Below are 230,686 nucleotides of genomic sequence, written 5' to 3' on the forward strand. Positions count from 1 at the left end.
ATTTGCTCATTGGCAATGATCACTGGAAGCAAGTCAGGGTCAGGGAAGTAACGGTAATCGTTGGCTTCTTCCTTAGAACGCATTGAACGTGTTTCCATTTTGTTCGGATCGAACAAACGGGTTTCTTGATCAATACGACCGCCATCTTCCAAGATGTCCATTTGACGTTGAATTTCAACATTGATGGCTTGTTCGATAAAACGGAATGAGTTGAGGTTTTTTAACTCACAACGGGTACCAAATGGTTGCCCAGGACGACGTAACGATACGTTACAGTCAGCACGGAATGAACCTTCAGCCATGTTACCGTCAGAAATCCCTAACCAACGCACCAAAGTGTGAATCGATTTGATATAAGCAACAGCTTCTTCAACTGAACGCATATCAGGTTCAGACACGATTTCAAGTAAAGGTGTGCCAGCACGGTTTAAGTCGATACCAGACATGCCTTCGAATTGATCGTGAATTGATTTACCTGCATCTTCTTCCAAATGCGCACGGGTCACGCCTATACGCTTCACTGTGCCATCTTCAAGCTGGATGTCGATATGACCTAGCCCGACGATAGGATTGTCCATCTGGCTGATCTGGTAGCCTTTTGGCGAGTCTGGGTAAAAGTAGTTCTTACGCGCAAATACAGAGGCTTGATCGATATAGGCATCAATCCCCAAACCAAAACGAATCGCAAGATCAACCACTTCTTGGTTTAGCACAGGAAGTACACCCGGCATTGCCAAGTCAACAAGGCTGGCTTGAGTATTCGGATCTTGACCAAATTCAGTTGATGAACCTGAAAAGATTTTAGACTGAGTTGCAAGCTGTGTGTGAATCTCAATACCAATAACGACTTCCCAACCGTCAATCAGCTTTGACACGGACGGTGCTAACTTTTGAGCTTCGGTCATTATGCATTCTCCTCAGCAATTGCCGCACGTTTAGTATGCCAATCTGTATTTTGTTGATATTGATGCACAATTGAAAGCAATTGTGATTCTGACCAATAGTTACCAATTAACTGTAAACCTACTGGGAGATTATTCGTATCAAAACCAACAGGTGCGTTAATGGCTGGTAAGCCCGCTAAGTTCACCGCAAGTGTATAGATATCGCCTAAATACATTTCGGTTGGACTCAAGTTCGCACCGATTTTGTATGCTGTCGTTGGTGCAGATGGCGCTGCAATGACATCGACATTCTCAAAAGCTTTTAAGAAATCCTGTTGGATTAAACGACGAACTTTTTGTGCTTTCACATAATAAGCATCGTAATAACCAGCAGAAAGCGCATAAGTACCAATCAAGATACGACGTTGTACTTCTGCACCAAATGCTTCTGAACGAGAGCGTTTATAGAGATCTAAAATATCTGTTGGGTTTTCACAACGGTAGCCATAGCGAACACCATCATAACGTGACAAGTTAGAAGATGCTTCCGCAGGTGCGATCAAATAATAAGTTGGTACATAGGCTTCAGTCATGTTGAGGTCAATTTCAACCAACGTTGCGCCCATGTCTTGCAATTTTTTCAACGATTCTTCAACACGTGTCTTAACTTCTGTATCGAGGCCTTGAACATTGAAGTATTGTTTTGGAATACCAATACGTAAACCTTTCACAGCTGTTGCATTTAAGTTTGCAACATAGTCATCCACTTCTTTGTTGATAGAGGTTGAATCTTTGAGGTCATGTCCAGCAATGGTGTTCATCAAAAAAGCACAGTCTTCAGCAGAACGTGCCATTGGGCCACCTTGATCCAGTGATGATGCAAACGCAATCATCCCGAAACGAGAGACACGGCCATAAGTCGGTTTAAGACCAGTTAAGCCACAGAAAGAAGCTGGCTGGCGAATTGACCCACCTGTGTCGGTACCTGTTGCCAGCGGTGCAAGATCAGCCGCGACAACAGCAGCCGAACCACCAGAAGAGCCTCCAGGAACATGTTCTAAATTCCATGGGTTTTTAGTCGCACCGTAGAATGAACTTTCAGAGGTTGAACCCATTGCGAATTCATCCATGTTCACTTTACCTAAAGTCACTAGGCCAGCTGCTTTGGTTTTTGCCACTACAGTTGCATCATAAGGTGAAATGAAATTGTCCAGCATTTTTGAACCCGCAGTGGTTTTAATCCCTTGGGTACAAAAAATATCTTTATGCGCCAGTGGAACACCAGTCAATACGCCAGCTGTTCCAGATTTTAGTAAGTTGTCAGCAGCATCAGCTTGTGCCAACGCTTGTTCGGGAGTGACCGTTACATACGATTTGACACGATCATCAATTTTCGCAATACGATCCAAATAATGCTGAGTCAATTCACGAGATGAAAATTGGGCAGATTTTAAGCCTTCTGTCATTTCACGAATCGATAAACGGTGTAAATCAGTCATGAGTACAATTCTTTACGATTAATTTTTTAAAATAAGTTCATTTGATCAAATATTATTCAATCACTCTCGGAACAAGGTACAAACCATCCTGAGTTGCAGGAGCAATGGCTTGATATTCTTCACGATGATTCACTTCAGTCACAACATCTGGACGAAGTGGTTGCGGATTATCAAATGGACTCTTAAGTGGCTCAACACCATCGGTATTGATCGCTTTTAAGGTCTCCATCATTCCTAAGATTTTATTTAAACTTTGAGCATATTCAGCAGATTGCGTATCATTCAGCGACAATCGAGCAAGATTGGCGATTTGCGATACAGTTTGTGCATTTAATTCTGCAGAATGCTGAACATCTGAACTTGACATGATGTCTCACCTAATCAGTTTTAAAAAAATTCAAAATATCGTGCGTTATAATAAGCGATTGACTTGTTCAAATCATCACATTTAGTTAAAGTTGCCATCTTGCGTCCATATAAAGTTTAAACTGAGAACGACCCGTGATTCTAAAACGACTAATTGGCTTGTTTTCGCCAGATCTAGCCATTGATTTAGGTACTGCAAATACACTTATTTATGCACCAGGAAGGGGCATTATATTAAACGAACCGACAGTTGTGGCAATTCGTCACAGTGGTTCGCAGAAAATTGTTGCAGCTGTAGGTTTAGATGCTAAGCAAATGCTTGGTCGTACCCCAGCCAATATTTCTGCAATCCGTCCGATGAAAGATGGTGTTATTGCAGATTTCGAAGTTACTGAAACCATGTTAAATCAATTTATTGGTAAAGTGCATGAAAAACGTTTATTTCCACCTGCACCTCGTGTAGTGGTATGTGTACCATGTAAATCAACATTGGTAGAACGCCGTGCGATTCGTGAAGCTGTGTTTAACGCAGGTGCACGTGATGTACGTTTGATTGAAGAGCCTATGGCTGCTGCGATTGGGGCGGGTATGCCTGTTGAGCAAGCGTGTGGTTCTATGGTCGTAGATGTGGGTGGTGGTACAACTGAAATTGCCATCATTTCCTTACAAGGTTGTGTGTACGCAGATTCTTTACGTATTGGTGGTGATGTTTTTGATGAACAAATTATTAACTATGTACGTAAAGCACATGGTTGTGTAATTGGTGAAACAACGGCTGAAACTATCAAAAAAGAAGTGGGTATGGCTGTTGCTGACGGCACAACTTTAGAAATTGAAGTTCGTGGTCGTAACCTTGCTGAAGGTGTACCGCGTGCGATTACGGTTACCTCAGATGAGATTACCCAAGCGATTTCTGATCCATTACAAAGTATTGTTTCTGCTGTGAAATCGGCACTTGAGCAAACTCCACCTGAGTTATCTTCAGATATCGCTGAGCGTGGTATTGTGCTGACAGGTGGTGGTGCATTACTGCGTAACCTAGATAAGTTGCTTGCTCAAGAAACAGGTCTACCTGTTGTTGTAGCAGAAGATCCTTTAACTTGTGTAACACGTGGTGGCGGTAAAGTCTTAGAATTCTTTGACAATCCAAACCATGATATGCTTTTTGTAGGCTAAACTATACTCGATTAAGTTTAAGGATGAGGCGGTGCAACCGAATCTCTTTTCAAGACAACCGCCATCTTTTCGCTCGTTCATCATTGCGGTCATCACTTGTTTGGTAGTGCTGTTTTTTAACTGGCGCATGCCACAAGTGATTCAACCGGCAAGAGATGTCTTGTATGCGGCATATAATCCAATTTATGCCTTAGCAAGTTATCCTGTATTGTCGAAAGAATGGCTAAATCAACAAACTAAATCTGAGGCTCAGTTACGTCGTGAAAATACTGCGATGCAAGCTGAATTGCTTCAGGCTCAAGTACGTCTGCAAAAACTCTCTGAACTTTCTGCTGAAAATACCCGTTTACGTGGTTTGCTTGATACGCCATTGATTATCGATGGGCGTATGGAAATTGCAGAAGTGATTGGAACCGATGCTGACCCATTGCGCCATATCATTATCATCAACCGCGGTGAAGCTAATCATTTAAAAGTCGGGCAAACCGTTTTAGATGATAAAGGAATCATGGGGCAAATCATCAACGTCTATCCCCATAGTAGTCGCGTTATGTTACTTTCCGATAAAGAACATTCTTTATCTGTACGTTTAGAAAGCTCAGGTATGCGCGCCATCGTGACGGGTACTGGTGATTTAGGACATTTGAAAATGGAATATGTTCCAACAAGTGCCAATATCAAAGTGGGTGATAAGGTCTATAGTTCAGGCTTAGGTCAACATTTTCCAGCCGGTTATTTGGTCGGTTCAGTATCTAAAGTTATGCGTCACAACACGGGTGAGTTTGCGCAAATTGATGTGGTTCCAGCTGCACAATTAGCAGGCGGTCATCATGTTGTGGTACTTTTCTCAGATTCTTTAGCGATGGAGCAGCCAAATGTTGATCGCTAAAAGATTACCTTCTGAAAAGCAACGTAAAGATCCATTATGGATCATTGTTGTATCCATTATTATTGGTTCAATTTTAGTGGTGTATCCGATGTCCTATGCGATAGCAGGATGGCGACCACTATATATGTTTTTGATCATGCTGTTTTGGGTGTTGTGTCAACCTACATGGTGTGGAATTTGGTTTGCATTTACCATGGGTCTATTTACCGATCTATTATTAGATGCACCTTTGGGGATGAATGCGTTGAGCTATGTGCTGATTGCATTTTTAACTCGTTATTTTATTCGAGAAAGACGTGTGCTGACATTTAGTAATCTTTGGATTATTAGTATGTTTGCAATCCTAGCACATTTGGTATTTACCTTTATGGCACAAGTGATGGCAGGTACGCATTTTTCGATTACCCGTCATTGGCAGACATTGGTTTCGAGTATTTTTTGCTGGCCAGTTCTTTATTATTTATTAAGAAGATGGCGCATTTAATTCTGGCCTCAGGCTCGCCAAGGCGTAAAGAGCTGCTTTTACAAGTGGGCTTGGATTTTAGCATCCACAGCCCAGATATTGATGAATCTGTCTTAGAGCATGAACAGATTGAGCAGTATGTACAACGTTTGGCTGAAAGCAAAGCCAAAGTGGTATTGAAATTGTACCCGCAAAGCACTGTCATTGCAGCAGATACAAGCTTGGTTTTTGCCAATCAAATTATTGGTAAGCCAACATCTAAGCAGCATGCTTTTGAAATATGGACATTATTGTCAGGTCAAAAACATGAAGTATTGACAGGTGTTTGCGTTGCAAATGCACATCAATTATTGAGTGTCGTGGTTCGCACGCAAGTTGAGTTCCAACAATTCAGTCTGAATGATATGGAAGAATATTGGGCTACAGGTGAACCTTTGGGGAAAGCTGGCGCATATGCAATTCAAGGCATTGCGGCAAAGTATGTGATAGGTATAAATGGTAGTTATAGCAATGTGGTTGGGTTACCGTTGCATGAAACGATACAGTTACTTGATCGTATAGATCAGCGCAGTTGAGGCACTAAATTAACTGCTGAAAAGAATTTTTATAATGTTTTGAGTTTAGTTATGTCTGACGAGTTATTGATTAACGTCACACCTATGGAATGTCGTGTGGCGCTAATTCAAAATGGTACGGTTAACGAACTGTTTGTTGAGCGGACTGTTAAACGCGGGTTAGTCGGGAATATTTATAAAGGAAAAGTTGTCCGTGTACTTCCAGGGATGCAAGCAGCCTTTGTGGATATTGGCTTATCACGTACTGCATTCTTACATATCAATGATATGATTTGGTCGCGTAATCAACCTACGCCGAATGTCTTTGAGTTATTACAACCCGGTCAAATTCTGACAGTTCAAGTGATGAAAGATATGTTGGGTACTAAAGGTGCACGACTGAGTACAGATCTTTCTATCCCATCTCGTTATCTTGTTTTGATGCCATATGGCAGCCATATTGGGGTATCACAGCGGATTGAGTCCGAAGAAGAGCGTGACCGTTTACGTTCAATGATTGAAAGGATTCAAAGTGAGCATAAGTTGCCTGGTTCGGTCATTGTACGTACAGCTGCTGAAGGCATTGAAGAGGCTTCAATTGCTCAAGATATGGCGTATTTGGCCAAGCTTTGGGAATTTATTCAGAAAAAACAAAAAATTATTGCAGTTCCTTCGTTGATTTTTGAAGAGCTTCCTTTACCACAACGTGTTATTCGCGACTTAGCCAATGATGATACGGCAACGATTTATGTCGATTCAAGAGAAATACATGCCAAGTTGCAAGAGTTCGTTTGTGAATTTGTACCGAGTATGGAAAGCCGTTTGCAGCATTATCCTGGTGAACGTCCACTTTTTGATTTGTACAATGTCGAAGAAGATATTCAAAAAGCATTACAAACCCGAGTTGCATTGAAGTCGGGTGGTTATCTGATGATTGATCAGACTGAGGCGATGACTACAATTGATGTCAATACAGGTTCCTATGTCGGTGGTCGCACACTAGAAGACACTGTGTTTAAAACCAATATGGAAGCAACTCAAGTGATTGCACGCCAATTACGTTTACGTAATTTGGGTGGCATTATTATTATCGACTTCATTGATATGCAGGAAGCTGTACATCGTGAAGAGGTCATGAATCAATTTGATAAAATGCTTGAACGTGACCATGCAAAAACTAAAATTACTCAAGTTTCCGAACTTGGCTTAGTTGAAATGACACGTAAACGTACACGTGAATCTTTGGAGCATTTGTTGTGTGAATCATGCCCAACATGTCAAGGGCGCGGATTTGTGAAAACAGCTGAGACAGTATGTTACGAAATTTTTCGAGAAATCTTAAGATATACCCGTGCTTATGAGTCTAAGAGTGGCTTTACTGTTATAGGTCATCCATCTGTAATTGATCGCCTGCTCACTGCGGAAGCCCCAGCAGTCGCGGATTTAGAGCATTTTATTAATCGTGTGATTAAATTCCAAGTAGAAAATTTATACACGCAAGAGCAATACGATATCATTTTAAGTTGAAATTGTAACAGGATATCGTTAAACAGTTGTTACATCTGAAATTTTACTTTTAGGACTGATTTCACAATACTAGATTACAAAGGTAGCCAAAGACTTTCTCCCTTCCACAGTCTTAGCAAGTGAGGTCAAAAAATGAGTGTAAGTGAACAATTAATCAGTCGTAGTATAAAACATGTATTGGAAAGCCAACCTAAAAATACATGTGTCATGTTAGATGACAATGGTCAAGAAGTGAAAATTACCAAAGACATGGTTGTAAATGTCTGTCATCAACTGTTAAACAAGTGTCGTAATGTTAAAGATTAAGGGGCATTAATTAGCCCCTTAATTTTGAATCAATTTATGTTTTATATTTAAATTAACCCTAAAATAAAATCAATTATAAAATCTTATACTGACTTTCGTTCGGCAATAGATTCTTTTAGTTTGGCTTGAGTATCTGCTTTTGTTTGAGCATTTGGCTTTTTATCGGCAAGTTCAACTGCATTTTTCTCAGCAATAATGTGCTCAAATTTTTGGATTTCATTTTCTAAATGAGTCAGAAGATTTTGCAATTTAGGCAGAGATTTACGGCAACCAGTTAAACCCACTTCTAATTTGTCTAAATAACTAGTCATGGTGATATTCAGTGCTTGACCATCCAAAACAATAGAAACAGGGTATAGGGCATCTAATTTAGCGCCATTCCAATACAAAGGTTCACGTGGTCCAGGTACATTGGAAATAATCACATTAAATGCCTGACGCTTTGGCATAAGTCCTGATGCAATATTGATGCCTGCTGCACCAAAAACGAAAGCACTATAGTTTAAGATTTGATCGGAACTCATACGTTTAAAACGATTTTTTGCATTTTGTACACTGCGCTTAATGATGTCTAAACGTTCTAACGGACTCTCTTTATGGGTTCCTAAATTTGCCAAAATCATGGTGATACGATTACTCATATCTGAGTCATCATCACGTAATGAGGCAGGAACCATTGCAATCAGTGGCTTTTTCGGTAAAGCCTCTTGTGTGATTAAATAATCACGTAACGCGCCCGCACAGACAGCCAGTACTACATCATTAATCGTGACGCCAAGAGCTTTGGAAATATCTCTGAAACGGTCAAGTTCAAAGGACTGGGCAGCGAAACGACGTGATGAACTTACGCGTTGGTTAAATAAACTACTGGGTGCTTGAAAGCTTGAAACATAATCGGGGTTTTTCCCCATTTCTTTAAATACAGTTTGGAATAGCTCTTGGGTGACCTTGGGGGCTGCTTCAACTTGTCCTTTTAGTGCAGAGAATATTTTTTTAGCTTTATCCAGTTTGGTTTCCTTTAAACGTTTTGCACGTTTACCTTCGACACACCAAGGAGGAATAATGGTTTTGGAATCAGCATCTTTTGAAAATGATTTTTCTAAAAGACGCATACCTGCTACACCATCAATCATGGCATGGTGGATTTTAAAGTACATGGCAAAACGATTGCCTTCAATGCCTTCAATAATATGACAAGTCCAAAGTGGCTTTGCTCGGTCAATCAGTGAACTGTGTTCTTGTGAAATATAAATCAATAATTCACGGATACGTCCTGGATGAGGTAATGCGATATGACGGAAATGATGATCAATATCAAATTCTTCATCTTCATCCCAAAACATACCACTTAAGCGATTGTTAAAAGGTGGGACCGGGATAGATTTTGAGTTACGAATATCCGCAACGAGATCTTGAATGAATGTAGAAGGCGCATGTTCGGGTATTTCAAATAAGAATAACCCACCAACATGCATGGGTTGTTGACGTTTTTCTAAATTTAAAAAAATAAAATCAATGGGGTGTAATGGGCGCATAGTCTTGGATTGCCTCACTGCAATTTCTACCACAACTCATTTATGAGTTGGTGAATTGTTAGAATTATAGAACCGTGTAACTTGGGTCTGTTGATCATTCATCCATGGTTACAACGATGACATGTTGGAAAACAATTTGTACATCGCTGCGTCTTGTGGTGCCGACAAAGCAGTGCTTTGTAGATACTCAGTGTATAGCTAAAATTATCTCAGTCTGTGTGATGAAACTTGAAAATAGTATTGCTATTTTTACATGTCGTTACCTACTCAACTCTAGCCCACAACGCAAGCTATAGGGGAAATATCAACAAATCTTAGTATAAAACTTTTCTAAGCGTAAAATCCAAGCATTTCGATGAACGATAAGTTAATAAGAAGCCATGAGTTTTCATGACTTTTTCTACTATTACTTTTTTAAGTTACCTGCATGTAAGCCACATTCTTTATGCGTTGCTTCTTCCCACCACCAACGGCCTTCGCGTTCATGTTGATTTGGCAATACTGGACGGGTACATGGTTCACAGCCAATTGAGATAAAACCCTTTTCATGTAATGGATTATAAGGAATCTCCATCATACGAATATAGTTCCATACATCCGCACTGGACCAATTTGCCAATGGATTATATTTAATTAGTTGTTTTCCTTCACCAGAAAAACCACTATCCACTTGAATAACTGGTATTTCTGTACGTGTGCCTGGACTTTGATCTTTGCGTTGTCCTGTGATCCAGCCATCTAAAGTGGCTAATTTTTTACGTAAGGGCTGAACTTTACGAATACCACAGCATTCTTTATGATCATCTTGATAGAAACTAAATAAGCCTTTTTCATTAACCAATTGTTGAACGGCATCAGCTTCAGGAAAGCAAATTTCAATTTTAATCCCATAGTGCTTACGAACTGTTTCAAGAAATTGATAGGTTTCAGGATGTAAACGGCCTGTATCTAAACTAAAAACACGAAATGGTTTGCCTAAATTATGTGCCATATCGATAAGAACAACGTCTTCTGCGCCAGAAAATGAAATTGCAATTTCACCTTCCTGAGAAAGCGCAAGTTCTAAAATTTCAGAAGGTGATTTGTCGGCATACTCAGTCGCAAGTGCGTCCACAAGATCTATGGTTGGAATGGCGGTCATATCTGCTCCTGGCAGTTAGCTTGAAGCTACATTTTTCGTAAACATATTCAAAAGATATTTGAATTTAAGCATTTTGGCAAAAATTAGCTCAATTCAACTTCTGTGAATTGCTGCTTTTGACAATCAAGATATTTTAAAGTAAATGAAATATGCCACTTAGCAGATTAATTAAAATGCTTATGAATAAAACAGATTTGTAAACATTCACAAGCCTTATGCATAACCAAATGAAATGGATTTGCTGTAAAAACTTTCAGCATTCTTTTTAAACTTTAGTGCTATGATAAGCCCAAAATTTTTAACTGACATTTGGGAGAACCCATGGAAATCGTATGTCTTGATCTTGAGGGTGTATTGGTACCAGAAATCTGGATCAATTTTGCTAAAAAAACAGGAATCAAAGAATTAGAAGCAACAACTCGTGATATCCCTGACTACGATGTGTTGATGACTCAACGCTTAAATATTCTTAGACAGCATGGTCTAGGCTTAAATGACATTCAAGCTGTGATTGCAGACATGGGGCCATTTCCGGGTGCAAAAGAGTTTGTAGAATGGTTACGTACCCATTTTCAGTTGATTATTCTTTCAGATACATTTTATGAGTTTGCACATCCGTTGATGCAACAGTTAGGTTGGCCAACAATTTTCTGTCATAAATTAGAAACTGATGAAAATGGTATGATCACTGCGTATAAATTGCGTCAACCTGATCAAAAGCGTGAAGCTGTAAAAGCATTACATGGTCTAAATTACCGTGTCATCGCAGCAGGCGATTCGTATAACGATACAACAATGTTGGGTGAAGCTGATCATGGTTTCTTATTTGATGCGCCTGAAAATGTGATTCGTGAATTTCCACAGTTCCCACCAATTCATGGCTATGACGCCCTTAAAGAAGCAATTCGCAAAGCATCTATCCGTGATATTCCTGCTTAATCTAAGATTTAAATCCAAAGGCGCTCAATGCGCCTTTTGTTTTGCTTTGATTTTTAACATACTTTAGTGGATGTTCTGTTTATTTTTAAAAGCAAAAACAAACGCCAAGCTGGCCAACAAAATAATCATACAAATATAGACATCTGCTGTAAAAATTAAGCCAACTTTATTGACAAAGTATCCAGCAATAATCGCAGGTATACTAAAGGCCAAATAGCTTTCAACAAAAAATGCGGCCATTAAACCTGCACGTTGTTCAGGTAAAGCTAAGGGCATTACAGCACGAATTGCACCCATAAAACCTGTACCAAAGCCAATCCCAGTCACCACAGCACCAATAAACAATAAGATTGGTTGCACCAGATGAATGCCAAGCAAAATAACACTTGAGCCCAAGACAATCGTAATTGCAGCAGTAATTAGAATTTTAAATGTTGACGCATTGCGCAGTGTTAAAATCCCAACAGCCCCTGAAACTGATAGAGTAATAAACATCATGCCATTCAGCCATGCCGATTGCACATGGAAAGCTTGAGCCAGCAATGAAGGCATTAACGAGAGGAAGAACCCACTGACCATCCATAACGAGATATTAATTGGACTTACGATCAAGAGTGCTTTTCGGGTTTGTACTGGAATAGTCAGTTGCGGTTTTAATGATGCCAAAGCACCCACACGTTTAGTTGCTGTTTCAGGGCTAAAAATTGCGATAAAGCTGGTAGATACAAAAAGAAAGATGAGTATTTCAAAAATTAGTGTCAATGGAACAGTTGAAAACTCTAAAACAATACAGGTCATCAGCATACCCGCAGCCATGCCGAGCATTGGAGAAATACTATTAATTAAAGAACCCTGTGTTTTACTTAAATCAAGTAAAGCTGCTCCAAATGTAGATGCGGCTAAAGCCGTGGCAATACCTTGCAAACCTCGTGCGATAAACAGCATTTCGATATTGGATGCAAACAAGAAAAAGCCCATGGACATAATTTCTAAAATCAATGCCACAAAAATAACTGGCTTACGTCCAATATAATCAGACAATGATCCTGCCACCAATAAGGTTAATAGCAATGCAAACGCATAGGTGGCAAAGATAAGCGTTAATAAAACAGGAGAAAAATGGAAGTGTTGTTGATACAAACGATATAACGGTGTTGGTGAGCTTGAGGCTGCCAAAAAGGTCATCAGGGTAAAAGTATGTGTGTACAGTGCAGCATTATGGCTTAATTTATAGGAAGTCACTTGACGATTAAAATTAGAGTTGCGCATAATCAACATGTACATAAAAGCTATTAATTAGCTTTTATACCGTATTTTGGATTAAACACAAAGGTTTAGCTAAGATGATTTTTGCTTAAAGCTGTTCTTTAATTATTAACCCATTGATAGATTTTCATTTATAGATTTGTAGTGATTTGCTGATGACGAAAGTGATTACAGGTTTGCGTCCCGGTGGGCGCAGTGCACGAATACAAGCTGCAGTTCATAATGCAGTGCAAACATTACAGCAAAATGTTGCTGTGGCAGATTTGACGATTCCGATGATTGCTGAATTTGCAGGGGTCACCCCCTCTACGATCTATCGACGTTGGGGAGATTTATCTCAACTGCTTGCAGATGTTGGCTTTAATATTTTACATCCAGACAGTGTACCTGCGGATCTTGGTAGTTTTAAGCAAGACTTATATGCATGGATGGAGCAATATTTTGAGGAATATGCCTCACCCGTTGGGCGTACAATCTTAAGCGATATTGTGGCGGAAAATGATTCGCCGACCTCTGGTAAGTGTTATGACTTTTTGATTCAACAGTTAGACATTATCCAGCAACGTGCCCAGCAAAGGAATGAAACAAGCATCGAAAATCAACTGATTATTGAAATTGTTATTGCACCGATGTTACATCGGATTCTATTTACCGAACAAGAATCGAGTTTGGACTATATTTACCATTTATTAGCGCGTTTATTTAATTTTGCGGATGTCCTTAAAAACACGACATCCGATTTAGTCAAATAAACAGCTGCAATCATTTCGGCTTTGAGAAAAAATTAAAGCGCGCCTCGAATTAAAGGATAAATATTATCTAGCAGAATTTTCTGTGCCGTTGCATTGGGGTGGATTAAGTCTTTTTGCATCAAACTTTTATTGCCTGCAATTCCATTCATAAAAAACGGATGCATTTTAACTTTGTATTGTTGGCTTAGGGTTTGGTAATTTTTCTCAAAAGCTTGACTATAAGCTGCGCCATAATTCGGTGGAATTTTCATACCCAATAAAATGACCGTGGCTTGGCTGTTCTGGCTTTGTTGAATTAATTGCGCAAGATTTTTATGAATCATTTGTGGCGGTTGACCGCGTAAACCATCATTGCCACCCAACTCAATCACCACGATATCAGGTTTATGGCTTTGTAATAGTTTTGGAAAACGCGCCAACGCACCACTGGTGGTTTCACCACTTACACTGGCATTCACCACATTATGTTGTTTAGGAAATTGTTGGTTTAAGCGTTGCTGTAGCAAGAAAACCCAGCCTTGTTGTGGGCTAATACCATAACCCGCACTTAAGCTATCACCTAAAATCATGATCGTTTTTGCAAAACTACTAACGGGCAACAGACAGAATATGCTAAAAAATAAACAATGAATTAGATTTTTCATCATTTTCAAATTTAACAATTTTTTGATTTGCATATAAGGTACTTTATGATGTCTAAGGTTCAGGATGATTCAACTTCTCCCATCATGCCACAAGTGATAATTTCTGCACAGCAACTTACACAAAAGATAGAATTACCTCATCAAACGCTTACAATTTTTGAAAATCTAAATCTTAATATTTATACAGGTGAACAGGTCGCGATTACTGGACGTTCTGGTTCCGGAAAATCAACTTTATTAGGCATCCTTGCTACTCTCGATCAAGCCAGTGCAGGTCAACTCAGTGTTTGTGGTGAATCAATTGAGCATTTAAATGAAGAACAACGTGCGTTGATTCGACTTCAATATATTGGTTTTGTATTTCAATCTTTCCAGTTGCTCCCACATCTTTCTGCCTTAGAAAATGTGATGTTACCATTACGTTTACAGAAGAATTTTAATTATGCACACGCAGAACAAAAATCTTTAAGTTTATTGGCCAAAGTTGGTTTAGAACGACAAAGCCAGCAAACACCGAAAGTATTGTCTGGTGGGGAGCAACAACGGGTTGCCATTGCACGAGCTTTAATTTCTGACCCCAAAATTATTTTTGCCGACGAACCTACAGGCAATTTAGATGAACATACCGCCTTTGAAATTGAACAACTCTTATTTGATTTAAATAAAGAACTCGGTACAACTTTAGTGCTTGTCACTCACGATTCGCAATTGGCCGCACAGTGCCAACGTCATTATGAATTAAAAGATGGTCAATTGATTGAACATGTGCAAACTCCTCAATCGAATGAGGTGGTGTAATGTTGACCTTGTTTAAACCCTTATTTAGGCAAAGTTTTGCCAGTTCAGGCATATATCTGCTGATTATTGCATTGAGTTTAGCCATTAGTGCGACTACTGCATTAAAGTTTAGCAATGATCAAGTCAAACAAGCAGTGACCTTACAAGCTGCCAAAATGCAAGCTGCAGATTTACAACTTAGTGATACAGATCCAATTGACCAACAATGGATCAAACAGGCTGATGATTTAAAATTAAAACAGTCCCATGTCACCATTTTTGGTTCAATGGCCTCTACACAGGATCAGTTTGTTATGGTCAATGTGAAAGCCATTGACACAGCATTTCCCTTACGTGGTGAATTAAGGATTGCGCCAAAACAAGCCTTACAAAGTGGCGGGGTTTGGCTAAGCAAACGCGCACAAGAATTATTAAAATTAAACCTAGGCGATAGCGTTCAAATTGCCAATGGTCAGTTTAAAGTTACTGGCATCATTGAACATGATTCAAATCAAGAATTAGGCTTTTCTGCCTTTTCGCCAACCGTGATTATCTCTCAAGCAGATGTTGCAAAAACGGGTGCAATTCAAGTTGGAAGTCGGATTGAATATCGTTTGTTGATGGCAGGGGATGCGGAGTCGATTGCAACATATCAGCAATTTTTTAAGACTTTTAAAGCGCAAGAAAAGCAAAATGTGAATCCAAAGATTGCACAAAATTCGGATGCAGATTCAGCTTTAAGTGCACCAAGTGCCACTACATCGACTGAAAATCAGCCAGCAACACACTCACAAACAGATCAATCCATACAAGATCAACAAAATGCGGATAATGAACTAGATGCACAAAGTAATTTAAGACTACGTAATGCAGATGAGGGTAATTCACGCTTACTTAAACCAATTGAAAACCTCGATACTTTCTTACAATTGGCCAATATTCTGACGATTCTTTTATGTGGTTTAGCCATCGCTTTAACCAGTCAGCGTTATGTACAGCAGAACCAAGATCATATTGCACTGATGCGTTGTATGGGGGCAACGAAACGGCAGATTTTTCAAACCTATCTCGGGTTGCTGAGCGTTGTTATTTTAATCGCCATTGTCATTGGCAGTATTTTAGGACTGATTTTAGGTTATTCGTTGTTGCAATTAATGTTGCAGATGATTCCGAACCTAGAGTTGCAATTTTCAATGTTGCAGATGCTGGTTGGTCCTTTGCCTATTGCAATTTTTACCAGTGCAATTGTATTGATAGGATTTATTTTACCGAGCTTGTGGCAACTGTTAAATACACCGCCTATTCGGGTGATACGCCAACAAGAAAAGTCGGCACGTTCAATGTTGTGGATGATGGCTACAGGTTTAGTCAGCTTGATTATTTTTAGTTTGGTCTTGACCGAAAATCTGATACTTACTGCGTTGGTAATGGGTGCAGTCATTGTGTTAACAGCTTTGTTATATGCAGTGGTTTGGATGATTTTAAAGACTTTAAAATCAATGAAAAATAGGCTCTCAGCCTATATCCGAACCCCTTCGCAAACCGCATTGCAAATTACCGCTTTGGCATTGGGTTTAAGTCTGATCACGGTACTTGCTGTATTGAGAACTGATTTATTAGAGCGTTGGCAGCAACAATTGCCTGAAGGAACGCCTAACCAGTTTATTTATGGTCTACCACCATTTGAACTGGATGCCTTTAAGCAACAATTAGCACAGCAACAATGGAAAAGTACACCGTTATATCCCAATGTAAAAGGGCGCTTATTGGCAAAAAATGGTCAAGCTTTTCCTGCCCAATTGGTAAAAACCAATAATTCTTTACGTCGTGAGTTAAATCTCACCCAAGCAGATCATTATCCACAAGATAATATTATTGTTGCGGGAAATGCTCAATTAACTCAAATTGGGCAGGTATCTGTAGAGGCCAAATTGGCTGAAGAATTGGGCATTAAAATTGGTGATCGTTTAACCTTTAGTTTGCCTGAGGGAAATTTGGACGCGCAAGTTGTGAATTTGCGTACCGTGGAATGGCAAAGCTTTAGTCCAAACTTTTTCTTTATTTTTACTCCAAAGACGTTGGATGAAAACGCAGGCAGCTACTTAGGGAGTTTTTATGTGCCACCGAGTGAAAAAATCAAGATGGTTAATCTGATTCAGCAATTTTCCAATACGGTATTTATTGACGTCACTTTAATTTTTGATGAAATTAAAAACTTGGTTTCTGTGTTGGTCAAAATCATTACAGTTTTGGCAGTATTGGTAAGTTTATCTGGTTTTTTGGTGCTGATCGCCTGTATCAATTTGCTGATGGATGAACGTAAAAAAGAAGTGGCATTGTTACGTTCTTTTGGTAGTTCAAAGCGTCAGTTAAAAAATATGATGAGTTTTGAAATCGGTTTTATTGGATTATTGGCGGGGATTGTTTCCTGTTTCTTTGCAGAGGTGATTAGTGCAGTTGTCAGTTATCGTATGGAAATGGTGGTGCAATTACATTGGGAAATTTGGTTGATTTTACCAATTTCGATGGCAGTGTTGTGCGCATTGATTGGACGTTACCGATTGAGCTATTTATCTGAAATCCCACCATTGCAAAGTCTAAGAGAGTTGAATTAAACCGCTTTGTTTAAGTGGTTTTATTTGACTGTTTAATCTCAGTTGAGCCTTTAAAAGGCTGCCCAGTGAAGACAGTAAATTAAAAAATGGCAACCTAATAGGTCGCCATTTTTTATGCTTCTTGAATTCAGTGTACTCTGTAATGTTTTATTACGGCATAGACAAGCTATTTTAGAGATTAAAAGTTTAATTGCTCACGCATTTGTGCAATGGCTTGTTGCCAAAGTGGGCTAAGTGGTCCAACGAGATGCTGGCAATAGAGATAAACGCCATAGGTTGCTGCAATCCCTAAAATCACAATGATAATATTGGCAGCTTTACCCATTTTGGCACGCTGTGTTGCATACCAAGCCAAAGCCATGACCGCACCCATTAACATCCCACCGATATGGGCAGCATTGTTAATTCCAGAGGCTAAAAAGCCAAAAGCTAAGTTGACCGCAAGTACGGTTAAAAGTGATCTTTTATCTAAAATGAATCTTTGATTCGGGGTAGGTGGGAACAACGATAGTAGTGTCAGTGCACCACCAAGTCCCATTACAGCACCCGATGCACCTGCAGATACATGAGGAAAGAGTTTTTGATCAAAATTTTGCAGCAGTTCGTAGCTATTTCGAATATCCAAATAACCACTTAATAAACTTCCCATGAGTCCAGCAAGGATATAAAGTCCAAGGAAATAAAACTTTCCTAAAGTTTTTTCAGCAACATCACCAAAAATATACAGTGCCCACATATTCATCATTAGATGCAGGATACCGAAGTGAAAAAACATACTGCTGAATAAGCGATATGGTTCCTCTAAGAAGGTTAAAGGTGCATAATCAGCACCCCAACGCAACGCGTCCAATGTTGTCGGGTCAGTAATATTGACACCTGATAAGACTTGGATGGCAAATAAACCGACATTGATGACAATCAGCAATAAGGTTATTTTACCAATAGAATTGGGTTGGCTATAAGTTGAAAGATCTTGATATTTAGACATGCTATTGCTTAGCTTTTTATAGATAGATTCAGCTTAACATGAAACGTCAGAATTTTCGGAGTAAGCAGCTGACATGAAAGCTTTTATTGTTCGTGCTTTGTTAATTGTGGTCAGTATTTTGATCATGATTCAGCTATGGATTTTCTCAAGTTTAATTTATTGGCGTACCCATGATGTAGAAACCACCATGTTTATGCGTTGGACATATCTGTCTGATTTTGAGCCGATTCAACATCAATGGCGCGACTATGACAAGATCAGTGATAATTTTAAACATGCAATTGTCGCTGCTGAAGATGCTAAATTTCTCGATCATCATGGTTTCGACTGGGATGGTATTGAAAATGCACTACAACGTAATCTAAAAAAAGACAAAGTAGTCGCTGGTGGTTCAACGATTTCTCAACAATTGGCTAAAAATTTATTCTTCTATAATCGTCGCTCATTTATCCGCAAAGGTCAGGAAGCGATTGCCACCACCATGATGGAGCGGATGTGGACTAAACAGCGCATTTTAGAAGTCTATATGAACTCTGTTGAATTTGGTGATCATATCTATGGTGTTGAAGCTGCATCACAACATTACTTTTCTAAGAGTGCGGCAAGTTTAAGTCGTGAGCAGGCCGCATTTTTAGCGGTGATTTTAACCAATCCGAAGTATTATCAAAAAAATCGTGATGATTCTAAGCTTCAATACCGTAAGCGTTTGGTTTTGAAGTATATGCGTTATACCCGTATTCCAGATTGACACTAAATAAATGAATTTAAAAAAGCACAAATTGATGTGCTTTTTTTATGAAATTGTCATAAATTTGAAGCATACTAGAATTAAGACATTTTTTTTGATGCAGGTTTATTGCATGAATACCGCAGTGACGACAACAACACCTACAGAATATTCTTATAATGAACGATATATAAATCGTGAGCTTTCAATTTTAGATTTCCATTTACGTGTTTTAGAGCAAGCCGTTGATCCTTTACACCCCTTGCTTGAACGTATGAATTTCTTGTTGATCTTTTCTCGTAATATGGATGAATTTTTTGAAATCCGTGTTGCAGGAATGATGGAGCAATTAACTTTAGGGAATGAAAGTCGTTCACCAGATGGTTTGACGCCAAAACAAGTTTTAGACCAAATCTCTAAAACTGCACATGAAGCGATTGAGCGTCAGTACCGTATTCTTAATGAAGAAATTTTTCCTAAGTTACGTGAAGAAGACATTTGTTTTTTACGTCGTGGCGAGTTAACGCCTGCACAATCTGTGTGGATTAAAAAATATTTCCAAGAACAAGTTGCACCAGTACTTACCCCAATTAGCCTTGATCCTGCACATCCATTCCCACGACTGGTCAATAAAAGCTTAAACTTTATTGTGACTCTAGAAGGGAAAGACGCATTTGGTCGACAAATTGATTTAGCAGTTGTACCAGCACCACGTTCGCTTCCTCGTGTAGTGCGTTTACCTGATGAGCTTACAGGCGGTAAAGAACATTTTGTGATGTTGTCTGCGATTATTCATGAGCATGTATCGGATTTGTTCCCTGGGATGACAGCTACAGGTTGTTATCAGTTCCGTGTCACACGTAATGCGGATTTGGCGCTGAATGAAGATGTAGAAGACTTAGCCAAAGCATTGAAAGGCGAATTGAGTTCACGTCGTTTTGGCCGTGCAGTACGTTTAGAAGTGACAGAAAACTGTCCAAAACATATTTATGAATACTTGCTTGAAGAATTTGATCTAGAACAAGAACAACTTTATAAAGTGGATGGGCCAGTAAATCTGGCACGTCTTGTGTCAAATTTTAAACGTCCACATATGCGTTATGATTCGCATGTACCCGCGATTCCAAAAGTATTGAAAAAGTCTGAAAATATTTTTTCAGCAATGCAAAAACAAGACATTCTCTTACACCATCCATTTGAATCATTTGCACCAGTTATTAACTTGTTGCGTGAAGCTGCACGTGATCCCCAAGTGCTAGCGATCAAACAAACCTTATATCGTAGTGGTGCTGACTCTGAAATTGTTCAGGTACTTGCAGAAGCGGCACGTAATGGTAAAGAAGTCACTGCTGTGATTGAGTTACGGGCGCGTTTTGATGAAGAATCAAATATCGCCGTTGCCAATGTATTACAAGAGGCGGGTGCTGTTGTGGTTTATGGCATCGTGGGCTATAAAACGCACGCCAAAATGATCTTGGTGGTACGCCGTGAAAATAATAAGTTAGTACGTTATGTGCATTTGGGTACGGGTAACTACCATGCAACAAATGCTCGTATTTATACCGATTATGGTTTGCTCACTACAGATAAAGAGCTCTGCGAAGATGTACATCGTATTTTTCAAGAATTGACTGGTATGGGGAAAATGGCAAAGTTGAAAAAACTGTTACATGCGCCGTTTACTCTTCATGCTCAGTTAATTGCTTTTATTGATGATGAAATTGCCAATGCCAAAGCGGGCAAGCCTGCACAAATTATTGTTAAAGTTAACGCGTTAACTGAAGTTCAATTGATCAATAAATTATATGAAGCTTCGCAAGCAGGGGTACAAATTGATCTGATTATTCGCTCAATTTGCTGTTTACGTCCAGGGTTACCAAATCTGTCTGAAAATATTCGAGTTCGTTCAATTGTCGGGCGTTTCTTAGAACATACCCGTGTCTATTATTTCGGAAATAATGGCAATCCACGTATATACTGTTCCAGTGCAGACTGGATGGATCGTAATTTATTTAATCGTGTAGAAGTGTGCTTCCCGATCGAAGATCCAGCATTAAAAAAACGCATTTACCAGCAAGGTTTAGTCAATTACTTAAAAGACAATATCCGCGCTTGGCTATTGCAAGGCGATGGGACTTGGACTCGTGTGCAACCTAAAGAAGGCGAGGCAATTTACAATGCTCAACAAACTTTGCTTGAGCACTTTGTAAATGGTTAAGCCAAGATAATCTGATTGTCTTAAGCCCGATTAAAATTAATCGGGCTTTTTTGTATCAGTCAGTCGGATTTTAATGAAATTGAATGACTTGGTTATTTTAGATTTAAGCTTTTTTAAATCAGCAATCAACGCTTCTAATAAAGCATTGAAGTTCTTAAATACTAGGATGACTTAAGCTGTTGTGGTTTTAAACTCGATAAAATTGCAGGTAGTGCAATTAAATAAATCATCGCGACAACCAACCATATAGCGCCAGTCCATCGTGTTTGGAAATGAAAGTAAAATGTAGAAAACAATAAGGGGGCAATAATCGAGGCTAGACTAATGGTTGAGGCGATAACACCTTGAAACTGTCCTTGCTGTGCAGCTGGGATTTTTTGTGAAACAATAGCTTGTAGTGCAGGAGTACCAATACTTCCTAGGGCAAAGATCGGCATGATTGCAAAAATGATCCAAGCGTGTTGGGTAAAAGCCATGATGATTAATGCCATACATATACATGCCAGACCAATCAGCACGGTATTTCTTTCACCAAAATATCGGACGGCATGTTGAGGTATAAATGACTGAACCAGTACTTGGCATAAACCAAAAGTGCCTAAAGAAAGACCAACCCAAAATGTATTCCATTTAAAGGTATCATGTCCCCAAAGTGCCCAGCAGACACCATAAGCTTCACCGCAGGCGCTAAACAGAAAAAATATCAGTAAAATGGGCAGTATATTTTTTTGAGCAAGGATAAAACTAAGACTTTTAAATGGATTCATTTCTAAACTGGAAAGTAAAGAAATCGCAGGTCGAGAAATGGTGGGTAAAGGATTGTTGCTTTGGGATTCAGGGAGTAGCCAGAATGCGATAAGCAAGTTAACTGTTGTTAAAATTGCCGCAACGAAAAAAGGTAGCCGTAACCAATACCCGCCCAATAATCCACCGAGGATAGGACCGAGAATAAATCCTATACCAAACATGGCACTCATTAAACCGAAGTATTTTGCTCGATTTTCTTCTGACGTGGTATCAACGATATAGGCTGAAGCCACGGACATATTGGCACTACTTATTCCAGCAATGATTCGTCCAATGAACAGCAAGATAAGAGAGGGTGAGCAAGCAAGAAAAAAATAGTTGATTGCAGAACCCGCAAGTGAAATCAGCAAAACAGGTCTTCGACCAATGCGGTCACTCAAAGCACCTAAGATCGGGGAGAACATAAATTGCATAAGCGCATACAGGCTTAGGAAAACCCCCATTAACAAGGCAACGTTATGCTGATGGCTTAGGTCTTTCAGTAGTGAGGGAAACAGAGGGAATACGATGCCAATGCCAATTGCATCTAAGACAATCGTTGAAAAAATAATATATAAAGGTCGGTTCATACGCGTCCTATCGAAAATTCAGGCACAGAAAACTGTGAAAACCTGTTAACGATGCTTGGAAGATTCAAGCCCTGTGGAACGCTGACCAATGCAAAGGATTGGATATGTGTCGACGAGATGGATGCATGCTTTTTAAAACAAGCTGAGGATAGGTCGATTTTTCGCGATTTTCATCGTAACAATACATACAAAAATAAGCGAGTATTTTGTACTGCTCAAATATTATCATTCTTGATCTAGTAAAAACAAGATCGTTTTAATTTTGCTTATGCTGAGGTGATCTATAGACTTTTTAGATCTTCAATAAAAAAGGAGTCAATCATGACTCCTTTTCAGTATTGGAAAATTAACGTAAATTTGGCGTGATTTTTTGAAGAATTTGTACCAACACATCAAATTCACTTTGTAGCGGTGTACTTTTACGTGTAACCAAAGCCAAAGTGCGTGAAGGCGCATTCTCAATAGGTTTAACCACAATCTGATCATTGTTTTTCAGCATATGTGCATGAATTGCAATCTCAGGAAGCAGTGTATAGCCTAAGTTTGAACTGACCATTTCCACTAAAGTTGGCAATGAGCTTGCTTTTAAACGGTGATCATTTTTACGCTCACCGATTGGGCAAACACTTAAGGTATGATCACGTAAGCAATGACCTTCTTCAAGGAGCATGAGATGAGAAAGATCTAAATCATCTAAGCTTCTTGCATTCATCGCATTTTGATCTGCTTTATTGCAGACTAAGAATAAATCTTCTTTCGCAATTTCAGCAACTTTCAAACCACGTGTGTCGAATGGTAAAGCCAGCATGATCACATCTAGATTGCCATGCTCAAGTTTTTCAACAATTTTTTCACTTTGTGCTTCATGCAGATGCAACTGAATTTTTGGAAGTTGTTTATGCACTTCTTCCAAAAGCTGCGACAAAATGAAAGGGGCGATGGTTGGAATAATCCCTAAATGCAAATCACCAGTTAACGGTTCACTCATTTCTCGACTTAACCGCATCAAGTCCTGAGCATCGGCGAGTAGAACACGGGCTCGGGCAACAACTTGCTCACCTAGAGGAGTTAAACGTACGTTTTGGCGATCACGTTCTACGAGTACGCCACCCAATAAACGTTCTAACTCCATGATTCCACCAGATAAAGTAGATTGAGTTACAAACGAACGGCGCGCTGCTTCAGTGAAGTGCAGCGTCTCAGACAGTGTCACTAAATATGACAACTGTCTTAGGGATGGTAATGCAGCCATAGTGTCCTAATGCTTATGATTTAAAATGATGTGCAAATAAGCCGCTAAGTTGAGGAACAAAATGCGGTGGGATATCATGCCCCATTCCCTCAATTAATTCAAATTTAGCGCCTGAAATTGCTTTAGCAACTGCCTTACCATGACTTGGAGGTAGTAACCGATCTTTAGAGCCATGTAACACTAAAGTTGGCTTTTTGATCTGCTTATCCAATTTAAGTAAGGAACCTGTACATAATATTGCTAAAAACTGTTGAAGTACACCCGCTGGGTGATAACTACGACGATATAATTTACGTGCAGTTTGAATTGCTTCAACTTGGTTGATATAACCAGGTGAACCAATCATATGAAATACCTTCAAGGAATGATTCACAATCCCTTCTTCATCACGTGATTCAGGTTTACCGATAAGACTAAAGAGTTGTTTTGGAAACGGTGGTGGTAGCAAAGGTTGATTATTACTGGTAAAGAGTAATCCGACTTTATCAATTTTCTCAGGATATTTTGCTGCTAAAATTTGAGAAATCATCCCCCCCATTGAAGCACCCAAAATATGTGGTTTTTCAATGCCTAAACGATCAATTAATAATGCAACATCATCCGCCATATCAAATAAGTTATAAGGCGCGCCGTCATTTGGTAAGCCCAAAGCAAAGCGACCCATCAGCTTATAAGAGTTTAAACGTGGACCTTGGTGGCGAATTTTTGAAGATAAGCCAATATCACGATTATCAAAGCGGATCACATGAAAGCCTTGATCAATCAGTGATTTACAAAAAAAATCAGGCCAAAATAACATTTGCGCACCCAAACCCATAATCAACAGAATGGTCGGGTGTTGTGGATTTCCACCAGTTTCAACATGAAGCTGAATACCATTACCTAAGTCGACTTTGGTTTCATTCATGAACGAGGCATAAGGTGAAACTTGAAATTGAAGTGCGCTATTCATTGTTATTTTCCTAAGCAAGGATATTCTTTGATTAAAAAATATCCTTGCTATTAAAACCTTAAACGGATGCAGGAATCAAGTCTGGAACCAGTTTTGTTAAAGTTAAACGCTGTTTTCCAGCAGTTGCACCTAACAATACAAAACCACGTAAGGTACCTTCAGCATCTGTTGCTTTAGATAACATCCCATCTTCAAACTCTTCATTCTCCCATGTAACATCTACATCAATTGGAGCTGGAAGTACAGTCAAAGGTGCAGCTGGGGTTTTCACCGCGACTGGCATTGCAGGGTAGTGTACAGTGGTGGTTTGTCCACTCAAGGTTTTGGCTAATGCACGCGCTTGTTGCATGATTGGCATGACAAATGGCAAGAGTGTTCCATTCACTTCGGCACAGTCACCGATGGCAAAAATATCTGCTTGACTGGTTTCGAGCAAGGTGTTGGTAATGACACCACGACTGGTGTTGATTTCCGTAGCTTTAGCCAAGGCAATATTAGGTTGTAAGCCAATTGCAGAAAGCACAACATCCGCGAGCAAGGATTGACCACTGGCCAATGAAACGATATAACCACGCTCAGATTTAGAAACTTTTTCTACAGTGGTACCCAAGGCAAATTTAATTCCTGATTGTTCAAGATTGTCTTTAAATGCTTGTGCAACATGATTAGGCAATAAACGCCCTAAAGGTTGTGGTGCTAAGTCGATCACCGTAACCTGATGCCCAGTATTTTGTAAATCATTGGCAAATTCACAACCAATTAAGCCCGCGCCTAAAATCACCACACGTTTGTTGCCACATTCACCCGTGCTGCAATTGTCTAAAGTTTCACGGAATGCTCGATAGTCAATTAGTGAGTTAACCACATGAATATCATCACTCCCATCACCAGCAATCGCTAATCGAATCGGATTTGCGCCCACGGCAAGAATAAGTTTTGAGTAGCCTAGAGTTGAAGATTGTCCATCTTTTTCAAGGGTTAATTCATGTTTCTCTACATCAATATTTTTAACCCATGTCTCTTTTTCAATCCGCATGTTCAGTTGGGCGCTCATCTTTTCAGCATCGCCTAAACCAATTTGTTCAGGTGCTTTTTTCCCAACTAATGCATTAGATAGGGTCGGTTTTGCATAATTCACCGCATCATCTGCGCAAATCATCACCAATTCCTGTTCGGTGTTTAACTTACGAAATTCTCTTGCAAGGGTATAACCCGCCATGCCAGAACCTATGATGATAATCGGTTGCATATCTTTCTCCATACCTGTTTCAAATTTAGCGGTGAATTGAGTAATTTTGTAGTGTTGAAAATAAATGTAAAAAGACCATGTGAACATGGTCTTTACGCAATATCTTAGATTTCGACCATTTCAAAGTCTGCTTTAGAAACACCGCAGTCTGGGCATGTCCAGTCATCAGGAATATCTTCCCACTTGGTACCTGCTGCGATGCCATCTTGTGGCCAACCTTCTGCTTCGTCATAAATCCAACCACAAACGATGCATTGATATTTCTTCATCTGATTCTCCGATATCTGACAGATGTTATGTTTTTTCTGTCAGTTAAATTCCTTCTGCTGCTTGACTCAAATAATATGCAAATAAAATGTGTACATATTCCTCTAAATTCTTACGCAGTTCTGTATCTAAAGTAAAGTAAATATCGGAGTTTATCTAACTAATCTCAAAGCTGAATGGCAGCTCAGGACAAAAGCGATGTTTATTATGCCAACTTTGTCAGACAATTTTAATTATAATCATGTCGCTACAAGGGATGAGTACTGCTATAAATGTTTAAATTTTTTGTATTTAGACCAAGGTTAGATGAATATTTTAGACAATAATATTAAGCTAGAGTCAGTATGTTATATAGCCATTATTTTGTGTGAAAATGGACTTAATAAATTCAATAACTTAGGGTGATTTCAATAGAGGGTAGATAGCGAACTGCTGTCTATTTTGACTAAAAAACGTTAAAATTCGCATATTATTTATTTTTTAAATCTCTCCCTATGATCAACATATCTACTGCTTTGTGGTCAAATATCCGTGCTGTCCCGAATTTTCCAAAACCAGGTATTTGTTTTTATGATTTAACCCCATTGTTTATGAACAATCTTGTGGAGTTAACCGATGCATTGATTGCAAGTATTCCAGTAAAACAATTAAATGCAGTGGATAGTTTTGTTGCAGTTGAGGCGCGAGGTTTTGTTTTAGCAAGCTTATTGGCACAGCGTACGGGCAAAGGTTTATTACTGGTTCGTAAAGCAGGTAAGTTACCACCCCCAGTGATTGGTGTAGGCTATAGCTTAGAATATGGTTTAGATCGCTTGGAAATGTCAGCTGATATCAAAGCACAGAAAGTGATTATTGTAGATGATGTATTGGCTACAGGTGGTACTTTAAAAGCAGTCAATCAATTAATGCATAAATGTCAACACACCGTATTGGGTGCGAGTGTTTTTCTTAATCTAACTGATTTACATAAAGATCTTGATTTAAAGATTTGGTCAGTGCTTGATGAGCATTCAAAGCCAGTTGAACAAGCGGTTGCTTAAAGGCAATAACAGGTTAAGTTTTCGAACTCAATTTTTGTCATTGAATACTTAAATCATTTTGTTTGTCTGTCTCGTCGTGAAAAAAGCCTTGTAAATACAAGGCTTTTTTATGCCAAGTACGCCAATTTGTGCTTTGCTGATTTTTTTCAAGCAATAAAGGTTTGTTCCATATATTCAATTAAATGATTTAAGTTTTCAGGTTGGACTAAACGATGATGTCCACCTTCAACAGCTTCAATCTGCATATAGGATTCTAGTTGCTCAACTACTTTATACATATCTAAAACCTCATCACCAAGCTCCAGATAAGCAATCTGTGGTATATCATGGTCTAAATCATGTTCATCAATCGCTACATAATCCTCACGGAAATCTGGATCTAAGCTTGGATTTGCAATGATTGCAGGAATTCGATGTTGTTGTGACATTTTTAATGCCCAATATCCCCCTAAACTATGACCTACCAATAAATCGGGTTTAATTTTTTCGATAATATCTTGATAGAAACATTCAACCGTTTTGTAGTTAAGGTTACGGTAATCCACATCAATGCAGTATTTTTTTTCAGCATTTATTGCATGGAATTTTGTCGATTCTTTGGAAGAATCTAGTCCATGTAAAAATAAAATTTTAGAATGGATATTCTTCATTGTTATCGTTTTCATATGGTCTTTCTTTATTGAGCAAAGGTAGAAATTGAATAAAGCTAGAAAAAGTTATCAACGGATTTAAAATTTTCCATCTAACTATTTTTATATTCAAATATTCTACTTAGCTGCACTTTTTTAAAAACTTAGATTTTGGTCTAAGAGTATTATGTAACAGATCAATATGCTTGTTATTTATTGTTTAACATATTGAATGTTTAGGTTTAAATTTTTTAGGTTATGGATTTTTATTAACAAAAATTAATCATTCTGGGTTTTTATTGTACTAAGCTATAGATTGGATTAATAAAATAAGAGAAACAAATGATTACTTTAAGCTACGACATTGTCATTCAAGCGAATGCACAAACAGTATGGAATATCCTTTGGGATACGCATACTTATTCAAAATGGACCCAACCATTTTCTGAAACTTCGCAGATGCAGTCTGACTGGAAAGTTGGCGGGGAAACCTTATTTCAAGATGCCAGTGGCAATGGCATGGTCGCCACCATTGTAGAGTTGGAGCAGTTTAAAAAAGTGGTATTTAAACATTTGGGTGTTTTGAAAAATGGTGTTTTAGATTCAACAAGTGAAGATGTTGAAAGTTGGAGTGGCTCTTTAGAAAAATATTTCTTAAATGATCAGGATGCAACAACCACATTGTCTGCTGAAATAGAAACCTCTGAGGAATATAAGGACATGATGGATCGTGCTTTCCAGCAAGGGTTTGCCATAGTCAAATCATTGGCTGAACAAAACCATTGAGAAACTTTGCGCTTACTGCGTAGCTTAGCCCTAATGTTTTTTCTCATTATTTAATGGCATTGAATGATCAGTGGTTGTTCAATAGAAAATGATTTTGCCACACCATTTTCATTACGTGGTTGGAAGCGAATTTTTTCTAGTAAGGGTTGGAGTATTGATTTCATATGTTCGTGAATTAAAGGGGGGTAGCGGATATTAAGGATTTGCCCTTGTGCCTCTACTAAAAATTTTGCTGAGAGCAAGATATTACCTTGTTGATCAAATTTAATTTTATTCTGAGATGGCGTCTTACTTTGAGTACAAAAAGGTTCTAAAGCGCTTTGTAGTTGTGAGAAGTTAGGTTTTATGGCGTATTGGACGGTGGTGGGAAATTTAATAAACAGAATGTATTTTCCATAATATTATTTTGTTTTTACGATGTTTTGCTCATCAAAATTAAGCGCTTTATTTTTAAAATCATTAGTGACCTGTGGTAATTGATCTAGAGTGAGTTTTTTTGCCAGTTCTAAAGCCCTTAAATTGAGTACTTTTTGAGTGAGGTGTGGATTCATTAATTTGACTTGGCTTTGCAGACTAGTTCGATTTGGAGTGATTTCTAATTGCCAAATATAATCTTGATTATTGAGATTGGTACTTTCAATTTTTATGGGAAGATCTTTTTGAGTATTGCTCATAACAATGATTTGCTCGGCTCCAACTACAGTTGAAAATGACAAAACATTGAAAAGAATGATACTTTGGGCGAATCTTTGCCAGTATTTACTCATGATTTTTAATTTTTAAATGGTTCGTAGAGTTATATTCATACGCATTATGTTGTAAATCTGCTATGCTATGCAACTTCCGTTTTTTAATATAATCGAGGCAGAGATGACGCAACATAACGCTCAATCGACTTCTGAACAACACATTTCCGAAAACGATTTAATTGCACAGCGTCATGCCAAGTTAAAGCAAATTCAAGATCACGCCAAGGAAACAGGTGTTAGCGCATGGCCAAACACATTTAAACGTGAGCATTATGCGCAAGATCTACAAGAACAATTTGCAGATCAATCTAAAGAACAAATCGAAGCAGGCGAGCAAGTTCACGTATCTGTAGCGGGTCGTGTGATGTTGAATCGTGGTTCATTTATCGTGATTCAAGACATGACGGGCCGTATTCAATTATATGTGCCACGCAAAGAGCTTGCACCAGAAGTTTTAGAAACTGTAAAAAGTCTAGATCTTGGTGATATTATTGCTGTACAAGGTTATATCGGTCGTTCTGGCAAAGGTGATTTATATGTTCATATTGAACATTTTGAATTATTGACGAAATCTCTTCGTCCACTTCCAGACAAGTTTCATGGTTTGAATGACACAGAAGTAAAATACCGTAAACGTTATTTAGACTTAATTGTGAATGAAGAAACACGTAAAACTTTTGAAATTCGTGCAAAAGTTGTGTCTGGTATTCGCAACTATCTCATTAATGAACGTTTTATGGAAGTTGAAACTCCGATGATGCATGTGATTCCAGGTGGTGCGTCAGCGCGTCCATTTGAAACACATCATAATGCATTAGATATGCCATTATTCTTGCGTATTGCACCTGAGCTTTACTTAAAACGTTTGGTTGTTGGTGGATTTGAGCGTGTATTTGAAATTAACCGTAACTTCCGTAACGAAGGTGTTTCAACGCGTCATAACCCTGAATTTACGATGATTGAATTCTATCAAGCTTATGCTGATTACAAAGATCTTATGGCTTTGACTGAAGGTATGCTAGAAAAATTAGCAATCGACATCTTGGGCTCAACGGATGTTCCTTATGGTGAAGAAGTGTATAGCTTCAAAGGCCCATTTAAGAAAATCTCGATGTTTGATGCGATTCTTGAGCATAACCCAAATTTCACTGCTGAAAATGTTTCGGATCGTGAATTCTTGGCAACATTTATTCGTGAAGAGTTAAAAGAGCAAGTTAAACCAGGTTTTGGTTTAGGTCGATTACAAACGATCGTATTTGAAGAAACTGTTGAAACTCAATTACGTCAGCCGACATTTATCACAGAATATCCTGCGGAAACTTCCCCGTTAGCGCGCCGAAATGATGATAATCCGCATATCACTGACCGTTTCGAATTCTTTATCGGTGGTCGTGAGTTGGCAAATGGTTTCTCGGAATTAAATGATCCAATTGACCAAGCTGAACGCTTCCAAGCGCAAGTTGCTGAAAAAGATGCGGGCGATGATGAAGCAATGCATTTCGATGCTGACTTTATTGAAGCATTAGAATACGGTTTACCTCCTACAGCAGGTGAAGGTATTGGTATCGATCGTTTGGTGATGTTATTTGCCAATGCAGCAAGTATCCGTGATGTGATCTTATTCCCACATATGCGTCATAAAAATTAATTTATGATGTTATAAAAGATGTTGTAAAAAAAGCCACTGAATTCAGTGGCTTTTTTTTGCTTAGACAATCAGGGCATTTTAGAAATGAAATACGCCTAAACCATTTTTAATTTCATCTAAAGTATCTTGAGTGATGATACGGCATTTTTCCGTACCAGTTTTTAAGATATCCATGATGTAATCTGGATCTTTGGCAAGTTCCATACGACGTTCACGAATTGGTGTAATCAACTCTTTTAACACACCTTCAAGACGTTTTTTCACAGTACCGTCACCTAAACCACCACGACGATAATGTGCTTTAAGTTCTTCAACTTCTTCTTTATTTGGATCAAAAGCATCTAAATAGGTAAATACAATATTTCCTTCAACCTGACCAGGATCTTCAATACGCAGATGGTTTGGGTCGGTATACATTGCATTGACTGCTTTTTTGATGTCTTTATCGGTTGCATCTAATACAATGGTATTGCCCAATGATTTCGACATTTTTGCTTTACCATCGAAGCCAGGTAAACGGCTCATGTTAGATAAAAGCGCTTTACACTCTGGTAAAACCTCTTGTCCAATTTGACGGTTTAAACGCCGAACAATTTCATTGGTCTGTTCGATCATTGGAATTTGGTCTTCGCCAACTGGCACGACAGTGGCTTTAAATGCAGTAATATCGGCAGCTTGTGCAACAGGGTAGCAAAGAAAACCAGCTGGAATGTCACGCTCAAAACCACGTAATTGAATTTCAGCTTTGATGGTTGGGTTACGTTCTAAACGTGAAACCGTCACAAAGTTTAAATACAACATGGTGAGTTCATTCAACGCGGGTAAACAAGATTGAACACAGATTGTAGTTTTTGTTGGGTCAATGCCGACTGCTAAATAGTCTGTTGCTACTTCAAGAATATTACGACGAACTTTTTCAAAGTTATCCGCATTATCTGTTAAAGCTTGAGCATCTGCGAGAAGGAGGTGTTGATGATGAGAATCTTGTAAGCCTACTCGTGAGCGCAAAGAACCTACAAAATGTCCCAAATGTAGTTGTCCAGTAGGACGGTCGCCTGTCAAAATCACAGGACGATTATCTTGATTCGTCATTATCGCTTCCAAAGTCTTTATATAGACAGTCGTGTTTTATGAATGGGCACTATTGTACGAGATAATTTATTTTAATGTCAGCGAAAAATGGTGTAGAACCAATTTTTATCAATAAATGTGAAAATCTACAAAATTTTATATAGAAAAATGAATTTTCACTTTAAAATGACAGGATAACTAAAATTTTGGATAAAAAATGGCAAGTAGTCTATTAATATTATTAGATGATATCGCAGCGGTACTCGATGATGTTGCAGTCATGAGTAAAATGGCGGCTAAAAAAACTGCGGGTGTTTTAGGTGATGATTTAGCACTGAACGCACAACAAGTGAGTGGTGTAAGAGCAGAGCGTGAACTTCCTGTGGTTTGGGGTGTCGCGAAAGGCTCATTTATCAATAAATTAATTTTAGTACCTTTGGCTTTGTTGATCAGTGTAGTTGCACCATGGTTGATTAACCCATTGTTGATGATTGGTGGTCTGTTTCTTTGCTATGAAGGTGTTGAAAAAGTTCTACATAGTTTGCAGCATAAAAAAGCCAAAACAGGTGAAGCTGCGCAAGAGGAATTTGAACAAATTGAAACTGATTTAGCCACATTTGAAAAAGATAAAATTAAAGGCGCAATACGTACAGACTTTATTCTCTCTGCTGAAATTGTGGTGATTTCTTTAGGCACTGTTGCGGCTGCAACATTTGGTACCAAAGTGATGGTGCTATCTGTCATCGCAATTTTAATGACCGTCGGTGTCTATGGCTTTGTCGCCATGATTGTAAAGATTGATGATTTAGGTTTGTATTTAACCCAACAAACATCAAATGTTAAACAAAGCATTGGCCGTGGTTTACTGGTATTTGCACCAAAGTTAATGAAGACTTTAACAATTGTTGGAACCATTGCAATGTTCCTTGTCGGTGGGGGGATCATCACCCATGCTGTTTCAACTTTGCATCATTGGTCAGAAGAAGCCGTTGATCATATTCAACATATTCCAACCGTTGGTAGTGTTATTGGTGCATTAACACCAACGTTAATCAATTTACTGATTGGTATCGTAGCCGGCTTAGCTGTGGTATTGGTTGTTGGACTTATTCAAAAAGTTCGTGGTAAATCAACTACTGCATAAATGCAAAGCACATTCTAAATGATAGCCAATATAAAATAAAAGGACCGATCTATGCGTTGGAAAGGACGTAGAGAAAGTGATAATGTCGAAGATCGCCGTGGTGGTGGTGGCGTAAAAGCGGGTGGGATTAGTATACTAGGCTTAATCGTCGCTTTTGTTGCATGGAAATTCTTTGGTGTTGACCCACAGCAAGCCTATCAAGCGACTAAACAGGTGACTTCGGCTGGTGTAAGTCAAAATTCTGCACCGACGAATTTAACCCCTGAACAGCAGGAAACCTCATCTTTTGTTAAAACGGTTTTGGCAGATACCGAAGATACCTGGAAGCCAATTTTCCAACAACAAGGTGTACAGTATGTTTCACCTAAGCTGGTGATGTTTAGTGGTGCGATACAATCGGGTTGTGGTACGGCTGAATCTGCGATGGGGCCATTTTATTGCCCAGCAGACCAAAAGGTGTATATCGATACCCAGTTCTTTAAAGATATGCGCCAGCAGATGGGTATTTCTGGTGAAAAAAATCAATCTGAGCTTTCAGCTAAAGATGAAGCAGGTGATTTTGCTCAAGCCTATGTGATCGCGCATGAAGTGGGGCACCATGTACAGAATTTATTGGGAATATCATCTCAGGTTCAGCAAGCACGCCAGCGTGCCAGTGAAACTCAGGGCAATCAACTATCAGTTCGTCTAGAATTACAAGCAGACTGTTTAGCTGGGGTCTGGGCCAATCGTACTCAACAACGGACTCAGTTCTTAGAACAGGGTGATATTGAAGAAGCGATGGATGCAGCTGAAAAAATTGGCGATGATTACTTGCAGAAAAAAGCACGGGGTTATGTTGTTCCAGACAGCTTTACCCATGGTACCAGCCAGCAACGTATGCAATGGTTCAATATTGGTATGAATTCTGGTGATATCAATGCATGTGATACTTTTAAATAGATAGCTACTCAGTATTGCGTTAAAAAAGGGAACATCATGTTCTCTTTTTTTCTGAATCAATTTTTTCAAGCATTTTTTATGTTAAAAAATATAACCAGTAATCATCATATTTCAGTTTTTTTTGTACAATTATCCAGATTGTTAAATGGTCTCTTATTTTATATTTTATAAAAAAATGATTGAGTGTTTGATGTGCATTTAAATTAAAAATCTAAACAGGTTTCTGATGGGTAACTATTTCTTTCTTCAGGTCTTTACAGTCATTTTTGCGCTTTCTATCGCGACTACAATTTTTAATAAGCGAATATTAGGTTTCCCTCAAGCCATCGGTGTTCCCATTGTCTCTGCAATTTTTGTCTTTATTTTGCAATGGGGCGCTAGTTTACTTAATGGCAATCAATTTATCTCTATTAATATCCATAATATCGAAGAAGCTGTAAGGCATGTCGATTTTTATGATTTTTTAGTCAATGGCGTTATTTGTTTCATTCTGACATCTTCAGCGCTTAAATTTAAAGTTTCAGATTTAAAAGTTTATTGGAAGCCGATTAGTATATTGGCAACGATTGCCTTACTGCTCTGTGCTGTATTTTTTGCAGGATTGGTCTTTGGCTTTCAGTTTTTGATTGGTAATCCAGTCCCAATTTTAGTTTTATTATTACTGGGTTCAGCATTAGGTGCAACAGATCCGATTGGGATCAAAGGTGTTCTCAGTTCAGTACGAGCGCCACATCATCTCATTGTTAAATTGGAAGGTGAATCCTTATTTAATGATGCGATGTGTATCGCGGTCTTCATGACTTTATTAAATGTCCTTGAAGGTGAGCATTTTAGTTTAGTTGCAACATTACAAACATTCTTATATGAAATTGTGGTTGCGGTCATCATTGGTTGGGCTTTTGGTTTAGGAATCTTGCGTTTATTACGTGGCAAGCATGAGATGGAATCATTGATTCTCACAACTGCGTTATTGGCATGTGGCTCTTATCTTGTTGCATTATTTGCTCATGCATCGGCACCAATTGCTTGTGTAATTGGGGGCTTAATCGTAGGTAATAAGTGGAAAGAAATTTTACAGGATCGTGAGATTCGAGAGGTTAATCATTTTTGGCATACGGTAGAAGGGATTATTAATTCTTTTCTCTTCACACTGATTGGTCTAGAAATCTTTATTTTAGACTTAAGCACAAGTCTGATTCTTGGCGGTATTTTTGCATTCTTTGCATTGCATCTTTCTCGTTTTGCTGCAAATTTCTTAGCTTTTGCATTTTTCCCATCATTTCGCAAAAAGAGTTATAACGGTAGTCTAGCTATTCTTTCGTGGGGAGGGGTTCGTGGAGGAATTTCACTTGCATTGATCCTTGCTGTGGCAAACGTCCCTGAGCTACGTGATTACAGTAGTATTTTAATTGGTTATACCTTCATTAGTGTATTACTTTCAGGTGTGGTCTGTGGGCTGGGTTTACCAGCAGTCATGAATGCATTTTATTACAACCCAAATGAAGAAACACAAGGTTTTAAAGGTTGGTATCAGCGCATGTGCAATAAAATGAATCGTAAAGGTATCAAATATATTGTAGGGGAAGATAACGAAGGACATGAAACCATTACCATTTATAATCCTGAAGCGCTTGTTGACAAGAAAGCTGCAGATGGTGTGGCATCGGTACATCATCCTGAAAAAGCCCAGGAAATGAAGCGATTGGAACATCCTGGTAACTTTTAAACGTAGCGCATTAAGCTAAATGAATAGTTAAGGTATAAAACTGAGCGACTAAAAATTAAATATTTTTAAAGGTTTAGCGCCATAAAAAAGCCAGTAACAATACTGGCTTTTTTATTAGAGCTGTTATTTTGCGTTTTTGACTAAGAAATCGAGGTAAGGTTTCACCAAAAGTTGCTCTTGTTCTAAAATCGGTAAATGCCCGACTCCTTTGAGAATTATCGGCTCTTGTGCATTTTTCAATAAGCCTTTGAGTTCAGCCGCAGCTTCAACATTGATAATTTGATCTTTGTCTCCCCATGCAATCAATACGGGTTGGTCAATAGAGCGTGCTGCAATTGCAAATGAATCTGGGGTAAATAATTTAGACATGACAATCAGTTGTTCAACCAATTTGGTTGTGTTTGCAGATTGGCTGATCATCAATTTTTCTTGGGCATCTTTTAATTCTTTAGGAATAAAAGGAGGCATGCTGGTTGCGATTTTCATTAAACGATCAAAATCGCCTGGTTTACTGACAATCATGTTGCGTAAAGTTGTTGGATCTTTTAAATAAGGCGTATTGGCTGATTTAAACACACCCGCACTATCAATCAGAAATAATGATTTAGTATCGACAGGGTATTGTGCTGCGTAAAGTAATGAAATAGATCCCCCCATAGAGTGACCTGCGACGTTTAAGCCATTGTCTACTTTAATAGCTTCGGCAAAACGACGTAATTTTTCAGTTAGATTAGGCAATGAATAATCAAAATCATTTGGTACCTTACTGTCACCTTGACCTGGAAGATCAGGAATTATTACATGGTAATAAGGGGTTAAATAGCGTGCAACACGATTCCAGTTGTCACGACTTCCTGCAAGTCCATGAACTAACATGATCGTCGGTTTACCTGCTGGCCCACCTTCACTATATGCCCAGTCAATATCACCTACTTTTACACGTTTGGTTTCCATGCCAGCCCACGCTCGTTCTTGTTGCAGCACACTTTGGATGTCAATTGCTGGAGCAGCATAGCTTGTAGTTGATATACCAACTGTTACCACAGAACCCATTGCCAATGCCGTTGATAAAATCAGTTTGTTGAAGATTCCTTTCATCTTTGAATACTCTTGTTGTTGTATTTGATGTACGATTTAAGATTAGTTTATGTACAGTCAAATTACATTTGCCTAAAATGTTTAAAGCTTATTTTCAAAGTCAATTTAACGTTATTTGCCAAGACGATTATGAATATTATTTTTTATTACTTGATTGATCTGAAAAATGTCAAATCATGAGCTCGCTCAGATGATCTTAAGTGTCATCATTCAAATCCCCAAAGGCAAAGTAGCCAGTTATGGTCAAGTGGCTAAATTTGCAGGCTTACCTAAACATGCACGATTGGTTGGGCGTGTCTTAGGACAATTACCTGAAGATCATAATATCCCTTGGTATCGAGTGGTCAATTCACAAGGTCGAATCAGCTTAAAAAAACTGGACGAAAAAGGTATGTGTATTCAGACGATAAAGCTGTTGGCAGAAGATGTGGTTGTTATTGATGGCAAAATAAATTTAAAAAAATATCAATGGATACCATAATTCCTCACTTTCAGATGTAGTGAGGAATCATAAAAGGAATGACAAAAATTATTTAATCACTAAGACTGGGATTTGCAATTCAGTTAATAAACTTTGCGCCACACTGCCCATAATAATTTTTTTTAGCCCCGTACGACCATGTGAGCTGAGAATGACCAAATCAACTTTTAAATCATGTACAGCTTGATTTAAAGTATGCGCAATGTTTTCGCCTTCGAGTAACCGTGTTTCAACTTGAACGCCTTCTGCAGCAAATTGATCTTTAGCTACATTGATATTTGCTTGAATAAATTCACGAGCCCGTTCAATCAGCATATTGCTTTGACCATTTGCCAAATATTCTGATGCAATATAAGGGTCTAAAGTCATCACTTGCACAACCGTGATTTTACTGTTAAATGCTTTTGCAAACTCAACTGCATGTTTCACAACAGATAATGAAGTTTCTGAACCATCAACTGGAACGAGGATATTTTGATAAGCCATGTCTATTTTCCTTATTTTACCGAAAAGCTGAGTTGAATATTTATTACAATTCTAAGTCTATAGAATCATCATAACGTGAATATGAGATGAATAAAACCGAGTAAATGTGTAGGGATAATTCATATAAATATCATAAATTTAATTAAAAGCATTGGCATCAAGTTACATCGTTTTGTTGCTTTTAAATGCAACTAAATAAAAGATAAATCAATCAATAAAATAAAGATCGAGATGCAATCTATCACGATCAAAGTAAAGCTTTAAATGGTTTAAATAAAAGACATACACAATTAAGAAAATATAGAGGCTGAATGAAACAATTGGCAAATTGTAAATCCATTTCTTCCTTTAAAATATTTTAAATATAAATACTGAACAGAATAGAACATTACAATTTAAATCATGGATTAAAAGGAAAAGACAATGGAATATCAAACAATTATCGTCGAAGAAAAAACGAAGCTGGATATTTGAGCTTAAATCAGCCTGAACGCTTTAATAGTTTTACAGCGCAAATCTGCCTTGAAATTGTATAGGCTTTAACATAATTGAAAGATCATACTGGAAGCCGCATTATTGTGATTGCTGCGATTGGAATAGCTTTGCGAGTCTGTATGCAAAATGATTTTACCAGCCCAGTTAAAGTTGAGCAGGATTTGCAAAGATAGGCGGGTTAGTCAGCAGATTTTTTTAAAGGTATTCACGTTTTTTAATGAAAGATAAGCTAAATTTAAAGTACGATAAATGATGTTTATCCTTAAGATTCAAACGATCAAGACATTAAAATGAATGATGTGCTCTGGATTATTCTTTTTCCAACAACAGGCAATTGCGGATCAAATCAAAGCAATTCCACAGATTAAAATGGATACTTAAACAGGTCAGTTCAAGCACATTTTGCACAAAAATAGTATGCTCGACTTTATTAAAATAAGAAATAAAATTACACATAACATAATTTGATTATGTATTGCATAAATCAAAGCTTTCTTGTAGGATAAATTTAGTGTTAAACGTCACTGTAAATGCAGCTTAAACTTAGAGCTTTACGTGGACTAAATTATGGAAAGGAAGAGTTCAAATCAGAATATTTTGTCGATTGACCTAAATACCTGTGATCTTTTCTCGGCATTAAAAAACGGATGAATTTATTCAAATAAGGGAAACTAGATGGATATTTTAGATAACCCATTAGAACTATGTGGCTTTGCTTTTATTGAGTTTGTTTCGACGGAAAATGGATTAGATCAAATCTTTGAAGCAATTGGTTTTGCTAAAGTCGCAAAGCATAAATCAAAAAAAGTTTATTTATGGCGTCAGGGTAATATCAATATTATTTTGAATTATCAACCTGAATCTTATGCATCATTCTTCTTTAAAGAACATGGCCCATCAGCATGTGCAATGGGATTTAGAACACGTGATGCAGCCAAAGCTTTTAAAAATGCAATTGAACTTGGCGCAGAGCCAATGTATTCGCAAGCAGGACCAATGGAATTAAATATCCCCGCGATTAAAGGCATAGGCGGTATGCCAATTTTCTTGGTCGATCGTGATATTTATGAAAATGATTTTGTATTCTTTGATGACGAAAATCGCAACCCACGTGGTGCTGGTTTAAATGAAATTGATCATTTAACCCATAATGTCTATAAAGGGCGTATGGATTATTGGGCAAATTTCTATGAAAAAATCTTTAACTTCCAAGAAATTCGTTACTTTGATATTAAAGGTGAATACACGGGTTTAACCTCTAAGGCGCTGACTGCACCTGATGGGATGATTCGTATTCCTTTGAATGAAGACTCAGACAAAGGCAATGGGCAAATCGCCGAGTTTTTGGCTGACTTTAATGGTGAAGGCATTCAACATATTGCTTTTATTACCGATGACTTAATTTCCACATGGGATAAGTTAAAAGGTTTAGGGCTGAAATTTATGACGGCGCCTCCTGAAACTTATTATGAAATGTTAAAAGATCGTTTACCTGATCATGGTGAACCGACAGAAGAACTGCAAAAGCGTGGTATTCTGTTAGATGGCAATACCAAAGAAGGTCAGAAGAAACTATTATTACAAATTTTTTCTGAAAATATGCTTGGTCCTGTGTTCTTTGAGTTTATCCAGCGTAAAGATGACGATGGTTTCGGTGAAGGCAACTTCAAGGCATTGTTTGAATCAATCGAACGTGACCAAATCCGCCGTGGTGTGTTAGAAGCCAAATAACAAAATCGTATTGAAAGTGAAAAGCCAAGAATTAAATTCTTGGCTTTTCACGATCTTTCGCTAAAAACTTAACGTGTTTGTATGTATTGATTTATCGTAGCAACTTCACGTTTAAATAGTTCAAGTTTTTCACTGCCCGCGTTGACTGGTAAAAACATTTCACTGTCTAATGCAACAATGCAAAACTCCATTGCAAGATGCGCATTGAAAATAGGTAAACCCACAGCATTGATGCCAACAAGTAAGTCTCCTTGAGCAATCGCCATACCTTGTTGTAAAGTATTTTCTTTTAAAACAAGAAATTCATCCCAATTGTTTGGTTTAATTTGAATATGATTGAGTGCTACTTTTTCCCATTCTGAGTGCATTAATGGTTTAATTACTGCTTCAGGCAAATATGAGGCAAAAACCCGCCCAGCAGCCGAATTGACTAAGGGCATGATCGAACCTACTTTGGTCACAATTGAAATCGGATGATTTGATTCAATCGACTGTACAACTAAAGGGCCTTTAGGTGACCATTTGCTGATTTGAATACCACAACCAATTTTACTTTGTAGTTCATAAATAAGATGCTGAACAAGTTGTAAAACATCTGTGTGCTGTATACAGTTTAAGCCCAATCGCCAAGCTTGATCCCCTAGCGCATACTGACCATCTTCAAGTTGTTTTGCATAATTCATGCGAATCAGACTAACAAGGTAACGATGTACCTTAGCTGGATGCATATCAAGTTTACTGGACAGCTCTTTTAAAATAATCGGCTTGTTATGCTCCAAAAGGGCATTGAGAACGGCTAAGCCCACCTCAAGTGATTGAACCCCACCAGACAACTTTTCTTCAATCATTGAATAACCCTTAATCTGCATACGATTTAGCAGTGTTCATTTGCTGTCGATATTTGATTTACATATTTAACACATAGTGCCTGAGCATTGTACAAAATAGAAATCATCTTTTTAAATGATTTAAATAGGCGAATGCTATAAGCATACAATTGTTTTTCGAGGTGTTACATATTATTTGTTAAACAACAGTACATCATCAAAAGATCTAGACCATTAGAGTTCAGCCGATAAAAATCGGTATTGGAGTTACAACGCTTCAATACCGATGAGTTCTAGCATTGTCCAACAGCAATATTTTAAATACTGATTGCTGTTGTTAGTTGAAGCTTATATAAATTTCAGCAAAACGAGCATTGTGTACCATTAAAGCTGCTTATTATGATGTTCAACTAGATATAGGATACCAAATCATGAATTATTCGATTAATAAACTTAGTAAATACCAAGTCGGCTTTGGCACCTAGACATATTCAATTGAGTATGATTATACTCCCAACTCGTCTTCATGCAAAAAATGAGTATGCTGAGGTGCGCGTTTGGTACGACTCCACTCATCCAGCATTTCTAATTTCATTTCTTCGGTAATTCGTGCAATTTTTGCATCTGCATGCACATCGTTATAGGTTAGTTCTAAACGGTGACCATTGGGATCAAAGAAATAAATCGAGTGGAAAATGCCATGGTTGGTGATGCCAAGAACTTTAACGCCATGTGCTTCGAGATGCTCTTTTGCAATCAGTAGAGTATTCAGGTCTTCAACTTCAAATGCGATGTGTTGAACCCATTGAGGGGTATTTTCGTCACGCCCCATATCTGGTTGAGTAGGCAGCTCAAAAAATGCCAATACATTTCCTTGCCCAGCATCTAAGAACAAATGCATATACGGATCAAAGGCTTTGGTCGAAGGCACATGGTCTTCAGCAAAGGCCAAAATAAAATCCATATTGAGCATTTTTTTATACCATTCCACGGTTTCTTTGGCATCTTTACAACGATAAGCCACATGGTGAATTTTTTTAATCGCAAAGCTCATGATAAAACTCCTTTATCTTTATTCCCAATCAGGTTGTTGTTCTGGAGCAGCATTGAAGAAGGCTGGAAGGGTTAAACAGTGTTGACTAATCGACTCAATCTTTGCAAAAGTGCTTAAATCAATTTCAAAGCGTTTGGCGTTATAGACTTGAGGAATCAAACAACAGTCTGCAAATGTCGGTTGTGTACCAAAACAGAATTTCCCATTTGAATCTTGTAGTTGGGCTTCTAAGCTGTTAAAACCCTCTACGATCCAGTGTTGGTACCAGTGTTTTTTTTGCTCGTCACTGAGAGCAAGATCATCTTGTAAATACTTTAAGACTCTTAAATTATTTAACGGATGAATATCGCAGGCGATCGCTTGTGCAAAAGCACGTACTTTACTTCGCGTGACGATATTTTCAGGCAATAATGAAATTGCTGGATAACGTTCTTCAAGATATTCCAAGATACTGAGTGACTGTAAAAAGCTTTGATCTTCATCCACTAAAGTTGGAACACATTGGCTTGGATTAACGGCTCGGTAAAGCTCTAGTAGTTGCTCATTCTTGACCAAATGCACGGGTTGTATTTCATAACTCAGTTGTTTGAGATTCAGTGCAATCCGAACCCGATAAGCCGCAGAGCTACGAAAATAACTATACAGTTTCATAGCTCAAGTCTTCTGTTTGATGGAAGCTAAACTGGCGCGCTGGCAAAATGCGATTGGCAACCTCACCAAAGCCCACACGGATCCCTGCTTTTTCACAGTAGCCTTTCATCACGACACGGTCACCATCTTGCAAGAAACCACGTTTTTCTCCATTCGAGAGAGTTAGCGGTTTGGTGGTATTCCATGTCAGTTCAAGTAAGCTACCATAAGCATCTTCTGTAGGACCTGAAATTGTGCCTGAACCCATCAAGTCACCGACTTGGACATTACAACCTGCAACTGTGTGGTGGGTGAGTTGCTGTGCCATGGACCAATACATATATTTAAAGTTGGTTTGGGAAATCACATCAGCTTGTGTTGATAGAGGGCTTTGAACTTCAATACTGAGGTGAATATCATAGCTGTTGGCAATATTTTCTTCTAAATAGCAAAGTGGTTTAGGTTGTTGTTCTGGACCTTTGACTTTAAACGGTTCCAGTGCTTGCATGGTCACCACCCAAGGTGAAATTGCACTTGCAAAAGTCTTGGCGTTAAACGGGCCTAATGGTACGTATTCCCATTGTTGAATATCACGTGCCGACCAGTCATTGAGCAAAACCATACCAAAAATATGATCCCAAGCATCTGCAATCACGATAGGCTCACCCAATTCAGTCGCTTTGCCAACGATAAAGGCAGTTTCTAATTCAAAATCGAGTTTACGTGTTGCAGAGAAAACAGGGCGTTCTTGATCAGGTAATTTGATTTGCCCAGAAGGTCGAACAATATCTTTGCCACTGACAATCACAGAGCTGGCACGACCATTATATCCCACAGGAAGTTCGCTCCAGTTTGGAAGCAATGCATTCTTAGGATCTCTAAACATGGTTCCGACATTGGTGGCATGTTCTTTGGACGAGTAGAAATCTGTATAGCCAGAGACTTGAATAGGTAAGTGCAAAGTGACTGTATTTTGCTTAAATAATACGTTTTGGCGTAAAACCACATCATCACGAAGTGTTGGATTTTCAGCAGAGAGTAGACTTTGTAATGTAGTACGAACCTTTTGCCAGTTGTGTTTACCCGTTTCTATAAATTTATTCAGTGTCGCTTGATTAAAACAATCTTGATGTCCATTGATCGCTAATAGTCCATGTGCCTCTAAGTGGGCAAGGTCTATGACCCAATCTCCAATGGCAACACCCACTCGTTTTGTACCTTGGGGTGTTTCGCTAAAAATACCGTAGGGCAAATTATGTATGGTGAAATCTGATTGTGAGTCAATTTCAAGAAAACAAGTTAAATGTGAGCTCATGATTTGCTTTCCTTGTCTTTAATTTTGTTAGAGAAGATCAAAATCTTTGATATTTTTCTTAAGTATTTGAAAAACAAATGAATATAGATTTATTTAAATGCCTTATTCAAATGACTCAAGCAAGCTATCAGTGTCTTATGATTTCTATCATACTGAAAATATCTAATTACGCAATACATAATTTAATTACATAATTCATAATAATTGTTATTTGTTGAATTTTCTGCTTATATGCGCGGTTATGAGAAAAGTAAATCAATTATTTTTCGATTAGATATAGGCATTTTTGATTAACTTATGATATACGTAATTTTGAATACAAAAATTACGAGACAAGGATGAGAATAATCATATGTCAAAACATGAGCAAGGAAACCTGAAACATGGTTTAAGCAATCGGCACATCCAGCTTATCGCGCTAGGTGGTGCAATTGGTACAGGATTGTTTCTGGGTATTTCGCAATCGATTAAGCTTGCAGGTCCTTCAGTCATACTCGGTTATGCGATTGCTGGATTTATTGCGTTTTTAATGATGCGACAGTTAGGTGAAATGGTGGTGCAAGAACCAGTCAGTGGTTCATTTAGTCACTTTGCCTACAAATACTGGGGCTCATTTGCAGGTTTTATGTCTGGCTGGAATTATTGGGTACTCAATGTTTTGGTATGTATGGCAGAGCTGAGCGCAATTGGTCTTTATATTCAATATTGGTGGCCTGAAATTCCGACTTGGATTTCAGCATTGGTGTTTTTTGTTTTAATCAACGGTATCAACTTATTGCATGTTAAATTTTTTGGCGAAATGGAGTTTTGGTTCTCTATCGTCAAAATTTTGGCAATCTTAGCCATGATCGGCTTTGGTTCCTACTTACTTGCAACAGGTACAGCAGGGCCACAGGCAAGCATTAGTAACCTTTGGGCATTGGGCGGGTTTTTCCCATTTGGTGTGGAAGGTTTAGTCATGGCAATGGCTGTGATTATTTTTGCCTTTGGTGGGATTGAGCTATTTGGTATTACCGCAGCAGAAGCGCGTGATCCTGATAAAACTTTGCCTAAAGCAGTCAATCAAATTATTTATCGTATTTTGATTTTCTATATTGCAACACTGTTTATCTTATTTGCACTTTTTCCATGGAATCAAATGGCTGAAGGTGGTAGCCCATTTGTAATGGTATTTGCTTCACTGGATAGTCATGGTGTTGCGACCTTACTGAATTTTGTCATCCTTACGGCAGCTGTTTCGGTGTATAACGGGACCAGTTATTGTAGTAGTCGCATGTTACTTGGTTTGGCGCAGCAGGGTAATGCACCGAAGTTCCTTAAGCATATTAATAAGCGTGGTATTCCAACCAATGCGGTTTATGTTTCAGCTTTTGTGACAGTTTTATGTGTACTACTCAATTATGCATTTCCAGAAAAAGCATTTGGTTTATTGATGATGTTGGTGGTTGCTGCAATTGTGATTAACTGGGTGGTTATTTCATGGACGCATTTAAAGTTCCGTAAAGCCATGCAAACACAAGGGCAGACCACCAAGTTTCCAAGTATTGCTTATCCATTCAGTAACTATCTTTGCATTATCTTTATGTTGGGTATTCTGGTGGTAATGTCATTCACCGAGAATATGCGTATTGCGGTAATGATGATTCCAGCATGGATTCTTTGTTTGATGCTTGCTTATTATCTGAAACAACGAAAGTTAAAAAATGCACAGCAAAATGTTGTGTTAAATTCTGATGTATAGCAAAAGATTTTAATTTTTGCAAAAGGGCTAAATTGATATTTAGCCCTTTTTGCTTTCTGTGTGATTATTAACCTATACAGAGGAAACTATTCTGCTGCTTTTAAGAACTCAATCAATTGATTGATATCATCGCTTTGTAATCGCTCTCGAATTTTTAGAATTTGCTTCTCATCTAAATCATACAATTTAACTGACTGTAATTTTTCAATCTGATCTTGAGAAAACCGATATTTAATGATTTTTGCCGGTACACCACCGACAATTGCATACGCTGGAACGTCTTGAGTGACGACTGCACCTGTAGCAACGATGGTACCTTCACCTAGCGTTACCCCTTGCATAATCATGGCGCGACTGCCAATCCAACAACCATCGCCAATCACTGTATCCCCAGCGGGTAAAAAACTACGGGTATCAAAAGGAAATGTAGAAATCCAGTCAGGGCGATGTAATTGATTGCCACCCATCATGACCACACATTCCGCCCCAAAACAAACAAAGTTACCAATATATAATTGGTCAATTGGTTTCTCTACAGTTGACGGCTTATCATGCAAATAACGCACCACGCAACGTTCAAATCCCTGATCCCAATATGCCGAATAATAAGAATAATTTCCTTTAATATGAATATTGGGATTTTTCACAGTTTTAGAAATAAACTCAAATTCGCACCAGTGTTTTACGGGGGAGTGAATAGCGTCAGTCATGGGAGTACAAAAGCTTAAGTGCAAGGGCTAGAGCGCGCATTGTAACCTTAGATTGAACTTAGATCTTGATCAGCAATTAAAAAATATTCAGTGTATTGGGTTTAAACATCAATTCTTCAGCTATTCCTTGGCTGGTATTCAAGTATTAACCTATTTTTAAATGGATCAAATGCGTGGCATGGGTATGACGAATATGATCAGCACGATGGTTAAAGTAACGATGGGTAATGTCTTTACCTGATAAATCTTCAACCACCTGATAACCCATCATTTCAACTGCATGATGCAATGCTTGCGAAGCAAACGCACCAATCAAAGGCTCTTTTAAGAAACGGGTAAACTGTGACACTGCGAAGCTACCCAAACGCTCAATACCTTGTAAGACTTTATAATCAATCGAATAATCCATCACAACTTGGCTATTTTTGCCAGTAAAGGATGCAATGTTGTGTAAGGTTGCTAGGGTTGCTTGTGGGGTTAAATAATGGGTTGTGCCCAGCCATGAAAAAAATGTGGCTTGGGTGTTTTGAAATCCACTACGCGCCAAAGCATCAGACAGTTTTTCTTTTTCAAAATCAATGCCAACAAATTCCACATTGCTTGGGAGCTCACCTGTATTACTAAGCTTTTTTAATTTTTCTAATTTGGTTCTTTGTGTATCAGGATGATCAATTTCAAATATTTTGAGTTGGGGGTATTGCTGGGCCAAGCGTAATACAAAAGAGTCTAGACCAGCGCCAACCAATACATATTGTTGAATATGATCATGTTCAATCGCTTGTTTTAAAAGATCTTCTGTATAGCGAGAACGTCCAACCACTTGGCCTGTCAATTTACCAAAAGTTTGATTCATTAAATTGGAGTTTAACGCTTTACGTAGAAGAGCATTATTTAAAAGTAAACGCCATTGTGAATTGGTCATTTCAAATGCATAAGGGTCAGAGAATACTGGATCGTTGGCATTTAAATGATGATTGGCTCTAATTGCTGCCGCTGCTTCAGCAGTTTTACTTGCTCGTCCTGCTTTCATTCTCGTTCTCAATGAATTTTAATTTTTCCTCAATGTAATGCATCGAAAATATTTAACAATGGCAATTTACTTTGAGCGGTTGGTGATAAATGCTAGTTTTCTTCGAATTCGTATGGCGGATGCATCATATTTTGCTTGGAGCAAGATTTGAGAAATGTATGGATGATGTTTGATATTTATTAAATAGATACGTGATCAGTGTTAATTTCTATGTGAATGCAGGATTGTTCTGATGTGAATGTTTTTAAACTTTTTATCTATATAGCTAAACCTTCTAATTGTATATACAAATGATTTGCATCCTGTCATTGATCATCAATGAAGCTTATGTTTTTGTATGAACTTGAGAATTTTCGGCTATGAATAAGTTTTTGTATTTTTGAATTCTAGATGATTATCCTACTGTGGGGCGACATTGATGTTGCCCTTGATGTTTGGGAATGCAGGGGTACAGGATGTACCCTTTGCCTAAACAAAGCTATTTAGACTTTAAATGTAATGTGTGGCATTGCAAGCTTTTTATAATTGAATAATTTATTTCTACATTTTTTTGATTTTATTGAGAATATTAATTATTGAAATTGTATTTTTGTGTCTTAGGCTTTGACAAAAATATTTTGAGTCGTTTTGTCTTAGTCAATAACTGATGGTTGAATATAAAAGCGATTAGTTTTTTGTTATTCATTTTATATTTTTAGCTCAATAAAAAGGGCTGAATCATCAGCCCTAGTATGTGTTAAATATATTCAACACTCACCACTTCATATTCCACTTCACCTTGTGGTGTAGTGATTTTAGCTTCGTCACCTTCATTCTTGCCAAGAAGACCACGCGCAATAGGCGAGTTCACTGAGATCTTATTGATCTTAAAGTCAGCTTCATCATCACCTACAATCTTATAGGTTTTCTTTTCTTCAGTATCCAAATTCTCAATGGTTACCGTCACACCAAAAACCACACGACCAGTTTGCTCAAGTTCCTTAACATCAATAACTTGGCAAGCACCAAGTTTACCTTCGATGTCTTGAATACGACCTTCACAAAAACCTTGTTGCTCGCGCGCTGCATGGTATTCTGCGTTTTCTTTTAAATCCCCATGTTCACGTGCTTCTGCAATTGCTGCAATAATACGTGGACGATCAACAGATTTGAGCTGTTGCAATTCTTTCTCTAAGGCTACCTTGCCTTCAGGAGTCATAGGATAACGTTGCATTGTTGTCCCTCAGTTCAGTATTTAAAAAATACAGGTTTATAAAATGAAAAAAGCCCGCCACCGATAAGATGGCGGGACTTATCGGAAACGAATTAACCTAGTGTTTGCAAATCTTGCAAGCGATATACATCCATTGGCAATTTAATTGCTAAAGCTTGGCATACAGCATCAGCACCATTCAAGGTAGTTGTGTAATACACTTTACCTTGAAGAGCAGAGCGACGGATTGAGAATGAATCCTGCTGAGCTTGTTTACCTTCAGTAGTATTGATAATGAGGTGAATCTCGCCATTTTTCAAGCGGTCGACAATATTTGGACGACCTTCAGTTACTTTATTCACACGTTCACATTCAATACCAGCCTCTTTAATGACATCATAAGTACCGCCAGTTGCGATAATTTTGAAGCCTAAATCAACCAATTGTTTCGCAATACCCGCGGCACGAGGCTTATCTGAATGACGTACTGAAATAAATACGTGCTTCACTTCACCATCAGTTGGTTTACCTGGTAAGCGATCGTTAGAGCCTAACACAGCTTTATAGAAAGCTTCACCAAAAGTTGTACCAACACCCATCACTTCACCAGTAGATTTCATTTCTGGTCCAAGGATCGGGTCTACACCTGGGAATTTGTTGAACGGGAATACTGCTTCTTTTACAGCAAAATGCGTTGGGATAATCTCTTGTGTGAATCCTTGCGATTCTAAAGATTGACCCGCCATACAACGTGCTGCAACTTTTGCTAATGATTCGCCGATACATTTAGAAACGAACGGTACTGTACGAGACGCACGTGGGTTCACTTCAAGAATATAAACGTCATTGCCTTTAACAGCAAACTGTACGTTCATCAAGCCAATCACACCAAGCTCTTTCGCCATAGCAACGGTTTGACGACGCATTTCATCCTGAATCTCTGCAGAAAGAGAGTAAGGCGGAATTGAACATGCTGAGTCACCAGAGTGAATACCCGCTTGTTCGATATGCTGCATAATACCGCCGATCACCACATCTTTGCCGTCAGATACACAGTCAACATCGACTTCTGTTGCATCATCAAGGAAATGGTCAAGCAGTACAGGTGCTTCGTTAGACGCTTGTACAGCATCACGCAAGTAACGTTTAAGTTCGTCGTCGTTGTATACGATTTCCATCGCACGACCACCAAGGACATAAGATGGACGTACAACCAATGGATAACCCACTTTAGATGCTTCAGCCATACCTTCTTCAGCAGATTTAACAATGCTGTTGCTTGGTTGACGAAGATTCAAACGTTGAATCATCTGTTGGAAACGTTCACGATCTTCTGCACGGTCAATCGCATCTGGAGACGTACCGATAATTGGTGCACCTGCTTCTTCTAAAGCACGAGCCAATTTCAAAGGTGTTTGACCGCCGTACTGTACGATAATACCTTTTGGTTTTTCTGTACGTACGATTTCTAAAACGTCTTCTAAAGTGATCGGTTCAAAGTACAAACGATCAGATGTGTCATAGTCAGTTGAAACCGTTTCAGGGTTACAGTTAACCATAATGGTTTCATAACCATCTTCACGCATTGCAAGGGCAGCGTGAACACAGCAATAATCGAACTCGATCCCTTGACCAATACGGTTAGGACCACCACCGATCACCATGATCTTGTCACGGTTAGACGGATTCGCTTCACACTCGTCATCATAAGTTGAGTACATGTAAGCAGTATCTGACTCGAACTCAGCTGCACAGGTATCTACACGTTTGTAAACAGGGTATACACCCAAGTTCCAACGGTGCTTACGGAATTGTTTTTGCGAAATGCCCATCAAGTCAGCAATACGTAAATCAGATAAACCTTTACGTTTAAATGCACGGATATTGTCAGCGTTCAAATCACCAAAACCTAAAGTTTTGATTTGCTCTTCAGACTGAATGATGTCTTGGATTTGAATCAAGAACCAACGATCGATATTGGTTGCAGCAAATACTTCATCTAATGTGAAGCCATGACGGAATGCGTCAGCAACATACCAAATACGCTCAGGACCTGGCACTTTAAGCTCGACCAAGATTTTATCTTTCGCGCCTTCAGTACCCACTGCAATTTTCTCATCAAAACCACAAGCACCGACTTCAAGACCACGAAGTGCCTTTTGTACAGATTCTTGGAAGTTACGACCAATTGCCATGACTTCACCCACAGATTTCATCTGTGTCGTGAGTGTTGCATCAGCTTGTGGGAATTTCTCGAAGTTAAAGCGAGGAATCTTGGTTACAACATAGTCGATTGCAGGTTCAAACGATGCAGGCGTTGTTCCACCAGTGATGTCATTTTTCAATTCATCAAGGGTATAGCCCACTGCAAGTTTTGCTGCAATTTTGGCAATAGGGAAACCTGTTGCTTTAGACGCAAGCGCAGAAGAACGAGATACACGAGGGTTCATCTCGATCACAACCATACGACCATCTTTCGGGTTGATACCGAACTGAACGTTTGATCCGCCTGTCTCTACACCAATTTCACGTAGCACAGCTAAAGAAGCATTACGCAGTAATTGGAACTCTTTATCTGTTAGTGTCTGTGCAGGTGCAACAGTAATGGAGTCACCGGTATGCACACCCATTGGATCGAAGTTTTCAATGGTACATACAATGATACAGTTGTCGTTTTTGTCACGAACAACTTCCATTTCATATTCTTTCCAGCCAATTAATGATTCATCAATCAATAATTGTTTGGTTGGAGAAAGATCAAAACCGCGTTCACAGATTTCAATGAATTCTTCTTTGTTATAGGCGATACCACCACCTGAACCACCCATCGTAAATGATGGGCGGATAATCACAGGGAAGCCGAAACGGGCTTGAATTTCAAGCGCATGTTCCATGCTTTCTGCAACATCAGCACGTGGGCATTCCAAACCAATTTTGCGCATTGCGATATCGAAAAGTTTGCGATCTTCCGCTTTTTCGATGGCTTCTTTGGTCGCACCAATCAATTCAACATTGTATTTTTCTAAAATACCGTTGGCATCTAGTGCCAATGCACAGTTTAATGCCGTTTGACCACCCATTGTTGGAAGAACCGCATCTGGGCGTTCTTTCTCAATGATTTGTGCAACAGTTTGCCACGTAATCGGTTCGATATACGTTGCATCTGCCATAGTCGGGTCAGTCATAATGGTGGCTGGGTTAGAGTTCACCAAAATAACACGGTAGCCTTCTTCACGAAGGGCTTTACATGCTTGCGCACCTGAGTAATCGAACTCACATGCTTGCCCGATGACAATCGGACCCGCACCAATAATTAAGATGCTTTTAATGTCTGTACGTTTAGCCATGATCGCTTCCTTAATTACTTCTTAGATGCTTCAATAAGTTCGATGAAATGATCGAACAATGGGGCACAGTCATGTGGACCAGGGCTTGCTTCAGGGTGACCTTGGAAGCTAAACGCAGGTTTATCTGTACGATGAATACCTTGTAAGGTTTGATCGAACAAAGATTTATGCGTAGCTTTGAGGTTTGCAGGTAAAGTTTCTGCATCTACAGCGAAGCCATGGTTTTGAGAAGTAATCATCACTGTACCATTTTCAAGGTTCTGTACAGGATGGTTTGCACCGTGGTGACCATGTGGCATTTTCACAGTTCTAGCGCCAGAAGCTAAAGCTAGAATTTGATGACCCAAACAAATACCGAAAACAGGTAGGTTTGTAGTTTCAACAATGGTTTTTACTGCCGCAATTGCATAATCACATGCTGCTGGATCGCCAGGTCCATTTGACAAAAATACGCCATCTGGATTTAACGCCAATACTTTTTCAGCAGGTGTTTGTGCAGGAACAACAGTTAATTTACACCCACGGTCGGCAAGCATACGTAAGATGTTGGTTTTGACACCGTAATCGTATGCAACAACATGAAACTTTGTTTCAGGTTGAGAAAAGCCTTGGCCCAGTGTCCATGAGCCTTCAGTCCATTCAAAACCTTGTGGGTCACAACATTCTTTCGCAAGGTCTAAACCATCTAGACCACCAAAGGCACGTGCTTTTGCAATAGCTTCTTCTTCAGTAATATTATCGCCGGCAAGAATGCATCCGTTTTGTGCGCCTTTGTCACGTAAAATACGTGTCAATTTACGAGTATCAATATCTGCAATGGCAACGACATTATGTTGTTGTAAATATTCGCCAAGAGACTGAGTAGCTCGGAAATTGCTGTGTAATAACGGTAGGTCACGAATGATTAAACCATTCGCCCAAACTTTATGAATTCGACCTGATTCAGCGTCTTCTTCATTACAACCAGTATTACCGATATGAGGATAAGTTAAAGTTACAAGTTGCTGTGCATAACTAGGGTCGGTCAAAATTTCTTGATAACCAGTCATGGCAGTGTTAAAAACGACTTCACCAGTCGTACTTCCCGTAGCGCCGATCGATGTACCTTTAAAAACAGTACCGTCAGCAAGGGCTAAAATGGCGGGGGTGCTCAAACCATAGCTCCTGAACTAAAACCACAAAAATAGGGCTGTAAAAAAGCGAGTAGACGAAAAAAAAGGAAGGCTTACTAAATCCTACCCTCCTCTTGTCTGCTCGCTTGTAACTTAACAGCGCATTATACGCATGAGCCCCTCGAAAGTCTATTTTATTTCGAGGGATAATCTAAGATAAATACCTTGCTATTTATCATTAATTCTGCTTTTAAAGTGAAATATTTGAAATTGTAAGTATTTAATTATTGTTAGACAAATCAAAATCTAAAATTTATCTTTTCAATGTATCTTATTGACTCACATTCCAGGGGGAATCAATATGACAATATCTAAAGAAAGTGTTACAGAGAAAGTAACCAAAGACACCACAGCTTTGAAAGAAGTTGTAACTGAAACTACAGAGAACTTAGAGAAGTTAGGTAAAGAAGCGCAGCAGAAAGTTGCTGAAGCTGTTACCGAAACTAAAACTAAGCTTGAAGCAGAGTCAGAGCAATTAACTGAGCAAGTTCAAGATCAAGTACAAAACTTTAAACAAGATTTGGTGCAACGTCTTGATGTGATCAAATCACAATTTTCCACTTCACAAAAAGATTTGGCTGAATTGGCTGATTTCTTAAAATCAGAATTAAGCATTTTAGTGAAAGAGTTAACTGAAGTTGGTAAAGAAATTCGTGAAGACGTTTCACAAATTTCGAGCAAACATAAAGTTCAGTTAACTGAAACTTTAAAGCGTTCTAAAGATCACACTTTAGAAGTTTGGAATAAAGTAACGACAAAACAATAAGATATATAAGGCTTATGTTTTAAGGAAAGCTATTTTTAAGAAAAATGGCAATAAAAAAGTGAGGCAACTAGCCTCACTTTTTTTATTTTCAAGCTCAGTTTACATAAGTGTAGTCTAAAATGTATGTAACCAATCACGTTTATTGTGAAAGTCGGCCTGTTGGCCACTGTGTTGCATGGCAAAGAAATGTTGACCTTGCGTGGTATTTAAAACAGCGCTTAAACCCAAAAATAAGTCTGACCATTTTAATTTATTGGCAAGCATAAACTCGCTAAGATCTATGCTGACATTTAATCCATAATGTGTGCGCTTTAACTGATTTAATTCAATGTCATAAGCAGCGACTGGTGGCATATTTTCAGGATAACGATATTCTTCAAATTGATAAGCTTGCCAAGCTTGAGAAGGGGATAGATTAATTTCACGATAATAATCTTCGCCTTGCACACCTATAAAAATCTCAAAACAGGTATTTTCCCAAAGCAAATCCTGACGCGGATTTGCTGTAACCAGTTCAGGATAAATTATGAATTGATTGGGATCTCTTAACCAATAACCGACATTGAGCGTATACGGGCTAATTTGTTCAATCGCACCAACTAGGGAGATACTTTGAAAACGACGATCAAATGCATTCAGTTCGAAACTTGCCATGAAAATAAATCTTAATTTGAAAGATGAGCGTGGCGAACTAAATTAGACAATTTTGGATTTTGTTTCGCAGCTTTTTTATAAAGCAATGCAATTTTACCAATTGTTTGAACAACTTCAGCACCAGTAACATTTGCAATTTCAGTAATCGTTGCAGCACGTGCTTCGCGGTCTTCACCAGTAACCTTGACTTTAATTAACTCGTGATCATTTAAAGCACGGTTTAATTCTTCAACGACACTTTCAGTCAAGCCTTTATCGCCAAGCATTACAACAGGATTTAACGCATGGCCGATTTGACGTAAACGTTTACGTTCTTGGATAGATAGAGCCGCCATATAAAGATAACCTAATTTTAGAAACGACTTAGTATAACAAAAGCCATATCACTACGCTGTAAATTCTGTAGAAATAATCGATGAAGCTTATTCAAAAAAACATATCAATATCTGTCGATTTAAATCAATATGAATACTGCAATGAGAATTTTTTTCACGTACAATCAGAAGTTAGTTATCGGTTTAGATCAAGAGAGTTATGGCTACACGCATTACCAACCAGAAGTTATCCAAAAGTAGTCGTGCGTGGATGAGAGAGCATTTAGATGACCCTTTTGTGAAAAAAGCACAAAAAGAAGGTTACCGAGCTCGCGCTGCATATAAACTTCTTGAAATTCAAGAAAAACACAAAATGATTAAACCAGGTATGACCGTGGTTGACTTGGGTGCTGCGCCAGGAAGTTGGTCGCAAATCGCTGGTAAACTGGTTGGTGATAAAGGTTTAGTGATTGCTTCAGATATTTTGGAAATGGATGCTTTGCCTGATGTTACCTTCTTACAAGGTGATTTTAGAGAAGAAGAAGTTTTCGAAAAATTGTTAAATATTTTAAATGGACGCACTGTAGACGTTGTAATTTCAGATATGGCCCCCAATACATCAGGTAATAGGGCTGTAGATCAACCTCGCCAGATTTACTTGTGTGAACTTGCGTTAGATTTTGCCAACAAGGTTCTTGGACCAAAAGGGCAGTTTTTAGTTAAAGTTTTCCAAGGAACTGGTTTTGATGAGTTCCGAAAGCAAGTCGTGGATAGTTTTGATGTGTTAAAAACAGCAAAACCAGCTGCTTCACGTGCACGTTCAAAAGAAGTTTTTTTAATTGGACAGGGCCGTAAAAAAGTTTCGCAATAGGTGGTGGTTTTGAGGTATGTTCATTCTTCGTAATGAATTGCCAACAAATACTTGCCAAGTTGTTAAAAATTGTGCATTTTGTACCTTTTTAACCTTTATTGCGAAATTCATTACTCGCTTTTTGTTACGATCAAGCAAGATTGAGCCTGATCAAAATAGTTATATATGGGAATAAAGCTTTGAGCGATTACTTCAAAAATGCCGTATTGTGGCTGGTCATACTGGGTGTGCTGATCTTAATTTTCAGCAATCTCAGTGACCGCAGTAAGCCTTCTGCGATGAATTATTCAGAATTCGTCACAGCGGTGAATGCTGGTCAAATTAGTAAAGTCACAATTGATGGTGAAAGAATAAGCGGCGAAAAAAAGAACGGTTCGAACTTTGAAAGTATTCGCCCAGCAGTTCAAGATCCTGAATTGATGCCTACACTCATCAAAAATAACGTTGTTGTTGAAGGTACTGCACCTCAACGTCAAGGTTTATTGATGCAACTTCTCATCGCAAGCTTTCCTGTGCTTTTAATTATTTTATTGTTCATGTTCTTTATGCGTAACATGGGTGGTGGTGCAGGTGGTAAAAATGGACCAATGAGTTTTGGTAAATCTAAAGCGAAAATGCTTTCAGAAGACCAAATCAAAGTGACCTTTACCGATGTTGCTGGTTGTGATGAAGCAAAACAAGAAGTTGTAGAAATCGTTGATTTCTTGAAAGACCCCGCAAAATTCAAACGCTTAGGGGCAACAATTCCTAAAGGCGTATTGATGGTTGGTCCACCAGGTACAGGTAAAACTTTACTTGCAAAAGCGATTGCTGGTGAAGCCAAAGTTCCATTCTTTAGTATTTCAGGTTCTGACTTCGTTGAAATGTTCGTTGGTGTTGGTGCATCTCGTGTGCGTGACATGTTCGAACAGGCGAAACGCCATGCACCATGTATCATCTTTATTGATGAGATTGATGCAGTCGGTCGTCATCGTGGTTCAGGTACAGGTGGTGGTCATGATGAACGTGAACAAACACTAAACCAAATGCTTGTTGAAATGGATGGTTTTGAAGGTAATGAAGGAATTATCGTCATTGCGGCAACAAACCGTGCGGATGTACTAGATAAAGCATTACTTCGTCCGGGGCGTTTCGACCGTCAAGTGATGGTGGGGCTGCCAGATATTAAAGGTCGTGAACAGATCTTGGCAGTGCATTTAAAGAAACTTCCTTCGGTAACTGGTGTTGATCTTAAGGTATTGGCACGTGGTACACCTGGTTTCTCTGGTGCGCAATTGGCGAATCTTGTCAATGAAGCTGCATTATTTGCTGCTCGTCGTAACAAGAACACCGTCGATATGCATGACTTTGAAGATGCAAAAGATAAGATCTACATGGGTCCTGAGCGTAAGTCGATGGTGATCCGTGAAGAGGAACGTCGTGCAACTGCTTATCATGAAGCAGGTCATGCCATTGTTGCAGAAATTCTTCCAGGGACTGACCCTGTGCATAAAGTAACAATTATGCCACGTGGTTGGGCTTTGGGTGTAACTTGGCAATTGCCAGAACATGATCAAACCAGCCATTACAAGTCTAAGATGTTGAATGAACTTTCAATCTTATTTGGTGGTCGTATTGCAGAAGAAGTTTTCATTGATCAAATGTCAACGGGTGCGTCTAACGACTTTGAACGTGCAACCAAAATGGCACGCGCAATGGTGACCAAGTACGGTATGTCAGACAAAATGGGCGTGATGGTCTATGAAGATGAAAACCAAAATGGTTTCTTCGGAAATGTCGGTAGCCGTACAATTTCTGAAGCAACGCAACAGCAAGTTGACCAAGAAGTACGTCGTATCCTAGATGAACAGTATCGTGTTGCGCGTGATATCCTTGAAAATAACAAAGATATTGCACATGCAATGGTAAAAGCTTTGATGGAATGGGAAACGATTGATCGTGATCAGATCCGTGACATCATGGAAGGTCGTCCTCCTCAGCCACCTAAGGTTTATGTTGCGGAAAATCCAGTGCTTGATGTAACACCTACAGATGGTCCATCAACGCCACCACCATTGCCAGCGACCTGATCAGTCAGTAAATAAACAAGAGCCTCAATCGAGGCTCTTTTTTTATACAAAAAAATTCACAGATAAAAATCACTGTGTTATTGATTTGAATTGTTAAACTAGCCTGAATTGAATACGGAGAATTGACATGCAACTGATGCCACTACCTAAGCAAATTTTGCAATGTGGGCGTTTGAGTCTGGATTTATCGCAAGCACATGTCATGGGCATACTGAATGTCACTCCAGATTCATTTAGCGATGGTGGGAAACATGATCAAAAAGATCAAGCTGTTGCTTATGCCAAGCAAATGATTGCTGACGGTGCGACAGTAATTGATGTTGGAGGGGAATCTACACGTCCTGGTGCCTCTTCAGTTGAGATTGCTGAAGAAATACGTCGTGTCGTTCCTGTGGTTGCTGAATTAGCTAAATTGGATGTCATTATTTCAATAGATACCTCACAACCAGAAGTGATTTGTGAGGCGGTTAAGGCTGGTGCGCATATTTGGAATGATGTCCGTGCCTTAACTCGTCCACATGCCTTAGAGACTGCTGCAGAGCTCAATATCCCTGTTATTATTATGCATATGCGAGGCGAGCCAACCACAATGAATCATCTTGATCAGTATGAAAATGTTACTCTAGAGGTAATTGCTGAATTACAGCAACGAGTAGATGATGCACTACAGGCAGGAATTCACCCCAAAAATATTATGATAGATCCTGGTTTTGGTTTTGCTAAAAATGCGCAACAAAATTTAAAGCTTCTTAATGAGTTTTATCAATTGAACAAAATGGGCTATCCAATTTTATCAGCCTTATCACGTAAGCGCTTTATCGGTGAAGCTCTAGATGGTGCAGATGCAAGTCATCGTGCTGTGGGTAGTGTTGCTGCACACTTGCTCAGCATTCAACAGGGCGCGTGTATGGTGCGTGCACATGATGTAAAAGCGATGTCGGATGCAATTAAAGTATGGCAAGCCATGCGCTCTGCAATTTAATGATGAATAGTCAATAGCCCCTGATATTGTTTGATCTTTTTTAAAATTTAGATTATCTACATCTGAAGAATTAATCAGTTAAATTGCTCAATCAATTTGGTGAATTGTATGGTTTGTGTTATATAAGCGCGTGAATTGCTGTTTTATTTTAGGTTGCAATGTTTAACGATCTACTTCTCCCAATGTTCGATGATGAATATTATCCAGATATTCTAGTTGCTGAGGTTAAGCAACTTATTGAAAATTTTGCTAAAAAAGTGGCAAAAACCAGCTTTAGTGATGCAGAAATTTATTCTATGGCAAAACTGACTGTGATTGAAATTAATGAAATGAAGCCACAGTTTGAGGATCTTGATTCTTCTTTGGATGGTACTGCGGCTGATTATATTGCTGAGGCAATGATGATGGTGGTACAAGACCAAGGGTATCTCGATATTGAAATGGAAGAACTTGTTGCAAATAGAGAGTGGTAAGCCACTCTCTTTTTTTGCTATGGATTTTTAGAGATAAACAAGTACAGTCAATCAGTCAAAAACTCAGATACAAAAATATAGTTTTTCTTAATTAATATTTTAAATTAAATCAATTGCATAGAGAATGATTTTTTTGATTATAAAAAGTGTGCAATGCCACACCTTACATTCACAGTTTAAATACCTTTATGTAGGCGATGCCTCACTTTTACTAGTAGATGCCAAACATTGCGCTGTAAGCACAGCTATGCTTTGTTTTTGCTCATGTTGGGCGAGGGGTACGTCCTGTACCCCCGCCCAACGGAGACGTCCATGTCGCCTCATGATAGGATCATCATCTCATTTGTATGAATAATTAGGTGGTTTACTATAGAATGGCAAGCTTAATTCCTTACTTATATATGCTGCTTATTAAGCTTTTTTTTCGATAAAAACATAAATATGTATTAATTTTAAACATTTAAATATCAATTGCTTAAAGTATGATCATTGCTGCGCTTCTAGGCTTGACGTAGGGTAGATAAGTTTAGATAATGCGCACACAGTTTATGGCTATGTAGCTCAGTTGGTTAGAGCACCGCACTCATAATGCGGGGGTCACAGGTTCAAGTCCCGTCATAGCCACCATTTTTATAGACCATGCTCACTGCATGGTCTCTTTTTTTGCATCATCAAAAGATTAGTAGATAAAAATTAATAAATATTTAGAACATTGAGAAAATCCAGTTGAATGTTTGATTAAGCTTTTTCTGCTAAATAATTTTCTATAAATCTTTGTGTTTGCGTGTCAAGGTAGAATGGTGCAATCAAGGATTGAATAATCTCATCCAATAAGCCATGTTGGTCCAAAGCACCTAGTGTATGCGGAATAAAGCGATCTGCTTCGATAAATAAATCGTTTTGATCTAAGCCAACTGAGTGTAGTAATTCTTGTAAGCTATATTCCCCAAAGTATTCATAAAATGCTTCGACAACATTTAAAATGACCTGTTGCATATATTCTGTTTGACGTAATTCTTTCCAAGTTTCATAGACAAGAATAAAGAATTCTTCAAAATCAATGGATTGAAGTTGAGAGAAAGCCTCTTTTAATGTGCGTTGCTTAACTTCATTCCAAACATGTGTAGCGATATCTGCTAGGTCTTCATTAGGCAGTAGAATGATATTGCTGAGTTGGCTACGTATTGCTGTAGCGAGTTGCTGTTCTAACTTAAGCTCAATATTGTGTTGCTGATCTTGAATAAAGCTGATGACTTTAGCGCCAATGCGGTTATGTTTAACTGTATATTGACGTAGCTGATTGAGCCAAGGGGTATTGTTTTCTAAAATCTGATTGGCAAGCTGTAGGCTAACCTGTTGAATTTGGGGGTTGTGTTGTAAGTTTTCTTGAATATAGTCCCTTAATTGTTCTAATTCTAATATTTTAAACAGCCACAGTTCAAAAGATTCATCTGAGAGTAGATCATTGAAAATGGTTTGGCTATGAATGGCATATTGATGAATTTTTTGAGCGACGACACCAATAAATTCAAGAATGTCAGAGCCTAAATTCAATTCAAAAGCATATTTTTGCACTACAGACTGCAGTTGCTCAAGTTGAATCACATTTTTTAAAAGAATTTTGTCTGCATTCTGATAGGTTTGAGAAATAAAATTTTGAATAAATTGCGGATTTTTTTGATCTAAGAGTTGTTTTTTTATAAAGCGAACTTGCTCAAGCAAGAGTGCTTGAGCAAGTTCCTGAGCAAAGCTCGAAGGTGGTGGTGAATTATTCACATTCACGAGGCTTATACACCTGCTTTCCAGCCATTCACAATCGGATAACGGCGTTCACGGCTAAATGCACGTGAGCTGATACGCGGTCCAATTGAACCTTGACGACGTTTGTATTCATTACGGTCAACAAGCTGAATGACTTTTTCCACGATTGCACGTTCAAAACCTTTGGCAATGATGTCTTCTTGGCTTTGTTCTTCCTCAATATATGCATATAGAATGGCATCAAGTACATCATAAGCAGGTAAAGAGTCTTGGTCTTTTTGATCAGGACGAAGTTCTGCTGATGGTGGACGTGAAATAACCCGTTCAGGAATCACAGGCGTTTCAGAAATACTGTTACGGTATTTAGCCAATTCAAAGACAATGGTTTTATAAACATCTTTGAGTACAGCAAAACCACCTACCATATCGCCATACAGTGTGCAGTAACCTACAGAAAGCTCAGACTTATTGCCTGTTGCAAGCACAAGGTTACCAAACTTATTGGACAAGCCCATAAGCAATGTACCACGTGCACGTGCTTGAAGATTTTCTTCAGTTGTATCCGCAGGTGAGTTACCAAAGAATGGGAACAAGGTCTGCATAAAGCTATTTACGATAGGATGAATTTCGGCAATGCCAAAAGTAACACCCATACGTTTTGCTTGTTCAGTGGCATCTTCCACACTAATTTGTGATGTGTAAGTAAAAGGCATCATCACGGCTTGAACTTTATCTGCGCCAATCGCATCAACTGCAATTGCCAAGGTTAAAGCTGAGTCGATACCGCCTGATAGTCCTAAAATCACACCAGGGAAACCAGAGCGTTGTACATAGTCGCGTGTTGCTAAAACCAAAGCTTGATAGATCTCAGCCATAGTGTTTAATGCTGGCGCAGCTTCAACCACTTGATAGGCTTTGTTTTCTATTTGGTAGTCAGCAAAGTAGAGATCTTCTTTAAAGCTTGGTGCTTGTAACGCAACTTCACCTGAATGGTTAATGACAAAACTGGTTCCGTCAAAAATAAGATCATCTTGACCACCCACTTGGTTAATATAAACAACATTGAGGTGAAGCTGTTTTGCCAATTCTTTTAACGTTTCAATACGATGTTGTGGTTTACCTACTTCATATGGGGAAGCATTCAATACTAGAACACTTTCCACATTAAGTTGAGCAAGCTGTTGAACAGTATTTAGAGACCAGACATCTTCACAAATGAGTACACCAAATTTATGACCTAGATACTCAAATACAAGATGTTGATGGCCTTCATTAAAATAACGTTTTTCATCAAAAACGCTATAATTAGGAAGGTTTTGTTTGTTATAAACACCTAAAACTTGACCATCTTTCATCACTGCAGCAGCATTATAGCGTTGACCATCATCAGTAAGATTGGCAAAACCAAATACCATCACAATGTCTTTAACAGTAGACAGTTTTTCGAAAGCTTGTGCTGTACGCTTTGCTAGGCTTGGGCGTAAAAGCAAATCTTCGGCAGGGTAACCGATTATAGAAAGTTCAGGGAAAACAACAATTTCAGCATTCTGTTTTTTTGCATCATTGGCTTGTTCAATCATTTTCTGAACATTTGACTCAATATCACCAATGAACGGAGAGAATTGCGCGAGAGCAATTTTAAAACTTTTCATTTAAACCAAATCCTATTCCAATAGGGTAATTTATACACAAATTGTTGATTTTTAAAATGTAGTTATTCAACATAAGTATATAGATATCACAGAAATTGCCAAAGGGCGAAACTATAAAATCATTAAAAATCATCAAAAATCTTTATTTTCTTGCAAGGCAAAAATTTCAGACATTGAGTATTTTAACTAAAAAAACGTCAGAAGCTAGTGATTCATCAAGTTTATTCAGTACACCATCAATGACCTCATGAATTTAGAGTATTTCTTTTATAGAAACTAGTGATTTTTCATTATTTTTTTGGATTTTATATTGGGAAAGATCAGCTTTAAATATTTTTTGTGAAATACATCACTTTATTTGTTTGAATTAGCATCAAAAAGCAATTAAATAGAAGAGTTGCCTGAATTTTTATTCAGAATAATATTTTCAATTCGATTTAAATAAATATCTTTCGCAATATCTCCTTGTTGTTCAATATTATAATCAAAATAAGGTTTTCCTTGAATCAGAGTGTAGCGATAAGGGTTGTATTTACCAAAACTTAGATAGAGTGCGGATTGTAAAATAGCACCTTTGAGTAATACATTTTCTTGACGCTGATATTGATAAACATGGGCCATTTCATGAATAAAAACAGCTTGATAACCCAAGCTCATACAGGAAAAGTCTTCACAATAGTCTGCATCTTTTAAGTGAATATAGCCATTGGGCGCCATCAAAATCCCAACAGGCTGCCACGGTAAATAAGGATGATTCATCACCTTGACTTGGCTGTAGTCAATTAAATCTCCAAATACACTTTGGCTAATACGAATTTCGCCATCTGTCAATTTTCGATATTTGAATTGATCCAATTGGAGAAGCTGTACAAAGCGCAAAATGAAATTGAACATTGTTTAATTTTGTTCTGTTTAAAGAGTACATCATTAAGTTTAGCACTGATTCAGTTTGACCCAAAGATTAACTGTGACTCAGTAACACCATGATAAAAGAAAATGTCTGTTGTTTTTATAGGCTGAAATGAACTTTTTATTGATAAATCTTCATTTGACTGGTTTTAGTGATTCAGAGAATGTAATTGTGTGGGTGACTAAGTATCTCTTAATGATTTCACTCTTTGTAAATCACAATAAAAGGGAAGCGGGTATAGTTTAAGCAATGCGTAAATCAACAAAGTCACCTATCTGTTTCAGCATTTATAACTGTTACGCTTTATTGCAAATTGAGACATCCAAGATTTTATATAAGTGGTGATTTTGTCATATGTAGCTTTATAACAATTTAGAATTCTACAGTTTAATATTCTGCCTATTCTTTTCAATTCTTTTGTTGGTTCAGCATACCTAATATTTAAATCATGATGTCAGCATGTCAAAAGTGATGATTTATCCACAAAGGTCATTATTTATCAGTAGAGGCAATCTCCTCTCTTATTTGTCAGACACTTTATTGAATAGTCATAAATTGCCAATGGATTGACCTGAAATGTCAGTGGTATTTGAATCAAGATGACTTACTTTTTCAAACATAAATATGATTTTTACTTGAAATGTGAATTTGTACTGGTTTCAGTCAAATCCTTGCTCCGTAAATAACCAATGGGTGCTATATGTTACTTGCTAAGCCTGTCAAAAAAGTGTTTGCAAAAGCTTTTCCAAGCCGATTGCCTGATTTAAAAGATCAGATTGCAAATATTCCGATTCGTCACTTCAATTTTAAATTTAGCTCGGATGAAATGGATGTTAAATTTTTTATGCAGAAAGAGTGGGCAAGTGCTTATTTTGCAGCGCTGTCAATTTTTTTGACCTATGGTGAAGAGTTAGTGATTGAAACTGCACGACATCATCGTGATCAAATACAAGATCCTGTTTTAAAACAGCGTTTGACTAGTTTGATTGGGCAAGAGGCAATTCACTCAAAAGTCCATGAAGAATACAATGAAACTATGATTCCAAATAATTTGCCAGTGCAGTTGTATCGGTTTTTAGCAGAACAGGTTTTTAATCATACTTTTTTAAAATTCCCACAACCTTTAAAGCTCTCAATGATGGCTGGGATTGAGCATTTCACAGCTGTCTTTGCTCAATATGCCATGACTCATCAAGACATCTTTAATCATTCTCTCGATGAAAAGACACGTGCTTTATGGTTATGGCATATGCTGGAAGAATCTGAGCATAAAGATATTGCTTATGATACTTATCAAGTGCTGTCTGCAAACTATCCATTACGAGTTTCGGGATTCTTTATTGCGCTGATTACTTTGGGTTTAGGCGTAGGTGCTGGCGCATTGATGTTGCCATTTTTACGACGTCCAATGAATACCTTTAGTCTAAGTTTTTGGAAAGAGGCAAAGGGCAGTTGGGATTTATTATTTAGTCGAGATAATGGTGTTTTTGGTAGCAGTTTAGGTCATATTTTTGATTATTTACGTCCAGACTTTCATCCTAATGATCATGATACAACTGAGCTTTTAGACTATTTCAAAAAAGAGTTACTTGATCCTGAAACAGGTACACTCACCCCTTATTTTGTTAAAGCGTTTACACCTGCTTTACGGGTGTAATTCTATTCAGTCTCTGCGTTCAACATTCTATTTAATATGAAAATGATGTTGTAGATCAATACTGAGCTTTTTCATCAATTTTTTGAAGGAAAAGCTTTTTTTAAAGCTGTGATTCTAACCAAGCATCTCATAAAAATTGTTTTTAAGGGACATTCTTTATCAGTGGAGGCAACTCCTCAAAGTGATTGTCTGACAATTATATAAGGTTGTCATAATTTGCAAACCGAATGAATGCATGTGCCAATGGTAATTGACAAGGCTTGTCGTAATTTTTAGCCATCAAAGTAGAGTTTTTACTCAAAAGGCGATCTGTAAGTCATCAGCATTAAGACGATGAAATGGATTGCCATATTAAATGAATAAAGAGTACCAGCTATGTTCGCAAAGCCACTTAAGAAAGCCGTAGCCAAAGTTTTTGCTGCGGCACCATTCAGTCTGGAAAATCAAACGCCGATTATTCCAATTCGACATATGAAGTTTGATTTTGATCCAGAGCAAGTAGATCACCGATTTTATATGGATGCAGAATTGGCAAGTGCATATTTTGCATCACTGTCGATTTTTTTAACCCGTGGTGAAGATCTCGTAATTGATACTGCACGTTATCATCGTGATTTCATAACCGATCCATTATTAAAGCAACGTGTTACCTCACTGATCGGTCAAGAGGCTATTCATTCAAAGATGCATGAAGAGTTAAATGATGCTTATTTAATTCGTGATTTGCCAGTGAAACTCTTTCGTACTTGGGCTGGCTGGGCATTTGAATATGGGTTTGAGCGTCTTCCACAACCAATGAAATTATCATTGATGGCAGGCATTGAGCATTTCACGGCGGTACTTGCAGAATACATGATGAACCATGAAGAAGTGTTCTTCCGTTCACAAGACGAAAAACAACGGGCAATTTGGATGTGGCATATGCTTGAAGAGTCAGAGCATAAGGATATTGCTTTCGATGTGTTTCAAGAATTATCCAATAACTATTTATTGCGTATTGCAGGATTCTTTCCCGCATTGATCACAATTTTGGTGCTGATTTCAGCTGCATCATTTTTAGTGCCTTTCTATCGCAATCCTAAGAACTTGATTAGCTTACGTTATTGGAAAGAAATTCCATATAATTTTCGCCTTATCTTTGGCTTAAAAGATGGGGTCTACGGCAGTAGCTTTAAGCATATTTTTGATTATCTGCGTCCCGATTTTCATCCAAATGATCATGACACATCTGAATTTCTGGACTATTACAAAGAGAAACTGCTGAATCCAAAGACAGGGCTTCTTACGCCATATTTGACGAAAGAGTTTTATCCTGCATTGCGTTCATAAAACCTAAAAGAGATGGATTTAAAGTTTATGGGAATTTTTTCTAAAAAAGTTAAGCCGAGCTACAGTGCTTATGCAGTTGTGACAGGCGCAGGCAGTGGCATTGGACGTAGTTTTGCAATGGAGCTTGCAAAACGCGGAGGAACAATTGTTTGTGCTGACATAAATTTGGATGCAGCCAAAGAAACTGTCAGTTTGATTGAATCAGGAACGTCAGCAAAAGCATTTGCTGTGCAATGTGATGTTGGTGTGAAAGAGCAAGTAAAAGAACTTTCTGAACAAGCCGAAAAATTAATGAATCACCCTGTAAGCCTGATCATTAATAATGCGGGTGTGGGATTGGGCGGTAAGTTTGATGAAGTTTCACTGGAAGATTGGCAATGGTGTATGCATGTCAACCTCTGGGGGGTTATTCATGGTTGTCACTATTTTGTTCCTCAGTTTAAGCAACAAGGTTATGGGGCTATTATCAATGTTGCTTCAGCTGCGGGTTATACAGCAGCTCCCGAAATGACCGCTTATAACGTGACCAAATCCAGTGTGCTGGCATTGTCAGAAACTCTTTCAGCAGAACTTCGCGGTGACAACATTCGAGTGAATGTGTTGTGTCCAACATTAGTGCCTACAAATATTATGAAAAATGGTCGTTTGCCTGGTCATTATGCGGGTTTAGCAGATGATTTATTGATGAATCATGCATTTACCACCAGTGATCAGGTGGTGGTTAAAACCTTAAATAATTTGGATGCAGGCAAGCTGTACACCATTCCTCAGCCAGATGCAAAACTGTTTTGGATATTAAAACGTGCATCACCCGCGTTATATGCCAAAGCATTGGGTATTGGATATCCATTATTTAACAAATACATCAAATAAGCTGCGAGTAGATCAAAATGACAACAGAAACAACTTTAGCTAAGCTACCTGAAGAGAACAGCGTAGAGCAAAAAACAACCCAAACTACAGTTGAAGATATTAAACAGGTGACTCAACCGAATATGGCACAAGATAAGTCACTTGCAGCAAAACAGCTTAAAGAAAAAGCGTCAGTTCAGAAGCAAGCCGAGGCAAAGACTGTTACAAAGCCAGCGAAAGAAAATACCGCTAAAGCTGAAGTCCAAACTCAGTCTAAAGCTAAAAATAAAGCTGATACTCAAATAGCGTCTACCTCTGAAAAGCTTGAACAGCCCACAGAGAAAAGTGCTCCAACAACTCAGCAGAAAGATGCTGTACATGTATATGATACCATCGTGGTTGGTGCGGGTATTTCAGGGATTGCTGCTGCTTATAAAATGAATCAAGAAGGCTATAATGATTATGTGGTACTTGAAAAAGCCAGTCGTGTGGGGGGAACATGGCGCGACAATAATTATCCGGGCTGCGGTTGTGATGTACCCTCAGCACTTTATTCATTTTCTTTCTCACCAAGCCATAAATGGAGTCATTTATTTGCCAAGCAACCAGAAATTCTAAGCTATTTAGAAGAGGTGGTGGAAAAATATGACCTTGGTGAGAAAATTGAATTTAATAATGAATTAATCAGTGCCAAATGGGATGAAGCACAACATATTTGGTACTTAGAAACCTCTAAAGGTCAATATCAATCAAAGACAGTGATCTTTACGACAGGACCGATTACTGAACCTGCTTTGCCGAAATTAAAAGGAATTGAAAGTTTTAAAGGTGAAATGTTCCATTCAGCACGTTGGAATCATGATTATGATTTAACGGGTAAGCGTGTTGCAGTGATTGGTACAGGGGCTTCTGCAATTCAGTTTATCCCACAAGTACAACCTTTAGCGAAACAGCTGATTGTATTCCAGCGTACAGCACCGTGGGTACTACCCAAGGCGGATATGGAGTTAAACGAAACGGCTAAAGGGATCATTTCTCGATTCCCAATCATTCAACAAACTTGGCGTAATAGCATTGCACAGATTTTAAATGGGATTAACTTTGGATTGCGTAATCCTAAAGTATTGGAACCTGTTAATTTCCTAAGTAAGCAATTACTCAAACTACAAATTAAAGATGAAACTTTGCGTAAAGCAGTGACACCGAACTTTACTATTGGATGTAAGCGCTTATTGTTTGCAAACAATTATTATCCAGCACTACAACAAGATAATGTGAATCTGATTGCACATGGTTTGGTTGAAATTGATGGAAATACAGTGGTTGCAGCAAATGGTGAACGTCATGAAGTGGATGTGATTATTTGGGGAACAGGCTTTGAAGTTTCACATCCTCCAATTGGTAAACGAGTTTATGACAGCAATGGTCAAGTCCTTGCTGAGCGTTGGAAAAATAGTTCACCTGAAGCATATTTGGGTGCGAGTATTGAACATGTACCGAATGCGTTCTTGGTCCTCGGTCCAAACATTCTGGTATATGATTCATTTATTGGTATTGCGGAAGCACAAGTCGGCTATATTGTTGATGGCTTGCTAAAAATGCATGAGCAAAAATTCACTCGCTTTGAAATCAAAGCGGATGTGCTTGCACAGCATAATAAACGTTTGCAGAAACATTTAAAAACCACTGTATTTAATGCGGGTGGGTGTAAGTCTTATTATCTGGATGAAAATGGTCGTAACTTTGCAGCATGGCCATGGTCATTGCAACAATTACGTAACCAATTAAAACAACTAGATTTAAACCATTATAGTGTGAGTAAAAAATAAGTTTAGTATTCAATTGCTGTACACTTTTTGTGCGAGCCCTAAATTGATTTAGGGCTTTTATTTTTTTGTCTTGTGCGACGATGTGATCCAAAAATAATGATTTCAGCTAGGATTAGATTGACCACCCAACCTAACCAAGATTCTAACTGATAGATGTGAATTGGGGTTAACCAATCAAAATAAGGTTGTAACTCATAAAGCACGATTTTCCATGTCCTTAAGCTCAGCGCTGAAAGGCTCAGTGCAAAACTACGGATCATCCAGTCACGGTGTAAAATCCAGCGCTTTTTCAATAAAAAGTATAGAGCGGATAGGGTGGTGATCGCCCAGAGTGAACTTAATAAGACAAAGCTGATTTGTGTGGATAACCCTCCAGCCGCTGAAAAAGCTAAAATTAAGCCACTGGGTAAAGACAGCCCCAAAATGGTGATGATGTAGAGCCAACCACTCCAGCGATGAATTCGGGGATAACGCGTGCGAAAGACACGGAAAAACTGTGTAAATCCAGCGATGAGTACAAAACTACTGCTGATCACATGGATTTTAAAAGCCGCCTGCCAAGGTTGAGTATTGACTACTTCTTGCTTTAACAAGAGAAAATGCTGATCAGTTTGCCATGGGAAATATTGTAGACATATTGCGACCATGAGATAGCATAAATAAGCATAGATCACGAGTGAAATTAGACTCAAGCTTGAATATGCCAAGTTAGTTTTTGTTTTGTTCATCACTGCTTGTAATGGAATGGTGATTGAGAAATTATAGTGGAAGATAGGTTGAAACAGCATATTTATGTTTGGGTATGGCATAGATTTTAAAATAAACCACAGAGAATCCTGATTTATTTATCTTAAAGTAGATCACAAAGCAAACAATTTAATCTAAAATCAATGTGAAAATGCATCCAATATCTTCATAACAAATAGGTATAACAATGAATAAAAGTTTAATCACACTCGTTGGATTAGGAATGATTGGTTTCCAGAATAGTTATGCACTGGATATTCAACAGTTGCAAAAATCTTGGTCTGGAAAATATGATGAGCAGAAAATTGCTGTTTTCATCCAATCTATCGATCGTAATCAGGTCAAAGGCTATAGTGTTCTTGGTAAAAATAAACAAAATTTCTCAGGGAAAGTACAGACAACTTCACAAGGCTATAAAATTACCGCAACAGAAAGTGGCGCTAAAGCAAGTAGTGGTGTGTTTACCTTTACTGTAAAACAGAATCAACCGAATGTGTTGGAGTCTAGTTGGGAATCTACAACGGCTAAGGTTAAACCAAAATATTTTGATTTAAAGCCGCAACAGTGTCGCTATCAAAAAGATGTCGGTGATTATCCAGTTGCATCACAACGTTTATTAAAAGATGAGGATCTACAAATTCCTCCTGAAGAGCTGGACTGGATGCGTAATGAAATTTATGCGCGTCATGGTTATTCATTTGCCAATAAAGAGATTGCCTCTCAATTTGCTAACGATAATTGGTATATGCCATGCAGTACTAATGTTGAAAATCAATTAACTCAGATTGAAAAGACCAATATCCAACGTATTAAAAAAATTCGCCCGTATATGGCGAAAATGGAATGGGGTCGTTAAGCACACAATCAATCACAAAATCTGAGAGTTTATCTTATGCTTCACTATCCTTCAGTTCGATTGAGTATTATGGTTTTTGTTTTAAGTTCATCTGCCCTAAGTTTTGCAGCAACACCTACAGATCAAGCAGTGATCAACAGTATAACGAACCTAAACGCTTCTCAAGCTACACCCGCCAAAGCGATAATGATTGATTATATGAAAGAGGTTCGTTTGCTGTCAGGAGAGCTGGCTTATCTCTCTGGTGTAACATTTGAAAATGCAGGACGAAATTTTTGGGGAGGCTATATATTGACTCGCCCAAAACTAAAACAATCTCGAATACTTGAGTTCGGTGGTCAAGCCAATGATTTCACAGTACATACGGTGCAATATCGAGCAAAACCAATGGATTTGATTGAAATAGAATCTGCAGGCTCGGGTCAGGGGCAAGTTTCCCAGACAACTGATTTAGTCTATTTTGATGGATGGAAAGCTAAAATTATTGTAACTGCTGAATCTTCGAGTGATCCGGGGCGTTTTAGTGAGAAGTTGGGTGAGGAAGATTGTAAAACGGGTGGGGAAATTGTTTCAAGTTTAAAGATTTTATCCGCCAGCAATGAAGTGATTAAAACTATTCAATCATCCAATGCGTGTAAAAATGCAAAAGTTACAACCAAAACGGAAAAAATTAAAATCGTACTATAAGTACCCGTGTTGATTGCAGTGCTCGGTGATTCGATTAGATGGGATTCACTTTTTCCATCTCTGAAAAATGAAGCATCATCTGTGCAAAGTAATTAAACTTAAAATGTAAGGCAGGGTAGTCACAGCATTCATATCACCGTCCGATATATTCGACGGTTAATTTTATTATTGAAGATAAACGATATTTTGTTGTATGTGTTTTCCATAAACTCACTATGCTAAAAAGTGCAGAATTTTATCTTTATTATATGCATCAATGGTATATAGATTTTCAAAAAAGCGCACAGTCAAAAGGCTCTGCGCTTTTTTGATTGATATGAAGAGTTAAATAGCTTGGGTGTTTTCATTTAGCCAGTTTAAAACATCACCTTCTAAGTGAGCTGCTAATCGTTCTCTGACTGTTTGATGGTACTGATTTAACCATGCTTTTTCATCATCATTTAACAACGTTAAAATAATACAGCTTAGGTTAATTGGGCACAGTGTTAATGTTTCGAATTCTAAAAATTGGCCATAGGTGGTATCTTCAAAATGCTTAATTTTGTTGACGACAAGATTCTCAATTCGAATGCCGTACTTGCCTTGATGATATAAACCAGGTTCATTGGAAGTAATCATCCCTTCGCGCATCTTAGTGGATGGTGTGACTGGGGCATAATATGAAATCACTTGGGGACCTTCATGAACATTCAATGCATAGCCTACACCGTGACCTGTACCATGACGATAATCCAAACCATATTTCCACAGGGTTTGACGTGTGATCGAATCTAAAAGAGGTGATGCAATGCCTTCTGGGAAAACAGTTTGAGCAAGTGCAATATGACATTTTAATACAAGTGTATAATCGCGCTTTTGTTCCGCGCTTGCGGTGCCTATGGGAACAACACGGGTAATATCTGTGGTTCCTTCATCATATTGTGCGCCTGAATCAATCAAAAGCAAACCATCACCACTAATCTCGCTAAAGCTTTCTTCGGTGGCACGATAGTGGGGTAATGCGCCGTTGGCATTAAAGCCTGCAATTGTCGAGAAGCTTAATCCAATAAAACCTGCTTGTTGTGCGCGAAAGCCTGAAATTTTTTCGTCGATGGTGAGTTCATTGATCGATTCTTTATCAGCCAATGCGTTATCTAGCCAATGAAAGAAATGACATAGGGCAACACCATCTTTGGTCATTGCACTGCGTATATGGGTAATTTCAATAGGCTGTTTTTGCGATTTAAATAAGGTGCTTGGATTAATGTCATGGACTAAATGACTTTGCTGCTCAATGGCCTGTGCAGATGAAATTGAGACTTTAGCTGGATCAATTAAAATATTTTGTTGTTTAAGTTCGGCCAAAAACTCGATGCTTGCGTTATAAGATAAGATTTCAATGTTATCCAACGCAAATCTTTGCTGCATTTCATTTGAAAGTTTTGCAACATCAATAAAAAGCACAGTTCGAGAATGGTCAATATATAAGTACGCTAAGAACACGGGGTTATATTCAACATCACGCCCCCTACAATTCAAAATCCAAGCAATATCATCGAGTGCAGAAATAAAATGCCCCGTTGCTTTTTTCTGAATAAGTTTGTGACGGATCGCTGTTATTTTTTCTAAGCGTGTTTGGGCATTTAAATCATCTGCCATTTGCCAAATGGGTTGTAGGGGCAGTGCTGGCCGTTCAGTCCAAATTTCATCAATTAAATCTAAGTCTGTTTGAATGAAGAAATTGTGTTCTATTGCAAGCGCTGATAATGCGCTGTATTGTTGAGTTGAAATGGTATTTCCATTGACAGAGATTTTTGCATCTTTGGCTAAATGTTGTGAAAGCCAAGCCAAATGTGTTGAAGCAGGATCAGGTGTCTGCTTTTGTAAAACGTAACCTGTATTTTCCAGTTGCTGTTCAGCTTGTACCCAATATCGACCATCTACCCATAAACCTGCGAAGTTTTGAGTGACTACAATTGTGCCGACTGAACCTGTAAAGCCTGTTAGCCATTGGCGTATTTTCCAATAATCAGGTAGATATTCTGACATATGTGGATCTGCACTCATGGCGATAAAAGCATCCTGCTGATATTTCTTCATAATTGTACGAAGGTTTTCTAATTTGTTGGCAGGTGACAAACTGTTCATACTTATTCCAATTGCATATCAATAGATTTTTGAGAGGGGGTCGATGTTTGATTGAGTAATTTACGAATCGGTTTTCTCATTAACCATAGAACGAGTGCGCCAAGAAGTAAAGCGATGACACATCGCACAAATAGCAAGGGTAATTGGTCAACTTCATGGATAGAAACATGACCACCGATTAAACCTGCCATCAAGTTTCCTAAAGCAGATGCTGTAAACCAAAGCCCCATCACTTGTCCACGAATTATGGTTGGAGCAAGTTTAGTCATCGTTGAAAGACCAACAGGGCTTAAGCATAATTCACCTAGTGTTAAAAGCAGGAGGCTTGATGCGATCCATAATGCAGAAACAGTTCCACCATTTTGGGTGATCAAGTAACTGGCAATGCTCATCACGAGGAAACCACCCGCAGCGAGGAGTAAAGCAATAATAAATTTGGTGATATAGCTAGGGTCACGATTTTGTTTGCCTAATTTAACCCAAAGCCATGCGATGATCGGTGCGAAAATAATAATGAAAAGCGGGTTAATCGATTGAAACCAAACTGCGGGTATTTCAAAGCCAAAGAATTGGCGATCTGTAAAGTCTTGGGCGAAAAGATTGAAAGATGTTGGTTTTTGTTCAAATGCTGACCAGAAAAGTGCAGCGGTGATGAGTAAAATAAAACAGATGATGATTTGTTTTTTCTCAGTATTATTCAAACCAGCAAAGAGTAATAGGTAGCTGAAATATAAGGCAATACAAATACAGATTGTGATCGTGAAATATGTGGCGATTTGAATTGGATTGATGTTAACTATGCCAAGAGAAACTAGACCGATAATCAAGCCAACAACGGCAATAAAACCTATGATCATTTGGGGTGCTTTAGGATTGTAATGTACAGGACGAGCCCAGTTATTTTCATTGCCTTGCACATGATTAAATTGTTTTAATTGAGGCACAGTTATTAACTTAAAAATCAGTAATGCGATTAACATTCCAAGGCCACCAATTCCGAACCCCCAGTGCCAACCATGTTCTTTAACCAATAAACCAGTCAATAGTGGAGCAATTAACGAACCTAGATTAATTCCCATATAAAAAATGGAAAATCCTGCATCACGCCGTGAATCTTGAGCCTGATATAAAGTGCCAACAATGACGGAAATACAGGTTTTAAATAAACCAGAACCGATCACAATCAAAACTAAACCGAAATAAAAAAAGAAATGCCCAAATAAAGCTGCCAATGCAATGGATAGATGTCCAAATGCGATGATCAGTGAACCGTACCACACAGCGCGCTCCTGACCGAGATAATTGTCAGCAACCCATCCACCCAATACGGTCATTAAATACATACTGCCTGCAAATAAGCCGACAATTGCTGATGCTGTTGGGCGATCTAAACCGAGACCTCCATCAGCAACTAAAGCCGCCATATAGAGGATTAATAAAGGGCGAATACCATAATAGGAAAAACGTTCCCAAAGCTCGGTAAAAAATAAACCTTTTAATGGTTTAGGGTGACCAAAAAAAGCTTGATCTGGGTCGTGCATTTGCTTGGATAAATGTTGAGGCATCTTCAAGTCCTTTGAAAATGTATGATTAAAAATTTTTAAACAATATATAAAATAAAGTTATTTATTGGGTATTTTTTAAAGTAGTGATTTGTAAGCTTTATAGTAAAAATATAAATTTCATTTTCTATGCTTATTATTGATATTGTTATGGCTTGATTTTAAATAAATTTTAAAATAAAAAGGTTATACCAATTGGTATAAATATATAATAAAAAACCACCCAAAAGGGTGGTTCTTCAATGTGAATGCGTAACGAATTAACGTTTGATATCGCGTTCAGTTTCGCCAGTATAAAGCTGACGAGGACGACCGATTTTGTACGGACCGCTGTGCATTTCTAACCAGTGGCTGATCCAACCAACTGTACGTGCAAGCGCGAAGATTACCGTAAACATTTCAGTTGGGATACCAATCGCTTTAAGGATGATACCTGAATAGAAGTCTACGTTCGGGTAAAGTTTACGTTCGATGAAGTACGGATCGCTTAATGCAATACGTTCAAGTTCCATTGCAAGCGCAAGTTGAGGATCATTGATACCAAGTGCACTTAACACTTCGTCACAAGTCTCTTTCATTACTTTTGCACGTGGATCGAAGTTTTTATAAACTCGGTGACCGAAGCCCATAAGTTTAACTTCTTTAGTTTTTACTTTTTCCATGAACGGCGCAACATTTTCTACAGTGCCGATTTCATCGAGCATCTTAAGAACAGCTTCGTTTGCACCACCATGCGCAGGTCCCCAAAGTGCAGCAATACCCGCAGCAATACATGCATAAGGGTTAGCACCTGTAGAACCAGCTAAACGTACTGTAGACGTTGATGCATTTTGTTCATGGTCAGCATGAAGCGTAAAGATACGATCCATTGCTTTAGCAAGAATAGGGTTAACTTTGTAGTCACGATCTGCTGGAGTAGCAAACATCATGTACAGGAAGTTTTCAGCGTAGCTTAAATCATTACGTGGGTAAACGAATGGTTGACCAACAGTATATTTATAAGTCCAAGCCGCAAGGGTAGGAATTTTAGCAATTAAGCGAACTGCAGTAATTTCACGGTGATCAACGTTTTCAACATCAAAACCGTTGTGATAGAACGCAGATAACGCACCAACTACACCGCACATAACCGCCATAGGGTGAGCATCACGACGGAAACCATTGAAGAAACGGCTAACTTGATCGTGAACCATCGTGTGGTTGCGGACTTTGTTTTCGAAGTCTGTTTTTTGTTCAGCAGTTGGAAGCTCACCGCTTAATAATAAATAGCAAGTTTCTAAGTAAGAAGCTTGAGTTGCAAGTTGAGCAATTGGATAACCACGGTGTAAAAGAACGCCTTTATCACCATCAATGAAAGTGATTTTAGACTCGCAAGAAGCTGTCGCCATAAAACCAGGATCAAAAGTAAAGTGACCTGAAGCCAACACATCCTTAACGTCGATTACATCTGGGCCCAATGTGCCGCTGTAAATTGGTAATTCAATTTTTTTGCCATCAAGCTCTAGAACGGCTTTCTTGCCAGTTGCTGCAGACATTCAATAGATCTCCTGTCCTGGTGGATATTTTATCTAACTTGCTGAGTCATCTTGTAATGTACAAGTCAGACGGATCAAAAATTGCTATTTAGCTTAGTGAGTACTGAAATTTTGTCAATTATACTTATGGATGAAAAAATGATGTTTTCATCAGTAGTTAGTCTAACTTTAACCAGTAAGATTGATCATTAAATTTCAGAGTCGGTCAGTATAATAAGGTAAATTCTAAAGAAGGTGCAGAAAAATAATTGTGATTGCTAGACAGGAAATGGCATTTTTGACCAATATTTTGTAGCTTTTGTAAGTTGGTAAATGCATTGTTGCTGTTTTAAAACCATCTGAATTTCACGACTTACATAGCTTTTGATATTATTTTTGTGTAAAAAACATCCAAATAAGATGATGAAATATTTATTTTCATTTTAATGCTTAATTGATTAAAAAATAGTTTTTATTGAAGCTTTTAAAGTATAAAAAATAATCAAATTAGCATAAAAATAGATATTTGATTGCCTGATGAATAATCAAATATGACAAAATCTTGAATCTAAATTGTGAATTATTCACAAACTAAGTCTTTATTTCTTATTACAAAGCTTTCAGTCAAATCACTGAATTAAATGATACCCATTTAAAATAGGAATAAAGGACTATTTTAAAATAACATGTTGGGTATCTAAAAAATTTTAACAACGTGAAAGAAAATAAAAGCGCAGATAAAATTAACCACTGGACGATTTTGTCCGTAATGTTGTGCTTTAGTCTAAATTTATAAAAATAATATAAGTCGTAATTATGTATAAAAGTAATATGTTTAAATATCATAAAAAATAAAGAGATAGCCTTTAAAAGCCTAGATGGGTGCTCTTCTTTATTTTTTAAATAGCTGTAAATGATTCTTATTTGAGTGTTTTTTAAAGAAAAAGCCAATTTCGATGGTTTGTATTTTGACAGTGCACGTTTTATAATTCAGTGTCGTTTAAAGTTCAGGCAATTTATTTGTCTGACAATGCTAGCTTTCCTTCGAATTAATTCCAACAAACTCCGGATGGAGTTTTTACTTACAGGATGCCCGCTGTGAAAAGCAACAGACCTGTCAATTTGTCCATGGGTCAAGTTTTAGATGTAAACTTAAAATCCCCTGTGGCTATTGCATCAATTCTACACCGTCTATCAGGTGTCATCGTATTTTTACTCGTACCGGTACTTTTGTGGCTTTTAGACAAGTCTTTGTCTTCGCCTGAAGGCTTTGCTCAAGTTCAAGCAATCTTTGGTGGCTTCATTGTACGTTTCATCGTATGGGTATTTGTCGCTGGTTTATTGTTCCATTTTATTATGGGCATTAAACATTTACTTGCTGATCTAGGCTTTGCGGAAGAGTTACAAAGCGGTCGCATAGCAGCAACTATTGCATTAATTTTGGCTGCGATATCAGTTGTCGCATCATTTGTATGGATCGTTCTCTAATGAAAAGTGCTACAGGTTTAACGGGGTCAGGTTCTCGTGATTGGTATATCCAACGCGTAAGTGCTGTAGTTCTAGCTGTTTATACTGTTGTCGTATTAGGTTGGATTCTGTGCAATGTCGGATTTAACTATGAGCAATGGTTTGGCTTTATGATGACACTTCCGATGAAGATTTTATCTTTATTGGCAGTCTTATCTCTTGTTGCGCATGCTTGGATTGGTATGTGGCAAGTATTCACAGACTATGTGACTACTCGTCAGATGGGTCCTTCAGCTTCAGGTTTACGCATCGTGTTAACTTCAGCAGTGATTATTGCTGTTATTGCATATGCGATCTGGGCAATCCAGATTTTTTGGGCGAATTGATAGGAAAATGTCATGGGCGCTTTAACCCCTAAAGAAGATTATTCAAATATTCCAAGCCAGTTCTTCGATGCAGTCATCGTTGGTGGTGGTGGTTCAGGTATGCGTGCTTCATATCAACTTGCTCAAGCAGGCTTGAATGTTGCAGTGCTAACTAAAGTATTCCCAACACGTTCTCATACTGTTGCGGCTCAAGGTGGTATTGGTGCATCGCTTGGTAATATGCAAGACGACAACTGGCACTATCATTTCTATGACACAGTAAAAGGTTCTGACTGGTTAGGTGACCAAGATGCAATCGAATTTATGTGTCGTGAGGCGCCTAAAGTTGTTTATGAACTTGAACACTTAGGTATGCCATTTGACCGTAATGCAGATGGTACAATTTACCAACGTCCATTTGGTGGTCACTCTGCGAACTATGGTGAAAAACCAGTTCCACGTGCCTGTGCCGCTGCCGATCGTACAGGTCATGCTCTTCTTCATACGCTTTATCAAAGTAATGTGAAAATGGGTACTCAATTCTTCGTTGAATGGATTGCATTAGACTTAATCCGTAACGAAGCTGGTGATGTACTTGGTGTAACAGCAATTGACCAAGAAACAGGCAAAATTGCTGTATTCCAAGCCAAAGCAACATTGTTTGCTACTGGTGGTGCTGGTCGTGTTTACCGTGCATCTACCAATGCTTATATCAATACTGGTGATGGTCTTGGTATGGCAGCTCGTGCGGGTATTCCATTACAAGATATGGAATTCTGGCAATTCCACCCAACCGGTGTTGCTGGTGCAGGTGTATTGTTAACGGAAGGTTGTCGTGGTGAAGGTGCAATCCTTCGTAACAAAGATGGCGAACCGTTCATGGAGCGTTATGCACCAACTTTGAAAGATTTGGCTCCTCGTGACTTCGTATCACGTTCTATGGACCAAGAGATCAAAGAAGGTCGTGGTTGTGGTCCTAAAGGTGATTATATCCTTCTTGATATGACTCACTTGGGCGCAGATACCATCATGAAGCGTTTACCATCTGTATTTGAGATTGGTAAGAAATTCGCAAACGTGGATATCACCAAAGAACCAATTCCAGTTGTACCAACAATCCATTATCAAATGGGGGGTATTCCTACCAATATTCATGGTCAAGTGGTTATCCCTGAAACAGCGAAAAATGCAGCAGATTTCTATGCAGGTTTTGATAAAGCTGCAAATGAATACACAACCAACGGTACAATGAATTACACAGTGCCTGTAAAAGGCTTCTATGCGATTGGTGAGTGTTCTTGCGTGTCTGTACATGGTGCAAACCGTTTAGGTACAAACTCATTACTTGACTTGGTTGTATTTGGTAAAGCTGCTGGTGAACACATCATTGATTACGTGACTAAACATCACGGTGATGAATACCAGCCACTTCCAAATGATGTACTTATGAACACGTTGAAACGTATCAATCATTTAGATGATTCTACTTCTGGTGAAAATGCACAAGAAGTTGCGGATGCGATTCGTGATATCGTTCAAGACCATGCGGGTGTATTCCGTACTCAAGCATTGCTTGATGAGGGTGTTAAGCAGATTCTTGCGATTGAACCACGTGTACGTAACATTCATTTAAAAGACAAATCTAAAGTATTTAATACTGCACGTATTGAAGCCTTGGAAGTTGAAAACTTATACGAAGTAGCAAAAGCAACATTGATTTCTGCTGCTGCACGTAAAGAATGTCGTGGTGCACATACTGTTGTAGATTATGAATTGCCTGCTGATGATGAGCACTATTCATATGGTCGTCGTGATGATGAATGGATGAAACATACTTTATGGTATTCAGCGGATAACCATCTTGAATACAAGCCAGTACGTTACAGCCCATTGTCTGTAGACCCAATTGAACCTAAACCACGTACATTCTAATCGGGAGAAATAAGATGAGTAGAGGTACACGTACATTCGAAATCTACCGCTATGATCCTGATAAGGATAAAGCACCGTATATGCAGACTTTTAAACTAGAGTTGACGGACAAGCATCGTATGTTGCTTGACGCACTTTTAGCGTTAAAAGTTCAAGACGAATCATTAACATTCCGTCGTTCTTGCCGTGAAGGTATTTGCGGTTCAGATGGTGTGAATATCAATGGTAAGAATGGTCTTGCGTGTTTATGGAACTTGAACGATTTACCTGAAAAAATCGTCATTCGTCCATTGCCTGGTCTGCCAGTAGTTAAAGATTTAGTTGTGGATATGAATCAGTTCTACGATCAGTATGACAAAATTCATCCATTCTTAATCAATAATCAACCTGCACCACCAAAAGAGCGTTTACAATCTCCAGAAGAGCGTGAGCACTTAAATGGTTTATATGAGTGTATTCTTTGTGCATGTTGTTCAACGTCATGCCCATCATTCTGGTGGAATCCGGATAAATTCTTGGGTCCTTCAGCATTGTTGAATGCATATCGTTTTATTATTGATTCTCGTGATACTGCGACACAAGATCGTTTATCACGTCTTGATGACCCATTCTCATTATTCCGTTGTAAAGGAATTATGAACTGTGTGTCTGTATGTCCGAAAGGCTTGAATCCAACAAAAGCAATTGGTCATATTCGTAGCATGTTGCTCGATCAAGCGGGTTAATACGATGTGAAAAAAGGGCGTACATCTTAGGATGTACGCTCTTTTTTTATTGGATTTTTAATGAGATGGTTGTTTTTTGTTCGAGCGAGTGAAGGATAAGTTTTAAGCATTGAAAAAGTAGCAACAGACCCGATATAAATGGATGGATAATAATAGATTATTTCTTGTATGTATTTCGCTAATTTATAGGTGGTATGTGTCAAAAAAATCAATTGAAGTGACAGATCATGTTACGATTTAACAAACCACTATATGTGAAAAACACACCATATTTTTGGTACATTTTTTCTACATAAGTGTGATCCAGATCAGTTTATAAATAATTTTATAAGCAAAGTTTAGAACCGCTTTAGAAAAAGCAAAAAAGTCTTTGTTTTTTCTAAGTCGATTTGCAAAAAATTGCTCAGCTTCGGTTGAGTATATAAGTGAGTGATGATGCCATTGAGGGCGTTATGATTCATTGTATGCATTAGTAAAAGCTAATGTTTATAACGCCCCTTGGTCATGAGTATCTGATGGGTGAATGTCAATTTACCGATTTGGCATTATCAATCATGGGAGTGCTTAAAAAGCACCCTCTAATGTTTTTGCAATAGGAAATGGGTCCACAAATGCAAGAAGTTGCTGACGCATTGCGTCTTGATACTGAACTTTCCGCTGATAGTGCAGCGTATATTGAAGAGCTTTACGAACAGTACCTTTCTTCTCCAACCTCAGTAGGTGAGGATTGGCGTCAATATTTCGATAAATTCCCTAAAGGTGACCAACCGCACGGAAACATTCGTGAGCAATTCTTATTATTAGGTCGTAATTCAAGTCGTGTTCAGCCTGTTGTGCAAAGTGAAGTAAGTACTGAGCATGAGCGTCGTCAAATCGGTGTTTTGCAACTGATTGCAGCATACCGTAACCGTGGTCATCAAAAAGCGAAGCTTGATCCACTAGGTTTGGCTAAACGTGAAGATGTGCCAGATTTAGATCTTGCTGCACATGGTTTAACCAAGTCTGACCTAGATACAGTTTTCAATGCTGGAAATTTGGCGATTGGTAAAACTGAAGCAACTTTAGGTGAAATGGTTAGCGCAATGGAGGCAACATACTGTGCTTCTATTGGTGCTGAATATATGCACATTGTTGACACCAAAGAAAAACGCTGGATTCAACAACGTCTTGAAGGTGCACGCGGTCAGTTCGGTTTCTCGGCAGATCAAAAGAAACATGTACTTGAACGTTTAACTGCTGCTGAAGGCTTAGAAAAATTCCTCGGTAATAAGTATGTTGGTGCGAAGCGTTTTGGTGTAGAGGGTGGTGAATCTTTTATTCCAATGGTAAACGAACTTATTCAACGTGCAGGTTCTGTAGGTTGTAAAGAAGTCGTAATTGGGATGCCACACCGTGGTCGTTTAAACTTACTTGTGAACATTATGGGTAAAAACCCAGCTGATTTGTTTGGTGAGTTCGAAGGTAAAACTTTAGCTAAAAAAGGTTCTGGTGATGTTAAGTATCACCAAGGTTTCTCATCAAATGTGATGACACCTGGTGGCGAAGTTCACTTGGCTTTGGCATTTAACCCATCGCATTTAGAAATTGTTGGTCCTGTGGTTGAAGGTTCAGTTCGTGCACGCCAAGTACGTCGTAAAGACATTGGTGGTGATGACGTATTACCTGTAATCGTACATGGTGATGCTGCATTTGCTGGTCAAGGTGTCAACCAAGAAACCTTCCAAATGTCACAAACGCGTGGTTATACCGTAGGTGGTACGGTTCATATCGTAGTCAACAACCAAGTTGGTTTTACTACATCTGATCCACGTGATGCACGTTCTACTGAATACTGTACTGACATTGCAAAAATGATTCAGGCGCCAATTTTCCATGTAAATGGTGATGACCCTGAATCTGTATTGTTTGTTGCGCAATTGGCACATGATTTCCGTCATACATTCCGTAAAGATGTTGTGATTGACATGTTCTGTTATCGTCGTCGTGGTCATAACGAAGCAGATGAGCCAGCAGCAACACAACCAATGATGTATCAAGTGATCAATAAAAAAGCGACTACACGTACGCTTTATGCGGATCAATTGGTACAAGAAAAAGTATTAGATCGTTCAGATGCAGATGCTTTAGTTGAAAAATATCGTGAAGATCTTGAAGCAGGTAACCATGTTGCCAATGCTTTAGTGCTTGAACCAAATGACAAAATGTTTGTGGACTGGAAACCGTATCTAGGCCATGAATATACAGATGTTTGGGATACGACTTTCCCAATCGAACGCTTAAAAGAAATTGGTACGAAAATGCGCGAATTACCGGAAGGTTTCGTGATGCAGCGTCAAGTGTCTAAAGTGATCGATGAACGTTTGAAAATGCAAACTGGTGAAATGCCATTAAACTGGGGTGCAGCAGAAACTTTAGCTTATGCTTCTATCCTTGATGATGGTTTCTTGGTGCGTTTGACTGGTGAAGATGTTGGTCGTGGTACATTCTCACACCGTCATGCTAAGCTACATAACCAAGTTGATGGTTCGGTTTATATTCCACTGTGTCATATCAAAGAAAACCAGCCACGTACTGCAATTTATGACTCATTATTGTCAGAAATGGCTGTGCTTGCATTTGAATATGGTTATGCAACAACATTGCCAAAAAGTTTGGTCATCTGGGAAGCTCAGTTCGGTGACTTTGCAAACTGTGCGCAAGTGGTTATTGATCAGTTCATCTCATCTGGTGAAACCAAATGGGAGCGTGTGTGTGGTTTAACATTGCTTCTTCCACATGGTTATGAAGGTCAAGGTCCTGAGCATTCATCTGCACGTCTTGAGCGTTTCTTACAGTTATGTGCTGAAGAAAACATGCAAGTGATTACACCTACGACACCTGCACAGATTTTCCATGCAATGCGTCGTCAGGCAATTCGCCCAATTCGTAAGCCAATGATCGTGACTTCACCGAAGTCGTTACTTCGTCATAAACTTGCAACTTCAACTTTGGAAGAGCTTGCAACTGGTACATTCCAGACTGTGATTGATGAAGTGGATCAAATCAACAAACAAGATGTAACACGTGTTGTACTTTGTGGTGGTAAAGTTTATTACGACTTACTTGAAAAACGTCGTGAAGAAAACTTGAACATTGCGGTGGTACGTGTTGAACAATTGTACCCATACCCAGAAAAACGTCTTGCTGAAGTGCTTGCGACATATCCGAACATAAAAGAACTTGTTTGGTGTCAAGAAGAACCGAAGAACCAAGGCGCATGGTTATTCATTGCTCCTCGTTTATACGAAGGTGTAATGAAGTCTGCTCTACAAGTTCAAATTAGCTATGCAGGACGTGAAGCTTCAGCTGCACCTGCATGTGGCTCACCATATTTGCATGCAAAACAACAAGCTCAGCTCGTGAATGACGCACTTGCGATCGTAGCTGAACAATCAGGAGAATCTAAATAATGGCAACCGAAATTAAAGCACCGGTGTTCCCAGAGTCAGTTGCTGACGGAACAATTGCAACTTGGCACAAACAACCAGGTGAAGCGGTATCACGTGATGAAGTCATCTGTGATATTGAAACGGATAAAGTTGTTTTAGAAGTTGTTGCTCCTGCTGATGGTACTATCTCTGCAATCATCAAAAATGAAGGTGACACAGTTCTTTCTTCTGAAGTTATTGCGACATTTGAAGAAGGTGCTGTTTCTGGCGCTACTCAAACTCAAGCAGTTCAATCAGAAGAGAAAGTAGAACAAGCTGCGGCACAAACTCAAGCGGGTAATGCACCTGTTGTTGAACGTGCTCAAGTACAAGATCAAGCACCTGCAGTGCGTAAAGCTTTAACTGAAACAGGTATTGCTGCTGCGGATGTAGATGGTACTGGTCGTGGTGGTCGTATCACCAAAGAAGATGTTGCAAATCATCAAACTAAACCAGCTGCTGCTGTAACACCATTAAGCGTTGCAGTTGGTGAGCGTATTGAGAAACGTGTTCCAATGACACGTTTACGTAAGCGTGTTGCTGAACGTCTTCTTGCTGCTACACAGCAAACTGCGATGTTGACTACGTTTAACGAAGTTAACATGAAACCTGTGATGGAAATGCGTAAGCAATATAAAGATGCTTTCGAAAAACGTCATGGTGCACGTTTAGGCTTTATGTCATTCTTCGTTAAAGCTGTAACTGAAGCACTTAAACGCTATCCTGCGGTAAATGCTTCAATCGACGGTGATGATATTGTTTATCATGGATACTATGATATCGGTGTTGCGGTTTCTTCTGATCGTGGTTTAGTGGTTCCAGTATTACGTAATACTGACCGTATGAACTATGCTGAAGTTGAATCAGGTATTGGTGCGTATGCTGCAAAAGCACGTGAAGGTAAATTAGCAATTGAAGATATGACTGGTGGTACTTTCACAATTACCAACGGTGGTACTTTCGGTTCATTACTTTCAACACCTATTTTGAACCAACCACAAACTGCTATTTTAGGTATGCACAAAATCCAAGAGCGTCCTATGGCTGTAAATGGTCAAGTTGAAATTCTTCCAATGATGTACTTAGCGCTTTCTTATGACCATCGTATGATTGATGGTAAAGAAGCTGTAGGCTTCTTGGTAACTGTTAAAGAGTTACTTGAAGAACCAGCTAAACTAATCCTTGACCTTTAATTCTTTAGAATAACAACACGAGTTTAGAGTGATCCTTTAAACTCGTTTTTGGAGATAAGCATGTCTCAGTTTGATTTAGTTGTAATCGGCGGTGGGCCAGGTGGTTATGAAGCGGCAATTCGTGCTGCTCAACTTGGTTTCAAAGTTGCGTGTATCGAAAAACGTGTACACAAAGGTAAGCCATCTTTAGGTGGTACTTGCTTAAACGTAGGTTGTATTCCTTCTAAAGCACTTTTAGATTCTTCTCATCACTATGAAGATACTCTTCATGGCTTAGATGTTCACGGTATTACAGTTGAAAATGTCCAACTTGATCTTCAAAAGCTTCTTGCTCGTAAAGACAAAGTTGTAGATAACTTAACTGGTGGTGTTGCTCAATTGCTGAAAGGCAATGGTATCGAGTGGTTACAAGGTACGGGTAAACTACTTGCTGGTAAAAAAGTTGAATTCACACCATTAGAAGGTGGTGATGTTCAAGTTTTAGAACCTAAATTCGTAATTCTTGCAACTGGTTCTGTACCTGTAAATATTCCTGTAGCAAAAGTTGATGAAGACCTTATCGTTGATTCAACAGGTGCTTTAGAATTCCAAGAAGTGCCTAAACGTTTAGGTGTAATTGGTGCAGGCGTAATTGGGCTGGAACTTGGTTCAGTATGGCGTCGTCTTGGATCTGAAGTTGTTGTGTTCGAAGCATTAGATGCATTCTTACCAATGGCGGATAAAGCGTTGGCAAAAGATTATCAAAAACTTTTAACAAAACAAGGTTTAGATATTCGTATTGGTGCTAAAGTTTCAGGCACTGAAGTGAATGGTCGTGAAGTGACTGTTCAATATAATCAAGCAGGCGAAGATAAAACTCAAACTTTCGATAAATTAATCGTTTGTGTTGGTCGTAAAGCGTATGCAGAAGGTTTATTGGCTGAAGATTCAGGCATTAAATTAACTGAACGTGGTTTGGTTGAAGTGAACGATTGGTGTGCAACGTCTGTTGACGGTGTATATGCAATTGGTGACTTGGTGCGTGGCCCAATGCTTGCGCATAAAGCAATGGAAGAAGGTGTAATGGCGGTTGAGCGTATGCATGGTCATGCTGCTCAAGTGAATTACGACACCATTATTTCAGTGATTTATACACACCCTGAAGCTGCATGGGTAGGTTTGACTGAAGAGCAAGCTAAAGAGAAAGGTCACGAAGTTAAAACCGGTCAATTCCCATTTGCTGTCAATGGTCGTGCTTTAGCTGCCAATGAATCTGCTGGATTTGTGAAGTTTGTTGCAGATGCAAAAACAGATCGTTTATTGGGTATGCATATCATTGGTCCTGGTGCTTCTGACATTGTTCATCAAGGTATGATTGCACTTGAATTTGTATCTTCTGTTGAAGATTTACAATTGATGACTTTTGGTCACCCAACTTATTCTGAAGTCGTTCATGAAGCAGCGCTTGCTGTTGATGGGCGTGCGATTCACGCGATTCAGCGTAAACGTAAATAACACAAAAAAGAGCGGTTTCGACCGCTCTTTTTACTTTTGATGGTTGTTTTTAATTGAATAATCATCTAAAAATAAAAGAACAAACTTTAATAAATGCCGATAGTTATTGTGATGGAAGTCTAATTATTGGTGTGTCATAACAATGTGAAAAGTAGTAAAAGGTAAAACATGAATCTACATGAGTATCAAGCGAAAACGCTGTTAAAAAAATATGGTATGCCAGTTCAAGAAGGCATTTTAATCACTACGCCTGAAGAAGCATCTGCTGCCTTTGAGCAAATTAGTGGCAAATTCGCTGTGATGAAGGCCCAAGTCCATGCAGGTGGTCGTGGTAAAGCGGGTGGCGTAAAAGTTGTTAAGTCAAAAGAAGAAGCAGCTGAATATGCAAAAAGCCTGTTAGGTACTCGTTTAGTCACATATCAAACTGATGCCAATGGCCAGCCTGTAAATAGTATCCTTGTTTGTGAAGATGTTTATCCTGTAGAACGTGAATTGTATTTAGGTGCAGTGGTCGATCGTTCTAGTCGTCGTGTGACATTCATGGCGTCTACAGAGGGTGGCGTAGAAATTGAAAAAGTTGCTGAAGAAACGCCTGAAAAAATTATTAAAGTCGAAGTAGATCCATTAGTTGGTTTATTGCCATTCCAAGCGCGTGATGTTGGTTTCCAGTTGGGTTTAAAAGATAAGCAAATCAGCCAATTTGTAACTATCATGACAGGCGCGTACAAAGCATTTGTTGAAAATGACTTTGCACTATTTGAAATTAATCCACTTTCCGTTCGTGAAAATGGTGAAATCTTATGTGTAGATGCCAAAGTCGGTATCGACTCAAATGCACTTTATCGTTTGCCTGAAATTGCTGCGATGCGTGATAAATCTCAAGAAAATGAACGTGAGTTAAAAGCATCTGAATTTGACCTCAACTATGTTGCTCTAGAAGGCAATATTGGTTGTATGGTAAATGGTGCAGGTCTTGCAATGGCAACAATGGATATCATCAAACTGTATGGTGGTCAGCCAGCAAACTTCCTTGATGTTGGTGGCGGTGCAACCAAAGATCGCGTCATTGAAGCATTTAAAATTATTCTTTCAGATTCATCTGTACAAGGTGTGTTGATCAATATTTTTGGTGGTATTGTACGTTGTGACATGATTGCTGAAGCGATTATTGCAGCGGTTCAAGAAGTAAATGTAACCGTACCTGTTGTTGTTCGTTTGGAAGGCAACAATGCGGAGTTAGGTGCTAAATTACTTGATGAATCAGGTCTAAAATTAATTTCTGCGAACGGCTTAGCTGATGCCGCAGAAAAAGTTGTTGCTGCTGTGAAAGCGTAAGGAGTATCAATCATGAGCGTATTAGTTAATAAAGACACAAAAGTATTGGTACAAGGCTTTACAGGTAAGAATGGTACATTCCATTCTGAGCAATCAATTGCATACGGTACAAAAGTAGTTGGTGGCGTAACACCAGGTAAAGGTGGTCAAACTCATATTGGTCTACCTGTTTTCAATACAATGCGTGAAGCAGTAAAAGAAACGGGTGCAAATGCAACTTCAATTTATGTACCTGCTCCATTTGTACTAGATTCAATTGTTGAAGCAGTAGATTCTGGTATTGAGTTAATCGTGGTGATCACTGAAGGTGTGCCAACCTTAGACATGTTAAAAGCCAAACGTTACCTTGAAACTTATGGTAATAATGCACGTTTAATCGGTCCAAACTGTCCAGGTATTATCACACCGGGCGAATGTAAAATTGGGATTATGCCAGGGCATATTCATCAACCAGGTAAAATCGGGATCATTTCTCGTTCTGGCACATTGACTTATGAGGCGGTTGCTCAAACGACTAAGCTTGGTTTAGGTCAGTCTACTTGTATTGGTATCGGTGGTGACCCAATTCCAGGTATGAATCAAATTGACTGCTTAAAACTTTTCCAAGAAGACCCTCAAACAGAAGCAATCATCATGATTGGTGAAATTGGTGGCAGTGCGGAAGAAGAAGCTGCTGAATATATTCAATCTAATGTGACTAAACCTGTTGTTGGTTATATTGCGGGTGTAACAGCGCCTAAAGGTAAGCGTATGGGTCACGCTGGAGCGATTATCTCTGGCGGTAAAGGTACTGCTGAAGAGAAGTTTGCTGCATTTGAAAAAGCGGGTATGGCATATACGCGTAGCCCAGCTGAACTTGGTTCAACTATGTTTGATGTCTTAAAAAAGAAAGGCTTGGTTTAATTTTTAATTTTTTAAGCTAAAAAATGGGAGCCAATTGGCTCCCATTTTTATTGGTTGTAGAGTATTAGTTGTAGATTCTTGATTGTTAGTATTTAACTTTGTAATCAAAATAAAAAAAGGGAATTTATATGAGATGGGTGATCTGTAATTAGCCTTTGACTAAACCACCATCCACAATCAAATTTTGTCCTGTTACAGCACGTGACCACGGTGATAAAAACATCAGCACGGCATCTGCAAACTGCTCAGGTGTGGTGACTTCTTGTAAGGGCGTAGAGGCTGCGATTAAATCAAACACTTGATCAGGTGTTGCACTACTGGCATCAGTCTTACGTAATAGACCACCTGAAAGCATATTTACATTAATACCATACTGACCTAAATCATGTGAAGTGGTTCGAGTAAAAGCCAAAAGTGCTGCTTTAGCCGCAGTATAATCATGATAAGGAACCACAGGATTTTGCACGAGATTGGTTCCAATATTGATGATTCGACCAAAATGATCTTTTTTCATATCTTCTAGCGCAGCTTGGGTGGTGTTTAAAGCGGCTTTTACTGCACTGTCCAATTGCTGTTGCATACTGTGCCAGCTCAGTGTTTCAACTTTTGGACGTAGATCACCATCAAATTTAAATGCCAATAGTGCATTATTAATCACTGAAGTGATTGCATGTCCATAATGCAGTTTTGCCTTTTTAAACATCGTGTTGACTTGATCTGCATCGGTTACATCTGCTTTGTAAATAAAAACCTGTTCGGCATGTTCCTTAGCAAGCTGTTGTGCGGATTCTTCACTATTGAAATAATTCACCACAACTCTTGCACCTTCACGAATCAAAGCATAGGTAATTGCAAGTCCTAAACCACGTGCGCCACCAGTCACTAGAATAATTTGATCTCGTATTTCCATGTTCAAATCAACTCATTTGATATCAATTTAATTTTAGCACTTTTATCGATCAGACACTTCGATTGAGAGATGAGTTACAAAGTTTATCAATTGCACATACTCAAGATGAAAAATATAAAAAACATCTAGAGAAATTTAAGCATCTTAGTGGATTGATTACATATGAATATTCAAATAATTAAACTTTTTAAATCCTATTGATAAAATGATGGCTCAGAATGATAGTTAATTGGTTTAACATATTGATCATATTATTTATAATTAAAACGAAACGCATTTGATATTAGGTGTGCTTTAGCCATTCTGATCTATATGTAGGCTACAATTAGACTGATCATTTAAGTGACTTATAAACAAACAGAGGAGACAACCATCTTGTTTTATGATTGGTATAACTCCGATAAAAATCATGAATTGATTAGGCAAAACATGCGATCTATTTACCCACTCAATTTAATGGTCATTTTTATATTTTTCATAAATTCAAATGTTTATGCTTTTAATGATCTGGAACTTATGGTAGAAGAGGCACAAAATCAAGTTGTGGAATATCAAGATGAATTATTAGGACAACCAGATCAATTGCAAGATGAGCAATTATTTAAAATTGAAAATCAAGAAAATAGCCTAAGTGATACTGAAATGAGCATTGAGCGAAATGATATTTTTTTTGAACAAGACCAATTGCAAAAAAAGCTAGCAGAACAGCATGAGCATGAATTGGCAGATTATTCAATTTTAACCAATAAATTTTATGAAAATGAGCGTATTCGGGTGTTCAATTATACTGCTTACAATGTACAACAATTAAAGACATCATTGCTCAATCCTTCAAATGATAATCCTGCATCAAGTGAGCTTTATCTTTCTTTTGGTTATGGCATTGAATTTAAGATCAATGCTTTAAACAAAGTGGGTTATGAATACATCTCTAGTTTTCCTTATGATCGTGGGCAATTATTGCGTCTGTTTTGGATTAGAACGCTGACTTATTAACAATAAATATTTTATCGATCATTTTTATTACCATGAAGAAATCATGTTGGAAATACTACAACTTGAAACATAAGCTTGTTTAGCACTACACATTAAAAGACTAACTTAAACAAAATGAGATGAAGAGGTGAGTCATCATGTTAAACAAAGTTATTGTGTTGGGTGTAGTTGCTATTTCATTAACCGGCTGTATTGTTGCACCATTTGATGATGGTCATCGAGGTGGTCATGGTCGTTATGATCAGCGACATGATTCGGATCATCGCAGGGATCAGCATCGTGATGGTGATCGACATCTTTATGACCGAGATCGCAATGATCGTGACTGGAATTGGAAAGGACGTTAATTCTTTATCTTAAATATAAAAATGGGCAATGTATGCCCATTTTTTTCTATCTTGTTGTTTGAAAATATATGAATGAAGTAATTAGGGTCTGTTGACAATTCGTCTACGTTTGCGACTACAAGTGGTTTTTGGATGATACAAGGCAAGAACTATTAAACTTAATCATTCTAAATGATGAGAAACATCGTTTCGAAAGGTAACGACGTAGCGGTAAAAACTACTCTAGTCCCCACTGCGCCTTGCGCTGCAAACAAAGCAGTGCTTTGTTCTTGCTCAGGGTTGTGGCTAAAATTATCTCAGCCTACGTTATGAAACTCGAAAATAGTCTCGCTATTCTCTTCGTTTCCTGCTTTACGACGTATACGTCTCATGCTCAATTTTAACCTACAACGCAAGTCATTTATGAAATGTCTACAGACCCTATATTATTTTTTTAAATAAACCTGCTTGTACTACACCAGCTTTGGTTTGTTTCTGTAATTGCCATGTTGAGGGTAAATTCAGTTGATTTAAGCCACGATCTGCTTCTACATAAATCAATGCTTGATCAGATAAGTATTGATCCGCTTTTTGAGCCAATTCATCCCATAAATTTAAACTATAGGGTGGATCTAAAAACATTAAATCAAACTGTTCATTTAAATTGGATAAGGCTTGTTGTGCTGTTTGTGTTTTTAGCTGACAGTTATCAGCTTTGAGCAACTGAATATTGTCTTTTAAAAATTTAGCTTGCGTGGCATTGGGTTCAATCATGATCACGTGCCTTGCACCTCGTGAAAGTGCTTCAAATCCTAAAGCACCTGAACCAGCACAAAGATCTAAGACTTTGGCATTTTGAATATCCCACATGAGCCAGTTAAACAATGTTTCACGTACTCGATCAGGTGTGGGACGTAAACCATCGATATCAGCAAAAGGAAGAACTCGACGTTTCCATTCTCCACCAATAATACGTAATTGGTTTTTCACTTTATTATTCACTGATATCAGCCTCAGGTACAGGTGGAGGAGTGGGTTGCGTCGAAGTCGGACTATGACCTTGAGTTGGTATACGGTTTTGGGTAGCCGTATTGGTCTGCGTATTTGGCTTCGGTTTAGGCAAGGCATTTGGATCTGCTGCAAGGGAAACATCACCACTTGGCAGTTCACCCGGTTTGATGCCGGCTGTCATTAAGCCCCCACTGACTTGATGATTAAGCGGTACAATTGGATTCTTTTTGCGAGTTAGCAACCAGTAATCAAATACAGGACGAGCAATTTTGGCAGCAGAACCACCATGCTTACCATTTTCCCAAATCACGGCAATGGCAATTTCAGGATTTTCAGCAGGTGCAAAACCAACAAATAAACCGTGGTCTAATTGTCTTGATGTCAGTGCAGCTTCGTTATAGCGTTTGCCTTGCGCAATACTCTTCACCTGTGCTGTACCTGTTTTACCTGCGATTTGGTACATCGGTGTACGGATACCTCGGCCTGTACCTGTTTGAATAACATCAACCATTGCATCGCGCATTTTGACCCAGTCGTCATCCGTACCACTAAAGTTGATTTTTCCTGTCGGGGCATTGAGTACTTCATGCTTTTTCGCCCCTTTAGATTCACGTAATACGTGTGGGGTGACATGCGCACCATGGTTGGCCGTAATTGCCGTTGCCATAGCTAACTGTAATGGAGTGGCAGTAAATGCACCTTGACCAATACTGACAGAAATGGTTTCACCTTTGAGCCATTTACTCTTACGAGTACGCATCTTCCATTCAGGACTTGGATATAAACCTGTACTTTCGCTTGGTAAATCTACACCCGTTTTTTCACCGAAACCAAATTGACGCATCCATTCATTCATTCGATCTATACCCATCTGGTAAGACAAGATATAGAAGTAAGTATCACAAGAAACCACTATAGATTTATGTAAATTGACAGCGCCATGCCCAGTTTTTTTCCAGTCACGGAATTTATGTGAATCACCAGGTAAATGGAAATAACCAGGATCGGAAATTGTAGTTCCCCAATCCACAGTTTTAAAATGGATGCCACCTAAGCCTTCCATTGGTTTGATGGTAGAACCGGGAGGGTAAGTCCCTTGAACAGCGCGGTTATAGAGTGGTTGGTCTAAGTTGTCACGTAAAGCAGTATAGTCCGCATGCCCAATACCTGTCACAAATAAGTTCGGGTTGAAACTTGGGCTGGAAACAAGCGCTAATATTTCACCAGTGCGTGGGTCAATTGCGACGATTGCACCACGACGATCTTTAAGTTGTTCTGCTGCAATAGTTTGCAAACCATAATCCAATGAAAGATATAAATCATTGCCTCTGGTTGACTCTTTACGACCTAAATGGCGTAACACATTACCATGTGCATCAGCTTCAATCGATTCATAACCAGGAACGCCATGAAGTAATTCTTCATAAGATTTTTCTACACCAATTTTCCCGATTAGGTTTGTGCCAGCGTAACTATCTTTATCAATTGCTTTAAGTTCTTTATCGTTAATACGACCAACATAACCCACCACATGAGCAAACAATTCACCATGTGGATAATAGCGAGTCATTTGAGTTTCAATATCAACACCTGGAAATTGAAACTTTATTTCACTAAAGCGAGCAATATCTTGTTCTGTTAGATTTAGCTTTAAGGTAACACGTTCTGTTTTTTTAGAGGTTTTAATGCGGCTATTAAAACGGTCGATATCTTCTTGATTGAGATTTAAAATTGGAATCAAGCGCTTAACAGTGTCATCTATATCTTCGACATCGGCTTTGCTCAATGTTGCGGTAAAAACAGGGTAGTTATCTGCAAGTAAAATCCCATTACGATCATAAATATAGCCACGTGCTGGTGCTATAGGTTGTAGTCGAATTCGGTTTTTATCTGACGCTTCACTAAACTCTTGATGATGAAAAATTTGCAGATAAGCATAGCGTGCAACTAGAAGGCACATAAAAAATGAAACAATACCAATCGCAAAAAAGACACGACCACGGAAGATGCGTTTTTCTTGTTGGACATTTTTTAGAGGAAACTGCTGCTTCATACGTCGTCGGCTTTAGTACTTAAAGATGGGTGAATTTAGGGGTCAAACATTTTACCCTAGATTGCGTCTTAAAAATTAAAAAACACAAATAAGTCATCAAAATATATTTTAACTAAAAACTGTAATTGATTTTTTTTCTTAGATGAGACCGTTTACATTTCATTTGAAAAATACGCATCATTGTAAAGCTAGGCAAAATGTCAATAGCCCCTATATGGATTTGACCTTAGCGACATTAAATTTATAGTGTTTTGTATATGAGTGCTAAAATAATTCTGTTAAAGTCGAGCCTTAAGGATAAATATATTCGACCTAAGTTAAGATTAGGGATAATGGAGAAAATAATGAAAAAAATCTTTCCCTTATTAATATTGGTTGCTGTCGGAAGTTTCGCGCACGCTGATGTTAAAGATTATTTGCCAGATATGAAGGGAATTTTACCAGAGGCAAAGTTTAAGCCTGAAGATGCTTCTAAATGGAATATCGGTGCGGGTGTAACACAACAGATGGTCCATGCAAATGGTGAATGGGTAAATCCTTATGGAATTGCCTATACTAAATTAGGTGTTTTTTATAATGGTGACCATGAGTTTGCAGGCCAAGTCGGTTATAGAATTCCTGTAGTATTAAATGGTAAAGATAAAAATGGCTTCTATGTAGGGGTCTATGGCGGAACACTTAAAAGCAAAAAAGTGGACGGAAGTGATGAAGTCCAATATGGTGGTGGTGCCGATTTATCTTATGTTTTATTGAATAAAGAGCGTATAAGTACATTTAGTGTGGGGATGGGTGCAGGTAGTGAACTTCATAATAAAAATGGAGATATGATCCTAGAGACTCGTCCACAAATACAATTTGCTTATACCTTAAGTGTCGGGTTCTAAAGTTTTATGATTTTATCTATATCCTTCGACCGCAAATAGAAATAAATACGAGAGTCATGCATGTTGGAATACGTTAATGGTTTGTGGCACGCTTTTACAGCTCGACCTGATCATCTTGCCATTTTAAGTATCATCCCAGTGACGGCCTTTGTAACGTGGGCGCACGTTTGGATGGCACTGAAAATGGTATTTTATCCAATCACGTTTTGGGGATTTCATATTGGTCCCTTACCTGTAGGATGGCAAGGGATTGTGCCACGTAAAGCTGGGCGAATTTCAGGCATTATTACAGACAATACATTATCCAAACTAGGTTCTTTGCGTGAGTTTTTAGATGCAATGGACCCTGAAGATATGGCTCGGATTATCGGTGAACAAGTCGGTTTCGAACTTGAGCATTTGATTGATGAGGTGATGTTAGATCGTAATGCTGTTTTGTGGGAAAACCTACCTTATTCGATTAAACGGCGAATTTATGGTCAAGCGCATAAACAATTGCCGGGTGTTTTAAGAGAACTCGTGACCGAGCTGACTATGAATGTCGAGTCACTGGTCAACATGCGAGATATGGTCGTAACTCAAATGGAAGGCGATCGCCGTTTGATGGTCCGTATGTTTTTAAAAGTTGGACAAAAAGAAATTAACTTTATTTGGCATATTAGTGCGGTCATTGGCAGTTTCTTTGGTATTTTTCAAATGTTTGTCTATGTATTTGTTCCTCAACATTGGACTGTACCTTTCTTTGCTGCAGTCTGGGGCTTTTTAACCAACTGGATTGCAATCTGGATGGTTTTCAATCCTGTAGAGCCACATTATGTACGCTATCCACAATTTTTTGAACGGACAAAAGATCGAAAATTTCCATGGATTAAACCTGTTATTCCAAGAATTGGCACTTATAATGTTCAAGGTGCGTTTATGAAACGCCAAGAAGAAGTGTCAGATGTTTTTGCAAGTGTCGTCACTGAAGATTTGATTACATTAAAGTCAATCATGACTGAAATGATGTACGGTCCTAAGAAAGAAAAAACCCGTCGTATTGTAAAGCGTCATATTAACGAAATTATGGAAACTCCATTGGTTCGTACCTCTTTACAATTGTCTTTAGGACTAAAAGAGTATGCAAAACTCAAGACAGACTTGATTGATCGGTCAATTGAAATTACGATGGTGCCTGTTTGCGACCCTGCGTTTAATGCGAGCCGTGCACAGAAAATTTTTCAGATGTTTAAAGAGCGGATCAGAGAGTTAACCCCAAAAGAGTTTCAAAACTTGTTACGTCCTGCATTTCAGGAAGACGAATGGATTTTGATAGTACTCGGTGGTGTGACTGGATTTTTTGCTGGTCTAATACATTTATTTGTGGCTTTCTTATAAATTTGATGCCATTACGATGATAAGTTTTAATTTGTCATGGCAAACGGTATCATACATATTGTTTTAAATGAGGATGTTTTTTTATGCGCATTATATTACTCGGACCACCTGGAGCAGGTAAAGGTACACAAGCTCAGTTGATCTGTAAGCGCTACAATGTCCCACAAATTTCAACCGGTGATATGCTCCGTGCTGCAATTCGTGAAGGTACTGAATTAGGTCTTAAAGCTAAAAGTGTAATGGAATCAGGTGGTTTAGTATCTGATGAGCTTATTATCGGTTTAGTGAAAGAACGTATTGCACAACCTGATTGTGTAAATGGTTGTATTTTCGATGGTTTCCCACGTACGATTCCTCAAGCTGAGGCTTTAGAGAACGAAGGGATTAGCATTGACCATGTGATCGAAATTGAAGTGCCAGACGAAGAAATCGTAAAACGTCTTTCTGGTCGTCGTCAGCACCCAGCATCTGGTCGCGTTTATCACACGATTTATAACCCACCGAAAGTGGAAGGTAAAGATGATGAAACTGGCGAAGATCTTGTGCAACGTCCAGATGACGAAGAAGCAACGATTCGTAAGCGTTTAGGCTCTTATCATAATGAAACTGAACAGCTTGTTGGTTTCTATCAAGGGCGTGCAGCTTCTGGGGAAAATGCACCGACTTATAATAAATTGAACGGTTTACGTCCAATAGAAGATGTCCAAAAAGATTTATTTGCGATTTTAGATAAATAAGACCGCATTCAAAGCATTTTTTTAAGCTTTGACAATAACAGAGACCTGATTCATATTAGGTCTCTTTTTTTTGCAAGAGTGGCGTAGAGAGTGAAGTTTGTATTAATTGCCTTGGTCATTTTGAGTATATTGCTTCTTTTGGGCTTATTGTATATGAGCTTTAAATTACTACGCAAAGCACAAAAAGAAGAGCTTCAGCAACGCCGTGAAATGAGAAAATCAGGTAATTACCAAGTGCATCCACAGGTGGCTGAAGAGTGGAAACGGCTTGAAAAGTTGAAGAAAGATTTGGAAAATAAAAAGTAAAATAATTAGGGAGATGAATGCTGAGGATAAATTCATCCTTATCTATCATCGCGCTTCATTCTTCCAAATTAATGAATTTAACTGATGAATTTTTATGATTGAGATGTGTATGCAATTAATTCTAAGTATTTTGTTTATCCATCTACATGTTAAATTCACAGCATTCATATTATAAGAAGACTGTCTAAATGAAATTGATTGCGATAACAGAACATCGTAGCGAATATTTAGAGCTTATTCATTTTTCAAAGGGGACTTTGCTGAACATAGGCGAAAACTATCAAGGCTCGGAGAATTGGGACAATTGGTATTTCTGCACAGTTGACAATGGATTAGAGGGGTGGGTTGCTACTCAAATCATTGAATGGATCAATAAGCATCAAGGCCATGCAATAGCAGATTACACAGCGAAAGAACTCAATGTAGATCATGGCGATCTATTGGTTGGAGAAGAACAACTAAATGGCTGGATTTGGTGTAGCAGATTATCTGATGATCAGTCTGGCTGGGTGCCCTTAGAGGTATTAAGTCAGATTTGATTGAGAACTATTTTAAGATGCTAGCTGTTTCTTCAGAAAATAGCTTCCTCAGGAAAATGACAAAGCCTGATTTTAATTAAATGATGATTATGCTTTGCTAAAATCTCTCGTTTATTCGCTACTTTGTTTTGACTTCGCGTACAGCGCCAAATTCATATTTATCAGGCCAATTACAAACATCTGACACAATACATTCATGGCATTTCGGTTTCCGTGCAATACAGCAATATCGCCCATGTAAAATTAACCAATGATGCGAGTCTATAATAAATTCTTTTGGAATCACTTTGATTAGACGATGCTCGACCTCAAGTACATTTTTTCCTACAGCAAGTCCAGTACGATTGCCAACTCGGAAGATATGCGTATCTACAGCCATTGTAGGCTGACCAAAGGCGGTATTCAGCACAACATTGGCAGTTTTGCGTCCTACACCGGGTAAAGCCTCTAAATCAGCACGATTATCTGGAACTTGGCTATTGTGCTTCTCAATCAGAATTTTACAGGCTTTAATCACATTTTCAGCTTTGGCATTATATAAACCAATGGTTTTAATATACTGTTTTAAACCGTCTACACCCAATGCATAAATCTGTTCAGGGGTATTGGCGACAGGAAATAACTTATCAGTGGCTTTGTTGACACTTATATCTGTGGCTTGAGCCGATAAAGTAACAGCAACAAGCAACTCAAATGGGTTTGAGTAATTGAGTTCTGTTTTCGGATTTGGGCGTTGCTCGCGTAATCTTTCAAAGAAAATCTGAATCTGCTTTTTGGTCATATTCTTTACAGTCATGATGCATCCTCTTGCAAAACAGATAACTGTTGAATCAATTCATTTAATTGATGTTGCTTATTTTCATCTGCTCGAACACTCAATTGTTTCTCTAATTTTTTAATTTGAGTTCGCAGCTTAGCCAATTGAATGGTGGTTTTAGCATCTGTAACAATTGGATTTTTTATTATGGGTTGGTTGATTTCAATTGTAGGTAAAGCCTGACTTTGCTGTGTTATTTGTGCAAAGAGTTCAGTGTCGATTTCTGCACGAACCACAGGGCCTTTACGATGGATGCGTAGCTTTTCTTCACGTTGAATATGGGCATAGTAACGACCACGTAAGTCATTTTGTTCTAAGAAACGTTGTTCGTCATTTGGAATAGGCTGGATGTCTTCAACTAAATCGATGCAATCTACTGGGCAAGGAGCAATACATAGTTCACACCCAGTGCATAAATCTGTAAGTATGGTATGCATTAGTTTACCAGAACCAATAATGGCATCTACAGGGCAAGCACTGATGCATTTGGTGCAACCGATACATTCATCTTCACGAATAATAGCTTTCATGCGTTGTGGGCGGCCATCGCTTTGAATTGGCCAGACACTTGGTTCAGCAACGAGTTTATTGCGATTGAGTATATCAGCAAGCGCATCTGCAACAGGTTGCCCACCTGGCACACATTTATTGGCTGCTTCACCTTTTTCTACAATAGATTTTGCATAAGGTAGACACCCATCACGGTGACCACAGAGTCCACATTGTGTTTGTGGCAAAATAGCATCTATTTGCTGAATGAAGGAAAGCGATGAATTCATGTGAATAAAACTTTAAAGAAAAATGAACAAATACTTGGTAAAAGCGAAGAATATTTTGCAATTTTAGCATGTTTTACAGTGAAAATCTTTGCTCTAATTTGGCGCTAAAAATGCGCTAATTTAGATCAAAATATTGAATAATTTTTGTTTAAAAACGCCAACAAATTGACATTTTATTTGGGGTTGATTAGAAATTATCATATTGAATTTAAATATTATTTGAAAAAACATTTGAAAAAAGGTTGTGGATTATATACAAAAGGGATTAAATACTTTGCGCCAAAATTTATCATTTTATTAAAAGGGTTGACCTTTTTTGTATCATTTTCTGCTGAGGAATGAGCGTTGAAATATAATAGCCTGAATGACTTTTTAAATTACGTTAAAGCACGTGATCCAAATCAACCAGAGTTTTTACAAGCTGTGGAAGAAGTTATGACCAGTTTGTGGCCATTTATTGAGAAAAACCCAGAGTATGCTGAGCACGGTTTGCTTGAACGTCTTGTTGAGCCAGAACGAGCGATTCAATTCCGGGTTTCATGGGTAGATGACAAGGGCCAAACTCAAGTTAACCGTGCTTTTCGTGTTCAATATAATTCTGCTATTGGTCCATTTAAAGGCGGCATGCGGTTTCACCCATCTGTAAACCTTTCTATTTTAAAATTTTTAGGTTTTGAGCAAACGTTTAAAAATGCTTTGACTACACTACCAATGGGTGGCGGTAAAGGTGGTTCTGATTTTGATCCGAAAGGCAAGTCAGACGGTGAGATCATGCGTTTTTGCCAAGCATTAATCATCGAACTATACCGTCATCTAGGTTCAAATACTGATATTCCAGCAGGGGATATTGGTGTGGGTGGCCGTGAAGTGGGTTACATGGCGGGTATGATGAAAAAGCTCAGTAACGACACTTCGTGTGTATTTACGGGTAAAGGTTCATCATTTGGTGGTTCTTTGGCTCGCCCAGAAGCAACTGGTTTTGGTACAGTTTATTTTGCTGAAGAAATGCTAAAAACTCGCGGTGAAAGCTTTAAAGATAAAACTGTGGTGATTTCAGGTTCGGGCAACGTTGCGCAGTTTGCTGCAGAAAAAGCTATTTATTTAGGCGCTAAAGTGGTTTCATTGTCTGACTCAAATGGCACGGTACATGTAAAAAATGGCTTTACCAATGAGCTTCTTGCTGAAGTGATGGAACTTAAGAACGTAAAACGTGGACGTATTTCTGAATTTGCTTCAAAACACGGTTTTGAATATTTAGAAGGTCAACGCCCTTGGTCAATTCAGTGTGATATTGCATTGCCATGTGCAACTCAAAATGAATTAAATGAAGAAGATGCAGATGTACTTCTTGCCAATGGTGTAATCTGTGTTGCTGAAGGTGCCAATATGCCTTCAACACTAGAAGCTGTAGAAAAATTTGTAGAAGCAAAAATTCTTTATGCGCCAGGTAAAGCGTCTAATGCAGGTGGTGTTGCCACCTCTGGCCTTGAAATGTCACAAAATTCGATTCGTTTAGGGTGGACATTTGAAGAAGTGGATGAGCGCCTACATGCGATTATGAAAGAAATTCACCGTAACTGTGTGAAGTATGGTACTCAAGCAGATGGCACAGTGAACTATGTAAATGGTGCAAATATTGCTGGTTTTGTAAAAGTTGCAGATGCAATGTTGGCGCAAGGCGTGTTCTAATTTCTGTTTGATTTTGAACTTAAAACCGATGCTTTTGCATCGGTTTTTTCTGAGCAATTAAAACAGTGACAAGCTTATTTTTTAGGAATCGTTTCAACAACTGAATCGAGCTCATATTGGTATTGAGACTGATCAGCGGCCGGATTGACAATTTCTGTGCGCTTGATCTTAATAATTTGAGTAGACTTTGAATTATGGGTAAAGCCGTCAATAGAATCATAAAAATAACTCGCTTCTTTTTCGCTATAATTTTTTTGACCAGTTTCGCTTATTGTCAATTCACGGACTAAAAAACAGGTTTGTGGTGCAACACCAGTACAGGGTCGAATTTCAGGACTGACTTCTAAAAAAATAATTTGTGGTTGAACTGTTGTATTTGAAATTTGGGTCTCTATATGTGCAGGCGTCGGAACTTTTTGAGTTGTAGATTCTTCGCTACATGCTATGACGAGCAACGGTAAGAGCAGTAAAATGCTTGATTTGTGATTCATAGTTTTACCTTTATCGATCTTCCTAAATTAAAAATGTGCTTTCATGCAATGACTATTGATTACTTAAGTTTCTATTATTGAGTGTTTAAATTCACTGTTATTTAACTATTGTGCAGTGTTTGGGGCTTTGCATCGATTAAAATTAAAAGGTAGACCTTAAGGTAGAAATGTTTTGATTATCTGGTTGAAAAAGCATGAAGCTGAATTAAATCTATATGTTTATAAGTAGCTAAAATGAAAAGCTGAAGTTGAACTTCAGCTTTTCTATACAATTATTTTAAAGTTTCACGTTCGATAATCATGTCTTGGACATAAGCGTATTTAGACTGATCAGCCGCTGGGTTTTTAATCTCATAACGTTTTACACGAACCACTTGACGTTCAGCAGGGCTATGAGTAAAGCCTTCGATATCGTCATAGAAATATGTCCAATCTTTATCTACTTGCGTTTTTACACCATTATCAGCATATTTGATTTCGCGTACTTGTAAGCACTGCATTTTTCTTACACCAGCAGAACATTCTTTGGTTTCTGGGCTGATTTCTAAGAAAATTGTTTCACCTTGGCTTTGGTATTTAGTTTCAGGTGTCATTTTACCAGTAAATACAACTTTACCGCCTGTCGCATTTACCAAGGTAAGCGTTGGGTTTTCAGTATTTGCTGTATCAAGTACAAATGCTGTTTTATTCGATTGGAACAATGCCGCAGCAAAACTTTCCTGTTTCATTAATTCAGGGGAACACATCATGTTTGTTGAGGCGATATTTCCTGTTACTAATAAACCATTCTCAACTTTAGCACTTGTCATTAGTCGGTTACAGCCAGTTGCAACATTTAAACGTTGGTCTGCAAAGTTAAGTACGATGGGTTGCTTGGTATCTGCTGGTTGATAAGACCATTGATAAGCATTTAATGTTTGCTCTGCATTACCTTGTTGTTGTAATACTTTCACTGCGGTATCACCCAATTTTTGAATATCGCCAGATTGGCAAGCCGCGAGGGCTAAAGGAAGTACAGCTAATGCTAAATATTTGAATTTCATATTCTATTCACGTTTTAAAAAACTATGCATAGGATAAACCATGAAACACTAAAAGATATGGATACAATTTATTAATTCGGTTTCAATATGTATCCATATAACTAAAAGTTAAACAATAATTAACAAATTTTTATTATTCCAACTAAATTTTGATCAATTAGGTTCTTTAGTCAAAACGATAAATATCCATACCTAGCGCACCCATTGAAAAACTACTGTGGACAATACTAAAGCGGTGACCAGTGCCCATTGCAAAGAACAGAGGTGCAAAGTGTTCAAGTGTTGGGTGATTCTTCTGTAGATAAGGAATGCTATCCCATTCCAATACAGCATCATAATTACTATGATTGAGTTTGCTCACCACATAATTTCTAAATGTAGATGCCCATTCCGGGACATTCTCATCTTTGCCGTTCCATGACAATTCTCTTAAATTGTGAGTGATGCTACCTGAACCAATCAATAAAATTTGTTTTTCACGGAGTGGGGCAAGTGCTTGACCAATTTGGTAGATTTGATCAGCATGCATATTCATAGGTAAAGAAATTTCAATGACTGGAATATCTGCCTCAGGGTACATATGTAATAAAGGCATCCATACGCCATGATCACGTGGTCGAGTACTATTTGCATGTGCAGGAAGATGTGCTTCAGCCAAGAGATGCAAAATTTCTTCCGCTAATTCAGGATTTCCTGGTGCGGGATAGCGAATCTCATACAGCGCTTGAGGAAAACCACGAAAGTCATGCCATGTTTCAGGGCGTACACCTGTATTGACTTCTAAAGCCTCACTTTCCCAATGGGCAGACATCACCACGATGGCTTGTGGTTTTGGCAAATTTAGACCAAGACGATGTAGAGCAGGACCGACTTGTTCAGGATCTAGCGCAAGCATGGGAGAGCCATGTGAAATGAATAAACCTGGGAGTGTTTGTAAGTTCATATCTTTGTGCCTAAATGATCATTAAATACAGCGTGAATTGCCCATTCTAGCTAAAATGTATGCTCTCAATAAGCCTTTTATTTCAACAGACTGTTTCATCAATGCAACTTTTGCCCAATTACATGACTAGCCTGCACGATGATACGGATGATTATGATTAATACTCATCGCACGATAAAGTTGTTCAATCAGCATAACCCGAACCAATGGATGGGGCAGAGTTAGTTTTGACAGTGACCAGTGCCAAGCAGCAGCTTTTCGCACGGCTTCAGAATGCCCATCTGGTCCGCCAATGGCCAGTGCAACATCATTACCTTCAAGCATCCAGCCTTTCATGGTTTCAGCCAGCTTTTCAGTACTAAATTCACGTCCGCCTACTTCAAGTGCAATCAATACTTCATTGTGTTTCAGTTGGCTGAGAATACTATCACCCTCAATTTGGCGATATTTTAAAATATCTGCTTCTGAATCATTTTTGCCACGCTTTGCCATCGGGAGTTCAATAATTTGCGTCTGTACAAAAGGTTGGATTCTTTTGAAGTAATCTTCAAAACCAGTTAATACCCAAGCAGGCATTTTTTGACCAATGGTCAGAATACGGATTTTCATATTAACAATTTCTAACGTGGTAATTGCATCATTATAGCGCGATATTGGTTATTCTCAGGCGTACAACAAGAACTGAATGTCTAACTGCTGTTTTTTTAAATTATAGCTATACCAACACGCTTTTAAATTGGATTTATACATGCAAATAGGTTATCCAAATTTTTTAAATTTAAATTATCTTTTCATTATATTGCTCAGCTGTGTGCTTTCAACATGGAGTGTAGCCGCAGAACAACGCTATGATCAGCAAGCTGAACCTGATCGTTTAAACAGTTATTTACAACAAGTGATTCACCCACAAGCGTTTCGAAATTATCAAAATATTCAAGAGCTCGATCGAGTTGCGGCTTTCATTAAACAACAACTTGAACAGTTTGCGATTCCTTGTGAATACCAGCCTTATCAAGTCAAAGGCAAAACTTATCGAAATGTAATATGTCACTTACAAATGGGGCACGCCAAAAAAGTGATTCTTGGTGCCCATTATGATGTTTATGGGAATTTCAAAGGTGCTGATGATAATGCTTCTGGTGTGGTGGGGCTGATTGAGACAGCGCGAATTTTGGCAGTCAATAAAGCCAGTCTTAAACAGAATGTTGATTTTGTCTTTTATACTTTGGAAGAACCTCCGTATTTCCGTACTGAACATATGGGGAGTTATATTCACGCACAATCCATTTTAAAACAAAAAGATCAAATTCAAGCGGTGTATATTTTGGAAATGATTGGATATTTTGACCATAAAAATGTTCAGGATTATCCATCCGGATTAGCTCTGTTTTATCCCAAACATGGAAATTTTATTGGCGCAGTGAGTAATTTCACTTCACGTGGATTGGGTGAAAAATATTGTGATGCCATGAAAGCGTTAAAACGCCTTGATTGTCAAAGATTGATAGCGCCATCATTTGTACAAGGCGTGGATTTCTCAGATCATTTGAATTATTGGCGTTTCGATATACCTGCTATTATGATCACAGATACGGCTTTTTTTAGAAATAAGCATTATCATACCCAAGACGATACTGTTGAAAAACTCAATTTAAATAAGATGGCAGAAGTCATCAATGGTGTGGTGTATACAGTTTTACAAGACTGATATTTTTCAATCAGGTTATATCATTTGCTATTTTGATCAAAGGAGAGCTTATGCAATACGGTGCAATGCAATTGCTCTCGATGTGGATTAAGGATCGGAAAATACAGAATCAATCGGTACATACCTTAGAAGCTTATTTCCGAGATGTGGCTAACTTTATTGACTTTTGCTATGACAAGCAGATGGAGTTAAAACAAGTCGAAGCTACTGATTTAAGAGAGTATGTGGCTTATCGTGTCGAAAAAGATCAGCTTTCGACCAGTAGTTTACAACGGCATTTAACTTCAATTCGTCAGTTTATGAAGTGGGCTAAACAGGGTGGTTATTTAGAAATCAATGCAGCTGATGATTTTCAGATAAAGCGGCAAGCTCGACCATTACCAGGGATGATTGATATTGAAACGGTCAATCAGATTATGGATCAGCCCGAGCCTGAAAAGCCTGGAGAAAAGCAGTTGTGGTTACGAGATAAAGCTATTTTGGAATTGCTCTATTCCAGTGGCTTACGCTTGGCGGAAGTGCAAAGTTTAACCATACGGGATATTGATTTTACCCGCCATTTATTGCGTATCACGGGTAAGGGGAATAAAACTCGAATTGTACCTTTTGGCTCTAAAGCGAGAGAGAGTCTGATTGAATGGTTAAAAATTTATCGAATCTGGCAGGGGGAGTTTAGCCCTGAGTCTTTGGTATTTATTACCCAACGCGGCACAAGTATTACCCCACGTCAGATTGAAAATCGAGTCAAATATCAAGCACTACGTGCAGGGGTAAATGTTGATTTACACCCACATTTATTGCGCCACTGTTTTGCCAGTCATATGTTATCCAATAGTGGAGATCTGCGTGCAGTGCAAGAAATGCTAGGACATAGCAATTTAACCACGACACAGATTTATACCCATGTCGATTTTGATCATCTGGCACAAGTCTATGATCAAGCGCATCCAAGAGCTGCTGCATCGAAAATAAAAGATTGACCTTGCATATAAGGCTTTATTAAGCGTTGATCTTTGTATTTTGTAATGAATATAGACCTGCTGAGAAGTACTGTTAGTTTTTGATAAAATGCACAGCGCTTAAACACATTTAGCACAGAAAAAAGTCGAATAGATAATTGTTTTTAAAAATGCTCTCATGTATATCTAGGTTTCGTATTTATTCAATACATTTCTATTGATTCAATTTTGCAGAAAAATTAGGTCTTTCAATGATCCCTGAACTTGAACAAAAATATAAGCAACTGACTGACGCTCAAAAAGAAATTTTTAAGGGCTATGGCTTACGTCAAATTAAACATTTTGTAGAATTCAGCCTTCCCAAAATTGAGGCAACGTTACCGCAAGAAGGAAAAGTATTGGGTATCAATGCTGAGGGTAAAGTTCAAGCTGTAAATACAGCAACTAATCAGACCTATTTATGGATATCAGACCAACAATGGCAAGCGGCCCAAACAGTGTCTAATCATATTGATTTAAAAGAAGACTTTATTGAGATTTGGCAAGTGCTGGAGCTCAAAAATCAAGATTTGATTGATTTAAGCCATATTCATCGTGATTTTTTAGCAAGCATGGCGAAATAGTTCAATACTCAAATTGAAAATCTTGTTTTTGGATTCGATAGAGCTTCTCTTCATGTAGTGGATGGTGCTCATCAAAATCAGGATGCAGAAAGTCATGAGAAAAGCTCATTCCAATTTTTTTCATGACATTTTGCGACGCAAAATTATGTTTAGATGTAAATGCAACAATTTCTTGAAAATTCAGTTCTTCAAATGCAAATCTTAGACAAGCTTGAGCTGCCTCAGTTGCATAGCCTTTATTCCAAAATTTTGGATCAAGCCGCCAGCCGATTTCTATACATGGTGAAAATTCAAATTTTGAGGGTTGTTGATGTAGTCCCACACATCCAATAAATTCTTGGGTTTCAATCAATTCAACAGCCCAAAGTCCCCAGCCTTTGATTTCTATTAAATATTTAATCTGATTTGCCAGTTCGTCACTTTGCTCACGATTTAAAATTTTTGGGAAAAATTGCATCACTTCAGGGTTTGCTGTGATTTTTGCAAATGCATCGTAATCAGAAGCTTGCCATTGTCGAAGTAAAAGACGATCTGTACATAATTCATAAATCATTTTTATTGAATATCCTGATTAAAGCACTACTTAAGTAGAAGAGGGGAGAATTTTTAGCGTATTGCCTCAGTCAAATTTTCACCTATGATATATAATTTTACATCGTCTAAGATAATCCGCATATTGACCAGCGTTACAGCTTTGGATTTTGTATACGGTAAAGTACATGTTCAGCCAAAGCATGGTTTTTGTCTAAAACGGGATGCATAAAGTTCTCGACATAATCCATACCAAGTCGTTGCATTACTTTTTCCGAAGCTTGATTCAGTACAGTTGTGAACGAAACAACCTGTTCCAAAGCCAATTTTTCAAATGCAAACTTTAAACATTGCTGAGCGGCTTCCGTTGCATAACCTTGATGCCAATATTGCTGTGCCAAGCGCCAACCAATTTCAACACAAGGAGAGAAAGTAAATTTTTCCGCTTGATTGGCTAGACCCACAAAACCGATAAATTGCTGATTTTCTTTTAACTCAACCGCCCAAAATCCCCAACCATATTCAGTAATTGTGTCTTGAAATCGACCTGCCAAAAGGTCACTTTCATTTTTTGACAAGGCCGCTGGAAAATACCGCATAACATCTGGATCAGCATTTAAATCTGCAAAAACATCAAAATCACGAACTTGCCATTGTCTAAGAATAAGTCTAGGTGTTTCTAATTGAACGGGGGGAGTAAATGTTTTCATATTCACCTAATGCGTATTTTTGAATTATAAATCTTCAAGAGGTAGCTGAAAGCTTTGTTTAATGATTTGACTTGGGACATCGGTTTTTACACTGGTAATACCATTCTTCTTGGTCAAATGTGTCGACTGAAATTTACGGTAGCTTTCTAAATCGGGGACGACCACTTTTAACATCGCATCACATTCACCCAGAATAATATAACACTCCATGACCTGAGGCAGTTCTTTCATTGCTTCAATAAAGGTATCAATGGTTTCAGCATCTTGTCCTAACAGCCAGATTCTTGAGAATAGTATCAATTGAAATCCAATTTTTTGTGGATCCACCACTGTTGTATAGTTTTGGATGACTTTAGCTTCTTCTAAGAGTCGAATTCGTCTCAGACATGATGAGGGCGAGAGCCCAATCTCACGAGCCAAATCATTATTTTGGATTCGGCCATTGGCTTGTAAAGCCCGAATGATATTTTTATCAATACGATCTAGTTTGATTAGAATAGTCTTAGATGAAATTTTCATAAATTAGAATTTAATTCGAAAAATAATCATTATTATAGAATATTTGAAATCCTATTTTAAGCATTTTAAAAGATACTGTTTTCTTCTCGCAGTCAAACTTCAGAAAGGGAAAAGAGATGTCTGTATTTGTACTTTTTGCCTTAACGGTACTTCCGTTAATTTTCACACCAGGACCAGATATGTTATTTATCCTGTCACAAGTGATAGGTAAAGATGCGAAAGCAGGCATGATGGCGACAATCGGTATTTGTTCTGGCTATCTGGTTCATTCGATTCTGGTTGCGCTTGGAATTGCTGCAATTATTGTTTCATTCCCAGTATTGTTTGAGACGATTCGATATTTGGGGATCGCCTATTTATTGTATTTGGCATTTCATTTGATTAAATCAGTATTTAGCCCAAAGGCATTACGTATTGAACAGAAAGCAGTTTCAAATCCTATTCGCAAAGGCTTTGTTACGGCATTGTTGAATCCAAAAGGCATGTTGATCTATTTTGCGATTTTGCCACAATTTATCGATAAATCAGGCAACACCGTGTTTCAAGGCTTGGCTTTGTCAGCAATTTTTATTGCTTTGATTTTCTTGGTGTATTGTGGTTTGAGTCTTTTGATTGCTCAATTGACCAAAAAGCAGCACATCAATGAGCGTAAGCAAAAATGGATTGATGGTGGTTCAGGGACTTTGTTGACTATTGCAGCCGCATGGTTATTGGTAAATTAATCCAAGCAGAAACAAACGGGTAATTCTGAAAAGAAGCCCGTTTTTGTATATTTAGTATTTTGTTACAAGTTTAATGCCAAAAAGTTCACAAATTTAATCAATAAACATACTTAGAAAAATTGCTGATTCTGTCTAAAATGACAGAGTGTAGCAGTATCGATGAACGGGTGGTGTCATCCCTTTGATTGATTGATAATTTATCTTAATTTTTTTGATTATTTATACAGAATCTATACAAATAATGTTATTTATCAATATATAAATATTGTCGAAATAGTAGCCTTATGTGTCTAAGTTAAAATATTTAGAAAAAATGTGAACTGTACGTTCAAGCTTTTTTATGACTTTTTACAGCAGTTTTGCGAATTGTGACTTGACCGAAATGCCAATCACATTGCAAGATAGGACACCTAAATAATTTTAAATGAAGCGTTATTATAACTCTTCTTAACATTTACTTTTGCTAAAACAGCCGAGGATTACATGAAGGCTCTTGTTGCTGTAAAACGTGTGGTTGATGCCAACGTTAAAGTTCGCGTTAAACCGGACAATAGTGGGGTAGACCTTACTAACGTTAAAATGTCAATTAACCCATTCGATGAAATCGCAGTTGAAGAAGCGGTTCGCTTAAAAGAAAAAGGAACAGTTTCAGAAATCGTTGTTGTTTCTATTGGACCAAAAGAAGCGCAAGAACAAATTCGTTCTGCTATGGCGCTTGGTGCAGATCGCGGTATTTTAGTTGAGGCTGATGACAGTCAACTTGGCGCTTTAGAAGTTGCTAAAATCCTAAAAGCTGTTGTTGAACAAGAACAACCACAACTTGTGCTTTTAGGTAAGCAAGCAATTGATGACGACTCTAACCAAGTTGGTCAAATGTTGGGGGCTTTACTTGGCGCTGGTCAAGGTACATTTGCTTCTGTAGTAACTGTAAATGGCGATAAAGTTCAAGTAACTCGTGAAGTTGACGGCGGTTTACAAACTGTTGAGTTAAATACTCCAGCGATCATTACCACTGACTTACGTTTGAATGAGCCACGTTATGCTGCGCTTCCAAACATTATGAAAGCACGTAAAAAGCCACTTGATACGAAAACTCCTGCAGATTTCGGTGTTACAGCAACTTCTAAACTTAAAACAGTTAAAGTTGAACCACCTGCAGAGCGTAAAGCTGGTGTACAAGTGAAGTCTGTAGACGAGCTTGTTGAAAAACTTAAAAATGAAGCGAAAGTGATCTAATACAGAAGGATAAAATCATGAGTATTTTAGTTATCGCTGAGCACGACAATAAGACACTTAACGGTGCAACTTTAAACGTTGTTGCTGCGGCTCAAAAAATCGGTGGTGATATCACTGTATTGGTTGCAGGTTCTGGTGCTCAAGCAGTTGCAGATGCTGCTGCGAAAGTTGCTGGTGTAAGCAAAGTTTTGCTTGCTGACGATGCAGCTTATGCAAACCAATTGGCTGAAAACGTAGCGAAACTTGTTGCTGAATTAGGTAAAGGTTATTCACATATCCTTGCTGCTTCAACAACAACAGGTAAGAACATCTTGCCACGCGCTGCTGCACTTTTAGACTCAAGCATGATCACTGACATCATTGCTGTTGAAGGTCCTAAAACTTTCAAACGTCCAATTTATGCAGGTAATGCAATTGCTACAGTTCAATCTGACGAAGCAATTGTTCTTGCAACTGTACGTGGTACAGCTTTTGATCCTGTTGCTGCTGAAGGCGGTTCAGCTGCAGTTGAATCAGCGGCTTCTACAGGTGATGCAGGTATTTCTAAGTTCATTTCTGAAGAAATTGTGAAATCAGAACGTCCTGAATTAACTGCTGCGCGTATCGTTGTATCGGGTGGTCGTGGTGTTGGTTCTGGTGAGAACTATCATAAAGTACTTGACCCACTTGCTGACAAGCTGAGTGCAGCTCAAGGTGCTTCACGTGCTGCGGTTGATGCTGGCTTCGTTCCTAACGATATGCAAGTTGGTCAAACTGGTAAAATCGTTGCGCCTGATCTCTACATCGCTGTAGGTATTTCTGGTGCGATCCAGCATTTGGCAGGTATGAAAGATTCTAAAGTGATTGTTGCAATCAACAAAGATGAAGAAGCACCAATCAATGCTGTAGCTGACTACTGGTTAGTTGGTGATTTGAATACTGTTGTTCCTGAATTAGTTTCTAAGCTTTAATTCTCGAATTAAGTTTCAAAAAACGCGCTTAGGATTTCCTAAGTGCGTTTTTTTTTTCAAATTTATTGATTAAATAGATGGATTGTATGTGCGGATAAATAAAGTCGTGGTGGTGGGTTATTCTCTATGCTAATAAAGAAACTCTGAGTAGCTTCTCTCATAAGACCTTTTTTTATAGTGTAAATCAATTTAAAAGCTCCTTTATGGTCATTTTTCCCATAGGTATAAGGAACCTTGCAAAACTAATACGATTCAAGCTACATGATCTTTTCTTGATTTATAAAAGGGATTTTTAAACATAAGGTATCATAAAATAAAAACAGTGATCAAAAATGCTATTTTCATTTTTTCTGATCTTAATTCTTACGTCTAAAGTACTGTAATTTGAGTGGTTATTTTATCTATAATTAATTGATATAAATAGATAAGTTTTTTAAGGAATATTGCGAGAGAGAATGAGTAGATAAATGCCTTGAAGTCTAATTTTAAACCCTATAAGATCAAATGATAAACATAATTAAATTTTCAATCGTATACTGACAACATGCAGAAAATTCCAGTTTAAATCAGTTGTTACAGACACAAACATATCCTTTAACTCTGTAGCTGTTTTTCACCATTTTTTTAATTCTATATTTGTTGGCGCATTAGACTGGCTGATTCTGTCATTTTAGACGCTGTGTTTTTCCATTACTGCTCAATTCCATATCATCTCACCTAGAATAGCTATAAATATGAAGTGTCCCAAATGTTACGCTGAGAATATCAATGAAGCCATGAAATGTGGTATTTGTGGTACTCGTTTAAAACATGTTAAACAGACTAACGATTTAACAGGCAATAGTAATGTTGAATTTTCTGTACGCCGTGAAAATAAGCAGGGACAGTCAAATCCCACGCATAATATAAAACCTCGACAGACTCCGCCGAACAATGAAACAGAAAGCAATCAGCATGCTTCTGTAGGAGATAAGGCGAGTGCATTACTTGAATCATGGCAGCAGAAAGTTGCACATACTCAAAGAGAGTCTCAGAATCAGCCTAAAAAGAAAAATTTTAAAATTGTCTGGATACTTTTAGCTGTATTTTTGTTTGGTCCGGCAGTGCTTGGGGTTATTTCAAGTGTCGTTATTCCTATCGTGATGCCTGTAATTGGGGCATCCAATCAAGATGAGGCTGCGATCACAGATGAAGCACTTCCTGCAAGCGAAGAGGTGGTGTCTAATGAATATCAAGCGCGTTATTTTGATATGCAAGCTTATCAAGCGCGCTTAACAGAGTATTATGATGTCAAGCATCGTTTTGCAACGAGCCTAAAAGATATTGAAAAGTTTGAACAGACTCAGTTTAGTGATTTTATTTTTGATCAAATTGAAATTACACAGCAAGGAGTTCTAGTGGGTAAATTCACTGATACTCCTGCAAGTCGAATATATATGGTTCCACAGCTTGAAAATAATAAAATTCATGATTGGCAATGTTATCGTGTAGCAATCAGTGATGATTTGCTGCAACACTGTGAATTGATTCAGGCAGATCCATATAAATGATAGAAATTCACAAAACTCTATATTTGGAAGTGTTTAGATTTTTCTGATCAGTGGAGTTAGACTCCGTATTGCTTTGCTCATATTTTTTGCCATATTGGATTTTATAGGGCAATTTTCAAGTTTGAGTTTTTTAATCGATCCGAAGCAAAACTGTTTGATGTGATTTATTTTTTACTAATAAACATAACAAAAATAGTCAATGAAGCACATCATTGGGTATGATTGGATAGAAAAAATCTAGGTTTCGAGATAAAAATACCCATTCATTTATAAATTTAACGATGCTTAATTGAGTGGACAATCAGGCGTTTTTTTATTGTCAATAAATCGTTAAAATTGTTTAAAAATACTACAAAAAATCATGATTATAGTGTGGTTGGATAGGCACAAAATCGCTTGGTTTTATGCTATACTGTGCGACTGAATTTTAGATTTTGGCTCAACGCTTTTTGAGCTAAATTTTGACTAGCTAGATTATATAAATGAGCAGTAGCAGTTTGCACTGTTTGTAATAAGGAGTATGCATGAGCGTATCGGAAATTAGACCGATTGCCATTGAGGATGAACTAAAAAGCTCATATCTCGATTATGCCATGAGTGTTATTGTATCTCGTGCATTACCAGACGTGAGAGATGGTTTAAAACCTGTTCATCGTCGTGTGCTGTTCGCTATGCACGAGTTAGGCAACGACTATAACAAAGCCTATAAAAAATCTGCACGTGTTGTTGGTGACGTAATCGGTAAATATCACCCACATGGTGATTCAGCTGTTTATGAAACAATTGTTCGTATGGCTCAAGATTTTAGTCTACGTTATCAATTGGTTGATGGTCAGGGTAACTTTGGTTCTGTCGATGGTGACAGCGCAGCAGCAATGCGTTATACCGAAGTGCGTATGCGTAAGCTCACCCATGAAATGTTAGCTGACTTGGAAAAAGATACAGTCGAGTGGGAAGATAACTACGATGGCTCTGAGCGTATTCCTCAGGTTATGCCAACACGTATTCCTAACTTACTGATCAATGGTGTGACAGGTATTGCTGTCGGTATGGCGACCAACATGGCGCCACACAACATGACAGAAGTAGTTAATGCATGTTTGGCTTATGCAAATAATCCAAACATCTCAATTGAAGGATTGATGGAATATATTTCTGGTCCAGATTTCCCTACAGGCGGCATTATCTATGGTAAATCAGGAATTGTAGATGCTTACCGTACGGGTAAAGGTCGTTTGCATATTCGTGGTAAATACCATTTTGAAGAAGATCAAAAAACTGGTCGTACGACGATTGTTTTCACTGAAATTCCTTATCAGGTCAATAAAGCAAGAACCATTGAACGTATTGCTGAATTGGTCAAAGAGAAAAAACTTGAAGGTATTTCAGAACTTCGAGACGAATCTGATAAAGACGGGATGCGTATTGCAATTGACTTAAAGCGTGGCGAAAACGCTGAAGTTATTGTTAATAACTTATTTTTAAATACTCAACTTGAAAATTCATTCAGTATCAACATGGTTTGCTTGGATAATGGCCAACCTAAACTGATGAATTTAAAAGACATCATTGCGGCATTTATTCGTCACCGTCAAGAAGTGGTGACGCGCCGTACCATGTTTGAATTACGTAAAGCGCGTGAACGTGGTCATATCTTAGAAGGTTTGACTGTTGCTTTAGCCAATATTGATGAAATCATCGAAACCATTAAGACTTCTGCGAATCCAGCTGAAGCACGTGAGCGTTTACTTGCTGGCGAATGGGCGGGTGGAAATGTTGTTGCATTGCTAGAAAAAGCGGGTGCAATTTCAGTTCGCCCAGATGAGATTGAAGGTGAAGATCCAAGTCGTCCATTTGGTTTAGACGGTCAGCTTTATCGTTTATCTCCAGCTCAAGTTGGTGCAATTTTAGAATTACGTTTACATCGTTTAACAGGGCTTGAACAAGATAAATTACAAGCTGAATATTCTGAAATTTTAGCTCAAATTGCTGAACTTACCGCAATTTTAAATGACTTCAATCTTTTGATGAATGTGATTCGTGAAGAACTTGCATTGGTTCTTCAACAATATGGCGATGCACGTAAAACGGATATTGTTGAATCACGTATTGATTTCTCTCGTGAAGATTTGATTCCAGAAGAGCAAGTTGTTTTAACTGTTTCAAAAACAGGGTATGCAAAAACGCAACCATTGTCTGATTATGCTGCACAGCGCCGTGGTGGACGTGGTAAATCTGCAACTTCGATGAAAGAAGACGATTATATTCAACATTTAATTGTGACATCGAACCATGCAACTGTATTGTGCTTTACCAATGTAGGTAAAGTTTATCGCTTAAGAGTATTTGAAGTACCTCAAGCGTCACGTGGTGCAAAAGGTCGCCCAATGGTGAACTTATTACCACTGGATGCAGAAGAGACCATTACAGCGATTCTTCCTGTTATCGATGCACCGAAGAAATTTACAGAGCGTTTAACAGAGTTTAGAACTTTTGTCCGTGCCAACGTTGCTCAACTGCGTCAAAATACAATTATCGACTCACATTATGAAGCACTAAAAGCTGCGTTTGCAGAGCTTGGTGAAAATCCAGATGACTTATCAGATGCTTTACGTAAGCAACTCAAAGAAATTGGTATTGAACTTTCTGCTTCTGATCTTGATGATGAATTAATCGCTGAATTTGCTGAACGTGTAGAAAGTGTTCGTAAAAACTTCTATGTATTTATGGCAACAGCATCAGGTACAGTAAAACGTGTTGAATTAGAGCAGTTTGGTAATGTTCGTTCAAATGGTTTACGTGCGATTGAGTTGAAAGAAGAAGATACTTTAATTGGTGTTGCAATTACTGATGGCGAACAGCAAATCATGTTGTTCTCGAATGAAGGTAAAGCAATCCGTTTCTCTGAAACTGATGCTCGTGTGATGGGTCGTACTGCGAAAGGTGTTCGTGGTATGCGTGTGGCATTGGCTGCGGCACAAACAGAAGAAGATGTTGAAGTTGATGTAGATTCAGATGATGAAGATACTATAGATTCGAATACCAATGTGGTTAGCCGAATCGTTTCGTTAGTTGTTGTACCAGAAACTGGCGAAGTATTATGTGCTTCTGCAAATGGTTATGGTAAACGTACACCAGTAGATGACTTCCCAACTAAAAAACGTGGTGGTAAAGGTGTTATTGCAATTAAAACATCTGAACGTAATGGTGAGTTAGTGGGTGCTGTTGCCATCGATGAATCTAAAGAATTAATGTTGATTTCTGATGGTGGAACACTGGTTCGTACCCGTGCTTCTGAAGTAGCGAGAACAGGTCGTAATGCCCAAGGTGTTCGTTTGATCCGCTTAGGTAATGAAGAAGTCTTGGTCGGTGTGGTTGCGGTTGAAGCTGTCGAAGCTGATGATGAGATTATCGATCAGTTAGACGCGATCGAAGGCGAGACTGCTTTAGATTCAGAGAATTTAATTGATTCTGAAAAATTAGTTGATGATGAAACTGTTATGGATGAAGGTGAAACTGAGTCTGATAATACTGAATCTGACGAGTAATTTTTAGAGAAATAAAAAGAGCGCTTAGGCGCTCTTTTTTTGTATTCTGATCAAGCTTATAAAATCTACAGTTCTGTTTAAATCTTATGAATTGAGCTAACAATACATAGCTTTTTTCTAACGAAAACCAAATAAAAATAAGTAAAAGTAAATACGAACAAAGCTATAATCAAGTTTTTGATTATAAAATAATATGCTTAAACTGATCTACTATGTTCCAGAATCACACCTTGAAGCAACCAAACTTGCAATTTTTCAAGCAGGAGCGGGTGGTATTGGTGATTATGAACATTGCGCTTGGCAAGTGTTAGGAACAGGGCAATTTAAACCGTTAAGCGGTGCACAGCCTTTTATAGGCGAGTTAGATCATTTAGAGCAATTGCCTGAATGGCGAGTGGAAACTATCGTTCCTGAACACAAGGCCAAACAAGTGGCAATCGCTTTAAAAGCAAGTCATCCTTATGAAGAACCTGCTTTTGAGTTTATTCAAATCATTGATATTGAATAATAGTTTAAAAATCTCAACCCGCTTCTGAACAAAGAGGAGGAATTTATAAGCTAAAATTAAACTTTTTGAATAAACAAATCACGATCAAAACGGTATTGTGGGAAGAATACGCCATCTTCAGCACGTTCACCGGCACTAATCACCATGACTGGAAATTCTTTATCACCTAGATTGAGGATCTTGCGAACTAAGGGTTCATCAAAACCTTCCATCATGCAACTGTCAAAACCATAAGCACGTAAAGCCAGTACCAAGTTTTCACAAGCCAAGGCTGTTGTTTTACTGGCCCAAAGCTTTGCATCAGCTGGGTTGAATGCAGTGACAGGAAGTTGTTTATCTAAAGTGCGTGCTACTTTAAAAGCCACCTTTTTAAAGTTACCTAAAGCATTCAGATAACCTGTTTTATAGTTATATGCAATAAATTTATAATATTGTTTTACAGCTCTTGGCGCTTCTGGCATTGGGAAATGGGTTAAATTGTTTTTTGCCATTTCATCAATACGGTCAATACGTGCCACACATACAATCAGTTCTGCGGCTGTTTTTGCTGATAATTGGCTTAAACAAGCTTTGACTAATTGTTTCTTTTTCGCTTGAGACTGAACCACATAGAACGTCCAAGGCTGAAGATTTGATGAGTTTGGTGCCAATAAAGCCAAATCTAAACAAGCATCTAAAACATCGGCAGGAATTTGCTTTTCAGTGTATTTACGTACTGAGCGACGACTTTCTATGACTTTACGGAAATTTTCAATATCGATATCTTGTGGAGCGGGTTCGTAATAGCGCTTCTTGGTCGTTGTATCTTGTGACATGATCTTTACCCATAATTAAATGATATGTTTTATTGGATTCAAAATGACAAAAGCCACTGAATATTAGTCATGCAGTGGCTTTTGACAGATTCTCTCAATTAATTAAATTGAGAGAAGTTTGGCTTACGCTTTTGCATAAATGCGGCAACGGCTTCAGCCATTTCAGGTGATTTAACGCGTTGCATAAAGATCACCGCTTCATCATCCACGCATTGAATAATCTCTTCAAGATTATGCTTCATTAATGCTTTGGTTTGTTTGATTGAAGCCAACGGAAGTGCTGCTAGGGTCTGTGCTTGGTGTAAAGCGTGACCATATACATCGTCTTCAATACTATTGATTAAGCCAGCATTGAGCGCTTTTTCACTGTTAAATTTTTGTGCAGTTAACAGTAATTCAGCCGCTTTATGATATCCCGCTTGTTGAATTAAGAGTTTACTGGAAGCACCCTCAGGAGAAAGTCCCAGACTGACAAATGGGATTTGGAATAGGGCAGTATTGTCTGCATAAACGAGGTCAGCATGTAAAAGTACTGTTACTCCGATCCCGATCGCCACACCACGTACTGCGCAGATCAATGGTTTAGATAAACGTGCAGCAGATTTTAATAATACAAATGGAGGGCCGTCACCTTCTTTACCTTCAAGTGGTTGTTGAATGAAAGCCATAAAATCTTTCATATCATTACCTGCACTAAAGTCAGCATCTGCGCCACGTAAGATTACCACACGAACATCACGATCTTGATCAGCTTCATCTAGGGCTTTTGCAATCCATAGATATAATTCACCATACAGTGCATTTTTTGCTTCTGGTCGATTAATTGCTAAAGTCAGTACACCATTCTCTAAATTTGCGTTTAAATGTTGATGTGGCTGTTGAATACAACTAAGTGTCATCGTACTATCCTTGCTTTAAAATTTAATTGGATTTTATGCCCTCATTATGTCGCATATTTGAAATTCTGTTGCAACTGATGAGTTCATAAAAAATTACTTTTATGACTTATAAATTTGATTATCTTGTTTATATTGGACGTTTTCAGCCCTTTCATCTCGCGCATATGCAAACTATTAAAATTGCATTACAACAAAGCCAATATGTAATTTTGGCCTTGGGTTCTGCGCAAAATGAACGGAATACTAAAAATCCTTTTCTGGCATCAGAACGGGAACAAATGATTTTATCTAATTTTTCTGAAGCGGATCAAAAACGAATCAAATTTGTACATGTTATTGATGTTTATAATGATACTAAATGGGTAGAGCTGGTTAAGTCCTTGGTGAATGCTACAGTTTTAGAGACTGATAAGATTGGTTTAATTGGTCACTTTAAAGATGATTCATCTTATTACTTAAAACTATTTCCAGAATGGCAAATGGTTGAATTGGATATTTTAGTTGGCTCTATCTCTGCGACCCCACTACGTGAGGCATATTATCGTGGTGAAGTTTATCAGGTCGAGTTTCCTTTGGGCACAGCTGAGTTTTTAGAGAAATTTCAGAAAACGGAAATTTACCAACAATTAAAGTACAAATACCAAACGCAAGACAAATCAAATCTTTAATGTTTTTTGTGTGCATTGCAATACACTGAATAGAAATATATAGAATATGAATGGAGTATTGCATGCAGTTTAAATCAGTCGCTATAAACGGAGTTTTATTGGGTAGCTTCGTTATTTCGATTTCAAGCTATGCCGCGTCTTGGACATTGACACCCAATAGTGATGTTGGATTTCATATCGACTCATTGGGTATGAACATCGTCAAAGGGCAATTTAAGCGTGTTAATTCTTCCCTTAATTTTGATACGAGCGCTCCGCAAAATGCATCTACTGAATTTGTGATGGATGTAAATAGCCTAAGCATTAATAAATCTTCTTTAAAAAATATGATTATGGGTGAAGATTTATTTTACGCTGCTAAATATCCTTCCGCTTCTTTTAAAAGTATGGCATTTAAACCGCTTGCTAATAATAAATATCTAATTTCAGGTAATTTAACATTGCGTAATGTGACTAAGCCTGTAACTTTTAATGCGACAATTAAACCCAATCTAAATAATCCAAAATTGCTAGATTTTAGTTCTACTACAGTCATAAAGCGTAGTGATTTCGGAATGAAAAAAGCTGTGGGTGGCGTTGGAGAAAAAGTGAATATCCAAGTGTCTGGGCAGTGGAGGATAAAGTAATAACGTATAGTGCCCAACATAATTAGCATAATATCTATAACGTAGTTTTACATTTTTTATTGTTCAATTATTTATTGTATATCTATCGCATAGCGATACGGATATCATTTTTACGCGGGGACGATTCACTCATTCGACAATTTTTTTGGTACTTAGATACTTTAACTCTGAGTACTAGAACAAAGCACAATTTTTTGCAACGCAAGCTAAGGGTTTAGCTCGTCAAATGTATGAAATTTCAATCTGGGATATGGTTGGGCTCTTTACATGTGATTTGAATTCGCTATTAATCAAATAGTATTAGCATGTGCTTAGATTAAAATAGACTGAGTATTACTAATTAAATCCAAAGTGAGTTTTTCCAGTTGCTTAGATTGTTGTTTCCAATGATGCCAATATAGATGTAAATCGGTTCTTGCTTTGGGTATGATTTCAAGTAATTGTCCTGTTACTAATTCTTTTTGAATTTGCATTTTAGGTACCATGCCATAGCCCAAATCGAGCAAAATCGCATCTACAAAAGATGTTGCAGAAGGAATAAAGTGGCATGGATAACTGTTTGGCATCAAGCCAAAAACTTGCTGTAAAACTTCGGCATGCACGTGGTCTTTATCATTAAAAATAACAGCAGGGATATGCCGTAATGTTTCACGTTGAATACCATGCTGAAAGTAAGTGTGGATAAAATTCGGTGTAGCAACCATCCTATAACTCATTGTACCTAAATGAATCGCCTCACAGCCTTTCATTGGTTTCGATTCGGTTGAAATACAGGCATTGACTAATCCCGCTTCCAGTAAGTGATGGGTTTGAGTTTGATCATCAATTTTTAAGTCTATAGCAATTTTTTCTGTAAGTAAGGTGTGTTGAATTGTGGGTAATAGCCACGTCACCAATGAATCGGCATTGGTGGCTATGTTTAATTTAAAAAATTGTGATTGTGAACTTTGTCCTTGAAGACTCTGAATTAAATTCTGTTCCATCAAGCGATGATGTTGTAGAAAAAGTAACACTTCCTGGCCTGCTTGAGTGACTTTGCATGGTCTTTCTCGAATGATCAGGACTTGTCCAAGTTGTTTTTCCAAAGTTTGCAAACGTAATGTTACCGCTGACGCTGTGATGTTCAAACGAATAGCAGCTTGCTCAAAGCTACCTGTTTCGGCAACCGCTAGAAAAGCTTCACTATGCTTACTTTGTAACATGCGGATCCTCTAAAAAATTGGGCGTTTTTATATAAAGAGATGAGTTATTTTAAAATACCCCATTACCAATAACTAAGAAAAACTTAACTTAAATGATATTTACTTAGAAATACTCATTTAAAGGAGTAAATTTGGATAATAGCACAATCCATTCAAAACTTTAAAAGTGTAGTTTTAAAATGTTGCAAAGTTATATGCAGGGGTTAGCTGTTGGGTTTAGCCTGATTATTGCAATTGGCGCTCAAAATGCTTTTGTACTCAAACAAGGTTTAAAGAAGCAACATGTATTTTGGGTTTGCGTGGTCTGTGCCGCATCTGACTCGATTTTAATTTTATTGGGTGTGCTTGGATTTTCAAAAGTTATTCAAACCCATCCAGAGTTTGTCGATTGGGCAAAGTATTTCGGAGCAACGTTTTTATTGGTCTATGGAGCACAACATTTTCTACAAGCTTTCAGAACATCGACAGGTTTAAAACCGAGTGAAAATAATGAATTCAAACTAATGAAAATGCTTCTGATTTGTTTAGCTTTAACTTGGCTTAATCCACATGTTTATTTGGATACTGTGGTTTTAATTGGTTCTATATCGACAAAGTTTGAATCTACCGCCGCGCTGTATTTTGCGATTGGTGCAGTAACGGCATCGTGGTTATTCTTCTTTAGCTTAGGTTTTGGTGCACGCTTTTTACTCCCCGTTTTTCAAAATCAACGCTCATGGCAAATATTAGATTTTATTATTGCATTAGTCATGTGGGGAATTGCAATATCTTTGCTGGTTTAATTGGTATTGTTGGTCAACTCAGCATAATGATCATTTTTAATGAGAAAAGAAGGAATAAGCTATATCAGATTTGAGTATGTTCTCAATAAGAAACTGCTAAAGTCCCTGACACGCTTAAAATCGCGTTAACTTCAAAGCGAGTAGGGACTTTTGCAGTTAAGCTTTTTGTAGTGCTTTTAAGTCTTCTAAAACTTGTTCAGCATGTCCAGCTGCTTTAACTTTACGATATTCTTTAACCAGTTTACCTTGATGATAAATAAATGTTGAGCGTTCAATTCCCATCACTTTTTTACCATACATATTTTTTTCTTTAATCACATCAAAGTGTTTACATAATTCTTCTTCTTTGTCACTGATCAGATTAATGGTCAATGCTTGCTTTTCAGTAAAGTTTTGATGTGCTTTTACAGAGTCACGAGATACACCAATGATAGTGGTATTTAAAGCGTCAAATTGGTCTTTTATACAGGAGAAACCAACCGCTTGAGTGGTACAGCCAGGTGTAGAATCTTTTGGATAAAAATATAAAACTAACCAATCTGTGGAGAGCTCAGTGAGATTGATTTCACCCGTAGTCGTAGGGAATTTTTGATTCGGAAGTAATATTTGCTCAGTCATTGTTTGTCCTTAAATGCTATCTTGTTTAAGTTCAAGTGCTAGAAATGCATAATTTTCATGATACAGAATATCACCTTTATGCAGTAAAAGTGGTTTTTTAAAAATGGGACCATCTATCAATGTGGTATGAAATTCACCAGCTTCACCACATGGATCAATCCCTCGTGTAATTAATTCATTCACAAAATCAGCTGTTAAAATTCTACCTAAATCTTCAACCCGCATACCGAGGTTTAAATTAATCGTCACAATGATGCTGACAAAACCCAGTTGAATCAATTCACTCACAATGTCGAGCCGTGGTTTTTGCCATAATGGCATGCATAACTGTAATTGGCTTTGCTCACAGACAGATTGGTTCCATTGCGCATGTCCAATCAGATCAATATCACCCGTAACAAGGGCTTCTGCACCCAGCTGTTTGGCTTGATTGAGCAGATTTAAAAATTGATGTTCATACTCATTCCACGTGGCTGCTGCTTTAAGAATTGGTAAACCAATCAGCTTAGCTTGAGTATCAATGATATCCAGCGGCATGGCGTGAGAACGAGATCTTTGCCCATGTTCTTCTAACATGACCATTAAAGCCACGGCTTGTCCAGTTTGCAAAGCATGGTATAACGCAAGGCTACTATCTTTACCGCCACTATATGAAGCAACAAACTTTTGTTGCTGTAGAACAGTGTCCCATTGATCTAGCATATCGCTTTGTATCATCCAATTGTAAAAAGAGCCTGCATATGCAGGCTCTTCACAACAAGAAGAAATTATTTCTTCGCTTGTGCAGCTTTCATTGCTTCTTCAGTTAAGGTTTTTAATTTACCTGTTAGCTGAGGACCAAAACATGTTTGAAGGTCTTGGTTGTTTTTTTGAACGAAAGCCAGTGTCGCTGGGCTTTTCTTTTGGTTAATGGCACTTTGAATTTGCCATTTTTGATCATTGGTTAACTTACCATCAGATTCAACAGCACAGCTACAGTATTTACTTACTTCCGCAGAAGTTAACTTACCACCTTTAGCAGTTTCTGTTTTACACACACCAATAAGCGCAGATTTCACATTTGCGCTTTTATAGGCTTGTTGAACTGCATTTGATTCAGCAGCAAAAGCCGTAGATCCCATTAAAGCCGAGGCTGAAAATAAAGCAGAAAGAATAAGACTTGATTTTAAATTTTTCATAAACAGTACCTTGTTATTGCGGTATATAACGTGTTGGGTCTGCAATACCTGCATCCTTAAAACCTTCTTTACGAAGTCGGCAGCTATCACACTTGCCACAAGCACGTCCTTGGTCATCTGCTTGATAGCATGAAACCGTTTGACTATAGTCTACGCCATGTTCGATACCTAAGCGTATTATATTCGCTTTGGATAAATGTAACAGAGGTGTTTCAAATTTAAGAGGCTTTCCTTCCACACCCACTTTCGTTGCAAGACGAGCCATATTGGCAAAAGCCTCGATAAACTCTGGTCGGCAGTCAGGATATCCTGAATAATCAACAGCATTGATGCCAATTACAATTGCTTGAGCATCAAAAACTTCAGCAGCAGCAAGTGCATAAGACAAGAAAATGGTGTTACGTGCTGGAACATAAGTTACAGGAATACCATCTGTTTCATGATCAGGTACATCAATGTTAAGGTCTGTAAGCGCTGAACCGCCTAAATTACCTAAATCGATATTAATCACACGATGTTCTACACCTGCGCGTTGCGTTAAAGCACGGGCTGCATCGAGTTCAGTGGTAGAGCGTTGACCATACATAAAACTTAGGGCGATACAGTCATAGTTTGCTTGAGCCCAAGCCAAACACGTCGTTGAGTCTAAGCCACCAGATAATAAGACTACGGCACGAGGGCGCATATCCAACTCTCCAAATATTAATAATTGACGATAAATTTAACGACCAGTTTCATCGTTCCAAAGCAATTTATGTAATTGCAACTGGAAGCGAACAGGGAGATGGTCTTCTAAAATCCATTGTGCTAAATCACGAGCAAGCTGAGGCAAACGTGCCGCACCTTTTTCCACTGCAAAAGCAGGAGAAAACCAAACTGTACTGACTTTTTGCTCTAAAGCGTATTGTTCAACTTGCTGTTTAGACCATTCATAATCTTCACGATTACAAATCACAAATTTGATTTGATCATGTTGGGTTAAATGATCAAGATTGCTCAGTAAATTTCGTGCAACCTCACCCGAAGTTGGGGTTTTTAAATCTAAAACTTTTGAAACGCGTGAGTCGACTTTAGAGACATCTAAAGCGCCGCTGGTTTCTAAAGAAACTTCACAACCTAAATCTGCCAAACGTTGCATTAGGGGTAAGGCATTGGGTTGAGCGAGGGGTTCGCCACCTGTGACACAGATGTAAGGAGTTTTATAATCTAATGTTGTTTGAATTATTTGGTCAAGCGATTGGCGCTCGCCACCTTCAAAAGAATAGGTGGTATCGCAATAGGTACAGCGTAATGGGCAACCCGTTAAACGAATAAAAACAGTAGGTAAACCCGCAGTGTTGGCTTCACCTTGCAATGAATAAAAAATCTCCGTGATACGTAGCCCCGCAGACGGATCAGAAACAGGAATAGTTGAAGAACGAAGAGAATTCATGAAATTTACCACAGATTACAAAATGAAAAATCTCTACGATCACGATTGACCGTAGAGATGAGAAGCGATTGCCATGCTAGATGACTAAAATTCCACGAGGGGATATAAATTAGTCTTCGCGAAGCAATTCGTTCAGGCTTGTTTTAGCGCGTGTTTTAGCATCAACTTTCTTGACAATAATTGCAGCATATAAGCTATACGTACCACATTTAGATGGTAGGCTGCCTGAAACAACAACTGATCCAGCGGGTACACGACCATAATGGATTTCACCTGTTTCACGGTCAAAAATCTTAGTCGATTGACCAATGAATACGCCCATTGAAATAACTGAGCCTTCTTCAACAATCACACCTTCAACGATTTCAGAACGTGCACCAATAAAGCAGTTATCTTCAATGATTGTTGGGTTTGCTTGAAGTGGTTCAAGAACACCACCAATGCCTACACCACCTGAAAGATGAACATTTTTACCAATTTGGGCACACGAACCTACAGTTGCCCATGTATCGACCATTGTGCCTTCATCTACATAAGCACCAATGTTTACATACGAAGGCATCAATACTACATTTTTCGCTTGGAAAGAACCTTTACGCGCAACAGCAGGCGGTACTACACGTACACCAGCAGCTTTAAATTGTTCTTCGGTCCAACCTGTAAATTTAGTCTCTACTTTGTCATAGAAACGAAGATCACATGATTCGATTGGCTTGTTATCATTTAACTTAAAAGACAATAACACAGCTTTTTTCAACCATTGGTGAACAATCCATTCACCGTCAATTTTTTCAGCTACACGAAGTGTACCGTTATCTAAGCCAGCAATGGCTTCTTCAACAGCTTGACGTACTTCAGCAGGGCAATCTACTGCTGTAAAGTTAGCACGGTTTTCAAACGCTTGTTCGATGATCGTTGAAAGCTGAGACATGATCTTCCTTCCCAAAAAATTTTAAAAGATTCTACACCAAATTGGACTCAGTTTAGATATAAAATCTAGTTTCAATCGAAAAAACTAATCTTATAATTTAAAATAAAATAACCAAAAGAGCGAATTGTTAAGTTTTTATTTAACTTATTCTCTTTAAAAACAACAATTAATATCTATTTGTATCAAAAAATAACAAAAAGCAATCAATTTATCTATTAATTGTGAGCAGAGAATCACATATGATCGTCCTGAGTCCAACACATTAATGATTAAAGAACAAACTCTATTTTTTGAGGAGACATAAATGAAAGTGTTAAAATTATTGGCTGTTACAGCTGCGTTATCTGCTTCTGGTCTAGCAATGGCAGATGGTTCTGTTGTTGACCAAGGTTATGCATTTGAAGCAAACCAATTAATTCCTACAGGTGCTCGTCTTGAAGTCGGTACAACTGGTTACGGTGGTGCTTTACTTTGGACTGCTAACCCTTATGTTGGTTTAGCACTGGGTTATAACGGTGGTGATATTTCTTGGTCTGATGATTTAAAAATCAATGGATCTAAATATGACTTAGACATGGACAACAAATTAGCGTATTTAAACGCTGAGATTCGTCCTTGGGGTGCAAGCCAAAATACTTGGGCACAAGGTCTATATGTCGCTGCTGGTGTAGCTTATATTGACAATGATTATGATGTAAATCGTAATATTGGTCGTAATGCATCATTTAAAGTTGATGGGTCACGCTTTAATGCTGGTTTAAATGATAATGTATCAATTAAAGGTAACCAGAAATACGATAATGATATTGCCCCATATGTAGGCTTCGGTATTGCTCCGAAAATTAATAAGAATTTCGGTGTATTTGGTGAAGTAGGTGCTTACTACACAGGTAATCCAACAGTGGAACTGGTTTCTAGTAACCCAGGATTAATTGGTGATGATGGTCGTACTCTAGGTCAAGCAACTAGAGCAGAAGCGGATAAAATCCGTAATGATGACAAATATAAATGGTTACCAGTTGGTAAAGTGGGCGTAAGCTACCATTGGTAATTGATTGTTGATCATGTAATAAAAAACGAGCTTCGGCTCGTTTTTTTATTTTGAACTGGGTATTTTTTATAACTGGATTTTCAGATGAATCAAAAGCGATAGCCAAGTCGAATTCCATGGGCAAAAGCATCATTATGAGCCACTTCAGATAAAGTTGAGTTTTGAATAATCGAAGTATTGGCATCTAAGTCGCTAACTTTTGCTTTATTGAATTTAAAATATTTAACACCATAAGAAATAAAGCTCTGCGGATTGATGTTATATAAAGCACCCAAACCTAAAGCATAAAAGCCATCAGAAGGATTTAAGGTTCCAGCGGGATTCGCAGTGCCTGAATCCCATGAAATATCCGTAGTGGCAATCCATTGTTGTGAAAATATATGTGCAAGCCCAAGCTTTGCAGACCATTGATTTTTGTTGTAATCAATCAAATTAAAAGGTTTGATTAGCTCGGGATATTGTTCTGCAGCAATATTAACCACTGCACCAAATTGTCTAGGTTGAATTTCAAAATCTTTCCAATTGACCCACCTCAAATTACCATAAAGAATATTCGATGGTGTTAAACCAGTCTGAAGATCCAAATTGATGGATTGAGGTGTGGTGATTTGCGTTTTTGCGAAGGGAAGAATACTTAAAGCTTGCTCTGCAACATCCTCATTGATTGCCGATTGATGATTGATTTTGGAACGATAGGTAATCGCAGTTTTTACTGCATACTCTGGAATTTGGTAGCTTAGACCTGCAAGCCAACCATGACCTGAACTTTGTTTTAGCTCTGCATGATAACCACTCATCGCTGAATAGTTTGCTCCAAAGACTTTGAGTTCACCCTCAAACTGTTGATAAATGCCACCAGTATATATATTCCAATTCGCACTAGGTTGATAACCCAATAACATTGAAAGGTTTTTGCTTTTAAACTTAAATTGACCCGACTCTAAAAGTTGCTTTCCAGCAAAGCTCTGTGGGCGATATTCATAACTGAGATCAACACCATAAGGCTGATCATAAATCAGTCCAAATGAAAGTTGCGAGGCAATTTGTAGTTTTGCGGCAGCTTTGACAAAGTGGTAATTGTTAACAAGGTTGCCTGTTGAAAAATCTTGAATGCCGAGTTGTTTGAATTGCTCATGTTGGGGTAGTTGTCCTGAAACATCTGCATAGAGCTCTGCATAAGACAACTCTACATAATGACGTGGTTCTAAAAAAGCAAGGATAGACTGGTCAGATTTCTCCATACCTGCTGCATGGCTAAAAAGAGGAACAAAACTTCCAAGGGTTAAGCCCCAAGCAATCGAATTCATTCATTCCCCCAAAAATAAATTGATCAGTGATTAAGATAAGACTAAATTTTATACTAAAAAAGCATGCTCATAATAAAATATTAAATAAAATCAAATAGATTAATTATTCTTAAGAGTTTGTGTTTTATTTTTAAATGATAAAAAAGAGAGCCGTAGCTCTCTATCATTAATCATCATGACTCTTTGATGATTTCTTTCTTGATGATTGATTTCAAAGTTTAATCATCAGGATACGCAATTTTTTTCAATGCTTTGATATCAGCTTCTGGAGAGCAAAGCGAAATAAACTCATAGCCATAGCCACGAAGTAGATGCCCTTTACGAACTGCAATCCATGTCGTATTTAAACCAAAAATATCAGTATCGATTTGTTTTAGACGCTTATCTCGTTCTGTGTCATAAGCGACATCATTGACGATACCGACACCCATTCCCAGTTCAACATAGGTTTTGATCACATCGGCATCCAGTGCTGACATCACAATGTCTACATCTAAATTGGCATCTTCAAAGGCTTTATCAATTTTAGAACGTCCAGTAAAACCCCCGTGATAAGTAATAATTGGAAATTCAGCCAATTTTTCTAAGGTAATCTCTTTGGGATTAAGCTTAGTCAATGGGTGATCTTGTGGCGTAATGATGCTGTGTTTCCAGTTATAGAAAGATACACTGCCCAAATTATCTTCAGTGGTCAGTGATTCAGTTGCAATACCGATATCAGCCAAACCAAGCAATAACATTTCAGATATTTCCACAGGACTGGCTTGTTGCAAAATCAAATGAACTTTTGGAAATGCTTTTTTAAATAAATTCACGATCGGTGGTAACACATAACGTGCTTGTGTATGTGTTGTTGCGATGGTGAGTGTACCTTCATCAACTTTATTAAAATCGTCTGCAAGACGTTTAATATTGTCAGCATCAATGAGCATGCGTTCAACAATACTCAATAGGGCTTGACCAGGTTCAGTTAAACCTAATAACCGTTTACCTTTACGAACAAAAAGTTGTACACCCAATTCATCTTCTAAATCTTTAATATGCTTACTTACACCTGATTGCGAGGTATAAAGTGCAGCAGATGCTTCAGTTAAATTGTAATTTTGACGAACTGTTTCTCGAATAATTCGTAATTGTTGAAAGTTCATGATGTTCGATACCTCAAATGTGGATGAATAGGAGTAATATTCATCCTGTCGTCGATTATGCGACTTGATTTTCAAATAGGTGAAGTGTAGATGCACTTACCCAAACTGTTTGATTTGGTCGATATTGATGTAATTTTGCTTCATCAGGATTTAAAGCAATTTCAATCAGTTGTCCTTGACGATCTTGTAACTCTGCCATAACTTTACCCGCAATCCACAACTCACGTAAGAAAATTGCTTGAATTGTATTTTCAGTCGGTTGCGTATGAATTTTCAATTCATTTGGTCGGGCAAAGGCAATCACTTTACCATTGGCGGTTTGTGTAGCCGAAGGCAGATGGATGCGATCTTCACCAATTTGAATGATGCCTTGATGGTTTTCACCTTCAAAACGGTTTGCTTGACCTAAAAAGTCAAATACAAAAGGTGTTGCAGGCTTTTCATAAACTTCACGCGGTGAACCAATTTGTTCAATATCACCTTTGTTCATTACCACGATTTGATCAGCAACTTCTAAGGCTTCTTCTTGATCATGGGTAACAAAGATTGAAGTGATATGTAATTCATCATGTAAAGTACGTAACCAACGGCGTAATTCTTTACGTACTTTGGCATCCAGTGCACCAAACGGTTCATCTAAGAGTAATACCCGAGGTTCAACAGCCAATGCGCGTGCCAATGCAATACGTTGACGTTGACCGCCAGACAATTGCGCTGGATAACGATCTGCTAAGAAACCGAGCTGTACCAAATCTAGTAAACGGGTAACGCGCTTTTTTATTTCAGTTTCATTTGGTCGAGTTGCTTTTGGACGAACACGTAAACCAAATGCAACATTGTCATAGACGGTCATATGACGGAACAATGCGTAATGCTGAAAAACAAAACCTACTTGTCGTTCGCGTACGTGAATATTAGTCGCATCTGTACCTTCAAGAATGACTTGCCCTTTATCGGTAGATTCTAAACCAGCAATGATACGCAGTAGTGTCGTTTTACCACAGCCAGAAGGGCCAAGTAGCGCAACCAGCTGACCTTCTGGAAAATCTAAAGAGATGTTTTTAAGTGCATGGAATGCACCGAAGTTTTTTTCAATATTTTTAACTTGAATACTCATGTGCAATTCCTTAAGAAACAGTTGATTCTTTACTTTCTCGATCTTGTTTTTCTTGGCGATATTCAACCCATGTTTTTAAAATCAGGGTAAAAATGGCTAAGAATGCTAACAGTGTTGAGACCGCAAAAGCAGCACTAATCGAATTTGGTTCGTTATATAAAATTTCAATATGCAACGGTAAGGTATTGGTTTCGCCACGAATATGTCCTGAAACCACAGATACTGCACCGAATTCACCCATGGCACGTGCATTACACAAAATCACGCCATAAATAAGACCCCATTTGATATTTGGAATGGTGATTTTCCAAAAGGTTTGCCAACCAGAAGCTCCGAGTACAATAGCAGCTTCTTCTTCTTCCGTACCTTGTGCTTCCATCAATGGAATCAATTCACGTGCCACAAAAGGAACAGTAATAAATACAGTGGCAAGGATAATGGCCGGTGTTGCATAGAGGATTTTAATATCATTTTCAATTAACCATGATCCAATCCAACCTTGTGAACCAAAGATTAAAACCAACATTAAACCAGCAATGACGGGTGAGACTGAAAATGGTGTATCAATAATGGTGGTTAAGAATGATTTTCCACGGAAATTAAACTTGGCGACACACCATGCTGCTGTAACACCAAAAATCACATTCAAAGGTACTGCAATGGCTGCAGTCAATAATGTGAGTTTGACTGCAGATAAAGTATAAGGGTCAACTAGTGAGGCAAAGTAGACTTGAACCCCTTGTTTAAATGCTTCAACAAAAATAAGCACCAACGGTAGAATTAAGCAGCCTAAAAAGAAAATCAGACCAATAATCAGTAAGGTATTACGTACCCATGCCGGTTCACGTGTCGCATCACGAGATTGCAATTTTTCTGCCAAAGCATTGCTATTGGTATTTAAGCTCATCGTGCTGTTCTCCCTGTACGGCGACTAGCCCAAGCCTGTATCAAGTTAATCAGGAACAAGATAAAGAAAGAAATCACCAGCATCACAACTGCAATTGTCGTTGCACCTGCATAATCATATTCTTCAAGGCGCGTAATGATCATTAACGGAGCAATTTCAGTTTCGTAAGGAATATTTCCCGCAATAAAGATTACCGAACCATATTCACCCACACCACGAGCAAATGCCAACGCAAAGCCAGTCAGTAATGCAGGAAACAAAATCGGTAAAATGATTCTTGTTACGATCTGAAAACGGTTTGCACCCAATGCCGAAGCGGCTTCTTCTAGCTCAGTTTCAAGATCACTTAAAACAGGCTGGACTGTACGAACCACAAAAGGAATACCAATAAAAATTAAAGCAAGCGTAATACCCAGTGAGGTATAGGCAATTTTAATCCCTAAAGGCTCAAGCAAATGACCAATCCAACCTGTTGATGCATATAAAGAGGTTAACGCAATACCTGCGACCGCTGTAGGTAATGCAAAGGGTAAGTCCACCAATGCATCGACTATACGTTTACCAGGAAATGAATAACGGACTAAGCACCAAGCCAATAAAAATCCGAAAATGACATTGATTAAGGCTGCAATGAGGGCGGTGGTAAAACTGAGCTGTAATGATTTTAAAATACGTTCAGAGCTCAAGATTTCCCACAAACCATCCCAACCTACGCCTAATGATTTTATGAATACAGCAGACAGTGGTATCAGTACGATTAATGATAGATACGCTAGGGTGAAGCCTAGTGAAAGACCAAAACCTGGCAGCACTCGGGATCGCTGCGACATGATGACTCCTCAAAAGAGAGAAAGCTTATTGAAATCAATAAGCAAATTTAAAACGATTTTGCAAGCTTAAAAGGCAATGATTAAATTGCAAATTTAAATAACAACTTGTTGTCATCAGTATTACTGATAAAGAAGTTTTGCTGATTAAAAATCAAATGATCATAAATTTCAGGAAAGTGCCCAAAGCCTGATGCAACATTGATATGCCCAACTTGACCTAAATTTCGAGGTCTAATTTTCCATGCTTTTGCCAGCTTTTGTGCATCCTCAAAATTCAACCAAGGATCATTTTCAGAAATAATCATTTCAGCAGGCACAGTTATTTTCAATTCATGAAAATAAGCTTCATAGTCACCCATACTGTTTCGAGCAAAACCAGCCTCACCAAAACGTGCTGGATTAGCTGGTGCAACTAAAATAATTTTTCTTACTTTAGCTACAATTTCAGGATGTTGAGCCAAAGCAGCAACCGTGGTTAAACATCCGAAACTATGTGCAACAATTTGAACAGGTTGTTCAGAATTGACGACAGTCGCAACAAATTGGGCAATCCAGTCCTTCAGAATAGGTAAGTTCCAATCTTGTTGTTGTACGCGCGAGCAAGACATGAGTTCACGTTGTAATTTAGATTGCCAGTGATCGTAATCACTACCACCAACGCCTGGAACAATAATTGTATGAATCATGTCTATGCTCCTATTTCCTTTCGTTTAAGTTTATTTTAAACAGTTATTTGCTGCTTGCATTGGCTTTTACGATTTGATCAAAAACACCATTATTTTCAAAATGTTGCTTTTGAACTTTAGTCCAACCGCCAAACTCTTTGTCAATTGTGACCAATTTTAACGGTTTGAAGGTTGTCGCATACTTTTGTAAAATTGCTGCATTACGCGGACGATAGAAGTTTTTCGCTGCAATGTCTTGACCAGCAGGTGAATACAGATAGTTTAAATATGCTTTCGCTAAGTTTAAGTTACCGTCTTTTTCAGCATTCTTTTCAACAATCGCGACAGGGGGTTCTGCTAAGATCGATAGTGATGGGGTAATGATTTCAAATTTACCCGGTTGTTCACGTGTAGATAAATACGCTTCATTTTCCCAAGCTAATAACACATCACCAATACCGCGTTCTGCAAATGTTGTAGTAGAACCACGTGCACCAGAATCAAGTACTTTAGTTTGTTTATAAATTTGACGTACAAACTCTTGTGCTTTCGCGTCTGAACCATATTTATGTTTTGCCCAAGCCCATGCTGCCAAATAGTTCCAGCGTGCACCACCTGAAGTTTTAGGGTTTGGTGTTACAATTTCTACACCTGGTTTTACCAAATCACCCCAGTCTTTGATGCCTTTCGGGTTACCTTTACGGACGAGGAAAACGATTGTTGATGTGTAAGGTGTAGAGTTTTGTGGGAATTTCTTTTGCCAGTCTTTTGGCAATAAATTTGTATTTTGCGCAATTGCATCAATATCTGCGGCCAATGCTAAAGTCACAACATCTGCTTGCAAACCATCAATTACAGCACGGGCTTGTTTGCCAGAACCACCATGTGATTGTTTAAATTGGATGTCTTGGCCCGTTTTAGATTTCCAAAATGTTGCAAATTGCTTGTTAAAATTATCGTACAATTCTCGTGTAGGATCATAAGAGACATTTAAAAAATCTTTTGCAGCAACGCTGAAAGATGTGGTTGAAATTAGTGCTGCTGCTACAGCGAATTTAAGTTTAGAGAACTGCATTTTTTTGCCCCATTTAATTCTGAAGTTCGGTAAGATGGAGTGAGCATAACGCTAGTCTTTATCCATAAAAAATAATAAAAAACGAATTTTATATGAATAAAAAAGAAAAAGAAAATACTTATATTGCTTATAGTATTCTTGCAAAGTCATAGGAAACTGCTTAATGATCTGTTTTAAAAATGCTCAATTTGTTGATTCTATTTCACTTTTAGACCGAGCATTTCATTATGGAGATGGTTGTTTTACTACAGTCCGATTACATCAAGATGTTATGGAGTTGGAACTTTTACATCGTGCTCGATTGAAGCTAGCGGCTGAACGTTTGTTTTTAGATGTGAATTTCGAATTGTTGGATCAGACCCTACAAGGTTTAAGACAAAAAAATGGAATATTGAATGGAACATTGAAAGTGATTATTAGTCGGGGAGATGGTGACCGTGGTTATGCAATGCCCGAGCATGAAGCAGACCTTTATGTGGTCTATTATCCAAAAACAACTGCGTGCTTTCAGCCTGAATTAATTCAAAGTGGTGTATTAGATCAGGCGATTGGCTTATTGATGCCAAATTTGGTGGGACTAAAAACCTTAAATCGTTTAGAACAGGTACTACTCAAAAAAGAAGCTCAAGCAAAAGGCTGGTTAGAAGCATTAGTTACAGATGTACAAGGTTCAGTTGTTGAAGGTGTGAGCAGTAATTGTTTTATTCGAATAAACAATAGATGGATTACGCCTGAACTTCGTTATAATGGTGTACATGGTGTGATGCGAGCCGAAATTTTGTCACGGATGCAACATTATGGCGTCACTTGTGAACAGCGTTTTATCGATATGGATGAAATTCAACATTTTCAAAGCCTATTCTTTTGCAATGCACTCAGTCCAATGAAAGCAGTCGAAATGTTGAATCATCAACATCTAGACACTCAATCCTGTGTTGAGTTATTTAATACTTTAAATTTAAGTCAGTTTAATTCTCATGTCTAAAACCAAACCTAAGCCAAAGTCTAAAAAGAAAACTCAAGCCCAAGTGAGCAATAACATTTATAAAGGCATTGCAATCGTTCTGGTTATTTTTTTTCTCATAACTGCAATTATTTTAAAAATGAGTATTTTTAAAGAATATCCAGTGACAGGTCAAAAACAAAAGCTGTCTATTTCAAATGGTGAAACCTATACCGGTTTTATTGATCAATTGGCCAAAGAGGATAAGGTCAGTTTTCCGATTATTCTTAAGCTCTATCGTAAGATTTTCATCCATGACACCATGAAAGCTGGTGTGTATGAAGTGACCAAAGGGATGAATGTACGTCAAGTATTAGAAATGGTTTCTAATATTGAAAATGCTCAGATGAGCCGACTTTTAGTGATTGAGGGAACAACATCCAAGCAATTAATTCAGTCATTGCAAAAAGATCCATTGGTTGAAAAATCAGTGATCCAACTTCCCCGTAGTGAAATGCTGAAAGCTTTAGATATTCCTTATGATCACCCAGAAGGTTTATTTGCACCTGATACTTATTTCTTTGATAAGGGTGCAACGGATAAGCAAATCTTGACTGATCTTTACCAACGTCAAATGAAAATTTTAGATGAAGCTTGGGAAAAACGCGCGCCAGACTTACCTTATAAAAATAAATATGAAGCCTTAATCATGGCATCGATTATTGAAAAAGAAACTAGTGTAGACAGCGAGTTACCTCAGGTTTCAGGTGTGTTCTATCGTCGTTTAAAACTGGGCATGCGTTTACAAACCGATCCTACCGTGATTTATGGGATGGGTGATAAATATACGGGTAAAATTTCTAAGCAGGATTTACGTACACCGACTGCTTATAATACATATACGATCAATGGTTTACCGCCTACACCGATTGCTTTACCTAGTAAAAAAGCCATTGAAGCGACGATGCATCCAGATCACTCTGAAAACATTTACTTTGTTGCCACAGGTAATGGTGGGCACAAATTTACAGCCAATCTGAATGATCATAATCGCGCAGTGCAAGAATATATTCAAGTTATGCGGTCTAAGAATTAAGGAATGAGCATGTTTATAAGTTTTGAAGGTACTGAAGGTGTAGGAAAAACCACGCTCATTCAAAAGTTATTTGATTACTTTCAACAACAAGGTCAACAGGTTGTTTTAACACGTGAGCCTGGTGGTACGCCCTTAGCTGAACAAATTCGTTCATTATTGCTGTCTGTCAATCATGAAGAACAGATGAGTAATGACACTGAGTTATTGCTGATGTATGCAGCACGAGCACAACATTTGGCAACTGTGATTTTACCTGCATTGGCAGAGGGTAAAATTGTACTGTGTGACCGGTTTGTCGATTCAAGCTTTGCTTATCAATGTGCTGGTCGCGGGTTAAGCCGAGATAAGTTACAACTGCTCAATGAAAATTTTGTTTCTAAAATGCCAGATATTACTTTTTGGTTGGATGCACCAATTGAATTGGGAATGAACCGTGCACGTGCACGCGGTGCCTTAGACCGCTTTGAACAAGAAAAAGTGGTGTTTTTTGAATCGGTACGTAGTGGTTTTTCTGAAATACATCTTCGCGATTCTCAGCGAATGAAACGTTTAGATGCAACTCAAGCACCAGCGCAAGTATTTGCCGAGGCGTTGAGTTATTTAAAATAAGTGCCAATCAATCCTCTAAATAAGTTCAGTTGAGCAATTTATTCTATTGATTTGAACGATAAAGGGGCTGTTGGCATTTCATAAATGGCTTGCGTTGGAGGCTAAAATTGAGCATGAGACGTATACGTCGTAAAGCATGAAGAAAATAGCGAGACTATTTTCGAGTTTCATAACGCAGACTAAGATAATTTTAGTCACAACCCTGAGCAAGAACAAAGCACTGCTTTGTTTGCAGCGCAAGGCGCAGTGGGGGACTTAAGTGTTTTTTGTCACTACTTCGTTACCTTGCGAAACGATGTTTCTCATCATTTAGAATGACTAAATTTCGTATTTCGTGCCTAGTATTGCCTAAAAAACACTTATAGTCGTAAACATAGACGAATTGTCAACGGCCCCTAGTGTTTTGAACCGAAAAAGTCTTTATATTGTTTTAGGTCATGGATATAAAGACTTTAATTATGAAAAGCTCGAAAGCTGAAATCGTAGAATTCTTACAGCAATTTTTTTCACCTAGCTTACAACGTTGTGAAATTGAAGAAGTAACCGAAAAAGGAGCTTCATTGGTTTGGCATGTCAGTGATCAAGATATACGACCAGGTGGAACTGTTTCAGGTCCTACCATGATGGCCCTAGCAGATTTTGCACTGTATGTTGCGATTATGGGTGAAATCGGTTTAGTGGGTTTGACGGTCACAACCAATATGAATATTAATTTTTTACGCAAACCATCAGGGGGTGTTGATATTCGCGGCGTGTGTAAATTGATGAAAGTGGGTAAAGCTTTAATTGTGGGGGAGGTCTGGATTTATTCTTTGGATTCGGATGATCCTGTTGCTCATGTGACAGGAACTTATTCTGTTCCACCACAAAAAAAAATCATTTAGGGGTTTTAAAATACCTGTTGGGTGATTTTTTATAATCCCTAGCAGTTTTCTGATGGTTTTTAATGATCACTATTTTTACTGATGGTTAGCTTGTTTTGATCATCAATCTATATTTTTGGTTCAAGCATCATTAACAATAGACTTTTACGTTCGTTCTTTTTTAAAGCATAGATCATCATACAATCCCCTTATTCTAGCCTTCTCCCAAAGGGAGAAGGGGCTTTCGATAAAAAGTCTAATTCACTCAATATGGCCATTTTTGATTGATGAAAGATCGTTGATGGATACTTAAATCATGAATGTGAGCATGAGTATCAAAAAGAATAATAAATAATCAATTGTATTGATTGATATAGATGTAATTACAACTTGAGTGATATATTGAGTTCTGCAAGGGATAATGCTAATTTATTCATAATAAATAGTTGATTTAAAAATATTAATATAGATTGAATGGAATAAAGAATATGTCATCAGGTCATGAAGTCGTAGATTTGTTTAAGGAACGGGTTTTTCCTTTATCAGATAAATTGACGGAGATGTTAAATGAACACTATTCACATCAAACTGAGCGCCGTGGTTGCGGTTATACGCAGGCTACACGAGTATTGGCTGAGTACATTAATTTTCCGCGTGATCAAATTGAAGCAACTGATTTAAAAATATTTAAAGATTATGATTTTAAGAAGTTAAAAAAAATCATTGAGCAAAAAAATGCTTATGGTTTAGAGATCGATGATTGGCATAACTTAGATCAAAATAAATCGATTCAAAATTTTCTTACTGAAGCCAAAGATGATGAGTTTAAAGTCTTAGTTGAACAAGAAGTTGCAATTCAAGCAAACTTGAGACGCTTATCGCAACAAGCACAATTAGAAGAAAGTAATGTTATTTGCGCTATGTTGGAGGATGTGATTTTACCAAAAACAGCAGATGAAACAGGTTATGTTGAAATTCCGACGCTAGAGGGTAAGCCTAAAGTGGGCTCATGTCCCATGGCAGAAGCATTTTTCTTAAAGATTGCCCATCGCTCCATGTTAAGACAAGGCTCAATTAATATTTTTGTAGATGATCAAAATCGTCCGTTATTGATTGAAAAAATGAATATGGGAGATAATCATTCGTGTATAAATTTACAACCTTTATTGATGAATGGGATTCGTATTCCGATTGGTTCCTTATTTTCTGTCGATTATGATATCGAACAAATTGCAAACAAAGTGCCCAATCAAGAGTTTAAAGGTTATATTATTCCTTATAAAGAGATTCAAGGTTTTTGGTTCTTGCGATTAACCACTTTAGCCATTTCACCTGAGAATCGACAAAGGGCATTTACGACACATTTTGAACAACAAGTGAATAATGGACTGTTTAGTCCGGACACAACACTTATAAAACAACTCAATGATGTTGCAAAATCACAATTGAGAGCACTCATTCTCGGATAGTTTTATGTTAAATGTTTGTTTCTCTCCACGCTATTTTGCTCAAACACATACCAATAGCATGGAAAAACTTGTTGCAGTCGCAGAGCAACTACAGCAATTTAATCATTATAAATTTCATGAACCACAACAAATTGAACCAGAGATTTTAAAAGCCTTACATTCTCCTAAATATGTCGAGGCTTTTTTAACTGGGCAACCCGCAAAACTTGCAACTTTTGCTGGTTTTAAGCCTTGGAATGAACAATTAAGAGATGCGGTACTCTCCATCAATGCTGGGCAATTGTTGGCAACTGAACTGGCACTCCAACATGGAATTGCTGCCAATATTGCGCAAGGGTTTCATCATGCAAATTATGAATATGGTGGCTCATATTGTACTTTTAATGGTTTGGCACTAATTGCACAACATTATTCAAATAAGCGAATTTTTATTTTGGATTGCGATCAGCATGGTGGTGATGGAACGGCTGACTTTACTCGTAGATTGGATAATTTATATAATTTTAGTATTTACGGTTTGGCTTTTGGCTACCCCACGTATGAGCGAGCGGAAAGTCGTCACATTCATACCAAGCATGGAAGTTTTGCTCAATATACCATGGCATTGCATGAAGCATTTCAGCGAGCGAATGAGTGGAAAGCAGATATTATTATTTATCAAGCGGGGATGGATTGTCATCAAGCAGATCCTTATGGTTCAGCATGGTTTACGACAGAGTTAATTCAAAAAAGAGACGAAATGGTGTTTGACCTAGCCAAACGTGAAAATATTCCGATCATGTTTGTACTTGCAGGGGGCTATCAGAATTTAGACGATTTAGCAAAATTACATGCTGAAACTTTTCATATAGCACATCGTATTTATTATGGAAAAAATAAAGATTAGACTCTTTTAAAATTGGCTGGAATACCGTATTTATTGGCTGAATTTAGTAATGTGCAATCTGTATAAATTTATACAATGATAATTATTCTCATTTAAGGAAATTATCATGTTTATTCAAAATTTAGAAAACTTTCCAATCGTTCGTATTAGTTATCAAGCTGAAGATGCAGTTTCAGTTGATGAAACAATTGCAATTTATGAATCATTATTGAGTCGCAAAGAAACTTTTGTTTTTATCAGTGAAGGCGCTTTCCCTGAACAAAAAAATGATCATGAAGAACGCAAGCAAGTTGCAGCATGGGTAAAAGCAAAACGTGAAAGTTTAACCCAATATGTGAAAGCATTGATTCATATTGAACCTGATGAAAATATTCGACTAGAGGCGCAAAAATTTGCCAATAACTTTATTAAGTTTACAGGTTACCCGATGTTTATTGTAGACAATCAACAACAAGCACAGAAAGTTATCAACGCAGTTTTAAAGTGATAAATGTATAGGTAAACCATGCTTGATAATGTGGATGCTTTTTTTGTAGATCAAATAGACCAAGCAATTATTGTATTAAAAATACATCAGCAAGTTCCTGATTGGGAACTTGCGTCACATCAGCATATAAAAAGCCAATTAATGATGACCATCAATGGCTTAATTACTGTGGAAACACCATCTGGAATTTGGGTTGTTCCAGCGCAACATGCTTTATGGATTCCATCAAATGTGTCACATAAAGTCAGTAGTTATGGTATCTCCTCTGGCTATGTTGCATTTATTGATCCCCAACTTGATCATTTCTCAGAACTCACTTGCACTATGTTACAGGTGACAAATTTACTTAATGCGCTATTGGAAAGAGTTGAAAGCTTGTCTGAGAAGGTACTTTCAGAAAAAGGCTTACGTTTACATCAATGTTTGTTAGACGAAATTCAATCGGTTGTAAAGCCAACATTTTTTTTACCGATCCCGCAAGATCTACGTTTAGTGAAAATGACTGACAACTTATTGAGGAACCCTGAGCAAAATCAAAGCCTAGCTAAATGGGCAAAGTTATGCTGTATGAGTGAACGCAGCCTTACACGCACTTTTCATCAAACAACAGGGATGAGTATTAATCAATGGCGAAGAAAGTTACATGTTGTATTGGCATTACAGTGGTTAACTGAAGGGAATTCGGTGCATCAGGTTGCGATGAAATTAGGCTATGATAGTGATAGCTCATTTATTATGATGTTTAAGAAAATAATGCATCTTTCACCTCGAAATTATATGCAGCAAACATAACTTTTTATTCTCAAATAGAAGACCTAATAGCATTAAAGATTTTGCACATGTCTCATGTTAGATTGAAAACTTTAAATTGATTTGCGTAGATGTAGATGATGCCTCACTTTTCAGAGATAAAAATTAAAAATAATTTCTTTAGCAATAGATACACTATCCCTTATGGATTTTGAACTAGTCTCGCGCTTCACGTGCATGCTTTATGATGTATACCTTTCATGCTCAATTTTAATTCAGAATGTAGACCATGTATGGAAGGGTAATAAACTCTAATATCCTCATATAAAAATAGCCAGAATCATCTGGCTATTTTTCAAGATTTCAAGGAGTTTTAAACTTCTTCATTTACCAGGGGGGTTTCGACAGTAAAGTTTGGCGGTGTTAATACCGTTTTTCTTAATTCAGGGGAAAGCTCTGGATAATCAAGCGTATAATGCAGGCCTCGTGATTCCTTACGTTGCATGGCACAACGAACAATCATTTCTGACACCATGACTAAATTACGCAGCTCAATCAAGTTCTTACTGACATGATAGTCCTGATAATATTCTGTAATTTCTTTCTTCAGCATTTCAATACGATGCAATGCACGTTGTAAACGTTTTGTTGTTCTTACAATCCCGACATAATTCCACATGGTTTGACGCAGTTCATCCCAGTTTTGCAGAATGACAACATCTTCATCAGGATTGGTCGATAGTGAAGCATCCCATTCAGGTACAGTGGGTATGTCAAAGTGATGATTAAATTTTGCTTCAATGTCTTTAGCAGCACTCATACCATACACAAAGCATTCAAGTAGTGAATTGCTCGCCATACGGTTAGCTCCATGTAGACCAGTATAGGATGTTTCACCAATCGCATATAAACCAGCTAAATCAGTTTGGCTATTTTCATCGACAACCACACCACCACAAGTATAGTGCGCTGCTGGGACAACAGGGATCATATCCTTGGTGATATCAATACCAAGTTCCAATAAGCGTGCATATAAAGTAGGAAAGTGCTCTTTGACAAATTCAGCAGGTTTATGACTGATATCTAACCATACATGACGGATACCTAAGCGTTTGATTTCATAATCAATGGCGCGTGCAACAATATCTCTTGGAGCAAGCTCTGCACGTTCATCAAAGCGCAACATGAAGCGTTCACCATCGGGTAAACGTAAATATGCACCTTCACCACGCATTGCTTCCGTGATCAGAAATGAGCGTGCTTGAGGATGATATAAACAAGTGGGATGGAACTGATTAAACTCCATATTTGCCACACGGCAACCTGCACGATATGCCATGGCTATACCATCGCCTGTGGCAATATCAGGATTTGATGTGTATAAATAAGCTTTCATTGCACCACCACAAGCAAGGGCAGTAAAGGGCGCTAAAAAGGTATGAACTTTTTCATTGCTTTCATCAAGTGCATACAGACCAACCGAACGATTAGGTTGTTGTTTATGTCCTAATTTATGTGTGGTGATTAAATCAATCGCAATATAATTTTCAAAAATATGAATATTTTTCTTTTCTTGAGCCCTTTGAACCAGTGTTGTCGAAATGGCCTTACCTGTTGCATCTGCTGAATGAATAATACGACGTTGCGAATGTCCACCTTCACGGGTCAGATGTAATTGTTCATCCTGATCTAATGTAAACTGCACACCATGGTGGAGTAAGAAATCGACAGAAGGTCGCCCCCCCTCTACCGTATGTTTAACTGCTTCAAGCTCACATAACTGCGCGCCAGCAATCATAGTGTCATCAATATGCTGTTGAATGGAATCTGTTTCATCAAGTACAGCAGCAACACCACCTTGTGCAAAATACGTGCTTGCATCGGTTAAGGTCGATTTCGCTAAAACAGCAATATTAAAGTTTTCAGGCAAAGATAAGGCTAAACTTAAGCCCGCACCGCCGCTCCCTACAATAACCACGTCAAATTGATGAGTTGTGCTTAAATTAGACATGTCCATCAGCTAATTTGAAAAATGTTTGCTAATAACACTCTTTTTTTTAACAAATTACAATAGTCACATGTGTCAGATTTTAGTATAAATAAGATATTCTAAGGCTTTTAAGATAAAATTAAGTAAAGTCTTGTTTTATAAAAAAATGTAAACATATTTTTACGTATTTATATTAAATAATATGTTACAAATATTTTTAAGCAATCATCATCAGATACAGGTTCGTGAGAAATGAGTAATGGTCTAATGCAAAAAGGAATGTATGCAGCAGTATTTACTGTCGCTGCGGCAACATCACAAGTTCAAGCTTCAACGCCTGTGGATTTTTCTAACTTGGTTGAACAAGTCAGTCCAGCTGTTGTTAGTGTTAATGTTGTTAAAAAATTATCTCAGGAAGAGTTGTTACAACAGCAAGTCCCTGAAATTTTAAAGCGTTTCTTTGGTAATCAAATCATTATTCCACAACAACGTGCGCCACAAGAAAAGACCGCGTATGGTAGTGCATTCTTTATTAGTAAAGATGGTTATTTACTGACAAATCACCATGTGGTTGAAGATGCATCTAAAGTAACAATTATGCTGAACGATCGCCGTGAAATTGATGCAAAAGTGGTGGGTAGTGACGAACGTACTGATGTCGCTTTGCTTAAAGTTGAAGGAAATAATTTCCCATCATTATCTGTGGGTAATGTAGATCAACTTAAAGTAGGGCAACCTGTTCTTGCAATTGGATCACCATTTGGTTTTGATTATTCAGCATCAGCAGGGATAGTCAGTGCTAAGTCACGCAATATGATGGGTGAAACATCGGTACCATTTATCCAAACTGATGTCGCGTTAAATCCAGGAAACTCAGGTGGTCCATTATTTAACCAACAAGGTCAGGTTGTCGGTGTAAACTCACGTATCTTTAGTGGTACTGGCGGTTATATGGGCTTGTCATTTTCTATTCCAATTGATGTTGCAATGGATGTTGTTGATCAGTTGAAAAAGAATGGTAAGGTTACCCGTTCTTATCTTGGTGTAATGTTACAAGATATCGATCGAAACTTAGCTGAAGCCTATAAATTAGATAAACCAGAAGGTTCACTGATTACACAAGTTGCGCCAAATTCACCTGCAGAAAAAGCGGGCTTTAAATCAGGCGATGTGATCCTAAAATATAATGGATCACCAATTTCACGTACTTCAGAATTATTGAACTATTTGAATCGTACTCAGCCAAATCAATCTGTTAAGCTCGAAATTTTACGCGATGATAAACCGAGAGTGATTACAGCAACTTTAACCGTTGCACCTGATGATACACCTGCAAAAGTTGATAACACTAACACTTCAGCTAAGCCAAATAAAGGACCTATCATCGGTGTTGCGATTCGTGCGTTAACTGAACAAGAAAAGAATCGTTTAAATGTTAAAGGTGGCGTGTTTATTCAAGATGTGACCAGAGGCGGCTTAGCTGCACAGTCACGGATTTTACCTGGTGATGTAATCACACAAGTAAATAACAAGAAAGTAAATACACCAAATGATTTTGTTGATGCAGTGTCTGAGCTACAGAAAAATACGGTAGCACGTGTAGCGATTGTTCGTGAAGGACAACATGCTATGATTGGATTACGTATTCAATAAATACAACTGATCAGAATCAGCCACTCAAAGAGTGGCTTTTTTATGTCAAACTTATGCAGATGATTTAAAAGTGCAAAAGGAATGATGAGATGAGTTCAGTATTTGATTTAAAAATCAAAGTAAAACCAGAGCATATAGATCTCTTAGGTCATGTAAATAATGTGGTGTATGTACAATGGATGCAGGATGTTGCCTCTGCACATATCGAAACATTAGGTGTTGGCTTAGATCAATACTTAGAAATGAAACATGCAATGGTTGCAGTAGAACATCATGTTCAGTATCGCAAAGCAGCGATGTTGAATGATGATATTATTCTGAGAACTTGGCTATATGAGATCAATGCACTTTATTCTTTTCGTCAATACGCTTTTTTTAATGCTAAAGATTTTAGCTTACTCTTTACTGGTAATACCAAATGGGCATGTATAGAAATCGCTTCAGGGCGTCCAAAACGGATGTCTCCAACTTTTATTCAAGCCTATCAACCAGTTGATCCTGAAGTAGATCCTTTTGATTTAAGCTCGATAGTTTAAACACAATAAAAAATTTAAAGTTTAGAGTTAATCAGTTGCTATTTATATATCGAAGTAGAATTATAAAACTTAAATAAATCGGCATGCATAAATCTGCTTCGATATTTGCGTTCTTGTATTAATTGCGTTCTAAACTGTTGGTAGAAATATTAAATAGCCATACTACAGAGTAAATATCTATTTACTTTTAATATTAAATTTCTTACTTTGTTCTGAATTAAAAACTTAAAGCGAATTAGATTAACCATTTTTACAACTCGGTGCAGTCAATAGTCAATTTAAAATAGTTGATCTCAATTTGTATAATTAGGTTCGTTAAAGTATTTAATAATAATTTGAAGAAAATCAATCCTAATCAACCAAATAATGTCACAATCGTTTCTAGAATTATGCTGATTAGCAAGGGATTGTTGATTGAATCTGATGTAAAAAGTATTGAGTATTATTGTTTATCAAATCAATAATTCTAAAAACGTCTATAGATATGTAGGTTTTTTATATGCATATCTCAGGATAATATATAATAATCAATAGTTTAATTTGAGTGGTTTTTTAATGTCTAAAGGAAAGCGGGATAAATTAAGTAAGCCAAGCTCAGACACTGTTTGTAGCCATCTCCCACGTATTTTATTTTGGAGTAACGGGTGACTCCTTCGTGAAATTCGAGCCAATTACATCATCACACTCATCATAGAGAGATTGGCAAGCCTGAATGCTTTCCATATTCTCTACAGTCCAGTCGTAGAGCGCGTTAAAAGGTAGTTTGAGTGACTTACCTAGTGGTGTCAAAGCATATTCTACACCTAGGGTTTTACCGTCTATGACAGTGCGTGTCACCATACCATTGCGCTCTAACTTACGAAGTGTCTGTGTCAATACGCGCTGGGTAATACCTTCGAGGCGACGCTTAATGGCGTTGAAGCGACGTGGTTCATGTAAGACAATCAAGACCAGCATTGACCATTTGTCTGCGATTTGATCGAGAATAGCGCGGCTAGGACAGTCGGCACGGTAGACTGGATCTAGGTCAAGGTTCATTGGTATGCTCCAACATACTTAGGATGCTTAAGGTGCGTAATTGACACCTAGTATACATAAGATACCATGATTATATACAGCTAAATCAGGGTACATTATGAATATTTCCACTTATTCTACACTTCACATTGAGCATGATGGTGGTGTGGCTACTGTTACAATCAATAATCCGCCAGTCAATGTGTTGGATGTTGCTGTGATGAGCGATATCCAAAGTTTTCTCACTCAGGTGCGTGATGATCCACAAACTCGCGTAATCGTTTTCCAAAGTGCTGATCCAGAGTTTTTTATAGCTCATGTAGACATGACACTGATTGATGAGCCGCATGCTTTCGATGAGATAGCCAAGAATGCTCCTGATGGCTTGAGCCCATTTCAGGCTTTGGGAGAGATGATTCGGGCACAACCGCAAGTGACAATTGTCAAACTCGAAGGTCTGGCGCGGGGTGGTGGTGCTGAATTCGTGGCGGCAGTGGATATGACATTCGCCGCCATTGGTCGTGCAGGACTCGCTCAATGTGAGGCATTGATGGGTATTATTCCCGGTGGCGGTGCCACTCAATATCTTTCACAGCGAATGACGCGGGGACGTGCGTTAGAAGTAATACTTGGTGCGGATCTCATTGATGCGCTGCTGGCCGAAAAATATGGGTGGGTGAACCGTGCACTTCCTGCAAACGAGTTGGGTGCATTTGTTCGCCGTCTAGCCAACAATATTGCTGCTTTGCCAGAAGGTGTTATTTCCGCTGCAAAGAAAGTCGTTAAACCAGCGGATTTGAGAGAGGGTTTGTTGCGAGAGCATCAGGAATGGGCAGGTCTATTTGCGCTTCCTGCTGCTGAAAAACGAATACGTGGCGGTTTGCAGGGAGGTGCTCAAACAAAAACTGGCGAATATGATTTGGAGCAACTACTTCGCGAACTATCTTAATTAGGAGGTATTATCTTCATCTGCAACGCGTCATCTTATTGGTGGCTTTGGGATGAATCTAAATGGGGGAAATAATTTTAGTTGTTTTGTAATGACGGTTTTTACTATTTAATTAATAGTATCTGAATTTATCAAAGCCTCACTATATTTTTGACCCTGTTCTGCTTATACTGTGCAGCAATTAAGATATTTCATTTTTTGCACGTCATAAGTACTTTTGATATTGAGTACATGATCGTGTACATATTTTTAGAGTAGTGTATGGCAGTAGCTAAGAAATCCGTTAATATCAACAATATACGTAATTTTTCCATTATCGCTCATATCGACCACGGTAAATCGACACTTGCAGACCGTTTCATTCAAATGTGTGGTGGATTGCAAGACCGTGAAATGCAGGCTCAAGTCCTTGACTCTATGGAGCTTGAGCGTGAACGTGGGATTACCATTAAAGCGGCTTCTGTAACCTTGTATTATACCCATCCAAATGGGCAAGAGTATCAATTAAACTTTATTGATACACCTGGGCATGTGGATTTCTCTTATGAAGTATCGCGCTCACTTGCGGCTTGTGAAGGTGCGTTGTTGGTTGTCGATGCTGCACAAGGGGTTGAGGCGCAATCTGTTGCAAACTGCTATACCGCAATTGAGCAGGGTCTAGAAGTATTACCCGTCCTGAATAAAATCGATTTGCCACAAGCAGAACCTGAACGAGTTATTCATGAAATCGAAGAAATTATCGGTATTGAAGCAACACATGCACCAACATGTTCAGCAAAAACAGGTCTAGGTGTAGAGTCTGTTTTAGAGACATTGGTTGACATTATTCCCGCACCGCAAGGTGACCGTGATGCACCTTTACAAGCCTTAATTATTGACTCTTGGTTTGATAACTATTTAGGTGTTGTATCACTTGTTCGTATCAAGCAAGGTCGTGTGCGTAAAGGTGATAAAATGTTGATGAAATCAACAGGTCAATCGCACATTATCACTTCAGTTGGTATTTTTAATCCAAAACATACCGATACCGGTATTTTAGAAGCGGGTGAAGTTGGCTTCATCATCGCTGGGATCAAAGATATTTTTGGTGCGCCTGTTGGTGATACGATTACTTTGGCAACGACTCCTGATGTTGCGACTTTACCGGGTTTCAAAAAGGTAAAACCACAGGTTTATGCGGGTTTATTCCCAATTGATGCTAGTGATTTTGAACCATTCCGTGAAGCACTACATAAGTTACAGATTAACGATTCTGCGTTGTTCTTTGAACCCGAAAGCTCCGATGCTTTAGGTTTTGGCTTCCGTTGTGGCTTCTTGGGAATGCTACACATGGAAATTGTACAAGAACGTCTAGAGCGTGAGTATGATTTAGACTTAATTAGCTCTGCGCCAACCGTAATTTATGAAGCATTGATGAAAAATGGCGAAACGATTTATATCGATAGCCCATCTAAAATGCCTGATGGTTCAACGGTTGAAGATTTACGCGAGCCGATTGCTGAATGTCATATCTTAGTGCCTCAAGAATACTTGGGTAATGTCATGACTTTATGTATCGAGCGCCGTGGTGTGCAAAAAGATATGAAATTCTTGGGTAATCAAGTATCTATTACCTTTGAAATTCCAATGGCAGAAGTGGTTATGGATTTCTTTGATAAATTGAAATCTTGCTCACGTGGTTTTGCTTCACTGGATTACAATTTCGTGCGTTTTGAGAGTTCATCTCTAGTTAAGGTTGATGTGTTAATTAATGGTGATAAGGTTGATGCTTTGGCAATGATTTGTCATCGTAATGATGCGCGTCACCGTGGTATTGCTTTAGTTGAAAAAATGAAAGATTTGATTCCGCGTCAAATGTTTGATGTAGCGATTCAAGCTGCAATTGGTGCACAAATCATTGCACGTTCAACAGTTAAAGCGATGCGTAAAAACGTATTGGCTAAATGTTATGGTGGTGACGTTTCTCGTAAGAAGAAACTGTTATCGAAACAAAAAGAAGGTAAGAAACGCATGAAGCAAGTGGGTAGTGTTGAAATCCCACAAGAAGCGTTCCTTGCTGTGTTAAAAGTAGAAAGATAAAAACTAGAGGTCTTATTGCTCATGGATTTTGATTTTAATTTAATTCTCGTTCCTGCAACGCTTATATTTTTTGGGCTATGGTTACTGGATAAGTTTGTACTGAAACAACGTGCAACCAAAGGTAAGGGGAATGAAAATGTCATTATTTCATGGGCATATGATTTCTGGCCTGTTCTAGCAGTGGTTTTGGTATTGCGTTCATTCTTATTTGAACCGTTTAATATTCCTTCTGATTCTATGGTACCCACTTTAGAGACGGGTGATTATATTTTGGTGAACAAATTCCAGTATGGGGTACGTTTACCGATTACCAATACCAAGATTATTGATATTGGTGAGCCACAACGTGGTGATGTTGCTGTTTTCCGTTATCCAGAAAACCCTAAAATTAGCTACATCAAGCGTATTATTGGTTTACCAGGTGACCATCTTGAATTCAATAATGGTCAACTCACAATCAATGGCAAAAATGTTGAGCAAGTACCTACTGAGTTTAGTCGTGAAAAAGATATTTTAGATACGCCTAAGTCAATCTACTATTATGAAACGATGGGTACACATAAGCATTTAGTCCGTCTGTTGGAAGGCCAAAACACGTTGGTTTCAGCATTTAATTATGCACAGAAGAAACAAGACCTACCATATGTAGCAACAGCAAATGATCGCTTTGTAAAATCCAATGGTCAAAGCTGGGAAGTCACTGTTCCAAAAGGTCAATATTTTGCCATGGGTGATAACCGTGACCAAAGTGCAGACAGTCGTTTTTGGGGCTTTGTACCTGAAGAAAATTTAACGGGTCATGCAATATATGTATGGATGCATAAGGAACCTGGTTTTAAAATTCCTTCATTTAGTCGCAATGGTGCTATTAACTAATCGACTACAATTTACAAAATCAAATAAAGGTCAATTTATGTTGACCTTTATTTTTATCTGTTAAAGCTATCAAGTTGCCTTGATTTATAAGAAAAATGAAATAGAACAAATGATTTAAACTAGCAACTTGATGCAGTTTCAAGGATAATAGCGCGGAAAAGTTTTTTATCACACCAGGGGTTGCAGTGGATAAAAAATTTATAACAATTGAAAATGATTAGTTGAATTGCATCACAGTATTTGACTCAATTATATGATTATTTTCAATTGCGATTAAAGATTATTCATTCTTACCTGTTGGATAAAAAAATGCGTAAAAATCAACAAGGCGCTTCATATATTGGAATTTTATTGGGGATAATTGCCTTAGCTTTTATGTTGAAAATCATAGTTGCTGTATGGCCCTTATACTGGGATGATCGTGTGATTAACAATCAAATTGTAGAGCAAATAAATAAAAGCTCTACTGATATCACGCCAATGAAATTTGCAACAGAAGTTGATAAACGGTTAGAAATGAACAATATCCGAGATACTAAATTTGAGGATATTGCGACTGTATCAACTAAAGATGGTTTACAAGTGACTAAAAAATATGAAGTACGGAAAAATTTCATGCTGAATATAGATTTAGTCCTCACTTTCGAGAAGAGTTTTGATCAAAGGTCAGTTGAAAGTAAGTGATCCTCGCTTACAGAGTAGAATCGGTTACCAGTTTAAACAATACGAGTTATTACAACTCGCACTGACTCATCGCTCGGTGAGTCATAAATATAACTATGAGCGCCTAGAGTTTTTAGGTGATGCATTGTTGGGTATGATCATCGCAAATTACTTATATCATGCATATCCTCATGAAAATGAAGGACGTTTGACGCGTATGCGTGCAACTTTGGTACGCCAAGAAGCACTGGGTAAAATTGCAAATGATTTAAAGTTAAGTCAAAGTTTAATTTTAAGTACAGGTGAATTGAAATCAGGCGGTCATCATCGTGAGTCAATATTAGCGGATACTGTTGAAGCAATTATTGGCGCGATTTATACCGAAACACGAGATTTGCCTTTATTGGAATCGATTGTTTTAAAATGGTATGAACCCTATTTAGACCATATCGAACCGACAGATCAACTCAAAGATCCAAAATCACGTTTACAAGAATATCTACAAGCTCGTAAAAAGCATCTCCCAGTTTATGAGGTCGTAGATATTCAGGGTGATGCACCTAACCAGCATTTTAAAGTAGAATGTACAGTAGATGGCTTGCCTAAAATGATGGGTGAGGGATCAAGTCGCCGTTTTGCAGAACAAGCAGTCGCGGCGGATTTTTTAAAGATATTGGAGCAGTAAACTGCATGAGTACACATTCCGATCACAATGATGCTGATCACGAGCCGTCTGAAAACGGTAATGAGTTAATTAATCAATTTTTTAGCTCGCAAGGTACAGAAATCCCTTCGGATTATCGAAGTGGATTTGTTGCAATTGTAGGACGTCCAAATGTGGGTAAATCGACATTGATGAACCATTTATTGGGTCAAAAGTTGTCAATTACTTCACGTAAGCCACAAACGACACGCCATAAAATCATTGGTATTGATAGTCGTGAAAAGTCTCAGGCTGTATTTGTTGATACACCAGGGATGCACAAGAAAGAAGTGCGTGCGATTAATAAAATGATGAACAAAGCTGCACATTCTGCCTTACGCGATGTCAATTTGGTTCTATTTGTTTTAGATGCCCAGAAATGGACGCCAAATGATGACTTAGTTTTAGAGAAACTACAAAATGCAGAAATGCCAGTCGTTTTGATTATCAACAAAATCGATACTTTAGAAAATAAGCGTATGATTTTACCGTTGATTCAAGAACGTGCGAAGTTGATGAATTTTGCTGAAATTGTTCCTGTTTCTGCCTTACGTGGTGCAAACTTAGATCATTTGCGTGAAGCGATTGAAAAGTATCTGCCATTTCAGCCACCATTGTATTCTTTAGAACAGTTAACTGACCGTTCAGAACGTTTTCTTGCCAGTGAAATCATTCGTGAGAAAATTATGCGTCAGTTGGGCGAAGAACTTCCGTATGATTTAACGGTTCAAATTGAATCATTTAAAACAGAAGAAGCAACAGTGAATGAAAAAACTGGTCGTCCTAAAGCAGCATGTACTTATATTGATGCCACAATTTTTGTTGATCGCCCTGGCCAAAAAGCCATCGTGATCGGTGAAAAAGGTGCTAAGCTGAAGAAAATTGGTATGGATGCTCGTGTTGACATGGAAAAAATGTTTGAGCAAAAAATCATGCTAACACTTTGGGTGAAAGTTAAAGGCGGTTGGTCTGATGACGAACGTGCTTTAAAAAGTTTAGGCTACAGCGATATTTAATTGACTTTTTGGGAACTGAAATGATTCGAGTTATAGCAATTCTTGCTTGCATAGTCATGTTACAAGGCTGTATCACTAAAATTGTGACAGTTCCCGTCAAAGTTGCGTATAAAACCACAAAAGGCGTGGTTAAAGGTACAGCTGCGGTTGTAGGCGCTGTTATCCCTGACGGGGATGATGACGATGATAAGAAAAAAGAAAAGGATGATTAAGTTCAAGCTAGATGCGTAATGAAATCTTGCATGGTTATTTAATCCATCATCGAAAATACAGAGAACGTAGTCATATTGTGCACTTATTTACACAAGAGCATGGCCGTGTCGACGGTATTCTTAGACAAACCCCACCACCCCAATATCAACCGATTACTTTACAAGCGTCGGGAAAATCCGAGCTTAAAAACTTTTCAAAACTCGAAATACTCAATCAACCGATTTTCTTTTATGGGGATGCTTTCTTTTCAGGCTTTTATTTAAATGAACTGCTACTTCGTTTATGTCCGCTTGAAGAAATGATGTCTGAAACATTTCAGCAATACCATTTAACCTTACAGCATTTACAAAAATTGGCTGAACATCCACAAGCAGATTTATTTCTCCGACAAATTTTACGCCAGTTTGAACATGCACTGTTAGAAGAATTGGGTTATCCACTGGATTATGAGCATGATTCAAATCAACAAGAGATTATGCTGACCCAACGTTATCAATTTCAATTGGCGGAAGGCTTTACACCAGTGTCATATACTTCGTCTGGGACGTTGCTGGGGCAACAAATTCTAAGTATGGCAAATTATGAAAAGGGTAGGGATTTTAGCCCAGAACAGTTACAATTATTGGCTAAACTCTATCGACAAATGATTACTTCACTTTTAGGTGATCGACCATTAAAAAGTCGTCAGCTTTGGGTTCAAAACGCTCAATCTAAAACCTTGAGCCGTTAATTTTATTTTATTGGTGAATTAGGAGAATGTTATGGCTGCATTGCTAGGTGTAAACATTGACCATGTTGCGACACTCAGACAAGCACGTGGAACAACTTATCCTGATCCTGTGAAAGCTGCATTAATTTGTGAACAAGCAGGGGCGGAAGGGATCACTTTACACTTACGTGAAGATCGTCGTCATATTCAAGATGATGATGTGCGCCGTATGCGACCTGTATTGACCACAAGAATGAACTTGGAAATCGCTGTAACAGATGAAATGGTTGCATTTGCAAAAGAGATTCAACCACATCATGTTTGTTTTGTGCCAGAGAAACGTCAAGAAATCACGACAGAAGGTGGTTTAGATGTGCTTGGACATTTTGAAGATGTGAAAGCCGCGACTCAGGCATTAACTGCGATTGGTTGTGATGTATCTTTATTTATTGATGCTGATCTTGCGCAAATTGATGCTGCTATTGCTTGTGGTGCACCAACCATCGAATTGCATACAGGTGCTTATGCAGACGCTAAAAATGCTGAAGCTCAACAGATTGAACTAGAAAGAATTATTAAAGGTACAGAGTACGCAGCATCTAAAGGTTTGGTCGTCAATGCTGGTCATGGTTTGAATTTGGACAATGTGGCTGCAATTGCTGCAATTCCACAGATTCATGAACTCAATATTGGACATTCGATTATCGCTGAAAGTGTTTTCGTCGGTTTGGAGCAAGCAGTGAAGGACATGAAGGCCGCACTTCATGCAGCTGGTTAATTTAATTTTTGATTTACGTTGTTGAATATTGATCATGTCGAATATGAATTATGATGAACTCATGCAACCTGTGATTGCTTTTTTAGGCTGTGAAACGCCAAAGGCATGGTTGGATGAGGCATTGAACAATCTCCCATTGCTCATGCAAGATCATGCGAATTGTGAAAAGAAAGCGGCGGGAACAGCAATGAACTTGATGTTCCGTTACAGTTTTTTTACCGATTTGCAGATCAAATTAGCACAACTTGTTCGTGAAGAAATGTTGCATTATGAACAAGTGTTAGAGTTTATGAGCAAGCGTGGTCAAGAATGGAAAGGTCTGAGTGCAGGTCGCTACGCAGGTGGTTTGCGTAAGGAAATTCGTACTTATGAACCAGAAGCTTTGATTGATATTTTGGTGATTGGGGCGTTTGTTGAAGCACGTTCTTGTGAACGATTTTATGCTTTAGCACCATTGGTGGATGACGAGCTGGGTCGATATTACCGTTACTTGTTGAAATCTGAATCTCGTCACTATGAGGACTATTTAGCTTTGGCTTTAGATGTTGCTAAAACTGCCAAATTAAAAGATCCAGAAGAGGATATTGAGCAACGTATCGAATTGATTCGTGAAGTAGAGAAGGATTTGATTTTAACGCCTGATAAGACCTTCCGTTTTCATAGTGGTGTGCCAGCTTAACTATCATCTGATTAAAAGCTGAATTAAAAAATAGACCAAAGCATTGCTTTGGTCTATTTCGTTGTACTCTTTAATAAAATCAGATGAAATTGTTGCTTTAGGCAGTTTCGATACCTGTCCAGCCTGTATTTGGATAACGTTCATCCTGTATCTGATCAGGTGCAAAAAGTTGATCAAGTTGTAGAATTTGTTCATTCGTGAGGCTAAGCTGATTGGCTTTAAGGTTGTTCTGTAAATAATTTAAATGAAAATACGAATTGAGAGAACTTATATTCTTGTGCATGGGTTTTTTGACAGGTTGGCTATATGTCGTTTTTAGAAATGAAAGTAGCACATAAAACTTGTCTATTTGTTACACCCGGTGTCGAGTTCTGAAATAAAAAAAGCCCACTTATGAAAGTGGGCTTTTAGAATTTGGCTCTCCAACCTGGGCTCGAACCAGGGACCTGCGGATTAACAGTCCGTCGCTCTACCGACTGAGCTATTGGAGAATCTGAATGCGATTATAAGGATATATCTTTATGGGTCAAGCCTTTCCTGTCATCTTTTCTTCATTTGTACACTGTATGGTTTTTATTTGAGCAATCTATCGATAAATTAAAAAAATTGATTCTTACAGTTGCAATAGTGAAACGGTCTTGTTAGATTAAAACCATAAAGAGTGTTTAAGTTTGACTTAAACAGTGTGGATTTAAAACCAACTTGCCAGCACTAAATGGCTAAATAGGAGACAGCGAATGAATACGCTTACTATTTCTCAAATTTTTGAAAACTTCTTATTTTATCAAGAAAACTACCTTTCAATCTTGCAAGATTCTGAACAATATTTTATCCAAGTTGAACAAGCCTATTTAGATGTTTGGCCATTTACTGAAAAAAAACTGTATTTGGGCGATCTGTTGCAACTATGGTTTAGTGAAAAATGGCTGATTAATACACCATGTCGATTATTAAATTCATCCAGTCAGGTTTCATCAAGTTCAGACACGCAAGCTACTCAAAAACCAGTTCAACGTACACAAGATTTTTATCTGTTCCAATTGAGTGGAAGTACCTTATCAGGTTCTAATCACGCACAAATTTGGTCAGTTTCAGAACAAAAAGTGCTTTATGTTTCTTTGGATCGCATCTTTAAATATTACTGCTATTTTGAATCGATTGAACGCCCAAAAAACCATCCTCAAAACCCGTTTAAATTGTATCAGCAAGCGATTTAATCAAACCATTGAGAACGCTTTTAAGTGTGACTTTAAATCTGCTTAAAAGCTTCAATTGCTCGAATACGACTTTGCTTTAAATCCACAATTGGCTTTGGATAGTTGAGCTCTATATTGGGATTTTTTGCATAAGGTTCATGAATGGTTTTTGCGTCTAAATGTGCAAGTTCTGGAACCCATTTTCGAATGTAATCACCTTGTGCGTCAAATTTCTGCGATTGGCTGATAGGGTTAAAAATACGGAAATAAGGTACGGAATCTGTTCCTGTGGATGCACACCATTGCCATCCTCCGTTATTGGCAGCCAAATCCCCATCAATAAGGTGTTGCATAAACCATTGCTCACCTAAACGCCAATCAATCAATAGGTTCTTGGTGAGAAACATGGCGACAACCATGCGGATCCGATTATGCATCCAGCCTGTGTAAAGTAACTGGCGCATACCTGCATCGACGATAGGAATCCCTGTCTGACCAGTTTGCCAAGCGCTTAAATCATTTGGAGCATTGCGCCATTGTAGCTGCTGTGTTGGCATTTTAAAGGGCAAGTGCTTTGACACACGAGGGAAATCAAACAGGATATGCTGATAAAACTCACGCCAAAGCAGCTCATCGAGCCATGTTTGTTGACCAATATGATCAATAAAAAAATGTCCAAATTGTGCTCGAAAGAGGGCATTGAAACACTGTCGAATTGAAAGGATGCCTATATTTAAATAGGCTGAAAGCTGGCTGGTAGCTTCAATTTGGGGGAAATCACGCTCGAGTTGATAATGACGGACTTTGTTTTCAATAAATTCATCCAAGACATACAAAGCATATTGTTCGCCAATTTGCCACTGCTTGTTGATCTGATTCGGATCGAATTTAAAACCAAGCTCGGCCAAAGTTGGCAGGCTATTGTTATTCAACTTGCCTACGTCTATTGTATCATTTAAGGCTTGAGTCTCAGGAATAGGGAAGCATTGCGGGATTGAAATACTCAGTTGTTCATAGCAATATTTTTTAAATGGGCCAAAAACTTGATAGGGTTGATTGGATTTATTTCGAATTGAACCCACAGGGAACAGCGTGCGATCATGATATAAAATCAAATCACGCTTACTTTGATTCAGTTGTGTTTGAACTTGAAAATCTCGATTTAACTCATTGACACCGCACTCGATATTGGCATGTACATTTTCAATTTCCAGTTTTTGGCACAGTTGATTGATCTCGGTTGGAATGTTTTCCCATAAGGGGATGTTGCAAATAATTAGCGGAATTTGAATGGAAGCAAGTTCTTGCTGGATGGCTTTAATTTGACGTAAATAGAAATCAAGCTTAATTGGTGCATCGTCATGCATCTGCCATTGTTCAGGTGAAAGAATCACAAGTGTAATCACAGGGCCACTTTGTGCCGCATGCCATAGGGCAGTATGATCTTGTATACGCAAGTCTTGACGGAACCAAAGAAGTTGTTTTTGCATAGGATTTATCAGAATAGACTCAATTGCACTAGATTTTAATCAATTTAAACGGATACATATAAAAAAGGCAAAGTAAAAACTTTGCCTTTTCGATCAGATCAATCAGATCTTAGTGGTGATGACCACCTGCACCGTGTACATGACCGTGCTCTAATTCTTCTGGAGATGCATCACGAACTTCTGCAATTTCAACTTCAAAAGTAAGATCTTGGCCAGCTAATGGGAAGTTAGCATCAACGATGATGTTGTCGCCTTCGATTGCTTTAACAGTAACGATTTGAACACCATCATCAGTTTGAGCTTGGAACTGCATACCAGCTTCAATGTTCTCAACACCTTGGAACATTTGAGCAGGAACTTCTTGAACGAGGTCAGGGTTGTATTCGCCATAACCTTCAGCAGCTGGAATAGTGACTGTAAATTTGTCACCTACAGTTTTACCTTCTAAAGCTTTTTCTAAACCCGGAATGATGTTACCTGCGCCATGTAAATATGCAAGTGGTTCACCTTGTGATTTATCGAGAGTTTCACCCTCAGCGTTAGTCAGCGTATAGTGGAAAGAAACCACGTTGTTATTTGCAATAGCAGTCATGTTATTGATCCATTGGGTAATCGATAATTTTAAGGCTACATCATAAAGTGAAAAGCAATTTTTGTAGACTAAAATTACTAAAAAATTGCATTTTCATCTGTATTTTGACCATTTTTTCATAAATATGGGCAAAAATTTAAATTTCAATGCAATTTTATTTTTGGCGCGATTTTTCGTGTAACAAAATCTTTAGCCGTTAACAAGCCTGCATGAGCATAGCCATATATCGTCGCTTGATGAATACGATATAAAGACACATACATCGATTTTGCCACGAAGCCCTGAACATTGACCTGACCAAGTAGCTCACCGACCGCTTTATTTTCACTAAGTGATACCAGTGAGCCTTTGTCTGCGAACTGGAACATTGGCTGTGGTCGCCCTTTGATACGTGCATTCATTGCATCTACAAGAAACGAAGCTTGTTGACTTGCGACTTGTGCACGTGGACCAAGTGGTGCTTCTCTTGCATCTAAGATACAGTGGGCGCAATCACCAAAGGCAAAAATGTTTGGATCAGCCTGAGTCTGTAAGGTTGCGTATACGTTTAAACGCCCCATACGATCTTTTTCAAAGCCTGCTAAATTGGCAATTACTTTAGGGGTTTTTATCCCTGCTGCCCAAACTTTTAATTGTGCTTCTACAGATGTGCCATCACTAAAATAGACTTTTTCAGCATCTACTTTTTCAACACGTTTGCCCGTTAATACATCTATTTTCATTCGTTGTAATTGCTGTGTGGCATGCTCTGCCATTTTTTCAGAAAGTGCAGGTAAGATACGATCAGCGCCTTCAACCAAAGTAATTTTGACATTGTTTGGGTTAATTTTATTTAAACCATATTTATAAAAGTTCTGTTTGGCTTGAACCAACTCAGCTGAAAGTTCAACACCTGTTGCGCCTGCACCAATCACGGCAATGTGTAATTCACGATCAATATTTTTATTTTGAGCATCTAAATACAAGTGCAGTAAGTCCTGCTGGAAGACTTCCGCTTGTTGGCGACTGTCGAGATAATGGCAAAATTCTTTAACCCCGGGCGTATTAAAGTCATTGGAGACTGAGCCGACGGCCAGAATTAAGGTATCATAATGCAGTGTGATTTTCTCTTGATTAGATTCATATTTACTGGTTTGGGTTTTGCTGAGCTCGATGGTTTTGTTATCACGATCTAAATGTTCAAAACGCCCCAAGACAAATTCATAGTGATGTTTGGCTGCATGCGCATAATAATTGGTTTCTTCATCACTTGGGTTCATGGTGCCAGCCGCAATTTCATGCAGCAATGGTTTCCAGATATGGGTGAGTTTTTGGTCAACAAGGGTGATTTTGGCTTTTTTACTCTTTCCAAGCGTATCACCGAGTTGAGTCACCAGTTCTAAACCACCAGCGCCACCACCAACAATCACGATATGATGTAGATTTGACATAGAAAACCTAAATTGTTGTTATGAAAATAGAATGGCATAAATATGCCATTCTATTTAATTGTTTAGGTTTTTTTTGTATTACAGGTTACATAAATATAATAAATCTAAGTAAATTGGTTGGTTTTAATTAAATTCCAAAAATTGACTTGATCCATTCCATTAAGCGTTCAAACCAAGAGGCTTGTTCGATATGCACTTCATCTTCAATATCAAAACTTTGAATCAGTTGATTGTTTTGATAAACATTCACTTTTGCCAAATGCATGATCTTTTCTAAAGGTGCGGTAAGTGATGTCTCATTGAGTTCAACATTCAAATGGGTTTGAGTTGTTGTAAGCGGTTCAACTGTTGCCAATAGACCATTTGCTTCAGTTTTCATAATACGGCTATTTACAACATCAAAAGTCGCTAAATCAATTGGTGTCGCATCGTTATATAACGATGTGGTTATAAGTTGAGGTTTTTTTGCTTCAACCTTAAACATTTTCAAGGTGGATTTAACTACAGGAAGCTCAGCAATCAGCTGTTTGTCTTTAATTGCGACTTCATCACGGGTATAGGCATAGCCCAAGTTTAACAGTTTATGTGCAATTTCCGCGCGTTTAATTGCACTTTTTGCACCCATCACCACCACAATTAAACGACGATCAGGAGACTCTGTAATGGCAGAAGGACGATGCGCTGTCAGTGCTAAGTTATAGCCGGCTGCTTTGGTAAAACCTGTTTTTAGACCATCTACACTTGGATCAGACTTTAAAACAAGGTTGGTAGCATGATGAAAATGTTGATTATAACTAAAACTTGGCATCACTGAATAATGCATATATTCAGGGGTTTGTGATGTTACTGCTTGACCTAAGATCGCCATATCATGAGCTGACGAAAAATGATCAGGCATGGTAATACCGGGAGGGTTGGCAAAATGAGTATCCTTCATTCCCAATGCTTGTGCTTCTTGATTCATACGAGCAACAAATGCAGGTACGCTACCTGAGATACGTTCTGCCAGTGTTACTGCTGCATCATTGGCAGACATCACAATCAATCCAGCAAGAAGTTGGTCGATTGAGATTTGCTCACCTTGCTTTAGGTACATTTGGGATTCATCCCATTGCACGATCTGAACCACAGGGGTTGCAGTAATAATCTCTTCTTTTTTGATATGACCCGCTTTGAGTTCTTTCAACGCAATATAAGCGACCATCATTTTGGTCATGGATGCTGGCGCACGCTGTACATGACTATTATATTCAGCAATGGTTTGACCTGATTGCGTATCTAATATTGTCCAAGCTTCAGCTTCAACAGATTGCGGATTAATATTAAGTAAAGCGGCATTAACAAACGTGGAGCAAACCAAGCCCGTTATTGCGATAAAAGAAGCAAGAATTTTCAACAGATTTACCTTTAAGCCAATCCTATGGCGAGAGTGCATAAACTTTGCGAATGCTATGCCTTTTTTGCACTCTTCGCTAGTCAGAATCGTAGACAATTGCGACTAAAATCGCCTGACTTTGTAAAAAAATGCTAATCTAATTGGTAATTTCTCACTGTCTATTTTCGAATATATATTTATGTTGCATTATCAGATTGAATTTGACGATTACCGTCAGCACCTCATCCATGTCACATTGCGCTTTCTGGCGAACCCTACCCAAGTTTTGTCACTTCCTACATGGATTCCTGGTAGCTATTTGATCCGTGAATTTTCTAAACATATCGAATCTGTGAAAGCTTATGATGAAGCAGGTCGTCAGCTGCAAATTAATAAGTTTGAAAAAAATAAATGGCGTTTATATAACACAGACCATGAACTGATTACTGTTGAATATGATGTTTACGCCTATGATCTTTCGGTACGTGGCGCGTATGTCGATCAAACCCGTTTATATGTCAATCCTGCTTGTGTCTGTCTAGGGTTACAAGACCAAGAAGATTCAGCAATCGAAGTTGAAGTATTTTTACCTGAAGAATTAAAGCATTTTCAAATTGCCACAGGTTTAGAGTCAAGAAGTTTGGTGAAAGGGCGCTACACCTTAAAAGCCAACAATTATGCACAATTGATTGATGCGCCATTTGAATTGGCAGAACAAACTCGTTTTAGTTTTGAAGCGAATGGGATTCCACATGAATTTGTGATTTCTGGTCAGCATACAATCAATGCAGAGCGTATGAAGCAAGATCTTGAAAAAATCTGTAGTACAGAAATTTCAATGTTTGGTTCAGCACCTTTTGAAAACTATACTTTTATGACCATGGCAACCGGCAATAGTTATGGTGGTTTAGAGCATCCGAATAGTACCAGTCTGATTTCGCCACGTGATGATCTTCCTAAAGCAAATGAACCTGTAGAGCCCTCAGCGGATTATCAACGCTTCCTTGGGTTGTGTAGCCATGAATATTTTCACTCGTGGTTGGTTAAATTTATCCGTCCTGAAAATTTTGCAAATTATGACTTGGATCAGGAAGGCTATACCTCACTGCTATGGATTTTTGAAGGTTTCACCTCTTATTATGATGATTTGATTCTGTATCGCAGTGGTGTGATTTCTCAAGCATCTTATTTAAAGTTGCTAAAAGGGCAAATTGATCGTTATCTACAGAATCCAGGACGTTTTATTCAATCTGTTTCAGAGTCTAGTTTTGATGCTTGGATTAAATTTTATCGTCAGGATGAAAACTCAAATAATGCTGGAACCAGTTATTACAATAAGGGGTGTTTGGTGGCACTCAGTTTAGATTTAGGTCTACGTTTACGTGGTTCTAGTCTGGATGCATTAATGCGCCGTTTGTATGAAAATACCCAAAAGGGTATGCAAGTCAATGAGCGTACGATTGTTGAATTGTGTAATGAACTGACGGGTGATAATTGGATCGAACAGATTAATCATTTGATTAATACCACAGATGAATTACCACTGGATCAATTGTTCCCTGAATTTGGTTTGAGCTATGGCTTGCAAAATGAAAAAGCACTTCCATTTGGTTTGAAAGTTGCTGAAAAAGCTGAGGGTGTCATCATTCAGCAAGCGCGTCGTGATGGTGTTGGCGCAAAAGCGGGTTTATCTGCCAATGATGTGATCATTGCGATTGATGGTTTAAAAGCGTCTGAAAAACTTTTAAGCCAATATGCAAAACATCAAGGTCAATTTACACTTTATGCATTCCGCCGTGATGAGTTTTTACAATTTGAGTTGCAAGGTGGTGAAGTTGCTTTGACTACGGTTGAGTTGACTGTATTAGATCAAGCTAAGGCTGATAAATGGTTAAAGGCTTAATTAAGTTGTGTACCAAGAAAAACCGATGTTAAAAAAACATCGGTTTTTTTACGCCTAAAATTTAACTTGATATGATCAATCAATTACCACGATATGTTGAATATCCATAGGGGCTAATCAGCAGTGGAATATGATAATGTTCAAGGCTTCCATCAATCACAAATACCACAGGAACTTCTGGAAAAAAAGCACGTTGGTTGTTCTGTTTAAACCACTCGCCTGTTTGAAAAGTAACCTTATATACACCCTTATCTAATGCTTTATTTTCAGGATACAATGATAAAATTCGCCCATTACTGTCTGTGCTTCCTTCATTAATTTTTACCCATTTATCTTTTTGTTGCGCTTCAAGAATGACTTTAACATTGCTTGAAGGTAAGCCATTTTCAAGATTTAATACATGTACGCTTAATGGGTTTTGGGCAAAACAAATCCCAGAAAATAGGGTTGCCGAAACAGCTAAAATTAATTTTTTCATCATGTTTTTTACTAAGACTAAAATCTCTATGTTAAGGTCAAGTTGAAGCATTGCCGTTAAAAAAATGTAAAATTATATTAATCATCAATATCCCAAATATATTTTGTGTAGGGTTCGGTTTTGGCGACATCTGTTGTGCGAGCAGACAGTACAGGAAAAATGTAGTTTCTATATACACCTTACGGCTTGTTTCCAAAAACACTTGCTTCCTGAGATCCCTTTTCCCTCATAAGTTACAAGGCTTATATGATCAATGGTATCAAAAGCATGGATGTTATTAGAGAGAGTAGCCACAACTCTTATTTAGTTACTTAGCCAATAGATAGGAAAAGCAAGAGCTCAGGAATTGATTGCTCAGTTCAAAACAGAGGTTCAGAATGAGTTAGAACATCTGTATTTTCTGTAAAATTATAAATCGACCGACAATTGGTTTCGTACTAAATTACTCTCTGAGGATCTGGCTGGAAAGGGCTTAATGTTGAATTCAGCAGGCTATGTTAAGTAACTTAAGCAGTAAGTAAAATAACGACACCTCCCAAATTTTAAGTGGCTTTTTGATTTTGAAATCAGTCAAATTCGCTAAGTCGATAAATCAGCAATGATTTATTTCAACCGAAATCTGCAACAACAGTAAAATGAGGCAAATAAGCTAAAGTATCATCCATTTTTATATTTATGATTCCCAGTTAAAAGAAATCAACATATTTGTCATTAAACTTTCTGACTGTATATTTTAAAATCATCCAACAATAAGTTTATTCTAAATTCATAATACAAAAGGATAATGTCAATGAAAAAGCGTTTCTTAAGGCTCATCATAATCGCATGTGGTTTAGGCGTAGCTCCACTTGGATTTGCTGCAAATTGTTCAAGTACAATCAGCAATAATGCTGTGGCAAACTTAACTGTTCCAGCAGGTGCAACATGTACGTTAAATAGTACATCCGTTGAAGGGAACGTGAATGTACTCAATGGTGGAAGTTTGATTTTAAACAACTCTTCAGTGAGTGGAAATGTGCAAGCCAATACAGCCAAAGTATTAAAGTTGGTTAATTCTTCTGTTGAGGGGGATGTGCTTGCAGGTCAGGTTTCATCAACATTGAGCTTAAATAAATCAATGATTACAGGAAATTTACAATGTTCCAAACTGACGAAACTACAAAGCAGTATGAGTAGTGTTGAAGGTAAAACTACAGGGAAGTGTCGTTAAAAATCAAAAATATCTGTAAAAAAGCACTCAATATAGAGTGCTTTTTGGACGCTTAAATTTTTTGAACAATGACTTAAGCTTCGATGGCTTGTACCGCAATTTTTTTCGCTGGATCAACTTTACGGCGTACCACTGGAACAGGTTCACCATAATATTGACGATCTGCAAAATAGCTAGAACGAACCATTGGTGCAGCCCAGATATTTCTGAAACCAAGCTTGTGACCATGTGCAGTATAACGTTCAAATTCTTCTGGTGTGACAAAACGGTCGATTGGTGCATGTTCTTTAGAAGGCTGCAAGTATTGACCGATTGTCACATAATCAACACCGTGTGCATGTAGATCATCTAACAGGGCAATCACTTCTTCTTCGGTTTCACCAATACCTACCATCAAACCACATTTTGTTGGCACGTCAGGGCAGTACTCTTTAAACATTTTTAACAAGTTTAAAGAATGTTGATAGTCTGAGCCTGGACGCATCGCTTTGTAGAGACGAGGTACTGTTTCAATGTTATGGTTAAATACATCTGGTGGACATTCAGTCATGATACGCAGTGCAATATCCATACGACCACGGAAATCTGGAACCAATATTTCTAATAGTGTTTTTGGACTGAGTTGACGTGCTTCTTGAATACAATCAACGAAATGTTGCGCACCACCATCTAAAAGATCATCACGGTCTACAGAGGTAATCACTGCATACTTTAAACCGAGATTGGCGATGGTTTCTGCCATATGACGAGGTTCATCTGGATCAAGTGCATTTGGACGACCATGTGCAACATCGCAGAACGGGCAGCGACGGGTACAAATATCACCCATGATCATAAAAGTTGCAGTACCACCACCAAAACATTCTGGAAGGTTAGGACAAGCCGCCTCTTCACACACAGTATGTAGTTTTTGTGCACGTAAAGTGGTTTTGATTCGTTGAACTTCATCAGGCGCAGCCATTTTGACACGAATCCAATCCGGCTTTCGTGGTGCTTCAACCGTCGGAATAACTTTTACAGGTATACGAGCAACTTTTTCCGCGCCACGTAATTTGACACCCTGTTCTGGTTTACGGTTCTCTGACATATTCAACTTTTCCACTGTTTTCTACGGGGGAGATTATGCTCATTATAGCGGAAATGCAAAAAGATAGGGCAAAAACACTATTCATATACTAAATGTCGTTATCACAGAATATATGCATGCGAAATACAGAAAATTGTTTTGGTTTAGGTCATAATATCGCATAAGACAAGATATAGACTGAATTTACTATAAGGAGCTTTGAATGCCACGTAAGAAAGAAGTCGTTAGTGGGAAATTTGTGAAATACGATGCGGTCGTACTTGGCTCTGGTCCTGCTGGTGAAGGCGCGGCAATGAAGCTTGCTAAATCGGGTAAGCGTGTTGCAATTGTAGATATTCGTGAGCAACTTGGTGGGAACTGTACCCATGTCGGCACCATCCCAAGTAAGGCTTTACGTCAGACAGTTTCAAGTATTATCCGTTACCAACGTGATCCAATGTTTAAAAAAGTAGGGGATTGGAAACAATTCACTATGAAGCAAGTTTTACGTAATGCGCATAAAGTGATTCAACAGCAAGTTGATACACATTCACGTTTTTATGACCGTAACCACATCGATGTATTTCACGGTCGCGCATATATCCAAGATAAAAACACGGTGATTATTTTTAGCGAAGATGGTGTTAAAGAAACTTTAGTTTTCAAACAGCTTGTGGTTGCCACAGGTAGCCGTCCTTATCACCCACAAGGTTTAGACTTTAATCATCCGCGTGTATTTGATTCAGATAAAATTTTAGATTTAGATTATCCAATTCATAAAATTATTATTTATGGTGCGGGTGTAATTGGTTGTGAATATGCATCTATCTTTATTGGTTTAGACCATAAAGTTGACTTGATCAATACACAGCATCAGTTGCTCAGTTATCTTGATGATGAAATTGCTGATGCATTGTCTTATCACTTACGTGAACAAGGCGTGTTGATGCGTCACAATGAGCAAATTGATCATTTAGAAACATTTGATGATCATGTAGTATTGTATTTGCAAAGCGGTAAAAAAATTAAAGCTGATGCCATTCTTTGGTGTAATGGTCGCTCAGGAAATACAGATGGTTTAGGTCTTGAAAATGTAGGTATTACACCAAATAGCCGTGGTCAACTTGCGGTAAATGACCAATATCAAACCGAAGTTGAAAATATCTATGCGGCAGGCGATGTTGTAGGTTGGCCATCACTTGCTTCTGCAGCATATGACCAAGGTCGTTGCGCTGGTTCAAATATGAGTGGCGAAGAAAATGTTAAACCAGTGAAAGATATTCCAACGGGGATTTACACTATTCCTGAAATTTCATTCTTTGGTAAAACTGAAAGCCAGTTAACTGCTGAAAAAATTCCATATGAAGTTGGACAAGCATCATTCCGTCATTTGGCACGTGCGCAAATTACCGGGGATACAGTCGGCGAGCTTAAACTGTTATTCCATCGTGACACCTTAGAATTATTGGGTGTGCATTGTTTCGGCAATAATGCGGCCGAAATTATCCATATTGGACAAGCGGTGATGCAAAGTGGAAACAATACCATTAAGTATTTTGTTGAAACGACATTTAACTATCCAACAATGGCAGAAGCCTATCGTGTTGCAACATTGAATGGTATGAATCGTTTGTTCTAAACAAATATTCAGAATTAAAAACCCGTAAGTCATCTTGCGGGTTTTTTTATGCCATATTTAAAAGATTTGATGTGTGAACTGCATAGTCTTAAATGGTTCAAAGGTTTATCATAGCGGCAGTTAAACTTGTGGATGACGCTATGAAAATTGTTGCAGATGAAAATCTAGCATTTACTGAATATTTCTTTTCAGAATTCGGAACCATTCATCAAGCAGCAGGACGCAATTTGACTCATCATGATGTGAATGATGCAGATGCGTTATTGGTACGCTCTATAACAAAAGTCAATGAACAGTTGATCCAAGATACAGCACTAAAATTTGTCGGTAGTGCAACCATAGGTACAGATCATCTAGATATTCCAGCATTAGAAAAGCATCAAATTGCATGGTCAAATGCAGCAGGTTGCAATGCACAAGCCGTTGCAGAATATGTGATTACAGCTTTATTGCATCTCAATCAGGATTTTCTAGATTTAGGGAAAAAGTTTACTTTAGGCATTATTGGTCTAGGCAATGTGGGAACACGATTAGCATATATGGCTCAGTTGTTGGGCTGGAATGTAATTGGCTATGATCCCTTGGTACAACGAGAAAATGTTCAGCAAGTTGAATTTGACGCTTTATTAAAGAAAGCCGATGCGATCAGCATACATGTGCCTTTAACCCAAACAGGGCCGTTTGCAACACATCATTTAATCAATGCTAATGCATTGGCGCTAATGCAGCCAGAAACCATTTTAATTAATTCAGCGCGTGGTGCTGTTGTTGAAGAAGCAGCATTAATGGCAGATATCTTAAAAACACGTCGTAAAGTGGTGTTGGATGTTTTTGAACATGAGCCTGAGATTTCACAACGTCTACTGGATTTAATTACAATCGTGACGCCACATATTGCGGGTTACAGTCTGGAAGGTAAAGCACGTGGTACTCAGATGATTTATGACGCATTTTGTAAAACATTTGCCTATACCGCACATAAGAAATTTGAATCACAATTACCAGCATGCGAACAATATTTTTATGGCAATAACATTAAACAAACGTTAAAAAAATACTTAGCTGAAATTTACAATATTCACCGAGATGATGAAAATTTAAGAGATTGCTTAAAGGACGGCAAGGTGGATCAAAAAGCCTTTGATTACCTTCGTAAAACTTATCCTTTGCGCCGTGAATGGGCTGCTCATGGAGGGCCAAAAGCATGAGCATAGATTTTAAACCAACATGTGATATTCAGGCGCTTAAAGCACGAGCAAAACTCTATAGACAAATTCGCCAATTTTTTATTGAGCGTGATGTTTTAGAGGTTGAAACTCCGATCTTGTCTCAAGCGGGTGTAACTGATGTCCATCTGGCTTCTGTACAGGCTCAGCGTCATGTACATGGCAAAAAACAAACGCATTATTTACAAACTTCACCAGAGTTTGCCATGAAGCGTTTATTGGCGAGTAGCAGTGGTGCGATTTATCAAATTTGTAAAGTTTTTCGAGATGATGAACATGGGCGTAAGCACAATAGTGAATTTACCATGTTGGAATGGTATCGTCCGCAATTCAGCTTGAAAGATTTGATGCTAGAAGTCACTGATTTATTAAATGTGGTTTTGGCTGAACGTTTTGGTGAAGTTCGACCAACCGTACTCAGTTATAAACATGCATTTATCGATCGTTTGGACTTGAATCCACTGCAAGCAACATTGCAACAATTAAAAGATGCAGCACAGCGTGTGGGGCTCAATCTTGATTTGGGTGATGATCGTTTAGCCTATATTGATTTGTTATTTTCTCATATGGTTGAGCCAAGTTTAGGTTTTGATACGCCGGTATTTTTAACTGATTTCCCCCCAGAATTGGCCTCGTTGGCAAAGACCAAACTGGATGAGGACGGTGAGTTAGTTGCTGCACGTTTTGAGCTCTATATTGAAGGGTTAGAACTTGCCAATGCCTATGATGAGTTAATTGATGCTGAGGTTTTGCGTAGTCGTTTTCAAGCAGATAATGCAGAGCGTGAAAAGCTGGGCTTATATGTGATGCCAATCGATGAGTATTTGCTCGCTGCTTTACCGAATATGTCGGAATGTGCGGGTATTGCTTTGGGAGTTGATCGTTTGTTAATGGTGGTGATGAACCAAATCAAGTTGGAAAGGGTGATTACATTTCCTGCGGATGTGTCTTGATATAAAGTTGTTTTGGACTATAGGCTGCTGGTATTTATGAATGCTATGGTTAACGAATGCTTGGATATTATTTAATAGAAAAAACTATGTATAAAACGCCTCTCATTGCTGAGAGGCATTTTTTTAAACCGTATGATGATGATGACCTAACTCATGCTTTAAATGAGCAATCGCTTCAATACGTTTTTGAATTAACATTTCACCAATATCAGGACCTTGAATATCCGAGGGCAAATCCGATGCTTTAATCGTCCGTACGGTTTTCATTGCATCTAATAGGTAATGTGCTTGGGGGTATTCGCGATTTTCTAAGCCTAAACGGCCTTTAGCATCACATTCACAAGCTTGTGCAAAAGCTTCAACGCGTTCAGGGCGACGCAACACATCTAAACGCTGTAACAAACGCCATAAAGTGCCTGCTTTTAAGCTAAAAGCCTGATGGCATTTTAAGTGTTCTTTACATACTGCTAGAGCAAGCTGTTTCGTTTGAGTAGGCACTCGTAAACGATCACATACATCTGTGACAGGCTGAATCCCGCGTTCTTCATGCATGATATGACGAGGTAATTCATCTTTTGGGGTTAAAGCTTTACCTAAATCATGTACTAGTACAGCAAAACGCACATCTAAAGAGTAATTGGCTTTACATGCTTGCTGTAAAGACATCAGTGTATGAATACCACAATCAATCTCAGGATGATATTCAGGTCGTTGTGGAACGCCAAACAGGGCATCTATTTCAGGAAAGAGCACTTTTAATGCACCACATTCACGTAAGACTTCAAAGTAAACATCTGCATGCTGTTCCATTAAAGCACGAGAGGTTTCTTTCCATACGCGTTCAGGTGTCAGTGCTTCTAATTCGCCAGATTCAACCAGTTTGCGCATCAATGTAAGGGTTTCATCGGCAATACGAAAACCATATTGTGCATAACGAGCAGCAAAACGAGCCACACGTAGTACACGTAAAGGATCTTCTGCAAAAGCGTCTGAAACGTGGCGTAAGATTTTATGTGCTAAATCATCTTGACCATGATAAGGGTCATACACTTGACCTGCCTCATCCATCGCCATAGCATTTATGGTTAAGTCACGACGAATTAAATCCTCTTCCAATGTGACATCTGGATCGGTATAAAACTCAAATCCATGATAACCATGTCCCGATTTACGTTCAGTACGGGCGAGGGCGTATTCTTCTTTTGTTTTAGGATGTAAAAACACAGGGAAATCTTTCCCAACGGGTTGATAACCTTGGGCAAGAAGTTGTTCTGGCGTAGCGCCAACAACAACATAATCCTTTTCGTGATAGGGGTGACCGAGTAAATGATCTCTAACGGCACCGCCTACTAAATAAACTTGCATGAAAAAACCTCTATTCTTACTGCCATCATGCAACAGAATAGAGGTTTTCTCAAGTACAGAACTTGAGTGATTGACTAAAGTTCTGAGCTATTGATGTTAAATTGACAATAAGGCTTAGCCTTCAGCTTGTTGAATCTCAGCAACGGTTAAAGCTGTCATATTAACCAAACGACGTGTTGTCGCCGTAGGTGTTAAAATATGAACAGGTTTAGCAGCACCAAGCAAGATAGGACCAATGGTCACATTGTTGCCTGAAGTTGATTTTAATAAGTTGAATGAAATATTTGCCGCATCAAGATTTGGCATAATCAACAAATTCGCTGAACCTTTGAAGCGTGAATTTGGAAATGCAAAATGACGAATATTTTCATCAAGTGCAGCATCTGCGTGCATTTCGCCATCTACTTCTAATTCAGGTGCGATTTCAGTCAAGATTTCAAATACTTTACGCATTTTTTGTGCACTTGGATCATTTTGATCTGAACCAAAGCTAGAGTGCGAAAGTAATGCAACTTTTGGCGTCATCCCGAAACGACGAACTTCTTCAGCAGCTAAAATAGTCATTTCAGCAAGCTGTTCAGCAGTAGGATTGGTATTTACATAAGTGTCTGCCATAAAGATATTACGATCTTCAAGCATTAATGCATTAAGCGTAAAGAAGTTGTTACGACCTTCTTTTAAACCAATCACATTTCTAACAAAGTCTAAATGAATATCATAACTTGCATAAGTACCACATAGCATACCATCGGCAAGACCGTGACGAACCAACATAGCTGCGATCAGGGTAGAACGCCGACGTGTTTCACGTTGTGCATACTCAGGCGTTACACCTTTACGTTGCATCAAGTTGTAATAGTCATCTGCAAACTTATCGTAATCAGGATTCTTTTCTTGATCCACGATGGTAATATTTACGCCGTGCTCAAGACGCAAACCTAATTTTTTGATATTTGCTTCAATGACTGCAGTACGACCGACCAAAATAGGTTGTGCTAAACCTTCATCTACTGCGATTTGGATCGCACGTAATACACGAAGATCTTCACCTTCAGCATATGCAATACGTTTAGGCGCTGTTTTCGCTTGTGCAAAAATTGGTTTCATCATCAATGCTGAATTATAAACAAATTCAGATAGACGTTGACGATAAGCAGAGAAATCCGCAATTGGGCGACTTGCAACACCTGAATCCATTGCAGCTTGTGCAACAGCAGGGGCAATTTCAAGAATTAAGCGTTGATCAAGAGGACGCGGAATTAAGTAATCACGACCAAATGATGCAGATTTTTCCCCATATGATGCAGCATCAGCTTCAACATGTGCCATACGAGCAATCGCATGTACACAGGCAATTTTCATTTCTTCATTAATCGTCGTAGCACCAACATCTAAGGCGCCACGGAAGATATAAGGGAAGCAAAGTGCATTGTTTACTTGGTTCGGATAATCTGAACGACCAGTTGCCATAATCACGTCTGGGCGTACTTCATGTGCATGTTCAGGTAAAATCTCTGGATCTGGGTTTGCCAGCGCAAAGATGATTGGATCAACTGCCATCACTTTAACCATTTCTTTGGTTAAAATACCTGCCGCAGAAAGACCAAGGAACATATCTGCACCCGCAATGACATCTGCAAGTTGAGTTCCTTCAATATCTTGTACATAACGTTTTTTAGACTCATCCAAGCCTTCACGTTTAGTGGTCAATAAACCACGTGAGTCAGCAACCACGATATTTTCTTTTTTAGCGCCAATTGCACACAGCAAGTCTAAACAAGAAAGCGCTGCAGCACCTGCACCCGAAGCAACAATCTTGATTTCATCAATTTTTTTGCCATTTAATTGTAAAGCATTGAGAAGAGCTGAGCCTACAATAATTGAGGTACCGTGTTGGTCATCATGAAACACAGGGATCTTCATGCGTTCACGAAGTTTTTGCTCAATATAAAAACATTCTGGTGCTTTAATATCTTCGAGGTTAATACCACCAAAAGTAGGTTCTAAAGCTGCAACGATATCAACAATTTTATCTGGATCATTTTCAGCAATTTCAATATCAAAAACGTCTACACCAGCAAACTTTTTAAATAATACGCCTTTACCTTCCATTACAGGCTTAGATGCTAATGGACCAATATTACCTAGACCTAAAACGGCTGTACCATTACTGACCACTGCAACCAAGTTACCACGAGCAGTATAAAGGGCTGCTTTTGAAGGGTCTTTTTCAATTTCTAAACAAGGCGCTGCTACACCTGGCGAGTAAGCAAGCGCAAGGTCATGTTGATTGACGAGTTGCTTACTTGGTGTAACGCTAATTTTTCCTGGTGTTGGAAATTCGTGATAGTAAAGGGCTTGCTGTTTTAAAGATTGATCATCCATCTGAATCTCGATTATTACATGTTCCAGCGAGGCTGGTGGTTTGACTTAATTTAATCGAATATAACATTTGTTGAGCGATACCGACAGTCAAAAAATAGTTATTTCAAACAAAGTAATAGATATAAAGTCTAAAAAAATTAACAAATCTTTATAAGTTTATGCTGTTCCAAATATTTTGTGCTGTCTGCCGATGACAATGCTTTAGAAAAATAAAAGCCTTGTAAAATGTAACAACCATGTTTTTCTAAAAATAACGCTTGTTCTTTTGTTTCAACACCTTCAGCCACCAAGGTAATACCAATTGCATTGCCCATTGCAATAATCGCATTGACGATGGCTTCATCTTTTTCTTGTCCGATTTTTGAAATAAAAGCTCGATCTATTTTTAAAATATCAAAAGGGTAACTGGTTAGATATGCTAAAGATGAATAACCAGTCCCAAAATCATCCAAAGAAATAGAAATATGGCGATCTTTTAATTGTTGTAAGAGAAAATTGACTTCTTCAGATTTATCAAATAGAGATGATTCAGTGAGTTCCAATTCAAGCATATCCCCCGAAATGTTATATTTTTTGAGGGCGTAATCAATATCTTTAACCAACTGACCACGGTAGATTTGTTGAGCAACAATATTAATCGATACTCTAAAATGATCAAAACCGAGCGATTGCCATTGCTGTATTTGTTGACAAGTTTCATGTAATACAATTAAGCCAATATCTGAAATGAGGCTAGTTTCTTCAGCAAGTGGAATGAAAATGTCTGGCAAGATATAACCCAAACTTGGATGTTGCCAGCGCACTAATGCTTCGAAACCATAAATACGGTGGGTTTTAACACAAATTTTAGGTTGATAATGTACGGTTAGTTCTTTGTGTTTAATCGCTTTTCTCAACTCATTTTCTAAATTAATACCTTGGTTGAGTAGAGGTGTTTTTTTATTAGAATAAAAATATACAGTATTTCCACCTAAACGCTTTGCTTCATGTAATGCTGATTCTGCGTGGCCAATGAGACTATCGAGTTGTAAACCATGCTCTGGATATAATGCAACGCCAATTGAGATCGTAATGGTTTGTTCTTGTTCTTTAACATCAAAAGGTTGTTTAAATGCATCTAAAATATGTTGGGTATGTTGATGAATATTAATGTTATTACTACTTAAATTATAGATCACAGCAAAATCATCATTATTTAAATAGGCAATGAGAGAGGCATTTGGGCAACATAATCTTAACCTGTGAGCGACTTGTTTTAATAACTCATCACCTTCTTTATGACTCATAAATTCATTAAATAATTTAAAACGGTCGATGTTGATGCGTAAAACCGCAAAGTTTTTAAATGAATCAGAATAGTGAATTAAATAATTATGCAGTTGTTGTTTAAAATAAAAGCGATTTGGCAAATCGGTGAGAATGTCATAATGTTCTAAATACGAGAGTCGTTGTTCTTGTTTTTTTCGATCAGTTAAGTCAGTAATAATGCCCACATAATTGGAAAATTTATTTTTTTCATCATAAATTGCGTTGATATGTACCCAAAGTGCGAGTTTTTTCCCAGAGGTAAAATCAATTTGCAATTCAGATTCAAATTCTCCCTTTTGAATTAAACTTTGGGTAATCACATTATACATTTGCTGAGTACGTGGGTTATTATTGATCGTAATATCAAATAGATGATTTCCAACGATATTGTGTTGTTTGTAATCTAAGAGTTTTTCAAAATAAGGGTTTACTTCTAAGTAGCATAAATTATTATCTAAAATGAAAACACCTTCAGCCACTTGGGCTAAAACATTTGCTGCGAGTTTTAACTTTTCTTGGTCAGTCTTTTCTTTTTGAATGTCACGTTGGATACCCACCATTCTGAGCGGTTTGTTATTGATATTCTTAGAAACCACTTTGCCAATGTCTTGAATCCAACACCAGTGATTATCTCGTTTAACTCGGTAGATTGCTTCAAAACGCTCAGTTTTACCTTTGAGATGGTGCTTGAGAGTTGTTTTATAATTAGCAATATCATCAGGATGAACATATTCATCTACACTATTGTGTTTTAGATTGAGTTGTTTAAATTCGGCACCGCTTTTTGAGTCAGAGATCTCAAAAGTTCGTTTTTCAATATTCCAGACCCAAGAGTGAATACCGGCAGTTTCATGTGCAAAAGCTAAATTGGCCTGATGATTCTCTAAACGGTCGTTCATCTGTTTAAAATCAAAAGTCCGTTCTTTAACTTTTTGTTCTAATAAATGATTATGTAGTTGCAATTCACTTTTCATGACCTGTGTTTTTAAGATTTCATTTTTAAGTTGTATTTCAAGGTCTGTATATTTTCCAAGCTGTTCTTGCGATTGCTTAAATAAAAACTTATTTTTGAGTTCTAATATTTCTGCATTAATATAAATTTTATGTGAGGCATAAGTACTAAAGAATAGTAAAGAAAACCAAATAATGAAAATGGTACTATAGATTTCGTTGGTATTTTGAGGGAAAAGCAGGGGGATTGTCAGTATTGGGATTACAGAGGGAACAAATAAGGCAATAAAATAACTAAATTTTTGGTTTAGAAAATTCATTGCCAAAACATATGAAAAACTTAATAAAAAACTGGATAAAAGAAATGAAAAAAATGGGTCAACCCGATTTGGCATCATCATAAATTCTAAATTGATGATATAAACGCCAATCCCAAATAAACTTCCTAAAATTAAACACGAAAACTGAAAAAAAAGATCAATATTTTTAAATTTTTGAATTTTATTTTGCTGTAAGAGATAGGTGGAGAAAAAACATGCTGATAATACAAATAAGACAGTGACAATAAACCAACTGCTTAATAGCTCTGAAGACGTATCAAATAAGTAAATATAAAGTAAAGCATCACAGATGCACGTAAAAAATACCCAAATAAAAAATATCCGGATATCTTTGGTTATCTTTCTGATGTTCGAAGAATTCACATCATATGAAAGAAGCTCTTCCTGAACATCATTCATTAGCGCTTGCACCTCTGCTATTTTTAGAATGTGTAGGTTTAACGGAGCAACTATTTAAAATTTGCTAATTAATAGTTTCTTTGGGATTAAAATACTGTGAAATCATCCAATTTGCAATTATTTTACATGACATACATCACTTTTTAAAGCTTTGATAATTCAAAATTGACAAAGCAACGACAGGGGCAGTTTCAGTTCTTAAAATACGTTCACCAATGCACCAATTTTTAAATCCAGATTGGTTTGCCTGATCAATTTCAGCTTCATTTAAACCGCCTTCAGGGCCGATCAAAAGGGTAATATTTGGACTAATTCCTTTGAGTACATCAGTCTGCTCTTTTTCAGGTGCAAGGACAAATCTAGTCTCGGGCAATTCAGTTTTCATCCACTCATTTAGGCTGATAGGCGCTAAAATCTCTGGAACAATATTCATACCACACTGTTCACAAGCTGCAATCGCTATACCTTGCCAATGATCTAACTTCTTTTGATCTCGATCATATTTTAAGCGCATTTCACAGCGTTCTGACGTCAGTAATTGAATTTGAAATACACCCAATTCAACAGCTTTTTGAATCGCATAATCCATACGATCTCCCTTACTCATTACTTGTCCGAGAAGCGCTGTAAAAGCAGGGGTACGATTGTTTGGATTAAACGAAATGACTTTAACAGCGGCCGATTTTTTGGCGACCTCTGTTAAAGTCACTTCATATTCGCCACCTTGTCCATTGAACAAGGTGGCTATTTCACCGACTTGTGCACGCAATACTTTGACCCAATGATGAAATACTGTTTCAGTGAGTTCAACCGTAGTTTCGACAGCTAAATCAGTTTCAATATAAAAGCGGGGCATGCAGTTTTACTCACAAGTGGATGATGCAATTTTGATTTAAGCTAAACCGAGATCAAGTACCAATTGGCGGTTTGGCTCAGTATGATTCATGCTATAGAAATGCAAACTTGGTGCACCTCCGGCAATAAGGCGTTCACACAGTTTGATCACAACTTCATGGCCAAAGGCTTTGATACTTTTAGAATCATCACCATAGGTCGCCAGTTGCTTACGAATCCAGCGTGGAATTTCTGCACCTGTACCATCTGCAAAGCGGATTAAATTGTTTGCATTGGTAATTGGCATAATGCCAGGCGCAACAGGAATATCGATTCCTTGCTTTTGGATACGCTCTACAAAATAGAAATAGGCATCTGGATTAAAGAAAAATTGAGTGATGGCTGCATTTGCACCTGCTTTGACTTTTTCAGCAAAGTGCTTGATGTCTGCATCAAAGTTGTCAGCTTGTGGGTGCATTTCAGGATATGCTGCAACTTCAATTTTAAAATGATCACCTGAGTGTTCACGAATAAAACGGACCAAATCAGTCGCATAAGGAAGCTCACCTAGGCCGACTTGACCAGAAGGTAAGTCACCTCGAAGCGCAACAATACGATCAATTCCTTGAGCCTTATAGATATCGAGTAATTCAGCAATACGTACTTTATCATCACCAATACATGAAAGGTGAGGGGCAACAGGTGTGCCTTTACCATTAAAGTCAGCAATTGCGGCTAGTGTACGCTCACGAGTAGAACCACCAGCCCCATAAGTAATCGAGAAAAACTCTGGATTTAAAAGCTGTAATTCTTGATGAACAAGCTTAAGTTTTTCCGCCCCTGCATCAGTTTTGGTCGGGAAAAACTCAAACGAAATTGGAACACGTTTGGTCATGGTTAAATCCTTTTTTATTCATACTTTTTTAATTTGTTTTAGCCTCTCCTAAGTCCTTTCTTAAAAAAGAGAGGACTTAGCTTTTAATTCATTAATCAGTAAATGAATATTGCTTCTCCCTTAGGGAGAAAGCTAGGGAGAGGGGATTAAAACTTAGTACTTATAAGCCTCAGATTTAAATGGACCTTCAACTGCAACGCCCAAGTAATCTGCTTGAACTTGAGTCAATTGCGTCAATACACCACCAAAACCAGCAACCATTGCTGCAGCAACTTCTTCATCTAACTTCTTAGGAATCAGTTCAACACGGATCTGTGCTGCTTTTTGATCTTCTGGAAGATCAGCAAATTTTTCTGCGAATAAGTGCATTTGACCTAATACTTGGTTTGCAAAAGAACCATCCATCACTCGCGAAGGGTGACCAGTTGCATTACCAAGGTTAACTAAACGACCTTCTGAAAGAAGAATCAGATAATCATTTTCATTTTCTGTACGATACACTTGGTGTACTTGAGGCTTAACTTCAACCCACTTATAACCACGTAAATAGTTTGTATCGATTTCAGTATCAAAGTGTCCGATATTACATACAACTGAACCAGCTTTTAATGTATCTAACATTGCAGAATCACATACGTGATAGTTACCCGTAGTCGTCACGATCAAGTCAGTATTTTCAAGAAGGTCTAGATTAATATCTTCTTTTTTACCTGTTTGTACACCATTTTTATATGGAGAAACAACTTCATAACCGTCCATACATGCTTGCATTGCACAGATTGGATCAATTTCAGTTACACGGACAATCATACCTTCTTGGCGAAGTGATTGAGCAGAACCTTTACCGACATCACCATAACCAATCACAAGCGCACGGCGACCAGATAACAACATATCTGTACCACGTTTGATTGCGTCATTTAATGAATGACGGCAACCATATTTATTGTCATTTTTAGATTTCGTGATCGAATCATTCACGTTAATTGCAGGAACTTTTAAAGTACCATCACGGAACATTTCGTTTAAGCGTTGAACACCTGTTGTGGTTTCTTCTGTAATACCGTGGATTTTAGCAATAAGTTCAGGGTATTTTTCATGAACAACAGCAGTTAAATCACCACCATCATCAAGAATCATATTGGCATCCCAAGGCGTGCCATTAACATTAATTTGTTGTTCAAGACACCACATGTATTCTTCTTCAGTTTCACCTTTCCAGGCGAATACTGGAACACCAGATGCTGCAATTGCTGCTGCTGCATGGTCTTGAGTTGAGAAGATGTTACATGAAGTCCAACGTACTTCCGCGCCTAATTCAACCAGTGTTTCAATTAAAACAGCAGTTTGAATGGTCATATGAATACAACCAAGAATTTTTGCACCAGCAAGTGGTTTTGCTGCTGAATAGCGTTTACGTAAGCCCATCAATGCTGGCATTTCTGCTTCAGCTAGTTTGATTTCTTTACGACCGTAGTCAGCTAGGGAAATATCTGCAACTTTATAATCTGTAAATGAAGCATTAACCGCGTTCATCACGATCTCCTTTATATTAAAAAAATATTGATCATTCAGTTCGCGGATGCCGTTGTTGACCAGCACGAAAGTCTGACCGAATCGTCGAGCCTAGCGATTTCACATTTATGTGCCTGTGAAAAAGTCGCAGCATCCCTCGACTGGCGACTATTGTACCTAGATTTTAATAGAGTTCAAATGTAGTTGGTTAATATTCAACTAAAAGATAGAATTGTTTTTAAATAGAGAATCTATGCAAAAATAAGATCCGTATTTATTGATCTATAAACAAAAATAAAATCAAGATGATGCTTTTTAATGGTTGCTAAGTCACTGAGGCATGTATCTGGGATTGCAGTATTTTTAACGATCAAAAGTACTTTGCTTTTTCTGTGAGGTGGTTTCGGTTTTGAAAAGTAAATATTGGGACAGTGAGTTTATGGATATTTTAAAAGTAATTGATCAGCATAGTTTTGCATTGAGGCAAGCCATTGAGCAGGCTTCTCTTGAACAGCGGAAAAGTTTAGTGAAAGCTATTTTTGCTTTTTATGAAAAATTACCAAACTTTCAATCTTCTATTGAACAAAATTATCAAATAAAAATTGATAAAAAACAATTGTTTCATGATATTGATCAAGAAAATTTAATTGATTATCAAAAGAGAATTCGACAATCAAATGATTCTGTAGATGAATATGCCGATGATTATGAGGAATTAGAGGCCATTGAAGTGATTTCTTTGGATGCGTTTTTCTTGATGGTATCAAATCAAAACAAAAGCCAGTATTTAGTGGCTTTGTTTAATGCTATGATTGAAGTACTGGATTATTATGAGAATTTTTCAGAAAACTCAATCTATTGGAATGAAGTTTTAGAAAAAGAAATTCTTTTGCAAGAACAAATTATCAAACAGATTGCTACAAATATTATTTTTGATGAATCCATTTATTGTGTGCATTATCAAACAATAGAATTTCCTGATTTAGATTAACTGATTTGGATGAAATAGAATGAAAAAAATCGTATTGATCACATCGATTCTGACAGCGACATCTGCTTTTGCTAATGACTCTACGGGCTATGTGGGAACAGGGGGAATTGAGTACCTTAAAAATAAAAATATTGCAATGCAACGTGAAGACTTATTCATTAGTAAAAAATTAATTAAGGTTGATTATCAATTTAAAAACCTCAGTAATCAAGATATTACTGAAACTGTTTTATTCCCTTTACCACGCGTTGATAATACTTTTGAATCCGATTTTGCCCATACTGAGGAATTATTAAAAAGTTTTAAAATTCAGGTTAATGGAAAAGCGGTTCAACCGACAATGCATGTGCAGACATTTATACAAAGAGATGAAAAGTCTAAAGCAATTGATGTCACTGAGTTATTTAAGCAATGTGGCTTTTCACAAACTGAAATGTTAAATCCTTGGAATCGCAAAACTGATGAATATGGGATATTTGAAAAGAAACTAAAAGGCTGTTCAAACCCTAAAGTAAAAAGTATTTTGCCTAAAAATCCAGACGAAGTCATCAACTGGTCTTCACAAGTGGTTTATAGCTGGAAGCAAACTTTTAAAGCCAATTCAATTACACAGGTCAAACATCAATATAAACCTTTAGTGGGTGGTTCGGTTGCACTATATCCAGATGAATATAATCAACAATTTTGTATGGACAGTAATTTTAAGAAAGGCTTGAAAAAAGCACAGTCGGAACATTCGCCTTTTAATGCACTGAGTTATATTTTGACTACTGGGGCAAATTGGGCAAAACCGATCGAAAATTTTAAATTGATCATTGAACGTGATCCGGGAGAGTTGGTATCGTTTTGCTGGAAAGGTAAAGTCAATAAAATTAGTCCGACACAGTTCCAAATGGTTGAGAAAAACTTTGTACCTAAACAAGATTTAGATGTAATTTTTGTGCATTTAGGTAATTAAATTAGTGAATCAAATTTAAGCTCATTCTATAGTCAACATGTCAAAAAACTTAGACACAAGAATATAGTTTCTTCTAATAAATATTTTTAATTAAATCAATTGCATGGAAAAATAATTTATTTGATTATAAAAAAGTTTGCAATGCCACACCTTACATTCAAAGTTTAAATAGCTTTGCGTAGGCGATGCCTCACTTTTCAGAGATCAAAAGATGACAAAAATCTTTTGTTTAACAGGGCTCTTGCGCTGCAAACAAAGCAGTGCTTTATTTTTGCTCATATACCCCCGCCCAACGGCGACATCCATGTCGCCCCACGGTAGGATCACCATCTAGGATTCAAAAGTAAAAATGAATTGATAACCAACAGTTCTAAAAGTTCATACAAAAATATAAGCTTTATTTATGATCAATGACTTGATAGCAATCATTTATATGAATAATTAGGTGGTTTGACTAATGTGGGCTGAAATTTATCAATTATACCGAAGTGTCTTCAGCTGACTTGGCTTTTTCAGCCCAAAAATCAGCTTTTTCTTCATCAACATCAACCCCCATCCCGTGTTCGTAAATACAAACAAGATCACGCATGGCTTGAACTTCACCCAGTTTTGCTGCTTGCTCAACCAATTCGACTGATTTCACCAGATCCTTTTCAACCACATCCCCACGGCGATAGAAATTGGATAACTCTAAAATCGCAGCAGGATGTTGATGTTTGACCGCTTGCTCTAACCAGCGGTGGGCATGTTCAAAATAAGCCTTGGCTTCTTTAGGATCTTCTTCAAGGATATCTTTTGCATAATAAGCATAGCCTTCACCTAACCAATACATGGCTTCAACATGGCCTAATTGTGCTGCTTTAAGAGCCCATTCTTCTGCAAGTTGATTGTTATCTTCATCTTCACTTTGCATATATATTTCAGCAAGTTCAAATTGTGCTGCTGGATTACCCATTGCAGCACGATTGAGTAGTTCTGAAGGGATTGAAAGTGGTTTAGACATAAAAATACCAACACTAAGCAATAAATTTGATAAAAAAAGCCAATCTAGAGATTGGCTTATGAGTATAACTGATTTTTTGAAACAGTTTAAATGAGTAGGATCACGCTGGTGACAAAGCTCATTCCCGCACAAAAGCAGGCAACAAATTTCACTTTTAAACTGTAATAGGTTAATAAGGCACCCACAAATAATGCTGAAAATGTCAGAATGCCAATCCAAAAACTGAGCATACTACTAAGCGGCCCTGATATTACGCAAATGATCAGTGATATAAGCAGTAAAGTCCAACCTAAAATAGAAGCGAGTCGTGTTTGTTGAGCTGTTAACTCCTGTCCATACATCTGTTTTTGATGCTTTGACATTGCACTGGCAAGTGCAATAAAAGCCAAGCTAGACAAAGACCAAACCAGTAAGAAGAAAATCACGCTGAAATCTCCTTATTTGATGGTGCATTTCTAGATTTTTTGACAGGAAGTCCTTTGTGCTTTTTAACTTTATAAAATGACAAGAAAAATAAAATGGCGAGTACCCATGTCATTAAATCAAAAGAGGCAATCATCCATTGGTCATTGGCAATGCTGTTCCAAAATGCTTGACCACCCGTGGTAAAGTTGACAATAGGCAGTAGTGCAAAAGCAACACTAGCAAAAGCTAGAAGCTCAAGCCAAGCCTGACGGTGTGGACGAATCGCTGCATAAATTAACGTAGCTAACCATGCGATAAAGAAAGCACGAATTTCCCAATTTAAACGTGTTTCTATCTCAAATGGGATGAAACGATTGGCATAGAAATAACTTGCACATGCGATAGGTAGTCCAATCACAGCAGCAATATTCATCACTTCAACAAAACGATAACCAAATGATTTATAGCCTTGCTTTTGTTGTTGAGGTGCACGTTTGACACACCATAAAATAAGTCCAGTTGCAATCATTAAGGTACCTATTACGCCAGAGAAGAACAATAACCAGCGGAAGGTTAAATCAAGACCTCGAGCTTCATGCAATACAGTCACAACATTGTAAATTCCCATCGGGATAGATGCATTCTTTGTTTGAACAGTTTCATTGATGTCTTTACCAGTTACACCATCGAATTTCAAAATTGGGTAAACACCACGTTCTACCACACTTTTTGCATATAAAGCACGAAGTTCAATGGTGGCATTGGATGTATTTGGCGCAAGGATTTGAATAGAGGCAATTGGATTTTCTTTCCATTGTGCCTGAGCTACTATAATAAGTGGTGTTAAGTTCGTAAGTGGTGCAGGATATCCTGCTTCTTGTTCATGTTGTTTGCCTCTTTCTCCTCGTGAGCGTTGTTCAGTGATGCCTCGAGCTTGGGATGTATTTGCAGATAATGAGCGATTTTCAACATTTCTATTGCGAGAATTATTTTGCTGAACTGCGCCTCCGCGCATTTCTTGAAAAAACTCTTGTCGATCTTTATAAACTTGGTTGATTCCCCAAGGCATAAACATAAACATCAGCAATAACAAACCACTGAATGTAATCATAATGTGAAAGGGTAGGGCAAAAACAGCTGTGGCATTGTGTGCATCTAACCAAGATCGTTGCCCTTTACCGGAACGGAAAGTAAAGAAGTCTTTAAAAATTTTTTTATGGGTGATAATGCCACTAATAATTGCCACAAACATCAGCATAGTAGCCAAACCGACGATCCAACGGGCCCAAATACGATCAAATCCATACAATTCAAAGTGAAAGCGATAGAGAAATCCACCACCGCGCGTATCTCGAGCCTCAATGACTTGTCCAGTTGCACTGTCTAGGGTGATTCTTTCTCCACCACGACGTGCTTGTAGATCTTCACCTTTTTTGCGGATATTTAACTCAGTTGTGGTTTGTCTGGAGTTGGGTAATTGAATTGACCAACTACCTGCATCAGGATAATTTTTTTGTAAATAATTTAAAGCAACCTGCGTTTGCTGTACTTGAGAATCACTTGGAACAGATTGATGAATTTCAGGTTTCATCCAAGCAGTTATTTCAGACTGAAAGAAACTCAATGTTCCTGTCAAAAAAATTGCATAAAGTAACCAACCAAGAATTAAGCTTGCCCATGTATGTAACCATGACATGGATTGGCGTGGACCTTCAACTTTTGCATCTACGCGCATCTTAATTCCCCATCATTTTATAAATGACAAATAAAATGATACTTGGAACAAGTATGCCTAAGCTGGCTTTTAATGTCTTATTGACCATAAAAACCCAAATGAATGCGGCACAGTGAATACAGAAAGCAAGAAGTGTGGCGCTCATTGCAGCGGCAGCACGATAATCGGCAAATGTTTTTGCAATCACTATAGCGGACATGGATGCAAGCAGGTAACCACCAAGAATTGCCAGAGCAAAACGGTAGGCAATCATGACGCGATATTGTATGAGAGAGTGTGCGGATTTAGCTCGTGTTGATACAGTCGGAGTTGAAACAGATGCGTTTAGGACATCGAGTTCAGTCTGGCTATTCATAGGCAATCAAATAAGAAAGGTTAAAAATTAAGTAAATAATAACAATTATCATTTACTTTTTAAATACAAAAAATTAAATTCCACCAAAATAAAGCACTGGATTTAATTTAATTTTTATGTTCAAACTTTTATACAAGTTAATTCTGAAGATATGTGTGAGAATTTTATAAGCTTTTTATGGCTATAAAAATTTTTTCGTGAGTATATTTTTGTGCATGTGCTTTCGAACATAAAGCATACAGCGTATTCCGATATTTATTTATATCTTGTAGTGATATCGTGGAAAACAATAATATGGAAATTTAATCATGTTTATTCATGCTGAAGACGCAAAACAATTGGCAGCCAATTCTAACTTAAATATAGAGCTATATAAATTTCGTTTAGCTCAAATGATTGAAGAAAATGCCAAGCAGGGCAATACTGCTGTTTTTACAGTTTTACCTAAACATCTAGCTTTAGAGGATATTCGGGGGCTTTCTTCTGAGTTAACTCAGTTGGGATACCATGTTCGCTTTGAAGTAGATGAGTTTTTTTATAGTTTTAATGTGTTTTGGAATTAACTCAGCAATACAGGCAACATGTTGGAGCATGGCCTATATTGAAGAATTTGATCGCATTAATTGTTTATGAATCTACCTTTTGGTATTCATTGATGACTTCGAGTGCAGCACGAAATGCTTCTTGTGTCGCTGGGGCGCCACAGTAAGGTAGGCTGTGTAATAATACTTCCTGAATTTCTTCAACTGTCGCGCCATTATTTAATGCGCCACGAATATGACCTTTAAGTTCGGTTGGGCTTTTCTGCGCAACTAAAAATGCAATGGTAATCAAAGAGCGGTATTTACGTGGTAAAACACCCTCACGTTGCCAAGTTGAACCCCATGCATGCTCATTGATCCAGTCTTGCAAAGGTCTTGTAAAAGGAACAGTGTTATCTTGAGCGCGTTTTACAAAACTTTCTCCCATCACTTCTGTACGGACTTTTAAGCCATTTTCATAATCTTGTTGAGACATTGCTTTTTTCCTCAGCTGTTATATTTTTAACACTATACCGAAATAACAAAATAACCCATTGGCAATATGTCTATGTTAAAAAACAGCGATGGTGAATCGCTGTTTATGGTCAACGTTTTATATCCCCTTATCTCTTAAATGGCATTTGCCCAATAGATTTAAGTTGAGTGAAGATGAGGATTTTCTAATACCAATACCTGCTCTAATTTTTCATCAAAAATATCTGTGAGCATACTGTCATAACGCAGGGCATTATATTGGGTTAATTTTGTGGCTAAATCATCGCTGATTAAGCCACGAGTGACTGCATCCTGTATGCGCTCTTCAAATGTTAGCCCCTGATATTCACCTTTAGATTCCGCTTTTTTAAAGCTGTTCCAATCGTCTTCAACGGTTGAGAGTAGATTGAAGGTGGCTTCCATTCGGCCAAAAGCATCATTCGGATCAACAGTATAATAAACCTGCGTTTTTAAATAATCTCGGAATGGGTTATCTTGCATGAGCAGTTCTGCTGCTTCACTCTTTTGACGATCACTCGGTTTCTTGATCGGTCGACCAAATGGGAAACAAACAAATTTAACCAGACTTGATGCAATTTGAATCGGAAAATTATCAAATAAGCCATAAAATGCTTCTTGGGCATCATAAAGCGTTTCATCTAATGCAAGTTTGGCATGTACCTGTTCTTGCGTGGATCTTTGACCATTTTCATAAAATTTGAGTATGGCTGTCGCAATAAACATTTTGGAGTGAATGTCAGCTAATCGCCCTGAGAGCATTTCTTTACGTTTAATATCACCAGCTAATAGTCCAAGACACATATCTGCGGTTAGGGCAAAATCAGTACTGAAGCGATTGATGATTTTATAATAAGGTTGAGTAAAAGCATCTGATGAGTCAGGTCGTTGATTACTTGCCCCAAACCATCCATAAGTGAATGCACGAGCTCCACGGTTTAAAGTGTAGCCTAAATGTTGATATAACATGGTGTTAAATGTGTTTAAGGCAGAAGCTTTATCTGCAGCCTGTAACAATTGTAATTCCTCAAATAAATAAGGATGGCAACGCATTGAACCTTGACCAAAGATCATCAACGAACGGCTTAAGATATTTGCTCCTTCAACCGTTATCGAGATCGGAATAGCTTGATACATATTGGCAAGAAAGTTACGCGGACCTTGTTGAATACCACGACCACCTGTGATGTCCATACCATGATTGACGATTTTTCGCATCGTTTCAGTGGCGTAGTATTTTGCCATTGCGGTCATAACAGCGGGTTTGCCACCTTGATTTAAACCGCAAGTGACTAAATAGCGGAAAGCTTCAAGCATATAGGTATGGCTGACGATGTCACTGCTAACTTCTTGGACCCCTTCAAATTTACCGACTGATAATTTAAATTGTTGACGAATTTTAGCGAATGCACCTACAGATAAATACGTCATTTCACCTGCGGCTGTAGACAATGCAGGAAGGGAAATACCGCGTCCAACAGCCAGACATTCCATCAGCATACGCCAGCCATTCCCAGCATTTTTTGCGCCCCCAATAATCCAGTCAATCGGAATAAAGACGTCCTTACCTTCAACTGTGCCATTCATAAATGGAGAACCACCCGGATGGTGCCTAGGTCCAACTTCTACGCCTGCATGAGAGGCGGGTATAAGTGCACATGTAATACCATACTCAGTTTTAGTTTTATCTCCCAATAAGCCATCTGGGTCATACAGTTTGAAGGCCAGACCGACTACGGTTGCAACGGGTGCTAAGGTAATCCAGCGTTTTGAGAAATTCATAATTAAGCCAAGCACTTGTTGACCTTCGAACTCCCCATAACAAACTACCCCAGTGTCAGGAATCGCTCCAGCATCAGAACCCGCTTCAGGACTGGTTAGTCCAAAACAAGGAATTTCTTCACCCTTGGCTAAGCCGGGCAAATAACGATTTTTTTGTTCATCTGTACCATAATTCAGTAAAAGCTCACCCGGCCCTAATGAGTTAGGCACCATACAGGTTACGGCAGTGGTTAATGAGCGTGAAGCGATTTTGCTCATAATGCGACTTTGTGCAAAAGAGCTAAATTCACGACCACCATAAGTTTTAGGGATGATAAGTCCAAAAAAGCCATTGTCTTTAATAAATTGCCATGTCTCTGCGTTCAGGTCTTTATTTTGATGAATTTCCCATTCATCTAGCAACTGACAGAGTTGTTCAACCTCATGATCTAAAAAAGATTGCTCTTCATTACTAAGCGTCGGGTAGGGGTAATTGTTAAATTTTTCCCAATCTGGCGCCCCCATAAATAATTCTTTTTCCCACCAACTGGTACCCGCATCCAATGCTTCACGTTCAGTGCTACTCATGCTTGGCATTGCATTGGCTAATGTTTTATAAGCTGGTTTAGTCAAAACTTGCATTCGCAGTGGCTCAATCAGTAAAACTAAACTGATAAGAATAAGCGGGAGACCAAGGATGAGAGACCATGGGCTGATCACTGCACTCAGAATCGCAATGACAATCGTGGTGATACTACCGATTGTCCGATCAAGTGCAAAAAAGAAAACGGCCCAGAGTGAGATGATTTGAATAAGTATTGCGATGAGTAATAGCATTAACATATTACCTCTACAGTTTTAATATTAATTTGGGGATCGGAAATACATCATTGAAGCTTATTTTTTCATTAATGATGTGATGAAAAATTAAACATGTAATTTATTAATAACGATTTTTTGACTTACTATTCAAGGTAAAAGTATTGTTGTTTTGTGAGTATAAGTTAACCAAAGCATATTTATTGTCATATCGTGACCAGAGTATTGGGGAATAAATAAATTTTCCATTCATTTGCTCATTCACTTTTTAGACAGACTTGAATGATTTAAAATTTAAACAGTATCTAGCTGATTTTTTTTTTGTGCTGTTCGGCTTGTTTTATGTCGCTGAAGCGCGTCGATGTGTTTTCAATGGTTTTTAATTGGTTGCTCTATTTGTAAGAATCAGCAAGATAAAATTTTTAATGTTTAAAACAATAAAGAAGAAGATGGTATGGATTGTTGTTGCTCTTGGTCGGAATGGCTATTTTTACAAAAAAGTGATTAATTTTTGTGCAAATGTTGATGTTGATGCAATATTTGTGATGTACCATTTTTTTACGAAATGTCGTTATCACAGATCTTACGTTGACTGTAATATCAGGAAGGCTGATACTCTTGGGGTTAAATTTAAGCAAGTCGGTTCGTAAGAGCTGGGTCACAAGCTCGGTTCTCAAAACACAATCTAAAGCAAGGGGCTATATATGGCTGGTGGAAAGTCAACAATCATTTACACACTGACTGACGAGGCGCCATTGTTGGCGACTTATTCGCTACTGCCGATCATTGAGACCTTTACTAAGCCAGCTGGCGTAGAGATTGTCAAAACTGATATTTCTGTAGCTGCTCGTGTTCTTGCAGAATTCGCGGAATACTTAAGCGATGAACAGAAAGTATCTGACAACCTTGCACAGCTAGGGCGTCTTACTCAAGATCCAGACACTAACATTATCAAACTCCCAAATATCAGTGCATCTGTTGCTCAGTTGAGCGCATGTATTAAGGAACTTCAGTCAAAGGGTTATGCAATCCCTGACTATCCTGAAAATCCAACAACTGAAGAAGAAAAAGCAATTAAGGTACGTTATAGCAAATGCCTTGGTTCAGCGGTGAATCCAGTGTTACGTGAAGGTAACTCTGACCGTCGCGCACCTGCTGCAGTGAAAAACTATGCCAAGAAACATCCACATTCAATGAACGAATGGAAACAGTGGTCACAAACACATGTTTCTCATATGGATGAGGGTGATTTCTACCACGGTGAAAAGTCAATGACACTTGACCGTGCGCGTAACGTCAAAATGGAACTTATCACCAAAAATGGTGAGAGCATTGTGCTGAAGCCAAAAGTTGCATTACTTGATGGCGAAATCATCGACTCAATGTTTATGAGCAAAAAAGCGCTTTGCGATTTCTATGAAAAAGAACTTGATGATTGCCGTGAAGCGGGCATTTTATTTTCGTTGCATGTAAAAGCAACGATGATGAAAGTTTCACACCCGATTGTATTCGGTCACTGTGTAAAAATTTACTATAAAGAAGCATTTGAAAAGCATGCCAAGTTATTTGACGAGTTAGGTATTAACGTCAATAACGGTATGGCTGGTCTTTATGAGAAGATTGCAACTTTACCAACATCATTGCGTGAAGAGATCATCGAAGATCTTCATGCTTGTCAAGAACACCGTCCTGCACTTGCAATGGTCGATTCAGCGAAAGGTATTACCAACTTCCATTCACCAAATGATGTGATTGTAGATGCATCTATGCCAGCGATGATTCGTGGCGGTGGTAAGATGTGGGGAGCTGATGGTAAGCAGTATGATTGTAAAGCTGTTATGCCAGAGTCAACATTCGCACGTATTTACCAAGAAATGATCAATTTCTGTAAGTGGAATGGCAATTTTGACCCACGTACTATGGGTACTGTGCCAAACGTTGGTTTGATGGCGCAAAAAGCTGAAGAATACGGCTCACATGACAAAACTTTTGAGATCACTGAAGCAGGTGTTGCAAACATCACAGATCTTGAGACTGGTGAAGTGTTGATGTCACAAAACGTTGAGGAAGGCGATATCTGGCGTATGTGTCAGGTGAAAGACGCACCGATTCGTGACTGGGTAAAACTTGCAGTAACGCGTGCGCGTAACTCAGGTATGCCTGCAATCTTCTGGCTTGACCCATACCGCCCGCATGAAAATGAATTGATCAAGAAAGTACAAAAATACTTGAAAGATCATGATACAGCGGGTCTTGATATCCAAATCATGTCACAAGTACGTGCAATGCGTTATACGCTTGAACGTGTTGCTCGTGGTTTAGATACAATTTCAGTGACAGGTAACATTTTACGTGATTACTTAACTGACTTGTTCCCAATCATGGAACTGGGTACTTCTGCGAAAATGTTATCTATCGTTCCGTTAATGGCGGGCGGTGGGATGTACGAAACAGGTGCGGGTGGTTCAGCGCCTAAACACGTACAACAGCTTGTAGAAGAAAACCACTTGCGTTGGGATTCTCTTGGTGAATTCTTGGCATTAGCAGTTTCTTTAGAAGAGTTAGGTATTAAAGAAGACAATGCGCGTGCTAAGTTGTTGGCGAAGACATTGGATCAAGCAACAGGTCAATTGTTAGATAATGATAAGTCTCCATCTCGCCGTACGGGTGAGCTAGACAACCGTGGTAGCCATTTCTACCTTGCGAAATTCTGGGCTGAAGCACTTGCTGCTCAAAATGACGATGCTGAATTAAAAGCCAAGTTTGAACCACTTGCAAAAGCATTAGCTGAGAACGAAGACAAAATTCTTGCTGAACTTGCTGCTGTTCAAGGTAAGCCAGCGGATATCGGTGGGTACTATGCAGTTGATACGGCTAAAGTTGAAGCTGTAATGCGTCCAAGTGCTACGCTTAACGCTACACTTGCTAATGTTTAAGTTTTAAATGCTATAAACCAACGATCTTGTTGGTGAGAAAAGCCGATGCATAAGCATCGGCTTTTTTATTGAGGGAATAAATCTTTGTTTAAGTAATTTATTTGCAAGTTTTGTATGAATCAATTTAAATGATGAGGGGGAGATTGGTTTTAATTGGTCTTGAGTTTTTTTAAATTATAAAAATAAAAATGCCCAATGAATTTCATTAGGCATTTTTATAATATGCGACAATCGATTAATGGCTTCGAATAACTAAATCCTATCGACCATTACGTCCACGACCACGTGGGGTTTTGGTATTTGGACGAGTGGTACCATTGGTCTTACGACGTGGTTTTTCACCATCTTCCATTTGCCAGATACGTTTAGTGCCTGACTTTTTTGTTGAACCATCTTTATTCTTGCGAACAATTGGTTTTCCACCTGTACCACCAGGTTTCTTCACATAAGATCGTGAACGATAAGGTTCGTCCGCAGGAATATTTTGGAAGTCAGGATAAAGCAATGGTTCAATTTCTTTGGTTTCACCAGGCTGTAAACCCATTTGTACCAAGTCAATTGCACCAATTTTGGTACGAATTAAACGTAAAGTAGGGAAACCGACAGCTGAAGTCATACGACGTACTTGGCGGTTACGGCCTTCGCAAATCGAAATTTCAATCCAAGATGTTGGAATGTTCGCACGAAAGCGTACAGGTGGATCACGATCCCACAACCATCCAGGCTGTTCTATTTTATTCGCTTGAGCAGGTAAAGTCATACCATCTTTTAGCTCAACACCTTTGCGCAACTGTTCAAGGGCTTCTTTAGTCACATCACCATCAACTTGCACCACATAAGTTTTAAATTTCTTATTGGCAGGATTGGTAATGTACTGATTTAAACCACCATGATCAGTTAAAAAAACTAAACCTTCAGAGTCCATATCGAGACGACCCGCCAAACGCAAAGTCGAGTCATCTACGAAGTCGGACATCGTCATATGTGCTTCGTCTTTACGAAACTGGGAGAGGACGTCATAAGGTTTATTAAGAATGACAATTTTCACTTTAGACCACTAATAAATATCAATAAAATTTTTGAGTTTGATAAAGTTACCCGTTTGAAGAGAGTTGGGTAAAGATAAAGACTACGATATGTGCGCTACTATATCAGATTACGCTTTGTATTCTTCAACTTTATTTATTTACCAAGCTTGAGTTGTAAATACATTTTTCTTAGATGGGCGATCTTAAGATACGAGGTTTTTAGAGTAGGGTGGGAGGTTTTATCTTTTTGCAATTTACCATTGCATAAAATTAAGCTAAACAACTGGAAAAAACAGCGTCTATTGAAGTAAAACCATATAATAAAAAAGCTGTACCACCTTTGGATAGTACAGCTTTTTTGAATAGTGTAGATCTCAAATTTTAATCAGTGATCACAAGCTATTTATGACTTAACCATGTTATTTAGTGGTCATGTTTTAGATATTCTGGCTCTTTCGGTAATTTAAAACTACACAAGAAACAGATCACTAACATGAAAATCACATAGAAGAAGAAGGTGCTTTCAATACCGGCTGCTTTGAACTGTAGTGCTACAGATGGTGCAGAACCGCCAAAGATTGCATTCCCCACAGCATAAGAGAAACCAACACCCAATGCACGAACATGTGGCGGGAACATTTCTGCCTTAACCAATCCACTGATAGAGGTATAGAAGCTGAGTAACATCATCAGGAAAATAAGTAGCAGTGCAACCATCAATGGTGAGTAACTGAAATGTGGCATCCAGATCACCATAACTGGATAGATGAAAATTGCCATAGTTCCACTGAACGCAAGCATTGCAGCACGACGACCAATGCGGTCAGAAATAGCACCAAACACCGGTTGTGCAAGCATAAAGATAAATAGTGAAGCTGTCATAATGAATCCGACAGTCTTACTATCCACACCCATATTGGTGAGGTAGGTCTTTGAATATACTGTAATCACATAGAAGGTGAGGGAACCCGCAGAGGTATAACCTACGACCAATAAGAAGGTTTTCCAGTGATTTTTAAACAGTTCACTTAAGCTTCCTGATTCTTCTTTATCACTGTCTTCACTAGATAATGTTTCTTCCAAACGACTACGTGCAAGTAAGGAGATAATTGCAGCAATACCACCAATGACAAAAGGAATACGCCAGCCGCCATCAAGCAATTGCTGCTCTGATAGGAATGCCAGCATAATAACACCGAGCAAACTTGCTAATAACTGACCACCTGACAAGGTGACATATTGGAAAGAAGCAAAAAAGCCTCGTTGACCCTTTAAGCCAAGTTCACTCATATAGGTTGCGACAGCACCATATTCACCACCTACAGATAAACCCTGTAGCAGGCGAACAAGTAAAAGTAGGAAAGGTGCTGCCATCCCAACTTGTTCATAGGTTGGGAGTGCGGCAAATAAGAAAGAGCTTACTGCCATAAGACAGATTGAAATGACCATTGATTTTTTGCGGCCATGTTTATCAGCAATTCGTCCGAAAACCCAGCTACCAATTGGTCGCATAAAGAAGCTGGCTGCAAAGACACCCCATACATAAATGGCTTGAGTACCGGAGTCCATATCTGGTGCAGTTAATGCTTTAGTGAAATATGCCGCAAATACAGCATAAATATAAAAATCAAACCATTCTACTAAGTTTCCTGAAGCTGCGCCGACGATACCGCGTATACGGCCTCGTTTCTCTTCTTTACTGTAAGTTTGATCCATTATTTACATCCATGAGTTAGGTTGAATCGTAATTAATTCAAAATTCATTGCGATTTAAAAAAACAGGAATAATGTTAAAGATTTTAAGACTAAATAATAATTGCAAAGATGGTTAATTTGATTGGAGGCTATAGGATAGACAGAAGGAATCAAAAAATGAATTTCGATTTATTCTTTCATTAAAATTCATGTGAAAACATATAGTAAAAGTGAAATATTTTTGTAATTAATCTTAAGTCGATGATGTTGTTTTTAATAATTTGATTTTTAAATTAAAAGCAATGGCAAAAAATACCAGTAATCAAAATAAATTTACGGGTTTTTGTTTGTGTTCTATTGTGGTGTGTATTTTAATACAATGAAATATATGAATATATTGTGGTTTTAAGGTGGCTAGTTTGGTCATTAATCTATTGTCAAAATGTTATAAATTTTTAAATTAAATAACGAATATCAAATCAAAAAATTGAAAATAAAGCTTATAGTGAAAAGGTATATTAGCTCTCACTTTTAAAGATCCGATTGGGTGGTTTTGTTGTTATTTTGGCGGCTGATATGTTGGATAGAGTGGCTATCATTTAAAAAATAAGAATTAACTACTTGTGTTTACAGTGTGAAACATGGAGAAGATCCGACTCTTGGAAAATTTCTTTGTGTGGAAAAACATAGCTAATACTTTTATTTTTCAATATTCGAGGTGATTGAGAATATTGATTTATATAAAAAATGATGAATTAAATGACATTAAATAATGGAACAATGTGCTTTATTCAGTAGAGAAATGTTGTTATTCCTCGTATAAATCTCAAAAAATGTACAAATTAGACTAGACTGATATGCGTTAAGAATGGTTAGAAATATTGTCGATTTGGCAATTATTTTGGATTTGCCAACTATAATAAAAGGGAGAACCTCAACAATGGGTTATCAGAAGATCGTAGTGCCTGCTGATGGTAGCAAAATTACTGTAAATGCGGACTTGTCACTGAATGTTCCAAATCATCCAATCATTCCTTTTATAGAAGGGGATGGTATTGGTGTTGATATTACACCAGCCATGAAAGCTGTTGTGGATGCAGCAATTCAAAAAGCATATGGTGGCAAACGTTCGATCGAATGGATGGAAGTTTACTGTGGTGAAAAGGCAGATAAAATCTACGGAACATATATGCCTGAAGAAACTTTTGAGGCGCTGCGGGAATTTGTTGTTTCGATTAAGGGGCCATTAACCACACCTGTGGGTGGCGGTATTCGTTCATTGAATGTGGCTTTACGCCAAGAGCTCGACCTCTATGTTTGTGTACGCCCTGTACGTTGGTTTGAAGGAGTGCCGTCACCTGTTCAACACCCTGAACTGACCGATATGGTGATTTTTCGGGAAAATTCCGAAGATATTTATGCGGGTATCGAATGGAAAGCAGATTCTCCTGAAGCGAAAAAAGTCATTAAATTTTTAAAAGAAGAAATGGGTGTAACTAAGATTCGTTTTGAAGATAATTGTGGGATTGGTATTAAACCGGTATCAAAAGAAGGTACTCAGCGTTTGGTGCGTAAGGCGATTCAGTTTGCGATTGATAATGATAAGCCAAGTGTAACTTTAGTGCATAAAGGCAACATTATGAAATATACCGAAGGTGCGTTCAAAGAATGGGGTTACGAACTGGCAATTGATCGTTTCGGTGGAGAGCTGATTGATGGTGGCCCGTGGGTAAAAATTAAAAATCCAAGAACGGGTAAAGAGATCATTATTAAAGATGTGATTGCAGATGCATTCCTACAGCAAATATTAATGCGTCCTTCTGAATACTCTGTGATTGCGACACTTAATTTAAATGGTGACTATATTTCTGATGCATTGGCAGCTGAAGTGGGTGGTATTGGTATTGCACCGGGTGCAAATATTGGTGGCGCAATTTCTGTATATGAAGCAACTCACGGTACAGCACCAAAATATGCAGGCCAAGATAAAGTCAATCCAGGCTCTATTATTCTTTCTGCGGAAATGATGCTTCGTGATATGGGGTGGATTGAAGCTGCTGATTTGATTATTCAGGGCGTATCGGGAGCGATTGCTGCGAAAACTGTCACCTATGACTTTGAGCGATTGATGCCAGGTGCAACTTTGCTTCGCTGTTCTGAATTCGGTCAAGCGATTATTGAAAATATGGATAGTTAATTAAAAGATAAACGCACTAAAGTCAGTATAATCAAAGGTCTGTCAAGTGCAGACCTTTTTGTTGTATTCAAACTACTTAATTATTCATACCAGTGACTTTTATTAAGTCATTGATTGTAAATTAAGCTTATGTTTTTTAATAATTTTTATAAAAATTTAGTTATCAATTCATTTTTTAGATTTTTGAATCCTAGATGGTGATCCTACTGTGTGGCGACATGGATGTCGCCGTTGGGCGGGGGTACAGGACGTACCCCTCGCCCATGAGCAAAAACAAAGCACTGCTTTGTTTTCAGCGCAAGGTTTGGCATCGCCTACGCAAAGGTATTTAAACTTTGAATGTAAGGTGTGGCAGTGCAAGCTTTTTATAATTAAATAATTTTTTTGTCCATGCGATTGATTTAATTGAAAATATGGATTAAGGGGAATTATGTTCTTGTGTCTAAGCTTTTTTGACAGGTCGATTATATATTTCTTAAACTTTAGGCTGTGAGTAATTGCACCAATAACTGATTACTGTAGACTGTTTTTAGCGGTTGTTTGAAAAAATATTAATTATATTTATAGGGGTGGTTGATTGAATATAGAGAGAGATCCACAAACTTTAGTTGCTCCACTTGATCAATTAAATTTTTTACACGAAGCCAAGCAATATATTGATAAAAATCTCACCAGTACTCAAGCCTATTATCTAATGACTAGCAAGCCGCCAGTTTGGTTGAAGGCTGCGTTTAAGCTGAGGGATTTTTTAAGCCAGCGTTTAGGTGGTGTGCAACCTATTCAAGGCTTTGGTGAATCAACTAAACTACTTCGAGTAGGTAGGAAAGCAGATTTTTTTGATGTGATTAAAGTCTCCGATCGTGAGCTTTTTTTACAGTCAACCGATAAACATTTGAGTGTATTGCTGGTTTTACAAATCGAGGAATATGATGAACTTAGAAATGAACTGAAGGTGTGTACCAGTGTAGTCACCTATAATCTTTTCGGGAAAATTTATATGCTGCCTGTATCTTTAGTTCATGGTTTTATTGTTCAGCAATCACTTAAAAACCTTCAAATTAAATCTTGAAACTGAAGGATTTGAACTATGACAAAATGCTGTAAAACTTGGCAAAAAAAGTCATATTTATACCTTAATTGTAAATGAAAAATCCTATGAATAAGAAAACTCCTGTGTAAATAGCAATTTAAATCAATTATTGATATTTTGTTGAAACTTAAATGGAGTGTTGGTTGTGAAAAAAGTATTGTTGGTTATCTTGGCTTTAGGGATTTCGCATCATGTATTTGCTAAAGACGTACACAAATGTGTGGTAAAAGGTTCGGTAACTTACCAATCTAGACCTTGTGCAGGAACTGCTACTGTAAATCCACAGCAACAACTTCAACAAAAATTAACCCAACGAACTGCAAACCAAACTTCGATACAGCAACAAAAAACTCAGTCTGAAATGCATCAGTATTCTCAACAGCAACATCTGCAACGTCATTCAGGAAATGGAACTTCTAATGAGATTTCAGATACAGTTGAAGGTAAAAAGAAAAGTTTGGCTATAGCGCAAGAAGCTTATAAACAAACAAAGAATCGTTAATTATTTTTTAAATTGGCTTAGACCGTTTTGTTTTATGGGCATCTGGTTTTTATTAAAGTTACATTTATTAAAGAAGTTTGCGGGATAAGCTCCATATAACAATAGTTTGATTGATGAAGAGTATTGCTGAAAGTGATTTATAAAGCTTCTAGGTCACAGGGTGGTGTGATTTTTACTTAAGTTTTTCGCTTTAAATATATAGGAGATTGTCGTCCTATGGCTGTAGGTGAGTAATGTATTGGATGGGATTATTCTGTTATATTAATTAGCCTAATTAAATTTATTGAAAGCCTTGAATTTATGTCACAGACAAGTTCGAAAAAATTTTATATCTTTGCGACATTAGCGTTGTTATTTCCAGTATTTTTAGTGGGAATGGCTTTTCTTGCGGCTAAAAGTGATGCTGAAACCAAACGACAATATGATCAAATTCGCCAAGAACATGCTGAAAAGATTGAGTTGCAAAAACAACAGCAAAAATTAGGGCAACAAAACTTATCGCAGCCTGAAACTAAGAATGCAGTGTCTTGATAAGCGATCTTTAATGAAAAATCACAAAGACTAAAGCTAAAAAAACCGCCTGATTTGGCGGTTTTTTTTCATCAAAAATTATTTATTTTTGTCTTTCAATTGAGGGATCGCAGATCCTGTACCAACAGCCAATAAACCAGTATTGGTATAAATACCAAGTTTTGCACGGGTATCAGTGATATCAAGATTACGCATAGTCAATTGGCCGATACGGTCAGCAGGACTAAACATTGAATCACCTTTTTCCATGGTTAAACGCTCAGCTTCATAAGTGAGATTCTCTGATTCAGTGTTCATAATCGTATAGTCATTACCACGACGAAGTTCTAAAGTCACAGTGCCTGAGATTGCTTTAGCAACCCAGCGTTGTGCTGTTTCACGTAGCATCAATGCTTGTGAATCGAACCAACGCCCTTGGTACAATAAACGACCTAGACGTAAACCATTGATGCGATATTGTTCAATAGTGTCTTCGTTATGAATACCCGTTACAAGACGTTCATAAGCAATATGAAGAAGCGCCATTCCCGGAGCTTCATAGATACCGCGAGATTTTGCTTCAATAATACGGTTTTCGATTTGGTCAGACATCCCAAGACCATGACGACCACCAATACGGTTGGCTTCAAGAATGAATTCAACAGGGTCTTCAATACGCTTGCCATTTAATGCAACTGGGAAACCTTCTTCAAACGTTACAGAAACTTCTTCAGCTTCAACTTTTACATCTTCTTTCCAGAATGCAACGCCCATGATTGGTTCAACGATTTTGATGCCTGCATTGAGATATTCAAGATCTTTTGCTTCGTGAGTTGCACCCAACATATTTGAATCTGTTGAATAAGCTTTCTCTTTCGACATTTTGTAATCAAAACCATTGTCGATCAAGAACTGTGACATTTCAGCGCGACCGCCTAATTCATCAATAAATTGCTGATCTAACCAAGGTTTGTAAATTTTAAGTGCTGGGTTGGTTAATAAACCATAACGATAGAAACGTTCAATATCGTTCCCTTTATAAGTTGAACCATCGCCCCAAATATTAACATCATCTTCTTTCATAGCTGTAACAAGCATTGTACCTGTTACTGCACGACCTAATGGTGTTGTGTTGAAATAAGGAACACCCCCAGTGCTGATATGGAATGCACCACATTGAATTGCAGCAATACCTTCCAATGCAAGTTGTAAGCGGCAGTCAACCAATCGGGCTTTTACAGCACCATAGTTTTCAGCTTTACGCGGAATTGCATCGTAGTCATCTTCATCAGGTTGACCTAAGTTTGCTGTATAAGCATAAGGTTCTGCGCCTTTTTGTTTCATCCACAATAAAGCTGCTGAAGTATCTAGACCACCAGAAAAGGCGATACCCACTTTTTTGCCTACTGGTACATTCTGCAAGATCGTTGCATTATCAGTCATTGCTCGTCCTAACTATTTCGAAAGAGGCACCACATATATGGGTGGCCAAAGAGAATTTTATAAACGCAGTATTATAACACCCTTCAATACAAATTTTGGGCTGTTGTCAGTGGAAATCATTTTTTTTTAATTTGAAAAATAGATTAATATAGCAAAAACGATGGTTTTACATTGAGTAAAAAACTGAAATGGAATCAAATAACAAAGATAAAAAAGTGTGACGAATACAGAAAAATCAAACTTCATCAACATTGCATAAAATTGTAGCATTTGCCTTGATTTTTGATTTAATAAACATGCTGTATTATGTGTTTACAAATCAAGGCAGCTATTTTGTTGGTGCTATATTAGAGAAATTGGTGTTAATTCTTATTCACTTCTCATGCGCAAATGGAGTGAAATCTGGAAGCTTGTGCAATCGTTTAGGCTCAATTTTCTTTCCTCTTTTTATGCTCAAAATATTTCCTGTTGGTACTTTGTTGCCACGGTTATGCTGTTTTTCTCAGTGTTTAAATCGGAAAACGCGCACCAAATAAAATAACCCAATATAAATTATGAAAGCTAATGTTTAAAAGCAAAATATTGGTGTGGTTAAAGCTGATCATTCAATCCGATAAACTGCTTTTCAATCGGCGTAAATACATGCTCACTTCGTGCAATCAGATAGAATCCAATATCTCGATATTGTTCAGGTGTTTCTCGATAATATTGAATATTAAATTTTTTAATCAGTGATTTTGCAATCATTGATATTCCCATACCCAATTGAGTGAAATTGACTAAGGCCTCATGATCATAAATATGGGTTAACTCGCCTTTGGTTAAATTATAGTCTGTGTAAATGTGATCTAAAGTGGTTGCATAACAGCATTCTTCAGAAGCAAGTAAAATATTTTGATGATTGAGACAATCTTCAAGGTTGTCATGGTTGATGACATTTTTCCCAATAATCACAAGCTGGTCATCTGCTTTTTGAATATACTGAATATTTTTCTGCTTGGGATGACCTAAAACATAGGCGATATCTAGATTTCCAAGTAATATTTCATCTTCAATATAACCTGTCGCACCTGTTTTCATGGTGATCGAAAGTTCAGGGTAAGTTTCATATAGCTGGCTAAAAGAAGGGTAGAAACGCATTCCGCCTAAACTGGTGTTGGTACCAAAGCGTAAATTTTTTTCCTGCTGATAGATTTTATTTTCAGTTTCCTCCCATGTGAAAATCATTTTTTTATATTGCTGGTATAAATTCATGCCAGATTCAGTGAGCTCAACACCTTTAGGTTTTCGGATGAATAGTTGACGTTTATAGTGATTTTCAATCTTTTTTATTTTTGCAGTCATATTTGATTGTAAATAATTGAGTTTATTTGCTGCTGCTGTAATGCTTTTTAGTTCAGCAACAGTCACAAATGATTTGATATCACCCATATCGATATTCATTTCAATTCCTCAAAAATGCATTGAATAAGCGCTGACACTAAAGTATCCACTTTGGCATCAAAAAAAATGATGTGTACATTAAAACACAGCATTATTCATGATGTCATTTATTTTCTATACTCTAAGCACTTTCCATCTGTTGAGTACAGCAAATGAATCTTCGAGTGATTGGTGCAATTGTATTATTGTGTCTCGTCTGGGGATCTTTGTGGGGATTGGTCAAACATAGTTTGCAAATATTTCCGCCATTCTTATTTATTTCTACGCGTTTAATCTTAGCTGCGCTTACCCTTATGTTGGTTCAAGTACTGTTAAGAAAATCTGTTTTACCCGCAAAAGGTGAATGGCAAAAACTGATAATCTCAAGTTTGATGATTTGTATTGGTTTTTATGCAACACAAACCTTTGCCATGCAATTTGTTGATTCAGGATTGTCTGCAGTTTTAGTGTTTACTATGCCTATTTTTATTGGTGTATTGGCGCATTATATTTTAAATGAGCGTTTAAATAGCCAAAAAATGATTGGGTTGGTTCTTGGCACATTGGGCTTGGTTGCGATTCTTTGGCCACAATTAAATCATATTCATTTGAATTTATCGTTAATTGGTCAAGCTTTCTTAATCTTGTCTGGCTTCTTTTGGGCTTTAACCACAGTGTATATCAAACAGAATTTTGCAACTTATGACAAAATCAAATTGACCTTTTGGCAGTTGTTGATGGGTGGAGTGGTGATTTTGATCGGTGCTTTAATTTTTGAACCTGTAGATGTTAAAGTTTGGATGAATCCACTGAATGATTCAATCCTGTTCTATATTGCTGTAATTGGTACTGGTTTTGCCTTTGCCTTGTGGAATTGGATTGTGAGTCAGGTAGATACCTTTGTTGCGTCTATTTCAATCATGTGTATTCCTATTCTAAGTTTATTTTTTGGTTATGTGCTTTGGCATGAGCCGATTACAATCAACATTATTATCGGCGCGGCATTGATCTGTTCAGGAATTATTTCAAGTTCTTTAAACCTTAAAATCAAGAAAAAACCTGAAACCTTATTGAGTTGTGAGCATCGTTAAATCAATAAATGCGTATTGATGAATTAATTTATAGTTGATTAAATTTATATAATTTTTTAATTAAAGTGAAAAGCAAAATCAGTGAAAATTTATTGGTTTTGCTTTTTTTCTTTCTGCTTTTTCTTTCTATTTTTACTTGATATTTGTTTGTTTAAGGCGATGCCTTAACGCTTATTTTAACTGATTGTTAAATTGGTCTGACTAATTTTGGTTTTGAGGTATTTCCAAACCCGATAATAAACTTAAATCAGTGTTACTAAAAAGTGCATTAAGAATAGCATGCGACTAAAGTTGTAGAAAATTAGTTTAATTTAAAAAAATATAATATAAAACAAATGAGTTATTCGATTTGAAACCCTGAAATCTGAAGGATTGATTTGTGAATTGACTGAAATACTTGCAATATTGGTCATACCAAAATAATTAATTGAGTGTCAACTATTGATCTTTAAATCAGCAAAAATTAATATTAAGTGGCAGTTAGTGCAAATTTTTTTAATTTAAAACTAAATTGGTCATACCAATTATTGAGAAATAAATGGATGATTCAATGACATTCCACGTTCTAGCAAGCATTTCAAGGAGATGACAATGCTTCAACATTGGCAACAGATTTATGATCCGATGGGCAATATCTGGGTATCTAGTGCTATTGCGCTTATACCAATTATATTTTTCTTTTTAGCCCTTGCTGTATTCCGCATGAAAGGAAGTGTTGCGGGGACAATTACGGTTGTATTGGCTTTACTGGTTTCATTATTTGCTTATCAAATGCCAACGATGATGGCATTGGCATCATTGGTCTATGGTTTCCTTTATGGTTTATGGCCAATTGCATGGATCATTATCGGAGCAGTATTTCTATATAAAATTTCAGTAAAAACAGGGCAATTTGATATTATTCGTTCTTCGATCTTGTCGATTACTGAAGATCAACGTTTGCAAATGCTGTTTGTGGGATTTGCTTTTGGTACGTTCTTGGAAGGTGCTGCTGGTTTTGGTGCACCTGTCGCAATTACCGCTGCATTGTTGGTGGGACTTGGTTTTAAACCACTTTACGCAGCAGGTCTATGTTTAATTGTAAATACAGCACCTGTGGCATTTGGCGCAATGGGTATTCCAATTATTGTTGCTGGTCAGGTTTCTGGTGTGGAAACGATGGAAATCAGTCAGATGGTTGGTCGTCAATTACCATTTATGGTGCCAATTGTGCTGTTCTGGATCATGGCGATTATGGACGGTTGGCGTGGTGTGAAAGAAACTTGGCCTGCTGTCATTGTTGGTGGTGGCTCCTTCGCACTTGCACAATATTTGACTTCAAACTTTGTGGGGCCAGAATTACCAGATATTACTGCATCAATTGCTTCTTTGGTTTCATTAACAATTTTATTGAAATATTGGCAGCCAAAGCATATTTTCCGTTTTGCAAATGAAGATGCCAGCATGGATGAGAATCTTGCTGCACAAAAACAACAGAAATATAGCCTTGCTCAAATAGCTAAAGCGTGGTCTCCATTTGCAATTTTAACTGTGATGGTCACTATATGGAGTGTAAAACCGTTTAAGGATTTATTTACCAAAGATGGTGCGCTACATGATTTAGTGATTTCAATCCAAGTGCCTTATTTGCATCAAATGATTCAAAAGATGCCACCTGTTGTTTCTGAAATGAAAGATTATGATGCAATTTATAAGTTTGATTGGTTCTCAGCCACAGGTACCGCAATTTTTATTGCAGCGATCATTACCATTATTTTCTTAAGAATGAAGCCAAAAGAAGCTGTTGTAACTTTTGGTGAAACGATTAATGAGTTAAAAATTCCAATTTATTCAATTGGTATGGTCTTGGCTTTCGCCTTTATTGCAAATTATTCAGGTATGTCTGCCACGCTTGCTTTGGCACTTGCACATACGGGTCAGGCATTTACATTCTTCTCTCCATTCTTAGGATGGTTGGGGGTATTCCTCACAGGTTCTGATACCTCTGCAAATGCTTTATTTGGCGCATTACAAGCCACGACTGCACAGCAAATTGGAGTTCCAGAAGTATTATTGGTGGCTGCAAATACCAGTGGTGGTGTGACAGGAAAAATGATTTCGCCTCAATCGATTGCAATAGCATGTGCGGCAGTGGGGCTTGTAGGTAAAGAATCTGATTTGTTCCGTTTTACGGTTAAACACAGTATAACGTTTACTATAATGATCGGTATTATCGTTACACTACAAGCTTATGTGTTCCCTTGGATGATTCCATGAGAATGAAGCATCGTTGAACCAACACAAAACTAAGGAAAGCAGATGAAAGTCTCTGACAAAGTGGTACAAAGCCTTCGTATGTTAATTGAAGAAAAAAACATGCAAGTCGGAGAACGTCTACCTGCTGAACGAAAATTGTGTGAACAACTCGGTGTATCCCGTTCCTCTTTAAGAGAAGCGATTTCACAACTGACCAGTACGGGTATGCTGGTCAGTAAAGTTGGAGCAGGGACGTATTTACAACAATTCCCTGTGAACTGGTCAAAATTTCAGATTGTTGAACCTTTAAGTAATTTGATTGATGAAGACCCTGCATATCGTTTTGATGTGCAAGAGGCTCGAACAATACTTGAGGGTGGTTCAGCTTGGTATGCTGCGCAACGTGCAACGCCTAAAGATCTAGCTCAGATTCGCGAATATTATGATCAGATTTCATATTTTCAGTCGATTGGCGATGATGAGCAGGCTTCTCTAGCAGATGCTAAATTCCATTTAGCGATTGCTGAAGCATCACACAATTTAGTATTGATTCAGATGATGCGGGGCGTTTTTGATCTGTTGCAATTTAACGTGCTACTGGGTAGACGTAAAGTGTATTCAGAAACACATCGTTTTGATCAATTGCATGATCAACATTTTAAAGTGATGGATGCAATTGAACGTCATGATCCCGATGCAGCAAGAGATGCAGTATGTGGACATATAGAATTTGTAGTACAGCAAGTACGTATGATTGATGAGGAAGAAGCCCGTCGTCAGCGTGCGAGTCGATTAAACAGGATATGAGCATGATTATTTCTTCTGCAAATGACTATCGTGAAGCCGCGCGACGTCGTTTACCACCATTTCTTTTTCATTACATTGATGGTGGTGCATATGCGGAATATACACTGAAACGAAATGTAGAAGATTTATCAAAAATTGCGTTAAGGCAACGTGTTTTAAATGACATGTCTCAGCTAAGTCTAGAAACAAAATTGTTTGATGAAACTTTATCAATGCCTGTTGCATTATCTCCTGTTGGATTAACAGGTATGTATGCACGTCGTGGTGAGGTTCAAGCTGCTATAGCGGCAGATAAAAAGGGCATTCCTTTTACATTATCTACAGTGTCAGTATGTCCGATTGAAGAAGTTGCACCAGCAATTAACCGCCCAATGTGGTTTCAGTTATATGTGCTGCGTGATCGTGGCTTTATGAAAAATGCTTTAGAGCGAGCCAAAGCTGCAGGTTGCTCAACCTTGGTGTTTACTGTTGATATGCCTGTACCAGGGGCGCGTTACCGTGATGCACATTCTGGCATGAGTGGTTCAAATGCAGCGATGCGTCGTTATATGCAGTCATGTTTTCATCCACATTGGGCTTGGAATGTCGGTTTACTGGGTCGTCCACATGATTTAGGAAATATTTCAAAATACTTAGGAAAGCCGACTGGACTTGAAGATTATATTGGTTGGTTGGGCAATAACTTTGACCCGTCTATTTCATGGAAAGACCTTGAGTGGATTCGTGAATTTTGGGATGGCCCAATGGTAATTAAAGGAATTCTTGACCCTGAAGATGCCAAAGATGCAGTTCGTTTCGGTGCCGATGGTATTGTTGTATCAAATCATGGTGGTCGTCAGTTAGATGGCGTCTTGTCATCTGCGCGCGCACTTCCGCCAATTGCAGATGCCGTCAAAGGCGATATTAAAATCCTTGCTGACTCTGGTATTCGTAATGGTTTGGACGTTGTACGTATGCTCGCATTGGGTGCAGATACCTGCATGCTGGGACGTGCCTTTGTTTATGCATTAGGGGCAGCGGGTGGTGCAGGCGTTTCAAATCTGCTTGAGTTAATTGATAAAGAAATGCGTGTCGCAATGACTTTGACGGGCGCCAAAACAATTGCAGACATAAGCGCCGATTGTTTAGTGAAGTTAGACAAAGGATTAGATGAATGATGTATTTTTGATAATTCATCAAGATAAATGACATTTTTAAATTTGATAGGTGCAAATGTCATCTGAAAAGCTTTCAGGTAGAACGACCTTATAACATGTTGTTTTTGCAAAGCATCAAATGAAAAGATGTGATTTAACAAGTTTTGTGGATAAGCGAGGTTTAAGCTACTTTTCATCAAAACAGTAGCTTGAACTGATCATTAATCCCTCAATACAAATAATATTGAAAAAAATGCTGTCGGAATGAATGCCTTATTGACTGAGATTAAATAAGGGTTCATCAATAGGATAGGGAAAATGCAATCTAATATTGATTCACAACAAACCATTCAGCAATTAATCAACATCGTCGGTCAGCAACACGTTTTAACTCATGATCATGCTACCCGCCTTTATCGTCAGGGTCGTCGTTATGGCTCAGGGCAAGTCTTGGCTGTTGTGGTTCCTGGAACTTTGTTTGAACAATGGCAAGTGTTACAAGCTGCTGTAAATGCGGACTGTATTGTGATTATGCAAGCTGCAAATACTGGCCTCACGGGTGGTTCAACACCTTTTGGTGATGATTACGACCGACCAGTTATTTTAATGAGTACACGTCGTTTGACTGGTATTCAAGTGATTAATCAAGGTCAGCAAGTGATTTGCCTACCTGGTGCAACCTTAGATCGTCTTGAAAAAGAGTTGGCACACTATAATCGTGAGCCGCATTCAGTAATTGGTTCATCTTGTATTGGTGCATCGGTTTTAGGTGGAATATGTAATAACTCTGGTGGGGCATTGGTTCGTCGAGGGCCTGCTTATACGGAGTTAGCGCTTTATGCACGGATAAATGAGTCTGGTGAATTAGTATTGGTCAATCATTTGGGTGTGAATCTGGGTGAAACACCTGAAGAAATTTTGACAAAACTTGAAAATAAAAAATATCAACTCAATGATATTATTAATAATTCTAGTTGTTGTGCTTCTGACCATCGTTATGCGCATGATGTTAAACAGGTCGATGAAAATACGCCTGCACGCTTTAATGCTGATCCATCACGTTTATTTGAAGCTTCAGGTTCTGCGGGTAAAGTCTGTGTCTTTGCAGTGCGTTTAGACACCTTTGAAAAAATTCCAAGTCAGGTATTTTATGTGGGAACCAACTCACATGCCGATTTGACTGAAATCCGCCGTTTCTTATTGAAAGATTTGCCGAGATTGCCGATTGCTGGTGAATATATTCATCGTGTTGCCTATGATATTGGTGCTGAATTTGGCAAAGATACCTTTATGTTTATCGAAAAATTTGGTACGGCAAAAGTGCCTGCTGCATTTGCGTTAAAAGATAAGGTAGACGGATATCTTGAAAAAATTGGTCTTCGCAGTTTGTCTGATAAAGTTTTGCAGATGGTGACGAAGTTGTTGCCAAATCATTTGCCAAAACGAATGAATACATTTCGTGATTTATATGAACATCATTTGATGATTCGTATCGAAAATCAGGATGTTGAACAAGTTGAACTCTTTTTAAATGAGTATTTCCAACATAAAACATCAGGCCATTTTTTCCGTTGTACAGATGAAGAAGGCCGAAAGGCATTTTTACACCGTTTCGCAGTGGCAGGTGCTGCCATTCGTTATCGTGATACACATCGTTCGGAAGTTGAGGACATTGTTGCGCTGGATATTGCTTTACGTCGTAACGATCGTGAATGGGTCGAAACTTTACCTAAAGAGATGGATGATTTGATTACCCATAAATTGTATTACGGGCATTTCCTCTGTCATGTGTTTCATCAAGATTATATTGTCAAAAAAGGTGTCGATCCTTTGGCGATGGAACATCAAATGTGGCATTTGCTAGATAGTCGTGGTGCAGAATATCCAGCGGAGCACAATGTCGGGCATTTATATATTGCAAAGCCTACTTTAAAAAATCATTATCAAAAACTTGATCCAACCAATAGTTTTAATGTTGGGATTGGGCAGACCAGTAAATTAAAGTACTGGAAATGATGATGTTGAGCCGTTTTAATTTAACTTGCTCATGCTGATTGATCAAATCAGCAGTCTTTAAAAAAAGTAATAAATGAAGAACTGATTTATTTGATTAACATAGCCATGCTAAAAAACATGGCTATTTTTTATTTCGGTTCGCCAAATTTGGAAGAAATAAACCCAAGAACAAAAGCACTAATCAAGAAGGTAATACCAGCATAGAGTGCGGATTGTGTCGTAAACCATACTGCAATGGTTAAGATTGCAACGATAGCTGTGCAAATCCAAATCGCCAAACCAGAAGTTTCTAAAGAGTGTTGTTGAGATTGAGCATGGTTGCTTTGTTCAACTGTTGATTGGTTTTCTGTGGTGGTTAAATTGAGAATAGGGGTATGCAGATTGACACCATAAAAGAAATAAGGATGATCATCAAAACGCGCAAGTTCAATACGTTGCATTTCGATAAAAGAGTGCTGCTGTGAATCATCTTGTGCTTTGTTTTCGATGTGTTGTAGCAATTGGGTTAAGAAATAAGCATCATTTAAATCCAAAGGTAAACCACTGGTCCGCAATAGAATGTACTCAGGATAATGTTGTTCGATTAAAGATTTAAAATCATCAAAATGGTAGATATTTTCTGTACCAAAAATTTCTATAAATAAGGGTTTTCGAGCTGCTAAATTGAGAAGTGCTTGTTGTTGGTCAATGACTAAATAAGCATACTGACTCTCCCCAAAATCTTCTTGGCGTTCTTCAAGATCAACTTGATTGCGATCATCGTTGATATCAAGATCATCTATATATCTAGTCCAGAAAATATTCTCTTGCTTAAACAGCATAAACCATAAAATTGGAATAAACGCATTTGCTTCAAGTTCAAAAGATGCGCTTTGAAAAAACTCAGCCCATTGATTTTGACTACCTCTTGGCATACGGCTAAAGGTAGAACTGGTTAAAAATACTGGGTGGCTCATAACGTTGATGCCTTTTCTTATTTACTTTTATTCAGCAGTTATATTGCAAAATAACGAAAATTGACACAGAAGATTGTTATAAAACTGTATAACACTTTTCTTTTATGAATCATATCAAGATGTGTTACTTCTCGCTATGCGTAAGACAGTTAGAATTGACACTATATACGATGAAAATATCAAAAATTGCCATCAAAAAAAAATTAAAACTCGATAAAGTAGTATGCAACAAGTTGCAAAGCCAAACTTAAAGGATTCATCATGTCAAATAGCTATGCAAATATCTTAAAACCACTCCATCTGGGATTTACGACCATTAAAAATCGTGTCGTGATGGGCTCAATGCACACGGGTTTAGAAGATCGTTTTTATAACTATCCAAAACTTGCTGCATATTTTGGAGAACGTGCCAAAGGTGGTGTTGGGCTAATTATTACAGGGGGGATTTCCCCAAACCGCCAAGGTTGGTTACTCCCCGCTGGTGGTACGATGAATACTTTAGGTGATATTGCACCACATCGTTTAGTCACACATGCGGTACATAAGCATGGTGCAAAAATTCTGATGCAAATTCTGCATGCAGGGCGTTATGGTTATCAGCCATTCGTTGTGTCTTCAAGCCCAATTAAATCGCCGATTTCGATGTTTAAACCACGTCAGATGAGTGACAAACTGATACTTGAAACCATTCAAGATTATGCTGAAACAGCTAGTCTGGCAAAAAAGGCCGGTTATGATGGCGTAGAGATTATGGGTTCAGAAGGCTATTTGCTGAATCAATTTTTAAGTCGTCATGTTAACCAACGTGAAGACCGTTGGGGTGGGCCAATTGAAAATCGTATGCGCTTAGCGGTAGAAATTGTAAAAGCGATTCGTGCTAAAGTTGGTGAAAAGTTTATTATTTGTTTCCGTTTGTCGATGCTCGATTTAGTTCATGATGGTAATACCATGGACGAGGTGATCACTGTTGCACAGGCATTGGAAAAAGCAGGTATTACTTTGCTCAATACAGGGATTGGTTGGCATGAGGCACGTGTACCCACCATTGTCACTTCTGTTCCACGCGCTGCATTTGTAGATTACACAGCAGAAGTGAAAAAGCATGTGGCTGTACCTGTCATTGCTTCTAATCGAATTAATATGCCTGATACTGCTGAAGAAATTTTGGCAACAGGTAAAGCTGATATGGTGCAAATGGCGCGCCCATTATTGGCAGATGCTTTTTGGGTAAGTAAAACCGCAACCAATCGTGTTGATGAAATCAATACTTGTATTGCGTGTAATCAAGCCTGTTTAGATCATAGTTTTCAAAATAAGCGTGCAAGTTGCTTGGTGAACCCACGAGCAGCACATGAAACTGAACTGGTTTATCTCAAAACAAAAAAGCCGAAGAAAATTGCAGTTGTAGGTGGTGGTGTTGCAGGAATGTCTGCAGCCACTATAGCTGCAAGTCGTGGACATCAAGTAACTTTGTTTGAAGCCTCTACTGAGGTCGGTGGACAGTTTAACCTCGCTAAAGTTGTGCCCGGTAAAGAAGAGTTCCATGAAACCATACGTTATTTTAAAGTTCAGATCGAAAAAACTGGTGTAGATTTACGTTTAAATACCAAAGTGAATCGTGAGCAATTAGAGCGTGAAGGTTTTGACGATGTGGTGATCGCAACAGGTGTGATTCCACGTGGTTTAAATATTGAGGGCAGTAACGCACCGCAAGTGTTGTCTTATGCTCAAGTATTACGTGGCGCACCTGTCGGCAATAGAGTTGCTGTTGTCGGTGCAGGTGGTATTGGATTTGATGTATCTGAATACTTGTTAAAACCTGAGCATCAGCCGCAACCACAACCTTTGGCAGATTGGCAACGTGAGTGGGGCGTAGACCCAAATCCGAACTATATGACTGAAGGTGGCTTTGTTCCTGCTGAAGTAGAGCAACCGGTTCGTCAAATATATTTGATGCAACGTAAAACCACACCTCTTGGTATTGGTTTAGGTAAAACCTCTGGTTGGGTACACCGTGCACAATTGAAAAAACATGCAGTAAGAATGATGCGTGGTGTGCAATATAAGTCTGTAACCAATGAAGGATTATGGATTGAAAGCAATGGTCATGATCAATTGTTACGAGTCGATACGATTGTGGTGTGTGCAGGTCAGGAATCCGTTAAGGATTTAATGCCTCTAGAGGGGGAGTCAACTTTAGCAAATTACCATATTATCGGTGGTGCAAAATTGGCTGGTGAGCTTGATGCCAAGCGTGCGATTCGTGAAGGTGCTGAAATAGCAGCTAAACTTTAATCAAAATCATCTATTTTGATGAAACAATATGCATTTGAATGGTTTAAGTCTATTTTTTTCTTGTCAGAATTGGAAAAGCTTAGTATTCTTGCGCACATGGAAGCGTGGCAGAGCGGTTTAATGCACCGGTCTTGAAAACCGACGAGGGTGTGAGTCCTCCGTGAGTTCGAATCTCACCGCTTCCGCCAAATATTTTAAAAGGCCCTTGTTTTTACAAGGGCCTTTTTTTTATGTGTATTTTTTTCTCACACTGTAACTCACATAAAATTTTAGATTAGATGACATTAATTGGGTGTATTTAGGGCATTGTAGGAATAGTCACTCATTTAGTTTAAATTTCTACAAGCTCATAAAATGACGTTCATCAAATAAAAAATCCCAATTAGTGACTCAGGGGCTATGGATTGATCCTAAACGAAAAAATGGACATATAGTCGCTTTAAAGCTAATGTAATATTAACTTTGGAGATGTAAAAATGGCTAAATGCTTTAGTCGTGAAGTTAAACACTAAGCAATAGATTATGCGCTTTCGAATTTATATGTGTCTGTAGTTGCAATCGGCCAGAAATCAGGGGGAAGCTATTTAACATTAGACAATTTGAAAACTTATTTAAATTACAATAGGTCGGTGTTTGGTGAAAATCTCTGCTGATGCAAAAACAGCTGTTTGTGCATCCACATCAAGTTTTAAATCATTCACTAGTACAGGCTTTACTAAATAGTATGTGATTGATAGTGGAAGCAATTTTTCTATTTCTAATTTTCTTATTAATAACATAAATTATCTGTGTGCTTTATAAAATGAATTTTAAGGTAATTCTTGTTGGCCAATTCTATTTTGTTTCATGCTATGGAATCGCTTTGAAGAACTTTGATAAAGGATTAAATAATCCGTCTCAGCCATACAATGAAATTGATTCTAAAATATTAAGTGAAAATATAAATAAACCAATTCCAAACAGTCATGATGATTAATTTAATGCATTGATATCACAACAGAATGGGCATATTTTATCCCAAGCAACAATAGATAAAATAAAAATGGTACTCAAGCAAATGCCTAATCAGGAGGGTGCACACTATTTGTCGAAAGCATTTCCTTTAAACAATTTTAGTTCTATTCAAAATAAAAAACAGTTTTCAGAAAGGCTATTAGAAGTACTCACGAGTGAAGCTAGTGTTTCTAAAGAAGATATATAAGGTAAACTCATTTTATCTAGAAATCAAAGTAATAACTCACAGTCTGTGCACATGTCGGAAGTTTATAAGAATCAACTAATCATTGCTTACTTCGATACATTAGGGAAACTATCGAAAATTGATCAGGTTTTGTGAAATGAGTGAATAAGTATAATTATTTACGCTTCAGCCTGTAAATCCTCAAAGTGATCAAAACTGGGTGAGTTATGTTCTATTTGATGGTTAGAAAACGGGTGATTATGCGATTCAGTAGTATCAGGTTGATGATATGTTAACTCCTATTGCTCAAGCCTATTATTCGATTGGACAAGTGTTGGATTAATTTAAAATCCAAAAAAGAGCACTCTTTATTTTATTTAAAATATTGAATTTATATATATTTTTATTTAGAAATTATATTCTTAATTTTTATTATTGAAATTGATTAGAATTATACACGGCGTCCTATTTACAAAACGTAATAATTTAAACATAATTAAATGTGAAACTCATCACAATCACTATTGACATGAATAATTTTAAATTTAATAAACTTACTTTGTGTGTTTTTTTTACGATTTTAGCAACAACAATACAAGCTGCAGAACCACAGCCGCGTCCAGATTTAGAATTAGATGCTGTTCAGCGCCAGCAACAACGTGATGAAGCATTACAAAAGCAATTACAGCCCGAAGCTATAGTGCAAACGGGATTAGAAAAACAACTTCAAACCCAAACACAACTGCACTATCTAAAATCAAACAGTGAAGATGTATGTTTTGAAATTAAAAAATTTGTGTTGATGGGAGAGGATGCGCATCAATTTACTTTTGCTATGCGCTCTGTCACGCAAGGTGAACATAATCTCATTGGCCGATGTATTGGGGTACAAGGCTTAAACCAAGCCTTAGATCTGATTCAAAACAGTATTATTAGTCATGGTTATGTCACCACCCGCATGCTGCTCCCTCAACAAAATATTGCTTCGGGTGAGATTAAACTACAAGTGATTGCTGGGAAAGTAGATCAAATTCAATTTGTTCAAGGGACGTCTAAGCGTGCTCACAAATTTAACGCCTTGCCTGTTCGATCGGGAGATATTTTAAATATTCGGGATATTGAACAAGGCTTAGAAAACTTTAAACGTGTGCCGACTGTTGAGGCAGACTTTAAAATCAAGCCCTCAGAACAACGTAATCAACCTGGCTATAGTGATTTAGAACTGGCATGGCAACAAACAAAACCCTACCGGATTCATTTAGGTGTTGATGATGCAGGCTCAGATTCAACTGGGAAGTATCAAGGTACAGCAACCTTATCTTTAGACCATCTGTTTACTGCAAATGACCTGTTTTATGGTAGTTATAACCATGATTTGGGCGGAGGAGATCAAGGTAAACGAGGGACAGATGGCTATTACTTAAGTTATAGCATTCCACTCAAATATTGGTTACTTAGCACCAGTTATAGTCAGTCTGATTATAACCAAACGGTTGCAGGTGATAGCCAAAGCTATAACTATAGCGGCAAAAGCAAACTGATCGGGGCTGATTTATCTCGGGTACTTTATCGTGATGCCAAACGAAAAACTACAGCCAGTGTAGGAGGCTGGTATCGGGAATCACAAAACTTTATCAATGATGTAGAAATTGAAGTACAACGTCGAAAAACCGGCGGCTGGAAAGCCAGTTTGGATCATATAGAATATCTAGCCAATGCGACATTAACAGGCAATTTAACCTATAAAAGAGGCACAGGTGCATTTAATGCAATGCATGCACCTGAAGAAGAGTTTGGCGAAGCCTATACCCATGTCGGTATTTTACAAGCCAATGCCGGTCTGCAAGTGCCATTTAAAGTCGGCAATCAATCGCTACAGTATCTTGCTGAATGGCGAACACAGTACAGTAAAAAACCATTGACCCCTCAAGATCGATTCTCGATTGGGAATCGCTATACGGTAAGAGGGTTTGATGGTGAACAGACCTTATTGGCAGATAATGGATTTTTAGTCCGTAATGAAATCAGTGGCTCGATGTTTAAGCTTCCGATGCAATGGTACACCGGAATTGACTATGGTGAAGTGGGGGGTAAAACCGCACATGAGCCAAATCCATTGCTGGGAACAAGTTTAATGGGTGCTGCCTTTGGATTACGTGGGCAAGTCTTAAAATCGGTCAATTATGACGTTTTTGTTGGGACGCCGTTAAAAAAACCAGACCACTTTAAAACAGACAATGTGACGACAGGATTTAGCCTGAACTGGATGTATTAATCCATTACATTCAATGTCCATATGCAACATTCAATCTTGAAAAAATATTAAAACATTTAGGTAAAACATTATGAATAAGAATCGTTATCGCGTTATTTTTAGCCAAGCACGTGGCATGTTTATTGCGGTTGCTGAGATTGTAAAAAGCCGTACCAAAACAGCGGGGCAATCACATGCTGTTGGTGAAATCGAGATAGAGGATGTCACGGGAGCATCTTCAATCACTTATAAAAAACTCAATCCTGTTAATTTTGCTGTGGTGAGCCTATTGGGTGCAGCAATTTACACCTTGCCGATGGCGACGATTGCTGAAAGTCAAATTGTGGCAGATCGATCAGCACCAAACTCACAACAAGCCACCATTCTCAACAGCAGCAATGGCTTGACCCAAGTCAATATTCAAACCCCAAGTGCCGGTGGTGTCTCTCGCAATACCTATAGCCAATTTGATGTGGGGCAGGAAGGTGCGATTTTAAATAATGCACGAAATAATACCCAAACCCAATTGGGTGGCTGGGTACAAGGTAATCCATGGCTCGCCAAAGGTGAAGCCAAGGTCATCCTGAATGAAGTGAACAGCAGTAATCCGAGTCAATTAAAGGGCTATTTGGAGGTTGCGGGTAAACAAGCGCAAGTGGTGATTGCCAATCCATCTGGTTTAGTCTGTGATGGCTGTGGGGTGATTAACGCAGATCGTTTTACCTTAACCACAGGTCAAGCAGTAATGCATCAAGGTTATCTTGATTCATTCCGAGTACGTGAAGGGCAAGTTACGATTGAAGGGAAAGGCTTAAATGGAAGCTTAACCCCTTATACCGATATTTATACACGTGCTTTAAATGTCAATGCGGGTCTATATGCCAATGAGCTAAAAACCGTGTTGGGTCAAAACGACATCAATGTTCAAGATCCAAACTCAGCAAAAATTAGTGCAACAACAAGTACCCCATCTTCACCTACACCGAGCTTTGCCCTTGATGTTGGAAAATTAGGTGGCATGTATGCTGGAAAAATCTATTTGGTCGGTACTGAAAAAGGTTTAGGGGTACGTAATGCAGGGTCACTCAATGCTTTGAGCGGTCAAATGCATTTAAATGCCAATGGTGATTTAACCAATACAGGCAATATGATTGCCAATAAAGATCAAATTCTAATTCAGGCAAGCAATGTAAAAAACAGCGGTAATATCAGTAGTACACAACAACAAATACAGATTCAAGCCGACAATATTCAAAACACTGGGCTGATTGCGACTCGTGATGAAATTAAACTCAATGCTCAAGGCAAGATTGATAATAATGAGGGAGTGATCAACGCGGGACGAATTGATTTTACTGCACAAAACTTAACCAATAATAAAGGTAAAATCGAGCAAACAGGTCAGCAACAACTCAACATTGCTGCAAAAAACTTAGACAATACTCAGGGCTTAATTGGTCAGGCAACCGTCGATCCTAGCGGGACAGGGCAAACACCAGGTGGAACCACATCGCCAAGTGTGACTGATCCTGAGCAACAGTCTTCAGCGCAAGACTCAAGTACGGTTGAAGTTGCACCCACAGACCTGACACCAAAAACTTTTGAAGCAGGAAATATTCAGATTGCTCAAGATATTGCCAATGTAGAAGGTGCAATTGTCAACAATGCTGAAATCAATCTTAGAGTTGAAGGCAGTATTAAAAACAATGGTGGTGAAATTCAACTGCCTGAATTGCAATTTAATGGGCAATACTTTGACAACCAACAAGGTAAACTCACTGCGAATGTGGTGAATATCACTGCACAACAGGTGGATAATCAAAAAGGTGTAATTAATGCCAATCAAAGCTTTGATTTAACCGCACAACAATTAAATAACGATCAAGGCCGTTTACAAAGCGCCAAGACATTCAATTTAAATTCAGCTGAGATTGATAATCGCCAAGGTCAAATACTTGCTGCGGATGCATTAACTCTAAATTCTGCAAATACCAATAATACCCGAGGCATCATTGGTTCAGTCAATGCGGATGCCAAGCTGTCTATTCAAACTTTAGACAATCGTAAAGGGGAGATTTCAGCACAGAATGTACACCTGACGGGTCAGAGTTTAAACAATCAACAGGGTACAATTCAATCCAAAACAGCAGCTCTAAACATCAATATTGATCAAATTGATAATGGTACGACGCAAGCTTCAGCAGGGAATCTGATTGCTGGGCAAAATCTAAAATTGAATGCCCAGCAATTACAAAGTACTGGGCAAATCTATGCAGGCAATACGGCTGATTTAACAGTGAATCAGTTACAACAGCATGGTCAATTGGCAGCACAGAACAAAATCAAGGTTCAAGCAAATGCCATTGTCAGTGATAAAAATGCAGTATGGGTCGCAGGTCTTGATCAAGACGGGAAACTAAGCAATACAGATGCCACACTGAATATTGATGCGCAACAGGTTCAGCTGGCAGGGAAAATTTTGGCAGGTGCTGAGTTGCAAATTAAAGCAGCTCAAACAGCAGACTTAAGTCAAAGTGAAAGCCAAGCCAAAAATATAAACATTGCTACAACCCAACTGAATACCAACAATGCAAAAATTATTGCAGATGAGCAACTGGATTTAACCGCAACAGAAAGTATTGTCAATGAAAAAGGGCAATATAGTGCAAAACAGGTCAATCTTAATACAGCACAGTTGAATAACAACCAAGGTTTAATTCAACACACAGGTAAAAATGATTTTATTCTGGATGTCGCAAATCAGATTGATAACAATGCAGGGCAGATTATCAGTAATGCTACAGGTACTGTAATCAAGACCAATACACTGAACTCTGTTGCAGGTGAGATTTTACATGCAGGTGATCAACAGTTAAAAATCACAGCACAAAACCTACAAGGACAACAAGGCAAAATCCAAAGTAATAGCCATCTACAACTCGATCTAGGCATTGCTAATTTAGACCAAGCGCTTACATCTGCACAAAATATTGATTTGAATGCAACTGAACTGAGCCATCAACAAGGACAATTGCTTCAAAGTGATGCTAATGGGCAGTTGAAAGTGAATGTTGCACAAACATTGAATAATAGCTCAGGTGTGATTAGTGCTGCTGGTAGCGCTCAGCTGAAAGTTACTCAACTGAATAACAGTGCAGCTAAGCTTCTTGTAGATAAACAACTTGGGATAAAAGCTGATGATATCAACAATACACAAGGTACTGTATATACAGACGATTCGCTTAGTATCATTGCAAAACATGGCATTAATAATCAGCAAGGTATCTTAGCAGCCAAACAAGCGGTATACGTAAAGGCACAATCATTAAATAATACAGAGGGTACAGTTCAATCCGAACAGTCAAATCTTGATCTCAGTATCAGTGGAGCGCTGGATAATCAACGTGGAAAACTGCTGTCTAATCAAGATATCAGTATTCAAAGTCTAAGTTTAAACAATGCATCTGGAACAATTTTTTCTAATCAAGGCTTAAACTTAGATGTAGACGGGGGAATTGAAAATCAGTCTGGTACAATTGCTGCCAATAACAATATCTCAGTTAATGCTCAATCATTAGATAATACTTCAGGGCAAATACGCTCTGAAAAACAACATTTAAATATTATTACTCAGCAATATTTAAACAATGATTCAGGCGTTATTGTGGCAGCAAAAAATGTTGCGATCACTGCACAGGATCTATCTTCTCAAAATGGACAAATTCAAGCAGGTCAACATGCTGATTTAACCGTTCAATCTTTGGATAATACTGCTGGTACACTCTATGCAGATGGTCAATTAAAATTAAATGCTTTAGCGCATATTAACAATCAAGATGGTGTGATCGCGGCTAACCAAGGATTTAATTTAAATGCAGCTTCATTATCAAATAATGCTGGTAAATTAATTGCACAGCAATCTGCAATGCAGCTCGATATTGCCAACGAATTAAGCAATATCAAAGGCGAGATTTCAGCCGCGCAAGACTTAACAATGAATAGTGGTCATTGGAATAATGTTGAAGGTAAAGCTGTAGCGGGTCAAAAATTACACCTAAATACCGCTACATTAGACAATCATCTTGGTGTGATTTATGCACAAGACCAGTCTAAGATTGTAGCCACTGGTCAAGTGAATAATACTTCAGGGGTTATTGCGTCTAAACAGATTGATTTAACCTCACAGTCATTGCTTAATGATTTGGGTAAAATCAGAGCAGAACAAGGTTCGTTAAATTTATCTGTAAACAATGAGCTGAGTAATCTGTCAGGTGAAATATTTGCACAACAAGAAGCAAATTTAAAAGCGCAGCAAATCAATAATCAAAAAGGTAAAATACAGAGTATTTTAAAAACCAAGATTGAAACAAACACTTTAGATAATCAATCTGGAACAATTTATAGCCAAGATCAACTACAACTGTTGGCACAGTCAGCAATTCAAAATCAGCAAGGTATAATCGCTGCACAAAAAGATCTACAGATAAACAGTACAGATTTAAATAATGAGCAAGGTATTATTCAATCAGAACAGGGACGCGCAGATTTAACTGTACAAGGTGCATTGAATAATCATCAGGGCGAATTATTTGCAAGTAAAGGATTAAATGTTGTTGCTCAAGGGATTGATAATCGCTTAGGGCAAATCTCATCGTTAGAAAAATTGAATTTAGACAGTCAATTACAAACATTGAATAATGAATCAGGTAAAATTTTAGCAGATCAAATTTTGCTAAAAACTGGCTTGCTTAATAATAATTCAGGTTTGATCCAATCTAATTCTGAATTAAGCATCGATACCAATCAGCATGATTTGTTGAATCAAAATTCTGGTGCTCGTGGTGGAATACTCAGCCAAGGAAAACTTAATTTAACCCATGTCCAACAGTTATTAAATGATAACGGCATTCTTGCTTCAGCAGATGATGTAGAAATCAGCGCACAGCAATTATCCAATCAAAAAGGACAAATCAATAGTCAAGGCAATCTAACAATTGCTCAACAACAGTCAGGTGGGGTGCTGAATAACCAAGGTCAAATTCAAGCATTAAAAAATATTCAAATTCATACCGACCAATTGAACAACAGTGGTCAAGGCAGTCATATTGTTGCTGCTGAGGATTTATCAATCCAAGCGCAAGTGATCGACAATCGACAAAATTTAGATGATACGATTTTGGGTGGTTTAGATGCTCAAAATATCCAATTAAATGCACGTGAGTTAAATAACCAATCTGGTGGAATTAGAGCAAGCAAAGATGCATCACTTTTGATTCAGCAGAACTTTGATAATCAACAAGGCAGTGTGACCAGCCTAGGGACATTATTGATTGGCGATTCTCAAAAAACCTTAAATATTAAGAATACTCAAGGGGAACTCATCGCGCAAAATCGGTTAGCAATCAGTGCGAACAATTTAATCAATCAAGGTAAAATCATTAGCCTTGGTGATGCTGAATTGAATTTAAAGCAAAGTTATACACATCAGCAAGGTGATGAGCTGAGTGCCAATGGTTTACTCAAGATCGATAGCGAACACGATTTCATCAATCAATCTGTCCTAAGTGCAGGCAAAGGCCTTACTGTAAATGCTCAGAATATTTTAAATCAAACTGGGGCGAGTATTAGCAGTATTGAAACGCATTTAATCGCCAACGATGTGCTACATAATCAAGGTTTAATTAATGGTGAGTTAACCCACTTAAAAGCAAACTTAGTCTGGAATGATGGTGCTAAAATTTATGGTGATCATATTGCTATACAAGCACAGACCTTAAATAACAAATCGAACGGCTCTTGCGTCGGGACAGAGCAGTGCTCTGCTAGTCCTTCCTCAGGCGCAGTTATTGCTTCACGTGGAGATATTGATTTAGGGATTGATATTTTAAATAACCAAGCAGGAGGTTTGATCAATAGTGACTCAAAAGACAATGCTTGGATATTGAGTATGGGGCAATTAAATGTTGGGGGCTCACTGGATGGTAATTATCAAGCACAAGGTCAAGCCCAACTGATTAATAATCGTAGTGCAACCATTGAGTCTCAAGGCAATATGCGACTCACTGCAAAAGAAATTCAAAATTTAAATGATAATTTTTCAGTACATCAAGTATTAGAGTCTTCCAAATTTGTACATAGTTATGAGGATAATCGACATCCTGGGATTGATGTTGCAGATTTGCTTGTTGAGCTGGAGAGAGACGGTGGTTTTTACTGGCTTGTGTTAAGTGATGGGCGACGTTTACGTACCTATAATATTTTTGAATATAATAAAGAAACCTATGTTCCCGAAGTATTAACCAGTACCCCTGGGCAAATATTGAGTGGGGGCAATATGTTGCTTCAATCTGATCATATCGTAAATGATCAGAGCCAAATACTTGCAGCAGGCGTATTAAAGGTAGAAGGAACTGATATTGATAACAAAGCCTATTTAGCAAATAAACTCATTCAATTTAAAAATCCAAAAAAATGGTTTTATGATTCTGGTCGAAAGAGTTCAATGGCCTATACGCCTGCTGATGAGACAGAGCCATATCAGTTAAGTGGCCTTTATGGTGGCAATAAAGTTATTGCTGTTCCAACGACAGAGATTAAAGACAAGACCAATGACACTGTTCAAGTGGATGTAACAGGTTCCAAACAAGCGCAAGCACTTGAATATGAAAAACAACAGGCTCAACAAAAGCAAGTTGCAGTGGATGCTGGACAACAGGTCAACGTTAAACAATCAGAAAATGCACAAAATCAGCAGATTGGTGAGCTTGATCCGAATGGTTCACAACAGCAAGTCCAACCAAATGAAAATCAAAAAGTTGATTCAGCTCAACAGCTAAATGCTTTAGACAAGCAGGTGTCTGGGGTAGACAAAGCATCTGACTATGAAGTGCGTAGTGTAGAACAAAAGACAATTACCTTGCCAAGTAATGCGTTGTATAGCACAACCAAAGATAGCCAAGCGCAGTATTTGGTAGAAACTGATCCAGCATTTAGCCAATATAAAAAATGGCTATCATCCGATTACATGCTGAGTGCACTTGGTTTAGATCCAGCAAATCAACAAAAACGACTAGGTGATGGTTTTTATGAGCAACGTTTGGTGCAAGATCAAATTGCACAATTGACAGGGCATCGTTTTTTATCTGGTTATGGTAGTGATGAAGAGCAATATAAAGCTTTAATGAACAACGGCTTAACCTTTGCTAAAAGTTATAATTTACGTCCTGGAATTGCTTTAACTGCTGCCCAGATTGCACAGCTCACCAGTGATATTGTGTGGTTAGAAGAAAAAACCATCACATTGGCAGATGGGACAAGTAGTAAAGTATTGGTTCCACAAGTTTATGTTCGAGCAAGACCTGGTGATTTAAAAGGTGATGGTACTTTGATCAGTGCTGATCAAGTGCAACTGAATATGAACGGTGATGTGCTTAATCAAGCGACGATCGCTGGACGTGAAGCACTCATCATCAATGCAAATAATGTCAACCAATTGGCTGGACGAATGGAAGCCAATCGTGTTGGGATTAAAACGCAAAATGATTTAAACAATATTGGCAGTCAGATTGTTGCAAAAGAAGCAGCATCTTTTGATATTGGCGGAAATTTAAATGTAAATAGTACATTGACCAGTAATAATAAACAAAAAGGCCGGAGTAATTATGGTTTTACCGCTATAGATCGCAAAGCAGGGATCTATGTGGGTAATAACCAGACTAGCTCAGTGGAAGGTAGTGATAATTTAAAAACGACTTTAAATATCAAAGTGGCTGGTAATACCACATTGAAAGGCGCAGAAATTTTAAATAGCAATGGTTCAACCATTCTACAAACGCAAGGGGATGTAAATTTAGCGACATTACAAACAGAGCGGATTAACAATAGTTATAAAAATAATAAAAATTATGACTTTAGTACAACGCAACAAGATGTAGGTAATCAAATCGTTGCAAAAGGCGACTTAACCCTGACTGGGAAAAATATTGATATTACAGGTTCTCAGGTCAGTAGTGTGCTAGGTCGGACGACTTTAAGTGCTGATGAACAACTCAATATTCAAGAAGGGCGTGCTCGTAGTACAGTTGAACATGCAGATGAAGTCAAGAAAAAGAGCTTTTTAAGCAGTAAAACAACCCAAACTTACCGAAAAGATAAGTCAGATGAGGGCATAGCCAGTACTGTTGATGGTAAGCAAGTCATTTTAGATGCTAAAAATATCAAGATACAAGGCAGTGAAATAATTTCAGATGAATTAACGCAAATTCAGGCCAAAGAAAATGTCAGTATTGTAGGTGCTGAAAACCAATACCTAAATGAGTCAGAAAAGCGTGTTAAAAAATCTGGTTTTACTGCAAGCCTCTCAGGTGGTGTAGCCAGTATTGGTTATGGTAAATCAAATGTAAAAGCTCAGCAGGATAATCAATCAACTGAGTTACTGCAAAGTAAAATTATAAGTACGCAAGGAAATACCAATATTCTAGCAGGCAAGGATTTGACAGCGGAAGCCGCTATTTTGGGTGCAGGCAAAGACCTGAATCTACAAGCTGCTAATGTTAGTCTAAATGCAGGATATGAAAGTAGTAAGCAACATACAAAGGTACAGAGTAAAAACTCAGGTTTTTCAGTTGGGTTGACTTATTCACCTGGTACAGCAGCGGTTTCAACATATAAGAAAAATGCCGATAATGGTCAATTTAGTGATAGTGCTGTAGGTCAGGTGATGTCACGAGCGGATGCTGTTGATAAAGCATTGATGGCCGCACAAACACCTATTGTGCTGACTGCAGGAAATCAAAAATCCAATCAAAGTAGTAACTATACAAATACTCAAGCCGTTGTGACTCAAGCAGAAGCGAAAGGTAATTTAAATATCATTGCAACAGGCGGAAATATTAATAGCCAAGGTGCACAACTCGCTGTTGAAGGTGATGCACTATTACATGCAAAAGATAACATTAACTTGAACTATGTGACTGATCGTCAAGATCAGACTGCAAATAGTAAACAAAGTGGATTTAGTGTTGACACACGAAATTGGGCGGCGCCTGCAGGTGTTTATAATAATAAAGACAAAGGTCAAGGAAATGTAGATAAAGTTACAGGTACCCAACTTTCTGTGGGTGGAAAAACCACATTACAAACAGAAAAAGGTGACATCAATATCCTTGGCAGTTCAGTCGCTTCACAAGGTGATGTGAAGATCAATGCTGCGAATGATGTCAATATTAAATCAGCACAGAGTAGTCAAAGCCAAAGTCAAAGTAATTCAAATAAAGGCATTGGTAGTGCTCAGATTTCAGATACTGAACAATTTTATGGCTATATGAAGGGTAAAAACCAAAGCAATAGTCAAAGTATTGAACAGCAACGTAGCCAAGTCGGAAGTTTAGAGGGCAATGTTAATATTCAGGCAGGCAATCACTATAATCAGCAAGTTGCAGATATTGTTGCCAATAAAGATATCAATATTACTGCAAAACAAATTAGTGTATTGGATGATTACAATACTGGAAGTTCAGACAGTTCATCGAAAGATTTAAAAGTCGGTGTATTTAAACGTGTCAGTTCACCAATTTTAGATTTGCTTGGTTCGGCAGACAAAGCCACTAAAGGCAATGCCGCAGATGACCGTACTCAGGCTTTACAGGGATTGGCAGCGGGTGCGCAAGCCTATCAAAGTTATAGTGACATTAAAGGCGGTTCAGTTGCTAAAGCAGAGGCTGGTATAGGTTTTAGTACCAGTAAAAATCAACAAAGCAATAGTTATGCGACGTCACAACAGAACCAGATCAGCGCGGGTGGTAATGTTAATCTCACCAGTACAGCAGGTGATATTCATTTACAGAATACTCAAGTCAAAGCGAAAGAAACAATAAGCTTAGATTCGGCTAAAAATATTCTTTTAGAATCAGGACAAAGCCAAGAAAAGGCTCAGGGTAAAAATAGTAATGCTGGTTTAAGTGTCGGTGTCGGTGCATCGGTAGGGGCGCAGACGGGTGTTTATATCTATGGCGAGGCAGGCTATGGTAAAGGCAGTAATCGAGCAGATAATAATACTCATAACATGACGACTCTCGAATCAGACAAACTGATTCTAAAGAGTAAAGGAGATACCACACTCAATGGCGCTCAGGCTAATGCTCAACGCATAGATGCAGATGTTGGTGGTAAGTTAAGTGTGATCAGTACACAAGACACGGTTGACCAAAAGATTGACCAAACCAACGTTGGTGGACGCGTACAAGCTTCATTGGGAACAGCATGGCAAGCGTCAGGGAACGTATCGAGCAGCAAAGCGCAAGGGACATCAAACAGTGTAAATCAACAAACAGGCTTATTTGCAGGTGATGGTGGCTACCATATCAAAGCAGATCAAGTTGATCTACAAGGTGGAGCGATTGTATCGACAGCGAAGAAAGAAAATAACGATTTAACGGCGAATCGTTTGACGTTTAGCGATATCAAAAATAACAGTAGTTATGATGCGACTTCGGTGAGTTTATCTGGTGGAACACGCTTTGGAGAAGAAACCAAAACAGATAATCAGGGAAATAAATATACCAATAACGTCAATTGGCGAGATAGCACGACTTTTAGCCCAAGCTTACCACAGCATGAATCTGACAAAGACAGTAGTGTCACTCGTTCAACCTTAAGCGAAGGTAATATCACGATTGGTGGTCAAGCAACAACGACTACAGCGTTAGGGATCCATAGTGATGCGAGTACAGCACATAGAAGTGTAGACACATTACCAAATCTACAAGAGATTATCGACAAGCAAAAAACTGTAGCAGATGCGACTTCAACCATTGTGGCAGCAACAAGAACCTATAGTCAAAATCAGCAAAAACAAGCGGAACAAGAGAAGAAAAACACTGAACAGACAGCGATAGCAGAACTACAAGCCAAAGGTGGAGAAGATTGGAATAAGTATCAAAACTCAAACAATGAAGCTGAAAAACAAGAACTTCTGAAAAATAATTCGCCTAGTTATAAACAAGCTTCAGAAACAGCCCAAGATTGGGGTATGGGTGGAGATAAGAGTCGAGCAGTCAATGCGGTAGCTATGGCAGTTACAGGTGCATTGGGAGGCCAAACAGATTTACAAGTTGCAGCCAATGCTCTTGCACCTTATGCAGCAAATATTATTGGAAAAGAGTTAGGTCATGGAGAGGACAAAAACAAAGCAGCTCAGTTGGCTGCCCATGCGATATTGGGAGCAGCACTTGCCTATGTAAATGGCGGTAACCCAGCTGCAGGAGGCAGTGCAGCGGTTGCAAGTGAAGCAGCAGCGGATTATCTCACTAATCAATACAAAGACAAAAAAGAATATCAAGATGTCAATGGAGAGTTCCAACCGAACCTTTTACCAGAAGATGTGAAGACTCAAATTCGAGATCTGACAGCAGCGATAGGAGCAGTGGTCGGTGGCACAGTTGGAGATTCAGCGTTTAATGCGCAGCTTGCTGGCGTAGTTGGACAGAATGCGGTAGAGAATAACTTTTTATCTCCTGAAGAATATAAACGTAAAGTTGAGCTCATTAATAAAGCACAAGGTGGAGCAAATGGGCTGAATTTTAAAGCGCTCGCAATTTTAAATAATGGTTCACTGAATGAAAAAGAAGCAAGAGAATTCTTGGCTTTAGTTGCAATGGATAAATATTCAGATCAGTTGTTAAAACAATATCAAAAAGATCCGAACTCTTTAACTCCACAACAAAAATATGATTTAGTATATTTGATTAATCAAGCATCAAATGGAGATCCAGTCAAGGCACAACAAATCTACGATAGTGGAAGGTATGGAACAATAGATCCGTACACAGGTGGTGACTTGAATAAAGCAATCACAAAAGCAAAACAATCTTTAAGTTATGCAAACTCTACGGATAAGCAATTAGCTGAAGCAGCAGAGCCAGCATTATTCGGATTGTCTGGTAAATTAGGTACAGTTATTCGATATGTTGGAGCTTTAGCTGGTTCTTATAATGTTGGGCAAGGCACAGAAAAAATTGTTAATGGTAAGTATAGCGAGGGTGCAGTCCAAGTTATAGGTGGTGTATTGACAATTGTTCCTGCTGTAAGTAAACAAGGTATAAACACTTATAATCATAAATTAAGTGAAGAAAAAGCTACTAAATTATTATTGGATAGTATTAATAATTTTCCGTCTAAAACACAAGCAGGTAAAAGTGCTGCTATGATTGGTGCCTTTGACCCTGTGACTGGAAAAGTAGCTATAGGTAGTAGCAATGCTAAAATATCACCAGATGTATTAGATCCAAGAACGGTTAAACATATTGAAACACAATTAGGTGTTAAAATTGGTGAGTTTACAAATTCTTGTAAAAATATAGTTGGTGCTTGTGCTGAAGTTTCGGCAGCAGATAAATTAGTAAGACAAGGTGTAAATCCATCAACAATTCAATTTACTATTGCTGTTAGACCTCGAGATGTTTGGAAAAAGACAGAAATAAAGCAAAATGCTATTGTTGAAACTTGTACGAATTGTAAAGGCGCTTGGCCAAAAGGAACAAAATAATGAGTAACTTAAATGTAGATTGGAAACCTGAGTTTGGATTTATATATACTTGGTTTGCAATGGATAAAAACGGAAAAATTGCGGTTTTAGTTAACAATTCATTTGGTGATTTACCAAAAAAACTACTAGAAATAGATAATATCGAAAATTATTTAGATTATTTATCAGAGTTTATGTGGGAGGAGTCTGATAGATATCCTAATTATCCACCAAACAAATTAGGGAGCTTTGTTGTAGATTATTTCTCTAAATGGAGGAATAAGGAAATATCTAAAGAATTATTGGAAAAGGATTTGTTAGCTGATTTAAAAGAAAATAGAAATTATAGTGAAGTTAATCTTTCAGCTAATAAAGGTTTTTTTGTATATCATGCGATTGAAGGAAATAAAGAAGGAGATGACTATCCAATTGGGTATAATGGTGAAACAATTATGGGTGATTATTTTAGATATTTAATGCCAACAATATATGGTTCTATAGAAGATTTTCCTGAAGAGCTAAGGAAGTATATTGTTGTATCTGAAAATTTAGATTTCACAATTGATAGAATTTTAATAAATAATCAAATAAATACTTATTTTACTCGCTTAGCAGCTTAAAAATCCTATGATTATAAAATAAATAACTAAGAATTTTAAAAGAAAGTGATGAAAAAATATGTCAAATTTATTTCGATTCTGGGGGTAAGAATATTTCCTGATGGTGGAGTAATTATTACACCGCCAAATTATAAGGATAAATAAAATGTTTAAAGTAGATGACCATATAATTCTTGATGTACAAAACCAAGTGGATTATAGAGATATAAAATACGGTAGAGATGATTTAGGTGATCTCTCAAAAAAAATTGTATGGACGGAGCCATTGGATTCATTTATGGAAGTTTGCAAGAAGACTATTGATGAGTTTATATATGATTTTAAACTTGATGAGGCTTTGTTGCGCAAACATTTCAGAGACTGTTTTCCCCCTAACCTATCAAATTCAAGGCACAACTCGGGTGTGAGGTCGGCCTAATTCTCTCAAAGGGGACAAGGTTATGAATCTATAGCAAAGTATGCTCAAGATAAGGGCTTAGGATGCTGAAGGAAATACAGCGCATATTTTAGCGCATACAGTTCTTGGCGTAGCGGTCGCTGCTGCGAAAGGAAATGATGC

The 230,686-nt window shown here is 38.1% G+C and carries 196 protein-coding genes and 3 tRNA genes (1 of these 199 only partly in view); 108 read left to right on the forward strand and 91 right to left on the reverse strand.

The genetic code is table 11. The features are described 5' to 3' along the window. The 3 genes in view from gatB to gatC are tightly spaced (at most 52 nt apart) and all read right to left on the reverse strand, a layout consistent with a single transcriptional unit that may run on beyond the window. On the reverse strand, positions 1 to 905 hold the 5' portion of the coding sequence (gene gatB / locus AC2G3J_RS05055) for an Asp-tRNA(Asn)/Glu-tRNA(Gln) amidotransferase subunit GatB (protein ID WP_336951864.1). 577 nt of this gene lie to the left of the window's left edge; only the first 905 of its 1,482 coding nucleotides appear in the window; the start codon lies at positions 903 to 905; its stop codon lies off the left edge, out of view. Continuing rightward, positions 905 to 2,383, reverse strand: a complete 1,479-nt coding sequence (gatA, locus tag AC2G3J_RS05060; RefSeq protein ID WP_336951863.1) for an Asp-tRNA(Asn)/Glu-tRNA(Gln) amidotransferase subunit GatA — start codon at positions 2,381 to 2,383, stop codon at positions 905 to 907. The genes gatB and gatA overlap by 1 nt, the downstream gene beginning before the upstream one ends. Positions 2,384 to 2,435: 52 nt before the next feature. Next, a complete protein-coding gene (gatC, locus tag AC2G3J_RS05065) occupies positions 2,436 to 2,750 on the reverse strand; it encodes an Asp-tRNA(Asn)/Glu-tRNA(Gln) amidotransferase subunit GatC (RefSeq protein WP_336951862.1) in 315 nt (104 codons plus the stop codon). Between the two features lie 134 nt (positions 2,751 to 2,884). Here gatC and AC2G3J_RS05070 point away from each other — a divergent pair, with 134 nt between their 5' ends. The 6 genes from AC2G3J_RS05070 (at position 2,885) to AC2G3J_RS05095 (ending at position 7,664) form a co-directional block, all read left to right on the forward strand. Continuing rightward, positions 2,885 to 3,925 (forward strand): rod shape-determining protein, encoded by a 1,041-nt coding sequence (locus tag AC2G3J_RS05070; RefSeq protein WP_004717418.1) that lies wholly within the window; start codon positions 2,885 to 2,887, stop codon positions 3,923 to 3,925. Between the two features lie 31 nt (positions 3,926 to 3,956). Further along, the gene (gene mreC, locus AC2G3J_RS05075; RefSeq protein WP_004717416.1) at positions 3,957 to 4,814 is read left to right on the forward strand and encodes a rod shape-determining protein MreC; all 858 of its coding nucleotides are present in this window, start codon (positions 3,957 to 3,959) and stop codon (positions 4,812 to 4,814) included. Then, a complete protein-coding gene (gene mreD, locus AC2G3J_RS05080) occupies positions 4,801 to 5,298 on the forward strand; it encodes a rod shape-determining protein MreD (RefSeq protein WP_336951861.1) in 498 nt (165 codons plus the stop codon). The genes mreC and mreD overlap by 14 nt, the downstream gene beginning before the upstream one ends. After that, the gene (locus AC2G3J_RS05085) at positions 5,286 to 5,852 is read left to right on the forward strand and encodes a Maf family nucleotide pyrophosphatase (RefSeq protein ID WP_336951859.1); all 567 of its coding nucleotides are present in this window, start codon (positions 5,286 to 5,288) and stop codon (positions 5,850 to 5,852) included. Before mreD ends, AC2G3J_RS05085 begins: the two co-directional genes overlap by 13 nt. Before the next feature lie 51 nt (positions 5,853 to 5,903). Beyond that, positions 5,904 to 7,358 (forward strand): ribonuclease G, encoded by a 1,455-nt coding sequence (gene rng, locus AC2G3J_RS05090; protein ID WP_336951858.1) that lies wholly within the window; start codon positions 5,904 to 5,906, stop codon positions 7,356 to 7,358. A 132-nt stretch (positions 7,359 to 7,490) separates the two neighbouring features. Continuing rightward, positions 7,491 to 7,664, forward strand: coding sequence for a PA1571 family protein (locus AC2G3J_RS05095; RefSeq protein ID WP_004717412.1), 174 nt, complete (start codon positions 7,491 to 7,493; stop codon positions 7,662 to 7,664). Positions 7,665 to 7,747: 83 nt separating this feature from the next. Here the strand turns inward: AC2G3J_RS05095 and AC2G3J_RS05100 are convergent, their stop codons facing one another. Both AC2G3J_RS05100 and AC2G3J_RS05105 read right to left on the reverse strand, forming a co-directional pair. Further along, positions 7,748 to 9,199, reverse strand: coding sequence for a WS/DGAT/MGAT family O-acyltransferase (locus tag AC2G3J_RS05100; RefSeq protein WP_336951856.1), 1,452 nt, complete (start codon positions 9,197 to 9,199; stop codon positions 7,748 to 7,750). 406 nt (positions 9,200 to 9,605) lie between these two features. Beyond that, positions 9,606 to 10,340, reverse strand: coding sequence for a phosphoadenylyl-sulfate reductase (locus tag AC2G3J_RS05105; RefSeq protein WP_336951854.1), 735 nt, complete (start codon positions 10,338 to 10,340; stop codon positions 9,606 to 9,608). Positions 10,341 to 10,661: 321 nt separating this feature from the next. Here AC2G3J_RS05105 and thrH point away from each other — a divergent pair, with 321 nt between their 5' ends. Further along, positions 10,662 to 11,279 (forward strand): bifunctional phosphoserine phosphatase/homoserine phosphotransferase ThrH, encoded by a 618-nt coding sequence (thrH, locus tag AC2G3J_RS05110; RefSeq protein WP_483770759.1) that lies wholly within the window; start codon positions 10,662 to 10,664, stop codon positions 11,277 to 11,279. Positions 11,280 to 11,342: 63 nt separating this feature from the next. Here the strand turns inward: thrH and AC2G3J_RS05115 are convergent, their stop codons facing one another. Then, on the reverse strand, positions 11,343 to 12,548 hold the full coding sequence (locus tag AC2G3J_RS05115; RefSeq protein ID WP_336951852.1) for an MFS transporter: 1,206 nt from the start codon (positions 12,546 to 12,548) through the stop codon (positions 11,343 to 11,345). 152 nt (positions 12,549 to 12,700) lie between these two features. Here AC2G3J_RS05115 and AC2G3J_RS05120 point away from each other — a divergent pair, with 152 nt between their 5' ends. Next, complete coding sequence (locus tag AC2G3J_RS05120) at positions 12,701 to 13,297, forward strand: TetR-like C-terminal domain-containing protein (protein WP_336951850.1); 597 nt, start codon at positions 12,701 to 12,703, stop codon at positions 13,295 to 13,297. 32 nt (positions 13,298 to 13,329) lie between these two features. On the opposite strand, the gene AC2G3J_RS05125 is transcribed toward AC2G3J_RS05120, so the two are convergent. Beyond that, positions 13,330 to 13,944, reverse strand: a complete 615-nt coding sequence (locus AC2G3J_RS05125; protein WP_419359381.1) for an arylesterase — start codon at positions 13,942 to 13,944, stop codon at positions 13,330 to 13,332. Between the two features lie 45 nt (positions 13,945 to 13,989). Here AC2G3J_RS05125 and AC2G3J_RS05130 point away from each other — a divergent pair, with 45 nt between their 5' ends. Further along, a complete protein-coding gene (locus AC2G3J_RS05130) occupies positions 13,990 to 14,739 on the forward strand; it encodes an ABC transporter ATP-binding protein (RefSeq protein WP_303576326.1) in 750 nt (249 codons plus the stop codon). Beyond that, entirely contained in the window at positions 14,739 to 17,333 is a 2,595-nt protein-coding gene (locus AC2G3J_RS05135; protein WP_483770760.1) for an ABC transporter permease, read from the forward strand. The genes AC2G3J_RS05130 and AC2G3J_RS05135 overlap by 1 nt, the downstream gene beginning before the upstream one ends. Before the next feature lie 178 nt (positions 17,334 to 17,511). Here AC2G3J_RS05135 and AC2G3J_RS05140 read toward each other — a convergent pair whose 3' ends face one another. Continuing rightward, the gene (locus tag AC2G3J_RS05140) at positions 17,512 to 18,321 is read right to left on the reverse strand and encodes a rhomboid family intramembrane serine protease (protein WP_336951842.1); all 810 of its coding nucleotides are present in this window, start codon (positions 18,319 to 18,321) and stop codon (positions 17,512 to 17,514) included. 73 nt (positions 18,322 to 18,394) lie between these two features. Here AC2G3J_RS05140 and mtgA point away from each other — a divergent pair, with 73 nt between their 5' ends. Together mtgA and ppk1 are read left to right on the forward strand one after the other, a co-directional pair. Beyond that, the gene (gene mtgA / locus AC2G3J_RS05145) at positions 18,395 to 19,069 is read left to right on the forward strand and encodes a monofunctional biosynthetic peptidoglycan transglycosylase (RefSeq protein ID WP_004717400.1); all 675 of its coding nucleotides are present in this window, start codon (positions 18,395 to 18,397) and stop codon (positions 19,067 to 19,069) included. Between the two features lie 112 nt (positions 19,070 to 19,181). Next, positions 19,182 to 21,266, forward strand: coding sequence for a polyphosphate kinase 1 (ppk1, locus tag AC2G3J_RS05150; RefSeq protein WP_004823258.1), 2,085 nt, complete (start codon positions 19,182 to 19,184; stop codon positions 21,264 to 21,266). A gap of 161 nt (positions 21,267 to 21,427) precedes the next feature. Here the strand turns inward: ppk1 and AC2G3J_RS05155 are convergent, their stop codons facing one another. The 5 genes from AC2G3J_RS05155 to rubA form a co-directional block, all read right to left on the reverse strand. Beyond that, positions 21,428 to 22,642, reverse strand: a complete 1,215-nt coding sequence (locus tag AC2G3J_RS05155; RefSeq protein WP_483770761.1) for a TCR/Tet family MFS transporter — start codon at positions 22,640 to 22,642, stop codon at positions 21,428 to 21,430. A 346-nt stretch (positions 22,643 to 22,988) separates the two neighbouring features. Further along, a complete protein-coding gene (oxyR, locus tag AC2G3J_RS05160) occupies positions 22,989 to 23,894 on the reverse strand; it encodes a LysR family transcriptional regulator OxyR (RefSeq protein ID WP_004717396.1) in 906 nt (301 codons plus the stop codon). 13 nt (positions 23,895 to 23,907) lie between these two features. Then, the gene (gene estB / locus AC2G3J_RS05165) at positions 23,908 to 24,846 is read right to left on the reverse strand and encodes an esterase EstB (protein WP_004823254.1); all 939 of its coding nucleotides are present in this window, start codon (positions 24,844 to 24,846) and stop codon (positions 23,908 to 23,910) included. A gap of 58 nt (positions 24,847 to 24,904) precedes the next feature. Next, positions 24,905 to 26,095: an NAD(P)/FAD-dependent oxidoreductase gene (locus AC2G3J_RS05170; RefSeq protein WP_483770762.1), complete on the reverse strand. Its 1,191-nt coding sequence runs from the start codon at positions 26,093 to 26,095 to the stop codon at positions 24,905 to 24,907. A gap of 104 nt (positions 26,096 to 26,199) precedes the next feature. Beyond that, entirely contained in the window at positions 26,200 to 26,364 is a 165-nt protein-coding gene (gene rubA, locus AC2G3J_RS05175; RefSeq protein WP_004678010.1) for a rubredoxin RubA, read from the reverse strand. Positions 26,365 to 26,856: 492 nt separating this feature from the next. Between rubA and AC2G3J_RS05180 the strand changes: the two genes are divergently transcribed. After that, on the forward strand, positions 26,857 to 27,402 hold the full coding sequence (locus AC2G3J_RS05180) for an adenine phosphoribosyltransferase (protein WP_483770763.1): 546 nt from the start codon (positions 26,857 to 26,859) through the stop codon (positions 27,400 to 27,402). A gap of 146 nt (positions 27,403 to 27,548) precedes the next feature. On the opposite strand, the gene AC2G3J_RS05185 is transcribed toward AC2G3J_RS05180, so the two are convergent. Then, the gene (locus AC2G3J_RS05185) at positions 27,549 to 28,052 is read right to left on the reverse strand and encodes a YqiA/YcfP family alpha/beta fold hydrolase (RefSeq protein WP_336952131.1); all 504 of its coding nucleotides are present in this window, start codon (positions 28,050 to 28,052) and stop codon (positions 27,549 to 27,551) included. Between the two features lie 321 nt (positions 28,053 to 28,373). Here AC2G3J_RS05185 and AC2G3J_RS05190 point away from each other — a divergent pair, with 321 nt between their 5' ends. Next, the gene (locus AC2G3J_RS05190; protein WP_336951834.1) at positions 28,374 to 28,817 is read left to right on the forward strand and encodes an SRPBCC family protein; all 444 of its coding nucleotides are present in this window, start codon (positions 28,374 to 28,376) and stop codon (positions 28,815 to 28,817) included. 401 nt (positions 28,818 to 29,218) lie between these two features. Here the strand turns inward: AC2G3J_RS05190 and AC2G3J_RS05195 are convergent, their stop codons facing one another. Then, complete coding sequence (locus AC2G3J_RS05195) at positions 29,219 to 29,491, reverse strand: hypothetical protein (protein WP_483770764.1); 273 nt, start codon at positions 29,489 to 29,491, stop codon at positions 29,219 to 29,221. A gap of 196 nt (positions 29,492 to 29,687) precedes the next feature. Between AC2G3J_RS05195 and lysS the strand changes: the two genes are divergently transcribed. Beyond that, the gene (gene lysS / locus AC2G3J_RS05200; RefSeq protein WP_336951831.1) at positions 29,688 to 31,214 is read left to right on the forward strand and encodes a lysine--tRNA ligase; all 1,527 of its coding nucleotides are present in this window, start codon (positions 29,688 to 29,690) and stop codon (positions 31,212 to 31,214) included. A 78-nt stretch (positions 31,215 to 31,292) separates the two neighbouring features. Here the strand turns inward: lysS and trpS are convergent, their stop codons facing one another. Further along, complete coding sequence (gene trpS, locus AC2G3J_RS05205) at positions 31,293 to 32,306, reverse strand: tryptophan--tRNA ligase (protein WP_004717376.1); 1,014 nt, start codon at positions 32,304 to 32,306, stop codon at positions 31,293 to 31,295. A 196-nt stretch (positions 32,307 to 32,502) separates the two neighbouring features. Between trpS and AC2G3J_RS05210 the strand changes: the two genes are divergently transcribed. From AC2G3J_RS05210 to AC2G3J_RS05220, 3 genes are all read left to right on the forward strand, one after another. Further along, on the forward strand, positions 32,503 to 33,429 hold the full coding sequence (locus AC2G3J_RS05210) for a DUF808 domain-containing protein (protein ID WP_336951829.1): 927 nt from the start codon (positions 32,503 to 32,505) through the stop codon (positions 33,427 to 33,429). A gap of 51 nt (positions 33,430 to 33,480) precedes the next feature. Then, positions 33,481 to 34,371 (forward strand): KPN_02809 family neutral zinc metallopeptidase, encoded by an 891-nt coding sequence (ypfJ, locus tag AC2G3J_RS05215; RefSeq protein ID WP_336951828.1) that lies wholly within the window; start codon positions 33,481 to 33,483, stop codon positions 34,369 to 34,371. Between the two features lie 226 nt (positions 34,372 to 34,597). After that, the gene (locus tag AC2G3J_RS05220) at positions 34,598 to 36,097 is read left to right on the forward strand and encodes a cation:proton antiporter (RefSeq protein ID WP_419359395.1); all 1,500 of its coding nucleotides are present in this window, start codon (positions 34,598 to 34,600) and stop codon (positions 36,095 to 36,097) included. A 123-nt stretch (positions 36,098 to 36,220) separates the two neighbouring features. Here AC2G3J_RS05220 and AC2G3J_RS05225 read toward each other — a convergent pair whose 3' ends face one another. Then, a complete protein-coding gene (locus AC2G3J_RS05225) occupies positions 36,221 to 37,195 on the reverse strand; it encodes an alpha/beta fold hydrolase (protein ID WP_483770765.1) in 975 nt (324 codons plus the stop codon). Positions 37,196 to 37,361: 166 nt separating this feature from the next. Here AC2G3J_RS05225 and AC2G3J_RS05230 point away from each other — a divergent pair, with 166 nt between their 5' ends. Further along, positions 37,362 to 37,676, forward strand: a complete 315-nt coding sequence (locus tag AC2G3J_RS05230; RefSeq protein WP_336951825.1) for an MGMT family protein — start codon at positions 37,362 to 37,364, stop codon at positions 37,674 to 37,676. Between the two features lie 48 nt (positions 37,677 to 37,724). On the opposite strand, the gene AC2G3J_RS05235 is transcribed toward AC2G3J_RS05230, so the two are convergent. Further along, complete coding sequence (locus AC2G3J_RS05235; RefSeq protein ID WP_336951823.1) at positions 37,725 to 38,162, reverse strand: universal stress protein; 438 nt, start codon at positions 38,160 to 38,162, stop codon at positions 37,725 to 37,727. Between the two features lie 1,170 nt (positions 38,163 to 39,332). Between AC2G3J_RS05235 and hppD the strand changes: the two genes are divergently transcribed. Next, on the forward strand, positions 39,333 to 40,388 hold the full coding sequence (hppD, locus tag AC2G3J_RS05240; RefSeq protein WP_336951821.1) for a 4-hydroxyphenylpyruvate dioxygenase: 1,056 nt from the start codon (positions 39,333 to 39,335) through the stop codon (positions 40,386 to 40,388). Positions 40,389 to 40,456: 68 nt separating this feature from the next. Here hppD and AC2G3J_RS05245 read toward each other — a convergent pair whose 3' ends face one another. The 4 genes from AC2G3J_RS05245 to fahA all read right to left on the reverse strand — a co-directional run bounded on the left by AC2G3J_RS05245 (position 40,457) and on the right by fahA (position 44,214). Continuing rightward, entirely contained in the window at positions 40,457 to 41,236 is a 780-nt protein-coding gene (locus AC2G3J_RS05245; RefSeq protein ID WP_336951820.1) for an IclR family transcriptional regulator, read from the reverse strand. 484 nt (positions 41,237 to 41,720) lie between these two features. Next, on the reverse strand, positions 41,721 to 42,269 hold the full coding sequence (locus tag AC2G3J_RS05250) for a VOC family protein (protein WP_483770766.1): 549 nt from the start codon (positions 42,267 to 42,269) through the stop codon (positions 41,721 to 41,723). Between the two features lie 18 nt (positions 42,270 to 42,287). Continuing rightward, positions 42,288 to 42,920, reverse strand: a complete 633-nt coding sequence (gene maiA, locus AC2G3J_RS05255) for a maleylacetoacetate isomerase (protein ID WP_336951818.1) — start codon at positions 42,918 to 42,920, stop codon at positions 42,288 to 42,290. Next, on the reverse strand, positions 42,907 to 44,214 hold the full coding sequence (gene fahA, locus AC2G3J_RS05260; RefSeq protein ID WP_483770767.1) for a fumarylacetoacetase: 1,308 nt from the start codon (positions 44,212 to 44,214) through the stop codon (positions 42,907 to 42,909). The genes maiA and fahA overlap by 14 nt, the downstream gene beginning before the upstream one ends. A 352-nt stretch (positions 44,215 to 44,566) precedes the next feature. Here fahA and AC2G3J_RS05265 point away from each other — a divergent pair, with 352 nt between their 5' ends. Continuing rightward, positions 44,567 to 45,955: an amino acid permease gene (locus AC2G3J_RS05265; RefSeq protein WP_004823234.1), complete on the forward strand. Its 1,389-nt coding sequence runs from the start codon at positions 44,567 to 44,569 to the stop codon at positions 45,953 to 45,955. Between the two features lie 86 nt (positions 45,956 to 46,041). On the opposite strand, the gene AC2G3J_RS05270 is transcribed toward AC2G3J_RS05265, so the two are convergent. From AC2G3J_RS05270 to carA, 5 genes are all read right to left on the reverse strand, one after another. Then, positions 46,042 to 46,665: a CatB-related O-acetyltransferase gene (locus AC2G3J_RS05270; protein ID WP_419820167.1), complete on the reverse strand. Its 624-nt coding sequence runs from the start codon at positions 46,663 to 46,665 to the stop codon at positions 46,042 to 46,044. A gap of 145 nt (positions 46,666 to 46,810) precedes the next feature. Further along, positions 46,811 to 47,695: a class I SAM-dependent methyltransferase gene (locus AC2G3J_RS05275; RefSeq protein WP_336951815.1), complete on the reverse strand. Its 885-nt coding sequence runs from the start codon at positions 47,693 to 47,695 to the stop codon at positions 46,811 to 46,813. A gap of 736 nt (positions 47,696 to 48,431) precedes the next feature. Next, positions 48,432 to 48,908 (reverse strand): transcription elongation factor GreA, encoded by a 477-nt coding sequence (gene greA, locus AC2G3J_RS05280; protein ID WP_336951814.1) that lies wholly within the window; start codon positions 48,906 to 48,908, stop codon positions 48,432 to 48,434. Between the two features lie 92 nt (positions 48,909 to 49,000). Continuing rightward, positions 49,001 to 52,234 (reverse strand): carbamoyl-phosphate synthase large subunit, encoded by a 3,234-nt coding sequence (gene carB / locus AC2G3J_RS05285; protein ID WP_419359404.1) that lies wholly within the window; start codon positions 52,232 to 52,234, stop codon positions 49,001 to 49,003. A gap of 14 nt (positions 52,235 to 52,248) precedes the next feature. Further along, positions 52,249 to 53,388 carry a glutamine-hydrolyzing carbamoyl-phosphate synthase small subunit gene (carA, locus tag AC2G3J_RS05290; protein WP_336951812.1) on the reverse strand — a complete coding sequence of 380 codons (1,140 nt, stop codon included), beginning with the start codon at positions 53,386 to 53,388 and terminating at the stop codon, positions 52,249 to 52,251. 319 nt (positions 53,389 to 53,707) lie between these two features. Here carA and AC2G3J_RS05295 point away from each other — a divergent pair, with 319 nt between their 5' ends. Further along, positions 53,708 to 54,172 carry a hypothetical protein gene (locus AC2G3J_RS05295; protein ID WP_419820170.1) on the forward strand — a complete coding sequence of 155 codons (465 nt, stop codon included), beginning with the start codon at positions 53,708 to 53,710 and terminating at the stop codon, positions 54,170 to 54,172. 114 nt (positions 54,173 to 54,286) lie between these two features. On the opposite strand, the gene AC2G3J_RS05300 is transcribed toward AC2G3J_RS05295, so the two are convergent. Continuing rightward, complete coding sequence (locus AC2G3J_RS05300; RefSeq protein WP_336951809.1) at positions 54,287 to 54,826, reverse strand: DOMON-like domain-containing protein; 540 nt, start codon at positions 54,824 to 54,826, stop codon at positions 54,287 to 54,289. An 11-nt stretch (positions 54,827 to 54,837) separates the two neighbouring features. Next, the gene (gene yhbY / locus AC2G3J_RS05305; RefSeq protein ID WP_004717326.1) at positions 54,838 to 55,161 is read right to left on the reverse strand and encodes a ribosome assembly RNA-binding protein YhbY; all 324 of its coding nucleotides are present in this window, start codon (positions 55,159 to 55,161) and stop codon (positions 54,838 to 54,840) included. 199 nt (positions 55,162 to 55,360) lie between these two features. Between yhbY and rlmE the strand changes: the two genes are divergently transcribed. From rlmE to AC2G3J_RS05330, 5 genes are all read left to right on the forward strand, one after another. After that, positions 55,361 to 56,011, forward strand: coding sequence for a 23S rRNA (uridine(2552)-2'-O)-methyltransferase RlmE (rlmE, locus tag AC2G3J_RS05310; protein WP_004717323.1), 651 nt, complete (start codon positions 55,361 to 55,363; stop codon positions 56,009 to 56,011). Positions 56,012 to 56,190: 179 nt separating this feature from the next. Continuing rightward, the gene (gene ftsH / locus AC2G3J_RS05315; protein ID WP_336951808.1) at positions 56,191 to 58,080 is read left to right on the forward strand and encodes an ATP-dependent zinc metalloprotease FtsH; all 1,890 of its coding nucleotides are present in this window, start codon (positions 56,191 to 56,193) and stop codon (positions 58,078 to 58,080) included. Between the two features lie 127 nt (positions 58,081 to 58,207). Then, the gene (folP, locus tag AC2G3J_RS05320) at positions 58,208 to 59,062 is read left to right on the forward strand and encodes a dihydropteroate synthase (RefSeq protein WP_336951807.1); all 855 of its coding nucleotides are present in this window, start codon (positions 58,208 to 58,210) and stop codon (positions 59,060 to 59,062) included. 158 nt (positions 59,063 to 59,220) lie between these two features. Then, positions 59,221 to 59,535 carry a DUF5713 family protein gene (locus AC2G3J_RS05325; RefSeq protein ID WP_336951806.1) on the forward strand — a complete coding sequence of 105 codons (315 nt, stop codon included), beginning with the start codon at positions 59,221 to 59,223 and terminating at the stop codon, positions 59,533 to 59,535. Between the two features lie 550 nt (positions 59,536 to 60,085). After that, positions 60,086 to 60,162 (forward strand) — tRNA-Met (locus AC2G3J_RS05330). Between the two features lie 111 nt (positions 60,163 to 60,273). On the opposite strand, the gene AC2G3J_RS05335 is transcribed toward AC2G3J_RS05330, so the two are convergent. The 3 genes from AC2G3J_RS05335 to AC2G3J_RS05345 form a co-directional block, all read right to left on the reverse strand. Next, positions 60,274 to 61,317: a hypothetical protein gene (locus AC2G3J_RS05335; protein ID WP_336951804.1), complete on the reverse strand. Its 1,044-nt coding sequence runs from the start codon at positions 61,315 to 61,317 to the stop codon at positions 60,274 to 60,276. 5 nt (positions 61,318 to 61,322) lie between these two features. Further along, on the reverse strand, positions 61,323 to 62,948 hold the full coding sequence (locus AC2G3J_RS05340; RefSeq protein ID WP_336951802.1) for an NAD+ synthase: 1,626 nt from the start codon (positions 62,946 to 62,948) through the stop codon (positions 61,323 to 61,325). Positions 62,949 to 63,332: 384 nt separating this feature from the next. Further along, entirely contained in the window at positions 63,333 to 63,842 is a 510-nt protein-coding gene (locus tag AC2G3J_RS05345) for a hypothetical protein (RefSeq protein WP_483770768.1), read from the reverse strand. 716 nt (positions 63,843 to 64,558) lie between these two features. On the opposite strand from AC2G3J_RS05345, the gene AC2G3J_RS05350 reads away from it, so the two are divergent. From AC2G3J_RS05350 to AC2G3J_RS05365, 4 genes are all read left to right on the forward strand, one after another. Further along, on the forward strand, positions 64,559 to 65,515 hold the full coding sequence (locus tag AC2G3J_RS05350; protein WP_336951800.1) for a metal-dependent hydrolase: 957 nt from the start codon (positions 64,559 to 64,561) through the stop codon (positions 65,513 to 65,515). A gap of 375 nt (positions 65,516 to 65,890) precedes the next feature. Beyond that, entirely contained in the window at positions 65,891 to 66,844 is a 954-nt protein-coding gene (locus AC2G3J_RS05355; RefSeq protein WP_419327152.1) for a metal-dependent hydrolase, read from the forward strand. A gap of 27 nt (positions 66,845 to 66,871) precedes the next feature. Then, the gene (locus tag AC2G3J_RS05360) at positions 66,872 to 67,717 is read left to right on the forward strand and encodes an SDR family NAD(P)-dependent oxidoreductase (RefSeq protein ID WP_336951798.1); all 846 of its coding nucleotides are present in this window, start codon (positions 66,872 to 66,874) and stop codon (positions 67,715 to 67,717) included. A 281-nt stretch (positions 67,718 to 67,998) separates the two neighbouring features. Beyond that, on the forward strand, positions 67,999 to 69,525 hold the full coding sequence (locus AC2G3J_RS05365; protein WP_483771063.1) for a flavin-containing monooxygenase: 1,527 nt from the start codon (positions 67,999 to 68,001) through the stop codon (positions 69,523 to 69,525). Between the two features lie 38 nt (positions 69,526 to 69,563). On the opposite strand, the gene AC2G3J_RS05370 is transcribed toward AC2G3J_RS05365, so the two are convergent. Continuing rightward, complete coding sequence (locus AC2G3J_RS05370) at positions 69,564 to 70,253, reverse strand: DUF2306 domain-containing protein (protein ID WP_483770769.1); 690 nt, start codon at positions 70,251 to 70,253, stop codon at positions 69,564 to 69,566. A gap of 206 nt (positions 70,254 to 70,459) precedes the next feature. Between AC2G3J_RS05370 and AC2G3J_RS05375 the strand changes: the two genes are divergently transcribed. Then, entirely contained in the window at positions 70,460 to 71,128 is a 669-nt protein-coding gene (locus AC2G3J_RS05375) for a YARHG domain-containing protein (RefSeq protein ID WP_239045192.1), read from the forward strand. A 36-nt stretch (positions 71,129 to 71,164) separates the two neighbouring features. Beyond that, on the forward strand, positions 71,165 to 71,815 hold the full coding sequence (locus AC2G3J_RS05380) for a hypothetical protein (protein WP_419359413.1): 651 nt from the start codon (positions 71,165 to 71,167) through the stop codon (positions 71,813 to 71,815). A 324-nt stretch (positions 71,816 to 72,139) separates the two neighbouring features. Here the strand turns inward: AC2G3J_RS05380 and AC2G3J_RS05385 are convergent, their stop codons facing one another. The 3 genes from AC2G3J_RS05385 to gltA form a co-directional block, all read right to left on the reverse strand. Next, on the reverse strand, positions 72,140 to 73,942 hold the full coding sequence (locus tag AC2G3J_RS05385) for an aminopeptidase P family protein (RefSeq protein WP_483770770.1): 1,803 nt from the start codon (positions 73,940 to 73,942) through the stop codon (positions 72,140 to 72,142). A 2-nt stretch (positions 73,943 to 73,944) separates the two neighbouring features. Then, entirely contained in the window at positions 73,945 to 75,507 is a 1,563-nt protein-coding gene (locus AC2G3J_RS05390) for a peptide MFS transporter (RefSeq protein ID WP_483770771.1), read from the reverse strand. A gap of 257 nt (positions 75,508 to 75,764) precedes the next feature. Continuing rightward, positions 75,765 to 77,039 carry a citrate synthase gene (gene gltA, locus AC2G3J_RS05395; protein WP_309285271.1) on the reverse strand — a complete coding sequence of 425 codons (1,275 nt, stop codon included), beginning with the start codon at positions 77,037 to 77,039 and terminating at the stop codon, positions 75,765 to 75,767. A 1,068-nt stretch (positions 77,040 to 78,107) separates the two neighbouring features. On the opposite strand from gltA, the gene sdhC reads away from it, so the two are divergent. From sdhC to sucD, 9 genes are all read left to right on the forward strand, one after another. Further along, positions 78,108 to 78,506 (forward strand): succinate dehydrogenase, cytochrome b556 subunit, encoded by a 399-nt coding sequence (sdhC, locus tag AC2G3J_RS05400; RefSeq protein WP_336951791.1) that lies wholly within the window; start codon positions 78,108 to 78,110, stop codon positions 78,504 to 78,506. Then, entirely contained in the window at positions 78,506 to 78,871 is a 366-nt protein-coding gene (gene sdhD / locus AC2G3J_RS05405; protein ID WP_336951790.1) for a succinate dehydrogenase, hydrophobic membrane anchor protein, read from the forward strand. The genes sdhC and sdhD overlap by 1 nt, the downstream gene beginning before the upstream one ends. A gap of 12 nt (positions 78,872 to 78,883) precedes the next feature. After that, positions 78,884 to 80,782 (forward strand): FAD-binding protein, encoded by a 1,899-nt coding sequence (locus tag AC2G3J_RS05410; RefSeq protein WP_336951788.1) that lies wholly within the window; start codon positions 78,884 to 78,886, stop codon positions 80,780 to 80,782. Between the two features lie 14 nt (positions 80,783 to 80,796). After that, positions 80,797 to 81,507 (forward strand): succinate dehydrogenase iron-sulfur subunit, encoded by a 711-nt coding sequence (locus AC2G3J_RS05415; RefSeq protein WP_004717284.1) that lies wholly within the window; start codon positions 80,797 to 80,799, stop codon positions 81,505 to 81,507. A gap of 611 nt (positions 81,508 to 82,118) precedes the next feature. After that, positions 82,119 to 84,956, forward strand: a complete 2,838-nt coding sequence (locus AC2G3J_RS05420) for a 2-oxoglutarate dehydrogenase E1 component (RefSeq protein WP_004717282.1) — start codon at positions 82,119 to 82,121, stop codon at positions 84,954 to 84,956. Next, positions 84,956 to 86,167, forward strand: coding sequence for a 2-oxoglutarate dehydrogenase complex dihydrolipoyllysine-residue succinyltransferase (gene odhB, locus AC2G3J_RS05425; RefSeq protein WP_105713590.1), 1,212 nt, complete (start codon positions 84,956 to 84,958; stop codon positions 86,165 to 86,167). Before AC2G3J_RS05420 ends, odhB begins: the two co-directional genes overlap by 1 nt. Before the next feature lie 60 nt (positions 86,168 to 86,227). Then, positions 86,228 to 87,661, forward strand: coding sequence for a dihydrolipoyl dehydrogenase (gene lpdA / locus AC2G3J_RS05430; protein WP_419359419.1), 1,434 nt, complete (start codon positions 86,228 to 86,230; stop codon positions 87,659 to 87,661). A 168-nt stretch (positions 87,662 to 87,829) separates the two neighbouring features. Continuing rightward, entirely contained in the window at positions 87,830 to 88,996 is a 1,167-nt protein-coding gene (sucC, locus tag AC2G3J_RS05435; RefSeq protein ID WP_004717276.1) for an ADP-forming succinate--CoA ligase subunit beta, read from the forward strand. A gap of 12 nt (positions 88,997 to 89,008) precedes the next feature. Continuing rightward, on the forward strand, positions 89,009 to 89,899 hold the full coding sequence (gene sucD / locus AC2G3J_RS05440; RefSeq protein WP_004717274.1) for a succinate--CoA ligase subunit alpha: 891 nt from the start codon (positions 89,009 to 89,011) through the stop codon (positions 89,897 to 89,899). Positions 89,900 to 90,047: 148 nt separating this feature from the next. Here sucD and AC2G3J_RS05445 read toward each other — a convergent pair whose 3' ends face one another. Beyond that, a complete protein-coding gene (locus AC2G3J_RS05445) occupies positions 90,048 to 90,809 on the reverse strand; it encodes a 3-oxoacyl-ACP reductase (RefSeq protein ID WP_483770772.1) in 762 nt (253 codons plus the stop codon). Between the two features lie 342 nt (positions 90,810 to 91,151). Here AC2G3J_RS05445 and AC2G3J_RS05450 point away from each other — a divergent pair, with 342 nt between their 5' ends. Together AC2G3J_RS05450 and AC2G3J_RS05455 are read left to right on the forward strand one after the other, a co-directional pair. Next, positions 91,152 to 91,805, forward strand: a complete 654-nt coding sequence (locus AC2G3J_RS05450; RefSeq protein ID WP_483770773.1) for a hypothetical protein — start codon at positions 91,152 to 91,154, stop codon at positions 91,803 to 91,805. A 137-nt stretch (positions 91,806 to 91,942) separates the two neighbouring features. Further along, a complete protein-coding gene (locus AC2G3J_RS05455; protein ID WP_483770774.1) occupies positions 91,943 to 92,152 on the forward strand; it encodes a hypothetical protein in 210 nt (69 codons plus the stop codon). 420 nt (positions 92,153 to 92,572) lie between these two features. On the opposite strand, the gene rsmD is transcribed toward AC2G3J_RS05455, so the two are convergent. Both rsmD and mrdA read right to left on the reverse strand, forming a co-directional pair. Next, positions 92,573 to 93,121: a 16S rRNA (guanine(966)-N(2))-methyltransferase RsmD gene (rsmD, locus tag AC2G3J_RS05460; protein ID WP_171500312.1), complete on the reverse strand. Its 549-nt coding sequence runs from the start codon at positions 93,119 to 93,121 to the stop codon at positions 92,573 to 92,575. A 4-nt stretch (positions 93,122 to 93,125) separates the two neighbouring features. Beyond that, positions 93,126 to 95,195 (reverse strand): penicillin-binding protein 2, encoded by a 2,070-nt coding sequence (gene mrdA, locus AC2G3J_RS05465; RefSeq protein ID WP_483770775.1) that lies wholly within the window; start codon positions 95,193 to 95,195, stop codon positions 93,126 to 93,128. Positions 95,196 to 95,539: 344 nt separating this feature from the next. Here mrdA and AC2G3J_RS05470 point away from each other — a divergent pair, with 344 nt between their 5' ends. The 5 genes from AC2G3J_RS05470 to AC2G3J_RS05490 all read left to right on the forward strand — a co-directional run bounded on the left by AC2G3J_RS05470 (position 95,540) and on the right by AC2G3J_RS05490 (position 99,038). Continuing rightward, positions 95,540 to 96,079 (forward strand): hypothetical protein, encoded by a 540-nt coding sequence (locus tag AC2G3J_RS05470; protein WP_336951782.1) that lies wholly within the window; start codon positions 95,540 to 95,542, stop codon positions 96,077 to 96,079. Between the two features lie 60 nt (positions 96,080 to 96,139). Then, positions 96,140 to 97,456, forward strand: coding sequence for a DUF445 domain-containing protein (locus AC2G3J_RS05475; protein WP_004717262.1), 1,317 nt, complete (start codon positions 96,140 to 96,142; stop codon positions 97,454 to 97,456). Positions 97,457 to 97,539: 83 nt separating this feature from the next. Further along, positions 97,540 to 98,193, forward strand: coding sequence for an adenylate kinase (gene adk, locus AC2G3J_RS05480; protein ID WP_004717260.1), 654 nt, complete (start codon positions 97,540 to 97,542; stop codon positions 98,191 to 98,193). Between the two features lie 90 nt (positions 98,194 to 98,283). Then, positions 98,284 to 98,499: a hypothetical protein gene (locus AC2G3J_RS05485; RefSeq protein ID WP_004823188.1), complete on the forward strand. Its 216-nt coding sequence runs from the start codon at positions 98,284 to 98,286 to the stop codon at positions 98,497 to 98,499. Positions 98,500 to 98,687: 188 nt separating this feature from the next. Beyond that, positions 98,688 to 99,038 carry an SH3 domain-containing protein gene (locus AC2G3J_RS05490; protein ID WP_483770776.1) on the forward strand — a complete coding sequence of 117 codons (351 nt, stop codon included), beginning with the start codon at positions 98,688 to 98,690 and terminating at the stop codon, positions 99,036 to 99,038. 118 nt (positions 99,039 to 99,156) lie between these two features. Here AC2G3J_RS05490 and nth read toward each other — a convergent pair whose 3' ends face one another. After that, on the reverse strand, positions 99,157 to 99,834 hold the full coding sequence (gene nth / locus AC2G3J_RS05495) for an endonuclease III (RefSeq protein ID WP_336951781.1): 678 nt from the start codon (positions 99,832 to 99,834) through the stop codon (positions 99,157 to 99,159). Then, a complete protein-coding gene (locus tag AC2G3J_RS05500) occupies positions 99,831 to 100,634 on the reverse strand; it encodes an RnfABCDGE type electron transport complex subunit B (RefSeq protein WP_336951780.1) in 804 nt (267 codons plus the stop codon). The genes nth and AC2G3J_RS05500 overlap by 4 nt, the downstream gene beginning before the upstream one ends. 345 nt (positions 100,635 to 100,979) lie before the next feature. Between AC2G3J_RS05500 and gdhA the strand changes: the two genes are divergently transcribed. Then, on the forward strand, positions 100,980 to 102,323 hold the full coding sequence (gdhA, locus tag AC2G3J_RS05505; protein WP_336951779.1) for an NADP-specific glutamate dehydrogenase: 1,344 nt from the start codon (positions 100,980 to 100,982) through the stop codon (positions 102,321 to 102,323). Between the two features lie 74 nt (positions 102,324 to 102,397). Here the strand turns inward: gdhA and AC2G3J_RS05510 are convergent, their stop codons facing one another. The 4 genes from AC2G3J_RS05510 to rlmH all read right to left on the reverse strand — a co-directional run bounded on the left by AC2G3J_RS05510 (position 102,398) and on the right by rlmH (position 105,409). Continuing rightward, a complete protein-coding gene (locus AC2G3J_RS05510; RefSeq protein ID WP_483770777.1) occupies positions 102,398 to 102,814 on the reverse strand; it encodes a DUF4377 domain-containing protein in 417 nt (138 codons plus the stop codon). Between the two features lie 272 nt (positions 102,815 to 103,086). Then, positions 103,087 to 103,857 (reverse strand): DUF4377 domain-containing protein, encoded by a 771-nt coding sequence (locus tag AC2G3J_RS05515; RefSeq protein ID WP_336951777.1) that lies wholly within the window; start codon positions 103,855 to 103,857, stop codon positions 103,087 to 103,089. A gap of 166 nt (positions 103,858 to 104,023) precedes the next feature. Continuing rightward, entirely contained in the window at positions 104,024 to 104,800 is a 777-nt protein-coding gene (locus tag AC2G3J_RS05520; RefSeq protein ID WP_004717246.1) for a dioxygenase family protein, read from the reverse strand. A 126-nt stretch (positions 104,801 to 104,926) separates the two neighbouring features. After that, positions 104,927 to 105,409 (reverse strand): 23S rRNA (pseudouridine(1915)-N(3))-methyltransferase RlmH, encoded by a 483-nt coding sequence (rlmH, locus tag AC2G3J_RS05525; RefSeq protein ID WP_336951776.1) that lies wholly within the window; start codon positions 105,407 to 105,409, stop codon positions 104,927 to 104,929. A gap of 139 nt (positions 105,410 to 105,548) precedes the next feature. Here rlmH and AC2G3J_RS05530 point away from each other — a divergent pair, with 139 nt between their 5' ends. The 3 genes from AC2G3J_RS05530 (at position 105,549) to AC2G3J_RS05540 (ending at position 108,090) form a co-directional block, all read left to right on the forward strand. Beyond that, the gene (locus AC2G3J_RS05530) at positions 105,549 to 106,508 is read left to right on the forward strand and encodes a M28 family peptidase (protein WP_419359430.1); all 960 of its coding nucleotides are present in this window, start codon (positions 105,549 to 105,551) and stop codon (positions 106,506 to 106,508) included. Between the two features lie 80 nt (positions 106,509 to 106,588). Next, a complete protein-coding gene (locus AC2G3J_RS05535; protein WP_419359510.1) occupies positions 106,589 to 107,488 on the forward strand; it encodes a tyrosine recombinase XerC in 900 nt (299 codons plus the stop codon). Between the two features lie 230 nt (positions 107,489 to 107,718). Further along, on the forward strand, positions 107,719 to 108,090 hold the full coding sequence (locus AC2G3J_RS05540) for a hypothetical protein (protein WP_004717237.1): 372 nt from the start codon (positions 107,719 to 107,721) through the stop codon (positions 108,088 to 108,090). 1 nt (position 108,091) lies between these two features. On the opposite strand, the gene AC2G3J_RS05545 is transcribed toward AC2G3J_RS05540, so the two are convergent. The 3 genes from AC2G3J_RS05545 to AC2G3J_RS05555 all read right to left on the reverse strand — a co-directional run bounded on the left by AC2G3J_RS05545 (position 108,092) and on the right by AC2G3J_RS05555 (position 109,850). Next, positions 108,092 to 108,643 carry a GNAT family N-acetyltransferase gene (locus AC2G3J_RS05545; protein ID WP_336951774.1) on the reverse strand — a complete coding sequence of 184 codons (552 nt, stop codon included), beginning with the start codon at positions 108,641 to 108,643 and terminating at the stop codon, positions 108,092 to 108,094. Positions 108,644 to 108,776: 133 nt separating this feature from the next. Further along, complete coding sequence (locus AC2G3J_RS05550; protein WP_336951773.1) at positions 108,777 to 109,331, reverse strand: GNAT family N-acetyltransferase; 555 nt, start codon at positions 109,329 to 109,331, stop codon at positions 108,777 to 108,779. Between the two features lie 24 nt (positions 109,332 to 109,355). Next, entirely contained in the window at positions 109,356 to 109,850 is a 495-nt protein-coding gene (locus tag AC2G3J_RS05555) for an Lrp/AsnC family transcriptional regulator (RefSeq protein ID WP_336951772.1), read from the reverse strand. Positions 109,851 to 109,966: 116 nt separating this feature from the next. On the opposite strand from AC2G3J_RS05555, the gene AC2G3J_RS05560 reads away from it, so the two are divergent. The 6 genes from AC2G3J_RS05560 to AC2G3J_RS05585 all read left to right on the forward strand — a co-directional run bounded on the left by AC2G3J_RS05560 (position 109,967) and on the right by AC2G3J_RS05585 (position 118,364). Beyond that, positions 109,967 to 110,572, forward strand: coding sequence for a LysE family translocator (locus tag AC2G3J_RS05560; RefSeq protein ID WP_419327160.1), 606 nt, complete (start codon positions 109,967 to 109,969; stop codon positions 110,570 to 110,572). 483 nt (positions 110,573 to 111,055) lie between these two features. Further along, complete coding sequence (locus tag AC2G3J_RS05565) at positions 111,056 to 111,808, forward strand: electron transfer flavoprotein subunit beta/FixA family protein (protein ID WP_004823176.1); 753 nt, start codon at positions 111,056 to 111,058, stop codon at positions 111,806 to 111,808. A 17-nt stretch (positions 111,809 to 111,825) separates the two neighbouring features. Further along, entirely contained in the window at positions 111,826 to 112,758 is a 933-nt protein-coding gene (locus AC2G3J_RS05570) for an FAD-binding protein (RefSeq protein ID WP_004717227.1), read from the forward strand. A gap of 734 nt (positions 112,759 to 113,492) precedes the next feature. Further along, positions 113,493 to 114,308 carry a zinc ribbon domain-containing protein gene (locus AC2G3J_RS05575; protein ID WP_483770778.1) on the forward strand — a complete coding sequence of 272 codons (816 nt, stop codon included), beginning with the start codon at positions 113,493 to 113,495 and terminating at the stop codon, positions 114,306 to 114,308. Between the two features lie 524 nt (positions 114,309 to 114,832). Further along, entirely contained in the window at positions 114,833 to 117,856 is a 3,024-nt protein-coding gene (gyrA, locus tag AC2G3J_RS05580; RefSeq protein WP_483770779.1) for a DNA gyrase subunit A, read from the forward strand. 193 nt (positions 117,857 to 118,049) lie between these two features. Next, complete coding sequence (locus AC2G3J_RS05585) at positions 118,050 to 118,364, forward strand: YqfO family protein (protein WP_336951768.1); 315 nt, start codon at positions 118,050 to 118,052, stop codon at positions 118,362 to 118,364. Between the two features lie 56 nt (positions 118,365 to 118,420). On the opposite strand, the gene AC2G3J_RS05590 is transcribed toward AC2G3J_RS05585, so the two are convergent. Next, a complete protein-coding gene (locus AC2G3J_RS05590; protein ID WP_004717220.1) occupies positions 118,421 to 119,179 on the reverse strand; it encodes a nitroreductase family protein in 759 nt (252 codons plus the stop codon). Positions 119,180 to 119,277: 98 nt separating this feature from the next. After that, a complete protein-coding gene (locus AC2G3J_RS05595; protein WP_004717217.1) occupies positions 119,278 to 120,078 on the reverse strand; it encodes an enoyl-CoA hydratase in 801 nt (266 codons plus the stop codon). A gap of 101 nt (positions 120,079 to 120,179) precedes the next feature. Between AC2G3J_RS05595 and AC2G3J_RS05600 the strand changes: the two genes are divergently transcribed. Both AC2G3J_RS05600 and AC2G3J_RS05605 read left to right on the forward strand, forming a co-directional pair. Beyond that, positions 120,180 to 120,746 (forward strand): nicotinate-nicotinamide nucleotide adenylyltransferase, encoded by a 567-nt coding sequence (locus AC2G3J_RS05600; RefSeq protein ID WP_483770780.1) that lies wholly within the window; start codon positions 120,180 to 120,182, stop codon positions 120,744 to 120,746. 62 nt (positions 120,747 to 120,808) lie between these two features. Continuing rightward, entirely contained in the window at positions 120,809 to 121,372 is a 564-nt protein-coding gene (locus tag AC2G3J_RS05605) for a YceI family protein (protein WP_336951766.1), read from the forward strand. Positions 121,373 to 121,683: 311 nt separating this feature from the next. Here AC2G3J_RS05605 and AC2G3J_RS05610 read toward each other — a convergent pair whose 3' ends face one another. Continuing rightward, positions 121,684 to 122,574: a LysR family transcriptional regulator ArgP gene (locus tag AC2G3J_RS05610; RefSeq protein WP_336951765.1), complete on the reverse strand. Its 891-nt coding sequence runs from the start codon at positions 122,572 to 122,574 to the stop codon at positions 121,684 to 121,686. Positions 122,575 to 122,753: 179 nt separating this feature from the next. Between AC2G3J_RS05610 and AC2G3J_RS05615 the strand changes: the two genes are divergently transcribed. Then, positions 122,754 to 123,356 carry a LysE/ArgO family amino acid transporter gene (locus tag AC2G3J_RS05615; RefSeq protein WP_419327162.1) on the forward strand — a complete coding sequence of 201 codons (603 nt, stop codon included), beginning with the start codon at positions 122,754 to 122,756 and terminating at the stop codon, positions 123,354 to 123,356. 156 nt (positions 123,357 to 123,512) lie between these two features. Here the strand turns inward: AC2G3J_RS05615 and AC2G3J_RS05620 are convergent, their stop codons facing one another. From AC2G3J_RS05620 to dapD, 6 genes are all read right to left on the reverse strand, one after another. Continuing rightward, complete coding sequence (locus tag AC2G3J_RS05620) at positions 123,513 to 123,974, reverse strand: peroxiredoxin (RefSeq protein ID WP_336951763.1); 462 nt, start codon at positions 123,972 to 123,974, stop codon at positions 123,513 to 123,515. Between the two features lie 9 nt (positions 123,975 to 123,983). Next, positions 123,984 to 124,676, reverse strand: a complete 693-nt coding sequence (locus tag AC2G3J_RS05625; RefSeq protein ID WP_336951761.1) for a Dph6-related ATP pyrophosphatase — start codon at positions 124,674 to 124,676, stop codon at positions 123,984 to 123,986. Positions 124,677 to 124,741: 65 nt separating this feature from the next. Then, positions 124,742 to 125,152 (reverse strand): hypothetical protein, encoded by a 411-nt coding sequence (locus AC2G3J_RS05630; protein WP_004717195.1) that lies wholly within the window; start codon positions 125,150 to 125,152, stop codon positions 124,742 to 124,744. A 13-nt stretch (positions 125,153 to 125,165) separates the two neighbouring features. Continuing rightward, entirely contained in the window at positions 125,166 to 125,837 is a 672-nt protein-coding gene (queC, locus tag AC2G3J_RS05635) for a 7-cyano-7-deazaguanine synthase QueC (RefSeq protein WP_004717194.1), read from the reverse strand. Positions 125,838 to 125,873: 36 nt separating this feature from the next. Next, positions 125,874 to 126,584: a 7-carboxy-7-deazaguanine synthase QueE gene (queE, locus tag AC2G3J_RS05640; RefSeq protein ID WP_483770781.1), complete on the reverse strand. Its 711-nt coding sequence runs from the start codon at positions 126,582 to 126,584 to the stop codon at positions 125,874 to 125,876. A gap of 109 nt (positions 126,585 to 126,693) precedes the next feature. Continuing rightward, a complete protein-coding gene (dapD, locus tag AC2G3J_RS05645; RefSeq protein ID WP_034612558.1) occupies positions 126,694 to 127,515 on the reverse strand; it encodes a 2,3,4,5-tetrahydropyridine-2,6-dicarboxylate N-succinyltransferase in 822 nt (273 codons plus the stop codon). A gap of 304 nt (positions 127,516 to 127,819) precedes the next feature. Between dapD and carO the strand changes: the two genes are divergently transcribed. Next, positions 127,820 to 128,566: an ornithine uptake porin CarO gene (gene carO / locus AC2G3J_RS05650; protein WP_336951758.1), complete on the forward strand. Its 747-nt coding sequence runs from the start codon at positions 127,820 to 127,822 to the stop codon at positions 128,564 to 128,566. Between the two features lie 89 nt (positions 128,567 to 128,655). Here carO and AC2G3J_RS05655 read toward each other — a convergent pair whose 3' ends face one another. The 7 genes from AC2G3J_RS05655 to AC2G3J_RS05685 all read right to left on the reverse strand — a co-directional run bounded on the left by AC2G3J_RS05655 (position 128,656) and on the right by AC2G3J_RS05685 (position 135,615). Further along, positions 128,656 to 129,873 (reverse strand): OmpP1/FadL family transporter, encoded by a 1,218-nt coding sequence (locus tag AC2G3J_RS05655; RefSeq protein WP_483770782.1) that lies wholly within the window; start codon positions 129,871 to 129,873, stop codon positions 128,656 to 128,658. 218 nt (positions 129,874 to 130,091) lie between these two features. Beyond that, a complete protein-coding gene (locus tag AC2G3J_RS05660; protein ID WP_004717184.1) occupies positions 130,092 to 131,021 on the reverse strand; it encodes a CysB family HTH-type transcriptional regulator in 930 nt (309 codons plus the stop codon). Positions 131,022 to 131,076: 55 nt separating this feature from the next. Then, positions 131,077 to 132,138, reverse strand: coding sequence for a sulfate/molybdate ABC transporter ATP-binding protein (locus tag AC2G3J_RS05665; RefSeq protein ID WP_336951756.1), 1,062 nt, complete (start codon positions 132,136 to 132,138; stop codon positions 131,077 to 131,079). Positions 132,139 to 132,148: 10 nt separating this feature from the next. Then, positions 132,149 to 133,045 carry a sulfate ABC transporter permease subunit CysW gene (cysW, locus tag AC2G3J_RS05670; protein ID WP_419359441.1) on the reverse strand — a complete coding sequence of 299 codons (897 nt, stop codon included), beginning with the start codon at positions 133,043 to 133,045 and terminating at the stop codon, positions 132,149 to 132,151. Next, entirely contained in the window at positions 133,042 to 133,875 is an 834-nt protein-coding gene (cysT, locus tag AC2G3J_RS05675) for a sulfate ABC transporter permease subunit CysT (RefSeq protein WP_336951754.1), read from the reverse strand. The genes cysW and cysT overlap by 4 nt, the downstream gene beginning before the upstream one ends. An 80-nt stretch (positions 133,876 to 133,955) precedes the next feature. Further along, the gene (locus AC2G3J_RS05680; RefSeq protein ID WP_336951753.1) at positions 133,956 to 134,561 is read right to left on the reverse strand and encodes an RBBP9/YdeN family alpha/beta hydrolase; all 606 of its coding nucleotides are present in this window, start codon (positions 134,559 to 134,561) and stop codon (positions 133,956 to 133,958) included. A 43-nt stretch (positions 134,562 to 134,604) separates the two neighbouring features. Beyond that, positions 134,605 to 135,615, reverse strand: a complete 1,011-nt coding sequence (locus AC2G3J_RS05685; protein WP_336951752.1) for a sulfate ABC transporter substrate-binding protein — start codon at positions 135,613 to 135,615, stop codon at positions 134,605 to 134,607. Positions 135,616 to 135,778: 163 nt separating this feature from the next. On the opposite strand from AC2G3J_RS05685, the gene pabC reads away from it, so the two are divergent. The 8 genes from pabC to AC2G3J_RS05725 all read left to right on the forward strand — a co-directional run bounded on the left by pabC (position 135,779) and on the right by AC2G3J_RS05725 (position 142,760). Then, entirely contained in the window at positions 135,779 to 136,600 is an 822-nt protein-coding gene (gene pabC / locus AC2G3J_RS05690; RefSeq protein ID WP_419359443.1) for an aminodeoxychorismate lyase, read from the forward strand. Next, a complete protein-coding gene (gene mltG, locus AC2G3J_RS05695) occupies positions 136,593 to 137,654 on the forward strand; it encodes an endolytic transglycosylase MltG (RefSeq protein ID WP_336951750.1) in 1,062 nt (353 codons plus the stop codon). Before pabC ends, mltG begins: the two co-directional genes overlap by 8 nt. 9 nt (positions 137,655 to 137,663) lie before the next feature. After that, the gene (gene tmk / locus AC2G3J_RS05700; RefSeq protein ID WP_419327170.1) at positions 137,664 to 138,263 is read left to right on the forward strand and encodes a dTMP kinase; all 600 of its coding nucleotides are present in this window, start codon (positions 137,664 to 137,666) and stop codon (positions 138,261 to 138,263) included. Between the two features lie 458 nt (positions 138,264 to 138,721). Next, the gene (locus AC2G3J_RS05705; RefSeq protein WP_483770783.1) at positions 138,722 to 139,147 is read left to right on the forward strand and encodes a PaaI family thioesterase; all 426 of its coding nucleotides are present in this window, start codon (positions 138,722 to 138,724) and stop codon (positions 139,145 to 139,147) included. 467 nt (positions 139,148 to 139,614) lie between these two features. After that, positions 139,615 to 140,595, forward strand: a complete 981-nt coding sequence (locus AC2G3J_RS05710) for a hypothetical protein (protein WP_336951747.1) — start codon at positions 139,615 to 139,617, stop codon at positions 140,593 to 140,595. 4 nt (positions 140,596 to 140,599) lie between these two features. Beyond that, positions 140,600 to 141,481, forward strand: coding sequence for an arginase family protein (locus tag AC2G3J_RS05715; RefSeq protein WP_483770784.1), 882 nt, complete (start codon positions 140,600 to 140,602; stop codon positions 141,479 to 141,481). 106 nt (positions 141,482 to 141,587) lie between these two features. Next, positions 141,588 to 141,968: a hypothetical protein gene (locus AC2G3J_RS05720; RefSeq protein WP_336951745.1), complete on the forward strand. Its 381-nt coding sequence runs from the start codon at positions 141,588 to 141,590 to the stop codon at positions 141,966 to 141,968. 18 nt (positions 141,969 to 141,986) lie between these two features. Next, positions 141,987 to 142,760 (forward strand): AraC family transcriptional regulator, encoded by a 774-nt coding sequence (locus tag AC2G3J_RS05725; RefSeq protein WP_336951744.1) that lies wholly within the window; start codon positions 141,987 to 141,989, stop codon positions 142,758 to 142,760. A 331-nt stretch (positions 142,761 to 143,091) separates the two neighbouring features. Here AC2G3J_RS05725 and nadB read toward each other — a convergent pair whose 3' ends face one another. Then, positions 143,092 to 144,735 (reverse strand): L-aspartate oxidase, encoded by a 1,644-nt coding sequence (gene nadB, locus AC2G3J_RS05730; RefSeq protein ID WP_419327174.1) that lies wholly within the window; start codon positions 144,733 to 144,735, stop codon positions 143,092 to 143,094. Positions 144,736 to 144,960: 225 nt separating this feature from the next. On the opposite strand from nadB, the gene AC2G3J_RS05735 reads away from it, so the two are divergent. Both AC2G3J_RS05735 and AC2G3J_RS05740 read left to right on the forward strand, forming a co-directional pair. Next, a complete protein-coding gene (locus tag AC2G3J_RS05735; RefSeq protein WP_336951742.1) occupies positions 144,961 to 146,361 on the forward strand; it encodes a Do family serine endopeptidase in 1,401 nt (466 codons plus the stop codon). An 89-nt stretch (positions 146,362 to 146,450) separates the two neighbouring features. Continuing rightward, a complete protein-coding gene (locus tag AC2G3J_RS05740; protein ID WP_483770785.1) occupies positions 146,451 to 146,897 on the forward strand; it encodes an acyl-CoA thioesterase in 447 nt (148 codons plus the stop codon). Positions 146,898 to 147,524: 627 nt separating this feature from the next. Here the strand turns inward: AC2G3J_RS05740 and AC2G3J_RS05745 are convergent. Beyond that, positions 147,525 to 147,935 (reverse strand): winged helix-turn-helix transcriptional regulator, encoded by a 411-nt coding sequence (locus AC2G3J_RS05745; RefSeq protein WP_483770786.1) that lies wholly within the window; start codon positions 147,933 to 147,935, stop codon positions 147,525 to 147,527. A gap of 97 nt (positions 147,936 to 148,032) precedes the next feature. Between AC2G3J_RS05745 and AC2G3J_RS05750 the strand changes: the two genes are divergently transcribed. From AC2G3J_RS05750 to AC2G3J_RS05795, 10 genes are all read left to right on the forward strand, one after another. Beyond that, positions 148,033 to 148,863: an enoyl-CoA hydratase/isomerase family protein gene (locus AC2G3J_RS05750; RefSeq protein WP_483770787.1), complete on the forward strand. Its 831-nt coding sequence runs from the start codon at positions 148,033 to 148,035 to the stop codon at positions 148,861 to 148,863. A gap of 261 nt (positions 148,864 to 149,124) precedes the next feature. Beyond that, a complete protein-coding gene (gene lepA, locus AC2G3J_RS05755; RefSeq protein ID WP_004717093.1) occupies positions 149,125 to 150,942 on the forward strand; it encodes a translation elongation factor 4 in 1,818 nt (605 codons plus the stop codon). Between the two features lie 21 nt (positions 150,943 to 150,963). Further along, on the forward strand, positions 150,964 to 151,818 hold the full coding sequence (gene lepB / locus AC2G3J_RS05760) for a signal peptidase I (RefSeq protein WP_336951737.1): 855 nt from the start codon (positions 150,964 to 150,966) through the stop codon (positions 151,816 to 151,818). Positions 151,819 to 152,127: 309 nt separating this feature from the next. Further along, positions 152,128 to 152,502 carry a DUF4845 domain-containing protein gene (locus tag AC2G3J_RS05765; RefSeq protein WP_336951736.1) on the forward strand — a complete coding sequence of 125 codons (375 nt, stop codon included), beginning with the start codon at positions 152,128 to 152,130 and terminating at the stop codon, positions 152,500 to 152,502. Continuing rightward, positions 152,474 to 153,166 carry a ribonuclease III gene (rnc, locus tag AC2G3J_RS05770; RefSeq protein ID WP_004717088.1) on the forward strand — a complete coding sequence of 231 codons (693 nt, stop codon included), beginning with the start codon at positions 152,474 to 152,476 and terminating at the stop codon, positions 153,164 to 153,166. Before AC2G3J_RS05765 ends, rnc begins: the two co-directional genes overlap by 29 nt. A gap of 5 nt (positions 153,167 to 153,171) precedes the next feature. Beyond that, complete coding sequence (era, locus tag AC2G3J_RS05775) at positions 153,172 to 154,200, forward strand: GTPase Era (protein WP_004823128.1); 1,029 nt, start codon at positions 153,172 to 153,174, stop codon at positions 154,198 to 154,200. A gap of 20 nt (positions 154,201 to 154,220) precedes the next feature. Beyond that, entirely contained in the window at positions 154,221 to 154,412 is a 192-nt protein-coding gene (locus AC2G3J_RS05780; protein ID WP_336951733.1) for an NF038104 family lipoprotein, read from the forward strand. An 11-nt stretch (positions 154,413 to 154,423) separates the two neighbouring features. Continuing rightward, entirely contained in the window at positions 154,424 to 155,143 is a 720-nt protein-coding gene (recO, locus tag AC2G3J_RS05785; protein ID WP_336951731.1) for a DNA repair protein RecO, read from the forward strand. Positions 155,144 to 155,174: 31 nt separating this feature from the next. After that, complete coding sequence (pdxJ, locus tag AC2G3J_RS05790) at positions 155,175 to 155,900, forward strand: pyridoxine 5'-phosphate synthase (RefSeq protein WP_336951730.1); 726 nt, start codon at positions 155,175 to 155,177, stop codon at positions 155,898 to 155,900. A gap of 34 nt (positions 155,901 to 155,934) precedes the next feature. Then, positions 155,935 to 156,579, forward strand: a complete 645-nt coding sequence (locus AC2G3J_RS05795; RefSeq protein ID WP_336951728.1) for a MiaE family protein — start codon at positions 155,935 to 155,937, stop codon at positions 156,577 to 156,579. Between the two features lie 97 nt (positions 156,580 to 156,676). Here the strand turns inward: AC2G3J_RS05795 and AC2G3J_RS05800 are convergent, their stop codons facing one another. Together AC2G3J_RS05800 and AC2G3J_RS05805 are read right to left on the reverse strand one after the other, a co-directional pair. Next, on the reverse strand, positions 156,677 to 156,862 hold the full coding sequence (locus AC2G3J_RS05800; protein WP_419359456.1) for a hypothetical protein: 186 nt from the start codon (positions 156,860 to 156,862) through the stop codon (positions 156,677 to 156,679). A 132-nt stretch (positions 156,863 to 156,994) separates the two neighbouring features. Next, positions 156,995 to 157,070: transfer RNA gene (locus AC2G3J_RS05805), tRNA-Asn, on the reverse strand. A gap of 246 nt (positions 157,071 to 157,316) precedes the next feature. On the opposite strand from AC2G3J_RS05805, the gene AC2G3J_RS05810 reads away from it, so the two are divergent. Continuing rightward, on the forward strand, positions 157,317 to 157,796 hold the full coding sequence (locus AC2G3J_RS05810) for a hypothetical protein (protein WP_419327179.1): 480 nt from the start codon (positions 157,317 to 157,319) through the stop codon (positions 157,794 to 157,796). Positions 157,797 to 157,828: 32 nt separating this feature from the next. On the opposite strand, the gene AC2G3J_RS05815 is transcribed toward AC2G3J_RS05810, so the two are convergent. The 4 genes from AC2G3J_RS05815 to AC2G3J_RS05830 all read right to left on the reverse strand — a co-directional run bounded on the left by AC2G3J_RS05815 (position 157,829) and on the right by AC2G3J_RS05830 (position 162,683). Beyond that, positions 157,829 to 159,265 (reverse strand): cryptochrome/photolyase family protein, encoded by a 1,437-nt coding sequence (locus tag AC2G3J_RS05815; RefSeq protein ID WP_483770788.1) that lies wholly within the window; start codon positions 159,263 to 159,265, stop codon positions 157,829 to 157,831. A gap of 109 nt (positions 159,266 to 159,374) precedes the next feature. Next, a complete protein-coding gene (locus AC2G3J_RS05820; protein ID WP_004717066.1) occupies positions 159,375 to 159,857 on the reverse strand; it encodes an FKBP-type peptidyl-prolyl cis-trans isomerase in 483 nt (160 codons plus the stop codon). A 143-nt stretch (positions 159,858 to 160,000) separates the two neighbouring features. After that, complete coding sequence (locus AC2G3J_RS05825) at positions 160,001 to 161,287, reverse strand: NAD(P)/FAD-dependent oxidoreductase (protein WP_336951721.1); 1,287 nt, start codon at positions 161,285 to 161,287, stop codon at positions 160,001 to 160,003. Positions 161,288 to 161,414: 127 nt separating this feature from the next. Next, positions 161,415 to 162,683 carry a D-alanyl-D-alanine carboxypeptidase PBP6B gene (locus AC2G3J_RS05830; protein ID WP_419820188.1) on the reverse strand — a complete coding sequence of 423 codons (1,269 nt, stop codon included), beginning with the start codon at positions 162,681 to 162,683 and terminating at the stop codon, positions 161,415 to 161,417. Between the two features lie 178 nt (positions 162,684 to 162,861). Between AC2G3J_RS05830 and AC2G3J_RS05835 the strand changes: the two genes are divergently transcribed. Continuing rightward, a complete protein-coding gene (locus AC2G3J_RS05835) occupies positions 162,862 to 164,565 on the forward strand; it encodes a M61 family metallopeptidase (protein ID WP_419327182.1) in 1,704 nt (567 codons plus the stop codon). Between the two features lie 79 nt (positions 164,566 to 164,644). On the opposite strand, the gene uraH is transcribed toward AC2G3J_RS05835, so the two are convergent. Then, positions 164,645 to 165,046 carry a hydroxyisourate hydrolase gene (gene uraH, locus AC2G3J_RS05840; protein WP_419327183.1) on the reverse strand — a complete coding sequence of 134 codons (402 nt, stop codon included), beginning with the start codon at positions 165,044 to 165,046 and terminating at the stop codon, positions 164,645 to 164,647. 787 nt (positions 165,047 to 165,833) lie between these two features. Here uraH and AC2G3J_RS05845 point away from each other — a divergent pair. Further along, positions 165,834 to 166,253, forward strand: a complete 420-nt coding sequence (locus AC2G3J_RS05845; RefSeq protein ID WP_483770789.1) for a hypothetical protein — start codon at positions 165,834 to 165,836, stop codon at positions 166,251 to 166,253. 73 nt (positions 166,254 to 166,326) lie between these two features. Here the strand turns inward: AC2G3J_RS05845 and lipA are convergent, their stop codons facing one another. After that, positions 166,327 to 167,340, reverse strand: a complete 1,014-nt coding sequence (lipA, locus tag AC2G3J_RS05850) for a lipoyl synthase (RefSeq protein WP_004717052.1) — start codon at positions 167,338 to 167,340, stop codon at positions 166,327 to 166,329. A 202-nt stretch (positions 167,341 to 167,542) separates the two neighbouring features. Here lipA and sthA point away from each other — a divergent pair, with 202 nt between their 5' ends. The 3 genes from sthA (at position 167,543) to epmA (ending at position 171,137) form a co-directional block, all read left to right on the forward strand. Continuing rightward, on the forward strand, positions 167,543 to 168,958 hold the full coding sequence (gene sthA, locus AC2G3J_RS05855) for a Si-specific NAD(P)(+) transhydrogenase (RefSeq protein ID WP_004717049.1): 1,416 nt from the start codon (positions 167,543 to 167,545) through the stop codon (positions 168,956 to 168,958). Positions 168,959 to 169,098: 140 nt separating this feature from the next. Next, positions 169,099 to 170,166: a 4-phosphoerythronate dehydrogenase gene (locus AC2G3J_RS05860; protein WP_483770790.1), complete on the forward strand. Its 1,068-nt coding sequence runs from the start codon at positions 169,099 to 169,101 to the stop codon at positions 170,164 to 170,166. Beyond that, a complete protein-coding gene (gene epmA, locus AC2G3J_RS05865; protein ID WP_419327184.1) occupies positions 170,163 to 171,137 on the forward strand; it encodes an EF-P lysine aminoacylase EpmA in 975 nt (324 codons plus the stop codon). The genes AC2G3J_RS05860 and epmA overlap by 4 nt, the downstream gene beginning before the upstream one ends. Positions 171,138 to 171,260: 123 nt before the next feature. Here the strand turns inward: epmA and AC2G3J_RS05870 are convergent, their stop codons facing one another. From AC2G3J_RS05870 to ahcY, 6 genes are all read right to left on the reverse strand, one after another. Then, positions 171,261 to 172,502 carry a multifunctional CCA addition/repair protein gene (locus AC2G3J_RS05870; RefSeq protein ID WP_419327185.1) on the reverse strand — a complete coding sequence of 414 codons (1,242 nt, stop codon included), beginning with the start codon at positions 172,500 to 172,502 and terminating at the stop codon, positions 171,261 to 171,263. A 114-nt stretch (positions 172,503 to 172,616) separates the two neighbouring features. Then, positions 172,617 to 174,887, reverse strand: coding sequence for an NADP-dependent malic enzyme (locus tag AC2G3J_RS05875; RefSeq protein ID WP_336951706.1), 2,271 nt, complete (start codon positions 174,885 to 174,887; stop codon positions 172,617 to 172,619). A gap of 137 nt (positions 174,888 to 175,024) precedes the next feature. Then, the gene (locus AC2G3J_RS05880; protein WP_336951704.1) at positions 175,025 to 177,886 is read right to left on the reverse strand and encodes a sensor domain-containing protein; all 2,862 of its coding nucleotides are present in this window, start codon (positions 177,884 to 177,886) and stop codon (positions 175,025 to 175,027) included. A 136-nt stretch (positions 177,887 to 178,022) separates the two neighbouring features. Beyond that, positions 178,023 to 178,742 carry a 16S rRNA (uracil(1498)-N(3))-methyltransferase gene (locus AC2G3J_RS05885; protein WP_483770791.1) on the reverse strand — a complete coding sequence of 240 codons (720 nt, stop codon included), beginning with the start codon at positions 178,740 to 178,742 and terminating at the stop codon, positions 178,023 to 178,025. A gap of 36 nt (positions 178,743 to 178,778) precedes the next feature. Next, entirely contained in the window at positions 178,779 to 179,615 is an 837-nt protein-coding gene (metF, locus tag AC2G3J_RS05890) for a methylenetetrahydrofolate reductase [NAD(P)H] (protein WP_483770792.1), read from the reverse strand. Positions 179,616 to 179,768: 153 nt separating this feature from the next. Continuing rightward, complete coding sequence (gene ahcY, locus AC2G3J_RS05895; RefSeq protein ID WP_483770793.1) at positions 179,769 to 181,151, reverse strand: adenosylhomocysteinase; 1,383 nt, start codon at positions 181,149 to 181,151, stop codon at positions 179,769 to 179,771. 418 nt (positions 181,152 to 181,569) lie between these two features. Here ahcY and AC2G3J_RS05900 point away from each other — a divergent pair, with 418 nt between their 5' ends. Both AC2G3J_RS05900 and AC2G3J_RS05905 read left to right on the forward strand, forming a co-directional pair. After that, positions 181,570 to 182,121 carry a hypothetical protein gene (locus AC2G3J_RS05900; RefSeq protein WP_419327189.1) on the forward strand — a complete coding sequence of 184 codons (552 nt, stop codon included), beginning with the start codon at positions 181,570 to 181,572 and terminating at the stop codon, positions 182,119 to 182,121. 19 nt (positions 182,122 to 182,140) lie between these two features. Beyond that, the gene (locus tag AC2G3J_RS05905) at positions 182,141 to 183,079 is read left to right on the forward strand and encodes a DUF4424 family protein (RefSeq protein ID WP_336951697.1); all 939 of its coding nucleotides are present in this window, start codon (positions 182,141 to 182,143) and stop codon (positions 183,077 to 183,079) included. 478 nt (positions 183,080 to 183,557) lie between these two features. On the opposite strand, the gene AC2G3J_RS05910 is transcribed toward AC2G3J_RS05905, so the two are convergent. The 4 genes from AC2G3J_RS05910 to AC2G3J_RS05925 all read right to left on the reverse strand — a co-directional run bounded on the left by AC2G3J_RS05910 (position 183,558) and on the right by AC2G3J_RS05925 (position 186,577). Then, on the reverse strand, positions 183,558 to 184,082 hold the full coding sequence (locus AC2G3J_RS05910; protein ID WP_336951696.1) for a tetratricopeptide repeat protein: 525 nt from the start codon (positions 184,080 to 184,082) through the stop codon (positions 183,558 to 183,560). An 86-nt stretch (positions 184,083 to 184,168) separates the two neighbouring features. Beyond that, positions 184,169 to 184,507, reverse strand: coding sequence for a DUF3325 domain-containing protein (locus tag AC2G3J_RS05915; RefSeq protein ID WP_336951695.1), 339 nt, complete (start codon positions 184,505 to 184,507; stop codon positions 184,169 to 184,171). Further along, positions 184,504 to 186,222 carry a PepSY-associated TM helix domain-containing protein gene (locus AC2G3J_RS05920; protein WP_483770794.1) on the reverse strand — a complete coding sequence of 573 codons (1,719 nt, stop codon included), beginning with the start codon at positions 186,220 to 186,222 and terminating at the stop codon, positions 184,504 to 184,506. Before AC2G3J_RS05920 ends, AC2G3J_RS05915 begins: the two co-directional genes overlap by 4 nt. Position 186,223: 1 nt before the next feature. Further along, entirely contained in the window at positions 186,224 to 186,577 is a 354-nt protein-coding gene (locus AC2G3J_RS05925) for a hypothetical protein (protein WP_336951692.1), read from the reverse strand. A gap of 308 nt (positions 186,578 to 186,885) precedes the next feature. On the opposite strand from AC2G3J_RS05925, the gene AC2G3J_RS05930 reads away from it, so the two are divergent. Further along, a complete protein-coding gene (locus tag AC2G3J_RS05930; RefSeq protein WP_336951690.1) occupies positions 186,886 to 187,140 on the forward strand; it encodes a hypothetical protein in 255 nt (84 codons plus the stop codon). A 64-nt stretch (positions 187,141 to 187,204) separates the two neighbouring features. On the opposite strand, the gene AC2G3J_RS05935 is transcribed toward AC2G3J_RS05930, so the two are convergent. After that, a complete protein-coding gene (locus AC2G3J_RS05935) occupies positions 187,205 to 187,594 on the reverse strand; it encodes a carboxymuconolactone decarboxylase family protein (RefSeq protein ID WP_336951688.1) in 390 nt (129 codons plus the stop codon). 158 nt (positions 187,595 to 187,752) lie between these two features. Then, positions 187,753 to 190,209 carry an acyl-CoA dehydrogenase gene (locus AC2G3J_RS05940; RefSeq protein ID WP_483770795.1) on the reverse strand — a complete coding sequence of 819 codons (2,457 nt, stop codon included), beginning with the start codon at positions 190,207 to 190,209 and terminating at the stop codon, positions 187,753 to 187,755. A gap of 686 nt (positions 190,210 to 190,895) precedes the next feature. On the opposite strand from AC2G3J_RS05940, the gene AC2G3J_RS05945 reads away from it, so the two are divergent. Next, positions 190,896 to 193,127, forward strand: coding sequence for an NADP-dependent isocitrate dehydrogenase (locus AC2G3J_RS05945; protein WP_336951684.1), 2,232 nt, complete (start codon positions 190,896 to 190,898; stop codon positions 193,125 to 193,127). A gap of 259 nt (positions 193,128 to 193,386) precedes the next feature. Here AC2G3J_RS05945 and AC2G3J_RS05950 read toward each other — a convergent pair whose 3' ends face one another. Further along, complete coding sequence (locus AC2G3J_RS05950; protein ID WP_483770796.1) at positions 193,387 to 194,175, reverse strand: pseudouridine synthase; 789 nt, start codon at positions 194,173 to 194,175, stop codon at positions 193,387 to 193,389. 403 nt (positions 194,176 to 194,578) lie between these two features. Continuing rightward, on the reverse strand, positions 194,579 to 195,871 hold the full coding sequence (locus AC2G3J_RS05955; protein WP_336951681.1) for an MFS transporter: 1,293 nt from the start codon (positions 195,869 to 195,871) through the stop codon (positions 194,579 to 194,581). 919 nt (positions 195,872 to 196,790) lie between these two features. Between AC2G3J_RS05955 and icd the strand changes: the two genes are divergently transcribed. The 4 genes from icd (at position 196,791) to AC2G3J_RS05975 (ending at position 200,170) form a co-directional block, all read left to right on the forward strand. Continuing rightward, a complete protein-coding gene (gene icd / locus AC2G3J_RS05960; RefSeq protein WP_333667652.1) occupies positions 196,791 to 198,047 on the forward strand; it encodes an NADP-dependent isocitrate dehydrogenase in 1,257 nt (418 codons plus the stop codon). A 577-nt stretch (positions 198,048 to 198,624) separates the two neighbouring features. Further along, positions 198,625 to 199,116, forward strand: a complete 492-nt coding sequence (locus AC2G3J_RS05965; protein WP_483770797.1) for a DUF2867 domain-containing protein — start codon at positions 198,625 to 198,627, stop codon at positions 199,114 to 199,116. Positions 199,117 to 199,282: 166 nt separating this feature from the next. Further along, a complete protein-coding gene (locus AC2G3J_RS05970) occupies positions 199,283 to 199,639 on the forward strand; it encodes a DUF4124 domain-containing protein (RefSeq protein WP_166782095.1) in 357 nt (118 codons plus the stop codon). A 300-nt stretch (positions 199,640 to 199,939) separates the two neighbouring features. Further along, on the forward strand, positions 199,940 to 200,170 hold the full coding sequence (locus AC2G3J_RS05975) for a hypothetical protein (protein WP_336951679.1): 231 nt from the start codon (positions 199,940 to 199,942) through the stop codon (positions 200,168 to 200,170). Between the two features lie 78 nt (positions 200,171 to 200,248). Here AC2G3J_RS05975 and argG read toward each other — a convergent pair whose 3' ends face one another. After that, a complete protein-coding gene (gene argG, locus AC2G3J_RS05980) occupies positions 200,249 to 201,592 on the reverse strand; it encodes an argininosuccinate synthase (RefSeq protein ID WP_004724905.1) in 1,344 nt (447 codons plus the stop codon). A 591-nt stretch (positions 201,593 to 202,183) separates the two neighbouring features. Then, positions 202,184 to 203,035 (reverse strand): LysR family transcriptional regulator, encoded by an 852-nt coding sequence (locus AC2G3J_RS05985; RefSeq protein ID WP_336951678.1) that lies wholly within the window; start codon positions 203,033 to 203,035, stop codon positions 202,184 to 202,186. Positions 203,036 to 203,187: 152 nt separating this feature from the next. On the opposite strand from AC2G3J_RS05985, the gene AC2G3J_RS05990 reads away from it, so the two are divergent. From AC2G3J_RS05990 to dld, 5 genes are all read left to right on the forward strand, one after another. Continuing rightward, on the forward strand, positions 203,188 to 204,105 hold the full coding sequence (locus AC2G3J_RS05990) for a DMT family transporter (RefSeq protein ID WP_336951677.1): 918 nt from the start codon (positions 203,188 to 203,190) through the stop codon (positions 204,103 to 204,105). A gap of 585 nt (positions 204,106 to 204,690) precedes the next feature. Continuing rightward, a complete protein-coding gene (gene lldP, locus AC2G3J_RS05995; RefSeq protein ID WP_419327192.1) occupies positions 204,691 to 206,361 on the forward strand; it encodes an L-lactate permease in 1,671 nt (556 codons plus the stop codon). A 42-nt stretch (positions 206,362 to 206,403) separates the two neighbouring features. Then, a complete protein-coding gene (gene lldR / locus AC2G3J_RS06000; protein ID WP_336951674.1) occupies positions 206,404 to 207,147 on the forward strand; it encodes a transcriptional regulator LldR in 744 nt (247 codons plus the stop codon). A gap of 2 nt (positions 207,148 to 207,149) precedes the next feature. Then, a complete protein-coding gene (gene lldD, locus AC2G3J_RS06005) occupies positions 207,150 to 208,304 on the forward strand; it encodes an FMN-dependent L-lactate dehydrogenase LldD (protein WP_336951672.1) in 1,155 nt (384 codons plus the stop codon). 297 nt (positions 208,305 to 208,601) lie between these two features. Next, the gene (gene dld / locus AC2G3J_RS06010) at positions 208,602 to 210,299 is read left to right on the forward strand and encodes a D-lactate dehydrogenase (RefSeq protein WP_483770798.1); all 1,698 of its coding nucleotides are present in this window, start codon (positions 208,602 to 208,604) and stop codon (positions 210,297 to 210,299) included. Positions 210,300 to 210,427: 128 nt separating this feature from the next. On the opposite strand, the gene AC2G3J_RS06015 is transcribed toward dld, so the two are convergent. Then, entirely contained in the window at positions 210,428 to 211,255 is an 828-nt protein-coding gene (locus AC2G3J_RS06015; RefSeq protein ID WP_419327194.1) for a hypothetical protein, read from the reverse strand. A 261-nt stretch (positions 211,256 to 211,516) separates the two neighbouring features. Between AC2G3J_RS06015 and AC2G3J_RS06020 the strand changes: the two genes are divergently transcribed. The 6 genes from AC2G3J_RS06020 (at position 211,517) to AC2G3J_RS06045 (ending at position 230,545) form a co-directional block, all read left to right on the forward strand. Continuing rightward, positions 211,517 to 213,550 (forward strand): oxidoreductase, encoded by a 2,034-nt coding sequence (locus AC2G3J_RS06020; protein WP_336951667.1) that lies wholly within the window; start codon positions 211,517 to 211,519, stop codon positions 213,548 to 213,550. A gap of 98 nt (positions 213,551 to 213,648) precedes the next feature. Next, positions 213,649 to 213,738: transfer RNA gene (locus AC2G3J_RS06025), tRNA-Ser, on the forward strand. A gap of 1,521 nt (positions 213,739 to 215,259) precedes the next feature. Beyond that, a complete protein-coding gene (locus AC2G3J_RS06030) occupies positions 215,260 to 217,005 on the forward strand; it encodes a ShlB/FhaC/HecB family hemolysin secretion/activation protein (RefSeq protein WP_336951632.1) in 1,746 nt (581 codons plus the stop codon). A 70-nt stretch (positions 217,006 to 217,075) separates the two neighbouring features. Next, positions 217,076 to 229,528, forward strand: a complete 12,453-nt coding sequence (locus AC2G3J_RS06035) for a two-partner secretion domain-containing protein (protein WP_483770799.1) — start codon at positions 217,076 to 217,078, stop codon at positions 229,526 to 229,528. Then, positions 229,528 to 230,127 carry a hypothetical protein gene (locus AC2G3J_RS06040; RefSeq protein ID WP_483770800.1) on the forward strand — a complete coding sequence of 200 codons (600 nt, stop codon included), beginning with the start codon at positions 229,528 to 229,530 and terminating at the stop codon, positions 230,125 to 230,127. Before AC2G3J_RS06035 ends, AC2G3J_RS06040 begins: the two co-directional genes overlap by 1 nt. A 145-nt stretch (positions 230,128 to 230,272) precedes the next feature. Continuing rightward, on the forward strand, positions 230,273 to 230,545 hold the full coding sequence (locus AC2G3J_RS06045; RefSeq protein ID WP_483770801.1) for a hypothetical protein: 273 nt from the start codon (positions 230,273 to 230,275) through the stop codon (positions 230,543 to 230,545). Positions 230,546 to 230,686 lie beyond the last annotated feature (141 nt).

This window comes from Acinetobacter legionensis (genome assembly GCF_057165765.1).

Bases quoted from the DNA above. Each gene is read 5' to 3' on its own strand.
- nadB (WP_419327174.1), bottom strand. From the start codon at position 144,735: ATGGACATGTCTAATTTAAGCACAACTCATCAATTTGACGTGGTTATT.
- sdhD (WP_336951790.1), top strand. From the start codon at position 78,506: ATGAAAAGTGCTACAGGTTTAACGGGGTCAGGTTCTCGTGATTGGTAT.
- AC2G3J_RS05590 (WP_004717220.1), bottom strand. From the start codon at position 119,179: ATGTCACAAGATACAACGACCAAGAAGCGCTATTACGAACCCGCTCCA.
- AC2G3J_RS05910 (WP_336951696.1), bottom strand. From the start codon at position 184,082: ATGTCTAAACCACTTTCAATCCCTTCAGAACTACTCAATCGTGCTGCA.
- AC2G3J_RS05560 (WP_419327160.1), top strand. From the start codon at position 109,967: ATGTCTGTATTTGTACTTTTTGCCTTAACGGTACTTCCGTTAATTTTC.
- AC2G3J_RS05880 (WP_336951704.1), bottom strand. From the start codon at position 177,886: ATGAATGATGTTCAGGAAGAGCTTCTTTCATATGATGTGAATTCTTCG.
- AC2G3J_RS05530 (WP_419359430.1), top strand. From the start codon at position 105,549: ATGCAAATAGGTTATCCAAATTTTTTAAATTTAAATTATCTTTTCATT.
- AC2G3J_RS05415 (WP_004717284.1), top strand. From the start codon at position 80,797: ATGAGTAGAGGTACACGTACATTCGAAATCTACCGCTATGATCCTGAT.
- AC2G3J_RS05390 (WP_483770771.1), bottom strand. From the start codon at position 75,507: ATGCCTCAACATTTATCCAAGCAAATGCACGACCCAGATCAAGCTTTT.
- AC2G3J_RS05875 (WP_336951706.1), bottom strand. From the start codon at position 174,887: ATGGATGATCAATCTTTAAAACAGCAAGCCCTTTACTATCACGAATTT.
- AC2G3J_RS05715 (WP_483770784.1), top strand. From the start codon at position 140,600: ATGTTAAATGTTTGTTTCTCTCCACGCTATTTTGCTCAAACACATACC.
- AC2G3J_RS05115 (WP_336951852.1), bottom strand. From the start codon at position 12,548: ATGCGCAACTCTAATTTTAATCGTCAAGTGACTTCCTATAAATTAAGC.
- pabC (WP_419359443.1), top strand. From the start codon at position 135,779: ATGATCTGTTTTAAAAATGCTCAATTTGTTGATTCTATTTCACTTTTA.
- ppk1 (WP_004823258.1), top strand. From the start codon at position 19,182: ATGAATACCGCAGTGACGACAACAACACCTACAGAATATTCTTATAAT.
- tmk (WP_419327170.1), top strand. From the start codon at position 137,664: ATGTTTATAAGTTTTGAAGGTACTGAAGGTGTAGGAAAAACCACGCTC.
- recO (WP_336951731.1), top strand. From the start codon at position 154,424: ATGCGTAATGAAATCTTGCATGGTTATTTAATCCATCATCGAAAATAC.
- AC2G3J_RS05680 (WP_336951753.1), bottom strand. From the start codon at position 134,561: ATGATTCATACAATTATTGTTCCAGGCGTTGGTGGTAGTGATTACGAT.
- epmA (WP_419327184.1), top strand. From the start codon at position 170,163: ATGAGCATAGATTTTAAACCAACATGTGATATTCAGGCGCTTAAAGCA.
- hppD (WP_336951821.1), top strand. From the start codon at position 39,333: ATGGATATTTTAGATAACCCATTAGAACTATGTGGCTTTGCTTTTATT.
- AC2G3J_RS05515 (WP_336951777.1), bottom strand. From the start codon at position 103,857: ATGAAATTCAAATATTTAGCATTAGCTGTACTTCCTTTAGCCCTCGCG.
- lipA (WP_004717052.1), bottom strand. From the start codon at position 167,340: ATGTCAGAGAACCGTAAACCAGAACAGGGTGTCAAATTACGTGGCGCG.
- AC2G3J_RS05130 (WP_303576326.1), top strand. From the start codon at position 13,990: ATGTCTAAGGTTCAGGATGATTCAACTTCTCCCATCATGCCACAAGTG.
- gyrA (WP_483770779.1), top strand. From the start codon at position 114,833: ATGAGCGTATCGGAAATTAGACCGATTGCCATTGAGGATGAACTAAAA.
- AC2G3J_RS05125 (WP_419359381.1), bottom strand. From the start codon at position 13,944: ATGATGAAAAATCTAATTCATTGTTTATTTTTTAGCATATTCTGTCTG.
- maiA (WP_336951818.1), bottom strand. From the start codon at position 42,920: ATGAAACTGTATAGTTATTTTCGTAGCTCTGCGGCTTATCGGGTTCGG.
- estB (WP_004823254.1), bottom strand. From the start codon at position 24,846: ATGAATAGCGCACTTCAATTTCAAGTTTCACCTTATGCCTCGTTCATG.
- AC2G3J_RS05455 (WP_483770774.1), top strand. From the start codon at position 91,943: ATGTTAAACAAAGTTATTGTGTTGGGTGTAGTTGCTATTTCATTAACC.
- AC2G3J_RS05900 (WP_419327189.1), top strand. From the start codon at position 181,570: ATGGATATTTTAAAAGTAATTGATCAGCATAGTTTTGCATTGAGGCAA.
- AC2G3J_RS05930 (WP_336951690.1), top strand. From the start codon at position 186,886: ATGTTTATTCATGCTGAAGACGCAAAACAATTGGCAGCCAATTCTAAC.
- AC2G3J_RS05105 (WP_336951854.1), bottom strand. From the start codon at position 10,340: ATGACCGCCATTCCAACCATAGATCTTGTGGACGCACTTGCGACTGAG.
- AC2G3J_RS05870 (WP_419327185.1), bottom strand. From the start codon at position 172,502: ATGCAAGTTTATTTAGTAGGCGGTGCCGTTAGAGATCATTTACTCGGT.
- AC2G3J_RS05615 (WP_419327162.1), top strand. From the start codon at position 122,754: ATGTTGCAAAGTTATATGCAGGGGTTAGCTGTTGGGTTTAGCCTGATT.
- thrH (WP_483770759.1), top strand. From the start codon at position 10,662: ATGGAAATCGTATGTCTTGATCTTGAGGGTGTATTGGTACCAGAAATC.
- AC2G3J_RS05275 (WP_336951815.1), bottom strand. From the start codon at position 47,695: ATGAAAGCAGGACGAGCAAGTAAAACTGCTGAAGCAGCGGCAGCAATT.
- yhbY (WP_004717326.1), bottom strand. From the start codon at position 55,161: ATGGCGGCTCTATCTATCCAAGAACGTAAACGTTTACGTCAAATCGGC.
- dapD (WP_034612558.1), bottom strand. From the start codon at position 127,515: ATGTCTCAGCTTTCAACGATCATCGAACAAGCGTTTGAAAACCGTGCT.
- AC2G3J_RS05735 (WP_336951742.1), top strand. From the start codon at position 144,961: ATGAGTAATGGTCTAATGCAAAAAGGAATGTATGCAGCAGTATTTACT.
- greA (WP_336951814.1), bottom strand. From the start codon at position 48,908: ATGCAACGTTATCCTATGACTCCTGAAGGCAAGGTAGCCTTAGAGAAA.
- AC2G3J_RS05920 (WP_483770794.1), bottom strand. From the start codon at position 186,222: ATGCGCGTAGATGCAAAAGTTGAAGGTCCACGCCAATCCATGTCATGG.
- AC2G3J_RS05250 (WP_483770766.1), bottom strand. From the start codon at position 42,269: ATGAGCTTTGCGATTAAAAAAATTCACCATGTGGCTTATCGTTGTAAA.
- AC2G3J_RS05625 (WP_336951761.1), bottom strand. From the start codon at position 124,676: ATGCTAGATCAATGGGACACTGTTCTACAGCAACAAAAGTTTGTTGCT.
- AC2G3J_RS05210 (WP_336951829.1), top strand. From the start codon at position 32,503: ATGGCAAGTAGTCTATTAATATTATTAGATGATATCGCAGCGGTACTC.
- AC2G3J_RS06015 (WP_419327194.1), bottom strand. From the start codon at position 211,255: ATGAGCCACCCAGTATTTTTAACCAGTTCTACCTTTAGCCGTATGCCA.
- rlmH (WP_336951776.1), bottom strand. From the start codon at position 105,409: ATGAAAATCCGTATTCTGACCATTGGTCAAAAAATGCCTGCTTGGGTA.
- mreD (WP_336951861.1), top strand. From the start codon at position 4,801: ATGTTGATCGCTAAAAGATTACCTTCTGAAAAGCAACGTAAAGATCCA.
- AC2G3J_RS05520 (WP_004717246.1), bottom strand. From the start codon at position 104,800: ATGAACTTACAAACACTCCCAGGTTTATTCATTTCACATGGCTCTCCC.
- AC2G3J_RS05955 (WP_336951681.1), bottom strand. From the start codon at position 195,871: ATGGATCAAACTTACAGTAAAGAAGAGAAACGAGGCCGTATACGCGGT.
- AC2G3J_RS05350 (WP_336951800.1), top strand. From the start codon at position 64,559: ATGTTACTTGCTAAGCCTGTCAAAAAAGTGTTTGCAAAAGCTTTTCCA.
- queC (WP_004717194.1), bottom strand. From the start codon at position 125,837: ATGCGCCCTCGTGCCGTAGTCTTATTATCTGGTGGCTTAGACTCAACG.
- carB (WP_419359404.1), bottom strand. From the start codon at position 52,234: ATGGCTAAACGTACAGACATTAAAAGCATCTTAATTATTGGTGCGGGT.
- queE (WP_483770781.1), bottom strand. From the start codon at position 126,584: ATGAATTCTCTTCGTTCTTCAACTATTCCTGTTTCTGATCCGTCTGCG.
- icd (WP_333667652.1), top strand. From the start codon at position 196,791: ATGGGTTATCAGAAGATCGTAGTGCCTGCTGATGGTAGCAAAATTACT.
- AC2G3J_RS06045 (WP_483770801.1), top strand. From the start codon at position 230,273: ATGTTTAAAGTAGATGACCATATAATTCTTGATGTACAAAACCAAGTG.
- AC2G3J_RS05555 (WP_336951772.1), bottom strand. From the start codon at position 109,850: ATGAAAATTTCATCTAAGACTATTCTAATCAAACTAGATCGTATTGAT.
- AC2G3J_RS05345 (WP_483770768.1), bottom strand. From the start codon at position 63,842: ATGTTCAATTTCATTTTGCGCTTTGTACAGCTTCTCCAATTGGATCAA.
- AC2G3J_RS05230 (WP_336951825.1), top strand. From the start codon at position 37,362: ATGTCAAATCATGAGCTCGCTCAGATGATCTTAAGTGTCATCATTCAA.
- AC2G3J_RS05355 (WP_419327152.1), top strand. From the start codon at position 65,891: ATGTTCGCAAAGCCACTTAAGAAAGCCGTAGCCAAAGTTTTTGCTGCG.
- adk (WP_004717260.1), top strand. From the start codon at position 97,540: ATGCGCATTATATTACTCGGACCACCTGGAGCAGGTAAAGGTACACAA.
- AC2G3J_RS05190 (WP_336951834.1), top strand. From the start codon at position 28,374: ATGATTACTTTAAGCTACGACATTGTCATTCAAGCGAATGCACAAACA.
- AC2G3J_RS05245 (WP_336951820.1), bottom strand. From the start codon at position 41,236: ATGATTGAAGAAAAGTTGTCTGGTGGGGTTCAATCACTTGAGGTGGGC.
- gatC (WP_336951862.1), bottom strand. From the start codon at position 2,750: ATGTCAAGTTCAGATGTTCAGCATTCTGCAGAATTAAATGCACAAACT.
- AC2G3J_RS05445 (WP_483770772.1), bottom strand. From the start codon at position 90,809: ATGGAAATACGAGATCAAATTATTCTAGTGACTGGTGGCGCACGTGGT.
- oxyR (WP_004717396.1), bottom strand. From the start codon at position 23,894: ATGGCTGCATTACCATCCCTAAGACAGTTGTCATATTTAGTGACACTG.
- gltA (WP_309285271.1), bottom strand. From the start codon at position 77,039: ATGTCTGCAGCAACTGGCAAGAAAGCCGTTCTAGAGCTTGATGGCAAA.
- AC2G3J_RS05420 (WP_004717282.1), top strand. From the start codon at position 82,119: ATGCAAGAAGTTGCTGACGCATTGCGTCTTGATACTGAACTTTCCGCT.
- sucC (WP_004717276.1), top strand. From the start codon at position 87,830: ATGAATCTACATGAGTATCAAGCGAAAACGCTGTTAAAAAAATATGGT.
- AC2G3J_RS05380 (WP_419359413.1), top strand. From the start codon at position 71,165: ATGCTTCACTATCCTTCAGTTCGATTGAGTATTATGGTTTTTGTTTTA.
- AC2G3J_RS05845 (WP_483770789.1), top strand. From the start codon at position 165,834: ATGAAAAAGCGTTTCTTAAGGCTCATCATAATCGCATGTGGTTTAGGC.
- AC2G3J_RS05780 (WP_336951733.1), top strand. From the start codon at position 154,221: ATGATTCGAGTTATAGCAATTCTTGCTTGCATAGTCATGTTACAAGGC.
- rng (WP_336951858.1), top strand. From the start codon at position 5,904: ATGTCTGACGAGTTATTGATTAACGTCACACCTATGGAATGTCGTGTG.
- AC2G3J_RS05120 (WP_336951850.1), top strand. From the start codon at position 12,701: ATGACGAAAGTGATTACAGGTTTGCGTCCCGGTGGGCGCAGTGCACGA.
- rlmE (WP_004717323.1), top strand. From the start codon at position 55,361: ATGGCTACACGCATTACCAACCAGAAGTTATCCAAAAGTAGTCGTGCG.
- AC2G3J_RS05710 (WP_336951747.1), top strand. From the start codon at position 139,615: ATGTCATCAGGTCATGAAGTCGTAGATTTGTTTAAGGAACGGGTTTTT.
- uraH (WP_419327183.1), bottom strand. From the start codon at position 165,046: ATGATGAAAAAATTAATTTTAGCTGTTTCGGCAACCCTATTTTCTGGG.
- sdhC (WP_336951791.1), top strand. From the start codon at position 78,108: ATGCCCGCTGTGAAAAGCAACAGACCTGTCAATTTGTCCATGGGTCAA.
- AC2G3J_RS05935 (WP_336951688.1), bottom strand. From the start codon at position 187,594: ATGTCTCAACAAGATTATGAAAATGGCTTAAAAGTCCGTACAGAAGTG.
- ypfJ (WP_336951828.1), top strand. From the start codon at position 33,481: ATGCGTTGGAAAGGACGTAGAGAAAGTGATAATGTCGAAGATCGCCGT.
- AC2G3J_RS05300 (WP_336951809.1), bottom strand. From the start codon at position 54,826: ATGGCAAGTTTCGAACTGAATGCATTTGATCGTCGTTTTCAAAGTATC.
- AC2G3J_RS05235 (WP_336951823.1), bottom strand. From the start codon at position 38,162: ATGGCTTATCAAAATATCCTCGTTCCAGTTGATGGTTCAGAAACTTCA.
- pdxJ (WP_336951730.1), top strand. From the start codon at position 155,175: ATGGCTGCATTGCTAGGTGTAAACATTGACCATGTTGCGACACTCAGA.
- AC2G3J_RS05810 (WP_419327179.1), top strand. From the start codon at position 157,317: ATGAATACGCTTACTATTTCTCAAATTTTTGAAAACTTCTTATTTTAT.
- AC2G3J_RS05225 (WP_483770765.1), bottom strand. From the start codon at position 37,195: ATGAAAGGAATCTTCAACAAACTGATTTTATCAACGGCATTGGCAATG.
- AC2G3J_RS05685 (WP_336951752.1), bottom strand. From the start codon at position 135,615: ATGCAGTTCTCTAAACTTAAATTCGCTGTAGCAGCAGCACTAATTTCA.
- AC2G3J_RS05185 (WP_336952131.1), bottom strand. From the start codon at position 28,052: ATGAAGAATATCCATTCTAAAATTTTATTTTTACATGGACTAGATTCT.
- AC2G3J_RS05820 (WP_004717066.1), bottom strand. From the start codon at position 159,857: ATGACTGCTATTGCAAATAACAACGTGGTTTCTTTCCACTATACGCTG.
- AC2G3J_RS05740 (WP_483770785.1), top strand. From the start codon at position 146,451: ATGAGTTCAGTATTTGATTTAAAAATCAAAGTAAAACCAGAGCATATA.
- AC2G3J_RS05575 (WP_483770778.1), top strand. From the start codon at position 113,493: ATGAAGTGTCCCAAATGTTACGCTGAGAATATCAATGAAGCCATGAAA.
- AC2G3J_RS05085 (WP_336951859.1), top strand. From the start codon at position 5,286: ATGGCGCATTTAATTCTGGCCTCAGGCTCGCCAAGGCGTAAAGAGCTG.
- AC2G3J_RS05195 (WP_483770764.1), bottom strand. From the start codon at position 29,491: ATGAGCAATACTCAAAAAGATCTTCCCATAAAAATTGAAAGTACCAAT.
- AC2G3J_RS05925 (WP_336951692.1), bottom strand. From the start codon at position 186,577: ATGAATAGCCAGACTGAACTCGATGTCCTAAACGCATCTGTTTCAACT.
- AC2G3J_RS05325 (WP_336951806.1), top strand. From the start codon at position 59,221: ATGTTTAACGATCTACTTCTCCCAATGTTCGATGATGAATATTATCCA.
- AC2G3J_RS05535 (WP_419359510.1), top strand. From the start codon at position 106,589: ATGTGGATTAAGGATCGGAAAATACAGAATCAATCGGTACATACCTTA.
- AC2G3J_RS05750 (WP_483770787.1), top strand. From the start codon at position 148,033: ATGAATATTTCCACTTATTCTACACTTCACATTGAGCATGATGGTGGT.
- AC2G3J_RS05630 (WP_004717195.1), bottom strand. From the start codon at position 125,152: ATGAAAAATTTAAAATCAAGTCTTATTCTTTCTGCTTTATTTTCAGCC.
- AC2G3J_RS05825 (WP_336951721.1), bottom strand. From the start codon at position 161,287: ATGTCAAATCTACATCATATCGTGATTGTTGGTGGTGGCGCTGGTGGT.
- AC2G3J_RS05550 (WP_336951773.1), bottom strand. From the start codon at position 109,331: ATGAAAACATTTACTCCCCCCGTTCAATTAGAAACACCTAGACTTATT.
- AC2G3J_RS05265 (WP_004823234.1), top strand. From the start codon at position 44,567: ATGTCAAAACATGAGCAAGGAAACCTGAAACATGGTTTAAGCAATCGG.
- AC2G3J_RS05745 (WP_483770786.1), bottom strand. From the start codon at position 147,935: ATGAACCTTGACCTAGATCCAGTCTACCGTGCCGACTGTCCTAGCCGC.
- AC2G3J_RS05375 (WP_239045192.1), top strand. From the start codon at position 70,460: ATGAATAAAAGTTTAATCACACTCGTTGGATTAGGAATGATTGGTTTC.
- AC2G3J_RS05140 (WP_336951842.1), bottom strand. From the start codon at position 18,321: ATGTCTAAATATCAAGATCTTTCAACTTATAGCCAACCCAATTCTATT.
- AC2G3J_RS05155 (WP_483770761.1), bottom strand. From the start codon at position 22,642: ATGAACCGACCTTTATATATTATTTTTTCAACGATTGTCTTAGATGCA.
- lysS (WP_336951831.1), top strand. From the start codon at position 29,688: ATGACGCAACATAACGCTCAATCGACTTCTGAACAACACATTTCCGAA.
- AC2G3J_RS05170 (WP_483770762.1), bottom strand. From the start codon at position 26,095: ATGCAACCGATTATCATCATAGGTTCTGGCATGGCGGGTTATACCCTT.
- carO (WP_336951758.1), top strand. From the start codon at position 127,820: ATGAAAGTGTTAAAATTATTGGCTGTTACAGCTGCGTTATCTGCTTCT.
- AC2G3J_RS05470 (WP_336951782.1), top strand. From the start codon at position 95,540: ATGAAAAAAATCTTTCCCTTATTAATATTGGTTGCTGTCGGAAGTTTC.
- cysT (WP_336951754.1), bottom strand. From the start codon at position 133,875: ATGTCGCAGCGATCCCGAGTGCTGCCAGGTTTTGGTCTTTCACTAGGC.
- AC2G3J_RS05860 (WP_483770790.1), top strand. From the start codon at position 169,099: ATGAAAATTGTTGCAGATGAAAATCTAGCATTTACTGAATATTTCTTT.
- ahcY (WP_483770793.1), bottom strand. From the start codon at position 181,151: ATGAACGCGGTTAATGCTTCATTTACAGATTATAAAGTTGCAGATATT.
- AC2G3J_RS05570 (WP_004717227.1), top strand. From the start codon at position 111,826: ATGAGTATTTTAGTTATCGCTGAGCACGACAATAAGACACTTAACGGT.
- AC2G3J_RS05585 (WP_336951768.1), top strand. From the start codon at position 118,050: ATGCTTAAACTGATCTACTATGTTCCAGAATCACACCTTGAAGCAACC.
- AC2G3J_RS05360 (WP_336951798.1), top strand. From the start codon at position 66,872: ATGGGAATTTTTTCTAAAAAAGTTAAGCCGAGCTACAGTGCTTATGCA.
- AC2G3J_RS05490 (WP_483770776.1), top strand. From the start codon at position 98,688: ATGAAATTGATTGCGATAACAGAACATCGTAGCGAATATTTAGAGCTT.
- AC2G3J_RS05565 (WP_004823176.1), top strand. From the start codon at position 111,056: ATGAAGGCTCTTGTTGCTGTAAAACGTGTGGTTGATGCCAACGTTAAA.
- AC2G3J_RS05665 (WP_336951756.1), bottom strand. From the start codon at position 132,138: ATGAGTATTCAAGTTAAAAATATTGAAAAAAACTTCGGTGCATTCCAT.
- odhB (WP_105713590.1), top strand. From the start codon at position 84,956: ATGGCAACCGAAATTAAAGCACCGGTGTTCCCAGAGTCAGTTGCTGAC.
- AC2G3J_RS05295 (WP_419820170.1), top strand. From the start codon at position 53,708: ATGACAATATCTAAAGAAAGTGTTACAGAGAAAGTAACCAAAGACACC.
- AC2G3J_RS06040 (WP_483770800.1), top strand. From the start codon at position 229,528: ATGAGTAACTTAAATGTAGATTGGAAACCTGAGTTTGGATTTATATAT.
- AC2G3J_RS06030 (WP_336951632.1), top strand. From the start codon at position 215,260: ATGAATAATTTTAAATTTAATAAACTTACTTTGTGTGTTTTTTTTACG.
- AC2G3J_RS05220 (WP_419359395.1), top strand. From the start codon at position 34,598: ATGGGTAACTATTTCTTTCTTCAGGTCTTTACAGTCATTTTTGCGCTT.
- lldR (WP_336951674.1), top strand. From the start codon at position 206,404: ATGAAAGTCTCTGACAAAGTGGTACAAAGCCTTCGTATGTTAATTGAA.
- AC2G3J_RS06035 (WP_483770799.1), top strand. From the start codon at position 217,076: ATGAATAAGAATCGTTATCGCGTTATTTTTAGCCAAGCACGTGGCATG.
- AC2G3J_RS05510 (WP_483770777.1), bottom strand. From the start codon at position 102,814: ATGAATCACAAATCAAGCATTTTACTGCTCTTACCGTTGCTCGTCATA.
- fahA (WP_483770767.1), bottom strand. From the start codon at position 44,214: ATGAGCTCACATTTAACTTGTTTTCTTGAAATTGACTCACAATCAGAT.
- sthA (WP_004717049.1), top strand. From the start codon at position 167,543: ATGCCACGTAAGAAAGAAGTCGTTAGTGGGAAATTTGTGAAATACGAT.
- AC2G3J_RS05990 (WP_336951677.1), top strand. From the start codon at position 203,188: ATGAATCTTCGAGTGATTGGTGCAATTGTATTATTGTGTCTCGTCTGG.
- folP (WP_336951807.1), top strand. From the start codon at position 58,208: ATGCAACTGATGCCACTACCTAAGCAAATTTTGCAATGTGGGCGTTTG.
- AC2G3J_RS05660 (WP_004717184.1), bottom strand. From the start codon at position 131,021: ATGAACTTTCAACAATTACGAATTATTCGAGAAACAGTTCGTCAAAAT.
- cysW (WP_419359441.1), bottom strand. From the start codon at position 133,045: ATGAGCTTAAATACCAATAGCAATGCTTTGGCAGAAAAATTGCAATCT.
- AC2G3J_RS05595 (WP_004717217.1), bottom strand. From the start codon at position 120,078: ATGACACTTAGTTGTATTCAACAGCCACATCAACATTTAAACGCAAAT.
- AC2G3J_RS05945 (WP_336951684.1), top strand. From the start codon at position 190,896: ATGGCTGGTGGAAAGTCAACAATCATTTACACACTGACTGACGAGGCG.
- lldP (WP_419327192.1), top strand. From the start codon at position 204,691: ATGACAATGCTTCAACATTGGCAACAGATTTATGATCCGATGGGCAAT.
- era (WP_004823128.1), top strand. From the start codon at position 153,172: ATGAGTACACATTCCGATCACAATGATGCTGATCACGAGCCGTCTGAA.
- AC2G3J_RS05905 (WP_336951697.1), top strand. From the start codon at position 182,141: ATGAAAAAAATCGTATTGATCACATCGATTCTGACAGCGACATCTGCT.
- AC2G3J_RS06020 (WP_336951667.1), top strand. From the start codon at position 211,517: ATGTCAAATAGCTATGCAAATATCTTAAAACCACTCCATCTGGGATTT.
- mltG (WP_336951750.1), top strand. From the start codon at position 136,593: ATGTCTAAAACCAAACCTAAGCCAAAGTCTAAAAAGAAAACTCAAGCC.
- AC2G3J_RS05725 (WP_336951744.1), top strand. From the start codon at position 141,987: ATGCTTGATAATGTGGATGCTTTTTTTGTAGATCAAATAGACCAAGCA.
- AC2G3J_RS05610 (WP_336951765.1), bottom strand. From the start codon at position 122,574: ATGTTACAAAGTAAGCATAGTGAAGCTTTTCTAGCGGTTGCCGAAACA.
- rubA (WP_004678010.1), bottom strand. From the start codon at position 26,364: ATGAAGAAATATCAATGCATCGTTTGTGGTTGGATTTATGACGAAGCA.
- AC2G3J_RS05270 (WP_419820167.1), bottom strand. From the start codon at position 46,665: ATGACTGACGCTATTCACTCCCCCGTAAAACACTGGTGCGAATTTGAG.
- AC2G3J_RS05545 (WP_336951774.1), bottom strand. From the start codon at position 108,643: ATGATTTATGAATTATGTACAGATCGTCTTTTACTTCGACAATGGCAA.
- AC2G3J_RS05135 (WP_483770760.1), top strand. From the start codon at position 14,739: ATGTTGACCTTGTTTAAACCCTTATTTAGGCAAAGTTTTGCCAGTTCA.
- AC2G3J_RS05180 (WP_483770763.1), top strand. From the start codon at position 26,857: ATGATCAACATATCTACTGCTTTGTGGTCAAATATCCGTGCTGTCCCG.
- dld (WP_483770798.1), top strand. From the start codon at position 208,602: ATGCAATCTAATATTGATTCACAACAAACCATTCAGCAATTAATCAAC.
- AC2G3J_RS05765 (WP_336951736.1), top strand. From the start codon at position 152,128: ATGCGTAAAAATCAACAAGGCGCTTCATATATTGGAATTTTATTGGGG.
- AC2G3J_RS05475 (WP_004717262.1), top strand. From the start codon at position 96,140: ATGTTGGAATACGTTAATGGTTTGTGGCACGCTTTTACAGCTCGACCT.
- nth (WP_336951781.1), bottom strand. From the start codon at position 99,834: ATGACTGTAAAGAATATGACCAAAAAGCAGATTCAGATTTTCTTTGAA.
- AC2G3J_RS05835 (WP_419327182.1), top strand. From the start codon at position 162,862: ATGTTGCATTATCAGATTGAATTTGACGATTACCGTCAGCACCTCATC.
- AC2G3J_RS05620 (WP_336951763.1), bottom strand. From the start codon at position 123,974: ATGACTGAGCAAATATTACTTCCGAATCAAAAATTCCCTACGACTACG.
- AC2G3J_RS05800 (WP_419359456.1), bottom strand. From the start codon at position 156,862: ATGCACAAGAATATAAGTTCTCTCAATTCGTATTTTCATTTAAATTAT.
- AC2G3J_RS05410 (WP_336951788.1), top strand. From the start codon at position 78,884: ATGGGCGCTTTAACCCCTAAAGAAGATTATTCAAATATTCCAAGCCAG.
- AC2G3J_RS05500 (WP_336951780.1), bottom strand. From the start codon at position 100,634: ATGAATTCATCGCTTTCCTTCATTCAGCAAATAGATGCTATTTTGCCA.
- AC2G3J_RS05540 (WP_004717237.1), top strand. From the start codon at position 107,719: ATGATCCCTGAACTTGAACAAAAATATAAGCAACTGACTGACGCTCAA.
- AC2G3J_RS05340 (WP_336951802.1), bottom strand. From the start codon at position 62,948: ATGAAAAGTTTTAAAATTGCTCTCGCGCAATTCTCTCCGTTCATTGGT.
- lpdA (WP_419359419.1), top strand. From the start codon at position 86,228: ATGTCTCAGTTTGATTTAGTTGTAATCGGCGGTGGGCCAGGTGGTTAT.
- lepA (WP_004717093.1), top strand. From the start codon at position 149,125: ATGGCAGTAGCTAAGAAATCCGTTAATATCAACAATATACGTAATTTT.
- AC2G3J_RS05985 (WP_336951678.1), bottom strand. From the start codon at position 203,035: ATGAATATCGATATGGGTGATATCAAATCATTTGTGACTGTTGCTGAA.
- lldD (WP_336951672.1), top strand. From the start codon at position 207,150: ATGATTATTTCTTCTGCAAATGACTATCGTGAAGCCGCGCGACGTCGT.
- AC2G3J_RS05600 (WP_483770780.1), top strand. From the start codon at position 120,180: ATGACTTATAAATTTGATTATCTTGTTTATATTGGACGTTTTCAGCCC.
- AC2G3J_RS05370 (WP_483770769.1), bottom strand. From the start codon at position 70,253: ATGAACAAAACAAAAACTAACTTGGCATATTCAAGCTTGAGTCTAATT.
- mtgA (WP_004717400.1), top strand. From the start codon at position 18,395: ATGAAAGCTTTTATTGTTCGTGCTTTGTTAATTGTGGTCAGTATTTTG.
- AC2G3J_RS05385 (WP_483770770.1), bottom strand. From the start codon at position 73,942: ATGAACAGTTTGTCACCTGCCAACAAATTAGAAAACCTTCGTACAATT.
- AC2G3J_RS05795 (WP_336951728.1), top strand. From the start codon at position 155,935: ATGTCGAATATGAATTATGATGAACTCATGCAACCTGTGATTGCTTTT.
- AC2G3J_RS05975 (WP_336951679.1), top strand. From the start codon at position 199,940: ATGTCACAGACAAGTTCGAAAAAATTTTATATCTTTGCGACATTAGCG.
- AC2G3J_RS05815 (WP_483770788.1), bottom strand. From the start codon at position 159,265: ATGCAAAAACAACTTCTTTGGTTCCGTCAAGACTTGCGTATACAAGAT.
- metF (WP_483770792.1), bottom strand. From the start codon at position 179,615: ATGACCAAACGTGTTCCAATTTCGTTTGAGTTTTTCCCGACCAAAACT.
- mrdA (WP_483770775.1), bottom strand. From the start codon at position 95,195: ATGAAGCAGCAGTTTCCTCTAAAAAATGTCCAACAAGAAAAACGCATC.
- AC2G3J_RS05940 (WP_483770795.1), bottom strand. From the start codon at position 190,209: ATGCTATTACTCATCGCAATACTTATTCAAATCATCTCACTCTGGGCC.
- AC2G3J_RS05720 (WP_336951745.1), top strand. From the start codon at position 141,588: ATGTTTATTCAAAATTTAGAAAACTTTCCAATCGTTCGTATTAGTTAT.
- lepB (WP_336951737.1), top strand. From the start codon at position 150,964: ATGGATTTTGATTTTAATTTAATTCTCGTTCCTGCAACGCTTATATTT.
- AC2G3J_RS05705 (WP_483770783.1), top strand. From the start codon at position 138,722: ATGAAAAGCTCGAAAGCTGAAATCGTAGAATTCTTACAGCAATTTTTT.
- AC2G3J_RS05885 (WP_483770791.1), bottom strand. From the start codon at position 178,742: ATGCCCCGCTTTTATATTGAAACTGATTTAGCTGTCGAAACTACGGTT.
- sucD (WP_004717274.1), top strand. From the start codon at position 89,009: ATGAGCGTATTAGTTAATAAAGACACAAAAGTATTGGTACAAGGCTTT.
- AC2G3J_RS05655 (WP_483770782.1), bottom strand. From the start codon at position 129,873: ATGAATTCGATTGCTTGGGGCTTAACCCTTGGAAGTTTTGTTCCTCTT.
- argG (WP_004724905.1), bottom strand. From the start codon at position 201,592: ATGACTGATAATGCAACGATCTTGCAGAATGTACCAGTAGGCAAAAAA.
- AC2G3J_RS05605 (WP_336951766.1), top strand. From the start codon at position 120,809: ATGCAGTTTAAATCAGTCGCTATAAACGGAGTTTTATTGGGTAGCTTC.
- trpS (WP_004717376.1), bottom strand. From the start codon at position 32,306: ATGACGAATCAAGATAATCGTCCTGTGATTTTGACAGGCGACCGTCCT.
- AC2G3J_RS05095 (WP_004717412.1), top strand. From the start codon at position 7,491: ATGAGTGTAAGTGAACAATTAATCAGTCGTAGTATAAAACATGTATTG.
- gatA (WP_336951863.1), bottom strand. From the start codon at position 2,383: ATGACTGATTTACACCGTTTATCGATTCGTGAAATGACAGAAGGCTTA.
- AC2G3J_RS05100 (WP_336951856.1), bottom strand. From the start codon at position 9,199: ATGCGCCCATTACACCCCATTGATTTTATTTTTTTAAATTTAGAAAAA.